This window comes from Mesorhizobium sp. B2-2-4, assembly GCF_006442375.1.
GTDB lineage: Bacteria > Pseudomonadota > Alphaproteobacteria > Rhizobiales > Rhizobiaceae > Mesorhizobium.
In genome coordinates, this window is record NZ_VFWB01000001.1 from 502,525 (window position 1) to 728,183 (window position 225,659).

Sequence of the window (225,659 nt, forward strand, 5' to 3'; positions counted from 1 at the left end):
GGGCACAGTTCGATTCGAGGAAGGGAGGCTCTTCATGCCGCGTCTTTTCACCGCCCTCGAAATTCCGCGTGACGCCGCCCTTTCGCTGTCCCTGCTCAGGGGCGGCCTGCCCGGGGCCCGCTGGATCGACGTCGAGAACTATCATCTGACGCTGCGCTTCATCGGCGATGTCGAAGGCCATGTCGCCGACGAGATCGCCAACGCGCTCGACCGCGTCCACCGCCCCTCCTTCCCGCTGACGCTGGCGGGCGTCGGCGCTTTCGGCCAGAGGAAACCCCATGCCGTATGGGCCGGGGTCTCTGCCTCGCCGGATCTCTCGGCGCTTCAGGCTGAAATCGAGCGCATCTGCCAGCGGCTCGGCATTCCGGCCGATCCGCGCAAGTTCATGCCGCATGTCACACTGGCCCGCCTGCGCAATTCGAGCCCGCTGGACGTCGCCCAATATCTTTCGGCGCGCGGCAATTTTTCGACATTGCCGTTCCGCATCAGCCGGTTCGTCTTGATGTCGTCGCGCGATTCGGTCGGCGGCGGCCCCTACATCGTCGAGGAAGCCTGGCCGCTGTCGGGCGCCGATACGCGCGCGGCAAGCCGCGTCGCCAGCGCCTCCGACGCTTCGCGGATCATGCGGTAGACCTCGGCGAAGGCTTCCTCGCCGTCGTGATAGGGATCCGGCACGTCGCGCGCCTTTCCCTGCGCAAATTCCAGGAACAGGTGGATGCGGTCGCGCACGCCGGCGGGCGCCAGCGTCTTCAGGTCGGCGACGTTCGACCTGTCCATGCCGAAGATCAGGTCGAAACGCGAGAAATCCTCGGGCGCGATCTTGCGTGCCCGCAGTTCCGATATGTCGATGCCGTGGCGCGACGCGATGGCGATCGAACGCCGATCAGGGGCGGAGCCCGCCTCCCAGTCGCTGGTTGCGGCCGAATCGAGCACTATGTCCCGGCCCAGTCCACGTTCCGTCAGCACGGAACGAAGCACGCCTTCCGCCAGCGGCGAGCGGCAGATGTTGCCCAGGCAGACGAACAGAATGGATTTTATGGGCTTCGTGCTCATCGATCCGGCGCTATGGTGAAAGTCATCTTCGAAATAGCACAGGAACCGGACATGACGAGAGAGAAACTTGGCAAGGAAGCCATCATCGCGGCGCTGACAGACCTCGAAGGCTGGTCGCTGGCTGCGGATGGCGCTTCCATCAAACGGACGTTCACCTTCAGGAATTTCTCCGAAGCCTTCGCCTTCATGACCCGTGTCGCGCTTGCGGCCGAGAAGATGGACCATCATCCCGACTGGTCGAATGTCTACAAAACCGTCGACGTGACGCTGAACACGCACGATGCCGGCGGCGTCACGACGCTTGACATCGAGTTGGCGAAGAAAATGGACCGCTTTGTTGGCTAGGGTAATTCATAGGTGCGGCAACCCCGGCTTCGTCAGCCACGGGCGAAGCGGACGCGCAGACCCGAGGATCCATGCCGCGACGTTGACCAAGGGGTGCAGTCGAGCAGAATTCAGCACCGCTGCGTCGCTCTTGAGTCGCGGCATGGATTCTAGGGTCTGCGCCGCGTCGCTTCGCTCCTTGCTTCGCCCTAGAATGACGACGGGAGGTGCGTTTGCCGCCGAACTCCAAGGGAGGACGACTGCCAGCGGAGTGTCCGCCAGGCCGGCATCACCTGATCCGCAGGACAGCACGCTAAAGACTGATTCCGATTTTCAGGCCAGCGATCTCCCAAGCTCTTGCAGCAAGCGTCGGGTTTCACCACATTTTGCCCCGCGGCCATGCGCAGGCAAGCGCATGAGCCCGCAAGGAGAAATTGATGGCGCAAAAATCCGGTTTTGATTTCTTCGGCTTTGGCGACAGGCTGGGCGGTGAGGGCGAGGTGCGCGAGAAATTCTGGCGCACGGCCAAGAAGGCCGCGCGGCAGATCCCGTTCATGGAAGATGTCGTCGCGGCCTATTACTGCGCCATGGACAAGAACACGCCGCTGCGCGCAAAAGGCATCCTGGTGGCGGCACTCGGTTATTTCGTCCTGCCGGTGGATATGGTCCCCGATTTCGTCCTCGGCCTCGGCTTCACCGACGATATCGCCGTGCTCACCGCCGCGATCACCGCCGTCAGCGCCCATATCACGCCGGCGCACCGGCAGGCCGCCAAGGACGCCATATCGGACAGGGGCTGAGCCCTGGAACCGGCCTCCGCGCTCTGGACACCAGCGTTCAGAGGGCTTGTGGAAAAGTCAAACTCTTGCCGCTTTCATGCCCTCCAAGTCGCCGAAGGGACATCGCGCCAGCCGCTTGAAAGGCGGCGGCGCGAAGACGGCGGCGGTTTCCTGGGGTGAGCGTCCTTTTCTCAGAGGTAATTCACCGTTTGGTAACCCAGATTAAATCAAAATGAAGCGACGGCAGGACGCCACGCGGCCCGCCTCCGCACCATTTGGAATACGGGAAAAACGATGCGCGGATTGATTGCTACAGTTTCGAGCCTGGTCCTGGTGGCCTTCGCAGCGCCGGCGATGGCGCAGCAGGCGACCAAGATCGGCCAGCACAATGCCTGGGGCACCTACAGCTACCAGGCATCGGGCGGCAAGGTCTGCTATGTCCTCACCGTGCCGACCGACAAGCAGCCGCCGACGCTCGACCATGGCGACATGTTCTTCTTCGTCAGCCAGCGGCCCGGCCAGCAGGTGTCCTACGAGCCGCAATTCATCGCCGGCTACACCTTCCAGGAAAACTCCAAGGCCACCGTCACCATCGACAAGAAGACGTTTTCGATGTTCACGCGCGGCAAGTCGGCCTGGGTCGAGAACGCCGCCGAGGAGCCGGTGCTGATCGCCGCCATGAAATCCGGCACCGACATGAAGGTGCAGGCCAAGTCCGGCCGCGGCAACACCACCTCCTACGTCTTCTCGCTGAAAGGCATCTCGGCGGCGCTGTCGTCGATCGCCAACTGCAAATAGTCGAAATTTCGCTTTGAACAGAGAGGCCGGACCCTTGAGTCCGGCCTTTGTTTTTCACGCCGGACCTGGTTCCGGCGCCGCCTCCGCCCTGCGCCGGCGGATGGCTTCCGCGATGAAGACGCGCGACAGCGCATGATAGAGCGGCTCGCGCGAGATCATGCGCGCCGTGCCGTAGCCCAGCATCGAGGCCAGCATCAGCGCGATGACATTGTCGTGATTGCCGGTCATCTCCAGGATGATGACGAAGGCCGTCATCGGCGCCTGCACGACGCCGGCGAAATAACCGGCCATGCCGAGCAGCGCGGCCGCACCCGTGCTGGCGCCGAAGACGAGGCCGAGCGAGCTGCCGATGCCGGCGCCGACCGAAAGCGAAGGCGCAAAGATGCCGCCCGGAATGCCCGAGACCATCGACAGCAGCCCGGCAAGGAACTTCTCGGCGAAGAAGAACCAGGGCAGCGGCGTGCCTTCAACGGCGCCGCGCGCCTGCGCGTAGCCGGTGCCGAAGGTCAGGCCGCCCGAGGCGATGCCGATCGCCGCGACGCCGAGCCCGCAGATGGCGGCGACCAGCAGGACGCGCCGCAAGGGCTGCCCCGTGTTCCAGCGCCGGATCCGGCGCGTCGCCTTCAGCGCCAGGAGCGAGAACAGCGCGCCGAAGCCGCCGCCGATGACCCCGCAGGCAATGACAAGCGGCCACTCGGCGGCAAACGAGATTGTCTCCTTCGAGACGCCGAAATAGGTGTAGTTGCCAAGCAGGCCGAGCGAGGCGATGCCGGCCAGGATCACCGCCGTCAGCACCAGCCCGTTGGTCCGCGCTTCGTAGGTGCGGCCCATTTCCTCGATGGCGAAGACGATGCCGGCCAGCGGCGTGTTGAAGGCGGCCGCGATGCCGGCGGCCGAGCCGGCCAGGATCAGGCCGCGCGCCTGCGCCATGCCGCCCCAGCGTGCCGCCTGCAGCATCAACGACGCGCCGACCTGCACGGTCGGTCCCTCACGGCCGATCGAAGCGCCGCAGAACAGGCCGACCAGGGTGAGCGCGATCTTGCCCGCGACCAGCTTCAGCGACAGGATGTGGCCACGGTCGTCGTCGTCGCGCAGATGCCGCGCCGCGATCGCCTGCGGAATGCCGCTGCCTTGCGAGCCAGGGAAGAAGGCTTGCGCCAGCCAGGCACACAGCACGAAGCCGAGCGGCGTGATCGCCAAAGGTAGGTAGAAGCGCCAGCCGCCGTCATCGCCGGTCATGGCATGGAACAGCACCTGCGCCTTGTCGGCGAGCACCGCGAACATAACGCTGATCATGCCGATGCAGATCGCGCCGGCCCAGAACACCAGCCGCGGCTGCCACACCCGGCGAGAGCCCCACATCGCGCGCGAACGCCGCAGCAAGGGGTATTTTCGCACTGTACCGGCCATGTCTGTCCTCTCGACGGAGCCCCAGCCCTAACACAGGCATGGCCTCGATCAAGCGTTCGCATCAGACGTGAAATGGAAGACGGACGTGGAGCAAAAGTCCATGGCTGTGGTTGGCACCATGAACAAGGAACCATCAGCTATGTCCGGTTCGGCGCAATGATCGTCGTTTCCGCATTGATCATGAGACACCCTCGACACCGACAGGTGGATATCTCGACCTGCGTGTGCTGAGTGGTCTGCGGGAACAAGGCTCGGATGGGCTCCCGCCGACCTTCGGGCCGGCGGGAATATCGATCGACGGCAGGCCTCACATGGCCATTTTTTCGCATTCCGCCTGAGCCTTCTTGGTCGACGTGTCGATCATGAAGGCTTTGCCCTTGGCGTCGGTCATCATCATCATGCAGTGCTTGATCGGCTTTGCCATCTTCATCATCTCGGCACTCATTTTCGCGTCCGGCGTCATGGTGCCCATATGCCCGTCCGGCATGATTGCCGTGACTTGCCCTGCCTTCATCATTGTCATTGTGCCCATCGCGTCTTCGGCAAATGCCTGCGAGGCGGAAAGGCCGACGAAGCTGGCAATGACCGCGAGCTTGATAGAGTTCATCGTGCATACTCCCATTTGTCGGGGCATGGTTGCCCGATTCAGGGTTCGAACGCGCGGTGAGAACCGTTACTTCAACACGATCAAGTGATCCGTTTTTAGTCGAAAAGCACGGACCGCAGGTCTGACCGGCCGGTGCATCTGTCAATCGGTCGGCGCACGGATCGCCTCGCCATCGCATGACTCCGCGGCCAAGCTGTGCTATGGGCCGCGCTTCATATCAGGCCGATGGATGAAATCGGCCGCAAACCGCTTATATCAGTGCAACCATGACCCTTTCATTCGACCTCACCGCCGAAGGCGCCCGCGACGCGTTGCGCGCCCGCGCGATACAGCCGGAAAAGCCGTCGCTGATCGGCCTGACGCGCGCCGAACTGGGCGAGGCGCTCGTCGCGTCCGGCATCGTGCCGGAGCGCCAGGCAAAAATGCGTGCACAGCAGCTCTGGCACTGGATGTATGTGCGCGGCGTCTCCGATTTCGCCGGCATGTTCAACATTTCCAAGGATCTGCGCGCCGAACTCGACAGGCATTTCACCGTGGCGCGGCCCGAGATCGTCGAGGAGCAGGTCTCCGCCGACGGCACGCGCAAGTGGCTGTTCCGCTTCCCGCCGCGCGGCGCCGGTCGCCCGGTCGAGATCGAGACTGTCTACATCCCCGAGGAAGGCCGCGGCACGCTCTGCATCTCCTCGCAGGTCGGCTGCACGCTGACCTGCTCCTTCTGCCACACGGGCACGCAGAAGCTGGTGCGCAACCTGACTGCCGAGGAAATCCTCGCCCAGTTGCTCACCGCGCGCGACCGGCTCGGCGATTTCCCCGACCGCGACACGCCCGACGGCGCCATCGTGCCGGCCGAGGGCCGCAAAGTGTCCAACATCGTCATGATGGGTATGGGCGAGCCGCTCTACAATTTCGAGGCGGTCAAGAAGGCGCTGCTGATTGCTTCCGACGGCGACGGCCTTTCGCTGTCGAAGCGCCGCATCACGCTGTCGACCTCAGGCGTGGTGCCGGAGATTTTCCGCACCGGCGAGGAGATCGGCGTCATGCTCGCCATCTCGCTGCACGCCACCAATGACGATCTGCGCGACCTTCTGGTGCCGATCAACAAGAAATATCCGCTCAAGGAGCTGATCGCCGCCTGCCGCGCCTATCCCGGCCTGTCGAACGCCAGGCGCATCACCTTCGAATATGTGATGCTGAAGGACGTCAACGATTCCCTCGACGACGCCAAGGCGCTGGTCAAGCTGCTCAGGGGCATTCCGGCCAAGATCAACCTGATCCCGTTCAACCCCTGGCCCGGCACCAACTACCAGTGCTCGGACTGGGAGACGATCGAGAAATTCGCCGACTACATAAATAACGCCGGCTATGCCTCGCCGATCCGCACGCCGCGCGGCCGCGACATCCTCGCCGCCTGCGGCCAGCTCAAATCGGAATCGGAGCGCATGCGCAAAGTCGACCGGCTGGCGCTGGAAGCCATGATGATCGCGGGGCACGGCGAGGCGTGAGGCGTCTCGTCGCCGGGCTCAAGCGCTTCGTCTTCATAGCAGTCGGCTATATCGCCGCCGTGCTGACCTCGATCCTGGTGCCTGTGCTGCTGATCGCTCTTCTGGAAGGGCTCGAATATGGCAACTGGTCCATCGTTTTCGCATTCGACTGGCTGGTTTCCTTCCCGCTCGCGGTAGCGACGGTGGCGGTCTGCGCGCTGTTGATCGTCGGCCCCGCGATCTTCATGGCCGAACGCTTGTCGCTTCGGGGCTGGTTCTACTTCGCGGCCACGGGCGCGATCACGTCCATCGCATTCGGGGTTCTTGTCCCGGGCTCGGCCGGAGGGTTTGTTTTCAACCCGGGCTTTCTCGGGTTCCTGGCCACCGCCGGCATTGCCGCCGGTTCGGTCTACTGGTTTCTGGCCGGGCGCAAGTCCGGCCATCCCTTACGCCGGGATTCGCAATGACCCGTCTCGTCGCCTATATCGTGCGCCTTGCCGTCATCCTGTTCGGCTATGCCGTCGCCGCGCTGGCGGCCAGCGCGTTCCTCAATGTCCTGTTCCTGGCCTCCCTCGGCTACACGCCGGCGCATGCGGAGCCGGCGGCGACCGCCTCGCTCTATTTCTCGATCCCCTTCGTCGCGCTGTTTGCCGCCTATTTCGCCTTCATGCCGGCGGCCCTCGTGATTCTGATCGCCGAGATTCTCGGCCGGCGCGATTGGCTGTTCTATGCGCTGGCCGGTGCGATCGTCGCCGCCGTCTTCCTCGGCTTCGCCGACCAGATGGGCGACACGCCATTCGCCGTCACCGAGCCGCGCGCCATGGCCGCCGTCATCGGCGGCGGCATGGTCGGGGGCATCTTCTATTGGCTCAGCGCCGGGCGCTGGGCCGGAACCTGGTGGAAAGCCGAACCCTGACCTCGAACCGAGCGCCCACGTAAGCAGGGAGCTTTGCTGACCTCCGGTTCGGAAGAGATCAGCAGCGAACAGCAAAATCCTACTTCGCCTGGGCAGTCAGGATTTTGAGCGCGAACGCGGAAAACACGCCGGCGAAGAGATAGTCGACCACCCGCGTCACGCGCGGGCTGGCCTTCATCGCCGCCGAGAATTTCTCCGCCGCCAGCACCATCGGGGTCGTCACCGGGGTCGAGAGCACGACGAACATGGCGCCGAGGAAGAACAGCTTTCCCGGCGCGTGCGGATCATGCGCGGAGACGAATTGCGGCAGGAAGGTCATGAAGAACAGGATGATCTTCGGGTTGAGCAGGTTGACGCCCAGCCCCACCATCCAGCTCCGGAACAGCGAGATTTGCGGGCCCGTCTTCTTCTCCGGCGAGAAGGCCGAACCCTTGGTGATCGCCTGCCAAGCCAGGAAGACGAGATAGCCGGCGCCGAAGATCTTCAGCACGAAGAAGGCCATCGGCGAGGCGACGATCAGCGCCGAGACGCCGACCACCACCAGCGTGGTGTGGATCAGCGTGCCGCACAGCGCCCCCGCCATCGAGGCGAAGCCTGCGGCGCGGCCCTGGCTCAGCGTGCGCGAGACGAACAGCGTCATGTCCGGCCCCGGCGTGATCGCCAGGATGACCGTGGCGATGGCGAACTGGATCAGCGTTGCGGTGTCGGGAATGAAGGACATGGTAGGCCCGTTGACTTTCGATACGCAGCTATAATGAACGGGGCCTGCCGTTGCCAGCGGCTGTGCGACGGAAAGGATGATCCAGCTGTCCCGTATGCCTGTTTCTCCGCGCCTTGCCCCGTTCATCCCTTGCGGTGACCGGAAACGGCGTGATACCTCGCCGGCCGAGAACTCTTGTCGCGGAAACAGCAAATGTCGAAAACAAAAGACGTCAAGAAGGTCGTGCTCGCCTATTCCGGCGGCCTCGACACATCAATCATCCTGAAATGGCTGCAGACCGAGCTCGGCGCCGAGGTCGTCACCTTCACCGCCGACCTCGGCCAGGGCGGCGAATTGGAGCCGGCGCGCCGCAAGGCCGAGATGATGGGCATCAAGGACATCCGCATCGTCGACGTGCGCGAGGAATTCGTTGCCGACTTCGTCTTCCCGATGTTCCGCGCCAACGCCGTCTACGAAGGGACCTATCTGCTCGGCACCTCGATCGCCCGGCCGCTGATCTCGAAACACCTCGTCGAGATCGCAAAGGAGACCGGCGCCGACGCGATCGCCCACGGCGCCACCGGCAAGGGCAATGACCAGGTGCGCTTCGAGCTTTCGGCCTATGCGCTCAATCCCGATATCAAGGTCATCGCGCCCTGGCGCGACTGGTCGTTCAAGTCGCGCACCGACCTCATCAACTTCGCCGAGCAGCACCAGATTCCGGTGCCGAAGGACAAGAAGGGTGACGCGCCGTTCTCGGTCGACGCCAATCTCCTGCATTCCTCTTCCGAGGGCAAGGTGCTTGAGGACCCGTGGAGCGAGCCGCCGGAATTCGTCCATCAGCGCACCGTCTCGCCCATGGACGCGCCGGACAAGGTCACCGAGATCGAGATCGAGTTCCTGAAGGGCGATCCGGTCGCGCTCGACGGCAAGAAGCTGTCGCCGGCAACCATGCTCGCCGCCCTCAACGATCTCGGCCGCGACAACGGCATCGGCCGGCTCGACCTCGTCGAGAACCGCTTCGTCGGCATGAAGTCGCGCGGCGTCTACGAGACCCCCGGCGGCACCATCCTTATCGCTGCCCACCGAGCCATCGAATCGATCACGCTCGACAGGGGAGCTGCCCACCTCAAGGACGAGTTCATGCCGCGCTACGCCGAACTCATCTACAACGGCTTCTGGTTCGCGCCCGAGCGGCTGATGCTGCAGACGATGATCGACAAGAGCCAGGAGGATGTCGAAGGTACGGTGCGTCTGAAGCTCTACAAGGGCAATGTCATCGTTACCGGCCGCAAGTCGAAGAAGACGCTCTATTCCGACGCGCTGGTGACCTTCGAGGACGACCGCGGCGCCTACGACCAGAAGGACGCCGCCGGCTTCATCCGCCTCAATGCGCTGAGGCTGCGCACGCTCGCCGCACGCAACCGCCGGGACTGACCACTCTGCCAGTCAGCGAACAGGAACCCCGGCAACGCGGCCGGGCTTTCTGCTGAAAAGCAATTCCAGGAAAAGTGTGTACGGTTTTCCCGGGAAAAGCGCGTAGCGCTTTCCCTTGGGAATCGCGCAAAAAACAAAGACATAGAGCGGTTCGCCGTCTCCGTGAAACGGTGAACTGCCCTAACGATTACTCGCCATCGATTGCGGTGGCGATACGGGCGATGGCCTGTTGATAGACACTCGCCGAGTTCCAGCCGGCAATTGCACCCATATTCGCCTGAGCGCTCGCGCCGGCCTGCCAGCCATGCGCCTTGAGGAAGTTGGCCGTGGAAGCCAGCGCGGTGCTCTTATCGCGCAGGTTTCCGCTGCCCACTCCATATTTCAGGACATTTCCGGGCAGGAACTGCGTATGGCCGATCTCGCCATGCATGGCCCCGACCGACGAGGCGGTCAACGTTCCGCGATCGACCAGCTTCAGGGCCGCAATGGCATGCGGCTGAAAATAGTCCGGACGGCGGCAGTCATAGGCAAGCGTCAAAATGGCGGACACCGTGTTCTGGTTGCCCATAGAGGCGCCGAAGCCCGTCTCCATGCCCCAGATGGCAAGCAGCACGCCCGGCGAGACGCCGTAGGTCCTTTCGATCTTGTCGAACAGCGCCGCATTCGATTTCTTCAGCGCCCGGCCCTTGGAAATGATCGCCGCCCCGCCGCGGCGCTTCATGAAGGCTTCCACCGAGCCGCTGAAAGCCTTGTGGATGGCGCGGTCCGCGGAAATGGTCCTGGTCGCGTAGGTCGCGCCGGCCAGGGCCGCCAGTCCTCTCGAACCCACGCCCTCGGCCCTGGCCTCCGCTGCGAAGTCCTGCTTCCAGGCATCGAAGCCGGCTCCGGTCTTGCCACAGCTGGCCGCCGCCTGTGCGCCCGTCGCCAGCGCAAGCATCGCCACCACAGTGGCCGCTGCAAACATCTTACCTTTGGCAAGAAATGCCATGTTGTTCTCTCCTGGTTGCCTGAATCACGTCCCGGCCGGAATTTGCCAGTGAAACGCGCACTTGTCACTGTCGCGCGCGCAAGCTGGCCAATGGAAGGGAATTTGCCTACGATCAAGCAAATATTGTGGCAAGAACCACCCATGGCCTGACGATCCTTGCGCCATGTTGCTCAATGACGTCACAGTGGGGAACGACGTCTGTCGGCCGGCGTTTTTTGCACGATGCGCCTTCCCCCTGTTCCGTGGTCCGAGACCGAGATGAAACTCTTCGACTGTCCTCATTGCGGCCATCGTCTCTATTTCGAGAACGCCCGGTGTCTGAACTGCTCCAGTGCCGTCCTCTACGATCCGCAGCGCGCCCGCTTTGCCCTGTCCGGTGCCGACGGCGGCTCCCCATGCGCCAATGCCGACGAATGCGCCTGCAACTGGATGGCCGAGCCGGGACAGCCCTTCTGCCGCGCCTGCGCCCTCAACCAGCTGATCCCGGACCTCTCCGTCGACGGCAACCGCCGCCGCTGGATACGCGTCGAGGCGGCGAAGAAGCGCGCGGTCTATTCGCTGCTGGCTTTCGGACTGCCGGTGACGCCCAAGCAGAACCCCGCCGACGAGGCCGGCCTTGCCTTCGACTTCCTTGCCGATCCGATCGGCGGCGGCCCGGGCGGCGAGCGTATCCTCACCGGCCACGACAATGGCCTGATCACCCTCAACGTCGCCGAAGCCGACTCCGCCGAGCGCGAAAGGCGGCGCGTTGAAATGGGCGAGAATTATCGCACCTTGCTCGGCCATTTCCGCCACGAGCTCGGCCACTATTACTGGGACCGGCTGATCCGCGACAATCCGCAAAGGCTTGACGCCTTCCGCGCGCTGTTCGGCGACGAGCGCACCGGCTACGAGCAGGCATTGAAGAACCACTACGCCAATGGTGCCCCACCCGACTGGCAGCAACGCCACATCTCGCCCTATGCCACCTCTCATCCCTGGGAGGACTGGGCCGAAAGCTGGGCCCACCACCTGCACATCACCGACACGCTGGAAATGGTCCATGCGTTGAACTTCCCGCTCGGCCGGCTGGAGACGGTGGAAGCCAACGAATTGCCCCAGGGCGACACCGGGGGCATGCTACAACCAGCGCCGTCCGAACCGACACCCGCTCCCGAACCGTTCGAAAAGATCCTGTCGCGCTGGCTGGTGCTGTCGGAAGCCTCCAATTCCATCAATCGCTGCATGGGTCTGCCCGACCTCTACCCCTTCGTCATCTCGGATGTCGCGGCGCGCAAACTGGCCTTCGTTCACGACCTTCTGACCGGCCTGCCGCAAGAAACGGGAACAAATCGTGAGTTGGCTTCAACATTTTAGCTGGAACGCATGCGCCGCTCTCCCGTTTTCGCTGCCGAGGGACCATGAAACGGAGAGAAACCATGAAATCCGTATTGTTTCCCGCGGTCGCCGGAATGCTCACGCTCTTCTCGGGCGCCGCCATGGCCGACACCCCCGTCTCCGCAATCACCGATCTCAATGTCCGCGCTGGCCCGGGCCCGCAATATCCTGTCATCGGCGTGCTCGCCGCCGGCCAGTCGGCGACGCTCAATGGCTGTATCGAAAACAGCAAATGGTGCACCATCGCCGAAGCCGGTGGCCAGGGCTGGGTCTATTCGGACTATGTGACGGCTGATTTCGGCGGCAACCGGGTCGTGTTGACGCGACGTCCGCTCGGCTCCAGCGTCGCCGTCGTGTCGCCGCCCGAGGGCTATTCCACCGACTACACCGGCTCGATCATCGCCGGCGAGCCGGTCGAGGACGCCATCCCGCAGCCTCCCGCCGAAGTCAGGACCTATGTCGACACGCATCGCGTCGACCCTGTCTATCTTGAGGGCGAGGTGGTCACCGGGGCCGTTTTGCCCGAGAGTGTCGAACTGCGCGAGATCCCCGATTACGACTACCGCTACGTCTATGTGAACGGCCAGCCGGCGCTGATCGACCCGCAGACGCGGCGCATCGTCTATGTGGTCCGCTGAGGCGGATAGGACACGGGGTTAATCATCGGAGCATGCCTTTCGCCTGCCGGCAGGCAGGCGAGGGCGGCGCGAATGCGCCGAAGGCTGGCGGGGCGTATCGAATAGGAATGATTGCGCAGAACCGCCCGATCCCATAGATCATGCGACGCGAAGCACCAGCTTGCGAGAGAGCGTGATATCGGACCCTGCCGCCTTCGAGCACTATCGAAACACAGCCAACGAAAAGACGACCCTGCCGCGCCTGCTTCTCGGGACCGGGATCGTCGTCCTGTTCTGGGCCGCGTCGACGGGGGTCGTGCTGCTGGGCGGCACCTATGCCTTTTTCGCCTGGCGGACAGCGCAAGGCGCGGCTGCGCCCGCCGGCGGCATGCAGGGTTTCCTTGCGTCGCCAATCGGCATTCTCACCGCGCTCGCGTCTTTCGCCGGCATCTGGATCGGCTTGTGGATCGCCATGCGCTGGGTGCATGGCGAGAAGCTGTCGGCGCTCCTCGGCAACAGCCGTCGCATTTCGCGCTCGGGTTTCATCAAGGGACTGGTCGCGGTGTTGGTCACGTCGCTCGTGTCCGAGGTCCTGCTCTACCTGATGCAGCCCGAGATCGCGCGCGGCTCGATCGCCCTGTCGTCCTGGCTGCTGTTCCTGATCCCGATCCTGGCGCTCACTTTTCTGCAGACGTCATCGGAAGAGGTGCTGTTCCGAGGTTACCTGCTGCGCGGTCTTGCCTACCGGTTCAGGAGCCCGTTCGTCTGGGCGCTGCTGCCGGGCCTGCTGTTCACCTCGCTGCACTGGAGCGCGAACGCCTCGGCCGCCATCAACGCCTGCGTGCTGGTCTCGATCGCCGCTTTTGCACTGCTTCTGACGCTCGTCGTCTATGCCACCGGCAATCTCGGCGCGGCCCTCGGCGCCCATCTCGGCAACAATCTGACCGGCTTCCTGCTGATCTCGCATCAGGAGAGCTACAATTCCTTCGCCTTGTTTACCGCCAGACCACTCGAAGGGCCGGGCTGGGCGACGTCGGACGCGGTCCTCATCGCCATGATTGGCATCGCCTGCAGCCTGCTGACGGCCCTGCTGCTTTTGCATCCGCGCTCGCCGCTGAGCGTCTCGGCCGAACCTGCAGACGCAACGAAGGCGACTTGATTGCTGCGCGGGGAGACCGGCGGAACGGTCCTTGTCTTGACTCCGCGGCCGTTTTCCTGTCTACAGCCCCGAATTCCGCGACGAGTATCCCTCCGAGCAAGCCGACCAAGACGCCGAAGCCTCTTTGAGGCCAAGTGCTGTAAACAGATCCTGGAGGCCAACACCCGGCAGCGCTGTGCGCCCCCGGGTGCTTTTTGGTTTTGGCTTTTGCTTGCCACGAGACTTGGACACTTGGCGCGAACGCATTACCTCTCGGGCACCATCCGGTTGCCAGGGAAAAGGAAACAGAATGTTTGAATCACTTCAGGAGCGCCTTGGCTCCATCCTGAACGGCCTGACCGGCCGCGGCGCGCTGTCGGAGGCGGATGTCTCGGCGGCGCTCCGCGAGGTGCGCCGTGCGCTGCTCGAGGCCGACGTGGCGCTGGAAGTGGTGCGCTCCTTCACCGACAAGGTGCGCGAGAAGGCGGTCGGCGCGGCGGTGCTGAAGTCGATCAAGCCCGGCCAGATGGTCGTCAAGATCGTGCATGACGAGCTGGTCGACATGCTCGGCGCCGAAGGCGTCGCCGTCGACCTCAACGCACCGGCGCCTGTCGTCGTCATGATGGTCGGCCTGCAGGGTTCCGGCAAGACGACGACCTCGGCCAAGATCGCCAAGCGGCTCACCGAGCGTCAGAACAAGAAGGTCCTGATGGCCTCGCTCGACACGCGGCGCCCCGCCGCGCAGGAGCAGTTGCGCCAGCTCGGCGAGCAGGTCAAGGTGGCGACGCTGCCTGTCGTCGCCGGCCAGAACCCGGTCGATATCGCCAAGCGCGCCGTGCAGGCGGCCAGGCTCGGCGGTCACGATGTGGTCATCCTCGACACTGCCGGCCGCACCCATATCGACGAGCCGCTGATGGTCGAGATGGCCGACATCAAGAAGGTGTCGGGCCCGCACGAGATCCTGCTGGTCGCCGACTCCTTGACCGGCCAGGACGCCGTCAACCTCGCCAAGAGCTTCGACGAGCGCGTCGGCATCACCGGGCTGGTACTGACCCGCATGGACGGCGACGGCCGTGGCGGCGCCGCGCTCTCGATGCGCGCCGTCACCGGCAAGCCGATCAAGCTGATCGGCACCGGCGAGAAGATGGACGGGCTGGAGGAATTTCATCCCAAGCGCATCGCCGACCGCATTCTCGGCATGGGCGACATCGTTTCGCTTGTCGAAAAAGCCGCCGAGAACATCGACGCCGAGCAGGCGGCGGCGATGGCCAAAAAGATGCAGTCGGGCAAGTTCGACCTGAACGACCTCGCCCAGCAGCTTCAGCAGATGTCGAAAATGGGCGGCATGGGCGGCATCATGGGCATGATGCCCGGCATGGGCAAGATGAAGGACCAGATGGCCGCCGCCGGTCTCGACGACAAGATGTTCGGCCGCCAGCTCGCCATCATCTCTTCGATGACCAAGGCCGAGCGCGCCAACCCCGACATTCTCAAGCACTCGCGCAAGAAGCGCATCGCCGCCGGCTCCGGCACCGACGCGGCCGAGATCAACAAGCTCTTGAAGATGCATCGCGGCATGGCCGACATGATGAAGGCGATGGGCGGCAAGGGCAAAGGCGGCGGCCTGATGCGCGGCATGATGGGCGGGCTCGCCTCCAAGATGGGCCTCGGCGGCATGATGCCCGGTGGCATGGGCGGCATGCCTGACCTCTCCAAGATGGATCCCAAGCAGCTCGAAGCCTTGCAGAAGCAGGCGCAGGCCGCCGGCATGAAGGGCCTGCCCAGCGGCCTTCCCGGCGGCGGTGGCCTGCCCGGCTTGCCCGGCGGCATGAAGCTTCCCGGACTTCCCGGTCTCGGCGGCGGTGGTCTGCCTGGCCTCGGCAAGAAGAAGTGAGGACGCGATGAACGAGGAAAAGGACATGGCGGACGCCCGCACCATCCTGGCCGGCTACCGTGCTTCGATCGACAACATTGATGCCGCCCTCATCCACATGCTGGCCGAGCGCTTCCGCTGCACCAAGGCGGTCGGCCTGCTCAAGGCCGAGCATGGCTTGCCGCCGGCTGACCCGGCGCGCGAACAGCAGCAGATCGCCCGTCTTCGCCAGCTGGCGGACGATGCGCATCTCGACCCGGATTTCGCGGAGAAATTCCTCAATTTCGTCGTCCGCGAAGTGATCCGCCACCACGAACAGATCGCCGCTGCCAACGGCGTGACGAAAACCGGCTGAAGACAAGGATTTAGCCGCAACCCTACCAACGAAATCAGAGCTTTTAGGAGATAAGAAATGGCACTGAAGATCAGACTGGCCCGCGCTGGCTCGAAGAAGCGTCCCTACTACCACGTCGTCGTCGCCGACGCGCGCTCGCCGCGCGACGGCCGTTTCATCGAGTCGCTCGGCTCGTGGAACCCGCTGCTGCCGAAGGACGGCGAGCGCGTCAAGGTTGACGCAGAGCGCGTCAAGCACTGGCTGTCGCACGGCGCCCAGCCGACCGACCGCGTGCTGCGCTTCCTCGATGAGGCCGGCCTCGCCAAGCGCGACGCCCGTTCCAATCCGAAGAAGGCCGAGCCCGGCAAGAAGGCGCAGGAGCGCGCCGCGCTTCTAAAGAAGGCGCAGGACGACGCCGCTGCCGCCGTCGCGGCGGCTGCGGCCGCGCCGGCCGACGCGGAGCCCGCCACGGCCGAGTAATCGATCACCGATCGGCTTTTTCGAAACGGCGGGCCCTTAGCCCGCCGTTTTCTATTTTCGAATTCATTGGGCGGATGCTGCCGCTCAATAGCCGCTCGGGCAACGATCGACATAGACATGGCCGCGGCTGTCGCGATAACGGCAGCGGCCCGGTTCGCTGGCCCGCCCGATCAGCGCGCCGGCCACGGCACCGACCGCGCCGCCGACCACGGCGCCCTGGACGGGATCGCCCGCCACCGCCGCGCCGACCGCTGCTCCGCCCAGGCCGCCGACGGCCGCGCCTTTTTCCGTCTGCGAACAGGCGCCAAGCGCTGCCGTCAGCACCAGAATGGTCATGATTTTCTTCATTGTCGTTCCTCTCTCACGGGGATCGCCGTCCTCGCCGCCATGTTCCTAACTCCCAGGCGGCCGATTTGATCCCTAGACATTGAAGGCCGGCGCTTCGCCGCGCCTGCCAAGGCCATGCCGATCTCCGGCAAGCATATGAAATCGTTGATGCTCTCACGCCGCAGCGCAGTTCTCTCGCCGGGTTGTCCGTGCAGCGCGCCGGCGTGGCTATCGGCCCGCTTCGGTCGCGTATATGAAAAGCTGGCGGGCGTGGCCCGTCAGACAAGAGCAGGCGAGATGGCCGGAGAGACAGATCTGAAGACATTGCTGGCGTCGATGATGCCGCAATTGATTGCCGGCATCCATGTCTTCGCCACGCTGCCGGCGGGTGTATCGGTTCCGGAAGGACTCGAAGCGGTCATGCTGTTTCGCGAATGCGAAGGCACGACATTGATCCTGCCCGAAGACGAGGCGCAGGCAGCCGGGCTGGAAGCCGTTTTCCGCTGCCGCATGATAACGCTGAACATCCATTCGTCGCTGGAAGCCGTCGGCTTCCTCGCCGCCATCACCGCACGCCTCGCCGCCGCCGGCATGGGCGTCAATCCCGTCTCCGCCTTCTATCATGACCATCTGTTCGTGCCGGTCGACCGGGCCGAGGAAGCGATGAGGTTGCTGCGGGAACTGGCGGCGGAAAATCGGACATAGGCCGGCGCCCCCCTCATCCGCCTGCCGGCACCTTCTCCCCATATAAGGACGGGGGGAAGGTGAGCTAACGGCCGAAGGCCGAGCCCGCGACTGCGGGCCGCCGGTCGTCCGGCGCCCTCGCGGAGGGCCAGCCGCGGCAGCGGCGGTGCGGCCCGCGAGCGAAAGCCAAACAGCCGTCAGGCTGCCTTCTTCTTCGGCTGGATCAGGCCGCGCTCGACCAGCAGTTCGGCGATCTGCACTGCGTTGAGGGCGGCGCCCTTGCGCAGATTGTCGGAAACGATCCACATCGACAGGCCGTTGTCGATGGTCGAATCCTCGCGGATGCGCGAGATGAAGGTGGCGTCCTCGCCGGCCGATTCCAGCGGCGTGATGTAGCCGCCGTCCTCGCGCTTGTCCAAGACCTGGCAGCCCGGCGCCTCGCGCAGGATGTCGCGCGCCTCGTCGGCGGTGATCGGGTTCTCGAACTCGATGTTGACCGCTTCCGAATGGCCGATGAACACCGGCACGCGCACGCAGGTCGCCGTCAGCTTGATCTTGGGATCGAGCATCTTCTTGGTCTCGGCGACCATCTTCCACTCTTCCTTGGTGAAGCCGTCATCGAGGAAAACGTCGATATGCGGGATCACGTTGAAGGCGATGCGCTTGGTGAACTTCTTGACGTCGACCTGGTCGGCGACGAACACGGCGCGGGTCTGCGTGAACAGCTCGTCCATGCCTTCCTTGCCGGCGCCCGACACCGACTGGTAGGTGGCCACGACGATGCGCTTGATGGTGGCCGCGTCATGCAGCGGCTTCAGCGCCACGACGAGCTGCGCCGTCGAGCAGTTCGGGTTGGCGATGATGTTCTTGCGGGTGAACAGCGAGATCGCATCCGGGTTCACTTCCGGGACGATCAGCGGCACGTCGGCGTCGTAGCGGAAGGCCGAGGAATTGTCGATGACGACGCAGCCCTGCTTGCCGATCTTGGGTGACCATTCCTTCGAGACATTGCCGCCGGCCGACATGATGCAGATGTCGGTGTCGGAAAAGTCGTAGGTGTCGAGTGCGCGGACCTTCAGCGTGCGGTCGCCGAACGACACTTCCGTGCCCTGGCTGCGGCGCGAGGCAAGCGCCACCACTTCGCTGACCGGAAAACCGCGCTCTTCCAGTATGTTGAGCATTTCGCGGCCCACATTGCCCGTGGCGCCAACTACCGCAACCTTGAAACTCATAAAGATCTCCTATCCCTCTCCGCTTGGTTGTTGGAGAAAACCCGCCGGCCAGGTGCGGGTTCCGTCCCCCGGGCCGAACCCGGGAGAGGGTGGTCAGGCCAAGGGAATCACACCGTTTTGGTGGTGGTTTTGGCCGTTACTTTGCTGGAACGGGGGGACGCGCCGAAACGCCCGGCGCAATGATGCTCATTGCGGCTGGGGGCATCGAATGCAAGAAGAGCCATCAAAAGGCCGCGCATCGAAAAACGATCCCGTTCGAAGCGGGCTTTTACGCGGTTTGCGGCAGGAGTCAATCAGTGGTGTTTCTTCCTTCCCTCCTTGCGGGAGAAGGGAAGGCGGTGCCGCCTGCCCTGTACAAGAGCGGCGCCAGCAAGTACGAACGGGCGAGATCGTCTGGCTGGCGCTGCGCCAGCCCTGTATGTGCTCCATGATGAGCGCAAGCCCTGAATTCCGAAAGAGTGAGATGTCCAACTTCGAAGCACTTGTTCCTGCGCTGGCAAAGGCGCTGGAAAAACGCGGCTATGCCGAACTGACGCCGGTGCAGAAGGCGGTCCTGGAACTTGGCCAGGCCGACGCGCTGGTGTCGGCGCAGACCGGCTCCGGCAAGACGGTGGCCTTCGGCCTTGCCATGGCGCCGACGCTCCTCGGCGGCGCCGACCGCTTTGCCCATGCCGCGGCCCCGCTGGCGCTGGCGGTGGCGCCGACGCGCGAGCTGGCGCTGCAGGTGACGCGCGAACTGGAATGGCTCTACGAGCTGACCGGCGCCACGGTCGCCTCCTGCGTCGGCGGCATGGACATGCGCACCGAACGGCGCGCGCTGGAGCGCGGCGCCCATATCGTCGTCGGCACCCCCGGTCGGCTGCGCGACCACATCACGCGGAACTCGCTCGACATGTCGGCGCTGAAGGCGGTGGTGCTGGACGAAGCCGACGAGATGCTCGATCTCGGTTTTCGCGAGGACCTGGAATTCATCCTCGACGCCGCCCCCGCCGAGCGCCGCACGCTGATGTTTTCGGCCACCGTGCCGCGCTCCATCGCAACCCTCGCCCAGGGCTATCAACGTGACGCCGTGCGCATCTCGGCCGCCGGCGAGGAGAAGCAGCATCTCGACATCGAATACCGGGCGCTCAGCGTCGCCCAGGCCGATCGCGAGAACGCCATCATCAATGTGCTGCGTTTCTACGAGGCGAAAAACGCGCTGGTGTTCTGCAACACCCGTGCCGCCGTCAACCATCTCACCGCACGCTTCAACAACCGCAATTTTTCAGTCGTCGCGCTCTCGGGCGAGCTCAGCCAGAACGAACGCAGCCACGCGCTGCAGGCGATGCGCGATGGCCGCGCCAAGGTCTGCATCGCCACCGACGTCGCGGCGCGCGGCATCGACCTGCCCAATCTGGAGCTGGTCATCCATGCCGACCTGCCGACCAACCCGGAAACGCTGCTGCACCGAAGCGGCCGCACCGGACGCGCGGGTCGCAAGGGCGTCAGCGCGCTGATCGTGCCCAACAGCGCCCGCAGGCGAACCGAACGCCTGCTGGCGAGCGCAAAGCTGACCGCGACATGGGCAAGTCCGCCATCCGCCGACGACGTGATCCGCCGCGATGACGAGCGCATCCTTGCCGATCCCACCTTCGATGAACCGGTGAAGGACGACGAACGCGGCTTCATCGACGCGCTTCTCGCCAAGCACGGCGCCGAGCAGGTGACGGCCGCCTTCGTGCGGCTGTGCCGCTCGAGCCGCTCGGCGCCAGAGGATCTGATGGACGTCGCGCCGTTCACGCCGTCGCGTGAAAGACCGGCGGGCGAAAACTTCGCGCGCCGCGACGAGGCGCCCAGCCGCCGCGACGATTTCGGCGCCAGCGTCTGGTTTTCGCTGTCGGTCGGGCGCCGGCAGAATGCCGAGCCACGCTGGCTGATTCCGATGCTGTGCCGCACCGGCAGCATCACCAAGCGCGAGATCGGCGCCATCAAGATGCAGCCGGAAGAGACCTTCGTGCAGATCGCCGCCGACTGGGCCGACCGTTTCCTCGCCGCCGTTGGTCCCGACCGCAAATTGCAGGGTAACATCGTGGTGAAACGGCTGGACGGCATGCCGGACCTGTCGCGCGCCGGCTACCAGCCGCCAGGTCCGGACAAGAAACCGCATCGCGGCAAGGCGCCGTTCGACCCGAACGCGCCGAAGCGCAAATTCGAGAAGCGCGCGCCGGCTGGCGACCAGCGCCCCGCCGCATCTGACGCGAAGCCCTGGGCGAAAAAGCCGGGCAAGCCGAAATTCGACAACGCCGGACCGCCGAAACCCAAGAAGGCGAAGAAGCGGCCGAGCTGAGATCTCCCGGCCATGTCGTCACGATGGCTGCCGCGCCAGCCGTCGCATTTTCATGCTGCCCCTTGCGATCCGCCGGAATTTTGAACAGTCTGGTCGGGCGTTCGGGGGATCGGGGCATGCGCGGCGAAGTTCTTCACTATGACGAGACCCAGGGCTTCGGCTTCATCACCGGGGCGGATGGTGAGCGCTATACTTTCGCGCGTGAGGATCTGCGCCGCGAAATCGCAATTGCCCGAGGCACGGCCGTTGAATTCCAGCCCGGCGGCGGCCAGGCGCGCGACATCTTCCCGGCCAGCGCCCAATCCGCGCCTCCAACCGGCGTGGCCGCCGGCGCCCATGCGCGAACCGGTGCGTCCGTCTCTTCCGCTGCTCAAATCGCACAGCCGCGGCATTTTGGCCGCGCCGCCAGCACCGGGCAGGCCGAGCCCGGCCTGTGGGGTCATTTCTGGCGCGGCATCACCGAGAATTATTTCAACTTCACCGGCCGCGCCCGCCGCAAGGAATACTGGGCCTATTGCCTGTTCTGGTTCGTCGCGCTGCTGGCAGTGACCGGCATCGGCATTTTCGCCGATGCCGCGATGGGCAATCTCGACGACGCTGAAATGCCGGCGGTAACGATTGGCCTGTTCGGCCTTTTCCTACTTGCGACCTTTCTGCCTGGCCTCGGCATGACCGTGCGTCGTCTGCACGATATCGGCCTGACCGGCTGGCTTTTCCTGGTGATCCTGATCCCCACCATCGGCAGCCTGATCATCCTGGTCTTCGCGCTCATCCCGACCCAGGCCCGGGAGAACCAGTGGGGACCGGTGCCGGCGGGCGCCAGAACGTAGCCCTGCGTGCGTATTGCAATTACATGCAACTTTAAGTAGCGTCTCGCGACGCAATGTGAAATGGGGCAGAGCATGCGCGGGACGGTGTTCCACTATGACGAAGGCCAGGACTACGGCTACATCAACGGAACCGACGGCAAACGCTACATCTTTTCCCGTATCGATTTCAGCCTGGAACTGCCCCTCGGCAGGGGTACCCTTGTCGAGTTCCAGCCGGGCGACGGCACGGCGCACAACATTGTCGCCACGGCCTCGGCCGCATCGTCGTCAACCACCGGTCAGCCACGGCAGACCAGCCGTTCTGCCCGAAGCCGGCCCGCCTACTCCACAGGGCTGTGGGCTTATTTCTGGCGCGCGGTGATCGCGGATTATGGCAATTTCACCGGACGCTCCCGCCGCAAGGAATTCTGGGCCTTCTGGCTATTCTACACCCTCGGGGTGCTCGCGCTTTTCGGCTTCGGGATACTTGTTGAACTGGCGATCAACGGCTTCGAAACCAACGCGGACAGGACGCCGATGGGGTTCATAGGGTTCATACCCCTACTGGTGTTCTTTTCGGGATTGATCCTGCCTTGCATTGCGCTCCTCGTACGGCGTGCGCATGACGCCGGCCTGAGCGGCTGGTTTGCCCTGCTTTGCTTCATCCCGCTCATTGGCGGCATCGCCGTGCTAGTCTTCGGGCTTATGCCGCCTCAGCTGGGCGAAAATCCTTGGGGACCGGTGCCGGCGGGCGTCAGGGTCTGACCGCCCCCAGCGCCTCGCCCGAAAGCCTGAGAAAGATCTTCTGGCCGTGGCGTTCGGCGCCAAGCCGGTCGTAGAAGCGCAGCGCGCCTTCGTTCCAGTCCTCGGTGGTCAGGTCGATGCGGCCGATGCCGTTGCGCCGGCAATGGTCGGCGAGAAAGCCGACCAGCGCCCGGCCGACGCCGGCGTTGCGAGCCTTGTCGTGCACGAACAGATCCTTGAGGAACAATAGCCGCTCGAGGTCGATGCCGGGATGCGCGATCGCTACCGACGCCAGGCCGCTGATCTCGGCCCCGATGAAGGCCAGCGCGAAATGCGGATAGGCCGGGCTTTCCTCATCCAGCCATTTGCGTGCCGCCGACAAGGCGCGCTCGTGGTAGAGCGGCGGCTGCCGGTAGTGCACCGCCATGTCGCACAGCATTGTGGCGAGCGCCGTCGCGTCGCCGGTCGTCGCCCAGCGGACGTCGACCGTCATGGGCTCAGCCCAGGAACTTGGCGATGATCGCGTCGCCCATCTCGACCGTGCCGACCTCGGTCATGCCAGCCGAGAGGATGTCCTTGGTGCGCAGCCCGTCGTCCAGCACGGCAGCGATTGCCGCTTCGAGCTTGTCGGCTTCATCGACCATGGCGAAGGAATAGCGCAGGCACATGGCGAAGGAAGCGATCATGGCGATCGGGTTGGCGATGCCCTTGCCGGCGATATCGGGCGCCGAACCGTGCACCGGCTCGTAAAGCGCCTTGCGCTTCTTGGTCTTGGCATCAGGCGCGCCGAGCGAGGCGGAAGGCAGCATGCCGATCGAGCCGGTCAGCATGGCGGCGATATCGGACAGCATGTCGCCGAACAGGTTATCGGTGACGATGACGTCGAACTGCTTGGGCCAGCGCACCAGTTGCATGCCGCCGGCATCGGCCAGCATGTGGTCGAGCTTGACGTCGGAATATCGGGCCTTGTGGGTCTGGGTGACGACCTCGTTCCACAACACGCCGGACTTCATGACGTTGCGCTTTTCCATCGAGGTGACATGGTTCTTGCGCGTGCGTGCCAATTCGAAGGCGACGCCCGAAATGCGCTCGATCTCGAATGTGTCGTAGACCTGGGTGTCGATGCCGCGCTTCTGGCCGTTGCCGAGATCGATGATCTGCTTGGGCTCGCCGAAATAGACGCCGCCGGTCAGTTCGCGCACGATCAATATGTCGAGGCCTTCGACCACCTCTTGCTTCAGCGAGGAGGACGCCGCCAGCGCCGGATAGCAGATCGCGGGCCTGAGATTGGCAAACAGCTCCATGTCCTTGCGCAGGCGCAGCAGGCCGGCCTCGGGGCGAACCTCGTAAGGCACGGCATCCCATTTCGGACCGCCGACGGCGCCGAACAGCACGGCGTCGGCGGCAACAGCCTTTTCCATGTCGGCATCGGAAATCGCGGCACCATGTGCATCGTAGGCGCAGCCGCCGACCAGCCCCTCGTCGGTGGCGAAGCCGCTGCCGAGCTTCTCGTTCATGGCCGCTATCAGCTTCTTGACCTCGGCCATGGCCTCGGGGCCGATGCCGTCGCCGGGAAGCAGGAAGAGATGTTTCGAAGCCATGGAGAGCCGTCCCAGAAAGAATGCGTTTCGATTTTGCACAGCATCCTTCGCGCGCCAATGAGGCGCGCGGCGCTGTGCGACCGCGGCCTTGCTAACCGCCAAGTGGTTGCGACGCAAGGAGGAACAATTGGCGAAGGCGGCTAAGTGCGTAATCTCCCCCCTTGAGGGGGAGATGGCCGGCAGGCCAGAGGGGGGCGCTGTCCGCCAACATGTCCAGGCCTGCAGTCGCCTCGGCGCTTTGCAGATATTCACCGATGCGAGAGAATGTTGACCAGCCGACCGAAAGGATCGCGCACATAGAAGCGCCGCACGCCCCAGGGCTCGTCGGCCGGTCCGTATTCGATGGCGAAGCCGGCTGCCTTCATGGCGTCGAGTGCGGCATCAACGTCGTCGACCTCGATCGACAGGTCCGGCACCGGCGTGCCCGACCCGCCTTGCGCCATGAAGCTGACCTGTACCTGCATCCTTTCCTCGGACCCGTAGGTGACGATCCAGCCTTGATCCATGAGCATATCGAGGCCGAGCAGGTCGTGGTAGAAGCGCCTCGCCGATGCCGCATCCTTTGTTTCGATATTGGCTACGATGCGCCGCACCTTCATGGCATTGGCCTCCTCAGTCTGTGCGCCGCAGCGCCGTCACCTCGATTTCGATCTTCATCTCCGGCCTGTTGAGCTGGCACACGATCATCGTTGCCGCCGGCCTGATCTCGCCGAACGCTTCGCCGAGAATGGGGAACACCACGTCGACGAAGGCCCGGTCGGTTATGTAGTAATGCGCGCGCACCACATCCTTCATGCCGAAGCCGCCGTCCAGCAAGGCACTGGCGATGGTTGCCAGGCAGTTGCGCGTCTGCGCCTCGACGGTTTCCGGCATCGTCATCGAGGCATAGTCATAGCCGGTCGTTCCGGACACGAAACACCAGTCGCCCTGCACCACGGCGCGCGAATAGCCGGCGATCTTCTCGAAGGGCGAACCGGTGGAGATCAGCTTTCGCATGGCATCCTCGCAAAGGGGTGTTGGCAACCACTTTGCGGGCAAAAGCCTCGCGCGGCCATAGGCCAGACGGAGCTGGCCGTTGTCCCGATGACCTTGATCGTCCGCTGGGCCTCAGCTCGCCAGCCGGCTGACCATCTCGTGCTGGGCGTAGGCCCGGCCGAAGCGGTTGGCGAGGAAGGCGTCGAGCGCGATGTCCTCCTGCTTGACGAAGCCGGTCGCCGGCAAGGTACCGTCGGCCAGCATGTCGAGCACGGCGCAGATTCCGGATGCCGTGGTGATCTGGATGGCGCTGCGCACCGTCTGGCCGACCCGCTTCGAATAGATCTTGTTGGCGTAGGTCTCCTGCAGCAGGCGGCCGTTCTTGCGCCCCGAGACGGTGACGAAGACGATGACCACGTCCTGCAGCGTCGCTGGCAGTGCGCTTTCGAATATGTCCTTCAGCACCTCGCGGCGGTGGCGCAGGCCGAGGTCGTTGAGCAGCGCCTTCATGATGGCGGCGTGGCCGGGATAGCGGATGGTGCGATAGTTGAGCGTGCGCACCTTGCCCTTCAGCGTCTCGGCCAGCGTGCCGAGCCCGCCGGAGGTGTTGAAGGCCTCGTAGGTCACCCCGTCGAGCGAGAATTCCTCACGCTCCTCCAGCGGCGGCACCTCGACCAGCTCGCCCTCGACGATCGCCTCGCAGGGCTCGCAATATTCGTTGATGACGCCGTCGGTGCTCCAGGTCAGATTGTAGTTCAGCGCGTTCGAAGGATATTGCGGCAGCGCGCCGACCCGCATGCGCACGCTCTCCAGCGTATCGAAACGGCTGGCGAGGTCGTTGGCGACGATCGAGATGAAGCCCGGCGCCAGCCCGCATTGCGGGATGAAGGCGTTGTTGGCCGAACGCGCCAGTTCCTTCACGCGCCGGGTCGAGACGACGTCCTCGGTGAGGTCGAGATAATGCACGTCGGCGCTTGCGGCGGCTTCGGCGATGCGCGTGGTCAGATGGAACGGGGCGGCGCTGAGCACCGCGAACTTGCCGGCGAGCGCAGCTTCCAGCCTGCCCGCGGCCGCGATGTCGAGTTCCAGCGTCTCGACCCCGTCAGGCAGTTCGGCCGCGGCAAGCTGCGCGGCCGAGCGGTCAACGAGAGTGACGTGATAGTCCCCGGTTGAAAACAGCATCTCGGCAATGGTCGAGCCGATCTTGCCGGCGCCAACGACAACAATTTTCTTCATGACCCGGTTCCCTCGCCCGACAGTTGATTTGTCCCGCTACAATCGCGGCTTGCCGGACGAAAGCAAGCGTGGAATTGTACGAAATGAAGTACCCTTTTTGTCGATATGCCGACCAGGTTCGTTGAAATGCTCAGTGATGCCGACCAGGCCCTGCTTGCCCTGTTGCGCGAGAACGCCCGCGCCTCGACCGCCGCTCTGGCGCGCCGGCTCGGCGTGTCGCGCACCACGGTGCAGAGCCGCATCGAACGGCTGGAGCAGCGCGGCATCATCGCCGGCTACGGCGTCAAGCTTGCGCCCGATTATGAACAGGGACTGGTGCGGGCGCATGTGCTGCTCACCGTGACGCCCAAGCTCGCCGACAAGGTGGTGCGCAGCCTGCGCGCCCTGGCGCCGGTCAGGACGCTGCATTCGGTGAGCGGCAATTTCGACATGATCGTCATCGCCGACGCGCCGTCGATCAAGGACCTGGACACGCTGCTCGACCAGATCGGCGCCCTCGAAGGCGTCGAACGGACGTCGTCATCGATCATCCTGTCGACGCGGATCGATCGCTAGAGCACTTGGGCCACAGACGATCTGGATGAAGGCGCCCGCCTCAGCCTCCCAGCGGATAGGGCATGTAGCCGACGAAGCCCGCGATCTTCCAGCTGCCGCCGACCGTCCTGCAGAAATACAGCGTCTGCCATTTCAGCCGATCGACGCCGCCATCCGCCTTGGCGACGGTGCCGTCGAATTTCTTGTGCAGCACGGCGCGGTCGCCGTCGACATCAATGTCGCGCAGATTGGTGACGCGGAACAGCGCCTCGCGCAGCGGCTCGGCGAATTTGGTCGCCGCCGTTTCCTTGGCCTGGCGCAGCCACTCGTCGCGATAGATCTCCAGCCGCGGGAACTGCAGCCGCCAAGCGTCGGCGTTGGCAAGAAAATGCGCGTGCATGCCGAAGAAGCTTTCGGCGATGAAATCGTCCTCGACCATGGACCAGTCCTGACCGATGAAGGCATCGATGTCGCGCCGCACCAGCATCTCCCAGAGGGCGTGGCGGTCGGCATCACCTGATGGAAACGGGTTCTTGTCGAAGGTCATTCTCGGTTCTCCGCTCTGGAAATGCGCCCGTCCGTTTCAAGCCCGGCCGGCGAGCGCGCACGATGCAAGCGCTTCTGTAATAAAGCAACATGGATTTCCAGGAATGTTGCTTTCCAACAAGGCCTCTATCGGGATCGCCTCGATCGGGGTAAATCTCGGCCGAAGCGGGCGCTCCCATCGTGTCCCGTCATAGCATCAGAGGAGGTCCGCTCTTGCCCAAGCAATGTTTTGGAACGTCGCATGTCCCGCTGTCACCCGCGGTGCGGGCCGGCGACTTCGTCTATATCTCGGGCCAGGTGCCGGTCGGCGGCGACGGCATCGTGGTCAGGGGCGGCATATCGGAACAGACGGAGCAGGTGCTTTCCAATGTCAAGGCGGCGCTGGCGCTGGCCGGCTGCACCATGGACGATGTGGTCAAGACCACCGTCTGGCTGGAGGACGCGCGCGACTTCGGCGCCTTCAACGCCGTCTATGCGAGGCATTTCCCGAAGAACCCGCCGGCCCGCACCACGGTCGAATCGCGGCTGATGATCGACATCAAGGTCGAAGTGGAAGCCGTCGCTTACCGGCCGCTCTGACGGCCGTCGGCGGGGATGGAACGAAGCGGAGGCGCGCCCGATGCAATTTGATCTTCTGTTCAAGGGCGGGCGGCTGATCGATCCGGCGGCCGGGCTCGACGCGCCGCGCGATCTTGCCATCGCCAATGGCCGCGTCGCCGCCATCGACGCCGACATTCCCGCCGACCGCGCGGCCAGCGTCATCGATGCCAAGGGCTGCATCGTGGCGCCCGGCCTCGTCGACCTGCACAGCCACGTCTATTGGGGCGGCACCTCGCTCGGCGTCGATGCCGACCGGCTGGCGGCCAAGAGCGGCACCACCACCTTCATTGATGCCGGCAGTGCCGGCGCCGGCAATTTCCTCGGCTTTCGCCGTCATGTCATGGAGCGCTCGAAGGTGCGCATCCTGGCCTATGTCAACATCTCCTTCGCCGGCATTTTCGGCTTCTCGCAGACCGTCTCGGTCGGCGAGTGCAGCGATCTCAGGCTCTGCGAACCGCGCGAAGTGGTGGCGGCGGTGCGCGAGCACGCGGACGTCGTCGTCGGCGTCAAGGTCCGCTCCGGCAAGCATGCCGGCGGCACCAGCGGCATCGCGCCGGTCGATCTGGCGCTGGAGGCGGCCGACAAATCCGGTCTGCCGCTGATGGCGCACATAGACGAGCCGCCGCCCGGGCGCTCGGAAGTGCTGCCGCGCCTGCGCAGGGGCGATATTCTCACCCATTGCTTCCGGCCGTTTCCCAACGCGCCGGTCTTCGCCTCCGGCGCCGTGCGGCCCGACATGCGGCTGGCGCGCGAGCGCGGCGTCATCTTCGATCTCGGCCACGGCATGGGCTCGTTCGACTTCGAGGTCGCTCGCGCCATGCTGGCCGAAGGGCTGGCGCCCGACGTCATCTCGAGCGACGTGCATCTCTACTGCGTCGACGGTCCGGCCTTCGACATACTGGTGTGCATGTCGAAGCTGCTGGCGCTCGGCATGCCGCTGGTCGAGGTGTTGCGCGCCGCCACCCAAGCGGCGGCGCAGGCGATCGCGCGGCCTGATCTGGGCACGCTCAAGGTCGGAACCGCCGGCGACGTCGCGCTGCTGCGGCAGCATTCCGGCCGCTTCACCTTCATCGACGCAGTCGGCGCCTCGCTGGTCGCCGACCAGCGGCTGGTCTGCGAAGGCATCGCCATCGGCGGCGCCTGGTGGCCGAACGAGACGATGAACGATGCCGGCGATACCGAGCGTTTCGAGGCGCATGTGGGGCATACGCATGTCGAGGTCGCGGCCAGGCATTTTGGGCACCGGCATGATTGATTGATCTCGGTAGCACTGCGCCGCCTGTCTTGCCGCGGCGGCGCGTTTGGCGAACGGCTTCCCCCACTCCGTCGCTGCTCCGCAGCGCCACCTCTCCCCCCTCCGGAGGGAGAGGAAGGGAGCCTCCCGGCATAAGCTCGCGCCCTTCCTCTCCCCCGTCGATCGGGGGAGAGGTGTCGAGCGAAGCTCGACGGAGTGGGGTCGACCTTCCCTCGAAGCAACGCTTCCGCTTCACCGTCGCGCGTTGCTGACCGCCCCGTAAACCGGCGTATCAATCCCCTCCATCCGCGCCTTGATCTGCAGCGCCACATATTTCGAATAGAAGCGCGAGAGCGCCAGATTGCCGCCGTGGAACCACAGCCCTTCCTGCGCCGTCGGTTTCCACATGTTGCGCAATTCGCCCTGCCATGGCCCGGGATCGCCCTTGACGCCGGAACCGAGACCCCAGCACGGGCCGACCCTGTCGGCGACCTCGCGCGAGACGATTTGCGCCACGGTTTCATTCATCGACTGATAGCCGGTGCAGGCGATGATGGCGTCGGCTTCAAGTTCGCTGCCGTCCTCGAAGAGAATGCCTTTCGCCGTCAGCGACTTGATCGCCACGCCGCTGCGGATGCCGATCTTGCCGTCGATGATCAGGTCCGAAGCGCCGACATCGATGTAGTAGCCGGAGCCGGTGCGGTAGGCCTTCATCAGCAGGCCTGTCTCGTCGTCGCCGAAGTCGAGGGCGAACCCGGCGGCGCGAAGCCGATCGTAAAAAGCCGCATCGCGCGCGCGGATGACGTCGTAGAGCGCCCGCTGGCCCTTGGGCACCAGCGCGAAGGGCGTCGAGGCGACGATCATGTCGGCCTTTTCGGTGGTGATGCCGCGCGCCAGCGCGTTCTCCGAAAAGATCTCGAAACCGACTTCCATCAGCGTGTCCGATTTGACCACGGTCGTCGGCGAACGCTGGATCATGGTGACCTCGGCGCCGCTTTCCCAGAGATCGACGCAGACATCGTGCCCGGAGCTCGCCGCGCCGATGACCGCGGTCTTTTTGCCGCGGAACTTCTCGCCGCTGGAATACTGGCTGGAATGCAGCAGCTCGCCCTTAAAGTCACCGGCGCCCGGCAGGTCGATCGGCCGCGCCGGACCGTAGGCGCCGGTGGCGAAGACGATGTGCTTGGGCTTCAGCGTGATGTGCTGGCCGACGCGGTCCACGACCACGGTCCAGACCTTCTCGGCCTCGTTATAGCTGGCGCTGACGCATCTGGTGGCCACCCAATAGTTGAGTTCCATGACGCGCGTGTACATTTCCAGCCAGTCGCCCATCTTGTCCTTGGGCGTGAAGACGGGCCAATTGTCGGGAAACGGAATGTAAGGCAGATGGTCGTACCAGACCGGATCGTGCAGCACGAGCGTGCGGTAGCGCTTGCGCCAGGAATCGCCCGGCCGGGCATTCTTCTCGATGACGATCGAGGGCACGCCGAGCTGCCTGAGCCGCGCGCCCAGCATGATGCCGCCCTGGCCGCCGCCGATGACCAGGCAATAGGGCTGCTCGGAAGCGCCGAGCTCGCGGGTCTCGCGCGCGCGCGCCTCCGACCAGGTCTCGCGCTCCGGGTCGGCCTTGTGGCGCACGCCCAGCGGCCGCGTCGCGCCCTTGCGCTCCTCGAATCCTTTCAGGTCGGTCATTGCCGTGAACAATGTCCGGCAGCGGCCGTCGCGCAGGCGCATGATGCCCTGGCCCGAGGCCACGGCGGTCTCGAAGGTGAACCAGGCCTCGATTATCCCCTCGTCCGAGGTGGCTTCGCCGGTGAGCTGCCATCTTGCCGGCCGCGTCGCTGCCAGCGTCGCCTTCAGCATGTCGGCGATCGCCTCGCGCCCTTCCATCGTGGTGACGTTCCAGGTGAAGGTCAGGAGGTCACGCCAGTAGCAATCGTCGACGAACAGGTTGGCCGCGGCCGCTATGTCACCGGCTTCGAGCGCCTTGTCGAAAGCGCCGAGCCATGCGGCTGCCTGTTGCGATGGTGCTATTTCGAGCATTTGTTTCCCTCTTTTTCGCGTTGGCGCTGTCCGGTGTTCCCTTCTCCCCTTGTGGGAGAAGGTGGCCTCGCGGAGCGAGGTCGGATGAGGGGTGCTCCAGCTCGGGACGGCCGGCACTCCGTCACCCACCCCTCAACCGTCTCGGCGCTGCGCGCCGATCCACCTTCTCCCACAAGGGGAGAAGGGAAAAGCCTCCTAATCCCCGAGCGGCTCCATCTCCTTGCCGGTGCGGTGGATCTGGGCATTGTATTTGATGCGGCGGACCGTCTCGCGGGCCGAGCCGTCGAGCTTGTAGGCGGCAGCCACCGCCATGAGGTCGATCATGGCCAAAAAGGCGAAGCGCGATGCCGTCGGCTTCAGCGTATCGGGATATTCCGGCACCGCTACGGTCAGCCTGACGTCGCCGACGCGCGCGAGCTCGGTGTCGGGCGCCGTCACGCAGATGGCATTGGCGCGGTAGTGCTTGGCGAGTTCGACCGCCTCGATCACCTCGCGCGTGCGCCCCGTCGCCGAAATGGCGATCACCAGGTCGCCGGGCTTCAAGGTCGAGGCGGTCATGCGCATGAGATAAGGGTCGCATTGCGCGCTGATCGATATGCCGTAGCGAAACAGCCGGTATTGCGTTTCCTGCGCCAGCGCCGAGGAACTGCCGCCCAGTCCGAACACCGTAACCTGGCGCGCCTTGGCGATCAGCTCGGCGGCCTTCTGCAGCTGGACCGGATCGAGCTGCCGCTCGGCCTCCTGCAGCGCCCGCCGCGCTTCGCCGAACACCGCGTTCCAGAACGGCATGCCGGTGTCGTTCTCCCTGGCTGGCGAAGTGTCCAGATAGAGCGCGCCGACGACGAGGCTCTGCGCCAGCTTCAGCTTGAAATCACGCACGCCCTCGCAGCCGATGGCGCGGCAGAAGCGGGTCACCGTCGGTTCGCTGACGCCGGCACGCTGGGCAAGGGCGGCGTTGGAGGCATCGACCGCGTATTTGACGTCGTCGAGCACGACATCGGCGACGCGGCGCTCGGCCGGACGCAGTTCGGCATAGGTATCCTTGACCAGCGAGATGATGTCGGGAATGCGCCGCACAGGCTCACCCCCGTCCGCCTCGCCATCCGTCATCAGGTTTTCCCGGCTGTCAGCTTCGGTCATGAAGTGGCCTTCCCTGGTCCCTTGTCGACCTCTTACCATGCTTGCACGCTGTCGTTCCATGTGCACGGCCCCGCTGCAACTGCTGCGTGCCGTTGCGGCATGTCACCCGGCTTTGCCCATCTGCAACGCCCGCCTTGTTGTGCCACTTTTCCCGAGTATGTAGGAAAGCAACACGCATTTCAAGATAAAGAAAAGACAGCGAAAGCAGGTATATAGAGGAATAGGCAGCTCTCAACGACGGAACGATCGCGCTCTTCGCTTGACACCAAAGTAGGATAGTTACACACTGATTTTTGGCAGTCGATTGGACGCACTCTCCGAGGGGCGGATGAACGCGGGCGAAACAACAGCGCCGAAGCTTGGTGTGCAGGCAGCGACCAAGATCTATCACACCGCATCCGGCGACCTCCTGGCGCTGGACCGCTGCAGCCTCGACGTCCACGCCAATGAAATCGTTTCGATCGTCGGCCCGTCCGGCTGCGGCAAGACCACGCTTTTGTGGTCGATGTCGGGCTTGCACAGCCTGACCGGCGGCGAGATCCGGCTCGACGGCGTCAAGATCACCGGGCCGCATCCCGACATCGGCATCGTGTTCCAGGAAGCGAACCTGCTGCCTTGGCGCAATCTCGATGCCAACATCCGCTTTCCCTTCGAGATCAAGGGCGAGAAACCAGACCGCGCATGGATCGCGCATCTGCTCCACCGCGTCGGGCTCGACGGTTTCGGCGGCAAGTTCCCGCGCGAGCTTTCGGGCGGCATGCAGCAGCGCGCCGCGATCGTGCGGGCGCTGGCGCCAAAACCCTCCGTGCTTTTGATGGACGAGCCGTTCGGCGCGCTCGACAGTTTTACCCGCGAGGAGATGAACCGTCTCGTCGAGGAGATCTGGCTCGACACCAAGACCACCATCGTCTTCATCACCCACAGCATCGAGGAAGCAATCTTTCTCTCCGACCGCGTGGTGGTGCTGAGCGCGCGGCCCGGCCGCGTCGCCAGGGAGTATCGCGTGCCGTTCGCGCGGCCGCGCTCGCTGGAGATCATGGCGACGAAAGAGGTTTTCGACCTCACCAACCGGATCAAGATGGACATCGTCGGCGAGCGCGCCAGGCCCAAGGCACCGGAACAGGAACGCGCCAGCGCCGAGATCGTGAGGATCAGGCCGTGAGCGACGCCATCCCGGAATTCTCCAAATCCAAATCGGGTGCCAAGTCCGGCGATGGGCAGGACGTCAGCCTGACCAATCTCTCGGCCTTCGCCAGCGGCCCCGGCATCAAGTCGGGCAAGGAGGTGGCGGCGATCATAGCTGTCGCCGTAATCATAATCGGCGGCATCGAATTGGCGCTGCGCCTGTTCCATGTGCCGCTCTACATCATGCCGCCGCCAAGCTCGATCGCCTACGCGCTGTTCGACGAGTTCCCGCTGATTGCGCCGCATCTCGGCTATACGCTGGTCGAGCTGGTTTCCGGCTTCGCCATCGGAGCCGTCGTCGGCCTGGTGCTGGCCGCCGTCATCACCCAGTTTCCCTTCGCCGAAAAGATCGTCGCGCCCTACATCCTGCTTCTCGTCACCACGCCGATGCTGGCGCTGGTGCCGCTTTTGATCCTTCGCTTCGGTTTCGGCTACACGCCGCGCATCATCGCGGTGGCGCTGGCCGCCGGGCCGATGGTGATGATCAACGCAGCCACCGGCTTTCGCCGCGTCGACAGCGCCAAGATCGCGCTGGCGCGCTCCTATGGCGCCAGCACCTTGCAGATATTCTGGAAGATCCGCGCGCCGATGGCGCTGCCTATGATCCTGGTCGGGCTGATGATCGGCGCCATCTTCGGCCTGCTGACCGCAGTCGGCGCGGAGATGGTCGGCGGCGGCTTCGGCCTCGGCAACCGGCTCACCACCTATTCGTCGATGATCCAGATGCCGCAATTCTTCGCCGTGGTGCTGATCCTGTCGACGCTCGGCATCCTGATCTACGTGCTGTTCTTCCTGATCGGCAAGAAATGGGCGAGCTGGGAGGCTTGAGCACGAGATCATGAACGCCCCGGAGCGGGCGAGGAGCGGGCGAAAGGCCATCGATCAACAAGAAGGTCAATCAACAAAAGGGGAATGCCATGACCGACCAGAACTCATTCCAGACGGCGACAAGAACGGGCATCAGCCGCCGCACCTTCCTGCAGGTGACGGCAGCCGGCGTCGTGACCGCCACCGCGCTCGGTGCATCGGGCTTGAAGGCCAGGGCGGCGGCCTATGAAAAATTCACCTGGATCTCGCCGCGCGGCACGCTCGAAGTGCTCGACGACTATCCTTATTGGGCAGCCAAGAAGGCAGGCTATTTCGACGGGCTCAGCACCGACATGCAGCCAGGCCCGTCGGACGGCACGGCGACGGTGAAGTTCGTCGATGTCGGCCAGGCCGATATGGGCTTTCCCTCGCCCGGCGTGTTCTCCTTCGCCATCCAGAACGGCATGAAGCTGAAGTCGGTGTTCCACATGGGCGCGCGCGACACGTTCTCCATCGCCTTCCGCAAGGGCGAGGGCACGAACGACCTGAAGAAGCTCGAAGGCAAGACCATCCTGCTCGGCTCCGCCGCCTGGCAGTCGATCACCGATCCGCTGCTCGCCGCGCAAGGCGTCGACATCAAGAAGGTCAAGTATGTCGAGGCCGGCTGGCCGACCTGGGGCACCGCGCTCGCCGGCGGCCAGGGCGACGCTGCCTTGTCGTGGGAGGGGCTGCGCGCCGAATGGATCGCCAAGGGCCTCGACTTCGAATACTGGCTCGGCGTGAAGAATTCCAAGCTGCCGGCCAACACCTTCGTCGTGCGCGCCGCCGATCTCGAAGATCCCGACAAGAAGGCGTTCCTGGAAAAATATCTGCGCGGCTGGGCGATGGGGCTGGAGTTCGGCTACCAGAACCCGCGCGCGGCGGTCGAAGCGGTGTTCGAGCAGTTCCCGACATTGGCCAAGAACCTCGGCCCCGAGCTCGGCACCACCTCGATCCTGCAGCAGATCAACGTCTTCCGCGGCGACATGGACAAGCGCGGCGGCTGGGGCTCGCACGACATGGCGAGCTGGCAAGGCTTCTTCGACGAGATCCACAAGATCGGCCAGATCACCAATCCGGTGAAGGCCGAGGACGTCTGCACCAACGAGCTGATCCCGGCCGCCAACGACTTCGACAAGGCCAAGGTCAAGGCCGATGCCGACGGCGTCAAGCTGACGGAGGGCTTTGCCGCGCTCGATGTCGAGAAGATCAAGGCGCATCTGTTCGATTCGGCGGTGAAGTAAGGGCTGCAAAAGAGGTCGTTCATTGCCCTGTCTTGGCTCCTTTCCTCTCCCTCCGGACAGGGGAGAGGAAAGGGCAGGCGGATGAGGGGCGGCGCCAACCTGAAGTGATTGTTCTGGATGCCCAGGCGCGGCAGCAGCTCGCCAGGTCCTATCAAAAAATTGGGAGGCTGAATTGGCCGACAAAATAAAAGTGCTGGTTGTGGGTCTCGGCAATATGGGCGCCTCGCATGCCAGCGCCTATCACCGCTCGGACGGCTTCGAGATCGTCGGCATCATGAGCCGCTCGATCAAGAGCAACAAGAAAATCCCCGCCGAACTTGCCGGCTATCCGCTCTACGAGGGTTTCGACCGGGCGCTTGCGGAGACCAGGCCGGACGCCGTGTCGATCAACAGCTGGCCCAACACCCATGCCGAATACGCGCTGAAGGCGATAGCGGCCAACTGCCACGTGTTCATGGAAAAGCCGCTCGCCACCAACATCGAGGATGCCGAAAAGGTCGTCGCGGCAGCGCGGGCGAAGAACCGCAAGCTGGTGCTTGGCTACATCCTGCGCGTCCACCCGTCCTGGATAAAATTCATCGAGGTCGGCAAGACGCTGGGCAAGCCGCTGGTGATGCGCCTCAACCTCAACCAGCAGAGCAGCGGCAGCGCCTGGCACTGGCACAAGAACCTGATCGATTCGCTGATCCCGATCGTTGATTGCGGCGTGCACTATGTCGACGTCATGTGCCAGCTCACGGGCGCCAGGCCGGTGCGCGTGCACGGCATCGGCGCGAAGCTCTGGGCGGAAGCCGACAAGCAGAATTACGGCCATCTCCACGTCACCTTCGATGACGGTTCGGTCGGCTGGTACGAGGCAGGCTGGGGCCCGATGATGAGCGAGACGGCCTATTTCGTGAAGGACGTGGTGGGGCCGAAGGGCGCGGTGTCGATCGTCGCCGGCCAGCAGGCGAGCAGCGCAGCGGAAGCGGCGGAGGTCTCGAACTCGGCCGACATCGACCGCCATACCAAGACCGACGCGCTGAAGATCCACTATGCGGCGGTCGACGCCGACAAGAACTTTTCGAAACCCGACGAGATCGTCAGCATGGAAGACGAGCCCGGCCACCAGGAGCTCTGCGACCGCGAGCAGGCCTTCTTCCTGCGCGCCATCCGCGAGGATCTCGATTTGACCGAGCAGATGGACGCCGCCGTCAACAGCCTGCGCATCGTGCTCGCCGCGGAACAGAGCATCGAATTGGGGCGCACCGTCGAGCTGGCGTGAGACAAGCGCGCTGCTGGGGGCAGCAGTTTCAGGTCGGTGCCCCTCACTCAGCCCTCTCCCGAGAAGAACGGGAGGCGGTCGCCAGCATCAGAGCGCTTTCCTTCTCCCCGTCATGACGGGGAGAAGGTGCCGGCAGGCGGATGAGGGGCGGCGCCAACGTCGGCCCGAAGCGATAGCTCGGGCGCGGCGCGAGGCAAAGACTGGGAGGAGAGACATGGTCACCGACAGCCTGCTGAAAACCTATGCGAACTCCGATGCGCTGGACCTTGCTGACTTGGTGCATCGGGGCGAGATTTCACCTGCGGAAATGGTCGAGGCGGCGATCACGCTGGTCGAGCAGCTCAACCCGGCGCTGAACGCGGTCATCCATCACCTCTACGACATGGCGCGTGCCCAGGCGCAGACGGTCGACAGATCAGCACCTTTCGCCGGCGTGCCATTCCTGCTCAAGGAACTGGCCTCGTCCTGGACCGGCGCGCCGAACACCAACTCTTGCCTCTACCTGAAAGATGTCGTCGCCGATTTCGACACCGAAGTCGTGCGCCGCATGAAGGCGGCCGGGCTGGTGCTGGTCGGCAAGTCGAACGCGCCCGAAAACGGCTGGTCGATCACGACGGAACCGAAGCTCTACGGCACGACGAAGAACCCGTGGAAGGAAGGCATCACGCCAGGTGGCTCGAGCGGCGGCGCGGCGGCGGCCGTCGCTTCGCGCATGGTGCCGATCGCCGAGGCCAGCGACGGCGCCGGCTCGATCCGCATTCCGGCCTCCTGCTGCGGCATCGTCGGGCTGAAGCCGTCGCGCGGCCGCGTCAGCCTGGCACCGTTCGGCGACTATTGGTATGGCGGCGCCTACTTCCTGTGCTGCTCGCGCAGCGTGCGCGACACGGCGGCCTATCTCGACGCGGTGGCCGGCGCCTTGCCGGGCGACCCCTATACGCCGCCGATCCCCGACGCCTCCTGGCTCAGCCTGTCGGCACAGGCGCCGAAGAAGCTGCGCATCGGCTTCACCGTCACCCCGCCCAACGGCACGGCCATCGATGCGGAAGTGAAGGCGGCCGTGCTGGCCACCGTGGCGGCGCTGGAGCGGCTGGGACATGATGTCGAGGAACACGACATGCCGCTCGATGCCGATGCCATGTGGGCCACCTACACCAACATGACCTGCGTACAGACGGCGGCGACCTTCGACTATCATGAAACGGTGATCGGCCGGCCGGTGACGCCTGATGATGTCGAACCGGTGACCTGGGCGATCATCGAACGCGGCCGTGCGACCAGCGGCACCAGGCACATTTCCGATGTCGAGCAGCTCAGGCAGGTCGGCCGCGACATCGTCGGCGACCTTTCGCCCTACGATCTCTTCATCACCCCGACGCTGACGCAACTGCCGCGTCCGTTCGGCTATTACGATATGTCGGAGACCGACATCGACCGCTACAACGCCAAATGGACGGATGCGGCGTTCGCCTCCCCCTTCAACATCTCAGGCCAGCCGGCCATCTCGCTGCCGCTCGGCTGGTCGAAAGACGGCGTACCGATCGGGGTGCAGCTTGTCGGCCGCTATGGCGACGAGGCAGCGGTGCTGGCCGCGTCGGCGCAGCTCGAGCGGGAAATGCCGTGGAGGGACAGGCGGCCGCCGGTGAGCGGTTAATCGCTCGCGGCAGGGCACCCATCGCCGAGTTCTGTGGCGCCCCCCTCTGTCCTGCCGGACATCTCCCCCTCAAGGGGGGAGATTGGAAGTTTCGGCGCCGGCTCATCTTGTTCTTGCAACGTTGAAAATTGGCGAAAGCGGGAGCGATAATCGATCTCCCCCCTTGAGGGGGAGATGCCCGGCAGGGCAGAGGGGGGCGCCGTAGGGCGCTGACAGTGACACCGTCACGATCCCGCCCTCGCTATCCTATCCTCTCCAACCGCCTTGGCAGCCGGTTCATCGCGGCTGGCCCATCCGGCGTGATCAGGAACTGGTCCTCCAGGTTGAAGCTGGCGAGGCCGTCGATGTAGAGCGGGATCTCGAAGGCCAGCACCATGCCGGCTTCGACCAGGACATCGCTGTCGGCCGCAATGAACGGCCATTGCTCCGAGAACACAGACTGCCCGACACCGTGGCCGAAATGCCCCCGGCGGTAGGAGCGCAGGCCTTGCCGCGCCAGGCTGTCGGTGGCGACGCGGTGCACATGGCCGATCGAATTTCCCGGCACGAGTGCCGCCAACCCGTCCTCGAAAGCGCGCTCGGCGATCGCGTGCAGTTCGACCTGGTCGGCGGAAGCGGGACCGAAAGTGAAGTTGCGCGACATGTCGGACGCATACCCGCCGACCGTGCAGACCATGTCGCATTTCAGCGGATCGCCGGGCATTGCCTTGGCATCGGCACCCTTGGCCCGGGCGCCGAGCGTCACATATTCCGCCGTCGCGACCGGATGGGAGAGGCCCGCCGCCGCCGCGGCCACGCCTTGCCGGTAGAGCGCGACGAGATCGGCCTGGCGCATGCCTGCCATCGCATCGACCTGCAGCCGCTCCAGCCCTGCTTCAGACAGGATAATGCCTTGCTGCAAGAGCTCGATCTCGCGTTGCGACTTGATCGCCCGCAGCCGATCCAGCACCGGCGAGCCGTCGATCATCCGGCACTGCGGCAGCAGCGCCTGCATGGCGGAAAAATCGGCGGCTGGAACAAAGCCGAGATCGATGCCCAGCGTTGCGCGCTCCAGTCCGAATTCGGCAAGCAAGGCTTGCAGCTGGCGCACCGAGCCGGCGAGATCGAAGGTGGCGGGGCGCGCGAAATCCGGCGCGCGGGCAAGCGAGACAAGGCCGGCCTCGATGCGCTCCGCCAGAAGAAGGCCGCGGGTTTCCGTCTCGACCGGCGCGGATTCGATCCAGATCGGGTGCGAACGCACCACCGCTTCGGGCGCTGCGATCCGCAGCTGCGCCGCGTTGAAATCCGCGACGACGACGCCGATCGGCAGGTCCTGCCCAGCCGGGATGACAACGAAGCCGGCGCCGGCACGCCGGAACAGCCCCGCCGGTCCGATCGACACGCCGGTCGCATAGTGGAAGGCCTCGGGCGCTGAGAGCACCAGCGCCTGCAGGCCGGCGCGCTGCATCAGCTGCGCGGCGTGTTCGCGGTCGACAAAGCCCGTCATGGTTCCCTCCGGATGGCTGAAGCGACATCGGCTCCTCGTATCCTTGCAATCCCGGACGGAAGACTCCCACGGCTTCCCGGAATTTTGCCATGTGATGCCACTGTCGCCGCTTCGCGGCAGGCTGTCCATAGGCCGGCATGGTTGCGGGCGTCCCGCAAGGCGATTAGGGCGCAAACGCCAAAATACAGCAGCGCGTGTCCTTTTATGCGCGCCGGCGACGCTGTAGTACTTTGTCCCTGCGCAGGATTGCTTCGAAGCAAGGCCGGCGCGACAAGAACAGACCCCGCTTTGGGAATTCAATGCTGGACGGGCCGGCCTGGTTGGCCGGCGCGAGGAGGAAAACGGACACATGGCTGACAGCGGTGCGAAGACGGAAACGGCGGGCGAGGCCTTGCCGCTGTTCTATTCCAGGCCCGAGGCGCTCAATCCGGCGCGGCACGGTTCACTCGGCCTGACGGCGCGCAGCGATTTCTCCTTCGCCCGCTCGGCGCATGCCATCCCGGTGGTGGCCTCGGAAATGCCGGCGGCGATGCGCTCCTACCCGATCGTTTTCATCGGCACCGCCAAGGCGCCCGTCATCATCACCGGCCTGCGCCAGGACGAGAACCTGTTCGTCGACACCGACGGCAACTGGGCCGGGCCGCACTACATCCCCGCCTATGTCCGCCGCTATCCCTTCATTCTCGCCGACGATCCCAAGCAGCCCGGCCGGCTGACGCTGTGCGTCGACCGGGCGAGCGAGCGCGTCATCGACCAGCTGCTGGCGCCGTTCCGCGACGACAAGGTGCTGCCGTTCTTCAGCGGTAACGAAGCGACCGAGGCGACGAAGCAGGCGCTCGCCTTCTGCAACCAGTTCCAGATCGACTTCAGGGCGACCCGCGAGATGGTCGACAAGATCGACGCGCATGCCCTGTTCGCGCCGCGCCAGAGCAAGGTGACGCTGGAAGGAGGCGAGGTGCTGAACCTCACCGATTTCCAGGTGATAGACGAGGCCGCCTTCAACAGATTGAGCGACGAGGCCTTCCTCGACCTGAGAAAGTCAGGCGCGCTCAGCCTGCTCTACTGCCACCTTGCCTCGACCAACAGCTGGACGTCGCTGATGCATCAGGCGTCGCTGCGCAAGGCGGAGGGGGCGAAGAGCGCCTGAACAACCATGCCGAGATCCTTCGCGGCGCGGCTGGTGAACAAGGTTCGGCGCTAAGCCGCGGCCCGCCTGTCGTGCCGCCCTTCCCTGATCTCTTCCGTGAGCTTGTCGCAGAAGGCGTCGAGATCGCCGGGATTGCGACTGGTGACCAGCCCCTGGTCGGTGACGACCTCGCTGTCTTGCCACAGGCCGCCGGCATTGATCACGTCGGTCTTGATCGACTTGTAGGATGTGACGCGGCGGGCTTTGATGATCCCGGTCTCGACCAGAAGCCAGGGCGCATGGCAGATCGCGCCGACGACCTTGTTGGCCGTCCAGAACGAACTGATGAAATCCAGCGCCTTGCGCTCGACCCGCAACAGGTCGGGATTGATGACGCCGCCGGGCAGAACGATCGCATCGTAGGCATCGGCGCGGGCCTCGTCCAAGGTCTTGTCGACCGGAACTTCGCGCCCCCAATCCTTGTGGTCCCAGCCCTTGATCTTGCCGCTTTCGAGCGACACGATTTCGACCTCGGCGCCGGCCTGGCGCAGCTTGTTCAGCGGCACCTCAAGCTCGGACTGTTCAAAACCATTCGTCGCAAGGATGGCGACGCGCTTGCCGGAAATATCCTGCATCGTTTTTCTCCATGATTGGATTGGATGCAGGGCTAACGAGCCTGAACCGGTACCGTTCCTCGCTGTAACCTTATGTGACCGGAGGGATCTGTGGTACGCTGTACTGCACTACGGGTCTCCTTTCCTCATCAGCTCTCCTTAGTGAAGGACTGTTACCCTTTTCGTGTCTCAGACTCGGGGTGCACTACGGAATTCTGCTCGCGGATCGCAGCCGCGCAGCAAACGTACAGGCCGCCCCCCGCATCCGGTTTTCTTCCTAGAAGCGGGGGCAGGCAGGGCGGCCCTTCATACCAGCGGCTTACTCGATGACGCGGGCTTCACCGACATCTGCGGCCGACGGATCCAGCCCGTAAGCCTTGAGCGCTTCGGCGATAGCGCCGTTCTTGCGGTAGACATCGAGCGAAGCGTCGACCGCCTTAACGAAGCCCTCATTGCTCTTGTCCAGCAGGAAGGCGGTCTGCGACGGGTTCATGGTCGCATCGATGCGCGGATCCGGCTTCAGGACATGCACCTTGTAGTTCTGCGCTTCGTTCTGAATGACAGCGGAGCCGAAGCCGTCGAGCGCCGCCTCAATACGACCGGCATGAAGGTCCTGAGCGAGGTTCAGCGACGACGGATAGGTCTTGGAGCCTTCGTAGAGCTTCTCCATGTCCTGGACCCACAGATATCCTTCCACGGTGCCGACCTTCTTGCCCAGCAGACCGTCGACGGTATCAATGCCGTTGGTCGAGGTGACGGACAGTTGGTCGAGATAGACCGGCGTGGACAGAGCGACGACCTTCGCGCGGGCGGCGGTACGATAGAAGCCGCCAAGCGCGATGTCCGCGCGCCGCGACTGAACTGCGGAAACCGCGCCTGGATATGTGAAGATCTCATAAGCGATCTCCAGGCAGTTCTCCTTGGCAAAACGCTTCACGAGATCGCCGTCGATACCCGCGATGCCGCCGTCTTTTTCGAGCGAATACGGAGCGGTGTTGGTGAGCGCGACGGTGAGTTTGCCCGCCGACACGGTTTCGAAAGCATGCTGCGGCTTGCAATCCTGTGCGGACGCGACGCTGGCACCCAAGGCCGTGGCAATGGCTGCGGCCGAGATGATCTTACTCCAATTTTTCACTTTGCTCTCCTCTGACATTGATGGTTTTTGATTGCAGGTCAGCCGAGATGGCTGCCCAGCCTACGTTCGGTGTACGAGACCAGCCACCCGAACGGGACGGTGATGGCGAGGTAGAACAGGCCCGCCAGGATCAGGACATCGAGGTAGAGGTAGGTGGCCGCACCCACGCGATAGGCGCGCGCCAGAAGTTCGGGGATGGCGATCGTGTATGTAAGGGCCGTCGCCTGGAAGATGAGAATGGCAAAGCCCATCAGCGCGGGTATTGCGAACAGGATTCCCTGGGGGACCACCACGAAGCGCAGGATGTCCCGGCGGGTCATGCCGAGCGCCAGGCCCGCCTCGATCTCACAATGCGGAACCGCGTTCAGACCGGCCCGAAGGATCTCGCTGGTGTAGGCGCCTGTCGTTAGCGCCAACGCAATCACGCCAGAGGTGAAGGCACTTACGGTCATCCCCGAAGCAGGCAATCCATAGTAGACCATCTGCAGGACGACGAGTGCAGGCGCGCCGCGCCCGATCTCGACCAGTACCACCGCGAAATAGCGGACGAGCCTGTTTCCAGAGGAGGAGGCAAGCGCAAGAACGAGACCGATAGGCAATCCGAACAGCAGCGCCAGGCCCGCCAACTGGAGACTGACAAGAACTCCTTGGAAAAGCTGGGGGGACCAGTCCAGCCAGTTGGCCAGCATCTCGCTCATTTCGCTTGCCCTCTTGAGCGCAGCCGCTCGTCCATGGCGCGTGCCAACACGACAACGGGTATCGACAGCGCGATGTAGAGAAGCGCAGCGAAAATGAACGGCATGAAGCTGCCGCCTCCGCCTTGGGCCTGCTGCGATGCGTACATCATCACGTCGCGGACACCGATCGTGGAGGCCACGGTCGTGTCTTTGAGCAGGCTGACAAGAAAGGTCGCCATGGGCGGAACCGAGACGCGCAGGACCTGCGGCGCCAGGATGTAGCGCAGCGTATCCAGGCGCGTCATACCGAGCGCCGTGGACGCCTCCCGCTGGCCCTTCGAGAGGGCCAGGAAGCCACCCCTGTAGATTTCAGCGAGATAGGCCGTTGATACCAGCCCCATACCCAGGATGGCAGCCTGATAGGAACTGAGAACGATCACTCCGCTGCCCAATCCGAAGAAGATAATGAACAGCCAGACGATCGGCGGGATTCCCCGGACAACGTCGATGTATATGCGCGCCGGCACGCTTAGAAGGAGCCACCGGGACCGTCGCATCAGCACCAGCGGCACGGCTGCGATGGCCCCGACTGCGAAAGCGCCGAAGGTCACCAGCAGCGTGGCCGGAACGCCTCTGAGCAGTGAAACCAGCAGGTCGATCATCTGCGATCGACCACGGCACGGAAGAACTGCCGCGTGCGCGGCGACGACGGGTTGCGGATCACGGCATCAGGCGGACCCTGCTCGATGATCTCGCCATTGGCCATGACGATCACGCGGTCGGCGACGTCTGCGGCAAAGGCGATCTCGTGCGTGACGATGATCATTGTCATGCCTTCCTGGGCGAGCTCGCGCATCACGGCCAACACTTCAAGCCCGAGTTCGGGATCCAGGGCGCTCGTGGGTTCGTCGAAGAGCATCACCTTGGGGTCAAGAGCCAGGGCGCGCGCGATCGCGATACGCTGCTGCTGGCCACCCGACAGGCGCGCCGGGTAGGAGTGCGCCTTGTCCGTAAGGTGTACGCGTTCGAGCAATTGGGCGGTGCGCGCGTCCGCCTGCTCCTTGGTGCGCCCCAGAACCCGCATCTGCGGCAGCGAAATGTTGCGCTGCACGGTCATGTGCGGAAACAGGTTGAAGGACTGGAAAACCATCCCGGTGGAACGTCGGAGCCTCAACAGCTCTCCGGCGGACAGATTGCGGTCGACCGAAAACCGGATGGCGCCCACTTCGAGGGTACCGGATGACGGCTGTTCGAGCATGTTGATCGCACGCAGCAGCGTGCTCTTCCCTGCGCCGCTGGGTCCGACGATCGCCACGACCTCGCCGCGCGTAATGTCGAGCGAGACGTTTTTCACGGCGTGATGGCCGCCATAGATCACGTTGATGTTCTTGATGCGGACGATGTTTTCTGCCTCGGGCATGGCTTCTTTGTCCTTGCGCTAACGCCGGTGTCCTACTGGTCAAGCCGCCGCAGTATGTACGGCGGGGACGTTTCTTTCCGGAGTTGGAGCGAGACTCTCGGTGCCTGGGATCGATGCGGGAGAGCCCTTGAGCACCCAGTCCGCGACGATCAGGCCTATCACCGGCGCGAGCTGTATCCCGTAGCCGCCCGCACCGGCCGCAGTGATCAGACCGGGCTCGGACTGATCGACTGGTCCGACATGGGGACGGTGGTCGGCGGTGACAGGGTAGAGACCTGCCCAGCCCCGGCCGAGCCGGGCGCCCGGCAGATCAGGCACGCGCTCGATCAGCATCTCGGCCAGCATGACCTTGGACCCTTCCTCGCACTGCTCGTTGTAATTGTCCGGATCCTCGGGCGAGGGCGAGCTTACCTTGTGTATCTCGGCGATGAGCTCGCTCGCTTTCTCGTGCCGAAAGTTGAGTCCGGTGCCCTGCCCGTTCACCAGATCCATGACCATCGGCATTGTGTAGGGAAGCGGCGCGTCCAGGTGGATTGTCAGCGCCTCGTGGCGCTCGGGGTGGATGTGAAGCGTCTGTCCAAGCATCCCGGCAACGCGTGGCGCCCAGGCGCCTGCCGCGTTCACGACGAAGTCGCAGCCGATCGGACCCTTGCTGGTGTCCAACCGATAGCCACCGGATGTCCGCGCGACACCAAGCAGCTTGCGGAACTGGAAAACCTCGGAGCCGAGCTTCTTCACCTCTTGCGCCAGCAACGTGCACATTTCGTGGGGGTCGAGGAAGCCGTCGTCCGGCCCGAAGATGCCGCCTTCGAGCCCATCTGAACTCAAGTGCGGCACGAGCTGCTGGAGCTCGTTCGCCTGGTAAACCCTGGACCTGAAGCCGGCATTGCGCTGGATCTCCACCGAGCGGGCGAACAGTTCCATCTGCTCGGAGGTGCGCGCCAGACGCAGATAGCCGATAGGGCTGAAGCCGAGACCGAGGCGCTCCTGCCACCGGCGGATGCGCTGCACGGATTGCATGCGCAGCTGGATCTCGAACGGATCCGTCAGCTGTGTACCAACGACCCCGACCGAGCGGCCGCTGGATCCTGACGCAATGGATTGTGCGTCGATGACGGTGACGCGAGCGCCCTGTTCCGCGAGCGCGTGCGCAGAGCACATGCCGAGTGTGCCCGCACCGATGACGACGACGTGAGGAGAAGCTGTCATGTGACTTCCATCTGTTGCTGCGTCGTCCCGTGCCGGATGGATCCGGCGCCGGACGCGCTACGTCATTGCTTTGCGATTGCTGCGAGGGCGCCGTCGATTGCGGAAAGGATCTCGCGTGCGTCTTCCTCGGTCATCGAGGTGGAAAGCGCGAAGAGTCCGTAACTCGCCGAAAGCACGCCGCGGTCGAGCAGACCCTTGTGGAACAGGTCGAGCTTCGCGCGTTCGGACGCACCCGGATAGACCGACCGATAGTCCGTGATCGGCAACGCAGTGAAATGGACTTTGAAGAGCGAGCCGAGACCGACGCACTGCCCGTTGAGGCCATGGCGGGCAAGCGAGGCCGTGATGCCGTCGCGAAGCAGGCTGCCGATAGCGTCCAGATGCGCGAAGCTGGCCGGGGTCAACGCGCGCATCGCCGCCAGACCGGCTCGCATCGTCACCGGGTTCGCGGTGAAGGTGCCGCCATGCGGCAATGCAGGCTTGCCTCGCGTTGGATCGAACACCGCCATCACGTCGGCGCGGCCGCCGACGGCACCGACCGGGAACCCTCCGCCGATGATCTTGCCGAGAGCCGTCAGATCGGGCGTGATGCTCCACAGGCCCTGCGCCCCCGAATAGCCAAGGCGGAGCGAGATCACCTCGTCGAAGATCACCAGCGAGCCGGCGGCATGAGCGATCTCGACCATCGCGTCGAGATAGTCCTTCCGCGCGGGAATAAGTCCGGCGCGGTTCGGCATCGGGTCGATCAGAACACCCGCAATCGTGTCGCCATGCGCGTCGAAGACGGCACGCAGCGCCTCCGTATCGTTGAACGGCACCGCGATGACGTCGTCGAGAACTCCCTTCGGCGTGCCTTTCGCGTATGCCGTCGAGGCAGGCATGTCGCCCCAGTTGGCGGGCGAGCTGTCCAGGCTGACTTCCGCGAAGTCGTAGGAGCCATGGTAGGCACCTTCGATCTTGACGATCTTCGGCCGTTCGGTGAACGCCCGAGCCGCCTTGATCGCCATCATGACGCCTTCCGTGCCGGAGTTGGCGAAGCGAACCTGCTCGACCGACGGGAGGCGCTCCACCAACAGTTCAGCAAGATCAAGTTCGCTCTCGGTGGGCGCTCCGAAAGCCGATCCCCGGGGCATCTGGTCCACCACCGCCGCCGTGACGGCGGGATGGCCGTAGCCATGGATCATGGCCGTGAAATTGTTGATGCAGTCGTAGTAGACGTTTCCATCGACGTCCCAGACGCGGCAGCCCTCGCCGCGCTGGGCATAGATCGGAAACGGGTCGATGAAGACCGTTGTCCGGGTGTTCCCTCCCGGCATGACCTTGCGGGCCCGTTCGAACATCTCGCGGGATTTCGACATTGAATCTGGATAGTGGCGCATAATCTTGTAAACCGATGAAGGAGACAGCCTTGGATGGCCGCGGCGAAGAGCGCGACCTCTTTCGATCACCTGGTCATGATCGTGTGGCTCTGCTCGCGCAGGTACTGTGGCAGGAACCACGAGCCGAGACCGCCCTTGCCGCTGACCCCGGTGCCCTTCCAGCCGCAGAATGGCTGCGCGCCTGGCCATGCACCCGTCGTCGCGCCGCTCGCACGGTTGGCGTAGAGAACCCCTGCTTCGGCGGTGTCGAGGAAGTGACGCAACTCTTCCTGGTCGTTGGTAAAGATGCCGGCGGATAGTCCGTAGGCGATGTCGTTGCCCTCTTCGATCGCGGCATCGAGACTATCGAAACCGCGGACGACCACGAAAGGCATGAAGAGTTCGTCGCGGGTCAGCCGGCCCGGACCATCAAGTTCGACGACCGTCGGCAGGACGTAGTTGTCCGCAAAGCCCTGGCCCAGGGCGGCGCCCCCAAAATGCACCTTGCCTTTGCCCTCGACTTCCGACAGTGCGGCCTGGAAAAGGGCGACTGTGGCGTCGCCATAGACAGGGCCCATAAAGGTCTCGGCCTTGCGAGGATCTCCGACCACCAGCTTTGCGGCGAATGCTACCAGCTTCTCGATGAATTCCGCCTTGACCTTCTCGTCGACATACACGACCGAGCATGCGGAGCACTTCTGGCCTTGCAGGCCGAAAGCGGAGCGCGCCACTCCCTGCGCCGCACGGTCGAGATCGGCCTTGCTGGTCACGTAGGCAGGGTTCTTGCCACCCATTTCGGCGATGACGGGCTTCATGTGGGGCAGCGTTGCCATGTGACGGAAGATGCTCATGCCGGTCTTATGGGAGCCCGTGAATGCAACGCCGTCGATGCCGTTGTCGGTGGCAAGAAGGCGCCCCACCTCTCCATCGCCAAGCACGATGTTGAAAACACCTTCGGGCAATCCCGCCTTGCGAAGCGTTTCGGCAATCAGCAGTCCGGTCAGCGCGCAACCCGGCGACGGCTTGTAGACCACCGCATTGCCTGTCAACAGCGCACCCGAGACCATGCCGATCGACAAGGCGAGCGGAAAGTTGAAAGGAGCGATGACCGCGAAGACGCCATAGGGCTTCATGACGCTCGTAGCGGTCTCGTTTTCGACCAACATGTTCATCGGCCGGACGAACCCGTTGTTCGCCTTCATCTCCGATGCGTAGTACTCGACCATGTCGAGGCATTCCTCGGCTTCGCCGACTGCCTCGAGGCGGGACTTTCCGATCTCGTATAGCGCCGCCAAACCAAGGTCATACTTCCGCTCCGCCAGCGCCTCTCGCCAGCGGGCGCCGAATGCAAGGCGATCGTCCAGCGTCGAACGGTTCCAGGCCTTCGCGCCGGCTCGGGCAGCCTGGATCGCCGACTTGACGTCTGACGGGGTTGAAGCCGGGAACTTGCCGAGAGAGATCTTCTTGTCGATCGGGCTCAGGATCTCTTTCCGAGCGCCAGTCGCAAACGGCGTCGACCACTCGCGACCCAGTGTGTTCTTCTCGAAATCCGGGATCATTGCGTCGAGGTGAGCGTGAACCGGGGAAAAATCCACTCCGATGTTCGAGTAGGTCACACGCGGGAGTTCAGCCATTTCAAGTTCCTCCGAAAATCGGTATTTAGTCCGATAATCAGGATTTGGCTTGCGAGTCAATCGAGGGGACCATAAAATGGGGATAATACCGAATTTCGGAATTTGCGAGGACATTTCCGGATTCGGGTTACTAACGGAGCCCGACCGATCGAGGGCGTGCGGCCGTTCGGCTATTCTACGGAGCCCCGGGCTCAAGGCGCGGCGGAATAACAAGGGACTGACCTTGCCCCTCATGTCTGTTTTGAACGATAACCTTCTTGCAGTTGCAATTGTCAGATCGGCGTAGGTGCCCTTGAATACGAAGTCGAAGAAGCCGAGCGCCAAGGACAGCCCCCTCGAGCGCTACATCTCGATCATGGAGACGGTCGCGCCGTTCGAGCATGGCCTGACGGCGATCGAACTCGAAACGACGCTTGGATTGCCCAAAACCACGATCAACAGGCTGCTGCATGCCTTGATCGAAAGCGGGATGATCACCGCCGAGAGCGTTCGCAATCGGACATACCGTCTCGGCGATCGCCTGCTGCAGCTGCTACAGATGTCTCCGGATAGCGGCTGGCTGACGACGCTCGCGCAGCGACCGCTTCAGGATTTGGCCGACCGCACCGGCCAGTCGGCGTTCCTGTCGAAGTTCGACGGTACCGAAGTGCGCTCGGTCACCTGCGTCGCGCCCGACACTCCGGTCCGGACCTATGTCATGCCGGGCATGGCCATGCCTGTAAATGCGACCGCTTCGGCCAAGGCGATCCTTGCGTTTCATCCGCAGGAGACCGTGAAGAGGATCCTGGCGACGGAGCTGCGCAGCTATACCGATCGGACGAAAACGAAGATCGCGGAGTTGACCAGGGAATTGGCCGAGGTTCGGGAGCAGGGTTACGCCATGGACCTGGCCGAGCATGTTCCGGGCCTGGGCTCGATCGCATTTCCGATAAGGCCGACGAGCGGTGAGGTTATATACGCGGTGGGACTTACGGGACCCTATGGTCAGATCATAGAGCAAAACTTCAAACAGCATTGCGCGGCGCTCGCAGAGGCCGCCCGGCGCATGGCGAAGCTGGCGCAGATGCAGGCCTACAACGGATCGGCTATGGCCGCGAAAAATGCCGCAGCGGATCAGCGACAGGGCGGTGCGTGAGAGGCCAGTCACTTGCGCGAAGAAACGTCGCGCTTTGAACCGAGAATGTAGTTTCGCGATCTCCGTCTCGACGGCCGCGAATGTCCGGCTCCACCCTCCGAAAACCACTCGATGGAAATCCTCGGGGTTGAAGGCCTCGCCCATTGCGTTCAGGGTTTGCTGCCCGGGTCGAATATCGCCTCACGCCCAAGGCTGCAGGCGCTGGAGACCGCCTTCTCGCGGATGTTCCGGACGAGGATGTGTTCGGCGTGATCCGCCACCTCGATCTTCCATGAGCTCGCCCGCCGCGGCTACGATGAAGCGGGCGTCGACAAGATCATGGGTGGAACATGCTCTCCTACTTCGAGCGACTTGGACGCTAATTCCCTCCATGGCAGCGCCCTAACGCAGCACTGCCCGCAGCTCAGCTTGAAGTGCACGCAACGGCTCCAGGTAGAGCGCAACGAGATTGCTGACACCCACATGTGTCGCGGCAACGCCGACGTTCACGGCTGCGATCACCGTCCCGCGCACGGTCATCAACGGCACGGCGATCGAGCGCAATCCGAGCTCGACCTCCTGATCGATCAACGCGAACCCTTGCGTCCGCACCCGCCCTAACTCCGCAAGGATGGTGTCGGGGTCGGTCAAGGTATGAGCAGTCCGCGCCGGCAGGGCATGGGAAGATAGAAGATGTGCAGCGCGTTCCGGAGGCATGGCTGCCAGGAGCACGCGCCCCATGGAAGTGCAGTATGCCGGAAGCCGCGAGCCGGGCATCAGCGCGATCGACATCACCTTTCGCTGCGCCGCGCGCGCGACATAGACGACGTCGGTGCCGTCCAGAATCGAGACGGACGAGCTTTCGCCGAGCCGCTCCGAAAGGCCATCCAGCAAAGGCTGCACCAGATGCGGCAGCGGCATGGTTGCCAGACAGGCTGTCCCGAGCCTCAACACGCGCGGCGTGAGCGTGAAGAACTTTCCGTCGTAGTCTGCGTAGCCGAGATGGGAAAGCGTAAGGAGACAGCGTCTGGCTGTCGCCCTGTCGAGACCGGATGCAGTCGCGACGTCCGTGATCGACTGCCGTGGCCGTTCCACCGTGAACGTCTCTATGACAGACAATCCCTTGGCCAAGCCACCCATCGTGTCCCGTTCGGAAATGGGCATCCATTCACCTTGTGCGATATGTCAACAAACGAATGATATCGCACAAGCCGGCTTGCCGAAAGATCTCATCTGCCGATACGTGTGGCGGCGAAATCGATCTTGGTGCCGGGAAAGGCTGGTTACGTGGACAAGACAATCGCGAGCCTCGCGGAAGCAGTGGCAATCGTCGAAGACGGCATGACCGTCATGATCGGCGGCTTCGGCGGCGCAGGTGCTCCGATAGAGCTGATCCACGCACTGATTGACCGTTTTCGCGCTACCGGCGCCCCGAAAAACCTTACGATCGTCAACAACAATGCAGGGAACGGTCGCATCGGCATCGCCGCCATGATCGACAATGGCATGGTTGCCAAGATGATCTGCTCGTTCCCGCGCTCGTCCGATCCGCGGGCATTCACCGAGCGGTACCTTGCCGGGAAAATCGCGCTCGAACTGGTTCCACAGGGGACCTTGGCCGAACGAATCCGCGCCGGTGGCGCGGGTATTCCGGCTTTCTACACGCCGACGAGCTACGGGACCGATCTCGCGGCCGGCAAGCCTGTGGCCGAGTTCGATGGGCGCCACTACGTGCAGGAACGTTGGCTGAAGGCGGATGTGGCCCTCATCAAGGCGGAACTTGCCGACCCTCATGGTAACCTCACCTACAGGAAGGCGGCACGCAACTTCTCGCCGCTGATGGCGATGGCCGCACGCACGACCGTCGTTCAGGCGCGCCGGATCGTCCAGCCCGGTGCGATTGATCCTGAGCTGGTCGTGACGCCCGGGATCTTCGTGGACCAGGTGATCGAGGTCTCGAACCCGATGCAGGAAGAGACGCTTATCCGCCAAGGGGTCGCATACGCATGACAGTCAAGCTGACCAACGCGCAGATTGCATGGCGCGCCGCGCAGGACATTGAGGACGGCGCTTATGTGAACCTCGGCATAGGCTTTCCCGAGATGGTGGCGAGCTTTCAGCCGCCTGGGCGCCGGGCGATCTTCCACACCGAAAACGGCATCCTCAATTTTGGCGAAGCCCCGGCGGCAGGCGACGAGGACTGGGATCTGATCAATGCGGGCAAGAAGGCGGTCACGCTCAATCCGGGCGCTTCGTTCTTCCACCATGCCGACAGCTTCGCGATGGTGCGTGGCGAACATCTCGACGTTGCCATTCTCGGCGCCTACGAGGTGGCCGAGACCGGTGACCTTGCGAACTGGAGCACAGGACCCAAGGGCATACCAGCGGTCGGTGGTGCCATGGATCTGGTGCACGGAGCAAAACGCGTGGCCGTCATCACCGATCACGTCACCAAGGACGGTCGTCCGAAACTGGTGAAAGCCTGCAGCCTTCCCCTGACCGGCGTGCGCTGCGTGACGAGGGTCTACACGAGCCTTGCGGTCATAGACATCATCGATTGTCGTTTCGTGCTGCGCGAGAAGCTGCTTGCGATGAGCTTCGATGAATTGAAGGCGCTGACCGGCGCAGAGCTTAAGGTCGATGGCGAAATCAAATCCTTGACGGCACCGGAGCTCTGAATGACCGAGGCCTTCATCTGCGACTACATCCGCACCCCGATCGGCAGGGTTGGCGGTTCGCTGTCCTCGGTCCGGACCGACGATCTCGGCGCGGTGCCGCTGCGAGCGCTGCGGCACCGCAATCCAGGCCTGGACTGGTTCGCAGTGGATGAGGTCATCTTTGGCTGCGCCAACCAGGCAGGCGAGGACAACCGCAATGTCGCGCGCATGTCATCGCTGTTGGCGGGACTGCCGATCGAAGTCCCCGGCAGCACGGTCAACCGCCTGTGCGGTTCTGGAATGGACGCCGTGGGCATCGCTGCACGGGCCATCAAGGCCGGCGAAGCCGACCTGATCATCGCCGGTGGCGTCGAATCCATGAGCCGCGCGCCGTTCGTGCTTCCGAAGGCGGGCGAAGCGTTTTCGCGCAATGCCGAGATTTACGACACCACGATCGGTTGGCGCTTCGTCAATCCATTGATGAAGAAGCAGTATGGCGTCGATTCGATGCCGGAGACGGGCGAAAACATTGCGGAAGCCTTCAAGGTCAGCCGCGCCGATCAGGATAGCTTCGCCGCACGCAGCCAGGCCAGGACCGCCGCCGCTCAGGAAAATGGCCGGCTGACGCTGGAGATCACTCCGGTGACCGTACCCCAGCGCAAAGGCGATGCTATCGTGGTCGATCGCGACGAACATCCACGCACCGGAACGACAACCGAGTCGCTCGCCAAGCTTCCAGCGCCGTTCAAAAAGGAAGGTGGCACCGTCACAGCGGGCAACGCTTCTGGCGTGAACGACGGAGCGGCAGCGCTGATCATCGCGTCCGAAGCCTCCGTCAAGGCATTCGGGCTCACACCGATCGCCCGGATTCTGGGCGTCGCGACGGCCGGGGTTGCCCCACGGATCATGGGGATCGGCCCGGCTCCGGCGACACGCAAGCTTTGCGCGCGCCTCGGCATCGCGCCTTCGGACTTCGATATCATCGAGCTGAATGAAGCATTTGCCTCCCAAAGCATCGCCGTGCTCCGCGAACTCGGGATCCCCGAGGACGCGGAGCATGTGAACCCGAACGGCGGAGCGATCGCGCTCGGGCACCCGCTTGGGATGTCGGGCATTCGCATCACCGGCACTGCCGCGCTCGAGTTGCGGTCCCGAAAAGCACGACTGGCCCTGGCCACGATGTGCATCGGTGTCGGACAGGGTATCGCGATCGCTCTGGGCAGTGCGTAGCGGAGATGGTGCGACAGTCCGAGTCAGGCGGATTGCATCGATCCGCAGCAAAGCAGCCACGGGTATGGATCGGTTGACGTTTGTCAGCTTGTCGATTCGCTAACAGACCAGAGCTATGGCGAGCCGACAAAGATCGTGCCCTGGCTCGCCAAGTCATGGGAGATATCAATGACCTACGCGCAAAAAAGAAGCGCCGCACTAGGCGGCGCTTTCTTTTAATTGCTTAATTCCCCAAGAGGAAACTGGAGCGGGTGAAGCGATTCGAACGCTCGACCCCAACCTTGGCAAGGTTGTGCTCTACCCCTGAGCTACACCCGCTCGCGCGGCTTTGGGCCGCAAGCCGGGCCTATATGGCTGAAGAGCGCGGCGATTGCAACAGGGAAATCGCAGGCTTTTTTCAATGCGCCGGACGAGGCCGGCGGGCCGCCGGCGGGAGGCGGAAGGATTCGGCGCCGCGTCGCGCGGCGGTCTTGTCTCGACCATGTCATTGGCCGTAAACGGCATGGCTGGAAACCAGCCGAAGACGAGAACCCCATGCCCAGGACCGAAGCCGAGCTCTTTGCCTTTCTTGCCGAACTCGGCATCGCCGTTTCGACGAAACGCCATCCGCCGCTCTATACGGTCGCCGATTCGCAGGCGCTGCGCGGCGAAATCGCCGGCGGCCACACCAAGAACCTGTTCCTGAAGGACAAGAAGGACGCCTTCTTCCTGGTCACGGTCGGCGAGGATGCTGTCGTCGACCTGAAGCAGATCCATCATGTGATCGGCGCCGCCGGCCGCGTTTCCTTCGGCAAGCCGGAGATGCTGATGGAGCTTCTGGGCGTCGCCCCGGGCGCAGTCACGGTGTTTGGCCTGATCAACGACACGCAGCACAGGGTCAGGGTCGTGCTCGACGAGGCGCTGATGCGGCATGCGGTGATCAACGCGCATCCGCTGACCAATGAGGCGACGACGTCGATCGCATCGGGCGACCTCGTCAGATTCGTCGAGGCAACCGGGCACGATGCTGCTATCTTGAAAGTCTCGGCATGATCGCCACATGGATGGCGAAACCGGTTTCCAACCAAGGACAGTGCGCCGATCCGCTGGCGCCACCGAAAGGGCGACGACATGAGTGACAACAATCCGTTTGGCGGCTCCTTTGGCAACAGCGGCGGCCAGTATGCCACGACGGTGCAGTATGGCGGCGGCGCGGAACCGCAGAAACCTGCGGCCGGCGCCGCCCCCGCCGGCGACGTCATCAAGGATACGACCACCGCGGCCTTTGCCGCCGATGTCATCCAGGAATCGCGCCGCCAGCCGGTGCTGGTGGATTTCTGGGCGCCGTGGTGCGGGCCGTGCAAGCAGCTGACGCCGCAACTGGAAAAGGCGGTCCGCGCCGCCGGCGGCAAGGTCAAGCTGGTCAAGATGAACATCGACGACCATCCCTCGATCGCCGGCCAGCTCGGCATCCAGTCCATTCCCGCGGTCATCGCCTTCAAGGACGGCCAGCCGGTCGATGGCTTCATGGGCGCCATCCCCGAGAGCCAGATCACCCAGTTCATCGACAAGGTCGGCGGCAAGGGCAATGGTGCGGCTGATGTAACCGAGGCGCTGACGGCGGCGGCCGAGGCGCGCGCTGCCGGCGACGTGCAGACGGCGGCCGACATCTATGACGCCGTGCTCGAGCAGGCGCCGGAGACGATCGAGGCGATAGCGGGGCTAGGCGAATTGCTGTTCGAGGCCGGTGATACCGAAGGCGCCGAGGCGATGCTGGCGCGGGCGCCGCAGGCCAAGGCCGATGCGCCGCCGCTGGCCGCGCTGCGCGCCAGGATGACCTTGGCCGCGCAAGCGTCCGAACTCGGCAACCCGGCGGAGTTCGAGCGCCGGCTGGCTGAGAATCCCGGCGACCATCAGGCCCGCTTCGATCTGGCCATGGTCCAGAACGCCAGGGGCGAGCGCGATGCGGCCGCCGACAATCTCCTGGCCATCATCAAGGCTGACCGCGGCTGGAACGAGGACGGCGCCAAGGCGCAATTGCTGCGCTTCTTCGAGGCCTGGGGCATGACCGACGAGGCGACGCTTGCCGCGCGGCGCAAATTGTCGTCGCTGCTGTTTTCCTGAGCCGGCGCGGCCGAATGGTCGCGCGGGGCTTGCACCCGGCGCCGGCCGCGCCAGATAGGACGAATCCGGCCCGCCTTTCCCTCGGGAAGCCAACAACCCCGGGCAGCGACAGGCGGATCGCGGCATGGAGGCGCTTCCCAGGCGAAGCGATCGGAGGAACGAGGTGCAAGCGGGAAACGCTCACTACCGGCTCGCCAGGGATCTGCCGTCGACCATCCCGGTCTTTCCGCTCGAGGGCGCGCTTCTGCTGCCGGGCGGCCGCATGCCGCTCAACATCTTCGAGCCGCGCTACCTGCAGATGGTCGACGAGGCGATCGCCGGCTCACGGCTGATCGGCGTCATCCAGCCCAGCCTCGACGGCGCCTTGCGCGACGATGGCGAGCCGGAACTCTGCAATGTCGGCTGCGCCGGCCGCATCATAGCGCTTTCCGAGACCGGCGACGGCCGCTACCTGATTTCGCTGCAGGGTGTGTGCCGGTTCCGTGTCACCCATGAGCTGACGGTCAAGACGCCGTTCCGCCAAGGCAAGATCGCCCCCTTTCTCGCCGATCTCGACGACGACCAGGCGGCCGCCGAGGTCGACCGGCCGGCGCTGCTGCGGGCGTTCCGCTCCTATCTGCAGGCCAACGACCTGGAGGCCGACTGGGAAAGCGTCAGCCGGGCCGAAAACGCCATGCTGGTCAACGCGCTGTCGATGATGGCGCCCTATGGACCGGCCGAGAAGCAGGCGCTGCTCGAAGCGGCCGATCTCAAGACCCGCGCCGAAACGCTGATCGCCATCACCGAAATGGCGCTGGCGCGCGAGAACGAGGATTTTGGCTCGAGCCTGCAGTAGGATGTTGAGAGAGGGCACGATGGCGGCGGATGGGCGTGACGGAAAGAGAGCGAATGTCGACCCCAGGATGCTGGAGCTGCTGGCTTGCCCGCTGACCAAGGGGCCGCTGGCCTGGGATCCCGAGCGCGGCGAACTGATCTCGCGGGTCGCCAAGCTCGCCTATCCCGTGCGCGACGGCATCCCGATCATGCTGCCTTCGGAGGCACGGAGCATCTCGGCGGAAGACGTGCTGCCGCCGCGGCTGGGCGGGCCGGCCGGCTCGACGTGAAAATTATCGGTCGGCATTCTACGGCGCCCCCCTCTGCCCTGCCGGGCATCTCCCCCTCAAGGGGGGAGATCGAATGTCACCTCCGCCTTCGCCAATCTCCATTGTTGCAGGAATTGGCGGAGCGTTGAAACTGCCAATCTCCCCCTTGAGGGGGCGAGGAGTGGTCCATGAAGTGGACGCAAAGCCAATTGCTTGGCTTTGCGAACGAAGAGCGCCCGAAGCGACAGCGAAGGGCCGGGTCCGGCAGGCGAGAGGGGGGCTCGCCCGCCAGCGTCAAGTTTCGCACCGCTGCGGTGCGGAGACGTCGCGGCATGAATCCTCGCGCCGCGTCGCTTCGCTCCTTGCTCCGCCGGTGGATGACGAAGGCATTGATGTGTCTACTGAAAATTGCGGCCCCTGGGCATGACGCTTTCCGCTTCTTCCGACAGTGTTGCCAAATCCTGCCCGGCCGGTGGGTTCCGCATCGCGGGCCGGCCGGGACGATCCGGATCCTCCCTCGAGGCGTGCCCCTGAGAACCGGCGCCCGGCAAACTGGCCTGGTCGACCTTCTCCAGCAACACCGTGAGCCAGGGCGTCAGATCCTCGATCTTCTCGGCGACGATGTGGACGACATCCGATTCCGACTGCAATTTGCCGGTGACCTTGACGAAGCGCGCGCCCATGACGATGGGACGGAAGCGGTCGAAGGTCCGCTGCCAGAAAATGACGTTGGCGACGGCTTCGTCATCCTCCAGCGTCAGGAAGACCGCATTGCCCTTGCCGGGGCGCTGCCGCACCAGAACGAGCCCGGCGACCGAGACGCGCCGTCCGTCCCGCACCGAGCACAGCCTGGCATTGGGCGTGACGCCGGCCCGGTCGAGCCGCTCGCGCAGGAAGGCGACCGGGTGCGCCTTCAAGGACAGGCCGAGCGAGCGGTAATCGTGGATGACATGCTCGCCGAGCGGCATTTTCGGCAGCTTCGTCTCCGGCTCCAGCTCGCGTAGCCGCAGCGCCGGCTGGTCGAAAAGCGGCAGCTTTTCGGCGGCACTCTTGCCGTCGAGGGCGCGCACCGCCCAAAGTGCGGCGCGGCGGTCCAGGCCGAGCGAGCGGAAGGCATCGGCCTGCGCCAGTCTTTCGATCTCGGCGACATCGAGGCCGGAGCGCAGCCAGACATCCCGGACGGATATGTAGCCTGAACCGCGTCGCTCGACGAAGGCGTCCATGCGCTCCTTGGAAAGTCCCTTGATCTGCCTGAAGCCGAGCCGCACCGCGTGCTGCGTCGCGATGACGCCGCGCATGTCGGCATGGCGCGGCAGGATGCGGGCCGGGTCGAAAGCCGCCTGTTCCAGCGTGCAGTCCCAGACCGAGAAATTGACGTCGACCTCGCGGATGTCGACGCCATGGTCGCGCGCATCACGAACAAGCTGGGCCGGCTGGTAAAATCCCATCGGCTGTGAATTCAGGATCGCGGCGCAGAACACGTCGGGATAGAAGGTCTTGAACCAGCAGGAGGCATAGACCAGCAGCGCGAAGGAGGCGGCATGGCTTTCGGGAAAGCCGTATTCGCCAAAACCCTCGATCTGCTTGAAACAGCGTTCGGCGAAATCCCGGGTGTAGCCCTTGCCGACCATGCCGTCGATCATGCGCCGGCGGTAATTGCCGATCGTGCCGGTGCGCTTGAAGGTGGCCATGGCGCGGCGCAACTCGTCGGCCTCGCCAGGCTTGAAGCCACCGGCCACGATGGCGATGTTCATCGCCTGTTCCTGGAACAGAGGAACGCCCAGCGTCTTGTGGAGGATCGCCTCCAGCTCCGGTTTCTGATACTCGGGCTGCTCCTTGCCTTGCCGGCGGCGCAGATAGGGGTGGACCATGTCGCCCTGGATCGGGCCGGGCCGCACGATCGCCACCTCGATGACAAGGTCATAGAATTCTTTTGGCTTGAGACGCGGCAGCATCGACATCTGCGCGCGCGATTCGATCTGGAAGACGCCGATCGTGTCGGCGCGACCGATCATCTTATAGACCGGCTTCGCCTCTTCCGGCAGGGTGGCAAGGACATAGGGCTGCCCGTAAGGGTCTCGCGCCTGCGGATAATGGTCCGTCAGCAGAGTGAAGGCGCGTTTGAGACAAGTCAGCATGCCGAGCGCCAGCACGTCGACCTTGAGGATCTTGACCGCGTCGAGATCGTCCTTGTCCCATTCGACCATCTTGCGTTCCTCCATCGCCGTCTTGACGATGGGCACGATCTCGTCGAGCCGGTCCCTGGTGATGACGAAGCCGCCGACATGCTGGGAGAGGTGACGGGGAAAGCCCATGATCTCGTTGGCACGCTCCATCACGTGCCGCGATATGGGGTCGGCGCGATCGAGGCCGCCGGCCCGGGCTTCCTTCTCGCCGAGCTCCGAGGTCGACCAGCCCCAGATCGAGCCGGAGAGCGATGCCCTGACATCCTCGGACAGGCCCATCGCCTTCGACACTTCGCGCAGCGCCGAGCGGCCGCGATAGCTGATGACGGCGGCGGCCAGCGCGGTGCGCTTGGAGCTGTATTTCTCGTAGATATATTGGATGACCGTCTCGCGCTTTTCATGCTCGAAATCGACGTCGATGTCGGGCGGCTCGTTCCTCTCCTCGGAAATGAAGCGTTCGAACAGCGTGTCGATTCGCTCCGGCCCGACCTCGGTGATGCCGAGGCAGAAGCAGACGACCGAATTGGCGGCCGAACCGCGCCCCTGGCAGAGAATATCCTGGCTGCGGGCGAATTTGACGATGTCGTGGACGGTCAGGAAATAACGGGCATAGTTCAGGCGCTCAATAAGGGCGAGCTCTTCCTCGATGCGCCTCGTCACCGATTGCGGCACGCCCGAGGGATAGCGCCTGGCCGCCCCCTCCCGCGCCAACCTTTCCAGCTCCGCCTGCGGGCCGAGCCCTGATTGCGTCGGCTCGTCGGGGTAATTGTACTGAAGGTCGCTGAGCGAGAAGGTCAGCTCCTGCGCGAAGCGCAGCGTTTCGGCCAGTGCCTCCGGGTGCCTGCGGAACAGGCGCGCCATCTCCAGCGGCGGCTTCAGATGGCGCTCGGCATTCGCCGTGAGTTCCAGCCCGACCTCCGAAACGGGAATGTTGAGGCGAATCGCGGTCAGCACGTCCTGCAGCGGGCGCCGCTCGGCCGTGTGGTAGAGGACGTCGTTGGTCGCCATCAAGGGCAGGCCGGCCAGCTCCGCCATCGCCGCCGCCTGCTCGATCCTGAAGCGGTCGTTTCCCGCATAATCGGGCGAAACGCCAAGCCGCAGGTTTTTACCGAAACGGTCCTTGAGCTCGCCAAGCAGGGCTAGTGTGCCCTCGGCCCCCGCCGCCAGGTCGGGCAGGACCGACAGCGACATCAGATCCCCCCATTCGAGAAGGTCGTCGCGCCGCAGAAGGGTCGCGCCCTTTTCGTTCTCCTCGCGCAGATTGGCTTGCGTGAGCATGCGGCACAGATGCCCCCAGCCCTTGCGGTTCTGCGGATAGGCGAGAATATCAGGCGTGTCGTCGCAAAAAACCAGCCGGCTGCCGGGGTGGTAGGCAAGCGTCTCGACCTTAGCCTGCTGCCAGGCGCGCACCACACCCGCCACCGTGTTGCGGTCGGCGAGCCCGATCGCGGAGAACCCCATGAGCTTGGCCGCGACCACCAGCTCCTCCGGCTTGGAGGCGCCGCGCAGGAACGAGAAATTCGACTGGATGCCGAATTCCGCATAGGGAATGGCGGTCAGCGCGTTCATGCGAAGACCCCGTGCAGGAACCAGCGCGGCGGGATTTCAGAGCCGCCATAGAGACCTTGCCGGTAGAGCCAGTAGCGGCGGCCGTCGGCATCCTCGATGCGGAAATAGTCGCGTGTCGACGCCGCTTCGTCGCTCGAAAATTCACGCCACCATTCCGGCGCGATGCGTTCAGGGCCTTCGGCGCGGGCGACCCTGTAGAGCGCACGCCGCCAGCGGAAATTCAGCGGCGGTCCCTCGGGCATTTCGGTGGCCGGCACCTCAATCGGCTCGGGCGAGCGGAAAAGCCGGATCGGCCGCTCCGGCGGGAAGATGGTCATCGGCGCCTGCATCCTGTCCGGTTTCTTCGGCGGCGTGATGCGGCGCGGGGTTTCCGTGAAGGGGATGGTGGCGACGGCACGCTCGGGCAGATGGCTTTCCACGGCGACCGGCTTGAGAACCGCGCCCTCGCCGAGCCGGGCGCGGATGCGGTCGGCGAACAGCGCGATATCGGCGCCGTCGTCGGTCGTTTCGCCTGTCAGGTCGGCCTGCGGCATGTCGAAGGCCGCCGCCGCCAGTACCGAAAGCCGCACCAGGTCGAAGCCATAGCCGGCATCGATATGCTGCTCGAGGGCGGCCAGCCGCTCATGGAACAATTTCTGGATCAGCCGGGGTTCGCGCATCGGTCGCGACGTGCCGAGCGCGATGCGGCTGACGGCGCCGTCGACGCGGAACAAGAGCAGCGCCAGGCTTCTCGCGCCTTCGCCGCGCCGCTCAAGGTCGATCTTCAGGGTCGTCGCCAGCATGCCCACCAGCCGTTCTATGTCCTCTGTCAGCGTGACGGGCTCGGCCAAATGGCGTTCGACCGAAAGCGGCGCGACGGGCAGGCGCGGCGACACCGCCTCGTCGAGACGGCCGAGCGCCTGGTCGAGGCGCAAGAGCAGGGAGGCACCGAAGCGGCGGGCGAGCGGCGCGCGCGGCGCGGCCATCACCGCGCCCGCCGTGCGCAGGCCAACACTTTCCAGGCTGGCGCGGGTTTCCGGCGCGATGCGTAGCGCCGCCAGCGGCAAGGGCCCCAGGAGCGCTTCCTCCTCGCCGCCGGCAACGATGCGGTCGCCGCAGAACCGCGCCGCCGCCCAGGCGGCGCCGGGTGTCGCGGCAAGCCCGGCGCGAACGTCGAAGCCCTGATGGAAGAAGCGCGACAGGATCTCGTCCAGCATGGCGCGTTCGCCGCCGAAAAGATGGGTGCAGCCGGTGACGTCGAGGAACAGGCCGTCGGTCCCGTCGAGCGCCACCAGCGGGGTATAGCGGTCGCACCAGTCCGCAAGGCCTTCGAGCAGGCGCCGGTCGGCTTCGGCATCGGCCTCCATTATGTCGATCGACGGATGCATGGCGCGCGCATCGGCGATGCCCATGCCGGGCTTCAGATGCAGCGCCTCAGCCCGCTCGTCGAGGGCTAAGATGCGCTGCGCGTTGCTGTCGCGATGGCTGATCACCAGCGGCCGGTGATCCGACGGTCGGGAACGCCAGGACCGCCCCAGGCGCTGCCGCAGGATCCGTTCGGCCGCGAGATAGGGAAACCACAGGGACAGGATTCTTTGCTCGTTCTTCCCCAATCCTTCTTTCATCGAATATGCGTTCATCGGGGTTCCACTCCAATATGAATTGTCCCGGCAGGGCCGTGCGGCTCTTGCCGATGCTGATGGTGAAGGCGGGGCGGCCGATCGAGCCGGCAAGCGGCCCGCCGACCGTGTCGCGCGACCCTGCCGGCGCCGGTGAGACGATGAGGCGGACGGGCGCCGCCGTCGGTTCGGGTTCGGCCGCCTGCCGCAGCAGGAAGACCGGCCGGCCGGCGCTCTGCGCGCGGGCGTGCAGCCGGCGCGTCGCGGTCAGGTCCAGCCGCTGCGGATTGCCGCGGACTTCAAGGATGACGGCGGCGAGCGCCTTCATGCGGGCCGCCTCCTCGGCGACCCACAGCGCATCGGCGAGCCTTGGCGCCTCGGAAAACAGCAATTGCTCCGGCTCGATGCCGAAGGCGGCGTGAAGGCCCCGGGCATAGGGAAAACCCGCTTCGCGAAAAACCTCCTGAGTGCCGATCCACAGCACCGGCAATCGCGGCCCTTGCTTGAGAACCAGGCTGGGCTTGAGGATCAGGCTGGCGAGCGACAGGGCGAAGCCGGCGACGGCTCCGGCATCGCGGGTCTCGACGCCATGGATTTCGCTTAAGGCCGCTTTCGGCAGGCCACCGCTCAAATCGCCGCCCAAATCGCCACCGAGGGCGGCATCGAGACGGCCGACGCCGGTGCGCAGGAAAGCATCCGGCCTGGCTACGGCGATGCCGCGCCGGACCACGGTGCGGTCCGCGGCGGCCGTGCCGGCGTCGGAAGCCGCGCCGGCCGGCGCCTGCAGGCGCTCGGGCAGCGTTCCCTCGATCTTCGCGATCTGGCGGCGCAGGGCAAAAACAGTCTCCCGCGCCACGGCGGTCATCGCCATGACGGTCAGTGTCCACTCACAATTGTTCCTGTTATGTTCTTATAGATTCCAGAGGCGACCCGAAGAGTCAAGCAGACTCATGGGGAATTTATTCCTCTCCGATAAGAGGGCCAACATGGTCGGACAGCCGGCCGCGCCTCAAGCCATGCCAAACGGCTCCGGGTGCCGTAAGCAATCCTGGGGTTAGCCGCCGCGTCATTTGCCGATTGTGGCCCAAAAGCCTATATGCCGGGATCAAAGGACAAAGCATGGCCCGCATCTACAAGACCCGCATTTGGCACGACCAGCTTTCGCCGTCGATGGACGAGATCGAGTTCCTGGCGCTGGAGGCCTACGCCCATCTGCCCGAGGATTTTCGCAAGCTGACCGGCGAGATCGTCATCCAGATCGCCGAATTCCCGACCGACGAGATCATGGACGACCTGTCACTGGAAACCCCCTTCGACCTGCTCGGCCTGTTCGAGGGACGCGGCATCGCCGAGCGCTGGAACCCGCAGACCGGCGAAGGCCCGAACCGCATCACGCTCTACCGCCGCGCCATCCTCGATTACTGGGCCGAGAACGAGGAGACTTTGGGCGACATCGTCACCCATGTGCTGATCCACGAGATCGGCCACCATTTCGGCCTCTCGGACGACGATATGGAGAAGATCGAAGAGGCAGCCGAGTGACCGGTTCCACGTCAGGCCGTCATTTCACAATGAGTGTGACGAAATGTTTTAATACGTTCTGCACAGTCTGCTCCCCGGTATGTCCTGCCACTGCCCATTGCGCAAAATGTCCATCAATGTACATGCGTGCGAGCCCGTAGACGAGCGCCCTCGCGGCTATCTGGGTCTCTGCCATGTCGTCCGACCGGAGCATGTTTCGTCGCTGTGCTTCTGCCATTGACGCTTCCATCAGCGAACGCACCGCTTCGTTATCGTGACGCAGCGACTCTGAAGCATCCCAATCAATAAGATTGCGTGTCGAGATGATCTGGAAGTGGGTGGGGTTTCGAATTGCCCAGCGCAAATAGGCGATTCCAACAGCGGCAAAGCGTTCGATCGGATCGTCCGTCGCAACCTTCTCGTCCGCATTCGTGATCTCCGAGCGGAATCGGCTCATTGCCTGCTCCGCGACAGCCGTCATCAACGCGGTCTTGTTGCTGAAGTGACGGAATGGCGCGCCAGGGGAAACGCCGGCACGTTTTGCGGCTTCGCGCACGCTCACATTGTCGGGGCCGCCTTCCTCGACCAGTTGAACCGCGGCATCGATCAGGACCTCCCGCAAATTGCCATGGTGGTAACCAGTGCGATGAGGCGCCTTGGCTTTTGCCATCTCTTTCCCTTCGTTCCGTGGAGCAGCTCCCCGCCTCTGTAGCATGATTCCGCGATTTATGTAATCGCCGTTTACAATTCCGGCCAGAGGATGTAAGCAGTGATTACTGATGGGATCGGAACAGGCCTACGGTCTTCGCGGCTCCCGAACTCCCAGCTGAGGAGACGAACATGCTCGCCAGAACAGCCCCACCCCGCTCGCAATCGGTCATTTCGCATCAGAGTCCAGCCGAAGAATTTCAGCAGGAGAATTTCGCGATTGTTCAGTCGAGCGCGACTGTGCCCAGCCTCACGCTTTATCGGCTTGCCGCCGTTGCCGGGATGGGAAGCGCGCTTATTCTTCTGGTCAACGCGGCTAAACGCAGCTCGCTCATCGCGACCACCGATCTGACGCAACTTCTCGCACCAGTCGCCGAGATATTGGCGCTTGGCCTCGTCGTGGGCCTGTTTCTTGCGTTTGGCCGGCGCGCGGGGCTGTTCGGCACTATCGCGTTTGTCATCAACTTCGTTGCGTTGGCAAGTTTGGTAGGCGTGGAAGCAGTGATCAATCTGGTATTTTCGAAGCTTCCGCTCACAACCATCGTCGAGCTGCGAGCCGGACCGCTCGGTCTGGCTCTGGTCGCCAGTTCGGTTCTTTTTCTGGTTGGAACGCTCGCGTTTGTAATCTCTCTCGCCGTTGCAAGAGGCGTGCCGCGCATTCCTCTCGCTCTCTATCTCATTGGCGCGGTGCCGATCGCGCTTCGTGCGTTCGTTCCGGAGCTGGCTCTTGACCTGGGCTTGGCGATGCTTGCGGCATCGATCGCCTGGCTGGCGGCGTGGCTGTGGATGCGAGGGGCTACCACTCGCTGAGCTTGGTGTCCGGCCCGTATTCCTGGCCGTCGACATCCTTCACCACGGCCTGGCCGCAGCGCATGGTCTTGGTCTTCTTGTCGTAGGCGTAGGTGGGGGAGCCGAACAGGTGCCAGCCCTTGTTCAGCGCCGCCGTCACCTTGTGACAGAAGCTGGCGTCGTCCGGAGCGGTGAGAAAGCGGTAGAGTTTCATCATTCAATTCCTGTCGTCAGTCCATCGCCCGCGATCGGCAATCCAACACGGCACATCATGCGCCGACGGCCGCCGCCTTCGCCAGAAGTTTTTCGGCCTGCGCAAGGTGCAGCCGTTCGACCATCCTTCCCTCCAGCGCAATCACGTTCTTGCCGGCATTTTCCGGAAGCGCAAAGGCCTGCTTCACCGCACGGGCCTTGGCCACCGCCTCCGCCGACGGCGCAAAGGCGCGGTTCGCCGCCTCGATCTGGGCGGGATGGATGAGCGTCTTGCCGTCGAAGCCCATGGCGGCCGCTTCCGTGCATTCGCGGCTGAAAGCATCGAGCGCGCGAAAATCGTTGAAGACGCCGTCGACGATATCGAGATCGCCGGCACGCGCCGCCAGCACCATCTGCATCAGCCACGGCAGGAGATAACGCCGGTCCGACGTCGCCACAATGCCGGTGTCCTTGGTCAGGTCATTCGTTCCGGCAACGAAACAATCAAGCCGCGAGGCAGGATCGCGGCCAAGTTCGGCGATGGCGCCGACATTGAGCACGGCCTTCGGCGTCTCGATCATCGCCCATAGTTTCACGCTGTCGGGGGCGGAATTGTCGTCGAGCACGTCACCCGCCTCGAGCACGTCGCGGGGCGTGTCGACCTTGGCCAGCAGGATGCCGTCCGGCTCCGCCTTCGCTGCCGCCAGCAGGTCGGCGCCGCCCCATTCGCTCGAGAGCGCATTGATGCGCACCACCATCTCGCAGCGCCGGCCACTATGGTTGGTATCAGGACGATTGCTGAAGATGCCGGCCAGCCTTTCGCGCGCCGCGGCCTTGTCGGCCGGGGCGACGGCATCCTCCAGATCGATGATGACGGTGTCGCAGGCAAGCTGCGCCATCTTGGCCAGCGCCTTGTCGTTCGAGGCCGGGACATAGAGCACCGAGCGGCGCGGGCGGTAGAGATCGGTCGTCATGCCAGATCTATGCCGCCTGCCGCGGGTTGAGGCAAGGGAGCAGGCGGCATCGCGCGGTGCTCTACCGGGGGCACCGGCATGGGGCTCGGCATCGTGCTGGCCCTCCTGAAAGCGCAGGATGGCACGATCAGGCTGGTTGACTCCGAGCGCGGCACGCGCTTCGAGATTGTCTTGCCGGTTGCGTAAGGACGCCGGCAGCGGATCGGAGAAAAAAGTGCGCTACGACATCGTCCTCATCGGCGGAGCCATCGTCGGCTCCTCGATTGCCTATTATCTGCGCGAGGAGGGCTTTTCCGGCTCGATCGCGCTGATCGAGCGCGACCCGCAATTTTCCCAAGCGGCGACAACGCTATCCATGGCCTCGATCCGTCAGCAATTCTCCATTCCTGAAAATATCCGCCTGTCGCAATTCACGCTGAAACTGTTCCGCCGGCTGAAGGAAGAATTCGGCGCCGACGCCGACATCGGTTTTCGCGAGGGCGGCTATCTCATTCTCGCCGGCGAGGCCGGGCTGCCGATCCTCAGGGCCAACCACGAGGCGCAGGTTGCCGAAGGGGCCGACATTTTACTGGAGGATGCCGAACAGCTCGTGCGCCGTTTTCCATGGCTGTCGGCTGAGGGCATCACCGCCGGCGCCTATGGCCGCAGCGGCGAGGGCTGGTTCGACGCGCATGCGATGCTGATGCTGTTCCGCAAGGCGTTGCGTGAGAAGAAGATCGACTTCATCAATGCTTCGGTCACCGGCATCGAGCGGCAGGGTGACCGCGTTACCGGCGTCAGCCTCGACAATGGCGAACGGCTCGAGGCCGGCATCCTTGTCAATGCCGCAGGGCCGAACGCCGGCAAGGTCGCCGCACTCGCCGGGCTGGCGCTGCCGGTCGAGCCGCGCAAGCGCAACGTCTTCGTCTTCGAGGCGCGCGAGAAATATGCCGACATGCCGCTGCTGGTCGACCCGTCCGGCATCTATGTCAGGCCGGAAGGCTCGGTCTATCTCACTGGCGGCGCCGAGGCGGAGGAGGGCGACGGCCCGGCCGATCCCGCCGATTTCGACGTCGACTGGCCGCTGTTCGAAGAGGTGATCTGGCCGGTGCTGGCGACCCGCATCCCGGCCTTCGAGGCGATCAAGCCGACGCGCGCCTGGGCCGGTCATTACGACTACAACACGCTCGACCAGAACGCGGTGATCGGCCCGCATCCCGAAGTCGGCAATTTCCTCTTCGCCAACGGCTTTTCCGGCCACGGCCTGCAGCAGGCGCCCGCCGTGGGCAAGGCGCTGGCCGAGCTGATCGTCCATGGTGGCTACCGCACGATCGATTGCTCCCCCTTTGGCTACGAACGCGTTGCCGAAGGGCGGGCGTTCCGCGAGTTGAATGTGATTTGAGCCGAGTCAAGGTCCCTCTTTGACGCTGACATCAAAAGGGTCTGCACCGCCACCAGTCGGCTAAGCCGCCACTCGGCTTCCCGCACCCAAATACGCCTGTAGCCAGCCCAGCACGCGTCCCCAGCCCTCGGCATGTTCGGCCGCCGCTTCGGCCAGCCCGGCGAAGCCGCCATGGCAGATGGTGAGGCGCGTGCCCGCGGCGGTTGGTTCCAGCAGCCAGGCGACCGTCGTTTGCCGGCGGCCAAGCGTCGGGTGATCCCAGGCATAGAGCCTTGTCTGCACGATCCGCCGCGGCACCTCGATATCGAGGAATTCCCCGTTGGCCGGCAGCTCCCTGCCGTCGGCTTCACGGACCGTGACGGCCCATCGGCCGCCGGCGCGAAGGTCTGCCGACCATTTCACCATCCGGTAGGTGTCGGCGGACCCCCACCATTGTTCGACCTCGTCGGAGATCAGCGCGCGGAAGACGCGCTCTGCCGGCGCGTCGATCTCGGCCTGGGCCATAACGGTCTCGCCATTGGTCATGCTCTGCACGGCTGAAGTTGGCACTGGAACATGCATCATGGATGCCTCCGGATGATTGTTTCGGCTCGGAACCGATGATTTTCAGCCTTTCGACGCCGGCCGAGACAGGCCCTGCCCGGTTTCGAGCAGGCTTTTCAGGCTCGACAGGACGAGCGGCCAGCCCTTGCCGACATGCTCCAGCAGCTTGTGCGGGCCGTCGGCCGCATGGGTGACGGCAAGCTTCACCATGTCGCCCTCCTGCTCGATGACGAAGGTGCAGGTGGTGTAGCCATCGGCCTTCACGTCCGGCATGAACTCGTTGCGCCATTTGATCACCAGGCGCCTTGGCGGATCGATCTCGAGGATCTCGCCGCTGTCGGTCACCCGGCCGTCGGCATAGACCATCTTCCACGCGGAGCCCTTTCTCCAGTCGCTCTGCATGCGGGCGCCGAGAAAATATTGCTCGTGGAATTCCGGTTCGGTCAGCGCCTGCCAAAGCTTGTCGGGCGTGGTGCGGATGTAGGTCACATAAACGAAGGCGTTGCTCATCAGTCTTCCTTTTCGAGGCGTCTCTTCAGATCGCCGAGGGCGGAGAGCCGCCCCCGCTCGAATTTGCCGATCCAGCGCTCGGCGATCTCGTTGATCGGAACCGGGTTGAGGTAGTGCTCCTTCTCGCGCCCCTTGCGGATTGTGGTGACAAGGTTCGCCTCCTCGAGGATCGCCAGGTGCTTGGTCACCGCCTGGCGGGTCATATCCATCTCAGCGCACAGCCCGTTCAGCGTCTGCCCGTTCCTGTCATGAAGGCTGTCCAGCAATTGCCGGCGGGTCGGGTCGGCCAAAGCGCGAAAGACGGCGTCCATGCTCATGGCTCTAATATGCAACCATTTGGTTGCATGTCAAGCACAACATGTCATGCCAACGGCTGCTGGATCCGGCCACAGGAGAAAAAATGTCAGCGCGTGCGGGAGAACCAGAAGGCGTCGGCCATGCGCATCATGCCGATGCGTTCGTAGAAGCCGGCGGCGTCGGGCACGGAAACCAGGCTGATGGCGACGGACGGGCCGAGCTGCCGCCGCGCCTCGTCCATCAGTCCCTTGCCGATGCCGAGCCCCTGCGCCGATCCGGAAACGGCGAGATCGGAGATGTAGCAGACCCAGGAGAAGTCCGTCACGGCCCTGATGACGCCGACCAGCGGCTTGCCTTCGGTATCCAGCCGCGCGGTCAGCACCAGATTGGCGCCCGACAGCATCGCCCGCAGCCTGTCGGCATCATCGACGGGACGGATCTCGCCAAGGCCGGAGTCCACCAGCACGCGGCGGAATTCGGCGACGTCGAGCGCGGGTTCGCGTGTATAGAGAATTTTTTCAGCCATCACAGCCAGACTGCACCATCGGGCCGCGAATTCGAAGCCGTTTGTGCGGCACCCGTGCCGACGCGCGCGAACACCTGCCTTTTATTTATCGCCGGCTTTGTGTAAACCGGGCGCCAGCAATCCCCCGCAATGCCAGGAAGACGGGCAAAGACCATGGAAAAATTCACCAAGCTCACCGGCGTCGCCGCGCCCATGCCGATCGTCAACGTCGACACCGACATGATCATCCCCAAGGACTATCTCAAGACGATCAAGCGCACCGGGCTCGGCAGCGGCCTGTTCGCCGAGATGCGCTACAAGGACGACGGTTCGGAGAATCCGGATTTCGTGCTCAACAAGCCGGCCTACCGCAAGGCGCAGATCCTCGTCGCCGGCGACAATTTCGGCTGCGGCTCCTCGCGCGAGCACGCGCCGTGGGCGCTGCTCGATTTCGGCATACGCTGCGTCATCTCGACCTCCTTCGCCGACATCTTCTACAACAACTGCTTCAAGAACGGCGTGCTGCCCATCACCGTCAGCCCCGAGGATCTCGACAAGCTGATGGACGACGCTTCGCGCGGCTCCAACGCCACTTTGTCGATCGACCTCGAGGCCAAGGAGATCCGCGGGCCCGACGGCGGCGTGGTCAAGTTCGACCTCGATGACTTCAAGCGTCATTGCCTGCTGAACGGCCTCGACGATATCGGCCTGACGATGGAGAAGGCCGGCGCCATCGCTTCGTTCGAGAAGAAGAACGCCGAGCTGCGCCCCTGGGCCTGAACGGCGCGGCTGACGATATCGGCCCGGCCGTCGCTGGCCGGTCTTGCGGCGGCTGAAGGAGGAACAGTCATGACACGCCCGCTTCTTGCCAGCGCCTGCGCCCTGGCCATGACCGTGGCGGCGCTGGCCGGCGCGCATGCGCAGGCCGAGACGCCAGAGGCGCAGCCACCGGCGGCAAGCGAGACGCCGGCCACGGATCAGGGAGCCGCCGACGTTTCCGAGGACGACAAACAGGCGCCGGTGCCGTTCGAGGGCGGCCAGTTCACCATCACCCAGCAGGAACAGTATGGCGAGAAGGTGCTTGCCTATGACGGCAAGCAACTGGCCAGCAATTACGACGTCTTTTTCGACAAGATCGTCGAGGTCGGCGGCGTCAAGGTGGCGCTGTTCGACGTCGGCGACGGCGGCAATCAGTGCGGGCCGGCGACGGTGATCGTCTGGAAACCGGAAGGCGCTGAGATCCAGAGCACCACCGTCGAGCAGGACGAGTGCGGCGCCCCGCCCACGGCCGTCTCCGACAGCGCCATCTATTTCGTGCCTTATCTCCTGCCCGGCGATTCGAAGCCGGCATTGCAATGGTCGCCGACATCGGGGCTGACGATCGCGGGCAATCTGACCTACATGCCCGAACCCGGCACCGACTGGAAGGACATCGATCCGTCGAAATACGACAACATCATCGACGCCTTCCACAATGAGGCCGTCTACAAGGCGGCCGAGACGCTGCTCGGCAAGGAGATGCCCGACATGGCGACCAGCCTGCTGGTCGGTGGCGGCACAGAAAAGACCGCGTCCGGCGCCTTCTACGCCAGCGGCTGCGTGCCGCACGATTGCGGCGGCAATGACGGCTTCATGGCGGTCGACCCGGGCCAGCACAAGCTCTATTTCGCCCGCCGCGGCGAGAACGGCCAGCCGGACGCCAAGCCCCCGGTGAAGACCTGGCCGGCGGACGTGAAGGCAGCGCTCGACAAGGCGATGAGCGCGGCGAATTAACTCCGAATTGCGCACCGTAGGCGGGATGTGCGGGGCTCCTAAGCTGCCAATCTCCCCCCTTGAGGGGGAGATGTCCGGCAGGACAGAGGGGGGTGCTTTCCGCCGTCCCGAATTAGATATGCAGCGCGTGTCCCAGCGCCTTCAGGGCCGCTTCCTGGAAGCCTTCGCCCTGTGTCGGATGGGCATGGATGGTGCCGGCGATGTCCTCCAGCCGCGCGCCCATTTCGAGCGCCAGGCCGAAGGCCGTCGACAGTTCCGACACGCTTTGCCCGACCGCCTGGATGCCTAGCACAAGATGATTGTCCGCGCGGGCGACGACGCGGACAAAGCCATCCTCGCCAATCCTGGTCATCGCGCGGCCATTGGCGGCGAAGGGAAACATCCCGACCTTGATTTCCCCGCCGAGCGCCTTGGCCTCTTCGGGCGACAGGCCGACGGTGACCAGCTCCGGATCGGTGAAGCAGACGGCGGGGATAGCCCGCTTGTCCCAGCCGCGCTTATGGCCGGCGACGATTTCGGCGACCATCTCGCCTTGCGCCATCGCGCGGTGCGCCAGCATCGGCTCGCCGGTGACGTCGCCAATGGCGAAGATGCCGCGCATGGAGGTGCGGCACTGCTCGTCGATGCGGATGAATCGCCCCGCCATGTCGAGGTCGATCTGGTCGAGCCCCCACCCTTCCGTCACCGGCTTGCGGCCGACCGTGACCAGGATCTTGTCGGCGGCGATCCTCGCATCCTTGCCATCCGGGGTCTCGACCAGCAGCGCATCGCCTTTCGTCGACAGGCCCTTGGCCTTGGCGCCTGGCATCATTTCGATGCCGAGTGCCGCCAGCCGCTTGACCACCGGCCGCGTCAGTTCGGCGTCATACTGCGCCAGCACGCGCGGCAAGGCCTCGACCACGGTCACCGCCGCGCCCATCTTGGCGAAGGCCGTGCCGAGCTCCAGGCCGATATAGCCGCCGCCGACCACCGCCAGCCGCTGCGGCACCTCCTTCAGCGCCAGCGCTTCCGTCGACGAGATCACCGGCCCGCCGAACGGCAGGAACGGCAACTCGACCGGCGCCGAGCCGGTGGCGATCACCACCGCTTCGGCGCGGATCACCTGGCTTCCCGTCTCGGTCTCGACCGCGACGGTCTTGCCGTCTCGAAACGTCGCCCAGCCCTGCACGGTCTTCACCCCGGCCTTCTTGAGCAGGCCGGCGACACCGCTGTTAAGCCGACTAACGATGCCGTCCTTCCAGGCGACCGTCTTGCCCAGATCCAGCGCCGGAGCGGCCAACGAAATGCCGAGCGGGCTGTTGCCGCCCGCCATCTGCGCGACCTTCTCGAACTCCTCCGCTGCATGGATCAGCGCCTTGGAGGGAATGCAGCCGACATTGAGACAGGTGCCGCCCGGCTTGCCGGCCTCGACGATGACGGTATCGACGCCGAGCTGCCCGGCACGAATAGCGCAGACATAGCCGCCCGGCCCGGCGCCGATGACCAGCAGCTTGCAGGAGATTTCTTTCATGACGTGACCCTTCGATCCGAGGAAACGCTCCGTCGAGATTCTTCGCGCCCCCCTCTGTCCTGCCGGACATCTCCCCCACGAGGGGGGAGATTGGAGGCTTCGGCGCCTCGCTCAATCCCGCAGCGCTGGTGATTGGCGAAAGCCGGCGTGACATCTGATCTCCCCCCTTGTGCGGGAGATGCCTGGCAAGGCAGAGGGGGGCGCTCTCCCGCCATCATCTCGAATGATCCACCCTCAATCCACGAAAATCAGCGCCGGCGTTTCCAGGAGCGTCTTGATGCGCTGGATGAACACCGCCGCGTCCCAGCCGTCGATGACGCGATGGTCGAAGCTCGACGACAGGTTCATCATCTTGCGCGGGATGAACTGGGTGCCGTCCCATACCGGCCGCACCATCATCTTGTTGACGCCGAGGATCGCCACTTCCGGGTGGTTGATGACCGGCGTCGTCGCCACGCCGCCCATGGCGCCGAGCGAGGTGATGGTTATGGTCGAACCGGAGAGCTCGTCGCGCGTCGCGGTTCCCGACTTGGCCGCCTCGGCCAACCTGGCGACCTCCGCGCCGCATTCCCAGATGTCCAGCGCTTCGGCGTGCTTGACGACGGGCACCACCAGTCCCGACGGCGTCTGCGCGGCGATGCCGATATGGACGCCGCCATGCTGGTGGATGATGCCGGCCTCGTCGTCGAACAGCGCATTGAGGTTGGGCTGGTCCGCAATCGCCTTGACCATCGCTCGCATCAGGAACGGCAGCAGCGTCAGCTTGGGCCTTTCCGTCCCCTTGGCCGCCCGCTTCTCCTTGTTGAGCGCGGCGCGCAGATCCTCGAGCGCGGTGACGTCGATCTCCTCGACATAGGTGATGTGCGGGATGCGCGACGTCGCCAGCGTCATCTTCTCGGCGATCTTGCGCCGCAGGCCCACCACCTTGATGTCCTCGACGGCATCGTTGCGGGCGAGGCCGGATGCCTTTGCCATGTGCGGCCCGCGCGCCAGGAACGCCTCGATGTCCTCATGGCCGATGCGGCCGGCCGGGCCGCTTCCCTGGACCTGCCTGAGGTCGATGCCCGCTTCCTTCGCACGCAGCCGCACGGCCGGCGAGGCCAGCGGCCTTTCACCTTGCGCACGCGGCGCGCTGTTGACCTTGGACCTGGCGCCGTCATCCTCGGGCTTGTCCCGAGGATCTACCGACCTTCCGGAACTGGTCGCGTCATATCCCTGTGGGACGGCGGATCCTCGGGACAAGCCCGAGGATGACGGCGACAGATTGGGCGATGACGGCTCCAGGTCCGAGACCGGGCGAGCCCCCGTATCATCGGAGATACTTTCAGCCGTCACTTCCGCCGGCATCGCACCGCCAACGACATTGCCCTCGCCGGCCACCTTCAGCCGCACGATGGGCGAGCCGATCGCCACCGTGTCGCCGATATCGGCGCCCAGCCACAGGATCTCGCCGTCGACGGGGGAAGGGATCTCGACCGTGGCCTTGTCGGTCATCACGGCGGCAAGCATCATGTCCTCGCGCACGATGTCGCCGACCTTGACATGCCATTCGACGAGTTCCGCCTCGGCGACGCCCTCGCCGACATCGGGCAGCTTGATGATGTGTTCGCCCATGTCGGGCCTCCCCGTTCTAGGCTTCCAATGTTTCCGTAAGCGCCCGGCCGACGCGGGCCGGACCGGGGAAATAGTCCCATTCCTGCGCATGCGGATAGGGCGTGTCCCAGCCGGCGACGCGGGCCACCGGTGCCTCCAGATGGTAGAAGCAGTTTTCCTGCACAAGCGCGACCAGCTCCGCTCCGAAGCCGGAGGTCAGCGTCGCCTCGTGCACCACGACGCAGCGTCCGGTCTTCTTCACCGACGCCACGATGGTGTCGAGGTCGAGCGGCAACAGCGTCCTGAGATCGACGATCTCGGCATCGATGCCGGTCTCCTCGGCCGCCGCCTGCGCGACATAGACCATTGTGCCGTACGCCAACACCGTGACGGCGGAGCCGGCCCGGCGGATCGCGGCCTTGCCGAGCGGCACGGTGTAGTGGCCGTCGGCGACCTCGCCCAGCTCGTGCTTCGACCACGGCGTCACCGGCCGGTCGTGATGGCCGTCGAAGGGGCCGTTGTAGAGCCGCTTCGGCTCGAGGAAGATGACCGGGTCGGGATCCTCGATCGCCGCGATCAGCAACCCCTTGGCGTCATGCGGGTTCGAGGGCACGACGGTCTTCAGCCCCGACACATGGGTGAACAACGCTTCCGGGCTTTGGCTGTGCGTCTGGCCGCCGAATATGCCGCCGCCGGTCGGCATGCGCACCACGATCGGGCAGGTGAAGTCGCCGTTCGAGCGGTAGCGCAGCCTCGCGGCTTCCTGGGTCAGCTGGTCGTAGGCCGGGTACATGTAGTCGGCAAACTGGATCTCCACGCACGGCTTCAGACCATAGGCGGCCATGCCGATGGCCGAGCCGACAATGCCGGATTCATTGATCGGTGCGTCGAAGCAGCGGCTCTTGCCGTATTTCGCCTGCAGGCCTTGCGTGCAGCGGAACACGCCGCCGAAAAAGCCGACATCCTCGCCGAACACCACCACTTTCTCGTCGCGCCCCATCGACACGTCCATCGCGTCGCGAATGGCCTCGATCATGGTCCGCCTCGGCATGGCTCAGACCCCCGCCTGCTGGCGCTGGCGCCGCAGATGCGGCGGCATCTCGGCATAGAGGCCCTCGAACATGTCGCGCGTCGACGGCTTGCCGCCGGCGTGCAGCGTGCCGTGGCTTTCGGCTTCCTTCTGCGCCGCGATCACCGTGTCGAGGATTTCCGCTTCGGCCTGCTTGTGCCGCTCCTCCGACCAGACGCCGAGCCGGATGAGATGGTTCTTCAGCCGAACCACCGGGTCGCCGAGCGGCCAGGCATCGGATTCGGTCTTCGGCCGGTAGGCCGAGGGATCGTCCGAGCTCGAATGGGCGCCGGCGCGGTAGGTGACATATTCGACCAGCGTCGGCCCCAGGTTGCTGCGCGCGCGCTCGGCCGCCCATTTCGCCACCGCATGGACGGCGAGATAGTCGTTGCCGTCGACGCGCAGCGCCGGGATGCCGAAACCCAGCCCGCGCGCGGCGAAAGTGCCCGCGCCGCCGCGCGCTATGCCTTGAAACGTCGAGATTGCCCACTGGTTGTTGACGACATTGAGCACCACGGGCGCCTTGTAGGTGGAGGCGAACACCAGCGCCGAATGGAAGTCGGATTCCGCGGTCGAGCCGTCGCCGATCCAGGCCGCGGCGATCCTTGAGTCGTTCGAGATCGCCGAGGCCATAGCCCAGCCGACCGCCTGGATATACTGCGTCGCCAGATTGCCCGAGATCGAGAAGAAGCCGTGCTCCTTCGACGAATACATGATGGGCAATTGCCGGCCCTTCAGCGGGTCGGCCTCGTTGGAATAGATCTGGTTCATCATCGTGACCATCGGGTAGCCGTCGGCGATGAGCAGCCCGGCCTGCCGATAGGTCGGGAAATTCATGTCGCCGGGGGCGAGCGCCTTGCGGAAGGCGCAGCTCACCGCCTCTTCGCCCAGATGCTGCATGTAGAAGGAGGTCTTGCCCTGCCGCTGCGCCATCTGCATACGCGCATCGAAGGTCCTCAGCGTCATCATGTGGCGCAGGCCTTCGAGCAGTTCCTCGTCGGAGAGCAGCCCCGCCCACGGCCCCACCGCCTCGCCGGCGCGGTTCAGCACCCGGATGATCGAGAATGCCATGTCGCGGATGGCGCGTGGATCGACGTCGATTTCGGGGCGCGGCACCGAGCCGGCGGCGGCGATGGTCACGTTGGAGAAATCAGGCGTGCCGCCCGGCCGCACCTCGGGCTCCGGAACATGGAAGCGCAACATCCCAGCATCGGCCATGACCTTCGTCCTCCATGTCGCCCGGCACCGATATTTGCATATCCGCGCCGCCAGTGCGAATTCACCGGGCAAGCCTCCGGGCATCGGGCCGGCCAAGCCGGCCGATACAGCCTGCCGCGCACCAAGATGAAGATATGTCGGCGAAATTTCTTGTCGATGTTGGGCGGCGCCGCGCAATTAGGCGCAAGGTCGCGTGAGGTTTGTCGCCAGATAAGGTGATTGTTTGGCAAGCTTGGCTGCCGCGCCCACTTTCACGCCTGCGGAAGGAGAGGAGAATCGAGGGTCCGCCAAACGTGGCGCCCTTCCTCTCCCCCGTCGATCGGGGGAGAGGTGTCGAGCGCAGCTCGACGGAGTGGGGGTCGATCTTCCCTCGAAGCAGTTCTTCGGAGTTGAACTGGAAGACGTTCACTCCGCCCCAACATCATGCTAACCACCCTCGATGGCACAGAAGAAAGCATACGAGGTGGATTCCTGGCTCGCGAAGCCGGACCCGCGCATGGCGATCGTCCTGCTTTATGGCCCCGATCGCGGCCTTGTCTCGGAGCGCGCCAAGGCTTTTGCCGCCGCGACCGGCCTGCCGCTCGACGACCCCTTCTCGGTGGTCAGGCTCGACGGCTCCGAAGTCGAGCGCGACGAGGGCCGGCTGCTCGACGAGGCGCGCACCGTGCCGATGTTTTCCGACCGCCGCCTGCTGTGGGTGCGCAATGCCGGCGGCCAGAAGGCGCTGGCCGACGACGTCAAGGCGCTGACGGCGGAGCCCGTGCGGGACGCGATCATCCTCATCGAGGCCGGCGATCTCAAGAAGGGCGTCGGGCTGCGCGCCGTCGTCGAGGCGGCCGACAACGCCATGGCGCTGCCCTGCTATGCCGACGAGGCCAGGGACATCGATGCCGTTATCGACGACGAGCTGCGCAAGACCGGCGCGACGATGACGCTTGAGGCAAGACAGGCGCTGCGCCGCAATCTCGGCGGCGACCGGCTGGCCTCGCGCGGCGAGATCGACAAGCTGCTGCTTTATGTCCATGGCCAGAAGGAAATCGGCCTCGACGACGTCAGGGCGATGTCCGGCGACGTTTCCGGCGCGTCCTTCGACGATGCCGTCGACGCGCTTCTCGAAGGCAAGGTCGGCGAGTTCGACACCGCCTTCACCCGCCATTGCCAGGCAGGCGGCCAACCCTTCCTGGTGCTGTCCTCGGCGATGCGGCAGTTTCAGGCGATGCAGTCCATGCGCGGCCAGATGGAGGCCGGCGGCCGCAATGCCGCGTCGGTGGTGGCGGCGGCGCGCCCGCCGGTTTTCTTCTCGCGCCGCAAGCTGGTGGAGAAGGCGCTGGAACGCTGGAGCGTCGAGGCGCTCGGCCGCGCGCTGACCCGGCTGCAGACCGCCGTGCTGCAGACGCGGCGAAGGCCGGACCTGTCGGTGGCGCTGGCAAGGCAGGCGCTGCTCGGGATCGCGGTGGAAAGCGCGAGGCTGGCACAGCGTTAGGCCCTTTCGGCACCGGGCGCCTGCCTCCGTTGGTCAATTCCCTCCTTTGGTCAATTCATTGTCATGGCGCCTACCGGCTCAAAGGTCGGCAGCGCCTGTGGAAAGACCAGCACCGCCGCGCCATAGAGCAGCAGAGCGATCCCCGACAGCTTCGCGATCCCATTTCCAGACGGCAGGGTCTTTTCCGCGAATATCAGCAAGGTGACCACGGCCATTGCGGCAACGTTCATGATCCCGAGAGGAAAGAGGGCGAGAAACAGAAGCCAGCAGCAGCCCAGGCAGAAAAGTCCATGCTCCAGACCCATGCGAACCGCGCCCCAGTAACCATCGCGCCATGAGGTCAGGATGAAGCCGATCGGCGTGCGGCATTTGGCCAGACACAGATCCTTCAGTGGGGAAAGTTGATAGGCGCCCCCAAGCATCAGCAGCGCGCCGCCGACACGCGCGGCCGTCGCCGTGGACAATCCCACATGCCCGGCGAGCATCTCCGCACCCGCCGCGCCGGCAAAGGCGATAACGCCCATCACGCCCCAGACCAGCATGTACCCGGCCACGAATACCCAGCTCGAGACAAAGGTCTCGCCCCGGCCCCGTTTGCCGGCCTGGACCCGGTGAAATGTCAGGATCATGGGTGCGGCCGTCGGAAACATCATGGCAATCATCATGATCATCCAGACGGCAAGAAACAGCGGCGCCTTCATGCCCATGGTGAGCGAGTACATTTCCATGCGCATGTCCGCGTCCATTCCCGTCTGCTGCCGGATGAGCAAGGTCCATGCCGCCGCCGCGATAGCGATCAGCAGCGCGAGAATGATGTATCGCTGCAACGTCTGCACCATGGACGAAGTACGTCCCGTACTCTGCGGCCAACGGCTACTGCTGGCCGGACCAGTTGATCGGGGCGTAATGTCCGTTCCGGCGGGAATTGTCCCAGCTCATGCCATGGTCGCTGAATGTACTGCCTTCCGCCCCCATCGCCAAGGCGAGCCAGTCGGGATTGACGGGATGGCCAGTGGCCGCCCACATCTGCCCGTCCTCGCGCATCGTCGGCAGCGGCTCGACCGCCATTCGCATGACGCCGGCAATCTCCGCCGACCGCTTCTTGCCGTCTATCCGGTAGCTTATCGGCACCTTCTTGGCGCCGAGATTCGTGCCGATCAAGGGTGCCAGCACCGCCATGGGGCCGCCCGCGACGCCAGTGAAGATGGCGCCTAGCGCCTCTGTCTGCCTGTCATCGGCCCGTTCGTCGATATAGGCGGCGGCCGTCCAGTTGCCGTCTGCCATCGGACCCGGCGTGTGGGCAACCATGGCGACGCTGAGCCCATCCAACCGAACGTCGCCGTAACTGCCCGTATCGATATGAAAGACCAGACCGACGTCGCAAAAACCTTTCGTCGGCCTTGATGTCAGCTGCGCGTTGGTGGACAGCAGGCAAGGACACACGACATCGCAGCTACAGTTTTCGAAGTAACTTCCGGACAATTGCCAACGGACTGCCATTTGCACCTCCCATTTGCGTCAGGCGCGCGTCGGCATATTGCTTTGGCGAGGCGGTGCCATTTCACGCCTGTTGCAGGAATGGCAGATAGCCCTCGCCGCGACTGACCGGCACGCTAGGGCAATGAATTTAAGTCTTGTCTAATAGAGGTTACGCCGTTGCCGGGCACTGTCAAGCCGCGAGCGCGGCTGGCGACAGATACCGATGGCGCTGCTTTTTCGCAATCGCCAGCGCTTCAAACGAAAGGGCTGGGGGACAGCCAGCCCTCGTTTTCCCTGCGTTGTAGCTTCCGCTTTGTTGAAGTTCGCCGGCTAACTACCGCTCTTGTTTCAATCTCCGACACAGCTCGTCAAGCTGCTCCAGCGTCCGGTACGCCACGCGAATCTCGCCGCCTTTGTTCGTGTGGTCGATGGTCACGATCATGCCGAGCGTGCCGGTCATCAGCTTTTCCAGCGCCAGCGTGTCGGCGTCTTTTTCCGGCGCGCTTTTCGCCTGCTTCGGCTTCGCCGGGGTCGGACCGGCCGGCATCTGCGCCAGCGCTTCGGCCTGGCGCACCGAGAGCCCTTCCTCGACGATGCGCTTGGCAAGCCCCGCCGGGTCCTCCGCCGTCACCAGCGTGCGGGCATGGCCCGCCGACAACGCCCCGTCGACCAGCATGTCGCGGATCACGTCGGGCAGCTTCAGCAGCCGCAGCGTGTTGGCGACATGGCTGCGGCTTTTGCCGATGACCTGGCCGAGATCGGCCTGGGTGTAGCCGTGATCGTCGATGAGCTGCTGATAGCCGAGCGCTTCCTCGACCGGGTTGAGATCGGCGCGCTGGACGTTCTCGATGATTGCCAGTTCCAGCGCCGTGCGGTCGTTGACCTCGCGCACGATGACCGGGATCTCGGTCAATCCGGCGCGTTGCGCGGCACGCCAGCGCCGCTCGCCGGCGATGATCTCGTAGCGCCCGGCCTGCGACGGCGAAGGCCGCGCCACCACCGGCTGCACCACCCCATGCTCGCGGATCGATTGCGCCAGGTCGGTCAACTCGGCGTCGCCGAAATGCCGGCGCGGGTTTTTCGGATTGGGCGTAAGGAACTCGATCGGCACCTTGCCGTCGGCACTCATCCCGGGCTTCTCCGGCGCGCTCGGACGGTCGATCTCGCCGATCAGCGCCGCCAGCCCGCGGCCCAGTCTCTTTCTCGAAAGGTCTTCGCTCATTTCGGTTCCAGATTGTTTCGGTGTCGAATCGGCTTTGCTCCATGCGTGGCCGCTTGTTAAGCGGCGCGCAATTTACGCTCGCGGCGGATCACTTCCGACGCAAGCTGCAGATAAGCCTGGCTGCCGGAGCATTTGAGGTCGTAGAGGATCGCCGGCTTGCCGTAGGACGGCGCTTCCGACACCCGCACATTGCGCGGAATGATGGTCTCGTAGACCTTGTCCCCCATATGCTCGCGCACGTCCTGCACCACCTGGTTGGCGAGGTTGTTGCGGCCGTCATACATGGTCAGCACGATGCCCTGGATGGTGAGATCCGGGTTGATCGAGCGGCGCACCTGCTCGACGGTTTCGAGCAGCTGGCTGAGACCTTCCAGCGCGAAGAACTCGCATTGCAGCGGCACCAGAACGGAATCGGCCGCCGCCATCGAATTCAAGGTCAAGAGATTGAGCGACGGCGGACAGTCGATCAGCACATAGCCAAACCCGGCCGAACGCGCCGATGCGGCGCGCAGGGCGTTGCGCAGCCGCAGCACCCGGTCCGGCGCCGAGGCGATCTCCATCTCGATGCCGAGCAAATCGAGGGTCGACGGCACGATCGACAGGCCGGGCACCGCCGTCGGGATCGCCGCCTCCTCAAGCTCCAGCTCGCCGGTCAGCACGTCATAGGACGACACCGTGCGGTCCTTGCGGTCGATGCCGAGCCCGGTGCTGGCATTGCCTTGCGGATCGAGGTCGACGATCAGCACCTTCTCGCCGATCGCCGCCAGCGCGGTGGCCAGGTTGATGGCAGTGGTGGTCTTGCCGACACCGCCCTTCTGGTTGGCTACGGTGATGATTCGAGGGCCGTTCTTCATCATGGGTCTATGCCAGGAATTCATTTTGGGTCGCCAACAGAGATTCGGACAGGTCTTTGTTCAGACAGGTCGCACATTGGACAGTTCAAGGATGACGCCGCCAGGGTCGGTCATGCTTGGATGTTCTACCAGATCGAAGCTCCAGCGGTTAACGCTTTCTTGCACTTCGGCGCGGTAATCCCGGCCTTTGTGGAACAGCCCACGCGCGCCTGATGTCAGCCACGGTCCCGCCAGCTCAAGCAAGGTCCAAAGCGGCGCGAGCGCCCGCGCCGTGACGATTTCCGGTGCCGCGACAAGCGCATGGCTGTCATCGATGCGGCGCGCCACGACACGCGCCGGCAGGCCGAACTGGCCGACGACGGCTTGCAGGAATCCCGCTTTCTTGCGATTGCTTTCGACCAGGTCGATGCTGGCGCCGTCACGCTCGGCAAGCAGGAACGCCAGCACCAGTCCCGGAAATCCGCCGCCCGAGCCGATATCGACCCATCGCCGCGCTTTGTCCTCGATTCGCCAGAGCTGCGCGCTGTCCAGTATGTGGCGTTGCCAGACATCGCCTGCTGTCGACTGCGCGACAAGATTGATGCTGCGATTCCATTTCTGGAACATCTCTTCGAACGCCATCAGGCGATCGAATGTTTCACGTGAAACCGGACCGGCGGCGTTGCGCAGGCTCTCCCAGGAGCCAGCGCTCACGCGACGTCCCTTTGCGCGCTCTCGGAATGCCTGATATGAGCGACGATGATGGCCAGCGCCGCCGGCGTCATGCCTTCCATGCGCTGCGCGTCGGCAACCGAACGCGGTCGCCGCGCATGCATCTTCTGCTTCAGCTCGTTCGATAGTCCCGGCACCTCGGCGAAGTCGAGCGACTCGGGGATGAGCCGGCTTTCCTCGTGCCGGATTTGGGCGACGTCGCTCTTCTGGCGATCGAGATAAACCGAATATTTCGCTTCCGTTTCGAGGCGCTCCGCCGTCCTGGCGTCGATCGTCCCGAAATTCCCATCGATTCGGGCCAGCCAAGCCACGTCGACGCCGGGATAGGCGAGCAGTTCATAGGCGGATCTGCGCACGCCGTCGCGATTGACCTCCAGCCCGTGGCGCGCCGCCTCGTTGGGTGTCAGCTTTACGCCGAGCGCCAGCCGGCGCGCTTCGGCGAGGCGCTGCTCCACCTCGCCAAACCGCTGCATCCGCCGGGCTGACGCTATACCCAGCCTTGCAGCCAGCGGCGTTAGCCGCTCGTCGGCATTGTCGGCGCGCAGCGAAAGCCGGAATTCGGCGCGCGAGGTGAACATGCGGTAAGGCTCACTGATGCCGCGGCTGGTCAGATCGTCGACCATGACGCCGATATAGGCTTCGGTGCGGCTGAGCACGACCTGCTCGCTGCCCGACGCCCGCCTTGCGGCATTGAGGCCCGCCAGCAGACCTTGCGCGGCGGCCTCCTCATAGCCGGTCGTGCCGTTGATCTGCCCGGCGAGGAACAGGCCCCCGACGCGCTTCGTCTCCAAGGTCGGATGAAGCTCGCGCGGGTCGACATGGTCGTATTCGATGGCATAACCGGGCTGCAGCATCACCGCTCGGTCCAGCCCCGGGATGGTCTTCAAGATTTCGAGCTGAACCTCCTCCGGCAGCGAGGTCGAGATGCCGTTGGGATAGACCGTGTCGTCGTCCAGGCCTTCCGGTTCGAGAAAAATCTGGTGGCCTTCGCGGTCGCCGAACTTGACGATCTTGTCTTCGATCGACGGACAGTAGCGCGGCCCGACCCCTTCGATCGAGCCCGAATACATGGCCGAGCGCCCGAGATTGGCGCGGATCAGTTCATGCGTGGCCGCGGTCGTGCGCGTGATGCCGCATTCGATCTGCGGCGTCTCGATGCGGTCGGTCAGCAGCGAGAACGGCACCGGTTCGTCATCCGCCGCCTGGCTTTCCAGCGACGCCCAGTCGATCGTGCGCCCGTCGAGGCGCGGCGGCGTGCCGGTCTTCAGCCGGCCGAGCTTGAAGCCTGCGCGGCTCATCGTCGCCGACAGCCCTAGGCTCGCCTGTTCGTTCATGCGGCCGGCGACAATCTTCTTCTCGCCGATATGGATCAGCCCGCGTAGGAAGGTTCCGGTGGTCAGGACCACCGCGCCGCTGGCAAGGCGCCGGCCATCGGCCAGGAGAACGGCGCGCAGGCATCCCGAATCGTCGATGTCGAAGTCGAGCACCTCGCCCTCGATCACATCGAGACCGCCCTGCTGCCGGATCGCCTCCTGCATGGCGAGCCGGTAAAGTTTCCGGTCGGCCTGGGTGCGCGGGCCGCGCACGGCCGGCCCCTTGCGCCGGTTGAGCAGGCGAAACTGGATGCCGGCGGCATCCGCCACCCGGCCCATCAGCCCGTCCATGGCGTCGATCTCGCGCACCAGATGGCCCTTGCCGAGCCCGCCAATGGCCGGATTGCAGGACATCACGCCGATCGTGTCGAAACGCAGCGTCACCAGCGCTGTCCTGGCGCCCGCACGCGCAGCCGCGCTGGCCGCCTCGCTGCCCGCATGGCCGCCACCCACCACAACCACATCATAGTGATCGGTCATCTCAAAACGCCCTGGATTCGAAGTTTGGTGGAGAGATGTCCCCGCAGCGGGACGGTGTCAAGAAACTTCGCGGGAGTTTCACGTGAAACAGGACGGCGAGCCTCATTGTAGCGTTTCACGTGAGTCACGTGTATCGACCGCCGGCGCCGCCCCCCGGCGCCGTGTCGGCACTTCTCCCTGGCACAGGGAGACAGCGCTGACCGCAAAGCCGGCACCTTCATTTACAAGGCTGATAATTGCCGAAACTGGAAATAACAGCGCGCCCTCTCCCCGTCCTTGTAAGAGAATGCCGGATAAGAGAATGCCGGCAGGCAAGTGCGGGGTAGCGCCGACGCTGGCGATTGACCCCGGCGCAGCCGTTTCACGTGAAACAACGTCGGGTCGGAGAGCCCTTCTGTTTCACGTGAGTCATCGGCCGGGCCCGTCGTGATAGAAGCCGAGGTCAGCGCTGCCCCTCATCCGCCTGCCGGCACCTTCTCCCCGTATAGTGACGGGGAGAAGGGAGGCTCGACGGCGTCGGCGCCCCGACAATGTTCCACGTGAATCATTTCCCGATGCAGAACTGCGAGAAAATCACATCCAGCATGTCCTCGACATCGACCGCGCCGACGATCCGGCCGAGCCGGTCGGCGGCCAGCCGCAGATCCTCGGCGCGCAGTTCCTGCCCGGCGTCCGGGCTCTCGGCCGCGCGCAGCAGGAAGCGGTTGGCTTCGCCTAGCAATTCAACGTGGCGAAGCCGTGAGGGCAGGATGTCGCCCGCTTCGCCGACCTGCGCGGCCGCGAGCCTGGCGATCTCGGTCAACAGCTCCGCCACGCCGGTCCCGTCCTTCGTCGAGATGGCGCGATCATAGCCCCCGGCAGCGGCTTGCCCGTGCACCAGATCGAGCTTGGTGCCCACGCGCAGGGTCGCGATCCCCTCGCGTTGAAGAGCAACGGGATACGGGTCGGCCATATCCTCGAGGATGAGCAAGAGGTCGGCGCCATGCGCCTTGGCTCGCGCCTTCTCGATGCCGATCGCTTCCACCTTGCCGGCCGCATCGCGCAGGCCTGCGGTGTCGGTCAGCCTGACCCGCAGGCCTTCGAGGTCAAGCACGATCTCGAGCAGGTCCCGCGTCGTGCCTGGCTCATCCGTTACAATAGCTGCATCGCGCCGCGCCAAAGCGTTGAACAGGCTCGACTTGCCGGCGTTTGGGGCGCCGAGGATAACGACCTCGAACCCGTCGCGGAGGATTTCGCCGGCACGAAACCCGGCAATGTGGCGCTCGATCTCCCCAATCATCGCCGAGACGTCAGACCAGACCGTGTCCGAAACGGACCCGGGAATATCGTCCTCGTCGGCAAAGTCGATCTCGGCCTCGATCATGGCGCGCGCATGGATCAGCCGCCGCCGCCAGCTCAGATAAAGCTCGGCTTGCGCGCCCTCGGCATTCTGCACCGCGAAGCGCCGCTGCGCCTCGGTCTCGGCGTTGACCAGATCGGCCAGCGCTTCCGTCCTTACCAGATCGACCTTGCCATTGAGGAAGGCCCGGCGCGTAAACTCGCCCGCTTCGGCGTGCCTGACGCCTTCGAAACCGGCGATCGTCTCCAACAGCCTCGCCACCACGGCGCGGCCGCCATGCACCTGGAATTCCGCCACGTCCTCGCCGGTGAAGCTGCCGGGGCCGGGGAAAAAGATCACCAGGCCACTGTCGAGCACGCCGCCATCGGGCGCCCGCAGCTTGCGCAGGCTGGCCACGCGGCCCTTAACCATACCGCCGGCGATCGTTTCGACAACGAATCGAGTCTTTGGCCCCGAAATGCGGATGACGGCGACGCCGGCCGGCAGGCGGCCGCTGGAAAGCGCGACGATGGTGTCGGCCGAAATCATTTGCCCGCCTTGTTGGACCGCCCTAGCTTCACTATCCAACCCCTGTTTCGCCGGACCGCTCATCGTGACACTGCCTGCGCAAAATCTGCTTGCCGACGAAGCCAGCCCCTATTTGCAGCAGCACAGCGGCAATCCGGTGCATTGGCGGGCCTGGTCGCCGGCGTCGCTTGACGAGGCGAGGGCGCTGGATCGGCCGATCCTGCTGTCGATCGGCTATGCCGCCTGCCACTGGTGCCACGTCATGGCCCATGAAAGCTTCGAGAATGACGACGTCGCCGCCGTCATGAACCGTCTGTTCGTCAATATCAAGGTCGACCGCGAGGAGCGTCCCGACATCGACCAGATCTACATGGCGGCGCTGTCCTCGATGGGCGAGCAGGGCGGCTGGCCGCTGACCATGTTCCTGACGCCGGACGGCAAGCCTTTCTGGGGCGGCACCTATTTCCCGCGCGAGCCGCGCTATGGCCGCCCGGGCTTCATCCAGGTGATGGAGGCGATCGACAAGGCCTGGCGCGAGAAGAGGGCAAGCCTGAACCAGAGCGCCGACGGGCTGACCTCGCATGTCGAGACCCGGCTCGCCGGCGCGCATGCCCGCGCCGCGCTCGACCGCGACACGCTGGCCGCGCTCGCCAGAGGCATAGACGGCATGATCGACAAGGATCTCGGCGGCCTGCGCGGCGCGCCGAAATTCCCCAATGCGCCATTCATGCAGACACTGTGGCTGTCCTGGTTGCGCGACGGCAATGCCAGTCACCGTGACGATGTCCTGTTGAGCCTCGAACGGATGCTGGCCGGCGGCATCTACGATCATGTCGGCGGCGGTCTCAGCCGCTATTCCACCGACGCGCAATGGCTGGTGCCGCATTTCGAAAAGATGCTCTACGACAACGCGCAGCTCATCCGTTTTTGCAACTGGGCCCATGCCGCGAGCGGGAAGTGTTTGTTCCGGGTCCGAATCGAGGAGACCATCGGCTGGCTGCTGCGCGAGATGCGCCTCGATGGCGGCGCCTTCGCCGCCAGTCTCGATGCCGACAGCGAGGGCGAGGAGGGCCTTTTCTACACCTGGAGCCGGGAAGAGATCGAGACCGCGCTCGGCGACGATTCACCGTTGTTTTTCAACAACTTCATGCTCTCCAGCCCACCCGGTTGGGAAGGCAAGCCCGTTGTCCACCAGACGCAGGCCCAGCAGGTGCAAGGCATTGCCGAGCAGCCGCTTCTGGCCGCTCTCAAGGCAAGGCTGCTGGCAGTCCGTGAACGGCGCGTCAGGCCAGGCCGCGACGGCAAGGTCCTCGCCGACTGGAACGGCCAGATGATCGCAGCACTTGCCGAGGCCGGCCGCTCGCTGGCGCGGCAAGACTGGATCGACGCGGCCAAGACCGCATTCGACCAGATCGCCTCCGCCGCCGAGGGCGGACGGCTGCCGCACTCCATGCTCGGCGCCAAGAAACTGTTCCCGGCCCTGTCGAGCGACTATGCGTCGATGACCAATGCGGCGATCGCCCTGTTCGAAGCCACCGGCGACTGGAGCTACGCCGATCGGGCCCGGCAATTCGTCGAGCAGCTCGACCGCTGGCACGCCGATGCCGACGGCACCGGCTATTATCTCACGGCATCCGACAGCACCGACGTGCCGATCCGCATCAGGGGCGATGTCGACGAGGCTATTGCGTCGGCCACCGGTCAGGTCATCGAGGCGCTGGTCCGGCTCGCCGCACTGACCGGCGATCTCGACCTGCAGGAGAAAGCGACGAAAGTCGCCGAACATGCCGCCGGCCGCGCGGCGCACCAGGCCTATGGCCAGGCCGGCATCGTCAACGCCTCGGCGCTCGCCATAGAGCCGCTAAAGCTGGTGCTTGTGGACGATCTGGCGAATCCGACGCTCGTTCCAGTAGCGAATCGCAATCCCGATCCGCGTCGGGTGGATATTGTGGTGGCGATCGGTACACAGGCGAATCGAACGCTGTTGCCGGGCGGGATCCTGCCTCCCTCCGACAGGCCGGGCGCGTGGCTGTGCACGGGACAGGTGTGCTTGCCGGCGGTGAGCGATCCGGATGAATTGGAAGGGCTATTGCGACGAAGACCACAGAGTTCGTCATCCTAGGGCGAAGCTCCGTCGCGGAGACCCTAGGATCCATGCCGTGACTTTCGAGCGCTGCAACAGCTGGAAGATCCAGTCCGCCGCGCTCTTTGGGAGAGGCCATGGCATGGATCCTCGGGTCAAGCCCGAGGATGACGAAGAAGTGGAGCTCGCTCTGCGAACTACGTATTCATTGAATCGAAGAAGTCCGCATTGGTCTTGGTCTGCTTCAGCTTGTCGATGAGGAACTCGATCGCGTCGGTGGTTCCCATCGGCGCCAGGATGCGGCGCAGCACGAAGATCTTCTGCAGGTCAGCGCGCGGCACCAGCAGGTCTTCCTTGCGGGTACCCGACTTCAGAATGTCCATGGCCGGGTAGATGCGCTTGTCGGCGACCTTGCGGTCGAGCTGGATTTCGCAGTTGCCGGTGCCCTTGAACTCTTCGAAGATGACTTCGTCCATGCGGCTGCCGGTATCGATCAGCGCGGTGGCGATGATGGTCAGCGAACCGCCTTCCTCGATGTTGCGGGCTGCGCCGAAGAAGCGCTTCGGGCGCTGCAGCGCATTGGCATCGACGCCGCCGGTCAGCACCTTGCCCGAGGACGGCACCACGGTGTTGTAGGCGCGGCCGAGGCGGGTGATCGAATCGAGCAGGATGACGACGTCGCGGCCATGCTCGACCAGCCGCTTGGCCTTCTCGATGACCATTTCGGCGACCTGCACGTGGCGCACCGCCGGCTCGTCGAAGGTCGAGGAGATCACCTCGCCCTTCACCGAGCGCTGCATGTCTGTCACTTCCTCCGGCCGCTCGTCGATCAGAAGCACGATCAGGTAGCATTCCGGATGGTTGGCGGTAATCGAGTGGGCGATGTTCTGCATGAGAACCGTCTTGCCGGTACGCGGCTGCGCGTTGATCAACGCGCGTTGGCCCTTGCCGATCGGCGCCACCAGGTCGATCACGCGCGGCGAGATATCTTTGGAGGTCGGGTTGTCGATCTCCATCTTCAGCCGCTTGGTCGGATAGAGCGGCGTCAGATTGTCGAAGTGGATCTTGTGGCGGATCTTTTCGGGATCGTCGAAATTGATCGTGTTGACCTTGAGCAGCGCGAAATAGCGCTCGCCCTCTTTCGGACTGCGGATCGGCCCCTCGACCGTATCGCCGGTCTTGAGCGAAAAGCGTCGGATCTGCGAGGGCGAAATATAGATGTCGTCGGGACCCGGCAGATAATTGGCGTTGGCCGAGCGCAGAAAACCGAAACCGTCCTGCAAGACTTCGACCACGCCGTCGCCGATGATCTCGATGTCCTGGGCGGCCAGCTTCTTGAGGATTGCGAACATCAGCTCCTGCTTGCGCATGACGCTGGCGTTCTCCACCTCGAGCGATTCGGCATAGGCGATCAGCTCTGGCGGTTTCTTGTTCTTGAACTCGGTGAGTTTCATTTCTTGCATTAGGATAGACTCTGGGTAGGCTTTTGGGAGGAAATCGGCGGGATGCGATAAATGCCGGGCGCGGCCAAAAGCAATGAAGGGCGGCGCATGACGGGAAGGAAGACCCGTCTTTTATCGTCGGCCGGCTGAAAGAGCAAGCCGCCTTTTAGCAGGTCGTGAGAGAGGTCTGAAGGTTCAGAACGGCTTGACGACGACCAGGATCACGATAGCGATCATCAGCAATGTGGGGATCTCGTTGACGATCCGCCAGTGCCTCGCGGGCTTTTCATTGCGGTCCTCGGCGAATTTTCGCACAGCGCCGGCCAGATAGCCGTGGATGCCCGACAGAACCAGCACCAGCGCGATCTTGCCGTGCAGCCAGCCGCCCTGGAAACCAAAACCTTTCCAGGCCAGCCACAGGCCGAACACCCAAGTGACGATCATCGCCGGATTGATGATGCCACGCAGCAGCCGGCGCTCCATCACCTTGAAAGTCTCCGACTGCACCGAACCCTTCTCGGCATCGGCGTGATAGACCAGCAGCCGCGGCAGATAGAGCATGCCCGCCATCCACGAAATGACGGCAAGAACGTGGATCGCCTTGGCCCAGAGATAGAAGCCGTCTGGGGCCGCCAGAAACAGCAGCGCGGTGAGCACGACCAGGGCCGCGATGCCGATCACCATCCGCATCATCGCCTGGCCCGTGCTGTTGGTGTTGCTCATCCCGGCCATCAGCGTGTCGCGCTCCTCACCAGTTTCACCATCGCCTCGACATGCGCAATCGGCGTTTCCGGGGTAATGCCGTGGCCAAGATTGAAGATCAACGGTCCGCTTCCCAGGCTCTCCAGGATCGCGCTGACGCCGTCGGCCAGCGCCTTGCCGCCGGCGACCAGCCGCAGCGGATCGAGATTGCCCTGGACGGCCCCTTCCCGCTGCAACGCCTTCGCTGTCTCCAGCGGCACCGTCCAGTCGATCCCCAGCCCCGTGACGCCGGTCTTCTCGCGATAGCTCCGGTAGCGCGCGCCGGCGCCCTTGGGAAAACCGATGATCGGCACATCGGGATGGACCGCTCGAACCTGCCTGACGATCTCGGCCACCGGCTCGACGCAGAACAGCTCGAAACAAGCATCGTCGAGCACGCCGGACCAGGAATCGAATATCTGCACCACATCGGCGCCGGCCTCGATCTGCCTGATGAGATAGGCGGCCGAATGATCGGTCAGCACCTTGAGCAGCCGACGAAACGCCGCCAGCTCCCGATAGGCGAACAGCCGCGCCGGCGCCTGGTCCGGCGTGCCGTGCCCGGCGATCATGTAGGTCGCCACCGTCCATGGCGCGCCGCAGAAGCCGATCAGCGTGATTTCATCGGGCAGTTTCGTCCGCAACCGGCGAACCGTCTCGTAGACCGGTTCGAGATTCACGTGAAACACCGTGCTGTCCAGGGCCGCGATTTCAGCCGCCGTGATCGGCGTCAGCAGCGGCCCTCGCCCCTCTTCGAAGCGCACGTCGCGGCCAAGCGCATGCGGAACGACAAGGATGTCGGAGAACAGAATCGAAGCGTCGAAGCCGAAGCGCTCGATCGGCTGCATGGTCACCTCGAAGGCAAGGTCGGGATCATAGCAGAGGTCGAGGAATGAACCTGCGCGTCGGCGCGTCTCGCGGTATTCCGGCAGATAGCGCCCGGCCTGGCGCATCATCCAGAGCGGCGGCGGAAACACCGTCTCACCCTTCAGCACGTCCAGCATGATCCGTCTTGCAGGCATAGAGCGCTCGCCTCTCCCGGCTTCCCTTTAATCAAATATCTTATTTTAAAGAATCTTCTGATTCTAAGAGTCTGTTGGTTGTGGTGGTTGTCACCTGTCCCGCTTTGGCCGTCAAAACACCAGCAAGCATTTTGTCGCGCATTTCCAATCGCCCCTTGCAGGGTTCTGGGGACGAGCCGGAATCTTCCATTGGACTCAACACGCTAGAGCAGCGATCCTGCAGGTACGTCCTGTGGACAGACAAAAGGCAGAAATCTCCGTCCACGGACTTGTCCCCAGCCGCCCGACGAAGCCTACAGCGCATCGAATTGTGGACAAACCGGCATCTGATACAGTCGCTCCGGCCGGCGGGTTTTCCGAACCCTGCTTTATCCACATCCGCCCACAGCCCTAGGTAAACCCTGTGAACAAACCCCAGAGCTTCTTCCACCTGCACCTGATCTCCGACGCCACCGGCGAAACGCTGCTCGCGGCCGGCCGCGCGGCTTCGGCGCAATACAAGGATGCGCGCGCCATCGAGCACATCTACCCGCTCATCCGAACCGAAAAACAGGTGGCCAAAGTGTTCGAGGACATCGAGGAGGAGCCGGGCATCATTCTCTACACCGTCGTCGACCAGAAGCTGGCGCGCGGCATCGACGAGCGCTGCGCCGCCATGGGCCTGCCCTGCGTCTCCGTGCTGGAGCCGGTGCTCACCGTCTTCCAGTCCTATCTGGGCACGCCGGCCGGCCGCCGCGTCGGCGCCCAGCACGTCCTCGATGCCGAATATTTCCGCCGCATCGACGCACTCAACTTCACCATGGAACATGATGACGGCCAGTTGCCGGCCAATATGGACGATGCCGACATCGTGCTGGTCGGCATTTCGCGCACGTCCAAGACGCCGACCAGCATCTATCTCGCCAACAGGGGCATCAAGACCGCCAACATTCCGATCGTGCTCGGCGTGCCGGTGCCCGAAAGCCTGGTCAACGCCAGGACGCCGCTGATCGTCGGCCTTGTCGCCACCGCCGAACGCATCTCGCATGTCCGCCAGAACCGCATCCTCGGCAACAGCAGCGCCTATGTGCCAGGCGACTATGTCGACCGCGCCGCCATCAATGAGGAGCTCGCCTATGCCCGCCAGATCTGTACCCGCCATGGCTGGCCGATGATCGACGTCAGCCGCCGCTCGATCGAGGAGACGGCGGCGGCAATCGTTGCCCTGCGGGGGAAGACGCGGTAGGTGCAGATGAGAGAAGTGAGGGGTGCGCGATGGAACGCCAACCCTGGGTGAACCAGCATGACCGAAAAAATCATCCTCGCCTCCGGCAGTCCGTTCCGCAAGACGATGCTCCTCGGTGCCGGCATCGACGTCGAGGCGGTTGCGCCTGATGTCGACGAGCGCGCGCTCGAGGCGCCCCTGCAAGGCAGCGGCGCCTCGCCCGAGGATGTCGCGCTGGTGCTGGCCGAAGCCAAGGCCACCGAAGTAAGCGAGCGCAGGCCCGGCGCGTTGGTGCTCGGCTGCGACCAGACGCTGTCGCTCGGCGACGAGGTGTTCCACAAGCCGGCCGACATGGAAGGGGCGCGCCGCCATCTGCTGGCGCTGTCGGGAAGGACCCATCAGCTCAACAGCGCCGCGGTCCTGGTCCGCGACGGCGAGGTGCTGTGGCGCCATGTCGGCATCGCCAGCCTCACCATGCGCAAGCTCGATCCGGCCTTCATCGGCCGCCACCTGGCGCGCGTCGGCTCAAGGGCGCTGTCGAGCGTCGGCGCCTACCAGGTCGAAGGCGAAGGCATCCAGCTCTTCGAGAAGATCGAGGGCGACCACTTCACCATTGTCGGCCTGCCGCTGCTGCCGCTGCTGGCCGAACTGCGCACGCTGGGAGCGATCGATGGCTGAGGCGACCAAAAAGGCCTTCGTCACCGGTCACCCGATCAAGCATTCGCGCTCGCCGAAGATCCACGGCCACTGGCTGGCCAGATACGGCATCGACGGCAGCTACCAGGCGATCGATGTCGCGCCGCAGGATTTCGCCGAATTCCTGAGCACATTGCAGGCGAACGGCTATTTCGGGGGCAATGTCACCATCCCGCACAAGGAGGCCGCCTTCGCCCTGGTCGAGCACCTTGACGAGGCGGCCCAGCAGATCGGCGCGGTCAACACGCTGTGGCTGGAGGACGGCCAATTGTGGGGCGGCAACACCGACAGCCATGGCTTCGCCGCCAATCTCGACGATCACGCGCCGGGCTGGGCATCCAATGGCCCGGCGGTGGTGCTCGGCGCCGGCGGCGCCTCGCGCGCCGTCATCCACGCGCTGAAGCAGCGGGGCATCCACGATATCCGCATCGTCAATCGCACGCTTGCCCGGGCGGCGGAGTTGCGCGACCGGTTCGGCGCCGGTGTCTCCGCGCACGGCATGGCGGTGACCGGTGAACTGCTTGCCGATGCCGGCCTGCTCATCAACACCACGGCGCTCGGCATGCAAGGCAATGAGGGTCTCGCCGCCGACCCGGCCCTTTTGCCGGACCACGCCATCGTCACCGACATCGTCTATGTGCCGCTCGAGACGCCGCTGCTTGCCGCGGCAAGCGCGCGCAAGCTGAAGACGGTGGACGGTCTCGGCATGCTGCTCAACCAGGCGGCGCCGGGTTTCGAACGCTGGTTCGGCGTCCGGCCCCGTGTCACACCCGAATTGCGCGCGCTCGTCGAAGCCGATCTGGCGCCAAAACCATGATGGTGCTCGGCCTCACCGGTTCGATCGGCATGGGCAAGTCGACCACCGCGAAAATGTTTGCCGAGGCCGGCGTCCCGGTCCACGATTCCGACGAGACGGTGCATCGCCTCTATGCCGGCAAGGCAGCCCCCCTGGTCGAGGCCGCGTTTCCAGGAACCACCGGCGCCGGAGGCGTCGACCGGGCAAAGCTCGGCGCTCGGGTGCTTGGCGATGCGGCCGCGCTGAAAAGGCTGGAAGCGATCATCCATCCGCTGGTGCGCGCCGACGCCGACGCGTTCCTGGCGCGCAACCGCGCCGCCGGCGCGCCGCTTGCCGTCCTCGACATTCCGCTCCTGTTCGAAACCGGCGGCCGCGACCGCGTCGACAAGGTCGTCGTCGTCACCGCGCCGGCCGAAGTCCAGCGCCAGCGCGTGCTGGCGCGGCCCGGCATGAGCGAAGAGAAACTCGCCTCCATCCTGGCCAGCCAGGTGCCGGATGCGCAAAAGCGCCGCCAGGCCGACTTCGTCATCGATACCAGCCAGGGCCTGGATGCCGCGCGGGCTGAGGTCGAAGCTATCATCGCGGATTTGAGAGGTTAGATCGGCGCCTCTTTTCCTTCTCCCACAGGGGAGAAGGAAAAAAGTCATTGCCCATTGCCATTTTGTTCCGCTCTCACGATTCTGCTTGCCAGGAGCGACTGATTCGATGCGTGAGATCATTTTCGATACGGAAACCACCGGCCTAGACATGCGCGACGACCGCATCATCGAGCTTGGCGGCGTCGAGCTGGTCAACCGCTTTCCGACCGGCAAGACCTTCCACCACTACATCAACCCGCAGGGCCGCTCGATCCACGCCGAGGCGCAGGCCGTGCACGGCATCAGCATGGCGGACCTGCAGGGCAAGCCGTCCTTCGCCGAGATCGTCGAGGAGTGGATCGCCTTCACCGACGGCGCCAAGCTGGTCGCCCACAACGCCACCTTCGACATCGGATTCCTCAATGTCGAGTTCGGCCGGCTCGGCCATCCGGCCGTCGACATCGGGCGCGTCGTCGACACGCTGGCGCTGGCGCGGCGCAGGCATCCGATGGGTCCCAATTCGCTCGACGCGCTCTGCCGGCGCTATGGCATCGACAATGCGCGGCGCACCAAGCACGGCGCCTTGCTGGATTCGGAGCTGCTGGCCGAAGTCTATATCGAGCTGATCGGCGGCAAGCAGACGGCTCTGATCCTGGACACAGTTTCAGTGCAGATGAACGGCGCGGGCGAAGTGGCAGACATCGACATCTCGGTCGGTGCGCGGCCGATCGCCCTCCCCCCGCGCCTGAGCGAAGCCGAGCGCGCGGCGCATGCCGGCATGGTCGCCACGCTGGGTGAGAAGGCGCTGTGGCTGAAGGTGATGGGCGCCTAAGCGCGCCGTTCTCCTCGAAGTCGGGGGGCTTCGCGGCCAAACCGGCCTCGAAAACGAAAAACCCGGCGCGAGGCCGGGTCTTTCTGCAATATCCGTACGAGCCGGAATCAGCTCACCTGGACCTTCGACGCCGCCTGGTCCTCGGCCAGCTTCTGCTGGAACATCTGCGCGAAATCGATCGGGTCGAGCATCAGCGGCGGGAAGCCGCCATTGCGCGTTGCCTCGGCGATGATCTGCCGGGCGAACGGGAACAGCAGCCGCGGGCATTCGATGAACAGGATCGGCAACATGTGTTCCTGCGGGAAGCCACTGATGGCGAAAACGCCGCCATAGACCAGCTCGACATTGAACAGCACTTCCTGGTCGAAGGACGCCTTGGCGTTCAGCGTCAGGTTGACGTCGAACTGCTTGTCGGAGAGCGGATTGGCGTTGACGTTGACGTTGATGGCGATACCAGGCGCCTTATCGCGGCCGCGCAGCGAGTTCGGCGCGCCGGGGCTCTCGAAGGAAAGGTCCTTCACATACTGGGCAAGGACGTTGAGCGAGGGCTGCGCCGTGTTGCCGTTTCCGTTGGCGCCGACCGGCGCGTCATCTTTGCTGGCCATGAGCCTTGTGTCCTTTTGCCTGGGCAGCATTGCTGACCGAATTGAAATCGGGCGTTCGCTACCATGGCCGGCATGACAAGACAAGGTTTGCCGCCTTGCGACCGGAGGGGATCCAGACTGCGTCGAGATTCAGGTCAGGCCGGCATCACCTGAACATCAATATAGCCTCAGTCGTCCTTCAGGCGGCGCCATGGCGAATTGTGGTCCGGCCCGCGCTTGAAATCGTCTTCGCGCGAATAATCGCCGTCGTCGAGGTCGATGACCCTGTCGCGCGGCCGGCCGCGGAAGCCGCCGGCCGAGAAATTCGTCGCCACCACGATGCGGCCCTTGAGCCTGCGCCAGGCAAGATCGCGCACCGGCGGCAGGAACAAGAGAATGCCGAAAATGTCCGATATGAAGCCCGGGATGATCAGCAGGATCGCGGCGAGCACGATCATGGCGCCGTGCGCGAGCTGGCGGCTCGGATCGCGGCCGGCGCCCATCTCGGTGCTGATGCGGCTCATGACGCCAAAACCCTGATGCCTGAGCAGCAGCGCCCCGGCGATGCTCGAGGCGAGCACCAGGCCGACCGTCGCCAGCGCGCCGATCTGGCGCCCGACTATGACGAAGCCGGCGATCTCCAGCAGCGGAAGCGCCAGAAGAAAAACGGGAAATAACGAAATGCGCAAGTCTTGCCGATCCTTCCGATCGTTCTGGCGTTGGTCTGTTTTGCCTGCCAGCGGCCGCCGGCCGCTGGCGCCGAGGCTGTTAGATAGGTATGGCTGCCTTTGATTTGAATGATTGCGCCTTGCGTTCTATATGGTTTGCATGTTGAACGCTATGCGACCGCTGCCCTGTTGGCCGGGCGGTCCGGCCGAGGGCAGGATTGATTGGCGGAAGATATGGGTTTCTTCGACTTCGGCACGATTTTCTTTCTGATTGCGGCAGTTGTGATCTTTTTCCAGCTGCGCAATGTGCTGGGCCGTCGTACCGGCAGCGAACGGCCGCCTTTCGATCCCTATACCGCCGCCCGCACGGGCGACAAGGATGCGCAGAAATCCGAGAATGTCGTGTCGCTGCCGCGCAAGCGCCAGCCCGGCGAGCCGGCCGGCGAGGTCTATGCGGCCATCGACGCCTTTGCCAAGCCCGGCACCGACCTCAACAAGGGCCTGCGCACGATCAAGGACAACGATCCGTCCTTCGACCCGAAGGGTTTCGTCGACGGCGCCAAGATGGCTTACGAGATGATCGTCATGGCCTATGCCGATGGCGATCGCAAAACGCTGAAGAACCTTCTGTCGCGCGATGTCTATGACGGTTTCGTCGCCGCGATCGGCGAGCGCGAGGCGCGGTCGGAAAAGATCCAGTCTTCCTTCGTCGGCATCGACAAGGCCGACATCGTCTCGGCCGAGATGAAGGGCGGCGAGGCGCATGTCACGCTGCGCATCATCAGCGAGCTGATTTCGGCGACGCGCGACAAGGCCGGTGCGGTCATCGACGGCGACCCCGAAACCGTCGCCGAGGTCAAGGACGTCTGGACCTTCGCCCGCGACACGCGCTCGCGCGACCCGAACTGGAAGCTCGTCGCCACCGAAGAAGAAGATTGAATCCCTGACCGCGGCGGGCCTGTCGTGTCCTTCCATCAGGCATTCAGCGAAAGATCCTTCGGCGCTCTGCCCGGCTGGGATGACGACGACCATCTGGCGGCCTTCGAGGCCTTTCGCCGCTCCGCCTTCCATGTCCTGGCCAAGCCCTATCGCAGCGGCGCGCTCGGCGTCGACTTTGACGCCTTTGCCGGTGCCTATGCCGAGGCGCGCGCGGCCCCTCCTGCCAGCCGGTCGGAGGCCCGCGCCTTCTTCGAGCGTCATTTCGTCCCCATGCAGGTGCGTCCAGAGACCGGCGCCGGCCTCGTCACCGGCTTCTACGAACCGGAGGTCGAGGCCTCGCCGGTGCGCACGGAGCGTTTTGCCGTGCCGCTTCTGTCGCGTCCCGCCGATCTCGTCGATGTCGACGACGCCAACCGGCCCGACGGAATGGACCCCTATCTCGCTTTCGCGCGCCGGACGCCGGACGGGCCGGCCGAATATTTCGACCGCGGCGCGATCGAGCGCGGCGCGCTCGCCGGCAAGGGCCTGGAGATCGCCTGGTTGGCCGACAAGGTCGACGCCTTCTTCATCCATGTGCAGGGCGCGGCGCGGCTTCTCATGACCGACGGCCGGCTGTGTCGCGTCACCTATGCGGCCAAGTCCGGCCAGCGCTTCACCGGGCCCGGCAAGGTGTTGAGCGAGCTCGGCGAGATCCCGCTGGAAAACGTGACGATGCAGTCGATCCGCGCCTGGTTCAGGGCGCATCCCGGCCGCGTCGACGAGATCCTGTGGCAGAACCGTTCCTATATCTTCTTCCGCGAGGCCGCGGTCGAGGACGCAGCACTCGGGCCGATCGCCGCCGCCAAGGTGCCGCTGACGCCGGGCCGCTCGATCGCCGTCGACCGGCTGCTGCACACATTCGGCACGCCCTTCTACATCGATGCGCCATCGCTGACGGCTTTCGAGGCAAAACCGTTCCGGCGCCTCATGATCGCGCAGGACACCGGCTCCGCCATCACTGGGCCGGCGCGCGGAGATCTCTTCGCCGGGTCGGGCGATGCCGCCGGCGAGATCGCCGGCGTGGTGCGCAATCCGGCCGATTTCTACGCACTGGTGCCGCGCCCGCTCGTCTCGGGGTCCAAGCCATGACCCGCCGCAGCGACAGATTGAGCGAGGACGACCGGGTGCTGTGGAACCTGGTGGCGCGCACGGCCAAGCCGCTGAAGGGCAAGGCCGCCGTGCCTGTCCCGGATTTCGGCATCGAGGCGAAGCCGGCGCCGACGCAACAAGCCCGGCCCGTTGCCGGTCCGGCAGGCGCGGCGAAGCCGAAGGCCCAGCATGTCTCCCATGTGCTCGACGAGCCGACGCTGGACAAACTATCGAAAGGCCGGCTGCCCATCGAAGGCCGCGTCGACCTGCACGGCATGACGCAGGACGAAGCCTATTCGCTGCTGTTTTCCTTCCTGCACCGCGCGCATGCCGGCGGCATCCGCTATGTCCTGGTCATCACCGGCAAGGGCTCTTCGTCGGGCGGCGACGGCGTGCTGCGCCGCGCGGTGCCGGCCTGGCTCTCAACGCCGGCGTTCCGGCCGCTGGTCTCCAGTCACGACCACGCCGCGCGCAACCATGGCGGCTCGGGCGCGCTCTATGTCAGGCTGCGGCGGGTCCGGTCGTGAGGATGGGCTCGTGACCCCGTTAGGCGAGAGGCTGCGAGCGCTGAGGGCCGAGCGCGGCGTCACCCAGAAGGACATGGCCGCCGCCATCGGCGTCAGCGCCGCCTATCTGTCGGCGCTCGAGCATGGAAGGCGCGGCGCGCCGACCTGGACGCTGATCCAGAAGATCATCGGCTATTTCAACATCATCTGGGACGACGCGGAGGAACTGGCGCGACTGGCCGAAGGCTCGCATCCGCGCGTCAGGCTCGACACGTCGGGCCTGAGCCCGGCCGCGACCGAGCTTGCCAACCTCCTGGCCGAGAACATCGAAAAGCTCGACGAGGAGGAACTGCGCGGCATAACCTTCTCTATCCGAGCGGCGCTGGGGCGACGGCGGTAGGCCGGGTTTGCCCGGCTCTCGCGGCGGCTGAGCTCCCGATCGCGAAACGGCGGCCCGCCAGCAGCAGCCGGCGGGCCGCCGTGATGAGATCAGTTCTTGCCGGCCGTGCTGCCGCCATTGCCACCGCGGCCGTGATCACCATGGCCGCGGCCACCATTGCCGCCGCCAAGGCAGTCCGATGCGCCGGCGGCGCCGCAACAGCGGCCGCTCCACAGGTCGTTGAGATTGGTGTTGGCGCAGCTTCGAATGGTCTGATCGGCCAGAGCGGATCCGGCCATGCCCGACACCGCGACGGCGGCGAGAAGGGTGTTACGCAGGAAAGCAGTCATTTGAAGTCTCCATGGTTGGTTTCGGTTCACGGCTGTGTGTCGCCGGCCGGGCCGAAATGGTTCATGGAGGGTGTGGGAATTTTTTTGGGGAGTGCGCGAGGCGCGTGACTGCAACGTCGGCGCCGCCCCTCATCCGCCTGCCGGCACCTTCTCCCCGTATAGGACGGGGAGAAGGGAGACAGCCGCGCCCTTGGCGTATTTCTTGCGACGTCGGCAATTGGGGAAATCGTCGATGACAGCGTCTTTCTCCCCGTCACTATACGGGGAGAAATGCCCGGCAGGGCAATGAGGGGCGGGGCCGACATCCGGCGGTTGGGCGCGCCGCCCGCCGCAGTCCCTACTCCACGGACCCGACCAGCACCTGCTGGCCGCCACGGATCGAGACCCAGCGGCCGGTGTTGTCGATCGCCTGGCGCTTGAGGAAATGGTAGCCGGTGTCGTCCCAGGCCTTGACCTTGTCGGTCAGATTGTCGAGCACATAGTCGCCCCTGTCGGTGCGCACCGTCAGCACCGAGTGCCCTTCGCCGTCGGGTTTGCGCACCACGGTGATGAGAAGATCGGCAAGCGATATGCCCATCCGGGACAGCAGGCGCCGCTTTTCCAGCACATAGTCCTCGCAGTCGCCGACGCCCTTGGCGGGATAGGCCCAGACCTCGTCCTTGCCATAGATGTCCATGTCGCTCATCGGCTTGACGGCGGCATTCACCCTGGCGGTGACCTTGGCCAGCTTGCGCCACAACCTGTCCGTCATCGCGGCCGGCGCCAGATTGCCGGGACGGATCGCGCATTCGCGGGCATTGAGCCTGCAGAAATCATAATGGCCGATCGGTTGCGACGCGACGCCGCCGGTCGTCATCGCTCCGGCCGCCAGGGCCGGTGCCACCCAGCCTCCCATCATTGTCGCCAGTCCGGCTACTGCGCACGCACGAAGCGCTCGCGCCATTGGTGAGGAATTCATTGTCCCCGCTCGCCCTTGTTATTAATGAAAGGTTAAGGGCGATCTACAGTCCGTGTCAATTACCACGATTGGGTGATTTGCGACATGGTTACCCGCGAGACGCATGGCAGCGGCACCCGTGCGACAGGCCTGCCCGGCCTGTCCGGCGCTATCGGGCCGGCAATGCAGGCTGCCTATCTTTTGGCGGTGCGGACCAGCTTCGGTTTCACGGCGACCCGGTTCTGGCGGCCATAGCTGGTGATGAAGTCGACGATGCGCGGCACGATCTCGGCGCGGAAGCGCGACCCGTTGAAGACGCCGTAGTGCCCGACCGCGGGCTGCATGTAATGCGCCTTCCTGTCGGCGGGAATGTTGACGCACAGATCGTGCGCCGCCCGCGTCTGGCCAAGGCCGGAAATGTCGTCGTTCTCGCCCTCCACCGTGAACAGCGCGACATTGCGGATGGCCGAGGGATCGATGGGCGTGCCGCGATGCGTCATCTCGCCCTTGGGCAAGGCATGCCGGACAAACACCGTGTCGACCGTCTGCAGGTAGAACTCAGCCGTCAGGTCCATCACCGCCAGATATTCGTCGTAGAAGTCGCGGTGCTTCTCGGCGCTGTCGCCGTCATGCTTCACAAGGTGCATGAAGAAGTCCTTGTGGGCGATGATGTGGCGGTCGAGGTTCATGCTCATGAAGCCCGAAAGCTGCAGGAAGCCTGGATAGACCTCGCGGCCGAAGCCCGGCACCGGCCAGGGCGCGCGCATCACGACATTGTCGCGGAACCAGTCTATGCCCTTCTCCTCGGCCAGAAGGTTGACCGCGGTCGGGTTGCGGCGCGTGTCGATCGGCCCGCCCATCAGGGTCATCGTCGCAGGAACGAAGGGGTCGCCGCGCGTTTCCATCAGCGCCACGGCCGCCAGCACCGGCACGGAAGGCTGGCAAACAGCCATCACATGCGTGTCGGGGCCCAGCACATGCAGCATGTCGACGACATAGTCGATATAGTCGTCGAGATCGAATTGGCCGTCGGCCGTCGGCACCATGCGGGCGTCGATCCAGTCGGTGATGTGCACGTCGGCATGGGGCAGCATGGCTTCGACCGTGCCGCGCAGCAGCGTCGCATAGTGGCCCGACATCGGCGCCACGATCAGAAGCTTCGGATCGCGCCGCCGCCCGGCGGGCACGGCGCGCTCGAAACGCACCAGGTTGCAGAACGGTCGTGACCAGACGACCTTCTCGGTCACTGCCACGCTCTTCCAGTCGACCACCGTCTTGTCGAGGCCGAATTGCGGCTTGCCGTAGCGGCGCGTGGTGCGCTCGAACAACTCGGCGCCCGCCGCGATCGAGCGGCCCCAGGACGTGTGCGAGAACGGATTGAGCGGGTTGGAATAGAACAGCCGCACCGCATCGGCATAGAGACGGGCCGGCTGCAGGGCGGCGTGGTTCATTTCATAGAGCTGGTAGAACATCCGTTTACCCCGCTGCGGCCTGCGACCGAAGGGGCGGCGAGCAGTGCCTGGCCCTAACTGTCTCGCGGGGAAGTTAACAACTAATTGCTGCGATGCAATACGTCACGTGGCGTGATCTATACGCATTCTTGGTCCAAAGCGTTGGAAATCAGCCTTGGACGGTACAAGCCGGCTCATTGTGCAGGTGCGAAGGCCAGGCGGCCCGGCCCTCGGGCCGGGCAGTGGTGGTCAGACGCGCGCCATGCAGACCGCGGTGTGGCCCGAACCGATGAAGCCGAGCTGGCCGGCGGCACCCTTCGACAGGTCGAGCACGCGTCCCCTGATGAACGGTCCGCGATCGTTGATGCGCACCACGACGCTGCGGCCATTGTTCTGGTTGGTGACCCGCAGCTTGGTGCCGAAAGGCAGCGTGCGGTGTGCGGCGGTCAAGGCCGAAGGGTTCATCCGTTCGCCCGACGCGGTCCTGGAGTGCAGGGCGTACCAGGAAGCGCGGCCGCATTGACCGGCGGCGGCGGCGGCTGGAGTGGCGGAGGCGCCGACCATCAGACCAGCAGCGATCGTCACCGCGGCAAGCGCGGTCCGGTTGTTGTTATTCATATTTGGGGGAAGGCTCCGTTTTTGACAGGCCCCAGCCGTTACGGAGACAATAAGGCACGAAATGCGGCGATCATCTGGCGGTTCCATGGCGCCGGCACACGTTTGGAGTCGCCCGGTAACAGTCTGTCAGTGATTTCCCGGCGGTCAGCGATCAACTCACGATGATGTTCCAGCGGATATCCATGTCTTGTTTGACAAGATCGAGCGGCAACATCCAAGTAGAAGATGCTGCTGCCGAACCGATTCCTTTGCCTCTTTCATCGCGACGGCGAAGACGCGACCGATCAACTTCGGAAGGGAGAATCCGGCAATGAGACTGATCAAAAATCTGCTGGCGTTGATTGTGCTGGCCGTCGGCGCGCTGTGGTCGCTGCAAGGCATCGGCGCGATCGGCGGCAGCTTCATGACCGGCCAGTCGCAATGGCTCACCATCGGCATCGTCGTCATGCTGGTCGGTCTCGCCGGGCTCGTGTGGGCGAACCGTTCGCGCGGTTGAGCCGCTCTCACTGCGACCAGTACTGCCAGGCCCAGTAGAAGCTTTCGTCTCGCGGCGGCAGGCGGTCACGCCCGGCCGGGAGTCGGACGGGCGCCGGCGAGCGCGGACCGTCCTCCCTTGTCGCCTTGTCCTCCTCTATCGCCTTGCCATCGGATGTCAGGCCCAGCAGCCAGGTGCCAAAATGGGCGAACAGCATGGCGGTGGAATGGGTCATCGTCATCTCCGTTTCCCGATCATTCGCGTCCCGCCCACGGCACGAGCGCGCGCTCGATCCTGCGGATGGCGAATTCGAGCACGAAGGCGATGGCCGCGATCACCAAAATGCCCATGACCACCACGTCGGTGACCAGGAACTGCGCCGCCGACTGGATCATGAAGCCAAGCCCGCGCGTCGCCGCCACCAGTTCGGCGGCTACCAGCGTGGACCACCCGGCGCCGAGCGCGATGCGCAGTCCGGTCAGGATCGACGGCAGCGCGCTGGGCAGGATCACGTGGCGGACCACCTGGCGCCTCGTCGCGCCAAGCGAACGCGCGGCGTTGATGCGCTCCTGCGAGACGCCGCGGACGCCGGACGCGGTCGACAAGGCCACCGGCGCCAGCATGGCGATGGCTATCACCAGGACCTTCGACGGCTCGCCGATGCCGAACCAGATGATGACCAGCGGCAGATAGGCGAGCGGCGGGATCGGCCGCAGGAATTCCAGCAGCGGATCGAAAATGCCGCGGCCGACGGTGCTGATGCCGATGGCGAGGCCAACCGGCACGCCGACGAGGAGCGCCGCGACGAGCGCGGCGAACACCCGCCCCAGGCTGGCGGCGATATGCTGGACGAGCGTTGCGTCGACAAAGCCATCGCGGGCGACGATGATGAATTTGTTCCACACCGCCACAGGCGAGGGCAGGAATACCGGCGACACCAGTTGCAGGCGGGCCGACAGCGTCCACAGCGCCAGCACCAGAAGAATGGTAGCCGCGCTGACCATGCGCGCCGAAACGCCCTTGCGCTTCGGGACTGGGCGCGACCATGGCACCGACAGGCCGTCGGCCTCTTCGGTCCTGGAGCCGGAGCGTTCGGTGTAGGAGGAAATGGTCATGCCGCCTCTCCCTCGAAGATGGCGTCGGTCAGTTCGCCGCGCGCCGCGGCGAAGCCAGGATCGGCCTTGATGGCGCGGATGGCCTCGCCCGCTGCGTAGCGCCTGGAGAAACCCGGCTCCAAGGTCCGCACCACCCGGCCCGGCCCGGGCGCCAGCACCACGATGCGGGTGGCGAGCACCAGCGCCTCGTCGATGCCGTGCGTGACCATAAGCACGCCGACCTTGCTTGCCGTCCACAGGTCGAGCAGCGTCGTCTGCATACGCTCGCGCGTCAGCGCATCGAGCGCGCCGAGCGGCTCGTCGAGCAGCAGGAATTGTGGCTCGGCAGCCAGTGCCCGGGCAAGGCCGACGCGCTGGCGCATGCCGCCGGACAGCTCCCAGATGCGCTTGTCGCCGGCATCGGTGAGCTTGACCAGGCCGAGCAATTCGTCGGCGCGGCGCGCCCGCTCGGATGGCCCGACACCGCGCAGCCTGAGCGCGAAGGCGACGTTCTCGCGCGCCGTCAGCCAAGGAAACAGCGCGTCGTTCTGGAACACCACCGCACGGTCCGAACCGGGTGCTGCGATCGGCCGGCCGTCGATCGCGGCCGTGCCGCGTGCCGGCGCGACAAAGCCGGCGGCTACATTGAGCAGCGAGGTCTTGCCGCAGCCGGAACGGCCGACAAGGACGACGAAGTCATCGCTGGCGACGTCGATCGATACCCGCTCGACGGCGGGTGCGGGCTGGCCGTCATAGTGGATCGAGATTCTGTCGAGCACGAGATGCGACATGAGCCCTCGCAGGAGTTCGTTGAAGTCCGCCTGCCCGAAGCAGAGCCTCGTCAGCGGCTCCGGGACAGACGACACGCGGCGTCAGGAAAGCCGCGCGCGTCTCATCGGGGCGCCATCTGCCCGTCGTGGCATGGGGCGCTCCAACGCTCGGGTCAGTTCGAGGCCAGCGCCTCGGTGACGTATTTCGATGTCACATATTTCGAATAGTCCGGCAGCACGGCGTCTACCTTGCCCTGCTCCTTGAGGAAGGCGGACGCGGCCGCGATCGCCTTGACCGTGCCGCCGCCGAGGAACTTGTCGGAGGCTTGTTCTTCGAGTGTCGGGAAGACATAGCCCTTGAGCAGTTCAGGCACTTCCTCGACCTTGGCGCCGGTCAGCTTGGCGATCTCGGCCGCCTGCGGCGACGCTGCCGACCAGGCGTCGGGCTTGACCAGGTACTCGGCATAGGCCGCACCCGTCACCTTGACGAAGTCGCGCACCGCTTCCGGGTTCTTTTCGGCAAAGTCGGTGCGCACGATCCAGGCGTCGAAGGTCGGCGCGCCCCAGGCGGCGACCTGGGAGGAATCCAGCACCACCTTGCCTGATGTCTTGACCTGGCCGAGCGCCGGATCCCAGACATAGGCCGCATCGATATCGCCGCGCGAAAAGGCAGCGGCGATTTCCGGCGGCCTGAGATTGAGGATCTCGACCGATTTCGGGTCGACATTCTCATGTTTCAGCGCGGCAAGCAGGCTGTAATGCGTCGTCGAGACGAAGGGCACGGCCACCTTCTTGCCGGCGAGGTCGGTGACCTTCTCGATGCCGGCGCCGTTGCGTGCGACCAGGGCCTCGGATGGCCCGATCAGGCCGACGACGAAGATTGTCTGGACCGGCAATTCGCGGCTCGCCGCCGCCGCCAGCGGGCTCGAACCGACATAGCCGATGTCGACCGAGCCGGATGCGACCGCGGCGATGACATCGGCGCCGGAATCGAATTTGCGCCAGTCGATGGCGGCCTTGGTGGCCTTTTCATAGGCACCATCGGCCTGCGGCACCTTGGAGGGTTCGACCACCGTCTGGTAGCCGATGGTGATCTTGAGGTCGTCGGCAAAAGCCGGGCCGAGGAAGGCGGCGCCGGCAAGTGCGGCCGTAGACAGGAGAAGGATGCGTCGCGAAATGGTGGTGGACATCAAGGGCTCCATGAAACAGGGGAAAACCGGATTGCTTAATGATAGTTCGCTAATTCTATGGTTCTTGTAGAGTTAAATTCTTCTAGCGGGGCTGGATTTGTTGGAAAAAGCTGCCGGTGCCGAGGTCCCCAAGCGGATTTGGCGGCTATGGCGCTTCAAGAGTGGCGACGTCATCACGTTCGGGAAGCTCGGCCCCGCTACCGGCCACCGATCGAGAACGAGAATTCACGCTGCAGCCGCTTGAAAGGCAAATCCATGCTTCAGACGGATGGGAATTTAAAAACATGTTCCGCCTGTTCGCGTTTAAGTATAGTAAACTTATCGACATAGAACCTGGAGGCGGCGATGAGAGGTCATACCCACCCATATCGCGGCGATCGCCGGTGGCACCGGTCTCGGGCCGTCGCGCCACGGTTTGTGTCCCCGGAGTCACAAGTCAGGTCCAAAATGGCCGCAATGGCTTGAAAATCAAGCAAGATCAATCGCGATTGGCTTGTATATCATGTTGGTAGAATTTATGTGTCATGGATGCTTGAGCGCGGCGGGAGGCACGCCAGGCGTTTCGCAAAGGATGGCCTCGAGCCATCGCATGACAGAGAAACGTTCGGATCATGCTCACCAAGAAAGGCAAGTACGGCCTCAAGGCGCTCGTCCATCTGGCGCGGATGCCGGCCGGGCAGCTTGCCTTCGTCAACGACATCGCGACCGGCAACAGCATCCCGAAGAAGTTTCTCGACGCCATCCTGGGCGAATTGCGCAATGCCGGTTTCGTGCAGAGCCGCAAAGGCAAGGATGGCGGCTATCGCCTGGCGCGGCCACCGGAGGAAATCAGGGTCGGCCATGTCGTGCGTGTGCTCGACGGCCCGCTGGCGCCGATCCCTTGCGCCAGCCGTACCCAATACCAGCGCTGTGAAGACTGTAACGAGGCGACATGCCAGGTTCGACATCTGATGCTGGAAGTCCGGCAAGCGATCGCCGAGGTGCTCGACCAGCGCAGCCTCGCCGAGATGCGCGACATCGGCCTCGACGACCTTGGGGTCGCAAGGGGCCTCGACGACCTCTCGGTCGCGAGCGACGATCTGCCGGTTGCGGTGAAGGCCTGACGCCGGCGCGTCGCACGGGGCTGGCATGAGCGGCCGCGGCAACTCGATCATCATCGTCGGCGGCGGCGCCAGCGGGGTCGTGCTCGCCGCGCATCTGCTGAGACAGCCCAATCCCGACCTTCGCGTCACGCTGGTCGAGAAGCGCCCGCATTTCGGCCAGGGCATCGCCTACTCCACATTGCTCTCCGCGCATGTGCTGAACGTCAGCGCCGCCGGCATGAGCGCCTATGCCGACGATCCCGGCAATTTCTGGCGCTGGCTGGTGGAACGCGGCCTGGCAACGCCCGAGCAGGCGCCGGTCTACGCGCCGCGCAGCATCTATGCCCGCTATCTCGGCGAATTGCTGGACGATCTCGAGGCGCGCGAGAGGGAGACCGGACGGCTTCGGCTGATCCATGAGGAGAGCCTGTCGATCTCGCCCACGGCCTCGGGGGTCGAAGTGGCGCTCGCCAACGGCACCAGCGTCGTCGCCCATCTGGCGGTGCTCGCCACCGGCCATGACGAGGTGCCGGCCATGGGGCAAGGCCATGCGGTTCGGATGGGATCGGAGGCCGACACCGCGCTCGATCCCGACCGGAGCGTCATGGTGCTGGGAACGGGCCTCAGCATGGTCGACGCATTCCTGGCGCTCGAACAGCGCGGCCACCGCGCGGAGATCGTCGCGGTGTCGCGGCGCGGCCTGCTGCCCTCGCCGCACCGCAAGGGCAATCCGATCAAGCTCGACGTCGCCGATATCCCGCTCGGCACCCAGCTTTCCTATTTCGTCGGCTGGTTCCGCGACCTGATCCGGGAAAACCAGAAGGCCGGCATCGACTGGCGCGACGTCGTCGACGGCCTGCGTCCGTTCAACCAGAAGATCTGGCAGAACTGGCCGGCCTCCGCCAAGCGCCGTTTCGTCGAGCACACCAAGGCGTGGTGGGACATCCACCGCCACCGCATGGCGCCCGAGGTCCATGCCCGCGTCACGCAAGCGGTGCAGTCCGGCCGCATCCGCCTCGTCGCCGGCCGTGTCGTCGACATCGCGGCGGGCGACGAGTTCACGGTCCAGGTCCAGTCGCGCCACACCAAGCGGCTGGAGAGATTCGAGGTCGCCCGCATCTATGATTGCTCCGGCATCGTCAGGGACATCTCGGGCTCGTCGAACAGCGTGGTGCGCTCGCTGGTCGACCGCGGGCTGGCGCGGCCGGATCCGCTGCGCATCGGCCTCGACGTTACGGCCAATTGCGAGATCATCGCCGGCGACGGCACGGTGTCCAGGAAAATCCTCGCCGTCGGCCCGCTGACCAGAGGCACCTTCTTCGAGATCGACGCCATCCCGGATATTCGCGTCCAGTGTGCGAGGCTGAGCAAGCAGCTGCTGGGGTAGGGCGTCGGCGTTCTACGCCGCCCCACAAGCCTGCGGGCGATTTGCACGACGGAGCCCGCCCCGGAATTTCATTCTCCATCTAGCCGGTCGATTGGCACGATCTATCTTCTTTCCCACTGCAAAGGGCTGGAAAAGAGGATACGCTGCCGCCCTGCACGAAGCGGCCGCTTGATCATGGAGCATCGATATGAGCAGGCACAAGATCGCGCCCTCGGATAGCGCCCCTTTGGAAAACGCCGCTTCGGAAAACGCAATGTCGCGCCTGCGGCCGCCTTACGGATCGGTGCTCGACCTGATCGGCCAGACCCCCGTGGTCGAACTGACCCAATTCGACACCGGCAAGTGCCGGCTGTTCATCAAGCTCGAAAGCCAGAATCCTGGCGGCTCGATCAAGGACCGTATCGCACTGTCGATGATCGCGGCGGCCGAGAAGGAGGGCAGGCTGAAGCCAGGCGGCACGATCGTCGAGGCGACGGCCGGCAATACCGGCCTGGGCCTGGCCCAGGTCGGCATCCCCAAGGGCTACCGCATCATCCTGGTCGTGCCCGACAAGATGTCGCGCGAGAAGATCCAGCATTTGCGCGCGCTGGGCGCGGAAGTGCGCATGACGCGCTCCGACGTCGGCAAGGGCCACCCCGAATATTACCAGGATATGGCCGAAAAGATCGCGGCCGAGCTGCCCGGCGCCTTCTACGCCAACCAGTTCGCCAATCCGGCCAACCCTGAGGCGCACGAAACCACCACCGGTCCGGAAATCTTTTCGCAGCTCGACGGCGATGTCGACGCGGTGGTGGTCGGCGTCGGCTCAGGCGGCACGCTGACCGGCCTTGGCCGGTTCTTCGCCAAGGCATCGCCGAAGACGGAAATGGTGCTGGCCGATCCGGTCGGCTCGGTGCTGGCGCCGCTGATCAAGACCGGCAAGATGGTGGAGGCCGGCAGCTGGACTGTGGAAGGCATCGGCGAGGACTTCGTGCCGCCCAATGCCGAGCTGTCGCTGGTCAAGAAGGCCTATTCCATATCGGACAAGCAGAGCATGCTGGCGGTGCGCGATCTCCTGTCCCGGGAAGGCATCCTGGCCGGCTCGTCTTCGGGCACGCTGCTGTCGGCCGCCTTGCGCTATTGCCGCGAGCAGACGTCGCCCAAGCGCGTCGTCACCTTCGTCTGCGACAGCGGCAACAAATATCTGTCGAAAGTCTTCGACGATTTCTGGCTGGCCGAGCAGGGGCTGGCCGAGCACGAGCAGCATGGCGACCTGCGCGACCTGGTGATGCGCACGCACCGCACCGGCGACACCGTCTATGTCGGTCCGGACGAGAGCCTGCTCAACGCCTATGGCCGCATGCGCCGCTCCGATGTCTCGCAGCTGCCGGTGCTCGACGACGGCAAGCTTGTCGGCATCGTCGACGAGAGCGACATCCTGGCCAAGGTCGACGGCCCCTATGAGGGCCGCTGGGAGCGCTTCAACGCGCCGGTGCGCACGGCGATGACCTCCAATCTGCATACTTTGCAGGCCAGCCAGACGCTGGACGCGCTGCTGCCGGTATTCGACCGCAACGAGGTCGCCATCATCTTCGACGGCGACGAGTTCGTCGGCCTGATAACCCGCATCGACCTGATCAACCATTTGAGGCGCCGTGCACGATGACCGCATCCGGAAAGAACCGCCTGGCCTTCTCCACCCGCACCATCCATGGCGGCCAGAGCCACGATCCCCTGACCGGAGCGGTGATGGTGCCGATTTACGCCACCTCGACCTATGGCCAGCAGTCGCCCGGCGTGCACAAGGGCTTTGAATATGCCCGGAGCCAGAATCCGACGCGCTTTGCCTTCGAGCGCGCGGTGGCCGATCTCGAAAGCGGCTCGGCTGCCTTCGCCTTCGCCTCCGGGCTGGCGGCGATCGCCACCGTGCTGGAACTGCTCGATTCCGGCGCCCACATCGTCGCCACCGACGACATCTATGGCGGCTCCTTCCGCCTGATGGAGCGTGTGCGCAAGCGCTCCGCCGATCTCAAGGTGAGCTTCGTCGACTGCACCGACCTTGCGGTTATAGAGGCGGCAATCCGCCCGGAGACGAAAATGCTCTGGGTCGAGACGCCGACCAACCCGCTGCTGCGCATCGTCGATCTCGAAGGCGTCGCAGCCCTTGCAAGGCGCAAGGGCATCCTCTCGGTCGCCGACAACACATTCTGCAGCCCCTATTTGCAGCGGCCGCTGGAGCTCGGCATCGACGTCGTGGTGCATTCGACGACGAAGTACCTCAACGGCCATTCCGACATGGTCGGCGGCGTGGCTGTTGTCGGCGACAACAAGGATCTGGCCGATCGCCTGAAATTCCTGCAGAACGCCATCGGCGCCATTTCGGGCCCGTTCGACAGTTTTCTCGCCCTGCGCGGCCTCAAGACATTGGCGCTGAGGATGGAGCGGCACTCGTCGAACGGCCTCAAGATCGCGCAGTGGCTGGAAGCCCGCAAGGATGTGCGCCGGGTCATCTATCCCGGGCTGGCCAGCCATCCGCAGCATGCCGTTGCCGTCCAGCAGATGCATGCGTTCGGCGGCATGATATCAGCCGTGCTCGACCGCGACCTCGCCGGCACGAAACGCTTCCTCGAACGCACGCAATTGTTCACGCTGGCCGAAAGCCTCGGTGGCGTGGAGAGCCTGATCGAGCATCCGGCGCTTATGACGCATGGATCGATCCCGGCGGAAAAGCGCGAAGAGGTCGGCATATCGGATTCGCTGGTGCGGCTGTCGGCGGGCATCGAGGATGGCGACGATCTGATCGCCGATCTGGAGCAGGCGCTGGGGGGCTGAGCGGCGGCGCTCCCGCTGAGACGAGCCAGTCTCCAACTTCCCAGAAAGCCAGCCACAACCCCGTTGACCCCAAATCCCATCTGCCCGAGATGTAGAGCCTATGGCCACGCGCGACACATCTCCAGACGCTCCCCTCACTTTCGCGGTGCTGGTCTTCCCCGGCTTTCCGATGATGGCGTTCAGCTCGGTCATCGAGCCGCTGCGCGCGACCAATGTGCTGGCGAAGCGGGAATGCTATCGCTGGATCATCGTCGGCGCTACCCAGGGCGTGGTCGAGGCCTCGAACGGCGTCGTCATCCAGCCGCGCTTCTACGCCGAGGATGCGCCGAAGGTCGACCGCATCGTCGTCTGCTCGGGCGGCGATGCCGATCATCTCGTCGCCGAGGACGCGGCAAGCTGGATCCGCCGCAGCTTGCGCAGTGGCGCCCATATCGGCGCGGTGGCGGACGCCGCCTTCTTCCTCGCCCGCGCCGGCCTGCTCGACGGCCATGCCTGCACCTTGCACTGGACCAGCCAGGCGGCCTTCACCGAGGCCTTTCCCAATGTCGAGCTGAGGCGCGACCTCTATGTCATCGACCGCAAGCGTTTCACCTCGGCGGGCGGCGTCGGCAGCCTCGACATGATGCTGGAGATCATCACCCGCGACTACGGCGCCGAGCTTGCGGCCGGCGTCGCCGAATGGTTCGTGCACAGCCAGCTGCGCTCCAGCGTCGACCGCAAGCTGATGCCGCTGCGCCTCCGTACCGGCGTGCGGAACGAGCTGGTGCTGTCGGCCATCGCCATCATGGAGGACGCTGTGGAGGAGCGGCTCGGCATGGCGGAGCTGACGGCCAGGCTCGGCGTCTCCTCCGATAAGCTCGAACGCTCCTTCCGCTCCGAACTCGCCATCTCGCCCAATGGCTACTATCGGCGGCTCAGGCTGAAACGCGCCGCCGATCTCCTGGCGCACTCGACGCTCGCCGTGCGCGACGTGGCGCTCGCCTGCGGCTTTGCCTCGATGTCGAGCTTCGCGCGCGCCTTTCGCGAGGAGCACGGCCATCCTCCGAAGCTGGCGCGACGGCATTAGAGGTTTTGCTGGCGCTGAGAGACGTCGCCCCCCTCTGTCCTGCCGGCCATCTCCCATACGAGGGTCCCTCAAGGGGGGAGATTGACGTCACAACAGCTTTCGCCAATTTTCACCGAAGAAGCGACGAGGTCAAAGCTGCCAATCTCCCCACTTGAGGGGGAGATGCCCGGCAGGGCAGAGGGGGGCGCTTGGCACCTGCATCTCTTATTACCCCAGCGGCATCTCGCACAACAAGCGCGGTTTTCCGAACAATCCCTCGTTATCTCCTGCGCCATGGTCTGATCTTGCAAACCACCCAAGGTCAGCCCCCATGAGCATCGTCGTATTCGACCCCGACAGCACTGAAGACGTCGACTTCAAGGACCGCATGCGCCACCCCGCGGCGGCCGATCCGGCGGGCGGCATGTGGCTGTCCGACACCGAGCCGTCCTTCATCGATGCCGACGCCCTTCGTAAAGGCCGGCTGGCCAAGCTGCGCGGTTGGATGCGCGAGGCCGGCTATGGCGGCGTGGTGCTGTTCGACCCCTACAACCAGCGCTACGCCACCGGCTCGCGCAACATGTTCGGCTATTTTCTGCGCAACTCGACCCGTTATTTCTTCATTCCGACCGAAGGGCCGATCGTGCTGTTCGAATATCCGCAGAGCTACCATGTCTCGATGGTGCTCGACACGATCGACGAGGGGCGTCCTTCCAAGCTCGTCTGGTCGTCGGTATCGGGCCGCGACGACGAGACCGCCGGTCCCTTCGCCGACGAGATCGCCGAACTCCTGAAGCAGCATGGCGGCGGCTCGATGAAACTCGGGCTCGACCGTTGCAGCCATCTGCAGGCGCTGGCGCTGGAGAAGCGCGGCTGCGACGTCCGCGACTGCCAGGGCGAGATCCTGGCGGTGCGCGCGGTCAAGACCCCGGAGGAAGTGAAATGCCTGCAGGTGTCGATGGCCGGCGCGGAAGCCGCCGTCTATGCGGTGCGCGAGGCGATCAAGCCCGGCGTTTCCGAGAACGAGCTGTTCGCCATCATGTATGGCGAGGTCATCCGCCAGGGCGGCGAGTTCATCGAGACGCGGCTGTTGACGTCCGGCCAGCGCACCAATCCCTGGTTCAACGAGGCCAGCGGGCGAAAAATCCGGCCGGGCGAGTTGCTGGCGCTCGATACCGACACGATCGGCTGCTATGGCTATTATTCGGATTTCTCGCGCACCTTCCGCTGCGGGCCCGGCAAGCCGACCCCCTATCAGAAATCGCTCTACCGCATGGCGCACGACCAGGTTCAGCACAATATCTCGATCGTGAAGCCCGGCATGGCTTTCCGCGAGATCGCCGAAAAGGCTTGGAAGATCCCCGACCGCTTCGTCGACCAGCGCTACACCTCGGTCATGCACGGCGTCGGCATGCATGGCGAGACACCCTTCATCGCGCACGCCATGGACTATGAAACCTATGGCCGCGACGGCCATATCGTGCCAGGCATGGTGGTGAGCGTGGAAAGCTATATTGGCGAGAAGGGCGGCCGCGAGGGCGTCAAGCTGGAGGACGAAATCCTGATCACCGAGACCGGCACCGAGCTCCTGTCGCGCTTTCCCTATGAGGATGAGTTTCTGGAGAAGCAGGTTTGATGCCAGCGGCCGGTTTAGTTGACGTACCGCAGCTGAAGAACGAGCGCCTCATTCCTTGGCGCCCCCCTCTGTCCCTCCAGCGTTTGGAAGTATCTTGGATCCCAGGCGCATCCGTATGAAAAGCCCCATCTCCCTCACGCGCGGCACCGTGGCCGCTGTCTTCATCGACCTGCAGGAAGAGCACCGGCAGGACCCGCGCTACCTGGTCGAGGGTTTTGAAACGATCCTCGCCAACGTCCAGCGCCTGCAAGCGGCGGCGCGGCAGAACAATGTGCCGCTCCATCACTGGGCCTATATCGTAGATCTCGACAAGCAGGAGCGGCCCTTTCATCCCGTTGGAGCCGACGGCAAGTCGGCCTTCTCCGACAAGAGCGATCCGCTGACCGAGATCTGCCGTGAGGTGGCGCCGGCCCAGGGGGAGACGCTGCTGATCAAGGCCGAGGCCAGCGCCTTCCGGGCGGGGCCGGCGGCCGATCGGCTCAAAACCTCCGGCATCGAATGGCTGGTCATATCGGGCGTGTGGACCGAGGCCTGCATCGATGCCACCGTGAAGGACGCCGTGGCGCGCGGCTTTCGCGTGCTGCTGGTCAAGGACGCCTGCGGCAGCGGCAGTGCCGCCATGCACCAGACCGCCATCCTAAACCTCGCCAACCGGCTCTATGGCGGCGCCGTCACCGACACCGACGGCGCCTGCCGGCTGCTGGCGGGCGAGAGCGTCGCCGTCTGGCAGGTCGAGGGCTCGGTGCCGCTGCGCTTCAGCTTTGAAAACGCGGCCAGGCTTTACAGCGAGCTTTGAGGCAATGCCTTCCGAAACCGTGGGCAGCACTGAAATGACCGGTCGCGGCAAATACGCGACGCGGCTCGACCCTGCGCTGTGGGCCTATATAGACGGCATCAACGCCTGGTATCCGCCCGAGACGATCGACCTGCCGATCGCCAAGCAGCGTGCGATCTATGACAGGATGTGCCGGGCGCTTCGCCAGCCCTATCCGCCGGGGGTGACGGCGAGCGACGACCTCATCGCCGCCCCCGGCCGGAACATCGCGGTGCGGCACTACGGGATGGCAGGCACGGCCGCGCGGGCCACGGTGCTTTATTACCATGGCGGCGGCTTCATCCTGGGCGGGCTCGACAGCCATGACGACATCTGCGCCGAGATCTGCGCCGGCACCGGCTTTGCCGTGCTCTCGGTCGACTATCGGCTGGCGCCCGAACATCTCCACCCCGCCGCCTTCGACGACGCTCTGGCCGCCTTCGAATGGGCGGCGGCTAGAGCGAACGGGCCACTGCTGCTGTCCGGCGAGAGCGCCGGCGGCAATCTGGCGGCGGCGGTCAGTCACGCGACGCGCGCTCGCGCGAAGAGGCCGACCGGCCAGGTGCTGATCTATCCCGGCCTCGGCGGCGACGAGACTGCCCGCTCCTACATCGAGCATGCCGAGGCGCCGCTTCTGTCGACCGGCGACGTCGCTTTCTACCGCCACGTCCGCTCGGCCAAGAGACAGGCGCCGGACGATCCGACCTTCTCGCCGCTGCGCGCCGCCGACTTCTCCGGCCTGCCGCCCACCATTGTCGTTACCGCCGAATGCGACCCGCTGTCGTCGGACGGCGAGGCCTATCGCGACCGCATCCTGGCCGCCGGCGGCAAAGCGAGCTGGCACGAGGAGAAGCGCCTCGTGCACAGTTTCCTGCGCGCCCGCACCACCGTGCCGGCTGCCGCCGAGGCGTTCCGGCGCATAATCGCGGCGATCGCGGCACTTGGCGCGGGCGAATGGCCCGTCGAACACTGAACCCGAGCGACGCAGCCCTCAATTGCGCCCGTAAAACGCGTTCGGGACATGCACCGGCCAGCGCCATGGCAGCACGGCGATCATGTCGAACCGCATCGACAGCCTGCCGTAATCCGGCTGGCGCGACAGCCAGATGTCGGCGGCGCCTTCGATGCGGCGCTCCGATTCATGGGCGATCGCCTCCATCGCTTCCATCAGCGTGCGGCGCGCCTTGACCTCGACGAACAGCACCAGGTCGCCGCGCCGCGCGATCAGGTCGATCTCGCCGAAACGGGTGCGATGGCGGCGCGCCAGGATCCGGTAGCCCTTCAGCACCAGCGCCGCCGCTGCCAGCCATTCGCCGCGATGGCCGCGCCGGTAGGCCTTTTGACGGCTGGCGCTCGGGAGCCTAGCCACGGTCCTCTCCAGAGGCATCCCTGAGTTCCAGCAGCCGTCGGTAAAGCGCCTGCTTCTGGCCCCCGGTCATCTTCGCCGCTTCCGCCGCCGCCTTCGAAGCCGGCATTTCGGCGGCGAGCGACAACAGCATCCGGTCGATATCGGCCGGCTCGTCCGCTCTGGCTTCGGCCGGGCCGACGCACACCACGATCTCGCCCTTCGGCGTGTCGGCCGCCGCATAGTGGTCGGCCAGCGCTCGCAGCGTGCCGGTGCGCATCTCCTCGAAGGTCTTGGTCAATTCCCTGCCGATCGCTGCCTTGCGCTCGCCGCCAAGCGCTTCGGCCATCGCGCCGAGAGACTCGGCCAGCCGGCGCGGCGATTCGAAGAAGATCAGCGTCGCCGGCACCGCTTTAAGCGCGTCCAGCCGCGCCAGCCGCTGCCCCGCCTTGACCGGCAGGAAGCCGGAGAACAGGAAGGCATCCGAAGGCAAGCCGGATGCGGTGAGCGCGGCAAGCGGCGCGGACGGACCGGGGATGGGCACGACGCGAATGCCCTGGTCGAGCGCCTCGCCGACCAGCCGGTAGCCGGGATCGGAAACCAGCGGCGTGCCGGCATCCGAGATCAGCGCCACGCTCTGCCCCGACTGGAGCGCCGCTATCAATTTTGGCCCGGCCTCGCCGGCATTGTGCTCGTGATAGGCCGTGGTGCGGCGGCGGATGCCGTAGCGGTCGAGCAGCACGCGCGACACGCGCGTGTCCTCGCAGGCGACCATGTCGGCGGCGGCCAGCGTCTCAAGCGCGCGCAGCGTGATGTCGGCGAGATTGCCGATCGGCGTCGCCACCAGATAGAGCGCGGGTTCGAGCGGCCGGGCCGCGATCTCGGTCTGCCCGATCACATAGCTGCGCTTTCCCGTCTCGCCAGTCACCGGTGCCTTCTCCGTCAGCGGCGCGCCCGCGTCCAGATGGAGCCGCGAAGGACGTTCCGAAATCATCCGCCCTGTTTGGCACGGCCCGCGCCGGGTTGCAAAAGCCGCTGTAATGCAAGGCGAGCGCCATTCCTTCGCCACAGTAGGGAACGAAACCGTCTTTCGCAGATTTAGCCCCTGATTCCCCCGGGAGGACAGGATGGACAGACTGACCATACAGGACGCTTTCGAGCCCTACTATGCAGGCCGCAAGCGCTTTGCCGCGCAAGGAGACGGGAAGCCGCCCGCCACCACGGACGGCAAGCAGGGGCCCGCGCGCCGCCCGCCACCAGAGATCAAGCTACCCGACAACGAACCCGACAGCACGACGGAGCACTGACCGGACGATGCCCAATCGCTTCGATATTTTCATCACCCGTCTCGAAACCAAGAACGCCCGCCACGGCGCAGCACTACCATCGATAAGCGACCAGCACCGCGCCCGCCGCGATAAGGGCGACGCCAAGCCAGTTCGCACCGGTGAGCCGCTCGCCGAGAAAGACCGTGCCAAACACCGCCACAAGCACGACGCTTAGCTTGTCGATGGGCGCCACCTGCGCCGCATTGCCGATTTTCAGCGCGCGGAAATAGCAGAGCCACGAGGCTCCGGTCGCCAGTCCCGACAGGCCGAGGAAAAGCCAGGTCTTCCCGGAGATCGAGGCCCACGATTGGAATTGGCCGCTGGCGGCGAGGATCGCCGCAAGCACGACCAGGATGATGGCTGTCCGGATGAGGGTGGCGAAATCGGAATTGATGGTCTCGATGCCGACCTTGGCAAAGATCGCCGTCAGTGCCGCGAAAGTCGCCGACAACAGCGCCCAGAATTGCCAGGAAAGCGTCAGGTTCATTCGGATAGCCTCACCGGTCGGGTCTCAACTCAGATACCGCGAAACAGCTGCCTCCAGAAGCGTAATCTTGGCTTCGAGATTGGGAGCAGCATCCCCGCCTACCGCGCCAGATCGGCCACCACGGCGTCGAGCACGATCATGCCGGCGGGCGTGGCGCGCAGGCGGGCGTTGCCGATCGGCGCCACCAGCCCTTCGCCCTGCAGCACCGACAGCCGCGCGCTCGACAGGCCGCGCCCGGAAAACGCTTCGTAACGCGACAGGTCGATGCCTTCCGCCAGCCTCAGTCCCATCAGCAGGAACTCGTCAGCCTCTTCGGAGCGCGTCAGGGTCTCGCCGCCGGTGACGCCATGGCCCTTGGCCTCGACCAGATTGGCCCAGGTTTCCGGCATCCTCTCCGCGATGGTCACGACGCGGTGGCCGTTCTCGACGAAGCGGCCATGCGCGCCGGGGCCGACGCCGACATACTCGCCATAGCGCCAGTAGGTCAGATTGTGCCGGCTTTCGGCACCCGGCCGGGCGTGGTTTGAGATCTCATATGCCGGCAAACCATGGGCTGATGTCACCTCTTGCGTCAGCGCATAAAGGTCGGCGGCGTGGTCGTTGTCGGGGATGATGAATTTCTTCGCCGCGTGCAGCGCGTGGAACGGCGTGCCTTCCTCGATGGTCAGCTGATAGAGTGACAGATGGTCGGCGGCGTGGCCGATCGCCTGTTCGAGCTCCGATGCCCAGGCCTCCGGCGTCTGGGCTGGCCGTGCGTAGATCAGGTCGAAGGAGAGCCTTGGGAATATCTCCCGCGCGAGCCCGATCGCGTGCAGCGCCTCGTCCACATTGTGCAGCCGGCCAAGGAAGCGCAAATCCTTGTCGTTCAGCGCCTGCACGCCGAGCGAGACCCGGTTGACGCCCGCAGCGCGATAGCCGCGAAAGCGTTCGGCTTCGACCGAGGAGGGATTGGCCTCCAGCGTCACCTCGATGCCGTCGGGCACCGTCCAGTTCTTCGCCACGGCGTCCAGGACCCTGGCCACCGTTTCCGGCTTCATCAACGACGGCGTGCCGCCGCCGAGAAAGATGCTGGTCACCTCGCGTGGGCCGGTGCGCTGGCGCATCGTCGCCAGTTCCGCCTCGAAGGCGGCGGCAAAGCGCTCCTGGTCGACCGGCTGGTGGCGGACATGGCTGTTGAAGTCGCAATAGGGGCATTTGGCCGCGCAGAACGGCCAATGCACATAGACGCCGAAACCGGGGCTGCGGTCGAGCGGCATGGTGGCGCCGGGCCTGATCATGCCGAGCCTAACCTGGCCAGACCCAATCGAGCTTGGGCGAATTTCTGAAAGGCGCGGGCGCGGTGCGACAGAGCCGTGGCCTGGCTGGGTTTCCAGCCGTGTTTTTCCTCGGCACTCATCTCGCCGAAGGTCTTTTCGAAACCGTCGGGCAGGAACACCGGGTCGTAGCCGAATCCGAGCTCGCCGCGCGGCGGCCAGACCAGCGTGCCTTCGGCCTCGCCGCGGTAATATTCGGCCTCGCCGTCGGGAAAGGCGAGGCAGATGACGGCGACGAAGCGTCCCGTGCGCTGCGCGGGCGTGGCGGCGCCGACTTCCTGCAGCGCCACTTCGGTGCGCTGCATGGCGATGCCGAAATCCCTGCTGCCATCAGGCGTTTCGGCCCAGTTGGCGGTGTAGACGCCGGGCGCGCCGTCGAGCGCGTCAACGCACAGGCCCGAATCGTCCGACAGCGCCGGCAGGCCCGTCGCCTTGGCCGCGGCGAAGGCCTTGATATAGGCGTTCTCCTCGAAGGTTGTGCCGGTCTCCTCGGGTTCGGGCAAGCCATAGTCCTTCGCCGATTTCGCCTCGAATCCGAATGGCGCCATCAGATCGGCGAATTCGCGCAGCTTGCCTTCATTGTGGCTGGCGACGACGATCTTTTTTCCGTCGAGAGAATGCATCAAAGTCCCCAGATTCTCGGCTCGGCGAATTCGATCGAATTGCCGGAGGGATCGCGGATATAAAGCGAGCGGCCGCCTTGCGGCCATTCGAATTCGCTTTCGACAGCGATGTTCTTCGCCTTCAGATGGGATTTCCAGCGGCTGATTTCATCGGCGGTCGCCGCAAAGCAGAGATGGCCTTCGCCCGATGTGCCGTGTGGCGGCACTTTCAGCCTCGCGTCGGGCGCAGGCGGGATCCTGGTCGCCTCGGCGTTGAAGACCAGCAGCACGCCGGCTCCGCAACGGAAGAACAGATGGCGGCCCTCGACCTTGCCGAGAGGAGTGAGGCCGAGGATGTCGGTGTAGAAGGCTTCGGCAGCGGCGAGGTCGGTGACGTAAAGAGCGGATTCAAGAATTGCAGAGGGGATCACGAGGCACCCCCCTCTGGCCTGCCGGCCATCTCCCGCGCAAGGGGGGAGATTGGCGGCGTGAGCGCCGGCTCATGGTATTCTATTCTGATTATTGGCGAAGCTCGAGACAACAGCCGATCTCCCCCCTTGCGGGGGAGATGCCCGGCAGGGCAGAGGGGGGTGCCCAGGCTCCGCATGAATAAACTACGCCACCGCCATCTGCTGCAAACTCACCAGCCTCTGGATGCCTTTCTTGGCCAGGCCCATCAGCTCGGCGAACTGCCCTTCCGAAAAGGGCTCGCCCTCGGCCGTGCCCTGGATCTCGACGATGCCGCCCTTGCCGGTCATGACGAAATTGGCGTCGGTGCCGGCGGAGGAATCCTCGAGATAGTCGAGGTCGATGACCGGCTGGCCGTCATGGATGCCGCAGGAAATCGCCGCGACATGGTCCTTCAGCACCTTGGCGACGCTCACCATCTGCCGCGCTTCCATCCAGCGCAGGCAATCGTAGAGCGCCACCCAGCCGCCGGTGATGGAGGCGGTGCGGGTGCCGCCATCGGCCTGGATGACGTCGCAGTCGACGGTGATCTGCTGCTCGCCCAGCGCCTGCAGGTCGACCACGGCGCGCAGCGAGCGGCCGATCAGCCGCTGGATCTCCAGCGTGCGCCCGCCCTGCTTGCCGGCGGAGGCCTCGCGGCGCATGCGCTCGCCTGTCGAGCGCGGCAGCATGCCGTATTCGGCCGTCACCCAGCCTTTCCCGGAATTGCGCATCCAGCCCGGCACCTTTTCCTCCAGGCTTGCCGTGCACAAGACATGCGTGTCGCCGAACTTCACCAGGCACGAGCCTTCGGCATGTTTGGAGACGCCGCGCTCGAAGGAGATGGCGCGCATTTCGTCGAACTGGCGTTTGGAGGGGCGCATTCGGCCTGCTTTCTTGTCAGCTTTTTTGAATCTTGGCCGGCTTTTAGACGCATGCGGGGCACGGCGTAAAGGAAAATGGACCGGCGGCCGCAAACGCGGCGACACCGGGGCGATCGCGCAACACGACACCGGGGTGATCGCAAGTGCGACACCGGCTGATCGCGCAACGCGACACCGGGTTGCGCGCAGCGCCGCGAAGTCTATATCCTTGAACCGGAGGTTATGGCCGCAATGACCAAGGCAGTCGATCCCGCTTCGCAGTCGCTCGCTCTTCACGCGCCGGCACTTCAGGCGCCCGCACTTCAGGCGCTCGACATGCGTTCGCGCGACATCTTCCGGCGTATCGTCGATTCCTATCTGAGGGACGGCGAGCCCGTGGGATCGCGCAGCCTGTCGCGCATCCTGCCGTCCTCGCTGTCGCCCGCCACCATCCGCAACGTGATGAGCGATCTCGAACATCTCGGCCTGATCTACGCGCCGCACATCTCGGCCGGTCGCCTGCCGACGCAGGCCGGCCTGCGCTTCTTCGTCGACGCCTTCATGGAATTGGGCGACCTCTCCGACGAGGAGCGGCGCAGCATCGAGGCGCAGGTGCGCGCCTCCGGCTCGGGCGCCACGCTGGAACACATGCTGACCGAGGCCAGCCAGATGCTGTCGGGCATGTCGCGCGGCGCCGGCCTGGTGCTGGCCGCCAAGAACGAGGTGGCGCTCAAGCACATCGAGTTCATCCAGCTCGAGCCCACCAAGGCGCTGACCGTGATGGTGTCGCAGAACGGCGACGTCGAGAACCGGGTCATCGATCTGCCGGCCGGCATCACCGTCTCGCAATTGCACGAGGCCTCGAATTTTCTCAACGCCCATATTCGCGGCCGTACGCTGGCCGAGGCGCGGGCGGAGGTCGAGCGTATCAAGGAAGAGACAAGGGCAGCGCTCGACACGCTGTCGCAGGACCTGGTGGAGAAAGGGCTGGCGGTGTGGGCCGGCGCGGAAAGCGGCCTGCCGGCGCGCCTGATCGTGCGCGGCCGCGCCAATCTGCTCGAAAACGTCACCGCCCAGGCCGACATCGAACTCCTGCGCCACCTGTTCGAGGACATGGAGACGCAGGACGGGCTGATCCAGCTGCTCGACCTCGCCGAGGCGGGACCGGGCGTGCGCATCTTCATCGGCTCGGAAAATAAGCTTTTCTCGCTCTCCGGCTCGTCGCTGGTCGTGGCACCCTACCGCGACAAGGACGCCCGCGTCGTCGGCGCGCTCGGCGTCATCGGCCCGACCCGGCTCAACTATGCCCGCATTGTCCCGATGGTCGACTATACGGCGCAGCTGATATCGCGCATGCTGCGCTGAGAGCTGGGATCGATCCAGACGGCCGAGGAGAGAAAAGATGGCGCTGGAATCGTTCAAGGCCCAGATCAGCCTGCTGCTGGAGGAGATGGTCAACCAGCCTGAGGATGTGCGCGAAGTGCAGGAGCAATTGCGCGAGAAGCTGCGCGAAATCCGCGCCATGGGCATGCCGCTGCCGGCCGATCTCGTCGAACTGGAAAAGAACCTCGACGCCGATCTCGATCTCGACGCGGATAGCTGACCCGAATTCCTTCAACTCCCCGTGTCGTCCGGAACGACTGCCGAGCCCGCCCGTTCCCTTGATGCATGTGACTTCGGTCTTGGGACAACGACATGCATGAAGAAGCGAGAAGCTGGAGACTGGGATGATCCGACTTGCCGGCGCCGTGGTAATCGCTGCTGCCTTGCTCTTCGCCGCGACGGCATTGGCCCAGCAGGAAGAGCCGGTGCTGAAGGGCGCGGCCGCATTCGGTGACTGGCGGGCCGATGCGCCGGGCGTGCGCCGGTTGATCAGCCCGCAAGACCAGCCCAGGCCCTATGTCACCAGATCCGCCTCGAACGGCGCCGGTCCGGTGCAAAGGCCGCAAGGCGCCGAGCCGCGGCTGCCGGCGGGCTTTTCGGCGGAACTGATCGCTTCGGGCATCGACAATCCGCGCGTCGTGCGCGTCGCGCCCAATGGCGACCTGTTCGTCGCCGACAGCGAGGCCAACCAGATCCGCGTCTACCGTCTCGGCGAGGGCAGCGCGAAACCTGTCAGGGACGGCATCTTCGCCCGCAATCTCAACCAGCCCTACGGCATCGCCTTCTACCCGCCTGGGGACAACCCGCAATGGGTCTATGTCGCCAACAGCGACAGCATCGTGCGCTTTCCCTACCGCGATGGCGACCTGGAGGCCTCCGGCGAGCCGGAAACCATCGTCCGCGATATTCCGGCCACTCATCACTGGACCCGCGACATCGCCTTCTCGCCGGACGGCAAGACGCTGTATCTCTCGGTCGGCTCCGGCTCGAACGCCGCCCAGGACATGGCAAGGAAACCGCGGGGCGGGCTCGACGCCTGGGCCAGGTCGAAGCCGCTCGGCGCCACCTGGGGCGCGGAGGAAGGCCGCGCCGACGTCAGGGCTTTCGACCCGGACGGTAGGAATGGGCGCATCGTCGCCACCGGCCTGCGCAACTGTTCGGGCATGGCCATCCAGCCGGCGGCGGGCGCGCTGTGGTGCGTGGTCAACGAGCGCGACGCGCTCGGCGACAACGTGCCGTTCGAATATGCGACCGAAGTGAAGGAAGGCGCCTTCTACGGCTGGCCCTGGTACTATATCGGCGACAATGAGGATCCGCGCCACAAGGGCGCGCGTCCCGACCTTGCCGGCAAGGTCACCGTCCCCGACATTCTGATGCAGGCGCATTCGGCGCCGCTCAACATCGCCTTCTACGACGGCAGGAATGTCCGCGCAGGATCCGGTTTTCCGGCCGAATACAGGGGCGACGCCTTCGTCGCCCTGCACGGTTCGTGGAATCGCGGCAACAGGACTGGCTACAAGGTGGTGCGGCTCAAGTTCAAGGACGGCAAGCCGACCGGCGAATATGAGGATTTCATGACCGGCTTCGTCACCTCCGGCGGCGAGGTCTGGGGCCGGCCGGTCGGCGTGGCGGTGGCGAGCGACGGCGCGCTGATCGTCACCGAGGACGGCAACGGCACCATCTGGCGCGTGACCTACGGCGACGGCCGGTCCTGATCCGCTGGGAGGCCTCGAGCACGGGGCATGCCTGGTGCAACCAAATCCGGCTCCAGGCAATTCCCGCCCGCGAAACTCTGTGCGACAAGGCGCCGTCCCAGCAGTTTCGCGGACGCAAGGCTCGATCCATGACCCTCACCGGCTTTCTCGCCTACAGCGCCGCCCTCGGCTTGGCCGCGGCCATTCCCGGCCCCGGCATCACCGCGCTTGTGGCGCGCGCGCTCGGTTCCGGCTTCCGCTCGTCGCTGGCCATGTCCTTCGGCCTGATGCTCGGCGACCTCCTTTATCTCACCGCCGTGGTGCTTGGGCTTGCCTTTGTCGCGCAGACCTTCGGCCTGGTGTTCCTCGCCGTCAAATGGGCCGGCGTCGCCTATCTCGCCTTCCTCGGCTGGCGCTTCTGGACCGCCGGCATCACGCCCGAGACGGTCGAGGCCAGGAAAGGCAAGGGCGGGCTAGCGTCGAGCTTCCTCGCCGGCCTGACGGTGACGCTCGGCAATCCGAAGACGATGATCTTCTATCTCGCCATCACGCCGACCATCGTCGACCTCAAGACCATCACGCTGGCCGATTACGGCATCCTCGCCGCACTCACCGTCCTCGTCCTGTTCGTGGTGCTGGTGCCTTATCTGGCGCTGGCGGCCAAGGCGCGCTGGTTCCTGCGCTCGCCGCGCGCCCTGAAGGCGCTGAACCGCACCGCGGCCGGTTTCATGGTCGGCGCGGCGGCGGCGATCGCCGCCCGCCAATAGGGCCATTTTTGCCAAGGCATTCCGCCGGACTGGCTTTTGCGGGAACGCTTTTCCGAGGCCGAGGCGTTTTAGACACGGGCCCCACTCGGATATTTTCGGGCGACGGTCTATCTTGCGTCCGTGGAAGGCCTATCTTGGCGGCCATCCGTCTGAGATCAGTTCCATCCGCCTGACATTCTGGGAGCCAAACCAATGAACAAGTTCGCCGCCTCCGCTCGTGTTCCCGGCCGTGGCCGCATCTACAATTCCATCACCGATACGATCGGCGACACGCCACTGGTGCGGCTCGACAAATTCGCCAAGGAGAAGGGCATCGTTGCCCATCTCCTTGCCAAGCTCGAATTCTTCAACCCGATCGCCTCGGTCAAGGACCGTATCGGCGTGGCGATGATCGAGGCGCTCGAGGCATCGGGCAAGATCGCTCCCGGCAAGACGACGCTGATCGAGCCGACTTCGGGCAATACCGGCATAGCGCTTGCCTTCGCTGCCGCCGCCAAGGGCTACAAGCTGATCCTCACCATGCCCGAGACCATGTCGGTCGAGCGCCGCAAGATGCTGGCGCTGCTCGGCGCCGAACTGGTGCTGACCGAAGGGCCGAAAGGCATGAAGGGCGCCATCGCCAAGGCCGACGAACTGGCGGCCACCATCCCCAACGCCATCATCCCGCAGCAGTTCGAGAACCCGGCCAATCCCGAGATCCATCGCACGACGACTGCCGAGGAGATCTGGAACGACACCCATGGCGAGGTCGACATCATCGTCTCCGGCATCGGCACCGGCGGCACCATCACCGGCGTCGGCCAGGTGCTGAAGAAGCGCAAGCCTTCGCTGCATGTCGTCGCGGTCGAACCGGAAACCTCGCCGGTGCTGTCGGGCGGCCAGCCTGGCCCGCACAAGATCCAGGGCATCGGCGCCGGCTTCGCGCCAAAAATCCTCGACACCACCATCTATGACGAAATCGTCACGGTCTCGAACGAGGATTCGGTCGCCAATGCCCGCCTCGTCGCCCGGCTGGAAGGCGTGCCGGTCGGCATCTCCTCGGGCGCCGCTTTGCAGGCGGCGATCGTCGTCGGCTCGCGGCCGGAGAACAAGGGCAAGAACCTGGTGGTGATCATCCCGTCCTTCGCCGAGCGCTATTTGTCGACGATCCTGTTCGAAGGGCTGGGCGCTTAGGGTCTTCGTTGGGCGAAGCGATACGACGCGTCGCCTGTCAAGTTTCGACACGCCCCCTGCCGAGCGCCTAACACAAAGGTGCTTAGCCTGGCCCGCTGAAAAAACCCGCCGTGACGGATGCCACGGGCTTGAGCAGCGCCCTGCTTCCGGTTCATATCGCCCCCGGCCCTAGCAGGGCCGGCGGAGGACCTCATGTACAAGCTCTACACCCGTCCCGGCAGCGGCGGCTTCGTTGTCGAGGCGGCCCTGGTGTTGGCCAATGCGCCGTTCGAGCAGATCGACGTACCGAAATCCGATCGGCCCGATCCCGCTTTCCTCCACATCAGCCCGCTGAACCAGGTGCCGGTGCTGACCTTGCCGGACGGCCGCTCGCTGACCGAATCGGCGGCCATCTGCATCCTGCTCGCCGAACGCCATCCGCGGGCCGGACTGGCGCCAGCGGCCGATGAACCGGCCCGCGCCGACTTCCTGCGCTGGATGGCGTTCATGTCGTCCGCCCTCTATCCGGCGGTGCTGCGTTTCTACTACGCGCCACGCTACACGGCCGACGCCGACGGCGCCAAGGCCGTCAAGCAGGCGGCCGTGGCCGAGATGGACCGCGGCTTTGCCGTCGTCGATGCCGCCTTGCGCGGCCGCGACTGGCTGGCAGGCGAGGCGATGTCGGTGGCCGATATCTATTTGGCCATGCTGGTGGCCTGGCATCCCGACAGCGGCAAGGCACGCACTGCCTGGCCCGACATCGAACGCCTGTGGGCCAGGCTTCGCGAGCACCCGCTGATGAAGACGCTCAACGCATCGCACGAAATGTGGCCGGGCTGAACAATTCATCGGCAAAGCACCGCGCTCAGGCATTTCAATGCCTGAGCGTCGCGCGTTTTCCCTGCAGGAAGCGGCGTACCGCCGGATCGCTTTCGAGGCCGATCGCACGGTCATAGGCTTCGACCGCCTGCGGCACCTGGCCGAGCCTGGCCAGAAGGCCGGCGCGCGCGGCCCAATAGGGCTGGTAATCATTGAGCCGCTTGTCGTCGCCAAGCACGTACAGCGCCGCCAGCCCCGCCACGGCGCCCTCGGCTTCGGCGATCGCCACCGCGCGGTTGATCGCCACCACGGGCGATCGTGCGATCGAAAGCAAGGCGTCGTAGAATTCGCGGATCGCCACCCAGTCGGTCTCGCCGCTCAGCCGCCGCGCCGCGTGGACGGACTGCACGGCCGCCTCGAGCTGGTAGCGGCCGATCACGCCCATGGAGGCGGCGCGGCCGAGCAGGGTTTCCGCCTCGTCGATCAAGGCATGATCCCAAAGCGCATGATCCTGCTCGGCGAGCGGCACATAATCTCCGGACCCATCGCGGCGCGCGGTACGGCGCGCCTCGGCGAACAGCATCAGCGCAAGCAGGCCCAGCGCCTCCGGTTCGTCCGGCAGCAGCGAGGCCACCAGCCTCCCGAGCCAGATCCCTTCGGTGGCCAGGTTCCGGCGCCGCGTCTCGCTGCCCGCCGGGTCGGACCAGCCCTCGGCGAAGGTCGCGTATATGGCCTCCAGCACGGTATCCAGGCGCTCGCCGAGTTCGGCTCGCTCCGGTACGCGGAACGGAATGCCGGCTTCACGGATGCGGGCCTTGGCCCGCACCAGGCGCTGGCCCATTGTCGCCGGCGGGACCAGGAAGGCGGAGGCGATCGTCGCGGCGTCGAAACCAAGCACGGCCTGCAGGATCAGCGGCGCGCGCACGCCAGGTTCGATCGCCGGATGCGCGCAGGCGAACATCAGCCGCAGCCGTTCGTCGGGCAGGTCCTGGTCGGTCATGCACGCCTCCGCCTCCTCGGCAATCAGCTTGAGATGGTCGCGGCCGGCTTCGCTGGTGAGCCGCCGCCGCACCGCGTCGACACGCCGCCGCCTTGCCACGGCAAGCAGCCAGGCCTCCGGCTTTTCGGGCACGCCGGTTCGCGGCCAGCGTTCGAGCGCCGCGGCAAAGGCGTCGGCCAGCGCGTCCTCGGCGGCGGCCACATCGCGCGTGCGCGCCGCGAGCCAGGCGACCAGCTTGCCGTAGCTTTGCCGGGCGGCGGCCTCGGCGGCTGCCCGGGCAATCTGCGCGCTGCTGTCCATCACATCGTCATTTCTTGGGCATGTATTCGGCCATTTCCCAAATCGGCCGCAACTCGACCGTGCCTGTGCTGGCCGCCGGGCAGCGCGCGGCCCATTCGATGGCGGTATCGATGTCGGCCGCTTCGATCATGTAGAAGCCGGCAAGCTGCTCCTTGGTGTCCGCATAGGGGCCGTCGATCACGTTGGTCTTGCCGTCGGTGATCCGCACCGAGGTGGTTGCCTGAGTTGGGCGCAGCCTTTCTCCGGCCAGCCACGCGCCAGATTTCTTCAACGCTTCGGTATAGGCGCCATAGGCCGCGCTCATCTGTTGGGCCTTTTCGATCGGCGTGTTCGCCAGTGCGGCTTCGTCGTTGTTGATCAAAAGCATGTATCGCATGGGTCTTCTCCCGTGGTTTCGTAGGCTGCGTCCTTGCGAGCCGGACATATGTCGCGCGGCAAGGGCCGATTTCGACAGGTGCCGGAAAAAATCTTTCGGCCACGGTCGCGTCCCGCGCAAGCCGGAGCTGTTTCCGCATCCATTCAACCGTTCGTCTAGTGAATGCAATTGCGGGTTGGCATTTGCGGCCCGCCGTCTAAACTCGGCCGGCTCGCATCGAGGAGGTGGTGCGGCAGCCAATATTTTCAGGGAGGAAATCGGATGTTCCATTTCAGAACGAAGTTCGTTGCAGCCGGCGCAATGGCGCTTTCGCTTGGGCTCGGCATTGCCTCGGCCAGGGCACAGGAATTCATCAACGTGCTGACCGGCGGCACGTCGGGCGTCTACTACCCGCTCGGCGTGGCGCTGTCGGAAATCTACAGCAAGGGCATCGCAGGCGCCCGCACCCAGGTGCAGGCCACCAAGGCTTCGGTCGAGAACCTCAATCTGCTGCAGCAGGGCAAGGGCGAGATCGCCTTCGCGCTCGGCGATTCCGTCAAGATGGCCGCCGAAGGCAATGCCGAGGCCGGCTTCCCCGGCAAGCTCGACAAATTGCGCGGCATCGCCGCCATCTACCCCAACTACATCCAGATCGTCGCCAGCCAGGAATCCGGCATCAAGACGCTGGCCGACCTCAAGGGCAAGAGCCTGTCGGTCGGCGCGCCGGCCTCCGGCACCGAGCTCAATGCGCGTGCCATCTTTGCCGCCGCCGGGCTGAAATACGAGGATCTCGGCCGGGTCGAATACCTGCCCTTCGCCGAATCGGTCGAGCTGATCAAGAACCGCCAGCTCGATGCCACGCTGCAGTCGGCCGGCCTTGGGGTCGCCTCGATCCGCGACCTCGCCACCTCGGTGCCGATCAACGTCGTCGCCGTGCCGGCCGAGGATGTCGCCAAGATCGGCGCGCCCTATCTGTCGGTCGTCATCCCGAAGGGCACCTATGAGGGCCAGGCTGAGGACGTCGCGACCGCCGCCGTCGGCAATTTCCTCGTCACCCGCGCCGATGTCTCCGACGAGACGGCCTACCAGATGACCAAGCTGCTGTTCGAGCATCTCGACCAGCTCGCAGCCGCCCACGCCGCCGCCAAGGCGATCGACCCTGCCAAGGCGCTCGACGGCATGCCGGTGCCGCTGCATCCGGGCGCTGAGCGGTACTACAAGGAGAAGGGGTTGCTGAAGTAGGCGAGGACTATCTGAGATGTCTTCGCGACGCGCCCCCCTCTGTCCTGCCGGACATCTCCCCCTCAAGGGGGGAGATTGGCCGTCGTCACCTCCTTCGCCAACTGCTGACGTTGCTGAAAGAACGCCGACACCGATACTGCCGATCTCCCCCCTTGAGGGGGAGATGCCCGGCAGGACAGAGGGGGGCGCCTCGCACTGTCATTCGCTCATTTTGGAGTGCGTCGGATGAGCGAAGCAGCCGACGGCAAATCCTCCACCTTCCATCTCCCCGTCGCCGAAGAGCAGGTCGAAGGCTTGCCGCCGGGCTTTGGCGACGGCATCGCCGGCAAGGCTGCCTTCCTCATCGCCGTTGCCTTTTCCGTGTTCCAGATCTACGTCGCCGCCTATGGCAGCATCCCGAGCCAGGTGGTGCGGGCCATGCATGTCGGTTTCCTGCTGCTGCTCGGCTTTGGCCTGATCGCCAACCTGCGCGCCCGAAGCCTGCCGGCCAAGGCCGTGTTCTGGGCGTTCGGCGTGCTCGGCTTCGGCACCGGCCTCTACAATTGGGTGTTCTACACCGACCTCATCCGCCGCTCCGGTTTCCTCACCACGCCGGATCTTGTCGTCGGCGCGGTGCTGGTGGTGCTGGTCTTCGAGGCGGCCCGGCGGCTGATGGGACTGCCGCTGGCGATCATCGCTTTCATCTTTCTCGCCTATTGTTTCGTCGGCAACCATCTGCCGCCGCCCTTCATCCATCGCGGCTACGATTTCGCCCAGCTCGTCGACACTTTCGCCTACGGCACCGAAGGCATATACGGCACGCCGGTCTATGTCTCGGCCGCCTATATCTTCATCTTCGTCGTCTTCGCCGCCTTCCTCGAACGCGCCGGCATGATCGCGCTGTTCAACGATTTCGCGCTCGGCCTGGTCGGCTCGTGGCGCGGCGGCCCGGCGCAGGTCTGCGTTTTGTCCTCGGCGCTGATGGGCACCATCTCCGGCTCCGGCGTTGCCAATGTCGTGGCCAGCGGCCAGTTCACCATCCCGCTGATGAAGCGCTTCGGCTTCCGCTCGGCCTTCGCCGGCGCCGTCGAGGCGACCTCCTCGATGGGCGGCCAGATCATGCCGCCGGTGATGGGCGCGGTCGCCTTCATCATGGCCGAGACGCTGAACATCCCCTATGCCGAAGTGGTCAAGGCGGCGATCATCCCGGCGCTGCTCTATTTCGGCGCCTGTTTCTGGCAGGTGCATCTGGAAGCCGGCAAGGCCGGCCTGCACGGCATGGCCAAGGCCGAACTGCCCAATCCCTGGGATGCCGTGCGCCAGCACTGGCCGCTGGTGCTGCCGCTGGCGGCCCTCATCTATCTCCTGTTTGCCGGCTACACACCGATCTTCGCCGGCACGATGGGGCTGGCGCTGACCATCGTGCTCATCCTCGGCACCCCACTGGCGGCCCTGATCGGACCGCTCGCCTTCCGCGTCGTCTTCTGGCTGGCGCTCGGGCTTGCCGCCGCCTCGTTCATGCGCTTCGGCGTCAACATACTCGGCCTCGTCATCGCCGCTCTCGTCGTCGCCTGCTTCGCCTTCAAGGGCGGGCGCGAAACGCTGCGGATCTGCGTGGATTCACTTGCCGAAGGGGCTAAGAACGCGCTGCCGGTCGGCATCGCCTGCGCCATCGTCGGCATCGTCATCGGCACGCTGACGCTCACCGGCATCGCCTCCACTTTCATCGGCTGGATCATCTCCATCGGCCAGGACAATCTGTTCCTGTCCCTGGTGCTGACCATGCTCACCTGCCTGGTGCTTGGCATGGGCATCCCGACCATTCCCAACTACATCATCACCTCCTCGCTGGCCGGCCCGGCGCTGCTGTCGCTCGGCGTGCCGCTGGTGGTCAGCCACATGTTCGTCTTCTACTTCGGCATCATGGCCGATCTCACGCCGCCGGTGGCGCTGGCCGCCTTCGCGGCCGCCCCGATGGCCAGGGAAAGCGGCCTCAAGATCGGCATCCAGGCGACCAAGCTTGCCATTGCCGGCTTCGTCGTGCCGTTCATGGCGGTCTACACGCCGGCGCTCATGCTGCAGGATCCAGGCCCGATCGCCGCCCAGTTCGGCTACCCCGTCGAGGTCGCCTACATCGTCGTCAAGGCGTGCATGGGCATCGTGCTGTGGGGCGCCGCCGCCGTCGGCTTCCTTGCCAGGCGCATGGCGTGGTGGGAACGGCTCGTCGCCTTCTGTGCCGGCGTGCTGCTGGTCGCGGCGATCCCGCTCACCGACGAGACAGGCTGGGCATTGTCGTTTGCCTGGATCGGCTGGCATTTCTGGCGCGCGCGGCGGGCGACGGCCCAAGCATGAGCCTGTGTATCCTTGCCGCCGGCAAGACGGTGACGCTGGCGGCCGCCGCCTTCACCCTGTCCTGGACGCACTCGGTGGAGCGCACGCGCTGGGAGGAACACTGGAAGGTGATGCCTTCCGGCCTGCAAGTCACCGAGGCGCGCATAAAGGGCTCGGGCGCCGGCATGGAACCACCCGAGGGCGCGGTGCTGCGAGACGGCTGGTGGGCCTATGCGCCGAAGGCCGGGCCGCAGCGAAGCCTTATGCTCGCCGCCTCCGGCGCGACCGGTGATGGTTGGACACTGTGCACAGATCAGGGTTGCCGAGAACTCGGCAAGGTGGCCGGCGGCACGATTGTGCTGGAGCCGTGTGCTCCGGACGGCACGAGCCGGCCGCGGTAGCGCACGATCATCCCGGCTGGAGCCAACGCCGTCGAAGACGGTCAGCGGATGGCTTGCATCGAAGGGTATTCAGAAGGACGGCTTGGACTGGACCCGACTGGACTGGGGCCGACTGGACTGGGGCCGACTGGACTGGAGAAGGTCGCTCACGCGGGCCTCGGCGGCCTGTGTCTTGAGACATTAAGCCGGCGAAGGCGGTCTCAAAGCCGCGGCGATGTCGCACGCCGCCGATCGGCGAAGGTCGGGCGCTCGGCGCGATAGGTGGTGGCGCGCGACTCGGCGTCAGGCCTGCAGATGCGGCTGTTGTGCCGGCTCTCGAAAGTCATGGTCAGTGCGCGCCCAGCGAGGTGCCGCGACGAGCGCAGGCCGGGCCCGGTCCGCGCATGTAGTAGCGCTCGGGCCGATAGGTCGGCGCGACGAATTCGCGGATGGCTGCGGCATAGCCGATGAGGTGCGTGAGGAAGTTCATTTTACCTGTCCCTGTCCCGACTTTCGGATGTCCCTTCCGAATTGCGGAAATCATAGCGTCGAGGCGTGAATAGTCGGTGAACGCGATGTTAATTTCTGGTCGAAAACCCGTCGCTTCATGGCCGGAATGCGGCTGATTCGGGGTCTTTCCACGCCTTTTGTCGCCATTTCGGCGTGTGTGACTTTTGCATCACATATGTTTCGTTTGGATGTCGCCTGGGTGCGGTTGCGTTTCAGCTTTCGCCCTGGCGGGAGAATTTTCCTTGCTCGCCGCCGCAAGTCCGGAACCCGGCCTGGGACGAGACGTTGATTCTTCGAGCCGGCATGGCCGGCCCATGGGGCCGCCGACCTGCGGCCCCACGCTAACCCGCAACCGCAAGAGCAAAGGAAGGGCCGCAATCATGGGCTTCTTTTCGAAGGACATCAAAACCCTGGACGACCTCTTCGTGCACACGCTGCGCGACATCTATTATGCCGAAAAGCAGATCGAGAAGGCATTGCCGAAGATGATCGACAAGGCGACGGATCCTCAGCTGAAGGCCGGCTTCGAGAAACATCTCGAGCAGACCAGAGGCCATGTCGAGCGCGTCGAGCAGGTGTTCGAACTGCACGGCGTCAAGGCCAAGGAGGTCAACTGCCCGGCCATAGACGGCATCCTCGAGGAAGCCGACGACGTCAGCGGCGACGTCGACGACAAGGAGGTGCTGGACGCGGCGCTGATCGCCTCGGCGCAAGCGGTCGAGCACTATGAGATGACCCGCTATGGCACCTTGATCGCCTGGGCCAAGCAGCTTGGCCGCAGCGACTGCGCCAACGTGCTGGCCAAGAACCTCAAGGAAGAGCAGGCGACGGATCGCAAGCTGACCGAAATAGCGGAAAGCAAGATCAACCTGCAGGCCGCCGAATAGGGGCTGAAAGAGCCGGGGCCGGTGGCAATCGCGCCGGCCTTGGCTCGACCGGATTGGAACCGTTGCGGTCGTCGTCCGTTCCAGCCAGGTCTTTCTCTACAGGAAATCATCATGGCGCCGCGTCCCGCCTGGAGAGGCTATCTGAAGCTTTCGCTGGTCACCTGCGCCATCGAACTGACCAATGTCGTCACCCATGCCGAGAAGGTCTCTTTTCGCATCCTCAACCGCGAGACCGGCAACACGGTGAAGCGGATCTATGTCGACGCCGAAACCGGCAAGCCGCTTGAGGATGGCGACGAGATAAAGGGCTACGAGGACGACGATGGCAAGTTCATCCACATCGAAGAGGACGAGATCGAGGCCATCCAGATCGAGTCCTCGCACACGATGAGCCTCGACGGCTTCGTCGACAAATCCTCCATCGAGCAGATCTATCTCGATACGCCCTATTACGTCGCGCCGGCCGACAAGGTCTCGCAGGACGCTTTCGCCGTCATCCGCGACGCGATGGCCGGCAAGAAGATGGCGGGTCTGGCGCGCATCGTGCTCTATCGGCGCGAACGTCCCGTGGTCATCGAACCGCTCGGCAAGGGCATGGTGCTGACGACGTTGCGCTACGACAACACGGTGCGCCAGCCGGACACCGTCTTCGGCGACATCGAATCGGTGAAGTCGGATCAGGAGATGACCGATCTGGCCGAGCTCATCATCGACAAGAAGAAGGCGAAGTTCGATCCCTCGAAATTCGAGGACAAGTACGAGGATGCGCTGCTCGAACTGATCCGCGCCAAGAAGGCGGGCCGCAAGGCGCCGAAGGCCAAGGCGGCGCCCAAGCCGTCCAACGTCGTCAATCTTTTCGACGCTCTGAAGAAGAGCCTTTCGTCGGACGGCGAATCGGGCGAACGCCGCGGCAAGGCCTCCGCGAAAGCCAAACCGGCGGCCAAACGCGGCAAGCCGAAAGAAGCCGCGCCCAAGCGCAAATCGGCGTGAGGACATCAAGGGATGGCTAGCCTCGAACAATATCACGCCAAGCGCGATTTCAGGAAAACCGCCGAACCCCCCGGCAAGGTCGCCCGCGGCAAGAAGAGCGAGGCCGGCGGCATCTTCGTCATCCACAAGCACGCCGCGACCAGGCTGCATTACGACCTGCGCCTCGAACATGCCGGTGTGCTGTGGAGCTGGGCGGTGACGCGCGGGCCCAGCCTCGATCCGCACGAGAAACGGCTCGCCGTGCATGTCGAGGACCATCCGATCGACTATGCGCCGTTCGAGGGCACCATTCCCAAGGGCGAATATGGCGCCGGCTCGGTCATCGTCTGGGACGAGGGCACATGGGTGCCCGAGGGCGATCCGGCTAAGGCGATGAAGAAGGGCCATATCAACTTCGAGCTCAACGGCCACAAGCTGCACGGCCGCTGGCACCTGGTGCGGCTGAGACCGCGCCCCGGAGAGAAGCGTGACAACTGGCTGCTGATCAAGTCCGACGATGGCGCGGCCCGGCCAGGCGAGGATATTCTGGAGGAAGCGCCGAAATCGGTGAAGTCGGGCCTGACGATCGAGGAGGTCGGGGCGGGCAAGGCCGCGAAAGGGGAGAAGGCGAAGGTCTGGCACTCCAACAAACCGGCCGCCGCCCAAGCCAAGGCCGGACACGCAAAGCGCCTCGACTTCATCGAGCCGCAACTGGCCACGCTCGAGCGGGAAGCGCCGCCGGGCGAGGACTGGCTGCATGAGGTGAAGTTCGACGGCTATCGCATGCAGACGCAGATCGCCGGCACGGACGTGCGGCTGCTCACCCGCACCGGCCTCGACTGGACGAAGAAATTCGGCGACGCGATCGTCGCCGAGCTCGCCGGATTGAAATGCAGCGACGCCATCATCGACGGCGAGATCGTCGTGCTGGCCGACAGCGGCGTCTCTTCCTTCGCGCTTTTGCAGGCCGACCTGTCGGCGAAGCGCACGGATCGCTTCATCTACTACGTCTTCGACCTGATGCGGCTGAATGGGCGGGACCTGCGCCGCGAGCCGCTGGTCGAGCGCAAGCAGGCCTTGCAGGAATTGCTGGCCAGCCAGCCGGAGGATTCGGCGGTCCGCTTCAGCGACCATTTCGCCGAGCCCGGCAAGGTCATGCTCGAGCATGCCTGCCGCATGGGACTGGAAGGCGTCGTCTCCAAGCGCGCCGACGCGGTCTACCGCAGCGGGCGCGGGCCGTCCTGGGTGAAGTCGAAATGCACGCTGCGACAGGAGTTCGTCATCGCCGGCTACCTGCCGTCCGACAAGACCGGGCGCGGGCTGCGTTCGCTGCTGCTTGGCTATTTCGAGGCCGGCAAGCTGCACTATGCCGGCCGCGTCGGCACCGGCTTCTCGACCGGCGGCGCCAATGCCCTGAAGAAGAAGCTCGATGCGCTGCAAACGAAGTCGTCGCCCTTCGACAAGGCCGTGCCGAGGGGCAAGGGCCTGGTCTGGGTGAAGCCGGAGCTTGTCGGCGAAGTGGAGTTCCGCAGTTGGACCTCCGACCGTATAGTACGCCACGCCTCGTTCCAGGGGCTGCGCGAGGACAAGCCGGCGGAGGAAGTCGTGCAGGAAAAGCCGAAGACACCGACAGGCAAAAGCACGGCCCGGGCCAAGCCGGCGTCAAGCGGCGCAACGCCGGCAAGGGCGGCAACCACCACGGTGAAGCTGTCCCACCCAGAAAAGCTGCTGTGGCCCGACGAAAAGATATCCAAGCAGGGGCTGCTCGATCATTACGCGCTGGTGTGGCCGCGCATGAAACAATTCGTGGTCAACCGCCCGCTCAGCCTGGTCAGGGCCCCCGACGGTGTCGGCGGCCAGCGCTTCTTCCAGAAGCATGCCTCGCCCGGCATGCATGACAAGATCGAGAAGACGAGGGATCCCACGGATGGCGAGGAAATCCTGTTCATCCGTGACTTCGACGGCATCGCGGCACTTGTCCAGCTCGGCGTGGTCGAGATCCACATCTGGGGTTGCACCATCGACGAGCTCGAACGTCCCGACCAGATCGTCTTCGATCTCGACCCCGATGAAGGCGTCGACGTGAAGGCGGTGCGGGCGGCGGCACTCGACATAAGGGGCAAGCTTGACGAGCTGTCGCTGCCCAATTTCGTCAAGACATCGGGCGGCAAGGGCTTTCATGTCGTCGTGCCGCTGAAACCATCGGCCAACTGGGAGGAGGTGAAAGGCTTCGCCCATGATTTCGCGCGCGCGCTGGAACAGGGCGCGCCCGACCGCTACACAGCGACGCTGTCCAAGAAGGCGCGCACCGGCAAGATATTCGTCGACTATCTGCGCAATGGCAGCGGCGCGACCACGGTGGCGCCCTACTCGTCGCGGGCCAAGAAGGGTGCCACGGTGTCGATGCCGGTGACCTGGGCCGAGATCGAAGCCGGCCTGCCGCCGAACGCATTCCCCATCGGCGACAAGACGACGCTGAAGCAACTCGCGGAAGCCGATCCGTGGAAGGATTTCTTCAAGAAGGGGAGGGTGTTGAAGCGGGGGTAATCCTGCCCGCATTTGCAGCGCGGCGATCCTTCGCGCCTGTCCCGCCGACGAATCGATGCTGGCAACAGCGCCGATAGCTCAAGCCAAAAACACCTTCTCGAACGCCTGTTTGCCGGGCGGCGAAAAAATCACGGCGCGGCTGTCCTTCTCCCGGCGCGCCCATTTCTCGGTGAGGATCTTGTCGAGGATGGCGGCGCCCAGCGTGCCGGCGAGATGCGAGCGCCGTACGCTCCAGTCGAGGCAGGCGCGGCACACCGGCCGCCGGGCCTTCGTCTCCACATCGATGCCCATCGCCGCGAAATGCGAGGCGGCCGAAGGCGCCAACCGGATTTCGCCGTTGTCGCGCAGCAGCAGCTTCCGGTCGATGAGACGGTCGAGCATCGCCACCGCCTGCTCGCCGGCAAGATGATCGTAGCAGACGCGCGCCACGCGCATCGCTCCGTCGCGCGGGCCCGGCCGCACGCGCTTGGGGCCGATGGTTTCGGCGACGCCAGCGATGGCCTCGATCATTTCAGCCACCTGCGGCCCGGCGAGCCCGTAATAGCGATGCCGGCCCTGGCTTGCCACGGTCAGCAGCCCGCCTTCCATCAGTTTCGACAGATGCGAGGAGGCGGTCGGCATCGATACGCCGGCCTCGAGCGCCAGTTCGCTTGCCGTCAGCGCCGTGCCGCCCATCAGTGCGTTGAGCATGTTGGCGCGGGCCGGGTCGCCGATCAGGCTGGCGATGCGGGCAATGTCGGGTCCTTCGCGCATAGTTTCATCCCTACCGAAGCATTCTCGCCAGATAATCACTATCCTTCGCTGAGCTCAAGGAGCGCTGACGATGCTCCTGACAGGAAACTGCTTAGCACAACGGCGTAGGCGACGTTTCGACAGAGATCGAATTATCTGTGCGTCAACTCAGGGAGACCGGAATGACCATCACCTGCTTCATCCGCTACGAGATCGATGCGTTCGGCAAGGCCGCGTTCGAGGAATATGCCCGCAACTGGGGCCAGGCCATTCCGCGCTGCGGCGCCGACCTGATCGGCTACTACGCGCCGCATGAAGGCTCGGCCACGACCGCCTATGCGGCCTACAACATAGAAAGCCTGGCTGCCTATGAAGCCTATAGGGCCCGGCTTGCCGCCGACCCGGCCGGCAAGGCAAACTACGAATTCGCCCGCCGGGAAAAATTCATCCTCCAGGAGGACCGCATGTTCCTGAAACTGGCGTCCGGCCCGCACGCGAAGCTGGTGCTGCCGTGATCGCCGTCATCTTCGAGGTCGAGCCGGCCGCGGGCAGGCGCGATGCCTATCTGGACATCGCCGCGCAGTTGCGGCCGCTGCTTGAAAGCATCGATGGCTTCATCTCGGTCGAGCGCTTCCAGAGCCTCGCCAATCCGGACCGCATCCTGTCACTATCGTTCTGGCGCGACGAGGAAGCGGTGAAGGCCTGGCGCAACACGCAAGAACACCGGCAGGCCCAGCAGGCCGGGCGCGGCGGCATCTTTGCCGGTTACCGCCTGCGCATCGCGCACGTCGTGCGCGATTATGGCTTGAGTGAAAGGCAACAGGCGCCGGTGGATAGCCGGGCGGTGAACGGGTAATCGGCAGGTCCTTCCTTCTCCCAAAAGGGGGAGAAGGAAGAACCCTATGCGTTCCCGATCAGCACGCCCGCCGCGAACACCAGCGCGCCGCCGAGCACCACTTGGAAGGCGGCGCGCAGGAAGGGTGTCTGCATGTAGTGGTTCTGGACGAAGGCGATGGCCCAGAGTTCGAAGAACACCACCACGGCGGCGACCGCGGTCGCCGTCCAGAAATGCGGGATGAGGTAGGGCAGCGCATGGCCGAGGCCGCCGAGCGTCGTCATGATGCCCACGGTCAGGCCGCGCTTGACCGGCGAACCGCGGCCCGACAGCTTGCCGTCGTCGGAGGCGACCTCGGTGAAGCCCATCGAGATGCCGGCGCCGATCGAGGCGGCGAGGCCGACGAGAAGCGTCTGCCAGGTGTCGTGCGTGGCAAAAGCGGCGGCGAAGATCGGCGCCAGCGTCGATACCGAACCGTCCATCAGTCCGGCCAGTCCCGGCTGCACATAGGTGAGGATGAACTGGCGCTGCTCGGCCGTCGCCTCCTCGACCTTCACGGTGCCCGGCACGTGCTGCTGCTCCAGCCGCTGCGCCATGCTCTCATGGCTCTGTTCCGCCGCCGCCAGTTCGTCGAGCAGCTTTCTGGTCGAGGCATCGGTGGTGCGCCTGGCCGCCTCGACATAGAACAGGTAGGCCTGCCGCTCCATCGCCTCGGCCTGGCGGCGTACCTGCTCGATGCCGAGCGGCTTGACCAGCCAGTCGGGCTTGCGCTCGTAATAGCCCTTCACATGCTCGCGCCGGATCAGCGGAATGCGCTCGCCGAAACGCCTGCGGAAAAGCTCGATCAGCGCGTCGCGATGACCGTCCTCCTCCTCGGCCATGTCCTCGAACATCTTGGCCGATTGCGGAAAATCCTCTGCCAGCCCATCCGCATAGGCGCGGTAGATGCGACCGTCGTCTTCTTCCGACGAGATGGCAAGCGCCAGGATCTCCTGTTCGGAGAGCGAATCGAAGGAGCGGCGGCCGAAGCCGAAAACACGGGAAAGCATGAGGAAATCACCCTAGTTTAGAATTGTTCTAAACTAAAGTTTGCTGCCGCATCGGTCAATCGTGCGCCTGGGCAGTGGTCAAGATTTGTTGAAGCCGCCATTCGGCGCCGGCTCTTCATTATCGGCAAATGTTCACTTATATGACCAAACTCAAGCCAACAACCGAGGAAGCCGCCGATGACTGCAAAGCCGCACGCCCATCACTTCGACCCGAAACCCGTCCTCGACCTCATAGCCAGCATCGAGGCCGATCTGCAGCGCCTGAAAGGTCTGGTCGAGCAGCAGATCGAGAAGTTCGATCCCGCCAACCCGCACAACAAGACCCTCGACGGCAAGCTGACCGAGGAAGGCGTCGAGTGCTGCTACCGCATGTTCGACGAAGGCAAGTCGCGCTATTCGGTCTCCCAGCAGATGAAGATTTCCTTTGCCGCCGCCACCCATCGCTTCAATGCCTGGCGCAAGGCCGGCGGCAACAAGCGGCAGCGGACGTTGTTGGGGTGAGGGTTGAACTGGACGGACCGGCAGGCAGGTGACTGCCAGCACTGCCGGCCGTCGTGATCCCAAACCTTGTGACGGTTACATTTTTTTGTTGGCCTCGCGCGGCCCTTTGCGTGCACCATGGCCGGACCACATCTTACAGGACCCGCCATGACCACGCCTCCCGGCATCGCCGATATCCACGCCGCCGCCGCCCGGCTCTCCGGCCTTATCGTCGAGACGCCGCTGATCGAATCGCCCGAGCTCAACAGCCGCTTCGGCGGCCGCATCCTGTTCAAGCCGGAAACGCTGCAGCGTACCGGCTCGTTCAAGTTCCGCGGCGCCTACAACAAGCTGTCCTCGCTATCGGCCGAGGAGCGTGGCCGCGGCGTGGTCGCCTTTTCCTCGGGCAATCATGCGCAAGGCGTTGCCGCTTCCGCCGCCATGTTCGGCGTCAGGGCGGTCATCGCCATGCCGTCGGACGCACCGGCCATGAAGATCGGCAATGTCCGCAAGATGGGCGCCGAAGTGGTCGCCTTCGATCGCGTCCGCGAAGACCGCGTGGCCGTGGTGCGGCCTTACGTGGAGAAGGGCATGGTCCTGGTGCCGCCCTATGACGATCCCGCCATCATCGCCGGCCAGGGCACGATCGGCCTCGAACTGCTGCGTCAGGCCAAGGCGCTTGGCGTGAGCCTCGACGCCGTCATCGTTCCCTGTGGCGGCGGCGGGCTGAGCAGCGGGATTTCGATCGCGGTCAAGGACGGTTCGCCCGCCACCGCCGTCTGGGCGGCAGAGCCGGAATTTTTCGACGACACCAGCCGGTCGCTGGCCAAGGGCACCAGGGTAGCGAATGAGCCCGGCCACACCTCGATCTGCGATTCACTTCTCGTCGCCGAGCCGGGCGCGCTCACTTTCGAGATCAATCGCAAGACGCTGGCCGGCGGGATTGCCGTCTCGGAGGAGGCGACGAAGCAGGCCATGCGCGACGCCATGGCCCATCTCAAGCTCGTCGTGGAGCCCGGCGGCTGCGTCGGGCTCGCCGCGCTCTCGTCGGGCAGGATCGACTTGGCCGGCAAATGCGTGGCCGTGGTGCTGTCTGGCGGCAATGTCGATTTCGACGCCTATGCCAAGATCATGGCTGCTGCCGCTTGACGCCCGCCCTGCATGGCAGGGCGGGCAGCCTTGTTCGCAATTCCGGATGGAAACCGCTGCGCACTTTTCCTGGAATTGCCCAGTGCCCGTCAGCTGATGACGGTGCCGTCAGTCGATGACTTTCACGATGCGACGGGTTCCGGGATCGACGAGGACGGTCTGACCGTTGACGACGACATAGCGGTACTGCACATCAGGAACATCGATCGCATGCAGCTCCACAGTGTCCGGCAAGGTCGAGCCGATGGCCAGCTGGACGCCCAGGAGGTCGACCGAGGCGATCGGCTTCTTGTGCACATATTCGCGGATAACGGTCTCCTGCTGCGGCTCGATGATCACGTCCTGAGCAGCGGCGGCACCGATGCCGGCGGCTAGCAGAAGCCCGGCCGCGGTGGCGGAAAGATACAGTCTCATCATTGCCTCCATTGCTGGTCGATAGAGCGCAATACAGTTGCAAGTCTGCGCTCTATCTCGTTGTTTTGATGGCATTCCGCACCCCGCCAGATGATCCGGCCGGACTCGAGATGCCAAAGGCTTCGCTTGCACTGAGGGGGCCGTCTTGGCCCGCAAGTGGCAGCGGCGAGGCTGATCGACAACGCCGGGGCAGAAGCATGGTTCCAACGGGAGGGTCCAGGGCTCGATGGAACCCTGGACCGCCCCAGCGGCTGTTTTCAGTCCAGCGTGCGGCGGAAGCGGACCAGGGCGACGCCGGCAAACAGCGCCACGAACACCACCAGCCAGCCGATCTCCACGGCCACCGCCGGCAGCTGCGCGCCCTTCAGCATGACGGCACGGGTAATGCGCAGGAAATGCGTCAGGGGAAAGATCTCGCCAAAGATCTGCGCCCAGCCCGGCATGCCGCGATAGGGAAACATGAAACCCGAAAGCATGATCGACGGCAGGAAGAAGAAGAAGGTGAGCTGCAAGGCCTGCATCTGCGTGCGCGCAACGGTCGAGATCGTGTAGCCGAGCAGCACCAGCGACAGCACGAACACCAGCACCGCCGACAAGAGCAGCGTCATCGACCCCGTAAAGGGGATGGCGAACAGAAGCTTCGACGCCGCCAGCACCACCACGACCTGAACCGCGCCGACCGCCAGATAGGGCAGCACCTTGCCCAGCATGATCTCGAGCGGGCTCGACGGCATGGCGAGCAGGTTCTCCATCGTGCCGCGCTCTGTCTCGCGTGTCAGCGCGATCGAGGTCATCATCACCATCGTCATCTGCAGGATGACGCCGAGCAGGCCGGGGACGATGTTGTATTGCGAGATGCCCTCCGGATTGTAGCGCCGGTGCACGACCACATCGAGCTGGCCCCGGGCGGCCTCGGCGGCGGCCTCCTGCATGCCTTGCGCTCGAAGCAGCGCCTGGCCGGCGACGGTGCTGAGCGTCGAGATGGCGCCGCTGGCAACCGCCGGGTCTGTGGCGTCGGCCTCGATCAGGATCTGCGGATTGTCGCCGCGCTCCACCCGCCGCGCGAAATCGGCCGGAATGGTGACGACGAAGGCGACGTCGCCGCGCGCCATCAGGAATTCGGCCTCCTCGGCACTTTGCGCCACATGGTCGAAACGGTAGTAGCCGGTGGTCTGCAGCGCCGAGATCATGGCGCGCGTATAGGGATCGCTGCTCGTCGCCACGAGTGCCGCCGGCAGGCTCTTCGGGTCGTTGTTGATGGCGTAGCCGAAGAGCACCAGCTGTATCAGCGGCACGCCCAGCATCATGGCGAAGGTGATGCGGTCGCGGCGCATCTGGATGAACTCCTTGATCAGCAGCGCGCCGAGCCGGGCTAAGGAGAAGACCGCGTTCATGCCATGTTGTCCTTCGAGCCGGACATGAACTGGATGAAGACGTCCTCGAGGCTGGTTTCGCCCGGCGCGACCGTCACGCCCTTGTGCTCCTGCTCGACATCGGCCAGCGCCGTCTCCAGCTTCTTTCTGTCGGCTCCCACGACATGCAGCGTCGCGCCGAACGGCGCCACCTGGTCGACGCCCGGCCGGCCTTCGAGCGCTTGCGCCACCTGGTCGAGGCGCGGGCCCTGCAGGACGAAAGTGGTCAGGCCGGCATTCCTGACCACCTCGGCGACGGTGCCCGTCGCCAGCATCTTGCCGTAGGAGATATAGCTGATGCGATGGCACCGCTCGGCCTCGTCCATGTAGTGGGTGGAGACCAGCACGGTCAGCCCGCCGCTCGCCAGCCGGTGGATCTCGTCCCAGAACTCGCGCCGCGCCTTGGGGTCGACGCCGGCCGTCGGCTCGTCGAGCAGAAGCAGCTTGGGCTTGTGCATGATGCAAGCGGCCAGCGCCAGCCGCTGCTTCCAGCCGCCCGACAGCGTCCCGGCGAGCTGGTTGCGGCGTGTCGTCAGGCCGAGTTCCTCCAGGGTCCTGGCGACATGCTCCTCGACCGGCTTCAGCCGGTAGAGCCGCGCCACGAATTCGAGGTTCTCGCCGATCGTCAGATCCTCGTAGAACGAGAATTTCTGCGTCATGTAGCCGACCTCGCGCTTGATGCGCAGGCTGTCGGTGAGGATGTCGAAACCCAGCACCGTGCCTTCGCCCTCGTCCGGGGTCAGCAGGCCGCACATGATGCGGATGGTGGTGGTCTTGCCCGAGCCGTTGGGGCCGAGGAAGCCGACGATCTCGCCTTCCGCCACCGTCATCGTGACATGGTCGACGACGGTCTTGTCGCCGAAGCGCTTGACCAGGCCGTGCACGTCGATGACGTTCATTTCCCTGAAACCGCCAGCTCGACGTCGACGATCTGTCCCGGCTGCAAGGCGCCGGCGCCGCCCTCCGGCCGCGCCTCGACGAGGTAGACCAGCTTCTGCCGGTTCTCCAGCGAATAGATCACCGGCGGAGTGAATTCCGGATCGGGCGAGACATAGCTGACGCGCGCCTTCACATCCGGGCCGCAACCGTCGCAATGGACGCGGAGCAAAGTGCCGACCTTGACCGAGGAGAAGGCGGCTTCGGGTATATAGACGCTGAGCTTCACCGCGCCGTCGGGCAGCACGGAGATGACGGGCGCGGTCGGCCCTGCCGTGTCGCCCGGATTGCGAATGACGTCGCTGACGCGGCCCGGAGAAGGGGCCGCCAGGGTGCGCTTGGATAGCCGCCACGCCGCTTGGTCGAGCGCGGCCTGTGCCTGCTTGACCTGACTTTCGGCGGCCTTGATCGTCTCGGGACGCGCCGGCAGGCCGCCGGCGGCGAGATTGGCCTGCGCCTGTCCGACCTGCGCGTTGGCCGTCTCCAGCGTGGCCGAGGCGGTGTCGTAGTCGGCCTGCGTGCCGGTGCCGCGCTTGAAGAGGTCGGCGGCGCGGTCGTATTTGCGTCTGGCGTCGTCAGCCTGAGCCTTGGCCATGTCGACCTGGGCCTTGAGGGCCGCGATTTCTTCCGGCCGCTTGCCTACCTGCAGATCGGCAAGCTGCGCCCGCGCCTGGGCGAGACTTGCCGTGGCCTGTGCGACCGCGATTTTCGCGTCGGCGTTTTCCAGCGTCACGATCGTGGTGCCCGATGTGACGCGATCGCCGCGCTTGACCGCGACGGTCTCGACCTGCGCCACCTCGATCGGCGCCAGCAGCACATAGTCGCCTTCGACATAGCCGACGGCCAGCGGCGAAGCCGGTGCGCAGGCGCCGAAGAGTTGAGCGGCAAGCGGCAGCGAACAAAGAAAGCTCATCGTCTCGATCCCTTCCGGGCGGCCAGTATGGCGCCGAGGTTGTCCGATGTGACGGCCGCCACCTTGGCGGCCTCGGCGGCGCCGATCTCGCGCCAGCCCATTCGGCGCATGACCGCCTCGCGGCCGATGCGGAAATAGATGACCTGTCCGATCAGCGTGAACACGGTGAGCCGGGTCGCCTCGCTCTCGGCCGCCTCGCCGGTCGCCTGTTCCCAGAGCAGGCACAGGCGCCGATGCGTCGGCTCGAACACGCCGTCATAGATGCGGTCGAGCGCCGCGGTCGGATGCGAGAGCTCGCGCAGCACGAACTGCACGATCTCACCGGCTTGCGGCTGGGCCACGACGAATGCCACCATCCGCTCCAGCGCCGCGAACAGCTGTGCCCGCGCCGTCTCGGGGTTCGCGATTGCCGGCGCCCGCGCCTCGCCGAGTGCCTGGCCGGCGACCGACTGTATAGTCTCCACGATATGGTCGGCGGCGGCGAGGCGCAGCCCCTCCTTGCTGCCGAAGTGATAGGCGATGGAACCGATATTGGCCTTGGCTTCCGCCGCGATCTCGCGCGTGGAGGTGCCGTCGAAGCCTTGTCGTCCGAACAGCTTGAGCGCCGCGCGGACCAGGGCTTCACGTGTCATCTCCGCGGCGGGCGGCTCGCGGCGAGGAGTTCGGGCTTCGGGCGGCTTGATCATGCGGCACACTTTAATCAATCGATTGATTAAAGTCAAATCCGATCCCGGACATGGCTTGCCATGCCGGCCCGCGCGGGCTTTAGTGCGCGGCCATGGGCAAGGAAGTCGAGCGCAAGTTCCTGGTCTCCGGCACGGCATGGCGGGATCTGGTCGAGGCGGACATCCGCATCCTCCAGTTCTATCTCGCCGCCGCGCCAGGACGCACGGTGCGCGTGCGCATCAGCAACGGCGCCTCGGCCAGGTTGACGCTCAAATTCGGCAGCACGGCGCGCGAGCGCGACGAATTCGAATATCCCATTCCGCTGGCCGACGCCGTGGAGATGCTCGGCTTCGCCATCGGGCGTGTCATCGAGAAGACACGTCATCATGTTAGGCATGGCGGCTATCTCTACGAAGTCGATGTCTTCGGCGGCGCGCTGGCGGGGCTTGTGATGGCCGAACTCGAAACGCCGGACGATGTTCCGGATGAAATGCTGCCAGACTGGCTCGGCCGCGAAGTGACTGGCGAACAGAAATTCTACAACGCGTCGCTCGCCCTCGGGGGGATTCCGGAGATCGCCGCATGAGCTTTCGCATCGATCCGCGCCTGCCGCTGACCGGCGAGGTCAGGCGTATCCTGGCCGAGGAAATCGGCAAGGCGCTTGCTCATCTCGACACGGCGCATGACAGGCCGGAACAGGGACTGCACAAATCCCGCAAACGACTGAAGAGCGTACGCGCCTTGTTACACCTCGTTCGTTCCGGAAACGAAACATTCTGCCGCACGGAGAACGAGTGCTACAGGCAGGTCTCGGCATTGCTCGCCGGACCGCGCGAGGCGACCGCCTTGATCGAGACGATCGACCGCCTGGCCGGCGCCTTTCCGGGGCAAAGCGCCGGTGACGGCCTTGGCCCCGCCCGCGATCGCCTGGTGATGCGCCAGCACGCGCTTCATGCCGGCGCCGGTCTCGATGCGGCCATAAAAGCTGCCATCGCCGCCTGCCAGGAGGGCCTCGAACGCGTCGACAGGCTGTCCTTGCCGGACCAGCCGGAGCAGGCCGCCGACATTCTGGCGGAGGGCGCCCGCGCCACATTGCGGCGCGCGCGCAAAGCACTGGACAAGGCGGCCTCGAGCGGCGGGGCCGAGGATTTCCACGACCTGCGCAAGGCGGCCAAGACCCACAGCATGCATCTGTCGCTGCTCGGCCGCCTGTGGCCGACGCCAATCAAGGCTCGTCGCAAGGCGGTCGACAAGCTCGCAGAGCAACTCGGCGAACTGCACGACGTCTTCGTCATGCGCGCGATGCTGGAGGCCGGCGGCGAGCCGCTTGGGCCGCCCGGGGATACGAAACTCCTTCGCAAACTCCTGAAGCATTCCGAAAAGAGCCTGAGGAAGTCCTGCCTTGCCGAGGCGGCCGAACTGTTCGGCGACAGTCCCAGGCGCTCGACGAAGAAGCTGGCCCGCAAGGCGCGCGACGATCTTGCCGGCGCTCCGCCCGCGGAGGAATTGGCGGCGAGGTGACGCAACGGCATTCATCGCCGGTCATGCCGGCATTGGCCGTGTATGGCTCGCCGGGAGGGGCTGGCCCTTCATTCGCGCACCGGCATCGGTACCGACGGCAAGTCGATCCTCTATATCCCGCTGATGAACGAGGGCGAAGTCGCGGCGCTGAAGCTGGATTGAGAAGATTTTCGGAGCCGGCCGCACGAGAGCCTTTGCCACATGGGCCGGGCGGATCTAAAACCAGCCGCCATGAGGATGGTCGTCCGCCGCCCGCTCGCTCGTTCGGAACTGCCGCACGATACGGCCGCTCTCGCGCGCTATCTCATCGGCAAGATCGTGGTCCGGGAATTGCCCGAAGGCATTGCCAGCGGCCGCATCGTCGAGACCGAGGCGTATGTCGCCGGCGATGCTGCCGGGCACGGCTTCAGGGGAATGACCCCGCGCAATCGCTCGCTGTTCCTCGAGCGCGGGCATGCCTATGTCTATCTCGCCTACGGCATCTCATACATGCTGAATGTCTCGAGCGAGATGCCCGGCATCGGAACCGGCGTCCTGATCAGGGCATTGGAGCCGCTCGACGGCATTCCGATCATGCAGCTCAATCGCGGCATCGAGCGCCTGCGTGACCTGGCGCGAGGACCGGGAAGGCTCGCCATGGCGTTGCGGATCGACCGTTCGCTCGACGGGCTCGATCTTTGCCGGGAAGGCCCTCTATGGCTTGCAAGCGATGGCCGCGACCCCGGCGAAATCGGGCAGAGCGTTCGGATCGGCATTTCGAAGGATGCCGACCGCCTGCTGCGATTTTACGTCCGGGGAAGTCCGTTTGTCAGCGGTTCACGATCGCTCAACCCATGAGAGGTGCTTCCCGGCGCGTTGAAAGGAAGAAGAATGCAAGCTACTGCGCTGCCCTTTTTCCCTCCAACTGCGCCTGCGCTGCCCGGATCGAGGCGGCGTAGGTCACCAGCGGGCGCTTGAGGCCGTGGTTGATCAGCGTGCGTCTTGTCTGCGGCGAAGCGCCAGATATGACAAAGCGCACGCCGGCGCGCCTGGCCTTGTGCGCCGCACCCTCGATGACATTGGCCGCGGTCGAGTCGAAGAACGGCACCGCCGAGCAGTCGAGGATGAAGTTCTTGCGCTGGTCGGCGATGCGGTCGAGCACCGCGCCGACGGTCGAAGCGGCGCCGAAGAAGAATGCGCCGGAGATGCGGTAGACGACGGTGTCGGCGTCGGTCGCGTCCCTGGAATCATAGACGCTCTCGCGGTCGGCGACGTCCTCAGGCACCAGCGTCTGGTCGGCCTCGACGGCGATGGATTTCGCCATGCGGTCGATGAACAGGATCGAGCCCAGCGCGAATCCGACAACGATGCCTTCGGTCAAGTCGCGGAAGACCACGATCAGGAAGGTGGCCATCAGCACCAGCGCATCGCCGCGCGAGGCGCGCAGCAGCGTGGCGAAAGCCTGCTTCTCGAACATGTTCCAGCACACCACCGCCAGCACGCCGGCGAGGGCGGAGAGCGGGATGTAGCTGGCGAGCGGCGCTGCCGCCAGCATCAGGACGAGCAGGATCATGGAGTGGATCATGCCCGAAACCGGCCCGTGCGCGCCGGCCCGCACATTGGTGGCGGTACGGGCAATGGTGCCGGTGGTGCAGATGCCGCCGAACAGGGCCGAGGCGATGTTGGCGAAGCCTTGCGCCACCAGTTCGCAGTTGGAACGGTGCCGGCGGCCGGTCATGCCGTCGGCGACGACGGCCGACAGCAAGGATTCGATGGCGCCTAGCAACGCGAAGGCGATGGCGTCCGGCAGCACGTCGATCATCCTGTCGAGGCTGACGGGGGGAAGCGCCGGCCATTGCAGGCTGCGCGGGATCCCGCCAAAGCGCGTGCCGATCGTCTCGGCCGGCAGCGCAAACAGCGCCACCGCGAGCGACGCCAGACCGATGGCGATCAACATCGCCGGCCATTTCGGCCGCCAGCGCTTCAGGAAAGCGATGGTTGCGATTGTCAGCACCGCCACGAAGGTCGCCGCGAGATTGATCGTGCCGGCCGCCTCGCCGATCGCGGTCAGCTTCGGCACCAGCGGGCCTGGCTCCTTGCCGGCGAGCTTCAGCCCGAACAGTTCGACGATCTGGCCCGAGAAGATGATGACGGCGATACCGGCGGTAAAGCCGACCGTCACCGGATAGGGAATGAACTTTATGTAGGTGCCGAGCCGCAGATAGCCGATGGCGATGAGGAAGATGCCGGCCATCATCGTCGCCAGCAACAGCCCGTCCACGCCGACCCGCGCGACCGTCGCCGCCACCAGCACGATGAAGGCGCCCGCGGGGCCGCCGATCTGGAAACGGCTGCCGCCGAACGCCGAGATGATGAAGCCGCCGATGATCGATGTGTAGAGCCCGCGCTCCGGCGTCACCCCTGATGCGATGGCGATTGCCATCGACAGCGGCAAGGCGACGATGGCGACGGTCAGCCCGGCAATGGCATCGGCCCTGAGATGTTCGAGCCTGTAGCCTTCGCGCCAGACCGTCACCAGTTTCGGTGTGAACAGTTCGGAAAAAGTCGGCTTTGCCGGCCCATGGGTCGGTTTGCGCGCGGTTTCGTTGAGTGTCTGCCCGATCTCGTCCATGGACTGCTTCCGCACCTGAAAGGCGGCGGGATCGTCGGCAGGACTGTCGGCGGTCGCCGTCGCGACTTATGCCGGCTCAGCTTTCGGATTGGGCGGCACGGCAGGCTTGAGGCGCACGCCCCGGCCGCCGCGCTCACTGGGTTGATTCTCGCCGATCAGCTCCACCCCGGCCTCGTCGAGGGCCTGGATGACCTTCATCAGCGTATCGACCACACCCCTGACCACGCCGTCGCTCGCTTCCATGCGCTGGATGGTGGGAAGCGAAACGCCGGCGCGCTCGGCGAGCGTCTTCTGATCGATGCCGGCCAGCGCCCTCGCGGCGCGCATCTGCGCGGCAGTGATCATCGGCCGGGATCCCCGTCTGAGTCTGCGGATATGATGTATAATACGATCATTATGATGTTTCAAGCATCAGCATGCACGCTTGAGCCTTGATCATCATCGCTATCGAGCATTTTTCGGATACTTCCCGAGCATTGAGAGCTATGGTGTTCCATCTGGGGCAGGGGATAACGTGGTTGACCATTTTCAAGACATTGACGACATCGGCATGCCTGGTATCGGTGGTCCTTCTGCTAACGGGCTGCGGACACTTGATCAACCGGCTGATCTGACCGCTTCCCGGTCGAGCGTCGTCAGACGTCGTCACGCACCACCCTGCGCCGTTGCAGGACCCTTGCCGCCAACCAGCACAGCATGGCCCAGGCAAAGCCCGCGCACCAGCCGGCCAGCACGTCCGACGGCCAGTGGACGCCGAGATAGATGCGGCTGATGCCGACCAGCACCGTCGTCAGCACGGCGAGCGCCAGAACATAGATCTTCGTCGTCCGGCCCTGCAGGAAGCGCGCCGCAAGCGAGCCCAATGTGAGATAGGTCACCGCCGAAAGCATCGCGTGGCCGCTCGGGAAGGAAAGCGAGGTCTCGTTGACCAGATGCGAGACGAGCTCGGGCCGCGGCCGGTCGACGCCGAGCTTCAGCAGGCTCGACAGCATCTGGCCGCCCGCCACGGCGACGAAGATGAGAAGCGCGGTCCCGGGCCTGCGGATCAACAGCAGATAGATGATCGTCGCCGCCGTGATCAGCACCAGCACGCTGGTGCTGCCGAGGCTGGTGATGTCGCGCATCGCCCCTTCCATCCATGGCGGGCCGATCGGGATACCGGGTTGGCCGGCCTGGCGGAAGGCAAGCATGATTTCAGCGTCGAAGGCGTGCGGCGTGGTGGCCCGTGCCACCTCCATCAACTCCACGAAGCCCCACAGGCCGGCGGCGACGACAAGGCCGGCCAGCAGCACCGGGAATTCGACCCGGCTCAGCAGAGCCTTTGCCGCAGTTCTCATCGGACCTCGTTTCGCAACCATGGTTTGCCGGTCATCGCCCTTGCACATAGGGCCCGAGCGTGATCAGCGCCACGGCGGCAATCGCCAGCACGATGCCGGCCGCTTGCAGCGTATTGATGCGCTCGCCGAAGAATATCAGGGCCACCAGATTGACCGATACCAGCTGGATGACGGCCGACAGGCTGAACGACACCGACATGCCGAACTCGCGAATCAGCCGCAGCATGATCAGGTTGCCCAGCGAATAGAGCGCAAGCGTCAGCACGATCTTGCCCAGGCTGGGCGCCATCCCCCATTGCTTGGCGGCCGCCGCCGCCAGCAGAAAGATCACGGTCGAAAGACCGAGCTGAAGTAACCCCGAAAAACTCACCCTGCCCTCGATATTGATGCCGGTCGTCCGTGCCTTGTTTCGCAAGCGCGTCGGGACGTCAAGCAGCTGCCGTGGGACCAGGCTCTTGTGTCGGCAGGACCGAAGCGCCAAAGTCGCGGCCACTACCCTGCCCCTGCGGGTGGGGGCGAGGAGCGTGGCGTGCGATTTCTCGAAACCTTGTCGCGGCGCTGGAACGGGCTTACGCTGGCGCTGCAGTTCATCATTGCCGGCGGCTTCGGGCTGCTTGCGGTGATGCTGGTGGTCGGCTTCTGGGTCACCGCGCAAATCCGCGAAAGCGTGCTCCACAATTCGGCGGCCACGACTGCCCTTTATGTCGACAGTGTGATCGCTCCGCTGCTCCCCGATCTGCGCACGAACCATCAGCTCGATGACGCCGTCAAACGGGCGCTTGACGAGACCCTCGGCCAAGGCGCGCTCGGCAAACGGCTGTTTTCCTTCAAGTTGTGGCGTCGGGACGGCACGGTGCTGTATTCGAAGGACACGGCCTTGATCGGCCGGCAGTTCGGCCCGAGCGCCAACCTGCGTGCCGCCTTCGCCGGGAATGTCGTCGCCGAGTTCAACGAGCTAGGCGACGAGGACGACAAGGAGGAGAGGGCCGCGGGCGTGCCGCTGCTGGAAATCTACAATCCAGTCCGCGAACCCTGGTCGGGCGAGGTGGTCGCCGTCACCGAATTCTACGAGATCGCCGACGATTTCCAGGCGGCTCTGGCTTCCGCCTTGCTGTCGAGCTGGCTGATCGTGGCCGGCGCCACGCTGACGGCGCTGCTGCTGTTGTCGGGGATCGTCATACGTGGCAGCCGCACCATCGACAAGCAGCGCGGCGTTCTGCAGGGTCAGGTCTCCGAGCTGCAGGCGCTGGTTTCGCAAAACCGGGCGCTGCGCCTGCGCGTCCAGCAGGCGTCGCGCCGTGCCACGGCGCTCAATGAACGATACTTGCGTCGCATCGGCGCCGACCTTCACGACGGGCCGGCTCAGCTCGTCGCGCTGGCGGCGCTGCGTGTGGACAGCCCCGCCATTTCCGGCGAGGGTGCCTCCAGCGACAGCCGCAACGCCGAGATCGCCATGATCCGCATGGCGCTGGACGACGCGATGCGTGAAATCCGCGGCATCTGCAACGGCCTCGTCCTGCCGCAGATAGAAACGGCCGCGACCGGCGACATTCTGCGTCTTGCCGTCGACGAGCATCAACGCAGGACCCGCAGTTCCGTGGCGCTGACCCTATCCAGGCAGTTGCCCGAACTGGGCGCTTCGGAGAAGATCAGCATCTATCGCTTCGTCCAGGAGGGGCTGAACAACGCTTATCGTCATGGGCAGGGCAAGGATCAGGAGGTGAAGGCCGGGATGACAGGCGGCAAGTTCTTCGTTGAAGTGTCGGATGGCGGGCCCGGATTCGACCCGAGGCGAGCCGAGGGCCTGGGGCTCGCCGGCATCAGGGAACGTATCGAAAGCATTGGTGGCCAGTTCGAGACCACGACCGGGCCACAGGGAACACGATTGATGATTACGCTAGCCGTCGAGGATCAACCATGATCGGTACCATCCGTGTCGCCATTGTCGACGACCACCCGCTGTTTCGCGAAGGCGTTACCCGCAGCCTGTCGGAGATCGGCGGCTTCGAAATGGTGGCCCAGGGCGCCACTGCGCAGGATGCCGAACGCATCGCCTCGACTTTGCAGCCCGACATACTGCTGCTCGACATCAGCATGCCGGGTGACGGCCTTGCGTCGGTGGCCGGCATACTGGGTGCCAATCCCGGACAGAAGATCGTCATGCTGACGGTCTCGGAGGCCAATGCCGACGTGGCGCGGGCGCTGAACGCCGGTGTGCGCGGCTATGTGCTGAAGGGGGTCGGCTCGCGCATGCTGGCCGAAATCCTGAATGGTGTAGCGGCCGGCGAGACCTATGTGTCGCCGACCCTGTCGGCCCGCCTGCTTTCGGACCTGCAATCGCTGCAGCCGGCCAACGGCAGGACGGATCGTCTGCGTCAGCTCACCGGACGCGAGGCCGAGATCCTGCAGCTGGTGGCGGAAGGGCTGAGCAACAAGGAAGTGGCGCTGCGGCTGGCACTGCAGGAAAAAACGGTCAAGCATCACATGACCGGTGTGCTGTCCAAGCTCAACGTCCGCAATCGCACCGAGGCGGCGCTGCTGATGCGCGAAGCGCGGGATCGGGCCGGCAGCTAATCCTGGTCGGCCGCAAGGGATCCCCGGTTTGGGATAACGACACGCATAAATGAAAACCTGAAGCGCGGTGCAGCAGCGGAACGGTCCAGGGCAAAAAAAGACGGCCCCTATACGGGGCCGGAGCGACAAGGTCACCTCCGCCGGGGGGCGGCGGAGGTGACACGTAAAGCGGGCGATGCCTATTGCCCGCTCTACAACCCCTTGAGGCGGCTTATATCCGCCGCCGTCGCAGGGCGCTCGACGATCGTGCGGCCCAGAGCGTCGGTCATTTTGAAGCGACCCTTCTCGATCTCTTCCCCGAAGCCGTTAGGGTGCTGCACCACGATCTTGTTGTCGTCTATTTCGACACGATCGCCGGTTGTTGCGTTCACATGCTTGCCGGAGCTGTTGGCACCCTTCCCCTTGCCGTTGTTGCCGCCGCCATTGTTCCCGTTGCCGCCAGCGTTGCCATTGTTGCCTCCGGCGTTGCCATTGTTGCCGCCGCCGTTATTTCCATTGCCGCCATTGCCGCCATTGCCGTTACCGCCACCACCGCCATTGCCGCTGTTCCCGCCAGGCTTGGCTTGGGCGCTGGACGCGACAATGCCTGCGGCGGAACCGTGAAAATCGAGGTGATAGGGGGCTATGGTCAGCGCCAGTGCCGGCACTGCTCTCAGGGCCAGCCAGCAACAATGAGCCATGATCGAGCTGCGCATCAGTCCCTCACTTGATCGGGCCGGCGAATTCAAGGGCCATCTCGTGCAGGTACGCGACCATCGGCGACATGGCGTGTTCGTGTAAGTGGCCCACGACCGATGCCGCGGCAATCCGGACCTTCGCCCGATCGGTTTAGGACCTTGGTCCGAGTTTCAAACCGAATGTGGCGCGAGGTTCGCGGTCAGCTGGCGGGTGCACGAATGTCACGAAAGTGTGACCGATCGTCTATAAGGGGTCGAAACGCGTGACACGCTCCAGCCATCCAGCCAGAGGCAGACCCATGACCGACCATCGCTCGCCCGACGCCCGATTCCGCACCAGCCTGCTTGAGGAAAGCAACGGTCCGGCGACCAACCCCACCGACAACAGCACCATGGGCGAAATCATCGCCGAACGGTTTTCCCGCCGCGCCTTCCTCAAGGGCTCGCTGGCCGTCTCGGCCATCGCCGCCACCGTCAGCCCGCTGGCGCTCGTGGCCGCCGACGATGCGCGTGCCGCCGAGGGCTCCGCCTTCTCGTTCGAGGAACTCGAAGCCGGTATCGACGACAAGCACCATGTCGCGCCGGGCTACGATGCTGACGTGCTGTTGCGCTGGGGCGATCCGCTGTTTGCCGATTCGCCGGAGTTCGACCCGGCCAGGCAGTCGGCTGAGGCCCAGGCAAGACAATTCGGCTACAACAATGACTATGTCGGCTATATCGGGATCGATGGCTCCGCCGATCATGGCCTGCTGGTCGTCAACCACGAATACACCAATCCGCATCTGATGTTCCCGGGCATCGTCAGGATCGTCGAGAAGGACGGCAAGAAGGCGGCCGAACTCGCGCCGCTCTCGAAGGAGCAGGTCGATGTCGAGATGGCGGCACATGGCGGCACCATCGTCGAGATCCGCAAGGAAGGCGGCAAGTGGCAGGTGGTGCGCGACGGCAAGTTGAACCGCCGCATCACCTCCAACACCGAAATGGCGCTGTCGGGCCCGGTCGCCGGTCATGACCGCGTCAAGACCAATGCCGACCCATCCGGCACCAAGGTCATCGGCACATTCAACAACTGCGCCGGCGGCGTCACGCCTTGGGGCACCTATGTCATGGCCGAGGAGAACATCCACGGCTATTTCTCCGGTGAACTGCCGGAAGGCCATAAGGAAGCCGCCAACTACAAGCGCCTCGGCATTCCGGAAGGCGCCTATGAATGGGGCGCGCATTACGATCGTTTCGACCTCGCCAAGGAGCCGAACGAGCCCAACCGTTTCGGCTGGATCGTCGAGGTCGACGTCAACGATCCGACATCCACGCCGAGGAAGCGCACCGCAATGGGCCGCTTCAAGCATGAAGGCGCCGAATCGATCATCGCCAAGGATGGCCGCGTCGTCTTCTATCTCGGCGACGACGAGCGCTTCGAGTACGTCTACAAATTCGTCACCGCGGGCCGTTTCGATCCGGACGACCGCGCCGCCAACATGAACCTGCTCGATGACGGCACGCTGCATGTCGCCAAATTCGCCGCGGACGGTACGGTGGAATGGCTGCCGATCGTCTTCGGCCAGGGCCCGCTGACGGCCGAGAACGGCTTTGCCGGCCAGGCCGACGTGTTGATCGAGACGCGGCGTGCCGCCGACCTGCTCGGCGCCACCAAGATGGACCGCCCCGAGGACATCCAGCCCAATCGTGTCAACGGCAAGGTCTATGTCATGCTGACCAACAATTCCAAGCGCAAGGCCGACCAGGTCGACGCCGCCAACCCGCGCGCCGACAACGCCTTCGGCCATATCATCGAGATATCGGAGGACGGCGGCGATTTCGCCGGCACCAGGGGCAGATGGGAGGTGCTCCTGAAATGCGGCGATCCGGCGGTTGCCGATGTCGGCGCCACCTTCTCCACCGCCACCACGGCCAATGGCTGGTTCGGCATGCCCGATAATTGCGCGGTCGATTCAGCCGGGCGCCTGTGGGTCGCCACCGACGGCCAGGGCCCGAAGGCCACCGGCCGCACCGACGGCCTGTGGGCGGTCGACACCGAAGGGCCGGCGCGCGCGACGTCAAAACTGTTTTTCCGCGTGCCGATCGGCGCTGAAATGTGCGGGCCGCTGTTTGCGCCCGACGATCAGACCGCCTTCGTCGCCGTCCAGCATCCGGGCGACGGCGGCGAGGATTGGGAGGCGTTCGGCCGCCCGTCCTATTATGAGGATCCGTCGACGCGCTGGCCCGATTTCAAGCCGGACATGCCGGTGCGGCCGGCGGTCGTCGCCATTACCAGGCAAGGCGGCGGCAAGATCGCGATTTAGAGGGCAATTCCAGGAAAGTGGGGTTCCGTCCGACGCGTAAAACGAACCTCCAGCCCGGTTCAGCGGCCCGAATTGGCGATCCGCCGGGCAATCCGCTCGGCGATCGCCTTGGCCTGGATGGCGGCATTGGCGAAGCAGCCGCGGATGCTCGGCCGCATGCCGGTGAACCAGAGGCCAGGCAGTTTCGGATCCGCATCGCCGCCGTTGAAGACCGGAACGCCCTTGCCGTCGAGCACGCCGAGATTGCCGACCATCTGCTCAAGCCCGGTGCGGTAGCCCGTCGCGGCAATGACGATGTCGGGATCGATCAGGCTGCCGTTGGCCAGGATGACGCCGTCGCGGGTGAATTCTTGCACCCCCGGCACGACGGTGATCCTGCCCGAGCGGATGGCGTCGATCGCGCCCTCGTCGGCGGCGATCGCTGTGTAGTCGGTGGTCAGGCGGCTGGCGCCGCCCACCGGCGCCGGCGGCACGCCGAATTTCGTCAGGTCGCCGAAAACCAGCCGCTGCGTCAAGGCGATCACCGCATCGGCGACCCGCAAAGGCAACCGCGCCATCAGCGGCGACAGCCGGTGCACGGCAATCTTGCCGATGCGCTTGGGCAGGACCGACGGACCGTTGCGCGCCGACAGCCACAGCGAGGCGGTGCCTGCCTGCGCCAGGTGGTTGAGCGCGTCTATACCCGAGTTGCCGGCGCCGACGACCAGCACCTTCTTGCCGGCATAGTCCTTCGCGTCGCCGAAATCCGCCGAATGGATGATGCGGCCGGCGAAATCCCGCATTCCTTTCCAGTCGGGGATGAACGGCTGTCTGTCGCGGCCGGTGGCGATCACGACGTGGCGCGCCAGGCGCATCCCGGCGCTGGTCTCTATCGCCCAGTGGTCGCCCCTGAACAGGACCGCCTCGACGGCGACGCCGAGCTCCACCGGCAGCCGGTTCGCCTCGCTGAAATCGTTCAGATAGCGGATGACGGCGGTTCTGTGGGGGAAGGCGAGCGTGCCCTTCGGATAGGCAAGGCCGGGAAGTGCCGAAAGGTCGCGGTGCGTATTGAGGCGCAGCTGCTGGTGACGCCGATGCCATGGCTCGGCCAACCGGCTCTCCTTTTCCAGGATCGCCGTCGCCACGCCGGCCTTGACCAGCGCCTGCGCTGCCGCGAGACCGGCGGCGCCCGCGCCGATGACGATCGCCGGTTCGATGGTTACCGTCTGGTGCGCTGCCGGTCTGATTGTCGTATCTGCCATTCGCTCACGAACCCCATTCCACCCTTGTGGCGCTTCCGCCGACACCAGCAGAACGCCCTCCCGCGCATGATCCATACAGCAGATCGGCCCCGGATTTCGAGGCCATGCGCCGCACCGCGGTTGCGTCCTATATGGCATATACGCGAGATCGGCGATAATCAGGTCGCGGCAATGTGATTGATTCGAGATCCGGGGGCTGGCGGATCTCTGTTACCGGTACAGGAATCCGAAGTCCTCGAAACGCTTTTTTCGGCTTCCTGTGCAAAATCAAGGCGCCACGGCGTATAGCGTACCCGGGTGCGCGCCGCAGATGCACGCGGAATCTCGACCCATGCCCTCCTTGCGGATCTATCTCGACAAAATCCTCGAGCGTGCCTCGCCAAAGGTCGAGCGCCAGGCGTTCACCCATGCCGAACGGCTGGCGCTGGTGCGCCGCCACGGCGACTTCTCACTCGCCTACTCCTCCGCCGTGCAAGGCAGGCTCTCCTATTTCGGCGACGCCGACGGCTACATCGCTTTCGGCACCAAGATGAAGCATCATTTCGCGCTCGGCGACCCGGTCGCCGATCCGGCCCATCGGGCCGACTATATCAGGCGCTTCGTCGAGACCGCCGGCAGCCCCTGGTTCGTGCAGATCGGCGAACAGTCGGCGCGGGTGCTGGCCGGGCTCGGCTACAAGGTCAACCGGCTGGGCATCGACACCCGTCTGCCGCTGCCCGAACACGATTTTTCCGGCAAGCGCAACGAAACCGTGCGCTACTCCGAGCGCTGGCTGTTGAAGAAGGGCTTTTCGTTCGCCGAGGACAAGCGGACGATCTTTCTCGACGAGATCTCTCGGCTTTCGGCGAACTGGCGCGGCGACCGCATCGTCAAGCGTTGGGAAATGGGCTTCCTCAACCGGCACTTCGCCGATCATGTGGGCGTCGACATGCGCCGCTTCGTGCTGCACGGCCCCGATGGCGAACTGGTCGCCCTGCTCGACTTCGATCCGCTGTTTCGCGGCGGCAAGGTCATCGGCTACACCACAGCCTTCAAGCGCAAGCACATCGACGCCTCGCCGCATGCGGAGGTCGGCCTGACCAAATTCGCCGTCGACCGCTTTCGCGAGGAAGGCATTTCGGTCGTCACGCTCGGGCTGTCGCCGCTGGTCGACGTCGGCCCCAGCGGATTCGCCGAAAGCGATTTCTGGCGCAACGCCTTCCAGCGCGCCTATGATTCGCCCTGGGTCAACCGCCGCCGCTTCAACCTGCAGGGGCAGGCGGCGTTCAAGCGTCGTTTCCACGGCATCGAGGAGCCGGTCTACGTCGCCTTCCGTAAGGGAACCTATGTCGAGATGCTGGGCCTGCTGCGGCTGGTGAAGGCGATCTAGCTCTGACCGCGGTTCAGCGTGGCTTCGCCCCTCAATTCCTCAGCCGGTAGCCGGTCTTGAATATCCAGGCGACGGTCGCCACGCAGATCAGGAGAAAAACCACGGTCATGCCGAGGCTGATGCCGACCGAAACGTCCGATGTTCCGAAAAAGCTCCAGCGGAAGCCGCTGATCAGGTAGACGACCGGATTGAACAGCGTCACCGTGCGCCAGGCGCCCGGCAGCATGTTGATGGAATAGAAGCTGCCACCGAGGAAGGTCAGCGGCGTGATGATCAGCAGCGGCACCAGTTGCAACTGCTCGAAGCTCCTGGCCCAGATTCCGATGATGAAGCCGAACAGGCTGAAGGTCACCGCCGTCAGCACCAGGAAGGCCAGCATCCAGAACGGATGCTGGATGGAGAGCGGCACGAACAGCGAGGCCGTCGCCAGAATGATCAGGCCGAGGATGATCGACTTTGTGGCGGCGCCCCCGACATAGGCGAGGACGATCTCGAGATAGGAGACCGGAGCCGACAACAGCTCGTAGATCGAGCCGACGAATTTCGGGAAGTAGATGGCGAAGGAGGCGTTGGAGATCGACTGCGTCAAAAGCGACAGCATGATCAGCCCGGGCACGATGAAGGCGCCGTAGCTGATGCCGTCGATCTCGGTGATGCGCGAACCGATGGCCGAGCCGAAGACGACGAAATACAGCGACGTCGACAGCACGGGCGAGACGATGCTCTGCAAAACGGTGCGCAGCGCGCGCGCCATCTCCACCCGGTAGATCGCCCATACCGCGCGCAGGTTCATGGCTCTTGCCTCAGAAGATTGACGAAGATCTCCTCCAGCGAACTGTTCTGCGTGTCCAGGTCGCGGAACTGGATGCCGGCGGCCTCGAGATCGCGGATTAGCGACGCCACGCCCGGCCGGGCGCTCTGGTTGTCATAGGTGTAGGTGATCTGCCCGCCATCCGGCGACAATTCCAGGGCGTAGTGCGAGAAGGCGTCCGGAATGGCGCCGAGCGGGCTGCGCAGTTCCATCACCAGGCGCTTGCGGCCGAGCTTGCGCATCAGTTCGGCCTTGCCCTCGACCAGGATGATCTCGCCTCGGTTGATGACGCCGACGCGGTCGGCCATCGCCTCGGCCTCCTCGATATAGTGGGTGGTGAGGATGATGGTGACCCCGTCCTCGCGCAGCCGCCGCACCATCGCCCACATGTCCTGGCGCAGTTCGACGTCGACGCCGGCCGTCGGCTCGTCGAGGAACAGCACGCGCGGTTCGTGCGACAGCGCCTTGGCGATCATCAGCCGCCGCTTCATGCCGCCCGAAAGCGTGATCGCCTTGGCGTCCTTCTTGTCCCACAGCGACAGGTCGCGCAGCACCTTCTCGACAAAGGCATGGTTCGCCGGCTTGCCGAACAGGCCGCGGCTGTAGTTGACCGTCGCCCAGACGCTCTCGAAGGCATCGATAGTCAGTTCCTGCGGCACCAGCCCGATCAGGCCGCGCGCGGCGCGATAGTCTCTGGTGATGTCGTGGCCATCCACCGTGACGCTGCCAGACGAACGGTTGACGATGCCGCAGACGATGGAGATCAGCGTCGTCTTGCCGGCGCCGTTGGGGCCAAGCAGCGCGAAAATCTCGCCGCGCTCGATGTCGAGATTGATTTCCTTCAGCGCCTTGAAGCCGGTGGCGTAGGTCTTGGTGACCCCGGAAATGGAGATGACAGGCTGCATGGCTGAAAACGGCTGCTTGAAAGAGGACCCCAGATATAGGACGAATGTCGCCGCATGCAACCGCAAGTCAATGCCGTTGCTGACAGTTCTCGACATTGCCGCCGCATGGCGCTGCGGCGTTCCGCCTCGCGGCGGGACGCCGCTTTGACCGGCCGGCCCTACAAGCCTATTCTCCGCTTATTAGAAGCAGCCGGAGCCCGCCATGGACCCGCTCATCCTTTCGCGCATTCAGTTCGGTGCGAATATTTCGTTTCATATTCTGTTTCCAGCCATCACCATCGCACTCGGCTGGGTGCTGCTTTTCTTCAAGCTCCGCTACAACGCGACCAATGATTCGGCCTGGATGCGCGCCTATTTCACCTGGGTGAAGGTGTTCGCATTGTCTTTCGCCATGGGCGTGGTTTCCGGCGTCACCATGAGCTTTCAGTTCGGCACCAACTGGCCGGGCTACATGGAAACGGTCGGCAACATCGCCGGGCCGCTGCTGGCCTACGAAATCCTCACCGCCTTTTTCCTCGAGGCAGCCTTCCTCGGCATCATGCTGTTCGGCTTCCGCCGCGTTTCCAACCGCATCCACACGCTGGCGACCGTGCTGGTGGCCGGCGGCACCACCGTGTCGGCCTTCTGGATCATCGCGCTGAACTCGTGGATGCAGACGCCGGTCGGCTTCGAGATGCGCGACGGCGTCGCCCACGCCGTCGACTGGTGGGCGATCCTCTTCAATCCCTCCATGCCCTACCGTCTCGTCCATATGCTGCTCGCCTCCGGGCTTACGGTATCGTTTCTCATCGCCGGCCTGTCGGCGCTGCGCTACCTCAAGGGCGACCGCTCGGAATCGATGTGGAAGGCGCTGCGCACCGGCGTCTTCACCGCCGCCATCCTCATTCCCATCCAGATCCTTGCCGGCGACCAGCACGGCCTGAACACGCTCGAGCACCAGCCGCAGAAAATCGCCGCCATGGAGGCCAACTGGAACACCGGCCCCAACGTGCCGCTGGTGCTGTTTGCCATTCCGGATGAAGCGGCCAGGGAAAACAGGTTCGAGGTGACCATTCCCAACGGGGCGAGCTGGATCCTGCGGCACAGTGCCAGGGGCGTGGTACCGGGACTCAACGACTATCCCGGCAACCATCCGCCCGTCTTCCCGGTGTTCTGGGGTTTTCGCGTCATGGTCGGCACCGGCCTGTTGATGCTCGCCGTCTCCTGGTCGGCCGCCTTCTTCCTCAAGCGCCGTCATAGCCTGCCGAGGCCGCTGGCGTTGCTCATGGTGCCGATGACCATCTCCGGTTGGGTGGCGACGCTCGCCGGCTGGTATACGACGGAGATCGGCCGCCAGCCCTGGCTGGTGACGGGCGTGCTGAGGACCGCCGACGCCGTCGGCCCGGTGGCCGGCGGCCATGTGGCGCTGACGCTGGCCGTCTATCTCGCTCTCTACGTGCTGTTGCTGATCGCCTATCTCGGCGTTCTGGTGCACCTGGCGCTGAAGGCGGCCAAGGACGGCGACACCTCGCCGCTGCCGGGCGTGCTCAACAAGCCGATGTCGCAGCCCGCGGCTGGCGAGTAGGAGACAGAGAAATGACCTATGACTGGCCGACCCTGCTCCCCCTCATCTTCGCCGGCCTGATGGGCCTCGCCATCCTGATCTATGTCATTCTCGACGGCTTCGATCTCGGCATCGGCATCCTGTTCGCGGCGGCCGAGGACGCCGAGCAGGACACCATGATCGCCGCCATCGGCCCGTTCTGGGATGCCAACGAGACCTGGCTGGTGCTGGCCGTCGGCCTTCTGCTGGTCGCCTTCCCGATGGCGCATGGTGTCATCCTCAGCGCGCTCTATATCCCGGTGTTCGTGCTTCTGGTCGGCCTCATCCTGCGCGGTGTCGCCTTCGACTTCCGCGCCAAGGTGGCGACGGAGCGCAAGCATCGCTGGAACCGCATCTTCTTTCTCGGCTCGCTCATCGCCTCACTGGCGCAAGGCTATATGCTGGGCGTCTATGTGCTTGGTCTCGACTTCGGCCTGGGGGCTATGGCGTTCGGCGTGCTGGTGGCGTTCTGCCTGGCGGCGGCCTACGCCGCGATGGGGGCGGCCTGGGTCATCTACAAGGCCGAAGGCGACTTGCAGAAAAAGGCGGTGCGCTGGCTGCGCACCACATTGGTGCTGACCGCGCTCGGCATGGCTGCCGTGTCGCTGGCCACGCCCTTCGCCAGCCCGCGCATCTTCGCCAAATGGTTCGTCCTGCCCGAAATGCTCTATCTGTCGCCGCTGCCGATCCTGTCGGCGCTGCTGTTCCTGTGGCTGTGGCGGCAGACCTCTCATCTGCCCAGGCCCGACGACCGCCATTCGCTGACGCCGTTCCTGATCTTGGCCGCCATCTTCGCGCTGGGCTTTGCCGGGCTCGCCTGGTCGTTCTATCCGTTCGTGGTGCCCGACAGGCTGACCATCTGGCAGGCGGCTTCCGCACCCGAAAGCCTGGCCATCATCCTGGCCGGCACCGTGGTCGTGCTGCCGATCATCATCTTCTATTCCTTCTATGCCTACCGCGTGTTCGGCGGCAAGGCGAGGGACCTGACCTACGATTGAAGGGCCAGGCGACGGCGCGAAATCATCGCCTCCGCCTGCCGCCTGTCGCCTGCCGGAAAGACAATATTCATCTTCACGCGCAATAACCTTCCGCGACATGCTGCGGCCTGATGGCAGCGGTCCGAGAAGAAGGGCAATGCAATGCGCGGTGTCCCGGTTGCCTCGATAGAACACGATCCGCAGGCGCGGCAGCGCTACGCGCTTTTCCCGGGAAAATCGCTACGCCGCTTTCCTGGAATTGCTCTGGTCCTGATCCGCCTGGTCACGCTGATCGCCGCGCTTGCGCTGGCCGGCCTGCTGCCTGTCATTCAGCCCGCTTATGCCCAGCAGACGGCCAACTGGGCCGGTGTTTGGGACACCAAATGGCGCGGCGGCGGCGCCCAGATCACCTTCGAGCAGGACGGCGCCGAGGTGAAGGGCGTCTATCCCCTGTATGGCGGCCGCATCGAAGCCAAGACCGAAGGCGAAAAGCTGTTCGGCCGCTGGTTCGAGGGCAGTCGCCAGGGCGAGTTCAGCTTCGTCATGGCGCCGGACGGCGCCAGCTTCATGGGCCGTTTCGAATCCGCCACCGCCGAATGGTGGACGGGCGTGCGCGTCGACGCCGCCGAGACCCTCAAGGTCGACCAGACCAGCCCGATGACGACGATGCGCTCATTCCTGCAGACCATGAACGAGAGCGGCGCCGACAATGTGCCGCGCGCCACCGGCGGCGGCATGGGCCTTGCCGCGCTGGCGGCCGGCCTCGTCGACGTCACGGAGGCCGATCGCGGCGGCCTCAACATGCCCGATTACACCAAGCTCCTGTTTTCGGTGATCGACAACGCCACCTTGCGCCTGTGGAACCTGCCGCATGATGCGATCCCCGGCGACGAGGTGACAGCCAGGCTGCAGCAATATGGCAGCAAGGTTTTCTTCGACGTCACCTTCCGCCGCAAGGCCGGCGAATGGTTCATCGTCGGGCCGCAGCTCGCCGTGCTGCAGGCCAAGCTCGCCGAGTTCCAGGCGGCGCGTGGCGAAGCCCCCGACATGGTCGACGATCCGGCCAAGCTCGCCTCGCCGCGCGACACGTTCAAGATGCTGCTCGGCGGCATCGCCGACCAGAATGGCGGTTCGACGCAAACGGCGCTCGACATGCGCGGTTACAATCCGGCGGTGCGGTCCGACGAGGCGGTTCTGCTCGAGAGCTATCTCAAGAAAGTCATCGACCGCATCGGCTACGTCTACTGGCAGGAAATTCCCGACGATCCCCAAAGCAACACGCCCTATGTGTATTTCGAGCACCCGGCCGGCAACATCGTCGTCGCTCCGGTGGGGACTGAGAAAGGCGGCAAGCTGTGGAAATTCACGCCGGAAACGCTGGCCAACATCCGCACGCTCTATGCCGATATCGAGGATGCGCCGGTGGCGCCGGAATTCACCGCCTTCGCCAGCAACGATCCCTTCTTCGCCACGAGGGGCCTTGCCCGTGAGATCAGCCCTGCCCTTTTGACCCGCGCCGGGCCGATCGAACGCTGGCAATGGCTGGGGCTCGGCATTGCCGGGCTTGCCGGCATCGCCTTCGGCTTCCTTGCCAACGCGGTGATCGTGTTCTTCGCCGGCCGCGGCAGGAGTTCCGGGCGGGCCGGCTTCTTCCGCGTCGTCGAATGGGCGGTGCGCTCGATCTTCCTCGGCCTGTTCCTGCTGTTTGCGCTGCGGCCGCTCGGCTTGCCGCAGGTGATCGCGGCATCCGCCAAGGCGGCGGCCTGGAGCCTGATCCTGATCGGCGCGGTTCCCGTCGTCTGGCACCTGATCGGCAAGATCGCCGAGCGCTACCGCGCCACCTTCAACGTGCCCGGCTACCACGAGACGCTGATCTCGCTGCTGACCGGCGTGGCGCGCATCGCCGCCCTGGTGGTCGCCTTCCTGCTCCTGGCCGAGGTGCTGGCGATCCCCTATCAGGGCGTGCTGGCCGGCCTCGGCATTGGCGGCCTGGCGGTGGCGCTGGCGGCGCAGCCAACGCTGCAGAATTTTCTTTCCGGCCTGACGCTCTATGCCGACCGGCCGGTCAGCGTCGGTGACTTCTGCAAGTTCGGCAACCAGTCCGGCACCATCGAGCATATCGGCATGCGCTCGACCCGCATCCGCTCGGTCGACCGCACGGTGATCTCGGTGCCCAATTCCGACTTCGCCGGCATGCAGATCGAGAACTACGCCCATCGCGACCGCACCCGCTTCGCCACCACGCTGCAATTGCGCTACGAGACGACGCCCGACCAGCTGCGCTACACGCTGGCGGCGCTGCGCAAGCTCCTGATCGCTCATCCGCGCGTCATCGACGACCCGTGCCGCGTGCGCTTCGTCGGCTTCGGCCCCTATTCACTCGACATCGAGGTCTTCACCTACATCACGACCGCGGATGGCTCGGAGTTTCTCGCCATCCGCGAGGACATATTGCTGTCGATGATCGCGGTGATGGACGAGGCCGGCGCCCAGTTCGCCTTCCCGGCGCAGTTGGAATACAGCGCCGCCGACCTGCCGCTCGACGAGGAAAAGCGCATCGCCGCGGAAAAGCGGGTCAGCGCCTGGCGTGAGGAGGAAAAACTGCCTTTCCCCGATTTCAGCCAGCTCGACAGGCTGGAGCTCAACGACAGCCTGCCCTATCCGCCGCGGGGCTCGGTGCAATACCGCGAAGCCCAGGCTGCCCCGGCCACGGTCGAAGCCAAGGCCTCGCTGGAGAAGGCGCGCTGGAGCCTGCCGTGGCGGAAGAGGGTGTAACCTTCTTCGCAGGAGAGGCCGCGATCCCTCGCGCCCCCCTCTGGCCTGCCGGCCATCTCCCCCACGAGGGGGGAGATTGGATGTCGCGACGGCTTTCGCCAATTTCTAACGTTGACAGCGGGGCGGGACGGCGAGGCCGCCGATCTCCCCCCTCGTGGGGGAAGATGCCCGGCAGGGCAGAGGGGGGCGCCGTCCCGCCGACCTGTCGTTCTTCTCACCCTGCGAAGACTCAATTGCTGGCCGACAGCACCAGCACCGGCTTGTCGCTGTAAAGCTTCGGGAACAGCGTCTTCAAATTCGCCACCTTTGGCAGGTCGTTGTAGACGATGTAGGGATAGGTCGGGTTGAGCGTCAGGAAATCCTGGTGGTACTCCTCGGCCGGATAGAACGTCTTGCCAGTTTCGATCGTGGTGACGATGGGCTTGCCGAACAGCTTGGCCTGGTCGAGCTGGGCGATGTAGCTCTGCGCGATCTTCTTCTGTGCCTCGTTTTCGGCGAAGATCGTCGAGCGGTACTGCGTGCCGGAGTCGGGCCCCTGATAGTTGAGCTGGGTCGGATTGTGGGCGACCGAGAAATACACCTGCAGCAGCTGGCCATAGGTGACTTTGGAGGGGTCGTAGGTGATCTCGACGGATTCGGCATGGCCGGTGCGGCCGGTGCCGACGGTCTCGTAGACGGCGTCGTCCTTGGCGCCGCCGGTATAGCCCGAGACCGCCTTGGTGACGCCCTTGACGTGCTGGAACACGCCCTGCACGCCCCAGAAGCAGCCGCCGGCGAAGACTGCCGTCTCGCTGCCGCCCGCGGCCTTTTCATCCAGCGCCGGTGGCGGGATCACCACGGCATCTTCCGCCGAAACCGCTGGGGTGAGCCAGAAGGCGGCGCCCGCGACGGCGAGCGCGAGGGCCGCGAGCGCGCCGCGGACGAAGCCGCTCGAACGGTTCTTGATGTCGGTCATGGTTGCACTCCTCATGGCTTGCATAGGGTCCAGTCTATTGAATTGGCGGAGCCGGCGCGATGCGCGAGTTGCGGCGGAGGCTCACATTCTCGTGCGGCCCCAGCGGGTGCGTAACTCTCCGCTGCGGCTTGACCTAGTTGGCAGGCTTCATCGCATCCGTCGCCGGCTTCATCGCGTCGACCGCCGGCTTCATGGCGTCCGCCGGTTTCATAGCATCGGCGGCGGGCTTCATGGCATTGGTGGCCATCGGGTCGGCCGGCTTCATCGCATCGGTTGCCGGTTTCATCGCGTCGGCGGCGGGTTTCATGGCGTTGGTGGCCTCGTCGGCACGGGCGATGCCGCCTGCCAGCAATGCCGTCGAGCACAAAGCGAGCGCAAGCGCCGGCAGCGTCAGGCGGGAAAGAACGGTCATGATGGTCTCCTTGGTTGGGTGGCGCGCCCTCGCGGCGGCCGGCTGTTGCGGCGCCGCAGGCGCGGCGTTGCGCAATTTCTGATCGGGCATGGTCTCTCCCCGCAACCGGGAAGTTCCCGGAGGCAAGCTAATCGGCGGCCGCGGCCAGGATCGGCCCGCCGCCGGGCGACTGCACCAGCACGGCGGTGCTGAGGCCGTCGGCGGCCGCCGGCACGTCGAGCGTCGTGGCCTCTCCGGTCCAGCTGCCGAGCTTTTTCAGCGCATGCACGACATTGCCGTGCGGCAAGGTGCGGCCGGTGTTCTCGCCGCGCGCCACGGGCACCTCGACGACGCCCCTGGCATAGCGCACCAGCCAGATGTCGGCCTTGCCGCCCGGCACGCTCCCCGCGCCGATGCTGGCCTTGCCGCCATCGAGCGACAGCGACGGTCCCTTGATGCGGCCGCTCGCCGCAATCAGCCGCTCGATCTCGCCGGGCGCGGCGCCGACCGCGTCGGCATGGCCGTTGACCACCACCTGCGGCGTGAACGGCCCGTCACGGCCGAGCGGCGGCTCGTAGCTCACCTGGCGCTGCGTGAACTCCTGCCGGCCGAAAATGTCCTTCCAGCCGAGATAGTCCCAGTAGGTGACATTGAAGGACAGCGCCAGCACGCCGGGCTGGTCCTTGACCTTGATCAAATTGGCATTGGCCGGCGGGCAGGACGAACAGCCCTGGCTGGTGAACAGCTCGATAACGGTAAGCGGCTGCGCCGCGGCCGCGCCGACCGACGCCGCGAGCGCAAGCGCGCCCAGGCTGGACACTGCGAGGAACCTGCTGCGTTTGGCTTGCGACATGGGATTGCTCCGTGGGCGACGGCGCCGCGATGCGCCGCTCATGCCCCCACTTCGCCGCCAATTATCGCTTCGTTACAGCGCTCACCGGTTTGTGATGAAGGTTGGTCGGGCTCCAAGAGGCCGGAGATTGGCAAAGGCCGTCGCGACAGCCGATCTCCCCCACGAGGGGGGAGATCGGCAGCTTCGCCTCTATTGCGTCAGCACCATTTGCGAGGGGCGCTGGTTGAAGTCGCATTTGCCCATCACGGTGTAGAAGAAGTCGGCGTTGACGACGGGCGCCGGCACGGCCGAGCCGCCGTCTTCCCAGGCCTGGTAGCCTGTCTGGCCGCACGGCACGGCGGTGAAGATATCGACGGTCTGGCCCGTGGCGATTTCGGGCATGTCGGTCGGGCTGGTGCCGATATAGAGCCGGTTCGAGGTGTTCGGGTCGTTCGACCTGAGCGTGGTCGGCTGGGCCGGTTTGGCCGTCGCGGCGGAAGGCACGTCCATCTCGAGATAGAGCTGGTCCATCTGGCTGACGTCGATGACCGCGCCGGTGCTGTTGGCCGGCGTGGTGGTGCAGACGGTCTGCCGCATGACGCCGTTGCCGTCGGTGCTGGTGATGGCGCCGGAGGGCGTGTTGTTGAAATTGGCGACCGTCGTGGTGTTGCACACCTGCTGCTGCACCTGGGTAAGCGTGGTGCCGCTGACGGTGGAGACAGTGGTGGTGCCATAGCCCTTTGGATCGCCGCCCTTGTTGTAGACATAGCTGATCTGCATCAGCTTCTGCTTCGTGGTCGAGCCGAATCGCGTGCCGTAGAGATACATCGTCTTGTCCCACCAGCCCGACGCCTTCTCGATCTTGAAGGTGGTCTGCACCAGGGCCGCCGCCTTGTTGACCGCCGAGGTGACGCCGACCGGCACGGTGTTGATCCTGGCGATCTGCATGAAGTCGGTCGGCATGGCGAAGCTCGCCGAGGCCTGCGCCGTGGCGGTGCCGTTGGCCGCGATGGTGAAGCTCACCAGCGTGGCGGTGCCTTGCCCGCCATTGGCGGCAAAGGTGTCCTGTAGCATCTGCTGGCGGGCCGCCAGCGCCGTCGTCTTCGGCAGCGTGGTGATGGCCAGCGTCGCCGCGTCGAGCGCCTGCTGCATGTTGGAGCGGGTCTGGACCGCCGATGTATAGTCGACCGAGAGGCCGACCACGGTGACCAGCGGCACCAGGCTGATGAAGAACAGCGGCATCATCGAGCCGCCGCGAGAGCGGGCGAACCTTCCTGCAAGCCCCGGCATTTTTTCTTACCCCAAAAAACGGTTACCTGCGGGGGAACTAACATGCGCCGGCAAACCGGGGTCTAAGAGGATCGTTCAAAGTTTAAGCATCCGGCCGCGCCCGCCCGCTGTTTCGGGCTTTTCCGCGCGGCTCACCGCTTTGTGATGACAGGGCGGCCCTTGCGCCGCAAGCCTTGCCGCAGCAAGCCGCCCCTGCTAAAGCGCGCGGCATGAGCACGCCCCTCGACCATATCAGGAATTTCTCCATCGTCGCGCATATCGACCATGGCAAATCCACCCTCGCCGACCGCCTGATCCAGCTGACCGGCGGGCTGGAGCTGCGCGACATGAAGGAGCAGGTGCTGGACTCGATGGACATCGAGCGCGAGCGCGGCATCACCATCAAGGCGCAGACGGTGCGGCTGAAATACCGCGCCAACAATGGCGAGGACTATATCCTCAACCTCATCGACACGCCCGGCCATGTCGACTTCGCCTATGAAGTGTCGCGCTCGCTCGCCGCCTGCGAGGGCTCGCTGCTGGTGGTCGACGCCTCTCAGGGCGTCGAAGCGCAGACGCTGGCCAATGTCTACCAGGCCATCGACAACAACCATGAGATCGTCGTGGTGCTGAACAAGGTCGACCTGCCGGCCGCCGAGCCCGAGCGCATCCGCGAGCAGGTCGAGGAGGTGATCGGCATCGACGCCTCCAACGCCGTGCTGATCTCGGCCAAGACCGGGCTCGGCATTCCCGATGTGCTGGAGGCCATCGTCCACCAATTGCCGCCGCCGCGCGAGGGCGACGCGACCGCTCCCTTGAAGGCGATGCTGGTCGACAGCTGGTACGACGCCTATCTCGGCGTCATCGTTTTGGTGCGCGTCATCGACGGCGTGCTGAAAAAGGGCCAGACCATCCGCATGATGGGCACCGGCGCCAAATACCTGGTCGAGCGCACCGGCGTGTTCACGCCCGCCCGCATCAATGTCGAGGAGCTCGGCCCCGGCGAGTTCGGCTTCTTCACCGGCTCGATCAAGGAAGTGGCCGACACCCGCGTCGGCGACACCATCACCGAGGACAAGCGCCAGACCGCGCATGCGCTGCCCGGCTTCAAGCCGGCGCAGCCGGTGGTGTTCTGCGGCCTGTTCCCGGTCGACGCCGCCGATTTCGAGGATCTGCGCGCCGCCGTCGGCAAGCTGCGTCTCAACGACGCCTCCTTCTCCTATGAAATGGAAACCAGTGCCGCGCTCGGCTTCGGCTATCGCTGCGGCTTCCTTGGCTTGCTGCATCTGGAAATCATCCAGGAGCGGCTGGAGCGCGAGTTCAACCTCGACCTGATCGCCACCGCGCCATCGGTCGTCTACCGGCTGCTGCTCAATGACGGCTCGGTCAAGGAACTGCACAACCCGGCCGACATGCCCGACGTGGTGAAGATCTCGGCCATCGAGGAGCCGTGGATCCGCGCCACCATCCTGACCCCCGACGACTATCTCGGCGGCATATTGAAACTCTGCCAGGACCGGCGCGGCATCCAGGCCGACCTCTCCTATGTCGGCAAGCGCGCCATGCTGACCTACGACCTGCCGCTCAACGAAGTCGTCTTCGATTTCTACGACCGGCTGAAATCGATTTCCAAGGGCTACGCCTCGTTCGACTATCACCTCACCGACTACCGCGAAGGCGACCTGGTGAAGATGTCGATCCTGGTCAACGAGGAGCCGGTCGACGCGCTCTCCATGCTGGTCCACCGCACCGCGGCGGAAAAGCGCGGCCGCCAGATGTGCGAGAAGCTGAAGGAGCTGATCCCGCACCATCTGTTCAAGATCCCGATCCAGGCCGCGATCGGCGGCAAGGTCATTGCGCGGGAAACCATCTCGGCCCTGCGTAAGGACGTGACCGCGAAGTGCTACGGCGGCGACGTGAGCCGCAAGCGCAAGCTCTTGGACAAGCAGAAAGAAGGCAAGAAGCGGATGCGCCAGTTCGGGAAGGTGGACATTCCGCAGGAGGCGTTTATCCAGGCGCTGAAGATGGGGGATTGAGGGGGCCTTTATTTCGTTAAACTAGCAAGTATGCCCTCTATTGACCACTTCTCCTCTTGGCCAACACGATTGGCATTTATAAATCTTTCTACAGGTGTAAGTGCACTCAAATCGCCCACTATCGCACTAAATTCACGCCAAAGCTGCCTCATCGAATCGAACGAGCAAATATGCATCAAATCTGATGGGCTTGCTTTTTCTGAGATAGCTGTAGCTTGAGTGTATATTAGCAGGCCTACCAGTTCATAGTTGGGGAATTCTTGTCTAATCCACTCAACGTGATTATGGCTTTGACCGATATCTTTTTTTGAGATCTCGGAAGAGTCCTGCTTGTCGCTCTTAAGCTCTATTCCGATAATCTTCTTCGCTCGATGGTCGATCCATATGCCGTCGGGCCCGACGCCGTGATCAGTGCATGGGCGCCGCGCATCAAAGCCCAAAGCGCTACCGAATTCCCTTATTCCTTCTTCTGCCTTTTTGTGATCTTCCTGTTGAAAGGCCATCGCAACCGTCTCTGCGACCTTCCCAATCCGCTTTACCAACATAGGCCTGTCAAGCGCCAGGAATTGACGGAGCCCCTCTTCCAAAAATGTCGTTTCATCCTGTAGACCCGACTCAAGTCCTTCTGGTTTAGGTCTGCGCGGAAGTGGCAATCGGCCTCCAAGTTTTTTCCGGGCCTCATCAAACCAGTCGTACATCGCGTCGTCTTCACCAATAGCGAGGTGAGCGATACCAACCCAGAGAGAATACCAACCGTGCAACCTCGGATTTATCTGCGAAATATCCGAAAAATCTCCTCTGAACTCATCGATGGCTCCGCTGAAATCGCTTTGCCAGAGTTTTAGTATAAACCTTGACTCCTTCTTAGCGTAAATATCATCTAATTTATTTTCCCTCTCCCGGTCAGCTATCTTTTTATCATCAAGATTTTGGTTATCTATATGAGCCGCGTAAAAGGAAATCCAATTCTCGTCCCTATTTATAATTTGGTCAATAAAAGCATCAACCTTTTCTGATTGTATGTCTTTAATCTGCTCGTTGAAAGACTCCGAAAGCCGAATCTGTTCCTGCAATATTCTAGGGAAGCTCGAAATATTCCGGGTGTTTCGTATCCAGTTCTCAACTTCCCGGTTGGGAATAATATAAAGCCCAAAATCATTCTTGCCGCGATTTATGCGCCCAAAGAGCTGGGTGATCCGGCTGGCTACCGTGGAAAGAAACGCCCTATCTAGGCGCAGCGTGTCGAACGAGTAGCGCTCAAGCTGGGTAATGCCGACGGGTAACCCATCTACCACCATTATTCTGCATTGATCATCCGGGAGGTCGATGCCGTCATAGCGCCCCACGAGAATGAAAGCGCCACTGTCTGCCGCACGGAATGCATTTAGCCTAGCACTAAAATCGGCGTCATTGGACGGTTGATCCACCACTGTCCGCCAAGACAATGCCCTCTTGTCGCTTGGGACGGCGATCAGAACTTTGTGACGTTGACTAAGTTTTCGCACGTTGCCCGTGTCGTTCGTGAACTTGGATACCGAACTGCCAAAAAGAAGAACTCGTTCGCCCCGGCCGGCGTCCACGGGCGGTTCAATGGGAATTGACGACCGGCCAAATGCTCGAATGACATCAGCTTTCGATTGAATCGTCGCCGATAGAAAAACTTTCGGCGCCGCGTTGTCTTCAAGAATATTCATGTGAAGAGATGGGAGAAATGGCGGCGTTATCTCGATACGATCTCTCGAGATAGTGATTGCGCAAAGCCCTATCCGCCCCCTTAGATAGTCAAGCGATAGTACGTTTGACGTATCATTGTCCGATATATTATTCTTCAGTATCTCCTGAAGCCGACCGGAATGCTTGAAGACCCCAACCGGAGGCGCCAAAGCAATTCCCCCGCTAGACTCATTAACCGCTTGATCGAAGTTATGAGCAATATTCAATTCGTCAAAAATTGTGCGAATCTCTGCTGCCAAGGAATGAAATAGTTCTGGACTGTAGGTCTTGTTTGCGACTATCGTGAATGCCTCTCGGACAAGCCGTTCCCCCACATGTGCGTCATCAAATATGATTGCACCAGGAGCCTTTGCGCCCTTGAACTTTGTCCGCGCTGGCAATAACGCCTGGTATGTCGTCACGCAAAATGACTTGCCCTGTTCAAACTTGTCGTCCGAAAACGCGCCTCCATAATATGTTGTTGGATTTATTCCAACAGAATTTGCCTCTTTTAACGTTTGCTTGATTAGGTCAATAGTTGGGCAGGCATATAGTACGTTCTGATATCCACGGTTAACGTAACTTTGAGCTATCAACACGCCGACCAGCGTCTTTCCTGCACCCGTGTACATTGAGATAATGGTATTTTTGTCGTAATGCTTAGCCCATTCATCAAGGGCGAGGGCTTGGCCTTGCCAAAGCTCCTTTATCGAGGATTTCCCAGAGGGCCGTCGGCTAAATATTTCCTTTGGATCGTGAGGCTTGTCGCCAGCCCCCGGCTTCTTCAGACCCCCAAAGTCAAACGTTTCAACCATATCACCCTCCCAAGCACTAAGTGATAGCCTTACACGAGTTTTCCTTGCAGTATAGTGTATTGTTTTTCGGGGCGACGTTCGAGCGGACTAGCTCATGCTGCCTTTGTCGAACTCTTTGACGCCTACGTCGTCAACTGCTTCGTATTTGTTTCCTTCGACGTTCGGGGCGCACTCGTGGTCGCCACCGCCCAGATAGGGATGAAACATCAGCGGCTTGGCAGTGCCTGCGTAGCCGTCGCAGGCTCCTGACTTCCTGGCCGACGAGACTTTGTTGATGGCCGGCAATGCGGCGGGGCTGGAGGCCAGCTTGCGCTCGGCGGCATCTCGCTTTGGGCGGCAGCGTTTGTCATGCTTAGCGAGCCCAGCACTTTTGCGCTCTGGATTCGGCTCACCGCGCGCGCGGGGGCGCTTCAATTTCAGGCGTTGGCGCTGCCCCTCATCTGGCTGCCGCCATCTTCTCCCCGTAAACGGGGCGAAGGACGCTATCATCGCCGCTTTCGCCAATCGCCAGCGCTGCAGAAAGAGCGCCGGCGTCGCGGCCAGCTTTCCTTCTCCCCTTGTGGGGCCCGAAGGGCGGGCGAGGCCCGTGACTCGCCCGGGGCGGTGGATCGGCGCGCAGCGCCGAGACGGTTGAGGGTGTTCCAGCGGAGTGAGGTGATGGTGAATCTGCTTTGATTCGGCGGTTGTCGACGCCCGCGCCGAGCTGGAGCACCCCTCATCCGACCTCGCTTCGCGAGGCCACCGCCCTGGGGCGAGCCACGGGTCTCGCCCGTCCTTCGGACCCCGCTTTCGCGGGGCGAGGAAATCAGGTCGGCGCTGGCCTCACCCTTCCAGCCACACCTTCTCGAAATGCTGCTCCAGCGCCTGGTGCTGCTCGCAGCCTTCGACGCCCTTGCGATAGGTCCGGTAGACCGAGCGCCAGTAGGGTTGGATGATGATGCCGCTGTCTCGCAAATTCTTCTCGATGCCGGCCATGATCTCCTTGCGCTGGGCGGCGTCGGGGGTGGCGAGCGCCTTGTCGAGCAGCTCGTCAAACTCCTTCGAGGCGTAGGCGCTTTCGTTCCAGGCGGCGCCGGATTTGTAGGCCAGCGCCAGCACCTGGACGCCGAGCGGGCGGCCCAGCCATTCGGTGCAGGAGAAGGGATATTTGCTCCAGTCGTTCCAGAAGGTGGCGGCGGGCAGCACGGTGCGCTTGATCTTGAGGTCGGCCTCGCGCATCTGCGCGGCGATCGCGTCGCCGGTGCTCTTTTGCCATTCGACGTCGACCGAGATGAGGTCGTATTCATGGTCCGCCTTGCCGGACTCGGCCAGCAGCTTCTTGGCCGCCTCGACGTCGCGCTTGGCCGGGCCGATATCGGCATATTCGGGGTGCATGGGGCCGACATGGTGGTTGTCGGCGGGCTTGCCCCTGCCGCCAAGGCCGAGCGCCAGCACGGCGGAGTTGTCGACGGCGAGCTGGGCGGCGCGGCGCACCTTCACGTTGTCATAGGGCGCGTTGGCGACATTGAAGCGGGCGACGATGGTGGAGCCGGTGGCGATCTCGGAATTCTTCAGGCCCATCTGCTCGGTCTGCGAGACGGCATCGGAGGCGGTCTCGTGGTCGGTGTCGATCTCGCCGGATTCGAACGCCGACAGCATGGCGTTGGGGTCGGAGCCGTAGTCGATCCACTGGATCCCATCCAGGTAGAATTCGCCCTTCCACCAGGGCTTGTCCTTGCGCTTTACCTCGGCTCCCGTCTCGGCGTCCCACTTCACCAGCTCGCAGGGGCCGGTGGTGATCGAAAGCGCCTTCAGCGGATCGCCGTCGCCCTCATAGGAGCGGTGCATGATCAGCGCGGGATAGTCGGCCATGCCGGCGATCAGGGAAATGTCGGGCTTGGGCAGGTTGAGCTTGATCGTGTAGTCGTCGACCTTCTCGATGCCGCCATCGACCACCTTCTTGGTGTCGGCATTGACCAGCGCGCCCATGCGCGCGGCGACCGAATTGCCGGCAACGCCGGCCTCGCACCAGCGGGTGAGGTTGTGGACGACATCCTCGGCGTTGAAGGCATCGCCGTTCGACCAGGTGATGCCCTTGCGCACATGCAGCGTGAGCGTCTTGGCGTCGTCGCTCATCTCCCATTTTTCGAGCAGCCAGGGCTCGAACGAGAAGTCGGTGTTCCAGCGCACCAGATATTCGTTGCAGTGGCGGGCGACGTTGGACATTTCGACGCCGTCGAAGGTGCGCGGATCCTTGAAACCCTTGACGTTCATGGCGACGCGCAGCACGCCGCCCTTCTTGGGCTCCGCCGCGCGGGCGGGCGTGGGCGCCAGCCCGCCCAGGGCAAAAGCGCCGGCGGCGCTGACGCCGAGCCCGGCCATGAGCGCCAGATATTCGCGCCGGTTGATGGCGCCGCTCCTGAAATCCTCGGCGACGGGTTTGGCTTTCGGGTGCAGTTTCCTGCCGGTCAGCATGAATTTCATCGTCGTTCCCTCTTGTTGGGCGCCCGGCCGGCCGCGTGCGCGGGGGCGGATGCGGCTCGCCGGACGCCATTGCCTGAGGGATGATAGGGCGAGCTTACGCAGCGGAGTGTTCTGGAATCCGCAAGACTTGTGCGCTGCTCCGCAGGAGGTTCGCATGAAGGGGGCCCGCGAAGGCCTTCACCTTCGTCATCCACGGGTCTGCGCGGCGTCGCTGCGCTCCTTGCTTCGCCCGTGGATGACGAGGTCACCCCCAGATCATCAGCGCGGCCAGCCCGACGATGCCGACCACCAGCCGCCACCAGCCGAACAGCGCATAGCCTTTGCGCGAGACGTAATCGAGCAGCAGGCGCACCACCAGCAGCGCGGTGACGAAGGCGGCGACGAAGCCGACGGCGATGATCGGCAGGTCGGCCGACGTCAGCACGTTGCGGTTCTTGAACAGGTCGAAGGCGAAGGCGCCGACCATGGTGGGGATGGCGAGGAAGAAGGAAAATTCCGCCGCCGCCCGCTTGTCGACGCCAAGCAGCAGCGCGCCGACGATGGTCGATCCCGAGCGCGAGGTGCCGGGGATCAGCGACAGGCACTGGAACAGCCCGATCTGCAAATAGAGCCGCGTCGGGAAGCGTTCGACGTCGCGGTACATCGGCTTGAGCTTCATGCGGTCGACGGCGAGCAGCACCACGCCGCCGATGATCAGCATGATGCAGATCAGCCGCGGCGATTCGAATAGGATGGTTTTGATGAAATCATGCGCCAGCGCGCCGATGACGGCCGCCGGCAGGAAGGCGATGAGGATGCCGATGACGAAATGCCGCGTCAGCCGGTCATGCGGCAGGTCGAGCAGCATCTGCCACAAGCGCCGGAAATAGACGCTCAGAATGGCCAAGATGGCGCCGAGCTGGATCAGGATCTCGAAGGCCTTGCCGGTCGAGTGGAAGCCGAGAAAGTGGCCGGCGAGCAGGATATGGCCGGTCGAGGACACCGGAATGAACTCGGTCAATCCCTCCAGCAGACCGAGCAGCAGGGCTTCGACGATTGTCTGGCTTTCCATTGGCTACCTCGGCATTCGCTGGATGGGCTGACAGGGCTTGCTTGTCATGGCGCCGAACTCCCCCTATAGGTCGCAACACCCTGACGGCCCGCTTACCGGGCGGCCAAGACTTACCGGTGCGCCGGGCGATTCGCCAGTGTGGCAATCCGGAATTCGCCACACCCGGGAGGAGCGCGATGCGCGAATTCCGGATTCTGAGCCACACTGCCAACTTCAAGTTCTGGTGTGGTTTGAATTTGAAGTTCCTGAACGCGGATGCCGTTGAGGGGACAGGAACTTCAAATCCAAACCACCAGTGCGCTTTATCATCGCGGAACCATGCTGACGCTTTTCCATCATCCCATGTTCGCCTCCTGCCGGTTCGTGCGCCTCGCTTTCGGCGAGTATGGCGAGGAGCTGGCGCTGATCGAGGAGAAGCCGTGGACGCGGCGCAAGGAGTTCTTGGCGCTGAACCCGGCCGGCACGCTGCCGATCCTTTTGGCCGAGGGCGATGTGCCGATCGTCGGCGCCACGGTCATCTCGGAATATCTCGACGAGACGCGCGGCGTCCTGAAGCGCGACAAGCGCCTGTTCGCCGAGGACCCGATGCAGCGCGCCGAGATCCGCCGGCTGACCGACTGGTATCTCCACAAGGCCGAGAGCGAAGTCACCCGGCATCTGGTGCGCGAGCGCGTGCTGAAGCCGGTCATGCCGGAAACCGCGGGTGGCGGCTCGCCCGATTCGGCCGCCATCCGCGCGGCGCGGGCCAACATCCGCCAGCACATGAAATACACCAACTGGCTGGCCGGCACCCGCCACTGGCTGGCCGGATCGAGGGTCACCTATGCCGACCTCGCCGCCGCCGCTACCCTTTCGGTGCTCGACTATCTCGGCGAGATCGACTGGCGCGAGCACACTGCCGCGCGCGAATGGTACACGCGGGTGAAGTCGCGGCCTTCGTTCCGGCCGCTGTTGACCGACCGGGTGCGCGGCCTGTCGCCGGTGTCGCATTATGCGGACCTCGACTTCTGACGCCGCAAAACTGCGCGCGCTGATCGACGCGCAGGCGCGGCGCGCCGGTTTCGAGGCGGTCGCCGTCACCACCCCCGATGCGATCCCGCTGGCGCCGGCCCGGCTCGCCGCCTTTGTCGCGGACGGGTTCCATGGCTCCATGGGCTGGATCGCCGAGACGCTGCAACGCCGCAGCGAGCCGTCAAGCCTGTGGCCGCAGGTGCGTTCGATCGTCGTGCTGGCGATGAATTACGGGCCGGACCACGATCCCCGCGACCTGTTGGCCAGGCGCGACCGGGGCGCGATCTCGGTCTACGCGCAAAACCGCGACTATCACGAGGTGATGAAGGGCCGGCTGAAGGAAATCGCCGGCAAGATCGTGGCGCGGGCGGGAGGCGACGTCAAAGTCTTCGTCGATACGGCGCCCGTCATGGAAAAGCCGCTGGCCGAGGCCGCCGGGCTCGGCTGGCAAGGCAAGCACACCAATCTGGTCAGCCGGCAGCATGGTTCCTGGCTGTTCCTCGGCACCATCTTCACGACGGCCGAACTGGTTCCAGACCTGCCGGAGGAGGACCATTGCGGCTCCTGCCGCGCCTGCCTCGACGCCTGCCCGACCGATGCCTTCCCGGCGCCCTACCGGCTCGATGCGCGGCGCTGCATCTCCTATCTCACCATCGAGAACAAGGACCCGATCCCGCATGAATTCCGCGAGGCGATCGGCAACCGCATCTATGGCTGCGACGACTGTCTCGCCGCCTGCCCATGGAACAAGTTCGCCAAGGTGGCGTCCGAGGCCAAGCTCGCCGCGCGCGACGATCTACGCGAGCCGGCGCTGGCCGATCTTCTGCGGCTGGACGACGCGGCGTTTCGCGCCTTCTTTTCCGGCTCGCCGGTCAAGCGCATCGGCCGCGACCGCTTTGTCCGCAACGTGCTGATCGCTGCCGGCAATTCCGGCGATGCAGCGCTTGCCGGCGCGGTGCGCGCCTTGCTCGCCGACGCCTCGCCGCTGGTGCGGGGCGCGGCAATATGGGCGCTGGCGCGGCTGGTGCCCGAGGCCGAATATGCCGAACGCGCCGCGACCGGCCTGAAAACCGAGAGCGACGCGGCCGTGCGCGTGGAATGGGCGCGGCCAGTTCCAGCCAGGGCGCCTGCATGAGTGGAAAGCGGATATTCATCTTCGGCGCCGGTTATTCGGGCAAGGCTTTTGCGCGCGCCAACAGGGAGTCCGCCACGACGGTCGGCGGCACGACGCGCTCCGCGGAAAAATTCGAGGCGCTCCGCCAGGCCGGCATCGCGCCGCTGCTGTTCGATGGCGCGCTGACCGGCGAAATCGGCGACGCGCTGGCGACAACAACCCATCTCGTGATCTCGATCGCGCCCGAGGAGGCCGGCGATCCCGTGCTGAATGCCGCCCGCGAGGCGATCGTGCGGATGCCCGCGCTCGAATGGATCGGCTATCTCTCCACCGTCGGCGTTTATGGCGACCATGGCGGCGCCTGGGTCGACGAGACGACGCAATGCCGGCCGGTGTCGAAACGCTCGGCGATGCGGGTGGCGGCCGAGCAGGACTGGCTGCGGCTTGGCCGCGAGATCGGCCGGCCGGTGGCGGTGTTGCGGCTCTCCGGCATCTACGGCCCCGGCCGTAACGCCTTGGTCAATCTGGAAAACGGCACCGCGCGGCGGCTGGTCAAGCCCGGCCAGGTGTTCAACCGCATCCACTGCGACGATATAGCCGGCGCGCTGTGGCATCTCGTCGGGGGCAACACAGCCGGCATCTTCAACGTCACCGACGATGAGCCGGCGCCGCCGCAGGACGTGGTGGCCTATGCCGCCGCGCTGATGGGCATCACACCGCCGCCTGAAATTCCCTTCGAGGCCGCCCAACTTTCGCCCATGGCGCGGTCCTTCTATGGCGAGAACAAGCGCGTCGCCAACGCGGCGCTCAAGGCGGCGGGCTACCGGTTCCGCTTCCCGGATTACCGCGCCGCCTTCGACCACATGTGGGCAAGCGGCGACTGGCGCGACGGCGCGCCGCGCAGCCCGATGAAACGCTGACGCATTCCGTGACACGGTTTCGGGCCGGAATGCGTCGGAAAAGAAAACAGGGCGGTTGACCGGTTTGTGAAAAACGGAACCGCTCCGGCGATCGAAGCAACGTCCATTGCGTGCTATGATTCGGGCTTGGGTTTGCGGCGGGGGTTCATGGAGACAGCGATGCGGCTCGGCAAGCGTTCACAGCTGGCGGCGGCTTTTGGCCTGCTCGCCCTCACAAGTCTCGCGGTGCGGCCGGCAATGGCCGAGGAACGGGCAAAGGACCTGTTCGGCGCGATGAAACTGCCGGCGGCGGCCGCGCCGCAATCCTTCGGCTTCTACTCCAAGGGCTGCTTTGCCGGCGGCGTCGCCATCCCCATGGACGGCCCGACCTGGCAGGTGATGCGGCCGTCGCGCAATCGCCGCTGGGGCCATCCGGCGATGATCGCGCTGGTCGAGAAACTGTCGCGCGATGCCGTCGCCGACGGCTGGCCGGGCCTTTTGATCGGCGACATCGCGCAGCCGCGCGGCGGCCCGATGCTGACGGGCCATGCCTCGCACCAGATCGGGCTCGATGCCGACATCTGGCTGACGCCGATGCCCAGCCGGCCGTTGTCGATGGCGCGGCGCGAGACGATGAGCGCGACCTTGATGGTCGACGAAAAGACGCATCTGGTGAAGGACGCGCTGTGGACGTCGGCGCATACGCGGCTTTTGAAGCGCGCGGCGAGCTATCCCGAGGTCGAGCGCATCCTGGTCAATCCCGGCATCAAGAAGAAACTCTGCGACACCGTCAGGGGCGACCGCTCCTGGTTGCGCAAGATCAGGCCGTTCTGGGGCCACGACTATCACTTCCACATGCGCATCGGCTGCCAGCCGGGCTCGCCCAACTGCAAGGCACAGGAAGCGACCCCGGCCGACGACGGCTGCGGCAAGCCGCTGGCCTGGTGGTTCACGCAGGAGCCTTGGCGGCCCAACAAGAACCCGGATGCGCCCAAGGCGCGCGACCTGATGACCATGGCGAACCTGCCGAGAGAATGCCGCGCCGTGCTCGACGCGCCCGGGCCGGCCTCGGTCGAGGCAGCCACCTACCATAGCGGCGCCGTGCCGGTCGCGGTCGCCGCGCCCGAACCCGAGGCGCCGTCGCTGCCCGCGACCGCGGCCAGCGGCACGGCCGGCCTGCCGGGCATGGTGAACGCCTTCACCGCGACGCCCGAGATCGGCGTACCGGTGCCGCGGCCACGGCCGGGAAACTGACCGCGTCAGTTGACGCCCCGGCGCTTCGCCGCCGTTCATTCGTTACCCCGCGAGCAGGAGGGCCGGCATTGCAAACGCAGGATATAGGCCTTCGCCGCGTCGTCCGGTGGGTGGCCCTTCTGAACCTGGGCTACTTCATCGTCGAGTTCGCCGTGGCATCCGCGATCGGCTCCGTGTCGCTGTTCGCGGACAGTGTCGATTTCCTGGAAGATGCCTCGCTCAATTTGCTTATTCTCGTTGCCCTGGGCTGGGGCGCACGCAGCCGCGCAAGGGTCGGCATGGCTCTGGCGGCGATTCTTCTGGTGCCTGCGTTGGCGACGCTCTGGACGGCTTGGGCCAAGTTCAACCTGCCGGTCGCGCCGTCGCCGCTGCCGCTGTCGCTTGCGGGCGCCGGGGCCTTGGCCGTGAACCTGTCCTGCGCATTCATGCTGGCGCGCTTTCGCCATCACGGCGGCAGCCTGACAAAGGCCGCGTTCCTCTCCGCGCGGAACGACGCCTTTGCCAACGTCGCCATAATCGCCGCGGGCCTTCTCACCGCGGTGATCTGGCATTCTGCGTGGCCCGACCTGATTGTCGGCCTGGGAATTGCCGCCATGAACGCCGATGCGGCCCGCGAGGTCTGGTCCGCTGCCCGCGAGGAGCACAAGGCGGCAGTCTAGTCGCGGCCGTTCGACCTCATAAATCGGTCGTGCGCACCATCGGTTTCGAAAACCGTTTCCCTTTTCAAACTCATGCGCTAGTCAACGGGAGAACGGCAATGGGCCGTCGGGCGCCGGGGACGGACGACAAAGCATGCCAAACACAGGCGACGACGACACGGCGCTGCGGTTCCCGATCCTGATCGGCGACATCGGCGGCACCAATGCGCGCTTCTCGGTCGTGCTCGACGCCAATTCGGAAGCCGGCGAGCCGGCGATCGTCCAGACCGCCAGCTACAACACAATCGACGAGGCGATCCAGGCGGCGGTGCTCGACCGCTCCTCGGTCCGCCCCAATTCAGCGGTGCTGGCGGTGGCCGGCCCGGTCGACGGCGACGAGATCGAGCTCACCAATTGCCCGTGGATCGTCAAGCCCCGGCAGATGTTCGCCAGCCTCGGCCTCAGCGACATCGTCGTGCTCAACGATTTCGAGGCGCAGGCGCTGGCCGTCGTGGCGCTCGGCGAAGAGCACATGGAAAAGATCGGCGGCGGCGCGCCGGAGCCCAATGCAGGCCGCGTGGTGCTCGGTCCCGGAACCGGGCTCGGCGTCGCCGGGCTGGTGCACGCGCTGCGCCACTGGATCCCGGTGCCCGGCGAGGGCGGCCACATGGACATCGGCCCGCGTTCTAGCAGGGATTTCGAGGTCTTCCCGCATATCGAGAAGATCGAGGGCCGCATTTCGGGCGAGCAGATCCTGTGCGGACGCGGCCTGGTCAACGTCTACCGGGCGGTGGCCAAGGCGGACGGCAAGCCGTCGCCCTTCACCACGCCGGCCGAGATCACCGCAGCGGCACTTGCCAGGGCCGATCCGGTTGCGCAGGAAGCGCTGGAGATATTCGTCACCTGCCTTGGGCGCACCGCCGGCGATCTCGCCTTGGTGTTCATGAGCCGCGGCGGTGTGTTTCTCACCGGCGGCATCGCGCAGAAGATCGTGCCGGCGCTGAAACAGGGCAATTTCCGCGCCGCCTTCGAGGACAAGGCCCCGCACAGCGAATTGATGCGCACCATGCCCGTCTATGTCATCACCCATCCGCTGGCGGCCCTTCTGGGCCTCGCCGCCTACGCCAGGAACCCTTCGCTGTTCGGCGTGCAGACCGCGGGCCGCCGCTGGCAGGCCTAGGCTGGGCCGCATGACGGACCAGGCGTCCGTCCGGTCCCCGCGACGAAGTTAATCAGCCGCAGGCATAGGCAAGCCGGCCGCTTGGCGCTAAGAGGGGCGCCAGAAGGGATGCTGTGTGCAGCCCGGTCTTGCCAAGCGGAAACCACGAAGCGCTGCCGATTTGACACTCCAAGCTCCACATAAGCAGAAAGCCACTCCCGGCGAGGTCTGGGCGGTGCTGCGCCGTATCATCGCCGAGAATGGCCGCGACTACCTTTGGTCCTACATCTTTGCCGGCGCCTGCCTGCTGGCGGTATCCGCCACGACCGCTTTCACCGCCTGGATCATGAGCCCTGTCGTCAACCAGATCTTCTACGAGCGGCGCGGCGATCTGATCGTGTGGATTTGCGCCGGCGTCATGGGCGCCTTTCTCGTGCGCGGTTTCGCCGGCTACGGCCAGGCGGTGACGCTGGCGACCGTCGGCAACAATCTGGTTGCGCGCTACCAGCGCCGCATCTTCGATCACCTGATGAAGCTCGGCGTCGGTTTCTTCAACGACACGAGATCGGGCCGGCTGGCGGCGCAGGTCAACGAGAACGTCAACGGCATTCGCGACCTGCTGTCGATGACGCTGACGTCGATCGCGCGCGACGGGGTGACGCTGTTCGGGCTGCTCGGCGTCATGATCTACCAGGATCCGGTCCTGTCGCTCAGCTCGCTGGTGATCGGGCCGCCGCTCATCTACACCGTTGTCTATCTGATGCGCCGGGTGCGCCGCATCACCCGCGAATCGGTGCAGATCAACTCGCGGCTGATCGGCGCCATGCAGGAAGCCACGCAAGGCATCGCCATCGTCAAGGCCTTCACCATGGAGGACGAGCTGTCGCGGCGCATCGGCCAGCTCGCCAACAGCGCCGAGCACCGCGGCAACAAGATCGCCCGGGTTTCGGAGCGGCTGTCGCCGATTTCCGACATGCTGGCCGGTCTCGCCGTCACCGGCGTCATCGCCTACTCCGGCTATCGTGCGCTCGTCCTCGGGCAGCCGCCGGGCGCCGTCTTCTCCTTCATCACCGCGCTGATGCTGGCCTACGACCCGGCAAGGCGGCTGGCGCGCATGCAGGTCGGCATGGAGCGCGCTTTGGTCAATGCGCGCATGATCTACGAAATCCTCGATCTCGAGCCGCAGCAGGGCGATGCGCCGGGAGCCGCCGAGGCCAATTTCACCACGGGCGAAGTGCGGTTCGACAATGTGAGCTTCCGCTATGTCGAGGAGGCACCGGTCCTGCAGGACCTCAGTTTCGTCGCCGCCGCCGGCAAGATGACGGCCATCGTCGGCGCCTCCGGCGCCGGCAAGACGACGCTGGTGGCGCTGCTGCAGCGTTTCTACGACGTCGAGTCGGGCACGATCGAGATCGACGGCCAGGACATTTCCAAGATCACCAAGCAATCGCTGCGCAGCTCCATCGCCTATGTTTCGCAGCAGCCCTATCTGTTCGAAGGCACCATCCGCGACAACATCCGCTATGGCCGGCTCTCCGCCACCGACGCCGAGATCGAGCAGGCCGCGCGACTGGCCCAGGCCGACGGCTTCATCCGCCAGCAGCCGCTCGGCTACGACACGCCCGTCGGCGAAAACGGCGCGTCGCTGTCGGGTGGCCAGCGCCAGCGTGTGTCGATCGCCCGCGCCATCGTCCGCCAGGCGCCGATCCTGCTGCTCGACGAGGCGACCTCGGCGCTCGACAATGAGGCGGAAGCCAAGGTCCAGGAAGCGCTGACCCACGTCATGGAGGGGCGCACCACCATCGTCATCGCCCACCGGCTGTCGACGGTGGTCAATGCCGACCACATCATCGTGCTGGAACAGGGTCATCTGGTCGAACAGGGCACCCATGCCTCGCTGATGGCCGACCCGCACAGCGTCTATTCCCGCTTCCACCGGGTGCAGGGCAGGAAGGGCCTGGGGCTTGTCGATGACGGCGCGCCGATCCAAACTCCGGCGCCAGGGCCGACGCAACCTATCGAGACGCAGGGCATCGCCGGGAGCGCGAGATGAGTGAAACGCCGACAGCCGACAGACCCGCGGGCGATATGGGCCTGGTGGTGGTGGGCGCCGCCGGCCGCATGGGCCAGACGCTGATCCGCGCCATCCACACAATGCCGGGCGCACGCGTCGCCGGCGCGATCGAGCGGCAGGGATCGCCCTATCTCGGCAAGGATGCGGGCGAGCTTGCCGGCATCGGCATCATCAATGTGCCGATATCGGACGATCCGCTGTCGGCCTTCGCAGGGGCGGACGGTGTGCTCGATTTCACCGCCCCGGCTGCGACCGTCGAATTCGCCGGCTATGCGGCGCAGGCGCGCATCGTCCATGTTATCGGCACGACCGGCTGCTCGGCCGACGACAATGCCAGGATCGCCGCCGCGGCGCGCCATGCGACGATCGTCAAGTCGGGCAATATGAGCCTCGGCGTCAATCTCCTGGCGGTGCTGGTCGAACAGGCCGCGCGCGCCCTCGACGCCGGGGATTTCGACATCGAGATCCTCGAAATGCATCACAGGCACAAGGTCGACGCGCCGTCCGGCACCGCTCTGCTGCTGGGCGAAGCCGCCGCCGCGGGGCGTGGCGTGCCGCTTGCCGGCAACGATGTGCGCGTCCGCGACGGCCACACCGGCGTGCGCAAGCCGGGCTCGATCGGCTTCGCAACGCTGCGCGGCGGCTCGGTGGTCGGCGACCACAGCGTCATCCTGGCCGGCACCGGCGAACGCATCACGCTGGCCCATCATGCCGAGGACCGCACCATCTTCGCCCGCGGCGCCGTCAAGGCAGCCCTGTGGGCGCATGGCAGGAAGCCCGGCCTTTACTCGATGCGGGACGTGCTCAGGCTTGCCTGAAACGACCCCGGACCATCTTCATCCCCATGCAATTCCAGACAGAAAACCGCTTCCCACTTCTGCTGGAATTGCTCAGATCCCAGAGGAGCAAAAATGTCGAGAACCCTCGTGCTCGTGCGCCACGGCCAGAGCGAATGGAATTTGAAGAACCTGTTCACCGGCTGGCGTGACGTCGACCTGACCGAACAGGGCCACGCCGAGGCCAAGGCAGCCGGCCGGAAGCTCAAGGCACGCGGCCTGAAGTTCGACATAGCCTTCACCTCGGCGCTGGTCCGGGCGCAAAAAACCTGCCAGCACATTCTTGACGCCGTCGGCCAGAGCGACCTGAAAACCATCCGCGACCAGGCGCTGAACGAGCGCGACTATGGCGACCTCTCCGGCCTCAACAAGGACGACGCGCGTAAGAAATGGGGCGAGGAGCAGGTGCATGTCTGGCGCCGCTCCTACGACGTGCCGCCCCCCGGCGGCGAAAGCCTGAAGGACACCGGCGCCCGCGTCTGGCCTTATTACCTGCACGACCTCCAGCCGCATGTGCTGCGCGGCGGCACGGTGCTGGTCGCCGCCCACGGAAATTCGCTGCGCGCGCTGATCATGGCGCTGGACGGCAAGTCGGGCGAGGAGATCGTCAAGCTGGAACTCGGCACCGGCGTGCCGGTCATCTATACGCTCAACGCCGATTCCACCGTGGCGTCGAAGGAAGTGCTGGAGGGCTGACCGGTCCGGAGCCGGCAGTCGGAGGCTGCGGCTCTTGCCGGGCATGGCCTTTTGTGAAAGCCGGTTCTACCTTTCGGGATCATGTTCCAAAAACCGCGTTGACACACACCGCTTGCCCGCTTATTGAGCCCGCACCAGCCCAGATGGCGGAATTGGTAGACGCGCACGGTTCAGGTCCGTGTTCCGCAAGGAGTGGAGGTTCGAGTCCTCTTCTGGGCACCAAATTCCCGTCTCTGAACCGTTCGACGGTTCAGAGACTCGCAGAAAAAACCCGGTTCGTCCGGGCTTTTTTTGTTGCCCGTGCGACTGATCGCATGGTCATTCCCGTCAACAGAAAGCCGCGGGGATTTGCCCGACATCATGCGCACGCCTGCCGGGGAACGTGCGCTGTCGATGGCCGTGCCCTTATCGCAGGGAGCCTGTCACCGTCCGGTCGACGGCGGGCACGGATTTGCGGTCGTTGCCGGCAAGTGCGGCGATGATCAGCAGGCTGGCGACGACCGGGACGAACAGGACCGCCACGCGGGCTTGCACGTAAAGAATGGCGCGCCATTCATTGCGCTTGTCAGGGCTGTCGCTCATCATACACTCTCTGTCATGCCCCTCCCGGGCGCTGACATAGCGATGAACGGTTAAACAACCCCTTCCGAAATCGTTAATCGGCGGGAATTGCGCGGGTTCAGTTCAATCCGATCCGCTTTGCGCCTTGCCGGAACAATGCCTCCGCGTCCGCCTCGAAACGGAACGTGCCGATGAAATCGTCGGCGCGGTAGTCCGGCAGCGCCTTGCGGAGGGCGGCGGCGAAATTGCGTGCCTCGTCGAGCCGCCCGGCCAGCGCCAGGCAGTGTGCTGCTATCGCCAGGATGATGGCGTGGGCATTGGGCCGCGCCGCCGCCTTCAGCGCCCATTCTGCCGCTTCCTCGAACTGGCCGAGCCGCACATGCGACATGGCGCGCGCGCCCAGCATGCCGAACAGCAGCGGGTCGAAAGGGCTGAGATGGCGCGAATGGTCGGAGGAGCCGATCGCCGCCTGCGGATCGCCTGACTGCGAGTGGACGAAGGACAGCGCATAGTGGCCGAGCGCGAAATTGGGGCTGAGCTCCACTGCCCGTTCCAATTCGAAGAGCGATCCGTCCTGTTCGCCGCGCAGCCACAGCGCCCGGCCCATCGCCCAGTGCGCGGCAGGGTTCTGTTCGTCAACCAGGAGACTGTGCCCCGCTGTCTCGTAGGCTAGCGCGCTTTCGTGGTCGCGGTCGCCCCAGCGCTGGAAAGCGCTTTGCCAATGGGTGAAGGACAGGCCGGCATGGGCGCGGGCGAAGGTCGGGTCGAGCGCCGTCGCCACGCTGAAGAAATGCTGCGCCAACTCGTTTTCTGGCTGGGTGAAGCGATACATGTGCCAGAGGCCGCGGTGATAGGCTTCCCAGGCGTTGAGCGAGTTGGGCGCCTTCAGCATCGCGCGGTTGCGCTCGACCGTCTCGATCTCGGCCGAGATCGACGAGACGATCGCGTTGCCGATATCGTCGAGCACGCCGAAGAGGTCGTCGGCCCGGCGCTCGAAGCTCTCGGCCCAGACGATCCTGGCCGTGCGAACCTCGATGAGCTCGACGGCGATGATGACGCGGCCGGCCAGGGTGCCCACCGTGCCGGTGGCGACATAGTCCACATTCAGCTGCCGCCCCGCTTCCTGCGGCGCGATGTTTTTCTCGGCGAGCGCGAAGACCGAGCCGCGCGCGATGACGAAGAAATCCCTGAGCTTGGCCAGACGCGTGATGATGTCATGGGTCAGGCCGTCGGCGATCCCGCCGCGCGTGCCGCAAGGGCCGGCAGTCTCGACGAACGGCATCACCGCCAGCGAGGCGTGGCTGGGCTCCACGCCCGCCGGAGCGGGCGACGGCGGCGATGCCGCGATGCCGGCGGGCTGCGCCGCAAGCCGATCTACCGCCGGCCGATCTACCGACGGCCGATCCGACGGCCGATCTTCCGCTGGCCGATCTTCCGCTGGCTTGTCGCGCAGCGCCTGCCAAGCCGCGCGCACCGGTCCGAAGTCGAGCCCTTCCGATTGGAACAATTGCGCCGTCGCCGTCAGGTGCTGCTCGGCCGCGCCGATGGCGCCGCGCCCGGCCAGATGCGTGAGCAGCGCCAGATGCGCGCGGCCGTCGAACGGCGCCAGCTCCACCCATCGGTCAAGACCGGCTGCTGCCGCCTCCGAACCGGGCGGAACCGCCGCGACAAGGTGCTCCAGCACGGCGGCGTGAGACGACTGGAAGCGGCGGCGCTGCGCGATCAGCCAACTCTCGAAAAACGGACTGCGGTCGAGCTCCAGACCGTCGAGAAAGTCGCCGGCGAACAGCTCCGACAGCGATCGCAGGCGCTCCGCGTCGAGGGAGGCGATCCCTTGCGCGGCGGCGGCGCTAACCTCCAGCGCGTCGACGAAACAGCCGTCGAGGCGCAATGCGACCGTGTCGTCCTGTGTCTCGACCCGACGGTGCCCCGGCTCGTCGAGGACGGCGCGAAGCTTGCTGAGGCACCAACGCAACTCGCCCCTGGGGTCGTTCGGAACATCCCACAAGAGCTCGCACAGCCGAGCGCGTCCGACCGGATGCGGCGCCAGCGCCAGATAGGCAAGCAGCGCGCGCAGCTTGCGCGATGCCGGCAATTCGGCCCGCACGCCATCGCGCACGACCGCAAACGGCCCGAGCAGGCGCACGGCAAGAGCGGGCTTACCGCGATCCAGGCTCGGTCGAGCGGATTCCACGTGCATTTCCACGCTTGCTCCCACGCTTCCTCCCACGTTGGCCGGTCGGCCCTCGTTTATCACCGAACACGGCCTGAACGCACCCGGTTGCGAGTTGCGCGCCGGGATGCGGGCAGCCGCATTGCCGGCACGTCGAGCGACCCTAGCGCGGCAAGGTCTCGAAACCTCGCCGCCCAAGCCGCCGGTTTGTAACCGGCCCGTGACCGCAAGGTACCAACACAGACGAGGAGACCAGACATGTTGCAGCAAGCAAGAATCAGAACCACGGCCGGCCGCGGCCGCCTGTTCGACAGCATTTTGGACACGGTCGGCGACACGCCGGTCATCCGCATCAACAATCTTGGCCCGGCCCACGCGACGATCTACGTCAAGGCCGAGTTCTTCAACCCGGCTGCCTCGGTGAAGGACCGGCTGGCGCTCAACATCATCGAGGAGGGCGAGCGCAGCGGCGCGTTGAAGCCGGGCCAGACCATCGTCGAGGCCACCAGCGGCAACACCGGCATCGGGCTCGCCATGGTCTGCGCGCAGAAAGCCTATCCGCTGGTCGTCACCATGGCCGACAGTTTTTCCGTCGAGCGCCGCAAGCTGATGCGCATGCTGGGTGCCAAGGTGGTGCTGACGCCGCGCGCCGAAAAGGGGTTCGGCATGTACAAGAAGGCCGTGGAGCTGGCCGAGGCCAATGGCTGGTTCCTGGCGCGACAGTTCGAAACCAGGGCCAACGCCGCCATCCACGAGGCGACGACGGCGCGCGAGATCATCAATGATTTCGCCGGCTCGCGGCTCGATTGCTTCGTCACCGGCTACGGCACTGGCGGCACCGTGGTCGGCGTGGCGCGCGTGCTGCGCCGTGAGCGGCCGGATGTCCGTATCATCCTGTCCGAGCCGGCCAACGCCCAGCTCATCGGCAGCGGCAAGGCGCAGCAGCGCGGTGTCGACGGGGCGCCCGCCGCCAGCCACCCGGCCTTCGAGCCGCATCCGATCCAGGGCTGGACGCCTGATTTCATCCCCAACGTGCTGCAGGAAGCGGTCGATGCCGGTCTCTATGACGAGGTGATGCCGATCGCCGGGCCCGAGGGCATCAAATGGGCCAAGGCGTTGGCGCAGAAGGAAGGCATCTTCACCGGCATTTCCGGCGGCGCCACCTTCGCCGTGGCGCGGCAGGTCGCCGAGAAGGCGCCGGCCGGATCGGTGATCCTGTGCATGCTGCCCGACACAGGCGAACGCTACATGACGACGCCGCTGTTCGACGGCATCGATGCCGAGATGGACGCCGACGAGACGGCGCTGTCGCGCTCGACGCCCGGCTGCCAGTTCCCGGCGACTTGACGGGAGGCTGTCATGGACGTCGCGCAGGAAACCCCTGGCACTGTGGCCGAGGAGACGCTTGACCCCCTGGACTGGGCCGATGTGCAGGCCCTGTCGCACCGGGTCATCGACGATGCCGTCGACTATCTGCGCGACGTGCGCGACCGTCCGGTCTGGCGGGAGATGCCGGCTGACGTGAGGGAGGTCTTCGCCGCACCCCTGCCGCGAACGCCGGCGCGGCTAGCCGCCGTCTATGGCGAGGTCTCCCGCACCGTGATGTCATACCCGATGGGCAACATCCATCCTCGCTTCTGGGCTTGGTACATGGGCTCGAGCAACTTCACCGGCGCGCTCGGCGATTTCCTGGCGGCGATCCAGGGTTCCAACCTCGGCGGCGGCAACCATGCCGCCGGGCTGATGGACTGCCAGGTCGTCAACTGGTGCAAGCAAATGCTGGGGTTTCCCGTCTCGGCCAGCGGCACGCTGGTCAGCGGCGGTTCGATGGCAAACATGATCGGGCTGACGGTGGCGCGCAACGTCAAGGCCGGCATCGACGTGCGCGAGCACGGCGTTGCCGCCATCGAGAAGCCCCTGCGCTATTATGGCTCGGACCAACTCCATTCCTGTCACCGCAAAGCCATGGAGGCGCTCGGCCTCGGCAACCGGGCCTTGCGGCGAATACCGACCGATGCCGGGCTGCGCATCGACATCGCGGCCTTGCGGGCGGCAATTGCCGAGGACCGCCAGGCGGGCTTCAAACCGGCCTGCGTCATCGGCAATGCCGGCACCGTCAACACCGGAGCGATCGACGACCTGCGGGCGCTTGCCAAGCTGGCGCATGAGGAAGAGCTCTGGTTCCATGTCGATGGCTGCATCGGCGCCCTGGTCGCCATCGCTCCGCAGAACGCCCATCGCGTCGCCGGCATCGAATGGGCCGATTCGATCGCGCTCGATCCGCACAAATGGCTGCACGCGCCGTTCGAGGCCGGCTGCGCCCTGGTCAGGGACGCCCTCGCGCATCGCCGTACCTTCGCCGTGACCCCCGAATATCTGGAATCGACGCCGCGTGGTCTCGCCTCCGGCGAATGGCTGCACGACTACGGTTTGCAGACGTCGCGCGGCTTTCGCGCGCTCAAAGTATGGATGGCGCTGAAGGAGCATGGCGTCGACAAATTCGGCCGCCTGATCGACCAGAACATCGCGCAAGCGGCCTATCTCGCCGGATTGATCGAGGACGAGCCGTCGCTGGTGCTGATGGCGCCGACCACGATCAACATCGTCTGCTTCCGGCATCGGCTTGCCGGGGCGTCCGGCGAGGAGCTTAAGCGGTTCAACACGGAGATCATGCTGCGTTTGCAGGAACAAGGCATTGCGGCACTGTCGGACACGACGGTGCAAGGCCAGCATTGCCTGCGCGTGGCGATCACCAACCACCGGACCCGGCGCGACGATCTTCACCTGCTGGTGCGGGAAACGCTGCGGCTGGGACGCCAGATCGCGGCGGAGGCGGCTTCCTAGTTCGCGGCGGCCATGCGAGTCTGCTGGCATGATTCGAAAGGTCCAATCGTGACGCTCTTTCGCGCGGCCACACTCGCGGCATTGGTTTTCACCACCTCGGCTGGGGCTGCCGACATGGCTTTCTTCGTCAAGAACCAGCGCGGGCAGGCCGTTGCGGTCGAACTGTTCAGCCGCGACCGCGAAACGGTCTGGCCGGGCGACGACAAGGTGTTCCTGATCGATCCCGGCTCACGCAAATCGGTGCCGATTTCGTGCAATGAGGGCGAACGCATCTGCTACGGCGCGTGGGTCAACGGCAATGACGCCATCTCGGCCGGCGTCGGCCCGGACAACGACCGGCCCTGCGACGATTGCTGTTTCATCTGCGTGCACCATTCGACCGAGACAGTCGACCTGGTGGAGTAGCGCCAATCTCCCCAAAATTAGTCCGGGATTGTCGCGGTCGCCCCCTTTAGCGATCGCTCGCCCCGTGCAATGCCCGCAAGGCGGCCGGGTGGGCCGTTTATTTTTGGGGGATATCATGTTCTACGCCTATGCGCGCCGCTCGCTGGCCGCGCTGTCTCTTGCCATGCTGCTGGTGCCGTCGGCCCATGCCGGCGACGTCACCTTCGCCATCAAGAACAGCCATCCCAATGCCATGCGCCTCGAGCTCTACAGCCAGGACCGCGACTATGTGTGGCCGGGCAACGGCAAGGATTTCTACCTCGATGACGGCGAGACCAGGCAACTGCCGGTCTCCTGCGACGAGGGCGAATCGATCTGCTACGGCGCCTGGGTCGACGGCGACGAAGGCACCTATTGGGGCGTCGGCCCCGGCGGCAAGGAAAAATGCGACGATTGCTGCTATACCTGCAGCGGCGGCGAGACCGAGGAGATCGAACTGGTTCCCTGACCGGCTTGCCAGCTTGACGCTTTTCCTGCCTGGGGCATAGCCTGCAAGAACAGCACCCAAAGCACGCCGCATCCAGGCGGCGTGCGTCAGGCAACAGGAGCAAGGCGATGGCAGGTCCGGTCGAGGGCGAGAAGATAGACGTCGGCTTTGCCGGCCGGCGCTGCATCCATTCGCGCAATTGCGTGCTGGGCGATCCGCATGTCTTCGTGCCGAACGCGCCGGGAGAGTGGATCCATCCCGACGCGGCCAGCGTCGAGAAGATCGTCGCCATTGCCGAAAGCTGCCCGTCAGGCGCCATTACCTATGTCAGGAAGGATGGCGGGCCGCAGGAAAGGCCGCCGGTGGTCAACACCGTGCGCATCAGGGAAAACGGCCCGCTGGCCGTCCACGCCGAGATTATGCTCGACGGCGAGACGTTACACCGCGCCACGCTCTGCCGCTGCGGCGCGTCGCAGAACAAGCCGTTCTGCGACGGCAGCCACAACAAATCAGGGTTTGCCGCCACCGGCGAGCCGGCGCTGAAGGACACGCCGGCGCTGGACGCGCGCGACGGGCCACTCAAGGTTACGCCGACGAAAGACGGGCCGCTCAAGCTCGAAGGCAATGTCGAAATCGTCACCGGCACCGGCCACACGGTCGACCGCACGCAACGCGCCTTCCTATGCCGCTGCGGCCATTCGGCGAACAAGCCGTATTGCGATGGGTCGCATAAAAAGGTTGGGTTCGTGGGGTAGGTTGACCCTGCCATTGAAGCTGCCAATCTCCCCCCTCGTGGGGGAGATCGAACCCCTCCCGTGGCCCAGCGCTCTCAGCTTTATCGTCCGGCCGCTATAGGTTAAGGGCGAGAAGCATTTTCCTATCTGCTCGGGCCATCATCAGACATGACCAAGACCAAGCCAAAACCTCTTTTCCTCGGCATCGACACCGGCGGCACCTACACCGATGCCGTGCTGTGGTCTGAAACCGAAGGCCCGCAGAGCGGGCCGAACAAGGGAAAGGTGCTGGCCAAGGCCAAGGCTCTGACCACCAGGCACGATCTCGCCGTTGGCATTTCCGGCGCCGTCGACGCGGTTCTGGAAAAAGCGGTCACCGATCCGGCCGCCATCAAGCTTGTCTCCATGTCGACGACGCTTGCCACCAACGCGCTGGTCGAGGGCCAGGGCGGCCGCGTCGCGCTGATCATGATCGGCTTTTCCGAGGCGGACCTTGCCCGCGATGGGCTGAAGGCGGCATTGGGCACCGATCCGGTCGTGTTCTGCCCCGGCGGCCACGATGTGCACGGCAATACCGCCAAGCTCGACCTGTCCGGCCTCGAGGCGGCGCTGTCCGAACTCGGCGGCTCGGTCTCGGGCTTTGCCGTCTGCGCCTATTTCGCCACCCGCAACCCGGCGCACGAGATCGCCGCCCGCGAGCTGATCCGGGAGAAAACCGGCCTGCCGGTCACCGCGAGCCATGAATTGTCGGCCAAGCTAGGCGGTCCGCGCCGGGCGCTGACGACGCTGCTCAACGCCCGGCTGATCTCGATGATCGACCGGCTGGTGGCGGCGACCGAAGGCTTTCTCGAGGCGCGCGGCATCGCGGCGCCCCTGATGGTGGTGCGCGGCGACGGTGCGCTGGTGTCGGCGGCGTTCGCCCGCCAGCGGCCGATCGAGACCATTCTCTCCGGCCCGGCCGCCAGCCTGGTCGGCGCGCACCACATGACCGGATTGGAAAACGCGGTGGTTTCCGACATCGGCGGCACCACCACCGACGTTGCCGTGCTCGACAAGGGCCGGCCGCGGCTCGATCCGGAAGGCGCCACCGTCGGCGGCTTTCGCACCATGGTCGAAGCGGTCGCCATGCGCACCTTCGGCCTCGGCGGCGATTCCGAAGTAGCGTTGGAAGACGGTGCTCTCAACCCCAGGCTCCTGCTTGGACCGCGCCGGCTGGTGCCGCTGGCGCTGGCCGGCATGGTGCATCGCGAGGCGGTTCTGGCGGAACTCGAGCGCCAGCTGCGCGCGCCGAACACCGGCCGCATGGACGGCCGTTTCGCGGTGCGCACCGGCGTGCCCGACCGTCTTGCCGCCGGGCTGACCGTTCCGGAAGCAAGGCTCTATGAAGCGATCGGCGCAATGCCTTTGCCTCTCGACAGGCTTTTGACCTCGAATGCCCAGAACGCCACCTTGAACCGCCTGGTGTCGCGCGGGCTGGTGCACATTTCAGGGTTCACGCCGTCGGATGCGGCGCATGTGCTTGGCAAGCAGGCGAACTGGGATGCCGCGGCCGCCCGCCTCGGCGCAGAGCTGTTTGCCCGCAAGCGCGACGGCCGCGGCCAGGCGATCGCGGCCTCCCCCGAGGCGATTTCGGAGCGCGTGCTGGCCGCGCTGACGCGCTGGTCGGCCGAATATATCCTTCAAACCGCCTTCGCCGAGGACGGGCTCGACGGCGCGGCCACCGTTGCGCATGCGCTGGTGCAGCGCGCCGTCGACGCGCATCCCGGCATTGCGCGCCTGAGCGTCGCGCTCGACCGGCCGGTGATCGGCCTCGGCGCCTCCGCGCCGCTGCACTATGCCGGACTGCCGCCATTGGTCGGCAATGACTGCGTGGTGCCTGATGATACGGATGTCGCCAACGCGCTCGGCGCCGTGGTCGGCCAGGTCCGGGTATCGGCGGAGGCGCGCGTCAGCCAGCCCAAGGAAGGTCTGTTCCGTCTTGCCTCGGGCGAAACCGTGCGCGATTTCCTCGACGAGGCGGCGGCGATCGCGGCCGCCGAGGCCGATGTGCGCGCCATCGTCGCGGAGCGCGCCAGGGACGCCGGCACCGACAGCGCCGAGATCGATGTCGCGACCGAATTCCGCGTCTCCACCGTCGAAGCCCAGCGTATGTTCATCGAGGCGCATGTGGTGGCGGTGGCTTCGGGCAGGCCACGGATCGCGGTGTGATGGAGGGTGTAATCTCCCCCCTTGTGGGGGAGATGGCCGGCAGGCCAGAGGGGGGCGCTGTCCTGCCAGCGTCTCGGAGCAGCGCCCGCTCATACTCGACGTCGACCGACTGCACGAAATACCGAAACTTGCCGAGGTCGGCATTCCTTCGCGCCCCCCTCTGCCCTGCCGGGCATCTCCCCCACTTGGGGGGAGATTGGCAGCGTCGCCGCCGGCACCAAGCCTAAAAACCGCGCCTACCTGCCTTGCCTTCACCCTAAGCTGAATTGACCCTGCACTCCCAACATGCCAAAGGCCCGCGAAAGCCTTTCATCTGGAGCAGCCTGATGACCGATCGCGTCGAAATCGCCGGATTGCGGATCGCCCGCGAACTTCATGACTTCGTTGTCAACGAGGCCGCTCCGGGCACCGGCATCGATCCGGACAAATTCTGGAACGGCTTTTCGGCCATCGTCCACGACCTCGCGCCGAAGAACCGGGCACTGCTGGCAAAGCGCGACGCTATCCAGGAAAAGCTCGATGACTGGTATCGCGCCAATGGCGCGCCGGTCGACATGGAAGCCTACAAAACCTTCCTGAAGGAGATCGGCTATCTCGTCCCCGAAGGCCCGTCCTTCTCGGTGACGACCGAAAAGGTCGATCCCGAGATCGCCGTCGTCGCCGGGCCGCAGCTTGTGGTGCCGGTGATGAATGCGCGCTATGCGCTCAACGCCGCCAATGCGCGCTGGGGCTCGCTCTATGATGCGCTTTACGGCACCGACGCGATTCCCGAGACAGACGGCGCCGGGAAGGGCAACGCCTTCAACCCCGCGCGTGGTGCGAAAGTCGTCGCCTGGGCCAAGGACTTTCTCGACCAGTCGGTGCCGCTCACATCGGGCAAATGGGCCGGCGTCAACGGCCTTTCGCTGGCCAATGGCGCGCTGCGGCTCAGCGCCGGCGCCGGCTCGACCACCCTTGCCGATGTCAGGCAGTTCGTCGCCTATCGCGGCGATGCCGCCAACCCGCAAGCCGTGCTGCTGGTCAGCAACGGCCTGCATATCGAGATATTGATCGACCGCGACAACCAGATCGGCCGCACCGATCCGGCCGGCATCGCCGACATCATCCTGGAATCGGCGCTGACCACCATCCAGGACTGCGAGGATTCGGTCGCGGCGGTGGATGCGCAGGACAAGGTCGTCGTGTACCGCAACTGGCTCGGCCTGATGAAGGGCGACCTGGCCGAAGAGATCACCAAGGGCGGCCGGACCTTTGTCCGCAAGCTCAACCCCGATCGGTCCTATACCTCGCCCAATGGTGGCACGGTGACGCTGCCCGGCCGCTCGCTGATGCTGGTCAGGAATGTCGGCCACCTCATGACCAATCCGGCGATAACGGACCGCGACGGCAACGAGGTGCCGGAAGGCATCATGGACACGGCGATGACCGCGCTGATCGCGCTGCACGATGTCGGGCCGAACGGCCGCCGCGCCAATTCCCGCGCGGGCTCGATGTATGTCGTGAAACCCAAGATGCATGGGCCCGAGGAAGTCGCCTTCGCCGTCGAGATCTTCGATCGCGTCGAGGCCCTGCTCGGTATGGACCAGAATACCATCAAGATGGGCATCATGGACGAGGAGCGGCGCACCACCGTCAACCTCAAGGAGGCGATCCGCGCCGCCAGGGAGCGCGTCGTGTTCATCAACACAGGCTTCCTCGACCGCACCGGCGACGAGATCCACACCTCGATGGAAGCCGGCCCGATGATCCGCAAGGGCGACATGAAGCAGGCCGCCTGGATTTCCGCCTACGAGGCCTGGAATGTCGACACCGGGCTGGAATGCGGGCTTGCCGGCCATGCCCAGATCGGCAAGGGCATGTGGGCGATGCCCGATTTGATGGCGGCGATGCTCACCGAGAAGATCGCCCACCCCAGGGCCGGCGCCAACACCGCCTGGGTGCCTTCGCCGACCGCGGCGACGCTGCACGCCACCCACTATCACAAGGTCGATGTCCACGCCGTCCAGGCGGCGCTGAAGAGCCGGCCGAAGGCCAAGCTCGACGACATCCTGTCGGTGCCGGTCGCGGTGCGGCCCAACTGGTCGCCGGCCGATATCCAGGCGGAACTCGACAACAACGCGCAGGGCATTCTGGGCTACGTCGTACGCTGGATCGACCAGGGCGTCGGCTGCTCGAAAGTGCCCGACATCAACGATGTCGGCCTGATGGAGGACCGTGCCACGCTGCGCATCTCCTCGCAGCACATCGCCAACTGGCTGCACCATGGCGTCTGCACGGCCGACCAGGTGATGGAAACGATGAAGCGCATGGCTGATATCGTCGACCAGCAGAACCAAGGCGACCCGCTCTACCGGCCGATGGCCGCCGATTTCGACGGCTCCGTCGCCTTCCAGGCCGCCTGCGACCTCGTCTTCAAGGGCCGCATCCAGCCCAACGGCTACACCGAGCCGGTGCTGCACGCGCGGAGGCTGGAACTGAAGGCGAAGGGAGCGGCCTGAACCGGAGAGTTGAAGCCGGCAGGCGTTCCGTTTCCCTCCTCTCGAAGCAGCGCGAACTACGCCGCCTGTGCCACCCGCTCCGAACTCATCCGGTAGGAGATCGCTTCGGCGAGATGAATGCGGCCGACGGTCTCGCTGGCGTCGAGATCGGCCAGTGTTCTCGCCACCTTCAGCACGCGGTGATAGGCCCGCGCCGAGAAGCCGAGCTTTTCGCTGGCCTCCTTGAGCAGCGACAGGCCCGATGCGTCGGGCATGGCGATCTCCTCGATGACCGCGGGCGCGCAATGCGCATTCGTGGCGGCGCTGGTGACGCCGAGCCGTTCGAAGCGCTCGCGCTGGAGGGCGCGGGCACGCGCAACGCGCAGCGCCACGTCGGCGCTCTTCTCCGCCCGGTCGGGCCGGATCAGGTCGCTGGCCGAGACCGCCGGCACCTCGATCCTGAGGTCGATGCGGTCGAGCAGCGGTCCCGAGATGCGCGCCTGGTAGTCGGTGCGGCAGCGTTCGCCGCGCAGGCAGCGATAGCCGGGCTCGCCGGCCATGCCGCATCGGCACGGGTTCATCGCCGCCACAAGCTGGATGCGCGCCGGATAGGTGACGCGGTGGTTGGCGCGCGCGATCATGCAGTCACCGGTCTCGAGCGGCTGGCGGAGCGCATCGAGCGTCTGCGGCGTGAATTCGGGAAATTCGTCGAGGAACAGCACGCCGTGGTGCGCAAGCGACACTTCGCCCGGCCGCGCCCGGATGCCGCCGCCGACCATCGCCGCCATCGAGGCCGAATGGTGCGGCGCGCGGAACGGCCGCCGGTCGGTCAGCTTGCCTTCGCCGAGCTCGCCGGCGACGGAGGCGATCATCGACACTTCGAGCAATTCCTTCGGCGCCAGCGGCGGCAGGATCGACGGCAGCCGCTGCGCCAGCATCGACTTTCCCGATCCGGGCGGGCCGACCATCAGCAGGTTGTGCCCACCGGCCGCCGCCACCTCCAGCGCTCGTTTGGCGGTTTCCTGGCCCTTGATATCGGCAAGATCGGGCAGGTCGCGCGCCGCGGCATGGATGCCGGCCTCCGGCCGGGACAGCACCTGCGTGCCGCGGAAATGATTGGCGATGGCAATCAGGCTGCGCGGCGCGAGTATGTCAAAGTCCTTGCCGGCCCAGGCGGCTTCCGGGCCGCAGGCGAAGGGGCAGATCAGGCCCTTGCCTTCAGAATTCGCGCCGATCGCCGCCGGCAGGGCGCCGGCGACCGCGGCAATGGTGCCGTCGAGCGAGAGTTCGCCGAGCACGACATAGCCGGCCAGCATGTCGCCAGGAATGGCGCCAAGCGCCGCCATCAGGCCGAGCGCGATCGGCAAATCGTAGTGGCTCCCCTCCTTGGGCAGGTCGGCCGGCGCCAGATTGACCGTGACTTTCTTGGACGGCATCGACAGGCCGGAAGCATGCAGTGCCGCCTGCACCCGTTCGCGGCTTTCGGCCACCGCTTTGTCGGCCAGGCCAACGATGTGCATGTTGACCTTGCCGGGCGCGATCATCACCTGCACGTCGACCGGCACGGCCTCGATGCCCTGGAAAGCAACCGTGCGAACCCGCGCCACCATGTCTTGCCCCCGGATCTGGGCTTGCCCCAAGCCTTTTGCAATCAGGCCGCGAAGGGCCTGGGCCGGAGACAATCACAGTTCCTCGGCTAAATCAAGAACATTACAGGAACACGCAATCGCTTGAGTTGCGGCGCGATTGTCTCCGGTTGCAAAAACGGAACATGGTTAATACAAAATGAAAACGGCTATTTCCGCTTGGCCTCCACCGCGTCCCAGAACAGGCTGGCGATGTCGGCGCCGCCGAAGCGTTTGACTTCGCGCACGCCGGTCGGCGAGGTCACGTTGATCTCGGTCATGTAGTCGCCGATGACGTCGATGCCGACGAGGATGAAGCCGCGTTCCCTCAGTGCCGGCCCGATGCGGGCGCAGATCTCGCGCTCGCGCTCGGTCAGCTCGGTCTTCTCGGCGCGGCCGCCGACATGCATGTTGGAGCGGGAATCGTGCTCGGCCGGCACCCGGTTGATGGCCCCGACCGGTTCGCCGTCGATCAGGATGATGCGCTTGTCGCCCTTGCGCACGTCCTTCAGGTAGCGCTGCACGATGTAGGGCTCACGGAACAACTGGCCGAACATTTCGAGCAGCGAGGCGAGGTTGCGGTCGGCCTCCAGCAGGTGGAAGATGCCCGCGCCGCCATTGCCGTAGAGCGGCTTGACGATGATGTCGCCGAATTCCTTGCGGAAGGCGGCGACCTCCTGGGGATCCTTGGTGATCAGCGTTTCCGGCATCAGGTCGGAAAACTCGGTGACGAAGATCTTTTCCGGGCTGTTGCGCACCCAGGCCGGGTCGTTGACCACCAGCGTCCTGGGGTGGATGCGCTCCAGTATGTGCGTGGTGGTGATGTAGTTCATGTCGAAGGGCGGATCCTGTCTCAGCAGGATCACGTCCATCTCCGACAGGTCGGTTCGCACCTTCTCCCCCAGCGAATAGTGGCTGCCCTTCTCGTCGCGTACCTGCATCTCCTCGATGCGGGCGAACACCTTGCCGTCGCGCAGCGACAGCCGGTCGGGCGTGTAGTGGTAGAGCTGATGGCCGCGCCGCTGCGCCTCCAGCGACAGCGCGAACGAAGTGTCTCCGGCGATCGACACGGTGGAGATGTGGTCCATCTGGACGGCGATTTTCAGCTTCATGGCAGGTCCCCAGCACGGTCGATGAGAGAGCGATATAGGGGTCCCGGCGCCTTCTGCCAATCGGGCCACGCCGCTAGCGGTCGAAGACCAGCCTGGAATAGCCGAGAAAGGACAGCCCCATGGCGGCCAGCGAAGCGAAAGCAAGGGCGGCCAATGGCGGGGTTGTCGGCAGGACGACAAGGATGGCGCAGTAGACCAGATAGTTGGCGATGCTGGTGGCGATGCCGACGCTGCCATAGCGCGCGCCTTCCCGCACCAAGCCGCGGCTCGACGGCGAGAAGGTCAGATGCCGGTTTGTCTGCCAGGTGACACAGAGTGCAAAGCCGATGGACAGCATGCGGGCGCTGAAAGGGCCGAGCGGCGTGACCGCAAGCAGCAACCAGAGGGCGGCCGCGTCGGCGACGAAGCCGATGCCGCCGGCAAAGACGAAGCGGACGAGACGGCTCACCGCTTCATGCGGCGCGAGGCGTCTTGCCTGGGCCGGCCTTCGCGGCAGTCGGCTCGTTGGCGCGCTCGCGCCGCTCTATGCGGCCCGAAGGCATCGACAGGTAGAAGATGCGCTTCTGTTCGGCGCGGCCGCGCGACACCGAGTCGAGGATCACCCCAGTCACACCAGCCAGCATCGAGAGCAAGAGCAGGCCGACCGACAGCACCCATGTCGGCATGCGCGGCACCAGCCCGGTCTCGGCGAATTCGACCAGCACAGGCGCCATCAGGAACAGGCTCGACACCAGGAAGACCAGGGCGAAGGCGCCGAAGAAACGTAGCGGTTGCGTTTCCTTCATCAGCATGGCGAACATCCACAGGATCCTGGCGCCGTCGCGAAAGGTCGAAAGCTTCGATGACGAGCCGTCCGGCCGCTTGCCGTAATCGAGCGCGATCTCGCTGACGGGCAATTTGAGCTGCGAAGCATGAACCGACATTTCGGTCTCGATCTCGAAGCCGCCGGAGACGGCCGGGAAGCTCTTGACGAAGCGCCGGGTGAAGACGCGGTAGCCCGAGAAGATGTCGGTGAAATCGCTGCCGAACAGCCCTTTATAGAGGCTGTTGAAGACGCGGTTGCCGAAGGCATGGCCGGTCCTGCCGGCATCGTCGGTGACGCCGCGCCGGGTGCCCACCGCCATGTCGGAGCGCTCGGTCAGAAGCGTGTTGATCAATTGCGGCGCGTCTTCCGGCGCATAGGTGCCGTCGCCGTCGGCCATCAGGTAAATGTCGGCGTCGATGTCGGCGAACATGCGCCGCACCACATTGCCCTTGCCCTGGCGCGGTTCGCGCACCACGATGGCGCCGGCCGCGCGGGCCCTGAGCGCGGTCAGGTCGCGCGAATTGTTGTCGTAGACATAGATCGTCGCCAAAGGCAGCGTCTCGCGGAAGCGCCGCACCACCTCGGCGATCGTCAATTCCTCGTTGTAGCAAGGCAGCAGCACGGCGATGGCGGGTTCGTAGCGAAGCTCTTGCGGCATTTTCCTCTCCGGGTGCCTCGCCGCCACGCGCGGTTCGCGCCGAAAGTCAGGCGCATTCAGGCGGTTTTACTATTTATTGAAGCCGTTAAGGCTAGGTTTAAGGCCGACTTTACGAGTGTCGATTGGCCGAAAAAGCCCGGCATTCCTGCCAGAGGCGATGGGGATGAGCACAGCCAGCAACGGCGCTTCCACCTGGAAGGCCGACATAGCGTTTGCGTTGCTTGCCGCCTTGCTGCTGCTGGCGCTCGATCTCTATGCCGGATTCCCGCAACTGGCCAACCCGGCCGGCGACAATGACAGCCTGCTGCAACTGGTGGAGGTTCGCGACCTCCTGGCCGGCCAGGGCTGGTTCGACCTGCACCAGTACAGGATGGGGCTGGAGGGTGGCTTCGTCATGCACTGGTCGCGGCTGCTCGACGCGCCGCTGGCGCTCGGCATGCTTGCCCTGTCGGCCCTGACGGGCAGTGCCGCTTTGGGCGAGCAGGTCGTGCAGGTGCTTTGGCCTCTCCTGCAATTCTGGCTCGCGCTGTTCTCCATCATGCGCGCCGCGCGCGCTTTCGCCGGCGAGCACGCGGTCCTGCCCGCTGCGGTGGTCGGCGGAGCGGCCTTGTATTATCTCGGAATCTTCTCGCCCGGCGCACTCGATCACCACAATGTCCAGCTGATGCTGACCTTGGCCGGCCTGGCTTTGCTGCTCGAAGCACCTCGCCACCGGCCCGCCGCCCTGTTTGCCGGCGCGTGCGCCACGCTGGCATTGGCGATCGGCATGGAAAGCGCCCCCTATGCTGGAACCCTGGGCGCCATCGTCGCCCTGCTGTTCCTCGTCAGCGGTGGCGGCGAAAGGCTGATCGCCAGGGATTTTGGCTTGGGCGTCACCGCCGTCTCGGCCCTTGTTTTCATCACCACCATACCGGCGTCGGCATGGGGACAGACCCAGTGCGACACCTTCTCGACCGTGCAGTTCGTGGTTGCCGCGCTTGCCGGCGCCGGCCTTGCGGTCATTGCCTCATGGGGCGCCGCCAATGCGACGTACGGCCGTCGCCTGGTCTCGCTCGGCCTGCTGGCGTTCGTGCTTGTCCTTGTCGTGATGTTTCTGTTCCCGCAATGCCTGGCTGCCCCGTATGCCGGCCTCGACCCGCGCCTCCAGCAGATGTGGCTCGGTCATATCGACGAAGCGCAGTCGATATTCCAGCTCGTCGCGGCTGATCCGGCCAGAGCGGTGGCGCGCTTCGCGACGCCGCTGGTGGCGATCGTCCTGATGGCGCTGCGTCTCGGCAAGGGCGGCTGGCGGCGGCAGGACAGTCTCGTCGGCGCGCTGCTGGTGGTGGCTTTCCTGGTCAGCGCCTGGGAGGTCCGCGGCTCGACCTTCTCCATCGCCTTCGCGGTGATCCCGCTTTGCGCCTGGATTGCCAAATGGCGGCAGCGCGCCGAAAACAGTCCGTCCGGTGGCTCCGTGCTCCGTATGGCCGCAGCCTGGCTGATCTCGGTCAATGCGGTTTGGTCCAGCGCTGCCGAGGCGGCATCGAGCGCCTTCCAGACCGGTGCGGCCGTCACCGACGCCGGCATCGATGCACCTTGCAACAGCAAGGCCTCGTTCGCCGCGCTCGCCCGCATGCCTCACACCACGGTGCTGGCCATCTCCAATCTCGGCTCGCCGATCCTGGCCTTTACCGGTCATCGCGCGCTCGCTGGGCCCTACCACCGCAACGTCGCCGGAAACCTGCTCGTATTCGATGCCTTGCTGGGCTCGGCCACTGACGCGAAAGCCGTCGTGGCAAACCATCGCGTCGGGATTGTCGCGCTCTGCCGCGGCAATCCCGAAACCAGGCTTCTCGCAACCAAGGCGCCTGACGGCTTTCTGGCCGGGTTGATGCATGGCAGCGTGCCGGATTGGCTGGAACCGGTGGCGGAGACCCAGGGCGCGCCGCTGGAGCTCTATCGCGTTCGCCCCGCCGGCTGAGAATCCGCGTGAGCGACGACGCCGTTGAGCCCGGACGGCTTTGCGGAGGGCAACGCACTCCAGCGGCGAAAAATCGATTTTTCCGATACGTTTCCTAAAGGGTTTGCTGCCAGTCTCGGAAATAAATTCCGACTTCGAGAAACAGGGACACCGATGCAAACTTCGTTTGGCACCGGTCAGGCAAACAGGGAGAGCACGGATCTGGCATTCACCGATCCGTTGACCGGGCTTGGCAACCATCGCCGCTTCTTCGACAAGGTCGATCGCCTGATCAGCGACCGTGCCGACGATCCCGCGCCCTTCACCGTCGGCATTCTCGACCTTGATGGCTTCAAGCCGATCAACGATCTGTTCGGCCACAAAGCCGGCGACGACATCCTGATCCAGGTGGCGATGCGGCTGCGCGCCTCGATGGACGGTCATTCCACCGTCTGCCGCATCGGCGCCGACGAATTCGCCTTCCTCTACCCGCTGGTGTTCAGCGAGGAGGCGGCCGCCGAAAAGTCGCGCATGCTGATCGAAATCCTGTCGGCCCCGTATGATGTCGGCGAACGCACGGCGAGGCTGTCGGCCTCCGTCGGCTGTTCGCTGTTCTATTCCGGCGACGAGACCACCGAGATCCTCATCAACAAGGCCGAAACGGCGCTTTACCATGCCAAGCGATCCGGCCGCGGCCGGGTCGTCGTCTATACCCGCGAAATGGAAGAGGCGGCCAAGCGCGTCACCCGCATCGAGCAGGCGCTGCGCCGCGCGGTCTCGGCCGGCGAGGTGGAGCCGCATTTCCAGCCGATCGTCGACCTCACCACGCGCCGCACCATCGGCTTCGAGACGCTGGCGCGCTGGACCGACCGCGATCTCGGCTCGGTGCCGCCGACCGTCTTCATTCCGATCGCCGAGGAGCGCGGCATCATCGGCCCGCTGTCGCAGCTAGTGCTGCGCAAGGCGACCGAGGCGGCGAGAAGCTGGCCGAAGGACCTGTTCCTGTCGTTCAACCTGTCGCCCTCGCAGCTCGTCGACCAGAACACCGGCCTGCACATATTGGCGATCCTCGACCGTACGGGCTTCGATCCGCGCCGGCTGGAGATCGAGATTACCGAGACCGGCCTGATGAACGATCCGGCCTCGGCCGCGCAGATCGTCGAGGACCTGCGCCGCGTCGGCATCCGCGTCTCGCTCGACGATTTCGGCACCGGCCAGTCCTCGCTCGGGCGGCTGCGCGAATTCCATTTCGACAAGTTGAAGATCGACCGCGCCTTCGTCTCCTCCATTCTCGATGACCGCCCGTCGGAGCACATCATCCGCGCCATTCTCGCAATGTGCGAAGGGCTCGGCATGGATGTCGTCGCCGAAGGCATCGAGGAAGAGGCGCAGGCCGACCGCCTCGTCCAGTTCGGCTGCGCCGGTGGGCAGGGCTATCTGTTCGGCAAGCCGGCCGATGCCGACGCCACGCTCGGCTATCTCCGCGATTCCTTCCGCGGCGCCTTGCGCGCCAAGGCAATCTGACCGGGCGATTGACCGGTCCTCGATCGAGGACCGGCCGTGCCTGTGCGTGGTCTCCAGGCTTTTTGTCAGACATAAGCCTCAAAATCCGTCTTTTCGCCCTTGCCCGCCGGATCGGTCTGGCTAGGATGCGCGCCGGTCAACCCGGGAGACGAAAACCATGATGCCATCGGCACGTTTTGCCGACCTCGAAGGCGCTTCGGTGCTGATCACCGGCGGCGGCTCCGGCATTGGCGCGGCATTGACCGAGGGTTTCATGCGCCAGGGCGCCAAGGTCGCCTTCATCGACATCGCCGACAAGCCCAGCACCGCGCTTGCCGACCGCATCGAGAAAGAGCTCGGCCGCCGGCCGCTCTACCTCAAGTCCGATCTGCGCGACATCGAAGCGCTCCGGGCGTCTGCCGCGAAGGCGGCCGAAGCGCATGGCGACGTCACCGTGCTGGTCAACAATGCCGCCTGGGACGAACGCCACGCCGTCGAAGACGTGACGGTGGAGTTTTGGGACAACAACCAGGCGATCAACCTCAGACCGCATTTCTTCACCGCGCAAGCGGTGGCGCCGGGCATGAAGCGGGCCGGCGGCGGCTCGATCATCAATTTCACCTCGACCTCCTACCTGATCAACCACCCCGACATGCCGGCCTACACCGCCGCCAAGGCGGGCATACTCGGCCTCACCAAGGGTTTGGCCGGCAAGCTCGGGCCCGACCGTATCCGCGTCAACGCCGTCGCGCCCGGCTGGGTCATCACGGAACGGCAGCAGGAACGCTGGGTGACGGAGCAGGCGCTTGCCTCTCATGTCGCCAAGCAGTGCATCAAGGACGTCATGCGGCCGGACGATTTGGTCGGCACCGTGCTGTTCCTGGCCTCGGACGCCTCGCGCATGCTGACCGCGCAAATGCTGATCGTCGACGGAGGTTTCCTGTGAGCCCCGGGTTTGCCGGCCCCCGATTTGTCGGCAATGTGCCGGCGGTCGCGGCGCTCGATTGGGGCACGACCCGGCTTCGTGCCTGGCTGATCGACGGCGGCGGCAAGGTGCTTGCCGAGCGTCGCGGCGACGACGGACTGATCACCGCGCGCGAGAAGGGCTTTTCCCGGGTTCTCGAGGGTCATCTCGCCGCCATGGGCGCGCCGGAAACGCTGCCCGTCATCATCTGCGGCATGGCAGGCTCGCGCCAGGGCTGGCTCGAAGCGCCCTATGTCACCGTGCCGGCGCCGATCGGCGCCATCCTGGCCGGCGCGGCCCGCATCCCGGGGGAGAGCCGCGACATTCGTATCGTGCCCGGCCTTGCCCAACGCCTGGCCGATGCGCCAGACGTCATGCGCGGCGAGGAGACACAGCTTGCCGGCGCCGGTTTGCCGGCAAAGGGGCGTGAAATCGTCTGCATGCCGGGCACCCATTCGAAATGGGTTCTGGTCAAGGACGGCGCCGTTGCCGGCTTCGGCACATGGCCGACCGGCGAGCTGTTCTCGGTGCTGGCCGCGCATTCGATCCTGCGCCATTCGCTCGGCGAGCATCCCGAGCCGGTCGATCCGGAGAACCTTTTCTTCCGCCGCTGGTGTGATGCGGCGTTGAACGAAGGTGGCGACGTCACCGCAAAACTCTTCTCGATCCGCGCCGCCGGTCTGCTCCAGGACATGAAGGCCGACGATGCCGCGGCCTGCCTGTCGGGCCTGCTGATCGGCGGCGAGATCGCCTCGGCGAGGCGCCACCAGGCCGCGGGCGCCACATCGGTGGTGCTGATTGCCTCCGGCGCGCTTGCGGCGCTTTATCGGCAGGCGCTCGGCCTTGCCGGGCTTGGCGTGCGGACCGTCGACGCGGATGAGGCGGTGCGTGCCGGCCTGGTCGAGGCGGCGCGCGAAAACGGCATGATCGCCAGAACCGGAGTTGCCTGATGAACCAGACCGCTGCGTTCCCGAAGCTCAAGCGCGGGCTGGTCGCCATCCTGCGCGGCCTCAAGCCTGCCGAGGCGGTGGCGATCGGCCAGGCGGTCTTCGATGCCGGCATCGAGGCGATCGAGGTGCCGCTCAATTCACCCGATCCGTTCGCGTCCATCGCCGCCATCCTCAAGGCGCTGCCGCCGGCCGCGCTGGTCGGCGCCGGCACGGTGCTGACGCCGGCCGATGTCGATGGCTTGCACGAAGCCGGCGGCCGGCTGCTGGTCAGTCCCAATATCGATGCCGAGGTGATGGAACGCGCCATGCAATACGGCATGGTCACCATGCCCGGCGTGTTCACGCCCACGGAGGCCTTCCTGGCGATCCGGCTCGGCGCCTCGGCGCTGAAATTCTTCCCGGCAAGCGTGCTCGGCGCATCCGGTATTTCCGCCATCCGCGCGGTGCTGCCGGCTTCGACATTGGTCGGCGCGGTCGGCGGCGTCTCAGAGAAGGACTTTGCCGGCTACAAGGCGGCCGGCGTCACGGTTTTCGGGCTTGGTTCCAGCCTGTTCAAGCCGGGCATGAGCGTCGAAGACGTGGCCGCGCGGGCCCAGGCGGCGGTGACGGCCTGGGACGCGGTGTTCGGCGGAGACGCAGGATGAGCGAAGCGATCGTTTCGGTTTTTTCCGACCATGTCTGCCAGCTCGGCGAGGGGCCGAGCTACGACCCCGCCACAGACACGCTCTACTGGTTCGACATAGTCAAGGGCCATCTCCTGGAAAAGCGCCTGTCCGGCGGCGCGGCCCAGGTGCACGAGCTTGGCCGGATGGCCAGCGCTATCGCCATCATCGACGACAAGCGCCAGCTGATCGCCACCGAAACCGGGCTTTTTGTCCGCGACGTCGCCACCGGCAGGATGACGCTGCACACACCTGTCGAGGCCGACAATCCGGTCACCCGTTCCAACGATTCCCGCGTCCATCCCTGCGGCGCCCTTTGGACCGGCACGATGGGCAAGGGCGAGGAGAAGGGCGCCGGCGCGATCTACTGGTTCTTCAAGGGCGAATTGCGCAAGCTGTTCTCCGACATCACCGTGTCGAACTCGATCTGTTTTTCCGCGGACGGCGCGCTCGCTTATTACACCGACACCTCGACCGGCCTGTTGATGCGCGTCGCTTGCGATCCGGCGACCGGCCTGCCGGCGGGCGAGCCGAAAGTGTTCGTTGATCACCGGTCGGCCAAGGGCTTCGTCGACGGCTCCGTGCTCGACCGCGACGGCATCCTGTGGAATGCCGTCTGGGGCGGCAAGGTGGTTAAGGGCTACGCCCCGGACGGCAAGCTGGTGCGCACGATCGCCATGCCGGTGACGCAGCCTTCCTGCCCGGCCTTTGTCGGCAAGAACGCCAGCCGGCTGGCGGTTACATCGGCCTGGCACGGCAAGGACGACAAGCAGCGTCAGCTCGACCCTCAGGCCGGCATGACCTTCCTCCTCGACATCGAGGTCAATGGCCGGTTCGAGCCCCGCGTGCTGATCGCCTAGGGCACCTCAGGTGATGCCGGCCTTTTCGGCTCGGCCTGACGCGAGTCTCGGTACCCCGATGCACCGCGTCTGACGGGATCATTCGGCCGGCTGTCACGCAGGCGTCCGGCCCGCGTCGGTTTCGCGAAAGCCTGGCGTCTTCGCCATGCGATGGTGTGGAATTGCACCATTGGGAATCATGTCATGTCCAGCCCCAGGCTGATCCTCGTCCATGAGCCGGAAAAGGCCTGCCTCGAGCGGCTCCTCGCCGAAGGCCACGCGCCGGAGCGTGCCGCCGAAATCGCTTCTTACCTGGCGCAATCGACCGATCTCGCGCATGAGTTCGACGCGCTCGCTTCTGCCTTCAAACGGCGCGATCTCGGCTTCGCGGCGGTGGAGCTGGACGATGCCGCCGATATGCTCGCCAAGGCCGATCCGGCGGCCACGCTGGTCTGGACGCTGACCGACGGCATCGCCTATTTCCGGGGCGGCACGGCGCCCGCGCTTGCCAGGTTGAACGGCCTGAGGACGATCGGCGCCGAGGATTCGCTGTTCGCGCTCTGCCAGGACAAGTTTCGCTCCGGCGCCGTGCTCGACGCGCTCGCCCTACCTGTGCCGCGGGCCGGCCTGGCGCGCAACGGACAATGGCTGGTCGAGCCGCCGGTTTCCGCCGCCGGCTGGTTCGTCAAGCCGAACCGGCTCGGCGCCAAGATCGGCATCTGGCCGGATTCGCGCTGTGGCGATCTCGGCCACGCGCTGGAGCTTAGCCGGCGTGTTTTCACCGCCTATCGCGACGACGTCGTCGTCCAGCCCTATGTCGGCGGCCGCAATGCGCGCGCCAGTTTCCTGGGCCTGAGGCCGGACACCGGCGTCGAAGCGCTCGGCGTCGCTTTCGTCGAGTCCGGCGGCGATTTCCAGACCATGGAAGACAGCCTGGCGCTTTACGGCGAGACCGGCGAGGCGGCGAAGGCGGCGGGCAACTACGCCGAGCCGCTTCTGCTTCCGGTCGCCGAAAGCCAGCCGGTCGCCGATGCAAAAGTCCGCGCCATCGCCGAGCGGCTGATGAGCGGGATCGGCCTGCGCGACGTGTTTTCCATCGATCTCCGGATCGAGCCCGACGACACGGTTCACCTCATCGAGTTCGAGGTCTGCCCCGGCCTGCCTTGCTTCGATTTCCGCGCCTATTGCCGGTCTCAATGGGGCTTGGGGCTTGCCGACGCCATGGCCGAAACCGCCGCGAACCGGACGACCCGTTAAAGCGCGGCAAGATTGCCTGCCGTACGCTATCCCTGCGGCATTCGCTCGAAGGTCTGCAACGATGGGTCGATCATGTCCCAGGCATGGCCGCGGATGGCATATGTGACCACCTGCGGATTGAACTGGCCGGGATCATCAAGGCTGGTCGCGTGGACCGCTATTAATTCCGGCATTGCGACCTGCGTCAGGTAGACCGGTGTTCCACAGGTCGGGCAGAAGGCATGGATCTTCTCGTTGCCGCTGTCGCCCGCCACCCGCCAGGTGCTCGCTTCGCCCGTGATGATCACATCGGCTCGCCGGGGGAAAGTCAGGTAGGAGCTGTGGCCCGTGCCGCTTCGCTTCTGGCATTCGTGGCATTGGCAGTGGTTTTCGAACATGGGCTCGCTGCTCGTTTCATAGCGGATCGCACCGCATGCGCATCCGCCGCTATAGTGTTTGGTCATTGTCGTTTTCCCGCAGTCGGATTTGCTGGTCAGGCCGATTTCGGCTTGGCGAAAATATCGATGCCGCTGCCGGTCTCCAGGAAGGATTTCATGCTGGACAGCACCGCCGGCCATCCCTGGCTTACGCCCTTCGCCATGCCGCTGCCGGCTTCGAGCTCGTCATGGCTGACGGTCAGCCGCACCATCGTGTCGTATTCCTCGATGGCGAACGTCACCCGGCTGTATTTCGACGCATCGTCGGCCTGCGAAGCGTTTGCCCAGGTCATCACGAGACGGGTCGGCGGCGAGATCTCGACGACCTTGCCGACCAGTTCGACGGTGCGCTCGTCATTGGCGCGGATATGTTCCCATTTCGATCCCGCCTTCCAGTCCGAGACGTTCTCGTGGCCCCAGTAACGCCGTGCGATGTCGGGCCTGGTTATGGCCTCGAACACTTTTTGCGGCGTCGAGCGGATGTAGGTCACGTAGACAAAGCTGGTCGTCTCTGCGGTCATTTGTCTTCTCCTTCGAGTTCCTGTTTCAGGTCATGCAGCAGGCTGAGCCGCTGGCGTTCGAATTTGCGCACCCAGCGCTCGTAGACCTCGTGCAGCGGCACGGGATTGATGAAATGCAGCTTCTCGCGGCCGCGTTTGACCGTGCTCACCAGATTGGCCGCCTCCAGCAGGTCGATGTGTTGGGTGGCGGATTGCCTGGCCATATCGAGATGTTCGCAAAGCTGGCCCAGCGTCTGCCCGTTCTTCTCGCACAGAAGATCAAGCAGCCTTCTGCGCGTCGGGTCGCCCAGCGCCTTGAAAACCTTGTCCGCGTCCATCGGGTTCACTCTGATGTGAAGCCATAATATGCAGGTAAATACCTGCATGTCAACCCGCGATCGGCCGGCATCAAAATTACCCCGTGTAAGGGCTGTTCGGACGCGATTGCTAAAGGGATTATGCGTCAGCCATGTCGTGGCCGTTGTCGAACGACTGTGCCGGTTGTCACTCAAAGACAACCGGTCGGGGCGCCGCCTGCTGGGCCAGGCTGCGGGATGTGAACCTCAGGACTCGTGCAAAGGCCGCGGCCGGCACTGATGCCGGCCGGGATAGCCTCAGACGCCCTCGACCAGCACGATCTCGCCGTCGGCGACCTTCTGGCGAATGGCGGCGGCGCGCTGGTATTCAGGTGAATGGTAGCAGTCATGCGCGGCGGCAAGCGTCTCGAACTCGATGACGACGTTGCGCGCGCGGCCGGCCCCTTCTGCCTTCTCATGCTCGCCGCCGCGCGCCAGGAATTTCGCGCCGAAGCGCTCGAAGGCCGGCTTGGCGGCGGCGACATAATCCTTGTAGCCTTCCGCGTCGCGCACATCGACGCGGGCGATCCAGTATCCCTTGGGCATCCTTCTTCTCCGAAGCCGTTCGTTGGAAATTATGCCGAGCGCATTTCGTCGAGGATGGCTTCAGCCGCCGCGCGTCTGTCCGCCGCGGCGACGATCGGGCGCCCGACGACCAGATGGCTGGAGCCGCTGCGGATGGCATCCGCCGGCGTCATCACGCGCTTCTGGTCGCCATGGTCGCTGCCGGCGGGGCGTATGCCTGGCGTTACCACCGCCATGTCGGGCCCGACGATGCGGCGCACCGCCTCTGTTTCCGCGGCCGAGCAGACGATGCCGCCCATGCCGGCATGCAGCGCCTGTTCCGCGCGCCGCAGCACCAGCGTGTGCGGGTCGTATTCGTAGCCCGCGTCGATCACGTCCTGTTCGTCCATCGAGGTCAGCACGGTGACGGCAAGCAGGCAAAGCTCGCTGCCTCTCGCCGCCTCGACCGCCGCCCGCATGGTCTTCGGGTAGGCATGCAGCGTCAGCATGGTCATGCCCATCTTGACGATGTTCTCGACCCCCTTGGCCACAGTGTTGTCGATGTCGAGCAGCTTCATGTCGAGAAAGATCTTCTTGCCCGCGCTGGCGAGCTCCCTGGCGAAATCGAGCCCGCCGGCGAAGGCGAGCTGATAGCCGATCTTGTAGAAGGAGACGACGCCATCGAGTTCGCGTACCGCCTTCTCGGCCTCTTTCAAGCTCGGCACGTCGAGGCCGACGATCAGCCTTTCGCGCATTGTGTCGGTCTGCATGGCGTTGGCGATCACGGCTCGACCCGGGTCGACAGCATGCGCGAGGTTTCGATCAGCGTGCGGCATAGGTGCTCCATGGTTCGGTGCAGTCGTTCGTCCTTGAAACGCCCGTCCTCGTCGAAGGCGTTGCCGCCTTCCGGCACCGAGCATTCCGGCGTCACCACCTCCATCTGGCAACGCACCAGCACGGCGCGCAGATGGTTGATGCAGCGTATCCCGGCGAAGTGTCCGCTGGAAGACGAACTGAGGCCGGCGACCTTGCCGGCAAACGGCCTCACCGCACGGCCGCCATCCTTGCGCACCCGGCTCACCCAGTCGATCGTGTTCTTGAGCAGCGGCGGAATGGAGCCGTTATATTCGGGCGTGGCGATCAGCAGCCCGTCATGGGCAGTGATCATCCGGGCAAGTTTCAGGGCGTTTTCGGGGACGCCTTTTTCCTTCTCCAGATCCTCATCCATGATCGGCAAGGGATAGTCGCCAAGCGAGATGCGAGTGACCTCGGCGCCTTGCACCGCAAGTTCCTTCTGCGCCACGTCGGCGGTCCTGCCACTGAAGGCCCCGGCCCGGACCGAGCCGGCAAAGACGAGGATTTTTGGGATCACTGCCATTGGCCAACCTTGTTCCCGGACAGGTACAGCCAGAGCCCGCTCAAATCAATGCAGATCAGGCAAAGCGTCATCCTCGAGCTTGCCCCGAGGATCTGCCAACGCATCCAAGTCAGACATTTTCGTCCCAATGCCCACCGCGTCTGATACCGCTATGCGGCAGATCCTCGGGACAAGCCGCAGGATGACGACTTTCGAAGACATTCGCGGTCGGCTTCGCAATCCCTAATGCGCCTCGCGCCGGTAGATCCACAGCTGCGTCGGCGGGATGTTGCGGATGATGAAGTCGAAATGCTTGACCGTATAGTCGCCGCGGCCGGGCGGGATCGGCGACATCGGGCCGTAGGTCAGCTGCACGATCGGCCGGCCGGCTGGAATGCGGTCGAGCAGGCTTTCGATATAGGCGATGCGCTGGGCGACCGGGAAGTTGAGCAGCGGCACGCCCGAGACCACCGAATCGAACATCATCCCGCTCTTGGCGCCAAGCGTGGCGTTGAGATTGAAGGCGTCGCCCTCGATGACGTTGACGCCGGGATAGAGCCTGCGCAGATGGCGCACGAAATCGGTGGAATATTCGACCGCGTAGAGGTTTTCAGGCTTCACGCCCTGGGCCAGTATGGCGCGGGTGATGACGCCGGTGCCGGGGCCGACCTCGAGCACGGGAAGGCCGGACTTCGGGTCGACGATCGAAGCCATCTTGCGAGCGGTGATGGAGCTGGTCGGCACGATCGAGCCGACCGTCTTCGGCTTGTCGATCCAGCCCTTGAAGAACCTCAGCTCGTCGTCGAACTTTTCGGCAAGCGCCTTCCGCAGTCCCGGACCACGTGTCATGCAAGCTCTCCTCAGCGCTCCCCTGAGAGCTACTTAACACCTAAGCCGCCCAAGGCAAGGCAGGGTTATGCCAATGTCGTGGATAAGATAGTTTTCGTCGCGTCTAAAAATGCGCGCCTACTGCGGTTTTCACGGCGCGTGTTGGCCGCCCGGCAGGTGAGGGGCAGCGCCGACATCGGCAAGGCAAGCCATATGCGCACAGGCCGTCGATCAACGCTCGCCGAACGACTCGAAAAAGTCCTTCATGCGGGCGAAAAAGCCGCTCGATTGGGGGGAATTGTCCTGTGAGGAGAGCTGTTCGAACTCCTCCAGCAACTCGCGTTGGCGGCGCGACAGGTTCTGCGGCGTCTCGACCGCCGTCTGGATGTAGAGGTCGCCGACATTGGGCTGGCGCAGCACCGGCATGCCCTTGCCCTTGAGGCGGAACTGGCGGCCGTTCTGGGTGCCCTCCGGCACCTTCACCTTGGTCTGCGTTCCGTCCAGCGTCGTCACCTCGAACGAGCCGCCAAGGGCGGCCGTCGTCATCGAGATCGGCACCTTGCAGTAGAGGTCGGCGCCGTCGCGCTGGAAGAATTCGTGCGGCTTGACCGCCAGGAAAATGTAGAGGTCGCCCGACGGTCCGCCGCGCAAGCCGGCTTCGCCCTCATTGGCAAGCCGGATGCGGGTGCCGTCCTCGATGCCGGCTGGGATGTTGACCGACAGCGACCGCTCCTCGGTGACGCGGCCCTGGCCGGCGCATTTCGGGCACGGATCCTTGATCGTCTGGCCGCGGCCCTGGCATTGCGGGCAGGTGCGCTCGATGGAGAAGAAGCCTTGCGTGGCACGCACCTTGCCGTGGCCGTTGCACATCGAGCACGTGACCGGCTGGGTTCCGGGCTTGGCGCCGGTTCCCGAGCATTCCGAACAGGAGATCGAGGCCGGCACGCGGATCTGCGCGGTCCTGCCGGCAAAGGCCTCTTCCAGTGAGATTTCCATGTTGTAGCGCAGGTCGGCGCCGCGCTCGCGGCCGCCGGAAGAGCGGCGCTGGCGGCCACCCATCATGTCGCCGAAAATGTCCTCGAAAATGTCGGCGAAGCCGCCGGCGCCGAAGCCGTGTGCGCCGCCGTTCATGCCGCCCTGCTCGAAGGCCGCGTGACCGAAACGGTCATAGGCCGCGCGCTTCTGCGGATCCTTCAGCGTCTCGTAGGCTTCGTTGATTTCCTTGAATTTGTGCTCGCAGGCATGGTCGCCCGGATTGCGGTCGGGGTGGAACTGCATGGCGAGCTTGCGGAAAGCGCTCTTCAGTTCCTTGTCGTCGGCACCCTTGTGCACGCCCAGCGTTTCGTAGAAATCAGCTTTCATTTTTTCCCGCTGTCCGGATGCTCAACGTCTTCATGCAGTGTTGCGTCGTTTGCCGGCACGTTGCCACGATTTAGGATCGGCGCAGCCCGGATGCTAGGGCCGGCGCGGAGCTGTTCGTGCTTTTCGACGATTTTTTCCGCACTTTTTCTGCCAGGGTTGCAAAAAAGCCCGGCTTTGCGCCGGGCTTTCCGCTTTATCTTGCCGTCAGCCGGTTCAGGCCGACTTCTTCTTGTCGTCGTCCTCGTCGATTTCCTCGAAATCGGCATCGACCACATCCGAGTCCTTGGCGGCGTCCGCCTTGGCGTCGGCTTCCGCCGCTTCCTTCTGCGAGGCCTCGTACATGGCCTGGCCGAGCTTCATCGAAGCCTCCGCGAGCGCTTGGCTCTTGGCTTCGATTTCCGCTGCGTCGTCACCCTCGGTAGCGGTCTTCAGCGCCGCGATCGCGTCCGATATCGCCGTGCGGTCGGCTTCCGAGACCTTGTCGCCATATTCCTTCAGCGACTTCTCCGAGGAATGCACCAGCGCCTCGGCCTGGTTGCGGGCCTCGACCAGCGCGCGCCGCTTCTTGTCGGCGTCGGCATTGGCTTCGGCATCCTTCACCATCTTCTCGATGTCGGCGTCCGAAAGGCCACCCGAGGCCTGGATGCGGATTTGGTGCTCCTTGCCGGTGCCCTTGTCCTTGGCCGAAACATTGACGATACCGTTGGCGTCGATGTCGAAGGTGACCTCGATCTGCGGCACGCCGCGCGGGGCCGGCGGAATGCCGACCAGGTCGAACTGGCCGAGCGCCTTGTTGTCGGCGGCCATTTCGCGCTCGCCCTGGAAGACCCGGATGGTCACGGCCGACTGCGAATCCTCAGCCGTCGAGAACACCTGGCTCTTCTTCGTTGGAATCGTCGTGTTGCGCTCGATAAGCCGGGTGAACACGCCGCCCAGCGTCTCGATGCCGAGCGACAGCGGGGTCACGTCGAGCAGCAGCACGTCCTTGACATCGCCCTGCAGCACGCCAGCCTGGATGGCGGCGCCGAGTGCGACGACCTCATCGGGGTTGACGCCCTTGTGCGGCTCCTTGCCGAAGAACTGCTTCACGATTTCCTGGATCTTGGGCATGCGGGTCATGCCGCCGACCAGCACCACTTCGTCGATCTCGCCCGCCTTCAGGCCGGCATCCTTGAGCGCCGCCTTGCACGGGTCGATGGTGCGCTGGACGAGGTCTTCGACCAGGCTTTCGAACTTGGCGCGCGTCAGCTTCAGCGTCAGGTGCTTGGGCCCGGTGGCGTCGGCGGTGATGAACGGCAGGTTGATCTCGGTCTGCGTCGTCGACGACAGCTCGATCTTGGCCTTCTCGGCAGCCTCCTTGAGGCGCTGCAAGGCAAGCTTGTCGTTCTTCAGGTCGATGCCCTGTTCCTTCTTGAACTCGGCCGCCAGATACTCGACGAGGCGCATGTCGAAATCCTCGCCGCCGAGGAAGGTGTCGCCATTGGTCGACTTCACCTCGAACACGCCGTCACCGATCTCGAGCACCGAAATGTCGAACGTGCCGCCGCCAAGGTCATAGACGGCGATGGTCTTGCCGTCCTTCTTGTCGAGGCCGTAGGCGAGGGCAGCCGCGGTCGGCTCGTTGATGATGCGCAGCACTTCGAGGCCGGCGATCTTGCCGGCGTCCTTGGTCGCCTGGCGCTGGGCGTCATTGAAATAGGCGGGAACGGTGATGACCGCCTTCTCGACCTTCTCGCCGAGATAGGCTTCCGCCGTTTCCTTCATCTTCTGCAGGATCATGGCCGAGATCTGGCTGGGCGACTGCTTCTTGCCGCCGGCCTCGACCCAGGCATCGCCATTGTCGCCCTTGACGATCTTGTAGGGGACAAGCTTCTTGTCCTTTTCCGTCACCGGATCGTCATAGCGGCGGCCGATCAGGCGCTTGACCGCGAAGATGGTGTTTTCAGGATTGGTGACCGCCTGGCGCTTGGCCGGCTGGCCGACGAGACGTTCGCCGTCGCCCGAGATGGCGACGATGGAAGGCGTCGTGCGCGCGCCTTCCGCATTCTCGATCACCTTCGGCTCCTTGCCGTCCATGATGGCGATGCAGGAGTTGGTGGTGCCGAGATCGATACCGATTACTTTTGCCATTTTTCTAGTCTCTCCGCTAAGCAGGCTCTCAGGACCCGTAAGGCGTTCCGACGAAAGCCCCTGTTCACAAGAAATCCCGTTCGGCAACCGCTGCTGCGGCGCTGGACGGCTTGGCGCGTATATAAGAACAGGCGGCATCGGGCGCAAGCATTCTGCGCAAGGCTTCCACCATCCTCGACAGCGGATGGCGAAACGGCCCGATTACGCCTGCGCCCGAGGCATCGCGTCCGCCCGCTTCGCGACGTCTGAAAGAATAGCCGGGCCCCACAGTGAACCTTTCCGCCTCCGCGTGCGACTGACGCTCAGGCGCCGCATGATGTGGCCACGGGAAAGGGAGCCACCATGACCAGCACCCCAGGGACGCCATGGCCTCCCCGACCAACAGGAGCTCGGCGCGACCATCGTCTTCGCGACAGGGTCGATGCGCTTGGCTTTCCGCTGGTTCCGTTGACCCTGCACAGGAGCAGGCGTATCGTAATTATGAGGAAAGCAGACAATTCGATCGGGGACGAACGTGCTGGAACGCCGCGCCTTGCGCTGGTTTGCGCGGCAGGATCGGTTGGTTCTCCGTTAGACTTCGGGGGGAGTTCCATGTCTCGCGATCACCGCCGGTTCGCGCCCTCTCGTGCCGGCCGTTTGGGCGGCGTGGCGAAGGCCGCCAGCGCCTTTCTTGTCCTGGCGCTGACCGCCGGCCTATGGCTTGGCGGCCCCGCGCGGGCGCAGGAAACCCGGATCATCTATCCCGGCTCGATGGCGGTCACCGGATTTTCCGGCACCGTCATTCCCGATTTCGACTCTTCAGATTCCGAAAAGGGGGGCCTGCCGCCCGGCGTCGATCCGGTCGACGAGACCTTCATCGACACGGCGCGCGCCACCTTGCGCGTTTTCGACGTTTCAAGCCTGGGCGGGCCGGCCTCCGGCCAGCTCGTCTACACGCCGCCGCCTTTCGAGGTGACATCAGGCCAGATCGGCCAGGTGTTCGGCCTCACCTATGATGACGGCATGCGCGGTGGCGTCCCGTCAGGCATTCCCAATCTCTATGCCGGCGCCACCTCGCTGCACGGCATCCGCATCGTCACGCCTGACGCCGACGATGACGGCCGTCCGGAGCGGCAGCGCCGCGGCATGGCAGGCGCTGCCTTCATGGAGGGCCAGTTCGGCACCGAGAACGGCGGCGGGCCGGGCACCATCTGGAAGGTCGACGGCATCAGCGGCCAGGTCGCCAAATTCGCAGACATCGACACCAACAGCGGGCCCGGCATCGGCAATCTCACCTTCGACCCCATCCACCGCCAGGTCTTCGCCTCCGACCTCGATACCGGTCTGATCCATCGCATCGACCCCAATGGCGCGTTGGTCGACACGTTCGACCATGGCGTCGCCGGGCGCCCGGCGCATGGCCTGGCTCCGGTCGCCGACGATGGCGCGGTCATGGACATACAGGGCGCGGCCTTCGACACGGAAGATCCCGAGACCTGGGGCTACACCCAGGACGAGCGCCGTGTCTGGGCCGTCGCCTATCATGGCGGCCGGCTCTATTATTCCGTCGGCGAGAAGGCCGAGATCTGGTCGGTGGGCATTGCCCGCGACGGCCGCTTCGCCGGCGATCCCCGTTGGGAGCTGACGGTCAAGGCCGACAAGGACTACGCCGTCACCGACATCGCCTTCGACGATAGCGGCTTCATGTACCTGGCCCAGCGCGGCCCGGTCGAGAACCGCTACGACTACAGCGAGTTCGCCGATTCCGGCAGGGGCGAGGTCATCCGCTACTTCAGCGAAAACCCGGACGATCCGGCAACGGAATCGGTCTGGGTGAAAGCGCCGCAGGAATATGCCGTCGGCTTCCCGCAAGGCTTCAGGCAGTCGGCCGGCGGGCTGGACCTGCAATATGGCTATGGCGCCGAAGGCGATCTCGACACGTCGGCCTGTGCCCAGACGCTGGTCAACACCGGCGACAAATTGCGCGACAATCCGGCCCTTGCCGAACGGCTCGCCGCTGGCGGGCCGCTCGCCGTGCACGGAGTGCAGATCACGCCCAGGGAACTGGTCAAGCCGGCCAATGTGCCGCCTTTCGGCTCCTGGTTCGTCGACTTCGACGGCTATTTCGAGGACCCGGAAGTGGAAGGCCATGTCGGCGACGTCGCCGTCTGGCATCCCTGCGAGGGCCGCGCCGGCTATTATGAGGAAATCCCGGGCGGCTATCTGCCACCCTTCTATCCGCCGGACTTCCCGCCGCCCGGCAACCTGCCCTCCTGTCTCGATGTCGACGATGTCAGGTATTTCTGCACACCGCGCGGGCTCGAGGCGGACCTCTACCTTCATGACCATGCTGGCTTCGGCGGCGATTCGATCAAAGCCCAATCCAGGACGCCAGGCGTCGGGGTGACCTCGCCCATGTCACATGCGCCGGGCAAGCCCTACACGATCGGCATCACCGGCCACGATCCGGGCGACACGGTCGATGTCGGGCTCTGCTTCTACAGGAAGTCCGACAAGGACAAGGGCGGCTACTACCCTTGCTGCAAGATGACCTTGCCGCTCAGAACGCCAGCCGTCAGCTGCGAACGCTGAGGAGGGGACGATGAACAATCTCGCACTCTCCCCGCTGGGCGTCGCCGACAAATCAACCGTCATGAACACGAGGCGCCTGTCATATGCCAGGCGCGGCGCGCGCTGGCTGGTGGCCGCCGGTATCGCGGTCGCCATGCTGCCTGCGCTGCCGGCACTTGCCGAAGACACGGCTCCGGCCAGGACCGTCCAGGCCGCCAGCCCGAATATGGAATTCAAGCTGGACAATCTGCACATCATCAATCCGGAGCCCGGACGGGCCGTGCCGTTCTTCACCAAGACCGGCGGCCAGCGAAGCTGCGACTATGTCTTCTACACTTTGAGCTTCGGCCTGCGCGGCGCACCGCAAGGCTTCGCCAGCCCGGGGTTTGCGGCTTCGCTGCAGACGGTCCGGCTCGACTTCAAGGACCAGCTCCGGCATGGCTTGCAGATCGTCAACATGCAGGTCTCCGGTGACGGCACCGATGCGTCGGGCGGACCTCTGCCTGGCGCCGTCATCAGCAATTCGGCCGGCCCCAACGACATGGCAACGGTTTCGGATTTCCGGATTTCCGCTTCCGACCTCGACGGCTCGGGCGCACCGGACGAACGCGTCATCACGTTCCGCATCACCGCCAGGATCGACCACGCGGCGTTCCCCGCGCCGGCGACGGTCGACAATCAGGGCCTGATCAAAGTCACCGTCGGCACCGGCACGGGAACCATTATTCCCTCACAGGATCCGGGCAAGCCGGACGACGGCAATTTTCTCACCGGCGAAAAAACCTCGATCCGGGTCGACCTGACCAAGTGCAATCCGCCACCGCCACATCCCGGCAAGGAATGCTTCAAGGTGGAGCGCGGCACGGTCGACTGCGTGCCCGGCGGCGGCGCGTTCATCTACCATATGCCTGTCGGTCCCGAGATGGGCGGCAGGTGGGTGCAGCTTTCGACCGCCACGCCAGGCATCACGATCGTCCCCGACACACAGAAGGTGCCGGCCGGCGGCGGTGTGCTGAACTGGAAGATCGTCGGCGCCTCGCCCGGCGACGTCATCCACCTCGTCGTCACCGGCATCGAGACCTATGCCGGGCCGAAAGAGGGTTGGGGGCTCTGCTGCACGCAGACCATCGACATCGTCATCCCGCGCGACCAGAGATGTCCGCCCAAGGACAGGGAACCGGACCTGAAGGTCGAGAAACGCGCCGATGTCACGCGCTGCACCATGGGCGGCGGCTGCGACTTCAGCATCCGGGTCACCAATGTCGGCGACGCGCCCTACAACGGCAAGATCGTGCTCGACGAGGTGACGCTGCCGGCGGGCTCGACGCTCGATTCGGGACCCAATCCGCCCTGGACCTGTGTGCCCGGCGCCACCCCGATGATGTGCACCCATCCGGTGACCACGCTCAATCCGGGGGCTTTCATCGACCTGGAGTTCGGCTTCAAGCCGGCTGGCGGCTGGCAAGGCAGCAGCTTGCGCAACTGTGCCACCTATAACTATGCCGCCAGCGGCAAGCCGCTGTTCGGCAGCCAGGCCAACGACCGTGGCTGCGCCTCGATCCCGATCTGCCGGCGTGGCGATCGCGATCGCGACTGCCGGCCGCCGGTCGAGAAGAAGGCCGACCTGATCCTGAAAAAGCGTGCCCGCGCGGAAGCCTGCACCGCCGATGGCGTGTGCAGCTTCGTCATCGACATCATCAACAACGGCACCTCGACCTATAACGGGCCGCTGACCGTGGTCGACACCTATCCCGGGGGCGCGCCGGCCTCCTCGACCTTTGGCCCGAGCCCACCCTGGACATGCGGTCCGAACGGCCCCGGCCAGTTCCGTTGCGACAATGCCGGCATCTCGCTGCCGCCGGGCGCTTTGACGGCGATCGTCGTCAAGGCGGTGGTGCCGGCCGGCTACCGGTCGGACACGGTCGAGAATTGCGCCGAGGTGAAACCGATCCCCGGCGAAACCGACCTCACCAACAACCGGGCCTGCGCCAAGCAACGCATCCCTCGTCCCAATGGCGGCCAGCCTGTCCTGCGTATCACCAAGACATGCGGCGGTTCGCTGGCGGGTGCCGCTTTCGTCTCCTGCCGCATCACCGTCAGCAATGCCGGCACGGCTGCCCCCACCGGTCCGGTGCGGGTCAACGATGCCGCCACTTTGGTGGCGGGCGGCGCGCCCGTCCAGATCCAGACCGTCACATCAGACGGCGCGGAATGGGCATGCGGGCCGGTTCCGGCCGACACGCTGGCGTGCCAGATTCCAGGCGCCGTCATGACACCCG

At 64.9% G+C, this 225,659-nt stretch carries 220 protein-coding genes, 2 tRNA genes and 1 pseudogene (1 of these 223 running past the window's edge); 115 read left to right on the top strand and 108 right to left on the bottom strand.

All coding sequences use genetic code 11. The features are described 5' to 3' along the window. Positions 1-34 precede the first annotated feature (34 nt). Entirely contained in the window at positions 35-631 is a 597-nt protein-coding gene (gene thpR, locus FJ959_RS02590) for an RNA 2',3'-cyclic phosphodiesterase (protein ID WP_140559221.1), read from the top strand. Here the strand turns inward: thpR and FJ959_RS02595 are convergent. Then, positions 535-1,053, bottom strand: a complete 519-nt coding sequence (locus tag FJ959_RS02595; protein ID WP_140492208.1) for a low molecular weight protein-tyrosine-phosphatase — start codon at positions 1,051-1,053, stop codon at positions 535-537. The two genes, thpR and FJ959_RS02595, sit on opposite strands and share 97 nt — an antisense overlap. 51 nt (positions 1,054-1,104) lie before the next feature. On the opposite strand from FJ959_RS02595, the gene FJ959_RS02600 reads away from it, so the two are divergent. The 3 genes from FJ959_RS02600 to FJ959_RS02610 all read left to right on the top strand — a co-directional run bounded on the left by FJ959_RS02600 (position 1,105) and on the right by FJ959_RS02610 (position 2,954). Next, positions 1,105-1,398: a 4a-hydroxytetrahydrobiopterin dehydratase gene (locus tag FJ959_RS02600; protein WP_140524585.1), complete on the top strand. Its 294-nt coding sequence runs from the start codon at positions 1,105-1,107 to the stop codon at positions 1,396-1,398. 416 nt (positions 1,399-1,814) lie between these two features. After that, entirely contained in the window at positions 1,815-2,177 is a 363-nt protein-coding gene (locus FJ959_RS02605) for a YkvA family protein (protein WP_140550608.1), read from the top strand. 273 nt (positions 2,178-2,450) lie between these two features. Further along, positions 2,451-2,954, top strand: coding sequence for an invasion associated locus B family protein (locus FJ959_RS02610; protein WP_140492199.1), 504 nt, complete (start codon positions 2,451-2,453; stop codon positions 2,952-2,954). A gap of 54 nt (positions 2,955-3,008) precedes the next feature. Here FJ959_RS02610 and FJ959_RS02615 read toward each other — a convergent pair whose 3' ends face one another. Continuing rightward, positions 3,009-4,364, bottom strand: coding sequence for a chloride channel protein (locus tag FJ959_RS02615; protein WP_140628270.1), 1,356 nt, complete (start codon positions 4,362-4,364; stop codon positions 3,009-3,011). A 307-nt stretch (positions 4,365-4,671) separates the two neighbouring features. After that, entirely contained in the window at positions 4,672-4,971 is a 300-nt protein-coding gene (locus FJ959_RS02620) for a hypothetical protein (RefSeq protein ID WP_140554786.1), read from the bottom strand. A 266-nt stretch (positions 4,972-5,237) separates the two neighbouring features. Here FJ959_RS02620 and rlmN point away from each other — a divergent pair, with 266 nt between their 5' ends. The 3 genes from rlmN to FJ959_RS02635 are packed head-to-tail and all read left to right on the top strand — an operon-like array spanning position 5,238 to position 7,368. Then, entirely contained in the window at positions 5,238-6,473 is a 1,236-nt protein-coding gene (gene rlmN, locus FJ959_RS02625) for a 23S rRNA (adenine(2503)-C(2))-methyltransferase RlmN (RefSeq protein ID WP_140580215.1), read from the top strand. Beyond that, positions 6,470-6,919: a hypothetical protein gene (locus FJ959_RS02630; protein ID WP_140580216.1), complete on the top strand. Its 450-nt coding sequence runs from the start codon at positions 6,470-6,472 to the stop codon at positions 6,917-6,919. The genes rlmN and FJ959_RS02630 overlap by 4 nt, the downstream gene beginning before the upstream one ends. Next, positions 6,916-7,368: a hypothetical protein gene (locus FJ959_RS02635; protein WP_140628273.1), complete on the top strand. Its 453-nt coding sequence runs from the start codon at positions 6,916-6,918 to the stop codon at positions 7,366-7,368. Before FJ959_RS02630 ends, FJ959_RS02635 begins: the two co-directional genes overlap by 4 nt. A 79-nt stretch (positions 7,369-7,447) precedes the next feature. Here the strand turns inward: FJ959_RS02635 and FJ959_RS02640 are convergent, their stop codons facing one another. After that, entirely contained in the window at positions 7,448-8,089 is a 642-nt protein-coding gene (locus FJ959_RS02640) for a LysE family translocator (RefSeq protein WP_140492181.1), read from the bottom strand. 192 nt (positions 8,090-8,281) lie between these two features. On the opposite strand from FJ959_RS02640, the gene FJ959_RS02645 reads away from it, so the two are divergent. Next, positions 8,282-9,505 carry an argininosuccinate synthase gene (locus tag FJ959_RS02645; RefSeq protein ID WP_140492178.1) on the top strand — a complete coding sequence of 408 codons (1,224 nt, stop codon included), beginning with the start codon at positions 8,282-8,284 and terminating at the stop codon, positions 9,503-9,505. Between the two features lie 187 nt (positions 9,506-9,692). Here FJ959_RS02645 and FJ959_RS02650 read toward each other — a convergent pair whose 3' ends face one another. Next, a complete protein-coding gene (locus tag FJ959_RS02650) occupies positions 9,693-10,493 on the bottom strand; it encodes a lytic transglycosylase domain-containing protein (RefSeq protein ID WP_140628275.1) in 801 nt (266 codons plus the stop codon). 258 nt (positions 10,494-10,751) lie between these two features. On the opposite strand from FJ959_RS02650, the gene FJ959_RS02655 reads away from it, so the two are divergent. The 6 genes from FJ959_RS02655 to rpsP all read left to right on the top strand — a co-directional run bounded on the left by FJ959_RS02655 (position 10,752) and on the right by rpsP (position 16,312). Then, on the top strand, positions 10,752-11,849 hold the full coding sequence (locus tag FJ959_RS02655; RefSeq protein ID WP_140628278.1) for a putative zinc-binding metallopeptidase: 1,098 nt from the start codon (positions 10,752-10,754) through the stop codon (positions 11,847-11,849). 62 nt (positions 11,850-11,911) lie between these two features. Continuing rightward, positions 11,912-12,508 (top strand): DUF1236 domain-containing protein, encoded by a 597-nt coding sequence (locus FJ959_RS02660; protein WP_140559212.1) that lies wholly within the window; start codon positions 11,912-11,914, stop codon positions 12,506-12,508. Positions 12,509-12,680: 172 nt separating this feature from the next. Continuing rightward, a complete protein-coding gene (locus FJ959_RS02665) occupies positions 12,681-13,646 on the top strand; it encodes a type II CAAX endopeptidase family protein (protein ID WP_140628279.1) in 966 nt (321 codons plus the stop codon). 289 nt (positions 13,647-13,935) lie between these two features. Beyond that, positions 13,936-15,519, top strand: a complete 1,584-nt coding sequence (gene ffh / locus FJ959_RS02670; RefSeq protein WP_140492163.1) for a signal recognition particle protein — start codon at positions 13,936-13,938, stop codon at positions 15,517-15,519. A 7-nt stretch (positions 15,520-15,526) separates the two neighbouring features. Further along, on the top strand, positions 15,527-15,853 hold the full coding sequence (locus tag FJ959_RS02675; RefSeq protein ID WP_140492160.1) for a chorismate mutase: 327 nt from the start codon (positions 15,527-15,529) through the stop codon (positions 15,851-15,853). A gap of 57 nt (positions 15,854-15,910) precedes the next feature. Continuing rightward, positions 15,911-16,312 (top strand): 30S ribosomal protein S16, encoded by a 402-nt coding sequence (gene rpsP / locus FJ959_RS02680; RefSeq protein WP_140628282.1) that lies wholly within the window; start codon positions 15,911-15,913, stop codon positions 16,310-16,312. Between the two features lie 84 nt (positions 16,313-16,396). Here rpsP and FJ959_RS02685 read toward each other — a convergent pair whose 3' ends face one another. Beyond that, positions 16,397-16,660, bottom strand: coding sequence for a glycine zipper domain-containing protein (locus tag FJ959_RS02685; protein ID WP_140492153.1), 264 nt, complete (start codon positions 16,658-16,660; stop codon positions 16,397-16,399). Positions 16,661-16,936: 276 nt separating this feature from the next. Here FJ959_RS02685 and FJ959_RS02690 point away from each other — a divergent pair, with 276 nt between their 5' ends. Next, positions 16,937-17,344, top strand: a complete 408-nt coding sequence (locus FJ959_RS02690) for an ACT domain-containing protein (RefSeq protein ID WP_140524566.1) — start codon at positions 16,937-16,939, stop codon at positions 17,342-17,344. A gap of 176 nt (positions 17,345-17,520) precedes the next feature. Here the strand turns inward: FJ959_RS02690 and FJ959_RS02695 are convergent, their stop codons facing one another. Then, positions 17,521-18,555, bottom strand: a complete 1,035-nt coding sequence (locus FJ959_RS02695) for an aspartate-semialdehyde dehydrogenase (protein WP_140492147.1) — start codon at positions 18,553-18,555, stop codon at positions 17,521-17,523. Between the two features lie 463 nt (positions 18,556-19,018). On the opposite strand from FJ959_RS02695, the gene FJ959_RS02705 reads away from it, so the two are divergent. The 3 genes from FJ959_RS02705 to FJ959_RS02715 all read left to right on the top strand — a co-directional run bounded on the left by FJ959_RS02705 (position 19,019) and on the right by FJ959_RS02715 (position 22,455). Further along, the gene (locus FJ959_RS02705; RefSeq protein ID WP_140514040.1) at positions 19,019-20,881 is read left to right on the top strand and encodes a DEAD/DEAH box helicase; all 1,863 of its coding nucleotides are present in this window, start codon (positions 19,019-19,021) and stop codon (positions 20,879-20,881) included. Between the two features lie 116 nt (positions 20,882-20,997). Continuing rightward, a complete protein-coding gene (locus tag FJ959_RS02710; protein ID WP_140628285.1) occupies positions 20,998-21,711 on the top strand; it encodes a DUF805 domain-containing protein in 714 nt (237 codons plus the stop codon). Positions 21,712-21,783: 72 nt separating this feature from the next. Continuing rightward, positions 21,784-22,455, top strand: a complete 672-nt coding sequence (locus FJ959_RS02715; RefSeq protein WP_140492135.1) for a DUF805 domain-containing protein — start codon at positions 21,784-21,786, stop codon at positions 22,453-22,455. On the opposite strand, the gene FJ959_RS02720 is transcribed toward FJ959_RS02715, so the two are convergent. The 5 genes from FJ959_RS02720 to FJ959_RS02740 all read right to left on the bottom strand — a co-directional run bounded on the left by FJ959_RS02720 (position 22,445) and on the right by FJ959_RS02740 (position 26,246). Further along, positions 22,445-22,927 (bottom strand): GNAT family N-acetyltransferase, encoded by a 483-nt coding sequence (locus FJ959_RS02720; RefSeq protein ID WP_140628287.1) that lies wholly within the window; start codon positions 22,925-22,927, stop codon positions 22,445-22,447. The two genes, FJ959_RS02715 and FJ959_RS02720, sit on opposite strands and share 11 nt — an antisense overlap. A 4-nt stretch (positions 22,928-22,931) precedes the next feature. Next, positions 22,932-24,035: a 3-isopropylmalate dehydrogenase gene (gene leuB, locus FJ959_RS02725; protein WP_140492129.1), complete on the bottom strand. Its 1,104-nt coding sequence runs from the start codon at positions 24,033-24,035 to the stop codon at positions 22,932-22,934. 248 nt (positions 24,036-24,283) lie between these two features. After that, on the bottom strand, positions 24,284-24,634 hold the full coding sequence (locus FJ959_RS02730) for a VOC family protein (protein WP_140625362.1): 351 nt from the start codon (positions 24,632-24,634) through the stop codon (positions 24,284-24,286). Between the two features lie 13 nt (positions 24,635-24,647). Continuing rightward, positions 24,648-25,031, bottom strand: coding sequence for a RidA family protein (locus FJ959_RS02735; protein WP_140628289.1), 384 nt, complete (start codon positions 25,029-25,031; stop codon positions 24,648-24,650). A gap of 111 nt (positions 25,032-25,142) precedes the next feature. Next, a complete protein-coding gene (locus FJ959_RS02740; protein ID WP_140628292.1) occupies positions 25,143-26,246 on the bottom strand; it encodes a saccharopine dehydrogenase family protein in 1,104 nt (367 codons plus the stop codon). Between the two features lie 126 nt (positions 26,247-26,372). Here FJ959_RS02740 and FJ959_RS02745 point away from each other — a divergent pair, with 126 nt between their 5' ends. After that, complete coding sequence (locus tag FJ959_RS02745; protein WP_140492118.1) at positions 26,373-26,801, top strand: Lrp/AsnC family transcriptional regulator; 429 nt, start codon at positions 26,373-26,375, stop codon at positions 26,799-26,801. A 40-nt stretch (positions 26,802-26,841) separates the two neighbouring features. Here FJ959_RS02745 and FJ959_RS02750 read toward each other — a convergent pair whose 3' ends face one another. Beyond that, positions 26,842-27,327: a hypothetical protein gene (locus FJ959_RS02750; RefSeq protein ID WP_140554771.1), complete on the bottom strand. Its 486-nt coding sequence runs from the start codon at positions 27,325-27,327 to the stop codon at positions 26,842-26,844. Positions 27,328-27,539: 212 nt separating this feature from the next. Between FJ959_RS02750 and FJ959_RS02755 the strand changes: the two genes are divergently transcribed. Together FJ959_RS02755 and FJ959_RS02760 are read left to right on the top strand one after the other, a co-directional pair. After that, on the top strand, positions 27,540-27,905 hold the full coding sequence (locus FJ959_RS02755) for a RidA family protein (RefSeq protein ID WP_140554770.1): 366 nt from the start codon (positions 27,540-27,542) through the stop codon (positions 27,903-27,905). Between the two features lie 40 nt (positions 27,906-27,945). Then, positions 27,946-29,181 (top strand): amidohydrolase/deacetylase family metallohydrolase, encoded by a 1,236-nt coding sequence (locus FJ959_RS02760; RefSeq protein WP_140628295.1) that lies wholly within the window; start codon positions 27,946-27,948, stop codon positions 29,179-29,181. A gap of 231 nt (positions 29,182-29,412) precedes the next feature. Here the strand turns inward: FJ959_RS02760 and FJ959_RS02770 are convergent, their stop codons facing one another. Further along, positions 29,413-31,203 carry an NAD(P)/FAD-dependent oxidoreductase gene (locus FJ959_RS02770; RefSeq protein WP_140628297.1) on the bottom strand — a complete coding sequence of 597 codons (1,791 nt, stop codon included), beginning with the start codon at positions 31,201-31,203 and terminating at the stop codon, positions 29,413-29,415. 195 nt (positions 31,204-31,398) lie between these two features. Beyond that, positions 31,399-32,343, bottom strand: coding sequence for a MurR/RpiR family transcriptional regulator (locus tag FJ959_RS02775; protein ID WP_140492084.1), 945 nt, complete (start codon positions 32,341-32,343; stop codon positions 31,399-31,401). Positions 32,344-32,671: 328 nt separating this feature from the next. On the opposite strand from FJ959_RS02775, the gene FJ959_RS02780 reads away from it, so the two are divergent. The 5 genes from FJ959_RS02780 (at position 32,672) to FJ959_RS02800 (ending at position 38,533) form a co-directional block, all read left to right on the top strand. After that, entirely contained in the window at positions 32,672-33,505 is an 834-nt protein-coding gene (locus tag FJ959_RS02780; RefSeq protein ID WP_140563894.1) for an ABC transporter ATP-binding protein, read from the top strand. After that, on the top strand, positions 33,502-34,356 hold the full coding sequence (locus tag FJ959_RS02785) for an ABC transporter permease (protein WP_140492076.1): 855 nt from the start codon (positions 33,502-33,504) through the stop codon (positions 34,354-34,356). Before FJ959_RS02780 ends, FJ959_RS02785 begins: the two co-directional genes overlap by 4 nt. An 89-nt stretch (positions 34,357-34,445) precedes the next feature. Next, positions 34,446-35,618 carry an ABC transporter substrate-binding protein gene (locus FJ959_RS02790; protein WP_140554766.1) on the top strand — a complete coding sequence of 391 codons (1,173 nt, stop codon included), beginning with the start codon at positions 34,446-34,448 and terminating at the stop codon, positions 35,616-35,618. A 172-nt stretch (positions 35,619-35,790) separates the two neighbouring features. Further along, positions 35,791-36,882 (top strand): Gfo/Idh/MocA family oxidoreductase, encoded by a 1,092-nt coding sequence (locus tag FJ959_RS02795; RefSeq protein ID WP_140563893.1) that lies wholly within the window; start codon positions 35,791-35,793, stop codon positions 36,880-36,882. Positions 36,883-37,096: 214 nt separating this feature from the next. Further along, positions 37,097-38,533 (top strand): amidase, encoded by a 1,437-nt coding sequence (locus FJ959_RS02800; protein WP_140563892.1) that lies wholly within the window; start codon positions 37,097-37,099, stop codon positions 38,531-38,533. A gap of 241 nt (positions 38,534-38,774) precedes the next feature. On the opposite strand, the gene FJ959_RS02810 is transcribed toward FJ959_RS02800, so the two are convergent. Next, the gene (locus tag FJ959_RS02810) at positions 38,775-40,019 is read right to left on the bottom strand and encodes a Xaa-Pro peptidase family protein (RefSeq protein ID WP_140563891.1); all 1,245 of its coding nucleotides are present in this window, start codon (positions 40,017-40,019) and stop codon (positions 38,775-38,777) included. 349 nt (positions 40,020-40,368) lie between these two features. Between FJ959_RS02810 and FJ959_RS02815 the strand changes: the two genes are divergently transcribed. Continuing rightward, a complete protein-coding gene (locus tag FJ959_RS02815) occupies positions 40,369-41,166 on the top strand; it encodes a SapC family protein (RefSeq protein ID WP_140628299.1) in 798 nt (265 codons plus the stop codon). Positions 41,167-41,216: 50 nt separating this feature from the next. On the opposite strand, the gene FJ959_RS02820 is transcribed toward FJ959_RS02815, so the two are convergent. The 8 genes from FJ959_RS02820 to FJ959_RS02855 form a co-directional block, all read right to left on the bottom strand. Then, positions 41,217-41,780 carry a type 1 glutamine amidotransferase domain-containing protein gene (locus tag FJ959_RS02820; RefSeq protein ID WP_140559191.1) on the bottom strand — a complete coding sequence of 188 codons (564 nt, stop codon included), beginning with the start codon at positions 41,778-41,780 and terminating at the stop codon, positions 41,217-41,219. Between the two features lie 298 nt (positions 41,781-42,078). Further along, positions 42,079-42,894, bottom strand: a complete 816-nt coding sequence (locus FJ959_RS02825; protein WP_181171868.1) for a transporter substrate-binding domain-containing protein — start codon at positions 42,892-42,894, stop codon at positions 42,079-42,081. Between the two features lie 38 nt (positions 42,895-42,932). Beyond that, a complete protein-coding gene (locus FJ959_RS02830) occupies positions 42,933-43,592 on the bottom strand; it encodes an amino acid ABC transporter permease (RefSeq protein WP_140492032.1) in 660 nt (219 codons plus the stop codon). After that, positions 43,589-44,233, bottom strand: coding sequence for an amino acid ABC transporter permease (locus tag FJ959_RS02835; RefSeq protein WP_140554761.1), 645 nt, complete (start codon positions 44,231-44,233; stop codon positions 43,589-43,591). Before FJ959_RS02835 ends, FJ959_RS02830 begins: the two co-directional genes overlap by 4 nt. Further along, the gene (locus FJ959_RS02840; RefSeq protein WP_181171867.1) at positions 44,230-44,991 is read right to left on the bottom strand and encodes an amino acid ABC transporter ATP-binding protein; all 762 of its coding nucleotides are present in this window, start codon (positions 44,989-44,991) and stop codon (positions 44,230-44,232) included. The genes FJ959_RS02835 and FJ959_RS02840 overlap by 4 nt, the downstream gene beginning before the upstream one ends. A 39-nt stretch (positions 44,992-45,030) precedes the next feature. Then, on the bottom strand, positions 45,031-46,200 hold the full coding sequence (locus tag FJ959_RS02845) for an FAD-binding oxidoreductase (RefSeq protein WP_140628303.1): 1,170 nt from the start codon (positions 46,198-46,200) through the stop codon (positions 45,031-45,033). A gap of 62 nt (positions 46,201-46,262) precedes the next feature. Beyond that, positions 46,263-47,558: an aspartate aminotransferase family protein gene (locus tag FJ959_RS02850; RefSeq protein ID WP_246678918.1), complete on the bottom strand. Its 1,296-nt coding sequence runs from the start codon at positions 47,556-47,558 to the stop codon at positions 46,263-46,265. Positions 47,559-47,644: 86 nt separating this feature from the next. Beyond that, positions 47,645-49,516, bottom strand: a complete 1,872-nt coding sequence (locus FJ959_RS02855) for an aldehyde dehydrogenase family protein (RefSeq protein WP_210239495.1) — start codon at positions 49,514-49,516, stop codon at positions 47,645-47,647. On the opposite strand from FJ959_RS02855, the gene FJ959_RS02860 reads away from it, so the two are divergent. After that, a complete protein-coding gene (locus tag FJ959_RS02860) occupies positions 49,485-50,327 on the top strand; it encodes an IclR family transcriptional regulator (RefSeq protein ID WP_140514071.1) in 843 nt (280 codons plus the stop codon). The two genes, FJ959_RS02855 and FJ959_RS02860, sit on opposite strands and share 32 nt — an antisense overlap. A 381-nt stretch (positions 50,328-50,708) precedes the next feature. On the opposite strand, the gene FJ959_RS02865 is transcribed toward FJ959_RS02860, so the two are convergent. Further along, positions 50,709-51,470 carry an IclR family transcriptional regulator C-terminal domain-containing protein gene (locus tag FJ959_RS02865; protein WP_140514072.1) on the bottom strand — a complete coding sequence of 254 codons (762 nt, stop codon included), beginning with the start codon at positions 51,468-51,470 and terminating at the stop codon, positions 50,709-50,711. A gap of 123 nt (positions 51,471-51,593) precedes the next feature. Here FJ959_RS02865 and FJ959_RS02870 point away from each other — a divergent pair, with 123 nt between their 5' ends. From FJ959_RS02870 to pcaF, 3 genes are read left to right on the top strand one after another with little or no spacing between them, the layout of a single operon-like run. Beyond that, the gene (locus FJ959_RS02870) at positions 51,594-52,316 is read left to right on the top strand and encodes a 3-oxoacid CoA-transferase subunit A (RefSeq protein ID WP_140628309.1); all 723 of its coding nucleotides are present in this window, start codon (positions 51,594-51,596) and stop codon (positions 52,314-52,316) included. Continuing rightward, on the top strand, positions 52,313-52,984 hold the full coding sequence (locus tag FJ959_RS02875; protein ID WP_140524514.1) for a 3-oxoacid CoA-transferase subunit B: 672 nt from the start codon (positions 52,313-52,315) through the stop codon (positions 52,982-52,984). The genes FJ959_RS02870 and FJ959_RS02875 overlap by 4 nt, the downstream gene beginning before the upstream one ends. Further along, positions 52,985-54,193 (top strand): 3-oxoadipyl-CoA thiolase, encoded by a 1,209-nt coding sequence (pcaF, locus tag FJ959_RS02880; protein WP_140628311.1) that lies wholly within the window; start codon positions 52,985-52,987, stop codon positions 54,191-54,193. 243 nt (positions 54,194-54,436) lie between these two features. Here the strand turns inward: pcaF and FJ959_RS02885 are convergent. After that, positions 54,437-54,511, bottom strand: a tRNA-Gly gene (locus FJ959_RS02885). Positions 54,512-54,727: 216 nt separating this feature from the next. Between FJ959_RS02885 and FJ959_RS02890 the strand changes: the two genes are divergently transcribed. The 4 genes from FJ959_RS02890 to FJ959_RS02905 all read left to right on the top strand — a co-directional run bounded on the left by FJ959_RS02890 (position 54,728) and on the right by FJ959_RS02905 (position 57,399). Continuing rightward, positions 54,728-55,225 carry a prolyl-tRNA synthetase associated domain-containing protein gene (locus FJ959_RS02890; RefSeq protein WP_140524511.1) on the top strand — a complete coding sequence of 166 codons (498 nt, stop codon included), beginning with the start codon at positions 54,728-54,730 and terminating at the stop codon, positions 55,223-55,225. Positions 55,226-55,303: 78 nt separating this feature from the next. Then, entirely contained in the window at positions 55,304-56,296 is a 993-nt protein-coding gene (gene trxA / locus FJ959_RS02895; RefSeq protein WP_140625342.1) for a thioredoxin, read from the top strand. 163 nt (positions 56,297-56,459) lie between these two features. Continuing rightward, complete coding sequence (locus FJ959_RS02900) at positions 56,460-57,131, top strand: LON peptidase substrate-binding domain-containing protein (RefSeq protein ID WP_140514078.1); 672 nt, start codon at positions 56,460-56,462, stop codon at positions 57,129-57,131. A gap of 19 nt (positions 57,132-57,150) precedes the next feature. After that, positions 57,151-57,399, top strand: a complete 249-nt coding sequence (locus FJ959_RS02905; protein WP_140514079.1) for a Trm112 family protein — start codon at positions 57,151-57,153, stop codon at positions 57,397-57,399. Between the two features lie 377 nt (positions 57,400-57,776). On the opposite strand, the gene FJ959_RS02915 is transcribed toward FJ959_RS02905, so the two are convergent. The 3 genes from FJ959_RS02915 to FJ959_RS32045 are packed head-to-tail and all read right to left on the bottom strand — an operon-like array spanning position 57,777 to position 63,602. Next, positions 57,777-61,133, bottom strand: a complete 3,357-nt coding sequence (locus FJ959_RS02915) for an error-prone DNA polymerase (RefSeq protein WP_140628314.1) — start codon at positions 61,131-61,133, stop codon at positions 57,777-57,779. Continuing rightward, a complete protein-coding gene (locus FJ959_RS02920) occupies positions 61,130-62,605 on the bottom strand; it encodes a DUF6504 family protein (protein WP_140628317.1) in 1,476 nt (491 codons plus the stop codon). The genes FJ959_RS02915 and FJ959_RS02920 overlap by 4 nt, the downstream gene beginning before the upstream one ends. Continuing rightward, positions 62,547-63,602: a hypothetical protein gene (locus tag FJ959_RS32045; RefSeq protein WP_140628320.1), complete on the bottom strand. Its 1,056-nt coding sequence runs from the start codon at positions 63,600-63,602 to the stop codon at positions 62,547-62,549. The genes FJ959_RS02920 and FJ959_RS32045 overlap by 59 nt, the downstream gene beginning before the upstream one ends. A 248-nt stretch (positions 63,603-63,850) precedes the next feature. Here FJ959_RS32045 and FJ959_RS02935 point away from each other — a divergent pair, with 248 nt between their 5' ends. Beyond that, on the top strand, positions 63,851-64,273 hold the full coding sequence (locus FJ959_RS02935) for a metallopeptidase family protein (protein ID WP_140491980.1): 423 nt from the start codon (positions 63,851-63,853) through the stop codon (positions 64,271-64,273). A 19-nt stretch (positions 64,274-64,292) separates the two neighbouring features. Here FJ959_RS02935 and FJ959_RS02940 read toward each other — a convergent pair whose 3' ends face one another. Then, a complete protein-coding gene (locus FJ959_RS02940; protein WP_140628323.1) occupies positions 64,293-64,922 on the bottom strand; it encodes a TetR/AcrR family transcriptional regulator in 630 nt (209 codons plus the stop codon). 170 nt (positions 64,923-65,092) lie between these two features. Here FJ959_RS02940 and FJ959_RS02945 point away from each other — a divergent pair, with 170 nt between their 5' ends. Continuing rightward, positions 65,093-65,770, top strand: coding sequence for a hypothetical protein (locus FJ959_RS02945; protein ID WP_210239496.1), 678 nt, complete (start codon positions 65,093-65,095; stop codon positions 65,768-65,770). Here FJ959_RS02945 and FJ959_RS02950 read toward each other — a convergent pair. Together FJ959_RS02950 and FJ959_RS02955 are read right to left on the bottom strand one after the other, a co-directional pair. Further along, entirely contained in the window at positions 65,757-65,963 is a 207-nt protein-coding gene (locus FJ959_RS02950) for a DUF1737 domain-containing protein (RefSeq protein ID WP_140559183.1), read from the bottom strand. The genes FJ959_RS02945 and FJ959_RS02950 overlap by 14 nt on opposite strands. Before the next feature lie 55 nt (positions 65,964-66,018). After that, on the bottom strand, positions 66,019-66,915 hold the full coding sequence (locus tag FJ959_RS02955; RefSeq protein WP_140628326.1) for a CoA ester lyase: 897 nt from the start codon (positions 66,913-66,915) through the stop codon (positions 66,019-66,021). A gap of 63 nt (positions 66,916-66,978) precedes the next feature. On the opposite strand from FJ959_RS02955, the pseudogene FJ959_RS02960 reads away from it, so the two are divergent. Continuing rightward, positions 66,979-67,101: pseudogene (locus tag FJ959_RS02960) on the top strand (ATP-binding protein); the annotation flags it as partial. 28 nt (positions 67,102-67,129) lie between these two features. Then, positions 67,130-68,296 (top strand): FAD-binding oxidoreductase, encoded by a 1,167-nt coding sequence (locus tag FJ959_RS02965; protein ID WP_140628329.1) that lies wholly within the window; start codon positions 67,130-67,132, stop codon positions 68,294-68,296. Positions 68,297-68,356: 60 nt separating this feature from the next. Here the strand turns inward: FJ959_RS02965 and FJ959_RS02970 are convergent, their stop codons facing one another. The 4 genes from FJ959_RS02970 to FJ959_RS02985 form a co-directional block, all read right to left on the bottom strand. Next, complete coding sequence (locus FJ959_RS02970) at positions 68,357-68,860, bottom strand: SRPBCC domain-containing protein (protein WP_140628332.1); 504 nt, start codon at positions 68,858-68,860, stop codon at positions 68,357-68,359. A gap of 42 nt (positions 68,861-68,902) precedes the next feature. Beyond that, a complete protein-coding gene (locus FJ959_RS02975) occupies positions 68,903-69,349 on the bottom strand; it encodes an SRPBCC family protein (protein WP_140628335.1) in 447 nt (148 codons plus the stop codon). Then, complete coding sequence (locus FJ959_RS02980; RefSeq protein WP_140524680.1) at positions 69,349-69,660, bottom strand: metalloregulator ArsR/SmtB family transcription factor; 312 nt, start codon at positions 69,658-69,660, stop codon at positions 69,349-69,351. Before FJ959_RS02980 ends, FJ959_RS02975 begins: the two co-directional genes overlap by 1 nt. A gap of 92 nt (positions 69,661-69,752) precedes the next feature. Further along, complete coding sequence (locus FJ959_RS02985) at positions 69,753-70,172, bottom strand: GNAT family N-acetyltransferase (protein WP_140628338.1); 420 nt, start codon at positions 70,170-70,172, stop codon at positions 69,753-69,755. A gap of 153 nt (positions 70,173-70,325) precedes the next feature. Here FJ959_RS02985 and leuD point away from each other — a divergent pair, with 153 nt between their 5' ends. Both leuD and FJ959_RS02995 read left to right on the top strand, forming a co-directional pair. Then, positions 70,326-70,931 carry a 3-isopropylmalate dehydratase small subunit gene (gene leuD / locus FJ959_RS02990; RefSeq protein ID WP_140491959.1) on the top strand — a complete coding sequence of 202 codons (606 nt, stop codon included), beginning with the start codon at positions 70,326-70,328 and terminating at the stop codon, positions 70,929-70,931. A 69-nt stretch (positions 70,932-71,000) separates the two neighbouring features. Continuing rightward, positions 71,001-71,924, top strand: a complete 924-nt coding sequence (locus FJ959_RS02995; RefSeq protein WP_140628340.1) for a hypothetical protein — start codon at positions 71,001-71,003, stop codon at positions 71,922-71,924. Between the two features lie 112 nt (positions 71,925-72,036). On the opposite strand, the gene lpdA is transcribed toward FJ959_RS02995, so the two are convergent. From lpdA to FJ959_RS03020, 4 genes are all read right to left on the bottom strand, one after another. Further along, the gene (gene lpdA, locus FJ959_RS03000; protein WP_140628342.1) at positions 72,037-73,434 is read right to left on the bottom strand and encodes a dihydrolipoyl dehydrogenase; all 1,398 of its coding nucleotides are present in this window, start codon (positions 73,432-73,434) and stop codon (positions 72,037-72,039) included. 234 nt (positions 73,435-73,668) lie between these two features. After that, on the bottom strand, positions 73,669-75,048 hold the full coding sequence (locus tag FJ959_RS03010) for a dihydrolipoamide acetyltransferase family protein (RefSeq protein WP_140514090.1): 1,380 nt from the start codon (positions 75,046-75,048) through the stop codon (positions 73,669-73,671). 16 nt (positions 75,049-75,064) lie between these two features. After that, entirely contained in the window at positions 75,065-76,078 is a 1,014-nt protein-coding gene (locus FJ959_RS03015) for an alpha-ketoacid dehydrogenase subunit beta (RefSeq protein ID WP_140524493.1), read from the bottom strand. Between the two features lie 3 nt (positions 76,079-76,081). Continuing rightward, the gene (locus FJ959_RS03020; protein WP_140514092.1) at positions 76,082-77,314 is read right to left on the bottom strand and encodes a 3-methyl-2-oxobutanoate dehydrogenase (2-methylpropanoyl-transferring) subunit alpha; all 1,233 of its coding nucleotides are present in this window, start codon (positions 77,312-77,314) and stop codon (positions 76,082-76,084) included. 439 nt (positions 77,315-77,753) lie between these two features. On the opposite strand from FJ959_RS03020, the gene holA reads away from it, so the two are divergent. Then, positions 77,754-78,797: a DNA polymerase III subunit delta gene (gene holA, locus FJ959_RS03025; RefSeq protein WP_140524492.1), complete on the top strand. Its 1,044-nt coding sequence runs from the start codon at positions 77,754-77,756 to the stop codon at positions 78,795-78,797. A 50-nt stretch (positions 78,798-78,847) separates the two neighbouring features. Here holA and FJ959_RS03030 read toward each other — a convergent pair whose 3' ends face one another. The 7 genes from FJ959_RS03030 to mnmE form a co-directional block, all read right to left on the bottom strand. Continuing rightward, complete coding sequence (locus FJ959_RS03030; protein ID WP_140628344.1) at positions 78,848-79,636, bottom strand: DUF2182 domain-containing protein; 789 nt, start codon at positions 79,634-79,636, stop codon at positions 78,848-78,850. A gap of 34 nt (positions 79,637-79,670) precedes the next feature. Beyond that, entirely contained in the window at positions 79,671-80,297 is a 627-nt protein-coding gene (locus tag FJ959_RS03035; RefSeq protein WP_140491936.1) for a DUF1326 domain-containing protein, read from the bottom strand. A 313-nt stretch (positions 80,298-80,610) separates the two neighbouring features. Next, complete coding sequence (locus tag FJ959_RS03040) at positions 80,611-81,498, bottom strand: ParB/RepB/Spo0J family partition protein (protein ID WP_140491933.1); 888 nt, start codon at positions 81,496-81,498, stop codon at positions 80,611-80,613. A gap of 56 nt (positions 81,499-81,554) precedes the next feature. Beyond that, entirely contained in the window at positions 81,555-82,355 is an 801-nt protein-coding gene (locus tag FJ959_RS03045) for a ParA family protein (protein WP_140491929.1), read from the bottom strand. Between the two features lie 57 nt (positions 82,356-82,412). Next, positions 82,413-83,045, bottom strand: a complete 633-nt coding sequence (rsmG, locus tag FJ959_RS03050) for a 16S rRNA (guanine(527)-N(7))-methyltransferase RsmG (RefSeq protein WP_140628346.1) — start codon at positions 83,043-83,045, stop codon at positions 82,413-82,415. Continuing rightward, a complete protein-coding gene (gene mnmG / locus FJ959_RS03055; RefSeq protein ID WP_140628349.1) occupies positions 83,042-84,916 on the bottom strand; it encodes a tRNA uridine-5-carboxymethylaminomethyl(34) synthesis enzyme MnmG in 1,875 nt (624 codons plus the stop codon). Before mnmG ends, rsmG begins: the two co-directional genes overlap by 4 nt. A 544-nt stretch (positions 84,917-85,460) precedes the next feature. Beyond that, positions 85,461-86,783 (bottom strand): tRNA uridine-5-carboxymethylaminomethyl(34) synthesis GTPase MnmE, encoded by a 1,323-nt coding sequence (gene mnmE, locus FJ959_RS03060; RefSeq protein WP_140628352.1) that lies wholly within the window; start codon positions 86,781-86,783, stop codon positions 85,461-85,463. Between the two features lie 64 nt (positions 86,784-86,847). On the opposite strand from mnmE, the gene FJ959_RS03065 reads away from it, so the two are divergent. After that, complete coding sequence (locus FJ959_RS03065) at positions 86,848-88,884, top strand: thioredoxin domain-containing protein (RefSeq protein ID WP_140628356.1); 2,037 nt, start codon at positions 86,848-86,850, stop codon at positions 88,882-88,884. A 158-nt stretch (positions 88,885-89,042) separates the two neighbouring features. Here the strand turns inward: FJ959_RS03065 and rho are convergent, their stop codons facing one another. The 3 genes from rho to hemE all read right to left on the bottom strand — a co-directional run bounded on the left by rho (position 89,043) and on the right by hemE (position 92,050). After that, entirely contained in the window at positions 89,043-90,308 is a 1,266-nt protein-coding gene (gene rho / locus FJ959_RS03070; protein WP_140491913.1) for a transcription termination factor Rho, read from the bottom strand. 174 nt (positions 90,309-90,482) lie between these two features. Then, on the bottom strand, positions 90,483-91,019 hold the full coding sequence (hemJ, locus tag FJ959_RS03075; RefSeq protein ID WP_140491911.1) for a protoporphyrinogen oxidase HemJ: 537 nt from the start codon (positions 91,017-91,019) through the stop codon (positions 90,483-90,485). Next, entirely contained in the window at positions 91,019-92,050 is a 1,032-nt protein-coding gene (gene hemE, locus FJ959_RS03080; protein WP_140628359.1) for a uroporphyrinogen decarboxylase, read from the bottom strand. Before hemE ends, hemJ begins: the two co-directional genes overlap by 1 nt. Positions 92,051-92,453: 403 nt before the next feature. On the opposite strand from hemE, the gene FJ959_RS03085 reads away from it, so the two are divergent. The 5 genes from FJ959_RS03085 to dnaQ all read left to right on the top strand — a co-directional run bounded on the left by FJ959_RS03085 (position 92,454) and on the right by dnaQ (position 96,156). Continuing rightward, positions 92,454-93,275, top strand: coding sequence for a pyruvate, water dikinase regulatory protein (locus tag FJ959_RS03085; RefSeq protein WP_140491905.1), 822 nt, complete (start codon positions 92,454-92,456; stop codon positions 93,273-93,275). A gap of 57 nt (positions 93,276-93,332) precedes the next feature. Beyond that, positions 93,333-93,932: a Maf-like protein gene (locus FJ959_RS03090; protein WP_140491900.1), complete on the top strand. Its 600-nt coding sequence runs from the start codon at positions 93,333-93,335 to the stop codon at positions 93,930-93,932. After that, complete coding sequence (locus FJ959_RS03095; protein ID WP_140514102.1) at positions 93,925-94,767, top strand: shikimate dehydrogenase; 843 nt, start codon at positions 93,925-93,927, stop codon at positions 94,765-94,767. The genes FJ959_RS03090 and FJ959_RS03095 overlap by 8 nt, the downstream gene beginning before the upstream one ends. After that, positions 94,764-95,345: a dephospho-CoA kinase gene (gene coaE, locus FJ959_RS03100; protein ID WP_140514103.1), complete on the top strand. Its 582-nt coding sequence runs from the start codon at positions 94,764-94,766 to the stop codon at positions 95,343-95,345. Before FJ959_RS03095 ends, coaE begins: the two co-directional genes overlap by 4 nt. Before the next feature lie 106 nt (positions 95,346-95,451). After that, complete coding sequence (gene dnaQ, locus FJ959_RS03105) at positions 95,452-96,156, top strand: DNA polymerase III subunit epsilon (protein WP_140514104.1); 705 nt, start codon at positions 95,452-95,454, stop codon at positions 96,154-96,156. Positions 96,157-96,263: 107 nt separating this feature from the next. Here dnaQ and secB read toward each other — a convergent pair whose 3' ends face one another. Together secB and FJ959_RS03115 are read right to left on the bottom strand one after the other, a co-directional pair. Next, positions 96,264-96,761: a protein-export chaperone SecB gene (gene secB / locus FJ959_RS03110; RefSeq protein ID WP_140491875.1), complete on the bottom strand. Its 498-nt coding sequence runs from the start codon at positions 96,759-96,761 to the stop codon at positions 96,264-96,266. A 167-nt stretch (positions 96,762-96,928) separates the two neighbouring features. Further along, positions 96,929-97,429 (bottom strand): FxsA family protein, encoded by a 501-nt coding sequence (locus FJ959_RS03115; RefSeq protein WP_140491873.1) that lies wholly within the window; start codon positions 97,427-97,429, stop codon positions 96,929-96,931. Between the two features lie 213 nt (positions 97,430-97,642). Between FJ959_RS03115 and FJ959_RS03120 the strand changes: the two genes are divergently transcribed. The 4 genes from FJ959_RS03120 to FJ959_RS03135 are packed head-to-tail and all read left to right on the top strand — an operon-like array spanning position 97,643 to position 100,381. Beyond that, on the top strand, positions 97,643-98,347 hold the full coding sequence (locus FJ959_RS03120; protein WP_140514105.1) for a Tim44/TimA family putative adaptor protein: 705 nt from the start codon (positions 97,643-97,645) through the stop codon (positions 98,345-98,347). Between the two features lie 24 nt (positions 98,348-98,371). Further along, the gene (locus FJ959_RS03125) at positions 98,372-99,475 is read left to right on the top strand and encodes a murein transglycosylase A (protein ID WP_140628361.1); all 1,104 of its coding nucleotides are present in this window, start codon (positions 98,372-98,374) and stop codon (positions 99,473-99,475) included. Continuing rightward, positions 99,472-100,002: a Smr/MutS family protein gene (locus tag FJ959_RS03130; RefSeq protein WP_140625316.1), complete on the top strand. Its 531-nt coding sequence runs from the start codon at positions 99,472-99,474 to the stop codon at positions 100,000-100,002. Before FJ959_RS03125 ends, FJ959_RS03130 begins: the two co-directional genes overlap by 4 nt. A gap of 10 nt (positions 100,003-100,012) precedes the next feature. Continuing rightward, the gene (locus tag FJ959_RS03135) at positions 100,013-100,381 is read left to right on the top strand and encodes a helix-turn-helix transcriptional regulator (protein ID WP_140625315.1); all 369 of its coding nucleotides are present in this window, start codon (positions 100,013-100,015) and stop codon (positions 100,379-100,381) included. Between the two features lie 89 nt (positions 100,382-100,470). On the opposite strand, the gene FJ959_RS03140 is transcribed toward FJ959_RS03135, so the two are convergent. From FJ959_RS03140 to FJ959_RS03160, 4 genes are all read right to left on the bottom strand, one after another. Then, a complete protein-coding gene (locus tag FJ959_RS03140; RefSeq protein ID WP_140491863.1) occupies positions 100,471-100,710 on the bottom strand; it encodes a hypothetical protein in 240 nt (79 codons plus the stop codon). Positions 100,711-101,047: 337 nt separating this feature from the next. Further along, positions 101,048-101,668 carry a transglutaminase-like cysteine peptidase gene (locus FJ959_RS03150; protein ID WP_140491861.1) on the bottom strand — a complete coding sequence of 207 codons (621 nt, stop codon included), beginning with the start codon at positions 101,666-101,668 and terminating at the stop codon, positions 101,048-101,050. Between the two features lie 173 nt (positions 101,669-101,841). Further along, positions 101,842-103,119, bottom strand: a complete 1,278-nt coding sequence (locus FJ959_RS03155) for a polyhydroxyalkanoate depolymerase (protein ID WP_140491858.1) — start codon at positions 103,117-103,119, stop codon at positions 101,842-101,844. Between the two features lie 228 nt (positions 103,120-103,347). Beyond that, positions 103,348-103,716 carry a septal ring lytic transglycosylase RlpA family protein gene (locus FJ959_RS03160; protein WP_140628364.1) on the bottom strand — a complete coding sequence of 123 codons (369 nt, stop codon included), beginning with the start codon at positions 103,714-103,716 and terminating at the stop codon, positions 103,348-103,350. 310 nt (positions 103,717-104,026) lie between these two features. On the opposite strand from FJ959_RS03160, the gene FJ959_RS31530 reads away from it, so the two are divergent. Then, the gene (locus FJ959_RS31530) at positions 104,027-104,212 is read left to right on the top strand and encodes a hypothetical protein (protein WP_181167265.1); all 186 of its coding nucleotides are present in this window, start codon (positions 104,027-104,029) and stop codon (positions 104,210-104,212) included. 7 nt (positions 104,213-104,219) lie between these two features. Here FJ959_RS31530 and FJ959_RS03170 read toward each other — a convergent pair whose 3' ends face one another. The 4 genes from FJ959_RS03170 to tauA form a co-directional block, all read right to left on the bottom strand. Next, a complete protein-coding gene (locus tag FJ959_RS03170; RefSeq protein ID WP_140491853.1) occupies positions 104,220-104,426 on the bottom strand; it encodes a hypothetical protein in 207 nt (68 codons plus the stop codon). Positions 104,427-104,445: 19 nt separating this feature from the next. Further along, complete coding sequence (locus FJ959_RS03175; protein ID WP_140628367.1) at positions 104,446-105,306, bottom strand: ABC transporter permease subunit; 861 nt, start codon at positions 105,304-105,306, stop codon at positions 104,446-104,448. Next, entirely contained in the window at positions 105,303-106,076 is a 774-nt protein-coding gene (locus tag FJ959_RS03180) for a taurine ABC transporter ATP-binding protein (protein ID WP_140524464.1), read from the bottom strand. Before FJ959_RS03180 ends, FJ959_RS03175 begins: the two co-directional genes overlap by 4 nt. A gap of 152 nt (positions 106,077-106,228) precedes the next feature. After that, positions 106,229-107,245 (bottom strand): taurine ABC transporter substrate-binding protein, encoded by a 1,017-nt coding sequence (gene tauA, locus FJ959_RS03185; protein WP_140628369.1) that lies wholly within the window; start codon positions 107,243-107,245, stop codon positions 106,229-106,231. Positions 107,246-107,856: 611 nt separating this feature from the next. Between tauA and FJ959_RS03190 the strand changes: the two genes are divergently transcribed. From FJ959_RS03190 to FJ959_RS03225, 8 genes are all read left to right on the top strand, one after another. After that, the gene (locus FJ959_RS03190) at positions 107,857-108,348 is read left to right on the top strand and encodes an Rrf2 family transcriptional regulator (RefSeq protein WP_140563855.1); all 492 of its coding nucleotides are present in this window, start codon (positions 107,857-107,859) and stop codon (positions 108,346-108,348) included. Between the two features lie 25 nt (positions 108,349-108,373). After that, positions 108,374-109,714, top strand: a complete 1,341-nt coding sequence (locus FJ959_RS03195) for an FAD/NAD(P)-binding protein (RefSeq protein WP_140628372.1) — start codon at positions 108,374-108,376, stop codon at positions 109,712-109,714. Positions 109,715-109,901: 187 nt separating this feature from the next. Next, on the top strand, positions 109,902-111,359 hold the full coding sequence (locus FJ959_RS03200; RefSeq protein ID WP_140628375.1) for a pyridoxal-phosphate dependent enzyme: 1,458 nt from the start codon (positions 109,902-109,904) through the stop codon (positions 111,357-111,359). After that, a complete protein-coding gene (locus FJ959_RS03205) occupies positions 111,356-112,525 on the top strand; it encodes a PLP-dependent aspartate aminotransferase family protein (RefSeq protein WP_140628378.1) in 1,170 nt (389 codons plus the stop codon). The genes FJ959_RS03200 and FJ959_RS03205 overlap by 4 nt, the downstream gene beginning before the upstream one ends. Positions 112,526-112,625: 100 nt before the next feature. After that, positions 112,626-113,591, top strand: a complete 966-nt coding sequence (locus tag FJ959_RS03210) for a GlxA family transcriptional regulator (RefSeq protein ID WP_140628381.1) — start codon at positions 112,626-112,628, stop codon at positions 113,589-113,591. A gap of 310 nt (positions 113,592-113,901) precedes the next feature. Next, positions 113,902-115,206, top strand: coding sequence for a Xaa-Pro peptidase family protein (locus FJ959_RS03215; protein ID WP_140628384.1), 1,305 nt, complete (start codon positions 113,902-113,904; stop codon positions 115,204-115,206). Positions 115,207-115,321: 115 nt separating this feature from the next. After that, positions 115,322-116,002: an isochorismatase family protein gene (locus FJ959_RS03220; RefSeq protein ID WP_140628387.1), complete on the top strand. Its 681-nt coding sequence runs from the start codon at positions 115,322-115,324 to the stop codon at positions 116,000-116,002. Positions 116,003-116,036: 34 nt separating this feature from the next. Then, positions 116,037-116,993 carry an alpha/beta hydrolase gene (locus FJ959_RS03225; protein WP_140514119.1) on the top strand — a complete coding sequence of 319 codons (957 nt, stop codon included), beginning with the start codon at positions 116,037-116,039 and terminating at the stop codon, positions 116,991-116,993. An 18-nt stretch (positions 116,994-117,011) separates the two neighbouring features. On the opposite strand, the gene FJ959_RS03230 is transcribed toward FJ959_RS03225, so the two are convergent. Both FJ959_RS03230 and rsmI read right to left on the bottom strand, forming a co-directional pair. Next, a complete protein-coding gene (locus FJ959_RS03230; protein ID WP_181168306.1) occupies positions 117,012-117,389 on the bottom strand; it encodes a YraN family protein in 378 nt (125 codons plus the stop codon). Continuing rightward, positions 117,382-118,293, bottom strand: coding sequence for a 16S rRNA (cytidine(1402)-2'-O)-methyltransferase (gene rsmI / locus FJ959_RS03235; protein ID WP_140563839.1), 912 nt, complete (start codon positions 118,291-118,293; stop codon positions 117,382-117,384). Before rsmI ends, FJ959_RS03230 begins: the two co-directional genes overlap by 8 nt. A 199-nt stretch (positions 118,294-118,492) precedes the next feature. Here rsmI and FJ959_RS03240 point away from each other — a divergent pair, with 199 nt between their 5' ends. After that, complete coding sequence (locus FJ959_RS03240) at positions 118,493-118,672, top strand: hypothetical protein (RefSeq protein WP_140491829.1); 180 nt, start codon at positions 118,493-118,495, stop codon at positions 118,670-118,672. A 73-nt stretch (positions 118,673-118,745) separates the two neighbouring features. Here FJ959_RS03240 and FJ959_RS03245 read toward each other — a convergent pair whose 3' ends face one another. The 5 genes from FJ959_RS03245 to rph all read right to left on the bottom strand — a co-directional run bounded on the left by FJ959_RS03245 (position 118,746) and on the right by rph (position 122,426). After that, positions 118,746-119,180: an EamA family transporter gene (locus FJ959_RS03245; RefSeq protein WP_140628390.1), complete on the bottom strand. Its 435-nt coding sequence runs from the start codon at positions 119,178-119,180 to the stop codon at positions 118,746-118,748. 98 nt (positions 119,181-119,278) lie between these two features. Next, positions 119,279-120,457: a radical SAM family heme chaperone HemW gene (gene hemW, locus FJ959_RS03250; protein ID WP_140628393.1), complete on the bottom strand. Its 1,179-nt coding sequence runs from the start codon at positions 120,455-120,457 to the stop codon at positions 119,279-119,281. Next, positions 120,454-121,116 carry an RdgB/HAM1 family non-canonical purine NTP pyrophosphatase gene (gene rdgB / locus FJ959_RS03255; protein ID WP_140628396.1) on the bottom strand — a complete coding sequence of 221 codons (663 nt, stop codon included), beginning with the start codon at positions 121,114-121,116 and terminating at the stop codon, positions 120,454-120,456. The genes hemW and rdgB overlap by 4 nt, the downstream gene beginning before the upstream one ends. Continuing rightward, complete coding sequence (locus FJ959_RS03260) at positions 121,116-121,526, bottom strand: VOC family protein (RefSeq protein ID WP_140554721.1); 411 nt, start codon at positions 121,524-121,526, stop codon at positions 121,116-121,118. The genes rdgB and FJ959_RS03260 overlap by 1 nt, the downstream gene beginning before the upstream one ends. 183 nt (positions 121,527-121,709) lie before the next feature. Next, entirely contained in the window at positions 121,710-122,426 is a 717-nt protein-coding gene (gene rph / locus FJ959_RS03270; RefSeq protein ID WP_140491814.1) for a ribonuclease PH, read from the bottom strand. A gap of 231 nt (positions 122,427-122,657) precedes the next feature. Between rph and hrcA the strand changes: the two genes are divergently transcribed. The 6 genes from hrcA (at position 122,658) to FJ959_RS03300 (ending at position 128,241) form a co-directional block, all read left to right on the top strand. Beyond that, positions 122,658-123,770 carry a heat-inducible transcriptional repressor HrcA gene (gene hrcA / locus FJ959_RS03275; protein WP_140491812.1) on the top strand — a complete coding sequence of 371 codons (1,113 nt, stop codon included), beginning with the start codon at positions 122,658-122,660 and terminating at the stop codon, positions 123,768-123,770. 37 nt (positions 123,771-123,807) lie between these two features. Then, positions 123,808-124,008, top strand: coding sequence for a hypothetical protein (locus FJ959_RS03280; RefSeq protein WP_140491810.1), 201 nt, complete (start codon positions 123,808-123,810; stop codon positions 124,006-124,008). 124 nt (positions 124,009-124,132) lie between these two features. Then, positions 124,133-125,503 (top strand): sorbosone dehydrogenase family protein, encoded by a 1,371-nt coding sequence (locus tag FJ959_RS03285; RefSeq protein WP_140491808.1) that lies wholly within the window; start codon positions 124,133-124,135, stop codon positions 125,501-125,503. Between the two features lie 128 nt (positions 125,504-125,631). Further along, positions 125,632-126,249, top strand: coding sequence for a LysE family translocator (locus tag FJ959_RS03290; protein ID WP_140514131.1), 618 nt, complete (start codon positions 125,632-125,634; stop codon positions 126,247-126,249). A gap of 192 nt (positions 126,250-126,441) precedes the next feature. Beyond that, the gene (gene cysK, locus FJ959_RS03295; RefSeq protein WP_140514132.1) at positions 126,442-127,422 is read left to right on the top strand and encodes a cysteine synthase A; all 981 of its coding nucleotides are present in this window, start codon (positions 126,442-126,444) and stop codon (positions 127,420-127,422) included. 192 nt (positions 127,423-127,614) lie between these two features. Next, positions 127,615-128,241 carry a glutathione S-transferase family protein gene (locus FJ959_RS03300; protein ID WP_140554718.1) on the top strand — a complete coding sequence of 209 codons (627 nt, stop codon included), beginning with the start codon at positions 127,615-127,617 and terminating at the stop codon, positions 128,239-128,241. A gap of 34 nt (positions 128,242-128,275) precedes the next feature. Here the strand turns inward: FJ959_RS03300 and FJ959_RS03305 are convergent, their stop codons facing one another. Together FJ959_RS03305 and FJ959_RS03310 are read right to left on the bottom strand one after the other, a co-directional pair. After that, on the bottom strand, positions 128,276-129,520 hold the full coding sequence (locus FJ959_RS03305) for an RNA polymerase sigma factor (protein ID WP_140628425.1): 1,245 nt from the start codon (positions 129,518-129,520) through the stop codon (positions 128,276-128,278). 7 nt (positions 129,521-129,527) lie between these two features. After that, positions 129,528-129,896, bottom strand: coding sequence for a YciI family protein (locus tag FJ959_RS03310; RefSeq protein WP_140491798.1), 369 nt, complete (start codon positions 129,894-129,896; stop codon positions 129,528-129,530). Positions 129,897-130,157: 261 nt separating this feature from the next. Here FJ959_RS03310 and FJ959_RS03315 point away from each other — a divergent pair, with 261 nt between their 5' ends. The 3 genes from FJ959_RS03315 to FJ959_RS03330 all read left to right on the top strand — a co-directional run bounded on the left by FJ959_RS03315 (position 130,158) and on the right by FJ959_RS03330 (position 133,828). Then, positions 130,158-131,117, top strand: a complete 960-nt coding sequence (locus FJ959_RS03315; protein WP_140559152.1) for a TAXI family TRAP transporter solute-binding subunit — start codon at positions 130,158-130,160, stop codon at positions 131,115-131,117. A 225-nt stretch (positions 131,118-131,342) separates the two neighbouring features. Further along, positions 131,343-133,448 (top strand): TRAP transporter permease, encoded by a 2,106-nt coding sequence (locus FJ959_RS03325; RefSeq protein ID WP_140628430.1) that lies wholly within the window; start codon positions 131,343-131,345, stop codon positions 133,446-133,448. After that, complete coding sequence (locus FJ959_RS03330; protein ID WP_140491792.1) at positions 133,445-133,828, top strand: DUF1850 domain-containing protein; 384 nt, start codon at positions 133,445-133,447, stop codon at positions 133,826-133,828. The genes FJ959_RS03325 and FJ959_RS03330 overlap by 4 nt, the downstream gene beginning before the upstream one ends. 328 nt (positions 133,829-134,156) lie before the next feature. Here the strand turns inward: FJ959_RS03330 and FJ959_RS03335 are convergent, their stop codons facing one another. Then, positions 134,157-134,297 carry a hypothetical protein gene (locus FJ959_RS03335; protein WP_013892047.1) on the bottom strand — a complete coding sequence of 47 codons (141 nt, stop codon included), beginning with the start codon at positions 134,295-134,297 and terminating at the stop codon, positions 134,157-134,159. Positions 134,298-134,697: 400 nt separating this feature from the next. Between FJ959_RS03335 and FJ959_RS03340 the strand changes: the two genes are divergently transcribed. The 3 genes from FJ959_RS03340 (at position 134,698) to ligD (ending at position 138,720) form a co-directional block, all read left to right on the top strand. Next, positions 134,698-135,204 carry a ferritin-like domain-containing protein gene (locus tag FJ959_RS03340; protein ID WP_140491790.1) on the top strand — a complete coding sequence of 169 codons (507 nt, stop codon included), beginning with the start codon at positions 134,698-134,700 and terminating at the stop codon, positions 135,202-135,204. A 111-nt stretch (positions 135,205-135,315) separates the two neighbouring features. Continuing rightward, positions 135,316-136,194, top strand: a complete 879-nt coding sequence (locus FJ959_RS03345) for a Ku protein (RefSeq protein WP_140628433.1) — start codon at positions 135,316-135,318, stop codon at positions 136,192-136,194. A 12-nt stretch (positions 136,195-136,206) separates the two neighbouring features. After that, positions 136,207-138,720 (top strand): DNA ligase D, encoded by a 2,514-nt coding sequence (gene ligD, locus FJ959_RS03350; RefSeq protein ID WP_140628435.1) that lies wholly within the window; start codon positions 136,207-136,209, stop codon positions 138,718-138,720. 78 nt (positions 138,721-138,798) lie between these two features. Here the strand turns inward: ligD and FJ959_RS03355 are convergent, their stop codons facing one another. After that, positions 138,799-139,473: a winged helix-turn-helix domain-containing protein gene (locus tag FJ959_RS03355; RefSeq protein ID WP_140628437.1), complete on the bottom strand. Its 675-nt coding sequence runs from the start codon at positions 139,471-139,473 to the stop codon at positions 138,799-138,801. Between the two features lie 161 nt (positions 139,474-139,634). Here FJ959_RS03355 and FJ959_RS03360 point away from each other — a divergent pair, with 161 nt between their 5' ends. Together FJ959_RS03360 and FJ959_RS03365 are read left to right on the top strand one after the other, a co-directional pair. Beyond that, positions 139,635-139,967, top strand: a complete 333-nt coding sequence (locus FJ959_RS03360) for an NIPSNAP family protein (RefSeq protein WP_140628440.1) — start codon at positions 139,635-139,637, stop codon at positions 139,965-139,967. Beyond that, positions 139,964-140,308 carry an antibiotic biosynthesis monooxygenase gene (locus FJ959_RS03365; protein WP_140554710.1) on the top strand — a complete coding sequence of 115 codons (345 nt, stop codon included), beginning with the start codon at positions 139,964-139,966 and terminating at the stop codon, positions 140,306-140,308. The genes FJ959_RS03360 and FJ959_RS03365 overlap by 4 nt, the downstream gene beginning before the upstream one ends. A gap of 44 nt (positions 140,309-140,352) precedes the next feature. On the opposite strand, the gene mbfA is transcribed toward FJ959_RS03365, so the two are convergent. Further along, positions 140,353-141,336: an iron exporter MbfA gene (gene mbfA, locus FJ959_RS03370; RefSeq protein ID WP_140628443.1), complete on the bottom strand. Its 984-nt coding sequence runs from the start codon at positions 141,334-141,336 to the stop codon at positions 140,353-140,355. 177 nt (positions 141,337-141,513) lie between these two features. On the opposite strand from mbfA, the gene FJ959_RS03375 reads away from it, so the two are divergent. Both FJ959_RS03375 and FJ959_RS03380 read left to right on the top strand, forming a co-directional pair. Further along, positions 141,514-141,837, top strand: a complete 324-nt coding sequence (locus FJ959_RS03375) for a hypothetical protein (RefSeq protein ID WP_140491777.1) — start codon at positions 141,514-141,516, stop codon at positions 141,835-141,837. A 147-nt stretch (positions 141,838-141,984) separates the two neighbouring features. Continuing rightward, positions 141,985-142,965, top strand: a complete 981-nt coding sequence (locus tag FJ959_RS03380; protein ID WP_140628446.1) for a threonine/serine dehydratase — start codon at positions 141,985-141,987, stop codon at positions 142,963-142,965. A 108-nt stretch (positions 142,966-143,073) separates the two neighbouring features. On the opposite strand, the gene FJ959_RS03385 is transcribed toward FJ959_RS03380, so the two are convergent. The 5 genes from FJ959_RS03385 to FJ959_RS03405 all read right to left on the bottom strand — a co-directional run bounded on the left by FJ959_RS03385 (position 143,074) and on the right by FJ959_RS03405 (position 147,326). Then, the gene (locus FJ959_RS03385; protein WP_140491773.1) at positions 143,074-143,379 is read right to left on the bottom strand and encodes a DUF1236 domain-containing protein; all 306 of its coding nucleotides are present in this window, start codon (positions 143,377-143,379) and stop codon (positions 143,074-143,076) included. 257 nt (positions 143,380-143,636) lie between these two features. Continuing rightward, positions 143,637-144,773, bottom strand: coding sequence for an ABC transporter permease (locus FJ959_RS03390; RefSeq protein WP_140628449.1), 1,137 nt, complete (start codon positions 144,771-144,773; stop codon positions 143,637-143,639). Then, a complete protein-coding gene (locus FJ959_RS03395; RefSeq protein WP_140628451.1) occupies positions 144,770-145,690 on the bottom strand; it encodes an ABC transporter ATP-binding protein in 921 nt (306 codons plus the stop codon). The genes FJ959_RS03390 and FJ959_RS03395 overlap by 4 nt, the downstream gene beginning before the upstream one ends. Continuing rightward, on the bottom strand, positions 145,687-146,640 hold the full coding sequence (locus FJ959_RS03400) for an HlyD family efflux transporter periplasmic adaptor subunit (RefSeq protein ID WP_140524405.1): 954 nt from the start codon (positions 146,638-146,640) through the stop codon (positions 145,687-145,689). The genes FJ959_RS03395 and FJ959_RS03400 overlap by 4 nt, the downstream gene beginning before the upstream one ends. Next, on the bottom strand, positions 146,637-147,326 hold the full coding sequence (locus FJ959_RS03405; protein WP_140628454.1) for a CerR family C-terminal domain-containing protein: 690 nt from the start codon (positions 147,324-147,326) through the stop codon (positions 146,637-146,639). The genes FJ959_RS03400 and FJ959_RS03405 overlap by 4 nt, the downstream gene beginning before the upstream one ends. A gap of 92 nt (positions 147,327-147,418) precedes the next feature. Between FJ959_RS03405 and FJ959_RS03410 the strand changes: the two genes are divergently transcribed. From FJ959_RS03410 to FJ959_RS03420, 3 genes are all read left to right on the top strand, one after another. Then, entirely contained in the window at positions 147,419-147,892 is a 474-nt protein-coding gene (locus tag FJ959_RS03410; protein ID WP_140491763.1) for a CYTH domain-containing protein, read from the top strand. Then, entirely contained in the window at positions 147,889-148,827 is a 939-nt protein-coding gene (locus FJ959_RS03415; RefSeq protein ID WP_140491761.1) for a CHAD domain-containing protein, read from the top strand. The genes FJ959_RS03410 and FJ959_RS03415 overlap by 4 nt, the downstream gene beginning before the upstream one ends. A gap of 237 nt (positions 148,828-149,064) precedes the next feature. After that, the gene (locus FJ959_RS03420) at positions 149,065-149,664 is read left to right on the top strand and encodes a DNA-3-methyladenine glycosylase (RefSeq protein WP_140493453.1); all 600 of its coding nucleotides are present in this window, start codon (positions 149,065-149,067) and stop codon (positions 149,662-149,664) included. Between the two features lie 40 nt (positions 149,665-149,704). Here the strand turns inward: FJ959_RS03420 and FJ959_RS03425 are convergent, their stop codons facing one another. The 4 genes from FJ959_RS03425 to FJ959_RS03440 form a co-directional block, all read right to left on the bottom strand. Next, positions 149,705-151,438 (bottom strand): SulP family inorganic anion transporter, encoded by a 1,734-nt coding sequence (locus tag FJ959_RS03425; protein ID WP_140491759.1) that lies wholly within the window; start codon positions 151,436-151,438, stop codon positions 149,705-149,707. Between the two features lie 66 nt (positions 151,439-151,504). Beyond that, positions 151,505-151,783 carry a helix-turn-helix transcriptional regulator gene (locus tag FJ959_RS03430; protein WP_140491757.1) on the bottom strand — a complete coding sequence of 93 codons (279 nt, stop codon included), beginning with the start codon at positions 151,781-151,783 and terminating at the stop codon, positions 151,505-151,507. A 290-nt stretch (positions 151,784-152,073) separates the two neighbouring features. Then, positions 152,074-152,775, bottom strand: a complete 702-nt coding sequence (locus FJ959_RS03435) for a phosphatase PAP2 family protein (RefSeq protein WP_140563805.1) — start codon at positions 152,773-152,775, stop codon at positions 152,074-152,076. Positions 152,776-152,806: 31 nt separating this feature from the next. Continuing rightward, positions 152,807-153,145 carry a hypothetical protein gene (locus tag FJ959_RS03440; protein WP_140493450.1) on the bottom strand — a complete coding sequence of 113 codons (339 nt, stop codon included), beginning with the start codon at positions 153,143-153,145 and terminating at the stop codon, positions 152,807-152,809. Positions 153,146-153,304: 159 nt separating this feature from the next. Here FJ959_RS03440 and FJ959_RS03445 point away from each other — a divergent pair, with 159 nt between their 5' ends. Further along, a complete protein-coding gene (locus FJ959_RS03445) occupies positions 153,305-154,696 on the top strand; it encodes a sensor histidine kinase (protein WP_140491753.1) in 1,392 nt (463 codons plus the stop codon). Further along, on the top strand, positions 154,693-155,349 hold the full coding sequence (locus tag FJ959_RS03450) for a response regulator transcription factor (RefSeq protein WP_140524397.1): 657 nt from the start codon (positions 154,693-154,695) through the stop codon (positions 155,347-155,349). Before FJ959_RS03445 ends, FJ959_RS03450 begins: the two co-directional genes overlap by 4 nt. Positions 155,350-155,540: 191 nt before the next feature. On the opposite strand, the gene FJ959_RS31535 is transcribed toward FJ959_RS03450, so the two are convergent. After that, positions 155,541-156,044 carry a hypothetical protein gene (locus FJ959_RS31535; RefSeq protein ID WP_181167593.1) on the bottom strand — a complete coding sequence of 168 codons (504 nt, stop codon included), beginning with the start codon at positions 156,042-156,044 and terminating at the stop codon, positions 155,541-155,543. 281 nt (positions 156,045-156,325) lie between these two features. Between FJ959_RS31535 and FJ959_RS03465 the strand changes: the two genes are divergently transcribed. Continuing rightward, positions 156,326-158,329 (top strand): PhoX family phosphatase, encoded by a 2,004-nt coding sequence (locus FJ959_RS03465; RefSeq protein WP_140628460.1) that lies wholly within the window; start codon positions 156,326-156,328, stop codon positions 158,327-158,329. A 59-nt stretch (positions 158,330-158,388) separates the two neighbouring features. Here the strand turns inward: FJ959_RS03465 and FJ959_RS03470 are convergent, their stop codons facing one another. Beyond that, positions 158,389-159,570, bottom strand: coding sequence for an NAD(P)/FAD-dependent oxidoreductase (locus tag FJ959_RS03470; protein WP_140628462.1), 1,182 nt, complete (start codon positions 159,568-159,570; stop codon positions 158,389-158,391). A 331-nt stretch (positions 159,571-159,901) separates the two neighbouring features. Between FJ959_RS03470 and FJ959_RS03475 the strand changes: the two genes are divergently transcribed. Continuing rightward, the gene (locus FJ959_RS03475) at positions 159,902-160,939 is read left to right on the top strand and encodes a phosphatidylglycerol lysyltransferase domain-containing protein (RefSeq protein ID WP_140491743.1); all 1,038 of its coding nucleotides are present in this window, start codon (positions 159,902-159,904) and stop codon (positions 160,937-160,939) included. 31 nt (positions 160,940-160,970) lie between these two features. Here FJ959_RS03475 and FJ959_RS03480 read toward each other — a convergent pair whose 3' ends face one another. Further along, positions 160,971-161,732, bottom strand: coding sequence for an ABC transporter permease (locus FJ959_RS03480; protein ID WP_140628464.1), 762 nt, complete (start codon positions 161,730-161,732; stop codon positions 160,971-160,973). Then, positions 161,729-162,655 carry an ABC transporter ATP-binding protein gene (locus FJ959_RS03485; RefSeq protein WP_140491739.1) on the bottom strand — a complete coding sequence of 309 codons (927 nt, stop codon included), beginning with the start codon at positions 162,653-162,655 and terminating at the stop codon, positions 161,729-161,731. The genes FJ959_RS03480 and FJ959_RS03485 overlap by 4 nt, the downstream gene beginning before the upstream one ends. A 202-nt stretch (positions 162,656-162,857) precedes the next feature. On the opposite strand from FJ959_RS03485, the gene FJ959_RS03490 reads away from it, so the two are divergent. The 3 genes from FJ959_RS03490 (at position 162,858) to FJ959_RS03500 (ending at position 167,989) form a co-directional block, all read left to right on the top strand. Further along, the gene (locus FJ959_RS03490; RefSeq protein WP_140524387.1) at positions 162,858-164,219 is read left to right on the top strand and encodes a cytochrome ubiquinol oxidase subunit I; all 1,362 of its coding nucleotides are present in this window, start codon (positions 162,858-162,860) and stop codon (positions 164,217-164,219) included. Between the two features lie 11 nt (positions 164,220-164,230). After that, positions 164,231-165,235: a cytochrome d ubiquinol oxidase subunit II gene (locus FJ959_RS03495; protein WP_140514154.1), complete on the top strand. Its 1,005-nt coding sequence runs from the start codon at positions 164,231-164,233 to the stop codon at positions 165,233-165,235. Between the two features lie 141 nt (positions 165,236-165,376). Further along, positions 165,377-167,989 carry a mechanosensitive ion channel family protein gene (locus FJ959_RS03500; RefSeq protein ID WP_140628467.1) on the top strand — a complete coding sequence of 871 codons (2,613 nt, stop codon included), beginning with the start codon at positions 165,377-165,379 and terminating at the stop codon, positions 167,987-167,989. Between the two features lie 229 nt (positions 167,990-168,218). Here FJ959_RS03500 and msrA read toward each other — a convergent pair whose 3' ends face one another. From msrA to FJ959_RS03525, 4 genes are all read right to left on the bottom strand, one after another. Then, positions 168,219-168,944 carry a peptide-methionine (S)-S-oxide reductase MsrA gene (msrA, locus tag FJ959_RS03510; protein ID WP_140628470.1) on the bottom strand — a complete coding sequence of 242 codons (726 nt, stop codon included), beginning with the start codon at positions 168,942-168,944 and terminating at the stop codon, positions 168,219-168,221. Positions 168,945-169,077: 133 nt separating this feature from the next. Next, positions 169,078-169,356, bottom strand: coding sequence for a hypothetical protein (locus FJ959_RS03515; protein ID WP_140628472.1), 279 nt, complete (start codon positions 169,354-169,356; stop codon positions 169,078-169,080). Positions 169,357-169,483: 127 nt separating this feature from the next. After that, positions 169,484-170,188 (bottom strand): DUF1223 domain-containing protein, encoded by a 705-nt coding sequence (locus FJ959_RS03520; protein ID WP_140628474.1) that lies wholly within the window; start codon positions 170,186-170,188, stop codon positions 169,484-169,486. A gap of 189 nt (positions 170,189-170,377) precedes the next feature. Further along, positions 170,378-171,457 (bottom strand): TadE/TadG family type IV pilus assembly protein, encoded by a 1,080-nt coding sequence (locus tag FJ959_RS03525; protein ID WP_140628477.1) that lies wholly within the window; start codon positions 171,455-171,457, stop codon positions 170,378-170,380. A 209-nt stretch (positions 171,458-171,666) separates the two neighbouring features. Here FJ959_RS03525 and lepA point away from each other — a divergent pair, with 209 nt between their 5' ends. Beyond that, on the top strand, positions 171,667-173,472 hold the full coding sequence (lepA, locus tag FJ959_RS03530; protein WP_140514160.1) for a translation elongation factor 4: 1,806 nt from the start codon (positions 171,667-171,669) through the stop codon (positions 173,470-173,472). A gap of 8 nt (positions 173,473-173,480) precedes the next feature. On the opposite strand, the gene FJ959_RS03535 is transcribed toward lepA, so the two are convergent. From FJ959_RS03535 to FJ959_RS03545, 4 genes are all read right to left on the bottom strand, one after another. Continuing rightward, positions 173,481-176,000 carry a DEAD/DEAH box helicase family protein gene (locus FJ959_RS03535; protein ID WP_140628480.1) on the bottom strand — a complete coding sequence of 840 codons (2,520 nt, stop codon included), beginning with the start codon at positions 175,998-176,000 and terminating at the stop codon, positions 173,481-173,483. Between the two features lie 87 nt (positions 176,001-176,087). Further along, positions 176,088-176,504: a hypothetical protein gene (locus FJ959_RS31540; protein WP_181171864.1), complete on the bottom strand. Its 417-nt coding sequence runs from the start codon at positions 176,502-176,504 to the stop codon at positions 176,088-176,090. Between the two features lie 318 nt (positions 176,505-176,822). Next, complete coding sequence (locus FJ959_RS03540; protein ID WP_140628482.1) at positions 176,823-178,463, bottom strand: ABC transporter substrate-binding protein; 1,641 nt, start codon at positions 178,461-178,463, stop codon at positions 176,823-176,825. 244 nt (positions 178,464-178,707) lie between these two features. Beyond that, positions 178,708-179,514: an undecaprenyl-diphosphate phosphatase gene (locus tag FJ959_RS03545; protein ID WP_140491714.1), complete on the bottom strand. Its 807-nt coding sequence runs from the start codon at positions 179,512-179,514 to the stop codon at positions 178,708-178,710. A 318-nt stretch (positions 179,515-179,832) separates the two neighbouring features. Here FJ959_RS03545 and FJ959_RS03550 point away from each other — a divergent pair, with 318 nt between their 5' ends. The 10 genes from FJ959_RS03550 (at position 179,833) to FJ959_RS03595 (ending at position 189,417) form a co-directional block, all read left to right on the top strand. After that, the gene (locus tag FJ959_RS03550) at positions 179,833-180,525 is read left to right on the top strand and encodes a glutathione S-transferase family protein (protein ID WP_140491712.1); all 693 of its coding nucleotides are present in this window, start codon (positions 179,833-179,835) and stop codon (positions 180,523-180,525) included. Next, complete coding sequence (queG, locus tag FJ959_RS03555) at positions 180,506-181,660, top strand: tRNA epoxyqueuosine(34) reductase QueG (protein ID WP_140628485.1); 1,155 nt, start codon at positions 180,506-180,508, stop codon at positions 181,658-181,660. The genes FJ959_RS03550 and queG overlap by 20 nt, the downstream gene beginning before the upstream one ends. Then, entirely contained in the window at positions 181,657-182,559 is a 903-nt protein-coding gene (locus tag FJ959_RS03560) for an SDR family oxidoreductase (protein ID WP_140628488.1), read from the top strand. Before queG ends, FJ959_RS03560 begins: the two co-directional genes overlap by 4 nt. Positions 182,560-182,706: 147 nt before the next feature. Next, on the top strand, positions 182,707-183,792 hold the full coding sequence (mepA, locus tag FJ959_RS03565; RefSeq protein ID WP_140628490.1) for a penicillin-insensitive murein endopeptidase: 1,086 nt from the start codon (positions 182,707-182,709) through the stop codon (positions 183,790-183,792). Positions 183,793-183,860: 68 nt separating this feature from the next. Next, entirely contained in the window at positions 183,861-184,451 is a 591-nt protein-coding gene (locus FJ959_RS03570; protein ID WP_140628492.1) for a cation transporter, read from the top strand. A 133-nt stretch (positions 184,452-184,584) separates the two neighbouring features. Then, the gene (locus FJ959_RS03575) at positions 184,585-185,610 is read left to right on the top strand and encodes a glucokinase (RefSeq protein WP_140554690.1); all 1,026 of its coding nucleotides are present in this window, start codon (positions 184,585-184,587) and stop codon (positions 185,608-185,610) included. 160 nt (positions 185,611-185,770) lie between these two features. Further along, positions 185,771-187,642 carry an ABC transporter ATP-binding protein gene (locus FJ959_RS03580; RefSeq protein WP_140628495.1) on the top strand — a complete coding sequence of 624 codons (1,872 nt, stop codon included), beginning with the start codon at positions 185,771-185,773 and terminating at the stop codon, positions 187,640-187,642. Then, positions 187,639-188,481 (top strand): 4-hydroxy-tetrahydrodipicolinate reductase, encoded by an 843-nt coding sequence (dapB, locus tag FJ959_RS03585; protein ID WP_140628497.1) that lies wholly within the window; start codon positions 187,639-187,641, stop codon positions 188,479-188,481. The genes FJ959_RS03580 and dapB overlap by 4 nt, the downstream gene beginning before the upstream one ends. A 93-nt stretch (positions 188,482-188,574) precedes the next feature. Beyond that, entirely contained in the window at positions 188,575-189,195 is a 621-nt protein-coding gene (locus FJ959_RS03590) for a 2,3-bisphosphoglycerate-dependent phosphoglycerate mutase (protein ID WP_140628499.1), read from the top strand. Positions 189,196-189,332: 137 nt separating this feature from the next. After that, a tRNA-Leu gene (locus FJ959_RS03595) sits at positions 189,333-189,417 on the top strand. A gap of 183 nt (positions 189,418-189,600) precedes the next feature. Here the strand turns inward: FJ959_RS03595 and FJ959_RS03600 are convergent. Beyond that, positions 189,601-189,777: a hypothetical protein gene (locus FJ959_RS03600; RefSeq protein ID WP_181171862.1), complete on the bottom strand. Its 177-nt coding sequence runs from the start codon at positions 189,775-189,777 to the stop codon at positions 189,601-189,603. 97 nt (positions 189,778-189,874) lie between these two features. Beyond that, positions 189,875-191,956 (bottom strand): transcriptional regulator, encoded by a 2,082-nt coding sequence (locus FJ959_RS03605; RefSeq protein WP_140628821.1) that lies wholly within the window; start codon positions 191,954-191,956, stop codon positions 189,875-189,877. Between the two features lie 231 nt (positions 191,957-192,187). Between FJ959_RS03605 and FJ959_RS03610 the strand changes: the two genes are divergently transcribed. From FJ959_RS03610 to FJ959_RS03645, 7 genes are all read left to right on the top strand, one after another. After that, positions 192,188-193,276, top strand: coding sequence for a pyridoxal-phosphate dependent enzyme (locus tag FJ959_RS03610; RefSeq protein ID WP_140628504.1), 1,089 nt, complete (start codon positions 192,188-192,190; stop codon positions 193,274-193,276). A 12-nt stretch (positions 193,277-193,288) separates the two neighbouring features. Next, positions 193,289-194,773 (top strand): aspartate aminotransferase family protein, encoded by a 1,485-nt coding sequence (locus FJ959_RS03615; protein WP_140628506.1) that lies wholly within the window; start codon positions 193,289-193,291, stop codon positions 194,771-194,773. Between the two features lie 48 nt (positions 194,774-194,821). Beyond that, positions 194,822-195,178 carry a hypothetical protein gene (locus FJ959_RS03620; protein WP_140524348.1) on the top strand — a complete coding sequence of 119 codons (357 nt, stop codon included), beginning with the start codon at positions 194,822-194,824 and terminating at the stop codon, positions 195,176-195,178. 115 nt (positions 195,179-195,293) lie between these two features. After that, on the top strand, positions 195,294-195,665 hold the full coding sequence (locus FJ959_RS03625; protein ID WP_140628509.1) for a hypothetical protein: 372 nt from the start codon (positions 195,294-195,296) through the stop codon (positions 195,663-195,665). 107 nt (positions 195,666-195,772) lie between these two features. Then, positions 195,773-196,399, top strand: a complete 627-nt coding sequence (locus FJ959_RS03630; protein WP_140491673.1) for a CDGSH iron-sulfur domain-containing protein — start codon at positions 195,773-195,775, stop codon at positions 196,397-196,399. A 147-nt stretch (positions 196,400-196,546) separates the two neighbouring features. Beyond that, complete coding sequence (locus FJ959_RS03635) at positions 196,547-198,586, top strand: hydantoinase/oxoprolinase family protein (protein WP_140628511.1); 2,040 nt, start codon at positions 196,547-196,549, stop codon at positions 198,584-198,586. A 326-nt stretch (positions 198,587-198,912) separates the two neighbouring features. Continuing rightward, positions 198,913-201,084, top strand: coding sequence for a malate synthase G (locus tag FJ959_RS03645; RefSeq protein WP_140628515.1), 2,172 nt, complete (start codon positions 198,913-198,915; stop codon positions 201,082-201,084). Positions 201,085-201,140: 56 nt separating this feature from the next. On the opposite strand, the gene FJ959_RS03650 is transcribed toward FJ959_RS03645, so the two are convergent. From FJ959_RS03650 to FJ959_RS03665, 4 genes are all read right to left on the bottom strand, one after another. Further along, positions 201,141-202,673 (bottom strand): YifB family Mg chelatase-like AAA ATPase, encoded by a 1,533-nt coding sequence (locus tag FJ959_RS03650; RefSeq protein WP_140559115.1) that lies wholly within the window; start codon positions 202,671-202,673, stop codon positions 201,141-201,143. A 185-nt stretch (positions 202,674-202,858) separates the two neighbouring features. Next, positions 202,859-203,800 carry a glutathione synthase gene (gshB, locus tag FJ959_RS03655; RefSeq protein WP_140514181.1) on the bottom strand — a complete coding sequence of 314 codons (942 nt, stop codon included), beginning with the start codon at positions 203,798-203,800 and terminating at the stop codon, positions 202,859-202,861. Between the two features lie 73 nt (positions 203,801-203,873). Then, entirely contained in the window at positions 203,874-204,248 is a 375-nt protein-coding gene (locus FJ959_RS03660; protein WP_140563764.1) for a GtrA family protein, read from the bottom strand. 4 nt (positions 204,249-204,252) lie between these two features. Beyond that, on the bottom strand, positions 204,253-205,263 hold the full coding sequence (locus tag FJ959_RS03665; RefSeq protein ID WP_140628518.1) for a glycosyltransferase: 1,011 nt from the start codon (positions 205,261-205,263) through the stop codon (positions 204,253-204,255). A 163-nt stretch (positions 205,264-205,426) separates the two neighbouring features. Here FJ959_RS03665 and FJ959_RS03670 point away from each other — a divergent pair, with 163 nt between their 5' ends. From FJ959_RS03670 to FJ959_RS03700, 7 genes are all read left to right on the top strand, one after another. After that, on the top strand, positions 205,427-207,223 hold the full coding sequence (locus tag FJ959_RS03670) for a GtrA family protein (protein WP_140628520.1): 1,797 nt from the start codon (positions 205,427-205,429) through the stop codon (positions 207,221-207,223). Between the two features lie 153 nt (positions 207,224-207,376). Next, positions 207,377-208,726, top strand: a complete 1,350-nt coding sequence (locus FJ959_RS03675) for an EAL domain-containing protein (protein ID WP_140491655.1) — start codon at positions 207,377-207,379, stop codon at positions 208,724-208,726. 157 nt (positions 208,727-208,883) lie between these two features. Next, entirely contained in the window at positions 208,884-209,651 is a 768-nt protein-coding gene (locus FJ959_RS03680) for an SDR family oxidoreductase (RefSeq protein WP_140491653.1), read from the top strand. Beyond that, entirely contained in the window at positions 209,648-210,619 is a 972-nt protein-coding gene (locus FJ959_RS03685) for a 2-dehydro-3-deoxygalactonokinase (protein ID WP_140628522.1), read from the top strand. Before FJ959_RS03680 ends, FJ959_RS03685 begins: the two co-directional genes overlap by 4 nt. Beyond that, positions 210,619-211,263 (top strand): 2-dehydro-3-deoxy-6-phosphogalactonate aldolase, encoded by a 645-nt coding sequence (locus FJ959_RS03690; protein WP_140491649.1) that lies wholly within the window; start codon positions 210,619-210,621, stop codon positions 211,261-211,263. Before FJ959_RS03685 ends, FJ959_RS03690 begins: the two co-directional genes overlap by 1 nt. Beyond that, a complete protein-coding gene (locus FJ959_RS03695) occupies positions 211,260-212,141 on the top strand; it encodes an SMP-30/gluconolactonase/LRE family protein (protein ID WP_140491648.1) in 882 nt (293 codons plus the stop codon). The genes FJ959_RS03690 and FJ959_RS03695 overlap by 4 nt, the downstream gene beginning before the upstream one ends. A 183-nt stretch (positions 212,142-212,324) precedes the next feature. Continuing rightward, complete coding sequence (locus tag FJ959_RS03700) at positions 212,325-213,377, top strand: D-alanine:D-lactate ligase-like protein (protein ID WP_140628524.1); 1,053 nt, start codon at positions 212,325-212,327, stop codon at positions 213,375-213,377. Between the two features lie 26 nt (positions 213,378-213,403). Here FJ959_RS03700 and FJ959_RS03705 read toward each other — a convergent pair whose 3' ends face one another. The 9 genes from FJ959_RS03705 to dnaK form a co-directional block, all read right to left on the bottom strand. After that, positions 213,404-213,820, bottom strand: coding sequence for a GFA family protein (locus FJ959_RS03705; protein WP_140628526.1), 417 nt, complete (start codon positions 213,818-213,820; stop codon positions 213,404-213,406). Positions 213,821-213,849: 29 nt separating this feature from the next. Further along, on the bottom strand, positions 213,850-214,314 hold the full coding sequence (locus tag FJ959_RS03710; protein ID WP_140582720.1) for an SRPBCC family protein: 465 nt from the start codon (positions 214,312-214,314) through the stop codon (positions 213,850-213,852). Continuing rightward, a complete protein-coding gene (locus tag FJ959_RS03715; RefSeq protein ID WP_140491640.1) occupies positions 214,311-214,631 on the bottom strand; it encodes a helix-turn-helix domain-containing protein in 321 nt (106 codons plus the stop codon). The genes FJ959_RS03710 and FJ959_RS03715 overlap by 4 nt, the downstream gene beginning before the upstream one ends. A gap of 276 nt (positions 214,632-214,907) precedes the next feature. Then, positions 214,908-215,195, bottom strand: coding sequence for a DUF1330 domain-containing protein (locus FJ959_RS03720; protein ID WP_140491638.1), 288 nt, complete (start codon positions 215,193-215,195; stop codon positions 214,908-214,910). 29 nt (positions 215,196-215,224) lie between these two features. Continuing rightward, a complete protein-coding gene (gene pyrF / locus FJ959_RS03725; RefSeq protein WP_181165186.1) occupies positions 215,225-215,938 on the bottom strand; it encodes an orotidine-5'-phosphate decarboxylase in 714 nt (237 codons plus the stop codon). Continuing rightward, complete coding sequence (locus tag FJ959_RS03730; RefSeq protein ID WP_140628528.1) at positions 215,935-216,531, bottom strand: NADPH-dependent FMN reductase; 597 nt, start codon at positions 216,529-216,531, stop codon at positions 215,935-215,937. The genes pyrF and FJ959_RS03730 overlap by 4 nt, the downstream gene beginning before the upstream one ends. 222 nt (positions 216,532-216,753) lie before the next feature. Further along, entirely contained in the window at positions 216,754-217,359 is a 606-nt protein-coding gene (gene pmtA, locus FJ959_RS03735) for a phospholipid N-methyltransferase PmtA (protein ID WP_140559111.1), read from the bottom strand. 210 nt (positions 217,360-217,569) lie between these two features. After that, positions 217,570-218,700, bottom strand: coding sequence for a molecular chaperone DnaJ (dnaJ, locus tag FJ959_RS03740; protein ID WP_140628529.1), 1,131 nt, complete (start codon positions 218,698-218,700; stop codon positions 217,570-217,572). A gap of 213 nt (positions 218,701-218,913) precedes the next feature. After that, positions 218,914-220,830 (bottom strand): molecular chaperone DnaK, encoded by a 1,917-nt coding sequence (gene dnaK / locus FJ959_RS03745; protein ID WP_140514198.1) that lies wholly within the window; start codon positions 220,828-220,830, stop codon positions 218,914-218,916. A 342-nt stretch (positions 220,831-221,172) separates the two neighbouring features. On the opposite strand from dnaK, the gene FJ959_RS03750 reads away from it, so the two are divergent. Both FJ959_RS03750 and FJ959_RS03755 read left to right on the top strand, forming a co-directional pair. Then, complete coding sequence (locus FJ959_RS03750) at positions 221,173-223,401, top strand: hypothetical protein (protein WP_140628533.1); 2,229 nt, start codon at positions 221,173-221,175, stop codon at positions 223,399-223,401. A gap of 10 nt (positions 223,402-223,411) precedes the next feature. Beyond that, a protein-coding gene (locus FJ959_RS03755; protein WP_140628534.1) for a hypothetical protein crosses the window boundary here: on the top strand, positions 223,412-225,659 show its 5' portion. 1,511 nt of this gene lie beyond the right edge of the window; the window shows 2,248 of its 3,759 coding nt (coding positions 1-2,248); the start codon lies at positions 223,412-223,414; the stop codon falls past the right edge of the window.

Coding starts and splice junctions, on each gene's coding strand:
- FJ959_RS03435 (WP_140563805.1), bottom strand. CDS start 152,775: ATGAGAACTGCGGCAAAGGCTCTGCTGAGCCGGGTCGAATTCCCGGTG.
- hrcA (WP_140491812.1), top strand. CDS start 122,658: ATGACCAAGGCAGTCGATCCCGCTTCGCAGTCGCTCGCTCTTCACGCG.
- FJ959_RS03090 (WP_140491900.1), top strand. CDS start 93,333: ATGACCGAAAAAATCATCCTCGCCTCCGGCAGTCCGTTCCGCAAGACG.
- FJ959_RS03150 (WP_140491861.1), bottom strand. CDS start 101,668: ATGAATTCCTCACCAATGGCGCGAGCGCTTCGTGCGTGCGCAGTAGCC.
- FJ959_RS03315 (WP_140559152.1), top strand. CDS start 130,158: ATGTTCCATTTCAGAACGAAGTTCGTTGCAGCCGGCGCAATGGCGCTT.
- dapB (WP_140628497.1), top strand. CDS start 187,639: ATGAGTGAAACGCCGACAGCCGACAGACCCGCGGGCGATATGGGCCTG.
- gshB (WP_140514181.1), bottom strand. CDS start 203,800: ATGAAGCTGAAAATCGCCGTCCAGATGGACCACATCTCCACCGTGTCG.
- mbfA (WP_140628443.1), bottom strand. CDS start 141,336: ATGCTTTCCCGTGTTTTCGGCTTCGGCCGCCGCTCCTTCGATTCGCTC.
- FJ959_RS32045 (WP_140628320.1), bottom strand. CDS start 63,602: ATGGCGATGACCGCCGTGGCGCGGGAGACTGTTTTTGCCCTGCGCCGC.
- FJ959_RS02710 (WP_140628285.1), top strand. CDS start 20,998: ATGCGCGGCGAAGTTCTTCACTATGACGAGACCCAGGGCTTCGGCTTC.
- FJ959_RS03695 (WP_140491648.1), top strand. CDS start 211,260: ATGAGCGAAGCGATCGTTTCGGTTTTTTCCGACCATGTCTGCCAGCTC.
- trxA (WP_140625342.1), top strand. CDS start 55,304: ATGAGTGACAACAATCCGTTTGGCGGCTCCTTTGGCAACAGCGGCGGC.
- FJ959_RS03335 (WP_013892047.1), bottom strand. CDS start 134,297: ATGAACTTCCTCACGCACCTCATCGGCTATGCCGCAGCCATCCGCGAA.
- mnmG (WP_140628349.1), bottom strand. CDS start 84,916: ATGACCGATCACTATGATGTGGTTGTGGTGGGTGGCGGCCATGCGGGC.
- FJ959_RS02735 (WP_140628289.1), bottom strand. CDS start 25,031: ATGCGAAAGCTGATCTCCACCGGTTCGCCCTTCGAGAAGATCGCCGGC.
- FJ959_RS02945 (WP_210239496.1), top strand. CDS start 65,093: ATGCTCGCCAGAACAGCCCCACCCCGCTCGCAATCGGTCATTTCGCAT.
- coaE (WP_140514103.1), top strand. CDS start 94,764: ATGATGGTGCTCGGCCTCACCGGTTCGATCGGCATGGGCAAGTCGACC.
- FJ959_RS03590 (WP_140628499.1), top strand. CDS start 188,575: ATGTCGAGAACCCTCGTGCTCGTGCGCCACGGCCAGAGCGAATGGAAT.
- FJ959_RS02790 (WP_140554766.1), top strand. CDS start 34,446: ATGACCGACCAGAACTCATTCCAGACGGCGACAAGAACGGGCATCAGC.
- FJ959_RS02660 (WP_140559212.1), top strand. CDS start 11,912: ATGAAATCCGTATTGTTTCCCGCGGTCGCCGGAATGCTCACGCTCTTC.
- FJ959_RS03160 (WP_140628364.1), bottom strand. CDS start 103,716: ATGAATAACAACAACCGGACCGCGCTTGCCGCGGTGACGATCGCTGCT.
- FJ959_RS03635 (WP_140628511.1), top strand. CDS start 196,547: ATGACCAAGACCAAGCCAAAACCTCTTTTCCTCGGCATCGACACCGGC.
- FJ959_RS03425 (WP_140491759.1), bottom strand. CDS start 151,438: ATGGACGAGATCGGGCAGACACTCAACGAAACCGCGCGCAAACCGACC.
- dnaQ (WP_140514104.1), top strand. CDS start 95,452: ATGCGTGAGATCATTTTCGATACGGAAACCACCGGCCTAGACATGCGC.
- FJ959_RS03650 (WP_140559115.1), bottom strand. CDS start 202,673: ATGGTGGCGCGGGTTCGCACGGTTGCTTTCCAGGGCATCGAGGCCGTG.
- FJ959_RS02770 (WP_140628297.1), bottom strand. CDS start 31,203: ATGCTCGAAATAGCACCATCGCAACAGGCAGCCGCATGGCTCGGCGCT.
- FJ959_RS02615 (WP_140628270.1), bottom strand. CDS start 4,364: ATGGCCGGTACAGTGCGAAAATACCCCTTGCTGCGGCGTTCGCGCGCG.
- FJ959_RS03400 (WP_140524405.1), bottom strand. CDS start 146,640: ATGAGCTTTCTTTGTTCGCTGCCGCTTGCCGCTCAACTCTTCGGCGCC.
- FJ959_RS02935 (WP_140491980.1), top strand. CDS start 63,851: ATGGCCCGCATCTACAAGACCCGCATTTGGCACGACCAGCTTTCGCCG.
- FJ959_RS02605 (WP_140550608.1), top strand. CDS start 1,815: ATGGCGCAAAAATCCGGTTTTGATTTCTTCGGCTTTGGCGACAGGCTG.
- FJ959_RS02650 (WP_140628275.1), bottom strand. CDS start 10,493: ATGGCATTTCTTGCCAAAGGTAAGATGTTTGCAGCGGCCACTGTGGTG.
- ligD (WP_140628435.1), top strand. CDS start 136,207: ATGGCTAGCCTCGAACAATATCACGCCAAGCGCGATTTCAGGAAAACC.
- FJ959_RS02740 (WP_140628292.1), bottom strand. CDS start 26,246: ATGAAGAAAATTGTTGTCGTTGGCGCCGGCAAGATCGGCTCGACCATT.
- cysK (WP_140514132.1), top strand. CDS start 126,442: ATGAACAAGTTCGCCGCCTCCGCTCGTGTTCCCGGCCGTGGCCGCATC.
- FJ959_RS02760 (WP_140628295.1), top strand. CDS start 27,946: ATGCAATTTGATCTTCTGTTCAAGGGCGGGCGGCTGATCGATCCGGCG.
- queG (WP_140628485.1), top strand. CDS start 180,506: ATGCGGACCTCGACTTCTGACGCCGCAAAACTGCGCGCGCTGATCGAC.
- FJ959_RS02610 (WP_140492199.1), top strand. CDS start 2,451: ATGCGCGGATTGATTGCTACAGTTTCGAGCCTGGTCCTGGTGGCCTTC.
- ffh (WP_140492163.1), top strand. CDS start 13,936: ATGTTTGAATCACTTCAGGAGCGCCTTGGCTCCATCCTGAACGGCCTG.
- FJ959_RS02995 (WP_140628340.1), top strand. CDS start 71,001: ATGACACGCCCGCTTCTTGCCAGCGCCTGCGCCCTGGCCATGACCGTG.
- pmtA (WP_140559111.1), bottom strand. CDS start 217,359: ATGACACGTGGTCCGGGACTGCGGAAGGCGCTTGCCGAAAAGTTCGAC.
- FJ959_RS02975 (WP_140628335.1), bottom strand. CDS start 69,349: ATGAGCAACGCCTTCGTTTATGTGACCTACATCCGCACCACGCCCGAC.
- FJ959_RS03560 (WP_140628488.1), top strand. CDS start 181,657: ATGAGTGGAAAGCGGATATTCATCTTCGGCGCCGGTTATTCGGGCAAG.
- FJ959_RS03600 (WP_181171862.1), bottom strand. CDS start 189,777: ATGAGCGACAGCCCTGACAAGCGCAATGAATGGCGCGCCATTCTTTAC.
- dnaK (WP_140514198.1), bottom strand. CDS start 220,830: ATGGCAAAAGTAATCGGTATCGATCTCGGCACCACCAACTCCTGCATC.
- FJ959_RS03355 (WP_140628437.1), bottom strand. CDS start 139,473: ATGCGCGAAGGACCCGACATTGCCCGCATCGCCAGCCTGATCGGCGAC.
- FJ959_RS03375 (WP_140491777.1), top strand. CDS start 141,514: ATGACTGCAAAGCCGCACGCCCATCACTTCGACCCGAAACCCGTCCTC.
- FJ959_RS02775 (WP_140492084.1), bottom strand. CDS start 32,343: ATGACCGAAGCTGACAGCCGGGAAAACCTGATGACGGATGGCGAGGCG.
- FJ959_RS02715 (WP_140492135.1), top strand. CDS start 21,784: ATGCGCGGGACGGTGTTCCACTATGACGAAGGCCAGGACTACGGCTAC.
- FJ959_RS02730 (WP_140625362.1), bottom strand. CDS start 24,634: ATGAAGGTGCGGCGCATCGTAGCCAATATCGAAACAAAGGATGCGGCA.
- FJ959_RS03395 (WP_140628451.1), bottom strand. CDS start 145,690: ATGAACGTCATCGACGTGCACGGCCTGGTCAAGCGCTTCGGCGACAAG.
- FJ959_RS03630 (WP_140491673.1), top strand. CDS start 195,773: ATGGCAGGTCCGGTCGAGGGCGAGAAGATAGACGTCGGCTTTGCCGGC.
- dnaJ (WP_140628529.1), bottom strand. CDS start 218,700: ATGAAAGCTGATTTCTACGAAACGCTGGGCGTGCACAAGGGTGCCGAC.
- FJ959_RS03360 (WP_140628440.1), top strand. CDS start 139,635: ATGACCATCACCTGCTTCATCCGCTACGAGATCGATGCGTTCGGCAAG.
- hemW (WP_140628393.1), bottom strand. CDS start 120,457: ATGATCAGGCCCGGCGCCACCATGCCGCTCGACCGCAGCCCCGGTTTC.
- lpdA (WP_140628342.1), bottom strand. CDS start 73,434: ATGAAAGAAATCTCCTGCAAGCTGCTGGTCATCGGCGCCGGGCCGGGC.
- mepA (WP_140628490.1), top strand. CDS start 182,707: ATGGAGACAGCGATGCGGCTCGGCAAGCGTTCACAGCTGGCGGCGGCT.
- FJ959_RS02980 (WP_140524680.1), bottom strand. CDS start 69,660: ATGGACGCCGTCTTTCGCGCTTTGGCCGACCCGACCCGCCGGCAATTG.
- FJ959_RS03205 (WP_140628378.1), top strand. CDS start 111,356: ATGACCGCATCCGGAAAGAACCGCCTGGCCTTCTCCACCCGCACCATC.
- FJ959_RS03490 (WP_140524387.1), top strand. CDS start 162,858: ATGGACCCGCTCATCCTTTCGCGCATTCAGTTCGGTGCGAATATTTCG.
- FJ959_RS03010 (WP_140514090.1), bottom strand. CDS start 75,048: ATGGGCGAACACATCATCAAGCTGCCCGATGTCGGCGAGGGCGTCGCC.
- FJ959_RS03040 (WP_140491933.1), bottom strand. CDS start 81,498: ATGAGCGAAGACCTTTCGAGAAAGAGACTGGGCCGCGGGCTGGCGGCG.
- FJ959_RS02940 (WP_140628323.1), bottom strand. CDS start 64,922: ATGGCAAAAGCCAAGGCGCCTCATCGCACTGGTTACCACCATGGCAAT.
- FJ959_RS03605 (WP_140628821.1), bottom strand. CDS start 191,956: ATGCACGTGGAATCCGCTCGACCGAGCCTGGATCGCGGTAAGCCCGCT.
- FJ959_RS03420 (WP_140493453.1), top strand. CDS start 149,065: ATGGTCGTCCGCCGCCCGCTCGCTCGTTCGGAACTGCCGCACGATACG.
- secB (WP_140491875.1), bottom strand. CDS start 96,761: ATGGCCAGCAAAGATGACGCGCCGGTCGGCGCCAACGGAAACGGCAAC.
- FJ959_RS02620 (WP_140554786.1), bottom strand. CDS start 4,971: ATGAACTCTATCAAGCTCGCGGTCATTGCCAGCTTCGTCGGCCTTTCC.
- FJ959_RS03340 (WP_140491790.1), top strand. CDS start 134,698: ATGGGCTTCTTTTCGAAGGACATCAAAACCCTGGACGACCTCTTCGTG.
- FJ959_RS03670 (WP_140628520.1), top strand. CDS start 205,427: ATGAGCACAGCCAGCAACGGCGCTTCCACCTGGAAGGCCGACATAGCG.
- FJ959_RS02720 (WP_140628287.1), bottom strand. CDS start 22,927: ATGACGGTCGACGTCCGCTGGGCGACGACCGGCGACGCGACGGCGCTC.
- FJ959_RS02750 (WP_140554771.1), bottom strand. CDS start 27,327: ATGACCTTCGACAAGAACCCGTTTCCATCAGGTGATGCCGACCGCCAC.
- FJ959_RS03450 (WP_140524397.1), top strand. CDS start 154,693: ATGATCGGTACCATCCGTGTCGCCATTGTCGACGACCACCCGCTGTTT.
- hemJ (WP_140491911.1), bottom strand. CDS start 91,019: ATGGCCGGGATGAGCAACACCAACAGCACGGGCCAGGCGATGATGCGG.
- FJ959_RS03215 (WP_140628384.1), top strand. CDS start 113,902: ATGAGCATCGTCGTATTCGACCCCGACAGCACTGAAGACGTCGACTTC.
- FJ959_RS03325 (WP_140628430.1), top strand. CDS start 131,343: ATGAGCGAAGCAGCCGACGGCAAATCCTCCACCTTCCATCTCCCCGTC.
- FJ959_RS03520 (WP_140628474.1), bottom strand. CDS start 170,188: ATGTCGCAAGCCAAACGCAGCAGGTTCCTCGCAGTGTCCAGCCTGGGC.
- FJ959_RS02690 (WP_140524566.1), top strand. CDS start 16,937: ATGGCCGGAGAGACAGATCTGAAGACATTGCTGGCGTCGATGATGCCG.
- FJ959_RS03615 (WP_140628506.1), top strand. CDS start 193,289: ATGGACGTCGCGCAGGAAACCCCTGGCACTGTGGCCGAGGAGACGCTT.
- FJ959_RS03020 (WP_140514092.1), bottom strand. CDS start 77,314: ATGGCCGATGCTGGGATGTTGCGCTTCCATGTTCCGGAGCCCGAGGTG.
- FJ959_RS02985 (WP_140628338.1), bottom strand. CDS start 70,172: ATGGCTGAAAAAATTCTCTATACACGCGAACCCGCGCTCGACGTCGCC.
- rpsP (WP_140628282.1), top strand. CDS start 15,911: ATGGCACTGAAGATCAGACTGGCCCGCGCTGGCTCGAAGAAGCGTCCC.
- FJ959_RS02685 (WP_140492153.1), bottom strand. CDS start 16,660: ATGAAGAAAATCATGACCATTCTGGTGCTGACGGCAGCGCTTGGCGCC.
- FJ959_RS03345 (WP_140628433.1), top strand. CDS start 135,316: ATGGCGCCGCGTCCCGCCTGGAGAGGCTATCTGAAGCTTTCGCTGGTC.
- FJ959_RS03675 (WP_140491655.1), top strand. CDS start 207,377: ATGCAAACTTCGTTTGGCACCGGTCAGGCAAACAGGGAGAGCACGGAT.
- FJ959_RS03280 (WP_140491810.1), top strand. CDS start 123,808: ATGGCGCTGGAATCGTTCAAGGCCCAGATCAGCCTGCTGCTGGAGGAG.
- rho (WP_140491913.1), bottom strand. CDS start 90,308: ATGCAAGAAATGAAACTCACCGAGTTCAAGAACAAGAAACCGCCAGAG.
- FJ959_RS02950 (WP_140559183.1), bottom strand. CDS start 65,963: ATGAAACTCTACCGCTTTCTCACCGCTCCGGACGACGCCAGCTTCTGT.
- FJ959_RS02955 (WP_140628326.1), bottom strand. CDS start 66,915: ATGACGACCGATCTCTACCGCCCGCGCCGCTCGGTGCTCTATGTCCCG.
- FJ959_RS03575 (WP_140554690.1), top strand. CDS start 184,585: ATGCCAAACACAGGCGACGACGACACGGCGCTGCGGTTCCCGATCCTG.
- FJ959_RS02970 (WP_140628332.1), bottom strand. CDS start 68,860: ATGATGCATGTTCCAGTGCCAACTTCAGCCGTGCAGAGCATGACCAAT.
- FJ959_RS03220 (WP_140628387.1), top strand. CDS start 115,322: ATGAAAAGCCCCATCTCCCTCACGCGCGGCACCGTGGCCGCTGTCTTC.
- FJ959_RS02695 (WP_140492147.1), bottom strand. CDS start 18,555: ATGAGTTTCAAGGTTGCGGTAGTTGGCGCCACGGGCAATGTGGGCCGC.
- FJ959_RS03155 (WP_140491858.1), bottom strand. CDS start 103,119: ATGTTCTACCAGCTCTATGAAATGAACCACGCCGCCCTGCAGCCGGCC.
- FJ959_RS02675 (WP_140492160.1), top strand. CDS start 15,527: ATGAACGAGGAAAAGGACATGGCGGACGCCCGCACCATCCTGGCCGGC.
- FJ959_RS03175 (WP_140628367.1), bottom strand. CDS start 105,306: ATGACCATTTCCTCCTACACCGAACGCTCCGGCTCCAGGACCGAAGAG.
- FJ959_RS03200 (WP_140628375.1), top strand. CDS start 109,902: ATGAGCAGGCACAAGATCGCGCCCTCGGATAGCGCCCCTTTGGAAAAC.
- FJ959_RS02820 (WP_140559191.1), bottom strand. CDS start 41,780: ATGCAGGATATTTCCGGCAAGCGCGTCGCCATCCTTGCGACGAATGGT.
- FJ959_RS31530 (WP_181167265.1), top strand. CDS start 104,027: ATGAGACTGATCAAAAATCTGCTGGCGTTGATTGTGCTGGCCGTCGGC.
- FJ959_RS03710 (WP_140582720.1), bottom strand. CDS start 214,314: ATGACCGCAGAGACGACCAGCTTTGTCTACGTGACCTACATCCGCTCG.
- holA (WP_140524492.1), top strand. CDS start 77,754: ATGGCACAGAAGAAAGCATACGAGGTGGATTCCTGGCTCGCGAAGCCG.
- FJ959_RS03625 (WP_140628509.1), top strand. CDS start 195,294: ATGTTCTACGCCTATGCGCGCCGCTCGCTGGCCGCGCTGTCTCTTGCC.
- FJ959_RS03515 (WP_140628472.1), bottom strand. CDS start 169,356: ATGACCGTTCTTTCCCGCCTGACGCTGCCGGCGCTTGCGCTCGCTTTG.
- FJ959_RS02890 (WP_140524511.1), top strand. CDS start 54,728: ATGCCCAGGACCGAAGCCGAGCTCTTTGCCTTTCTTGCCGAACTCGGC.
- FJ959_RS03305 (WP_140628425.1), bottom strand. CDS start 129,520: ATGGACAGCAGCGCGCAGATTGCCCGGGCAGCCGCCGAGGCCGCCGCC.
- FJ959_RS03730 (WP_140628528.1), bottom strand. CDS start 216,531: ATGGCAGTGATCCCAAAAATCCTCGTCTTTGCCGGCTCGGTCCGGGCC.
- FJ959_RS03045 (WP_140491929.1), bottom strand. CDS start 82,355: ATGATGAAGAACGGCCCTCGAATCATCACCGTAGCCAACCAGAAGGGC.
- FJ959_RS03550 (WP_140491712.1), top strand. CDS start 179,833: ATGCTGACGCTTTTCCATCATCCCATGTTCGCCTCCTGCCGGTTCGTG.
- rdgB (WP_140628396.1), bottom strand. CDS start 121,116: ATGCATTCTCTCGACGGAAAAAAGATCGTCGTCGCCAGCCACAATGAA.
- FJ959_RS02600 (WP_140524585.1), top strand. CDS start 1,105: ATGACGAGAGAGAAACTTGGCAAGGAAGCCATCATCGCGGCGCTGACA.
- leuB (WP_140492129.1), bottom strand. CDS start 24,035: ATGGCTTCGAAACATCTCTTCCTGCTTCCCGGCGACGGCATCGGCCCC.
- FJ959_RS03680 (WP_140491653.1), top strand. CDS start 208,884: ATGATGCCATCGGCACGTTTTGCCGACCTCGAAGGCGCTTCGGTGCTG.
- FJ959_RS03035 (WP_140491936.1), bottom strand. CDS start 80,297: ATGGCAGTCCGTTGGCAATTGTCCGGAAGTTACTTCGAAAACTGTAGC.
- FJ959_RS03700 (WP_140628524.1), top strand. CDS start 212,325: ATGTCCAGCCCCAGGCTGATCCTCGTCCATGAGCCGGAAAAGGCCTGC.
- FJ959_RS03465 (WP_140628460.1), top strand. CDS start 156,326: ATGACCGACCATCGCTCGCCCGACGCCCGATTCCGCACCAGCCTGCTT.
- FJ959_RS03480 (WP_140628464.1), bottom strand. CDS start 161,732: ATGAACCTGCGCGCGGTATGGGCGATCTACCGGGTGGAGATGGCGCGC.
- FJ959_RS02705 (WP_140514040.1), top strand. CDS start 19,019: ATGTCCAACTTCGAAGCACTTGTTCCTGCGCTGGCAAAGGCGCTGGAA.
- FJ959_RS02915 (WP_140628314.1), bottom strand. CDS start 61,133: ATGAACGCGCTGACCGCCATTCCCTATGCGGAATTCGGCATCCAGTCG.
- FJ959_RS02810 (WP_140563891.1), bottom strand. CDS start 40,019: ATGACGGGCTTTGTCGACCGCGAACACGCCGCGCAGCTGATGCAGCGC.
- FJ959_RS03500 (WP_140628467.1), top strand. CDS start 165,377: ATGCGCGGTGTCCCGGTTGCCTCGATAGAACACGATCCGCAGGCGCGG.
- FJ959_RS03705 (WP_140628526.1), bottom strand. CDS start 213,820: ATGACCAAACACTATAGCGGCGGATGCGCATGCGGTGCGATCCGCTAT.
- FJ959_RS02745 (WP_140492118.1), top strand. CDS start 26,373: ATGCTCAGTGATGCCGACCAGGCCCTGCTTGCCCTGTTGCGCGAGAAC.
- FJ959_RS02800 (WP_140563892.1), top strand. CDS start 37,097: ATGGTCACCGACAGCCTGCTGAAAACCTATGCGAACTCCGATGCGCTG.
- FJ959_RS03525 (WP_140628477.1), bottom strand. CDS start 171,457: ATGCCGGGGCTTGCAGGAAGGTTCGCCCGCTCTCGCGGCGGCTCGATG.
- FJ959_RS02635 (WP_140628273.1), top strand. CDS start 6,916: ATGACCCGTCTCGTCGCCTATATCGTGCGCCTTGCCGTCATCCTGTTC.
- FJ959_RS03240 (WP_140491829.1), top strand. CDS start 118,493: ATGGACAGACTGACCATACAGGACGCTTTCGAGCCCTACTATGCAGGC.
- FJ959_RS03715 (WP_140491640.1), bottom strand. CDS start 214,631: ATGGACGCGGACAAGGTTTTCAAGGCGCTGGGCGACCCGACGCGCAGA.
- msrA (WP_140628470.1), bottom strand. CDS start 168,944: ATGACCGACATCAAGAACCGTTCGAGCGGCTTCGTCCGCGGCGCGCTC.
- FJ959_RS03285 (WP_140491808.1), top strand. CDS start 124,133: ATGATCCGACTTGCCGGCGCCGTGGTAATCGCTGCTGCCTTGCTCTTC.
- FJ959_RS02645 (WP_140492178.1), top strand. CDS start 8,282: ATGTCGAAAACAAAAGACGTCAAGAAGGTCGTGCTCGCCTATTCCGGC.
- FJ959_RS03665 (WP_140628518.1), bottom strand. CDS start 205,263: ATGCCGCAAGAGCTTCGCTACGAACCCGCCATCGCCGTGCTGCTGCCT.
- FJ959_RS02830 (WP_140492032.1), bottom strand. CDS start 43,592: ATGAGCGAGATGCTGGCCAACTGGCTGGACTGGTCCCCCCAGCTTTTC.
- FJ959_RS02595 (WP_140492208.1), bottom strand. CDS start 1,053: ATGAGCACGAAGCCCATAAAATCCATTCTGTTCGTCTGCCTGGGCAAC.
- FJ959_RS03610 (WP_140628504.1), top strand. CDS start 192,188: ATGTTGCAGCAAGCAAGAATCAGAACCACGGCCGGCCGCGGCCGCCTG.
- FJ959_RS03180 (WP_140524464.1), bottom strand. CDS start 106,076: ATGTCGCATCTCGTGCTCGACAGAATCTCGATCCACTATGACGGCCAG.
- FJ959_RS03310 (WP_140491798.1), bottom strand. CDS start 129,896: ATGCGATACATGCTTTTGATCAACAACGACGAAGCCGCACTGGCGAAC.
- FJ959_RS02840 (WP_181171867.1), bottom strand. CDS start 44,991: ATGCCCGAGGCAGAAAACATCGTCCGCATCAAGAACATCAACGTGATC.
- FJ959_RS03750 (WP_140628533.1), top strand. CDS start 221,173: ATGACCAGCACCCCAGGGACGCCATGGCCTCCCCGACCAACAGGAGCT.
- FJ959_RS03545 (WP_140491714.1), bottom strand. CDS start 179,514: ATGGAAAGCCAGACAATCGTCGAAGCCCTGCTGCTCGGTCTGCTGGAG.
- FJ959_RS31535 (WP_181167593.1), bottom strand. CDS start 156,044: ATGCGCAGCTCGATCATGGCTCATTGTTGCTGGCTGGCCCTGAGAGCA.
- FJ959_RS03140 (WP_140491863.1), bottom strand. CDS start 100,710: ATGACTGCTTTCCTGCGTAACACCCTTCTCGCCGCCGTCGCGGTGTCG.
- FJ959_RS02780 (WP_140563894.1), top strand. CDS start 32,672: ATGAACGCGGGCGAAACAACAGCGCCGAAGCTTGGTGTGCAGGCAGCG.
- FJ959_RS03470 (WP_140628462.1), bottom strand. CDS start 159,570: ATGGCAGATACGACAATCAGACCGGCAGCGCACCAGACGGTAACCATC.
- lepA (WP_140514160.1), top strand. CDS start 171,667: ATGAGCACGCCCCTCGACCATATCAGGAATTTCTCCATCGTCGCGCAT.
- FJ959_RS02655 (WP_140628278.1), top strand. CDS start 10,752: ATGAAACTCTTCGACTGTCCTCATTGCGGCCATCGTCTCTATTTCGAG.
- FJ959_RS03475 (WP_140491743.1), top strand. CDS start 159,902: ATGCCCTCCTTGCGGATCTATCTCGACAAAATCCTCGAGCGTGCCTCG.
- FJ959_RS02640 (WP_140492181.1), bottom strand. CDS start 8,089: ATGTCCTTCATTCCCGACACCGCAACGCTGATCCAGTTCGCCATCGCC.
- FJ959_RS03535 (WP_140628480.1), bottom strand. CDS start 176,000: ATGGTTGAAACGTTTGACTTTGGGGGTCTGAAGAAGCCGGGGGCTGGC.
- FJ959_RS03245 (WP_140628390.1), bottom strand. CDS start 119,180: ATGAACCTGACGCTTTCCTGGCAATTCTGGGCGCTGTTGTCGGCGACT.
- tauA (WP_140628369.1), bottom strand. CDS start 107,245: ATGTCCACCACCATTTCGCGACGCATCCTTCTCCTGTCTACGGCCGCA.
- FJ959_RS03030 (WP_140628344.1), bottom strand. CDS start 79,636: ATGGTGCAGACGTTGCAGCGATACATCATTCTCGCGCTGCTGATCGCT.
- FJ959_RS02850 (WP_246678918.1), bottom strand. CDS start 47,558: ATGTCGAAATCCCGCGAGATGTTCGAACGGGCCCGCAAGGTCATGCCG.
- FJ959_RS02905 (WP_140514079.1), top strand. CDS start 57,151: ATGGCGGCGGATGGGCGTGACGGAAAGAGAGCGAATGTCGACCCCAGG.
- FJ959_RS03380 (WP_140628446.1), top strand. CDS start 141,985: ATGACCACGCCTCCCGGCATCGCCGATATCCACGCCGCCGCCGCCCGG.
- FJ959_RS03390 (WP_140628449.1), bottom strand. CDS start 144,773: ATGAACGCGGTCTTCTCCTTAGCCCGGCTCGGCGCGCTGCTGATCAAG.
- FJ959_RS03720 (WP_140491638.1), bottom strand. CDS start 215,195: ATGCCCAAGGGATACTGGATCGCCCGCGTCGATGTGCGCGACGCGGAA.
- FJ959_RS03405 (WP_140628454.1), bottom strand. CDS start 147,326: ATGATCAAGCCGCCCGAAGCCCGAACTCCTCGCCGCGAGCCGCCCGCC.
- FJ959_RS03195 (WP_140628372.1), top strand. CDS start 108,374: ATGAGCGGCCGCGGCAACTCGATCATCATCGTCGGCGGCGGCGCCAGC.
- FJ959_RS02875 (WP_140524514.1), top strand. CDS start 52,313: ATGACAGTCAAGCTGACCAACGCGCAGATTGCATGGCGCGCCGCGCAG.
- FJ959_RS03225 (WP_140514119.1), top strand. CDS start 116,037: ATGACCGGTCGCGGCAAATACGCGACGCGGCTCGACCCTGCGCTGTGG.
- FJ959_RS03095 (WP_140514102.1), top strand. CDS start 93,925: ATGGCTGAGGCGACCAAAAAGGCCTTCGTCACCGGTCACCCGATCAAG.
- FJ959_RS03290 (WP_140514131.1), top strand. CDS start 125,632: ATGACCCTCACCGGCTTTCTCGCCTACAGCGCCGCCCTCGGCTTGGCC.
- FJ959_RS03540 (WP_140628482.1), bottom strand. CDS start 178,463: ATGAAATTCATGCTGACCGGCAGGAAACTGCACCCGAAAGCCAAACCC.
- hemE (WP_140628359.1), bottom strand. CDS start 92,050: ATGCCTGCAAGACGGATCATGCTGGACGTGCTGAAGGGTGAGACGGTG.
- FJ959_RS02845 (WP_140628303.1), bottom strand. CDS start 46,200: ATGACAGCTTCTCCTCACGTCGTCGTCATCGGTGCGGGCACACTCGGC.
- FJ959_RS03485 (WP_140491739.1), bottom strand. CDS start 162,655: ATGCAGCCTGTCATCTCCATTTCCGGGGTCACCAAGACCTACGCCACC.
- FJ959_RS03690 (WP_140491649.1), top strand. CDS start 210,619: ATGAACCAGACCGCTGCGTTCCCGAAGCTCAAGCGCGGGCTGGTCGCC.
- rph (WP_140491814.1), bottom strand. CDS start 122,426: ATGCGCCCCTCCAAACGCCAGTTCGACGAAATGCGCGCCATCTCCTTC.
- FJ959_RS02865 (WP_140514072.1), bottom strand. CDS start 51,470: ATGCCCATTTCCGAACGGGACACGATGGGTGGCTTGGCCAAGGGATTG.
- pcaF (WP_140628311.1), top strand. CDS start 52,985: ATGACCGAGGCCTTCATCTGCGACTACATCCGCACCCCGATCGGCAGG.
- FJ959_RS03385 (WP_140491773.1), bottom strand. CDS start 143,379: ATGAGACTGTATCTTTCCGCCACCGCGGCCGGGCTTCTGCTAGCCGCC.
- FJ959_RS03495 (WP_140514154.1), top strand. CDS start 164,231: ATGACCTATGACTGGCCGACCCTGCTCCCCCTCATCTTCGCCGGCCTG.
- FJ959_RS03330 (WP_140491792.1), top strand. CDS start 133,445: ATGAGCCTGTGTATCCTTGCCGCCGGCAAGACGGTGACGCTGGCGGCC.
- FJ959_RS03430 (WP_140491757.1), bottom strand. CDS start 151,783: ATGATCACTGCCGCGCAGATGCGCGCCGCGAGGGCGCTGGCCGGCATC.
- FJ959_RS03190 (WP_140563855.1), top strand. CDS start 107,857: ATGCTCACCAAGAAAGGCAAGTACGGCCTCAAGGCGCTCGTCCATCTG.
- FJ959_RS02835 (WP_140554761.1), bottom strand. CDS start 44,233: ATGATCGACCTGCTGGTTTCACTGCTCAGAGGCGTTCCGGCCACGCTG.
- leuD (WP_140491959.1), top strand. CDS start 70,326: ATGGAAAAATTCACCAAGCTCACCGGCGTCGCCGCGCCCATGCCGATC.
- FJ959_RS03015 (WP_140524493.1), bottom strand. CDS start 76,078: ATGCCGAGGCGGACCATGATCGAGGCCATTCGCGACGCGATGGACGTG.
- FJ959_RS03120 (WP_140514105.1), top strand. CDS start 97,643: ATGGGTTTCTTCGACTTCGGCACGATTTTCTTTCTGATTGCGGCAGTT.
- FJ959_RS03300 (WP_140554718.1), top strand. CDS start 127,615: ATGTACAAGCTCTACACCCGTCCCGGCAGCGGCGGCTTCGTTGTCGAG.
- mnmE (WP_140628352.1), bottom strand. CDS start 86,783: ATGATTTCGGCCGACACCATCGTCGCGCTTTCCAGCGGCCGCCTGCCG.
- FJ959_RS03645 (WP_140628515.1), top strand. CDS start 198,913: ATGACCGATCGCGTCGAAATCGCCGGATTGCGGATCGCCCGCGAACTT.
- thpR (WP_140559221.1), top strand. CDS start 35: ATGCCGCGTCTTTTCACCGCCCTCGAAATTCCGCGTGACGCCGCCCTT.
- FJ959_RS03130 (WP_140625316.1), top strand. CDS start 99,472: ATGACCCGCCGCAGCGACAGATTGAGCGAGGACGACCGGGTGCTGTGG.
- FJ959_RS03415 (WP_140491761.1), top strand. CDS start 147,889: ATGAGCTTTCGCATCGATCCGCGCCTGCCGCTGACCGGCGAGGTCAGG.
- FJ959_RS03170 (WP_140491853.1), bottom strand. CDS start 104,426: ATGACCCATTCCACCGCCATGCTGTTCGCCCATTTTGGCACCTGGCTG.
- rlmN (WP_140580215.1), top strand. CDS start 5,238: ATGACCCTTTCATTCGACCTCACCGCCGAAGGCGCCCGCGACGCGTTG.
- FJ959_RS03410 (WP_140491763.1), top strand. CDS start 147,419: ATGGGCAAGGAAGTCGAGCGCAAGTTCCTGGTCTCCGGCACGGCATGG.
- FJ959_RS02815 (WP_140628299.1), top strand. CDS start 40,369: ATGGCTGACAGCGGTGCGAAGACGGAAACGGCGGGCGAGGCCTTGCCG.
- FJ959_RS03210 (WP_140628381.1), top strand. CDS start 112,626: ATGGCCACGCGCGACACATCTCCAGACGCTCCCCTCACTTTCGCGGTG.